The following is a 227563-nucleotide window of genomic DNA, read 5'->3' as shown; positions in this document are numbered from 1 at the left end:
CAGCTGCACACGGCGTTCTCGCTGGACACGGTCCTCACCGAAATGGCCTACATCGTCGGCCCGCCACTGGCGATAGGTTTGAGCGTGAGTTTCTTTGCTGAAGCCGGGCCGCTGGTCGCAGTCGGGCTGTTGGCCGTCGGGGTGACAGCATTTCTCCTGCAGCGTCAGACTGAACCCAAGGTTGTCGTCGGCCACGCCAGCCATAGTGGCTCGACCTTGCTGATCCCCGGCGTGCGCACCATTGTCCTCGCGTTGTTGGCGATGGGCGTCATCGGCGGAGCAATCGATGTCGCCGTCGTGGCGTTCGCCAATGCACAGGGCTGGCCAGCGTCGGCGACTTTCATCCTCGCCGCCTATGCGTTCGGTTCGCTGGTGGCTGGTTTGACGTTCGGTGCAATGCGGGTTTCGCTGGCGATCGAAAAACAGTTCCTGATCGGGATATTGGTCACGGCGTTCACCGGCGTGTTGCCGATTTTTGCAGCGGACGTTTATGTCCTGTCAGCGACGCTGTTTATTGCCGGGATTTCGTTTGCGCCAACGATGGTCGTGGTCATGAAGCTGGGGACAATCATCATCCCGCCGTCGAGGATTACTGAAGGGCTGACGTGGATGACCACCGGTATCAGCATTGGCGTTGCGCTGGGCGGCATGCTGGCGGGGTTGGTGATTGATGCGTGGGGCGCGCGGGCAGGGTTTGGTGTGGCCATTGGGGCAGGGTTGATGATGGTGTTTGTTGTGCTGGTGGGGTTGCGCACATTGGGGGCGGCTTCGGTTGCGCATGTTGAGCCGGAATTTTCGCCCTCACCCTAGCCCTCTCCCCCAGGAGAGGGGACTGATTGGGGGATGTTCAGGAGATACACCGACCTGACCGATTTGCGCCGAATCCATAATCGCAACGATGTTTCAGGTCGATGTCCAGCACCAGACACCTCGGTCGGCTCCCTCTCCCTCCAGGAGAGGGGACTGAATGGGGATGTTCACGAGATACACCGACCTGAACGTGCTGCTTTGAATCCATAATCGACTGTTTTTTTCAGGTCGATGTCCAGCGCCAGACACCTCGGTCGGCTCCCTCTCCCTCCAGGAGAGGGGACTGAATGGGGATGTTCACGAGATACACCGACCTGAACGTGCTGCTTTGAATCCATAATCGACTGGTTTTTTCAGGTCGATGTCCAGCGTCAGACACCGCGGTCGGCTCCCTCTCCTGGGGGAGAGGGCTGGGGTGAGGGGAAGGGGTTCACTCAACCTTCAATCTGACGCAACCGCTTGTAAAGGGTGTTGCGGCTAACTCCAAGCCGTCGCGCCAAATGCGAAATATTCCCCCCGGAAGCCTTCAACTCCCGGTTCAACGCTTCAACATCATTCAGATCCAGCCCCAACGGTGCCGCGCTCTCCACTGGCTCCATCTCCAGATCAACAAAAAAATCATCCGGCAAATGCTCCAGCCTCACCGGCTGTTCCTCAGCCATCGCCAACGCCACCTGCATCACGCTACTGACCTGACGCAAATTCCCCGGCCACGGATGACGGCTGAACAGCTCCAGCACTTCCTGGCTCAACCCCGCCCATTGCGTCGGCTCACGATGCTGCTCCCACAGTCGTTTAAACAATGCCTCCTTATCACTGCGCTCCCGCAGCGGCGGCAGCTCCAGCGTCAGCCCACCAATGCGGTAATACAAATCCTCCCTAAACCGCCCCAATTGCACTTGTTCGCGCAAAGAGCGGTTAGTCGCCGAAATAATCCGCAAATCCACCGCAAACAACTCGCTGCTGCCCACCGGTTGCACGCAGCGCTCCTGCAACACCCGCAACAACCGCGCCTGCGTCGGCAACGGCATATCGCCAATTTCATCAAGGAACAGCGTGCCTTTATCCGCCTTGCGAATCAGCCCGATGCTGCCTTTCTGATTGGCGCCGGTGAACGCGCCTTTCTCGTAGCCGAATAACTCGGACTCGACCAGTTCGGCGGGGATAGCCGCGCAGTTGACGGCGATAAACGCCTGTTTGCTACGCGAGCTGGCCTGGTGCAGGGCTTTGACGAAGACTTCCTTGCCGACCCCGGTTTCGCCATGGATCAGCAGCGGAATGTCTTTCTCCAGTAACCGCTCAGCCTGACGCACGGCTTTTTCCACGCGAGCGTCGCCGAAGTGCAAGGTGTTGAGGCTGATCGCGGTGGGTGCGGCAGTTTTGGGTTCAGAAGCAAAAACGCGCGGTTGAACCGACGCCTGTTTCGGCCGCTTCAACAAACACTGAAAACGGTTACGCCCGGACGTCTGCAAGGCAAACGGCAACCCGTCCGGCTGATTGATCAACTCCAGCAGCGACACCTTGAACAGGCTCTCGACACTGACCCGCGACAAACGCACGCCGAGCAGATTGTCGGCGCGGCGATTGGCCGACAGCACTTGTCCACTCTCATCAAAAATCAACAACCCCGCCCACTGACTGTCGAGGTTGTTCAACCCGGTGTTGAAGGTCAGTTGAAAGTGCTGGCCATGAAACAGGTTGAGGATCAGCCGGTTCTCCACGGTCTGGCTCATCATCTTGACCATGCCCAAAGTGTGCGAGGGCGGCAGATAGCTGTCGCTGGACACATCGAGCACCGCAATCACCTTGCGCTCGGCGTCGAAAATCGGCGCGGCGGAGCCGGTCATGAAGCGGTTGGCCTTGAGAAAGTGTTCATCGTGTTCAATGTGCACCGCTTGTTCACACGCCAGCGCCGTGCCGATCGCATTGGTGCCGCTGGTGCGTTCCACCCAGCTCGCCCCGGCCTGAAAGCCCCGCGCCAGATTCGGTTCGATAAAGCGTTGCGTGCCCCACGAGGTCAGCACCTGGCCCTGATTGTCGGCGAGCATGATCAGGCAGTTGGAGTTGCTGAGGATGTTTTCGTAATAGGGCAGGACTTCCTGATGCGTGGTCTGCACCAGTGAATGATGACTGTCGAGCAACTGCGCAATGCCGGTGGCAGGCAGTTGATCGAAGGCCGGCGTGCTTTGGTGGTCGAGACCGAACGCGCGGCAACGTTGCCAGGATGTCTGGACGATCGCGTCGTGGGACAGCGGCGGGGCAGGTGCGGCCATGGCAGTGGGCCTCTGATGCAGCGATTTTTATTGTTGTTATGAACCCGATCTTCGAAACCTGCACAAATCCCCTGTAGGCCTTCGCCTGCTCGCGATAGCGGTGTGTCAGACATATTTGCATCGACTGACACACCGCTATCGCGAGCAGGCTCACTCCTACAATGGATCTTCGGCGTTCACAGAATCGGGGAAAAAGCGCTTATAGAGTGTTGTTCACTATTGTTCATTGTCAATCGCCCACTTGTTCAAATGTGTTCAGCAATGAACGCTCAATCCCCACGCATTCAACGATTTTCACGACAAATCAACCACTTGCCATTTCTGGCACGAAACTCGCTCCCGTGCACAGGTCGCTTGACTCCAATAATAAAAAGGCCGAGCCATGTCACTCACCCTGGAGCACGTCAGCCGTACCGTCGAGGGCCAGACCTGGATCGACGATGCGTGCCTGAAATTCGAACCCGGTTCGTTCAACGTTTTGCTCGGCCGCACCCTGTCCGGCAAAACCAGCCTCATGCGTTTAATGGCCGGTCTGGACAAACCGGACAGCGGCCGCATCCTGATGAACGGCGTCGACGTCACCCAGCGCCCGGTGCGCCTGCGCAACGTGTCGATGGTCTATCAGCAGTTCATCAATTACCCGACCATGACCGTGTTCGAGAACATCGCCTCGCCGTTGCGTCAGGCCGGGGTTTCGAAAGAGATCATCCACAGCAAAGTGCAGGAAACCGCGAAGATGCTGCGCATCGAGAAGTTTCTGCAGCGCTATCCGCTGGAGCTGTCCGGCGGTCAACAGCAGCGCACGGCCATGGCCCGTGCGCTGGTCAAGGACGCCGAGCTGATCCTCTTCGACGAACCACTGGTCAACCTCGATTACAAACTGCGCGAAGAGCTGCGCCAGGAAATGCGCGAGCTGTTCAAGGCGCGGCACACCATCGCCATTTACGCCACCACCGAGCCCAACGAAGCGCTGGCACTCGGCGGCACCACGACCATTCTTCACGAAGGCCGAGTGATTCAGAGCGGCGTGTCAACTTCGGTGTATCACCAGCCGCAAACCGTGCTCGCCGCCGAATTGTTCTCTGAACCACCGATCAACCTGATGCCCGGACGCATCGCCGGCAATGAAGTCAGTTTCGCCAACTTCGTGCACTTCCCGTTGAACGTCGATCTGCGCCCGGTGGGCGAGGGCGAATTCCGTTTCGGCGTACGCCCCAGCCATATCTCGCTGGTGCCGAGCAACGATGACGACCTCGAACTGGCGGTCACCGTCGAAGTCGCCGAGATCAGCGGTTCGGAAACCTTCCTGCACGTGCGCAACGAGCATTTCCTGCTGGTGCTGCACCTGCCCGGCGTTCACGAATACGACGTCGATGCGCCGATCCGCATTTATATCCCGACCCATAAACTGTTCGTTTTCGATGCGCAGGGCCGTCTGGTGCAAGCACCCGGCCGGCGTGTCGCGAGGGTTGCCTGATGGCCGAAATCCGTTTGCAGCACCTCGCCCACAGCTACAGCAAAACCCCGAGCGGCGCCGAGGATTATGCGATCCGCGAGATGGATCACGTCTGGGAGCAGGGCGGCGCCTACGCCTTGCTCGGGCCGTCGGGTTGCGGCAAGTCGACCTTGCTCAACATCATTTCCGGTTTGCTCAGCCCTTCGCAGGGCCATGTGTTGTTCGACGGCAAAGCGGTCAATGACCTGACGCCGGAGAAGCGCAACATCGCCCAGGTTTTCCAGTTTCCGGTGGTCTACGACACCATGACTGTGTTCGACAACCTGGCTTTCCCCCTGCGCAATCAGGGTATGGCCGAGGCGAAAGTACACAGCAAGGTGCAGGAAATTGCCGAAGTTCTCGACCTGCAAAACCTCCTGAGCAAGAAGGCGCGCAACCTCACTGCCGACGAAAAACAGAAAGTCTCGATGGGCCGCGGTCTGGTCCGTGACGATGTTTCAGCGATCCTCTTCGACGAGCCGCTGACGGTGATCGACCCGCACCTGAAGTGGAAGCTGCGACGCAAGCTCAAACAGATTCACGAGCAGTTCAACATCACCATGGTCTACGTCACCCACGATCAACTCGAGGCCTCGACCTTCGCCGACAAGATCGCGGTGATGTACGGCGGCCAGATTGTGCAGTTCGGCACGCCACGGGAATTGTTCGAGCGGCCGAGCCACACCTTTGTCGGCTATTTCATCGGCAGCCCCGGGATGAACCTGATCGACGTGCAGCCACAGCCCGGTGGCGTCGGTTTCGCCTCGACGCACCTGCCGCTGTCCGACGCCATGCAACGGCATATCGAACACGGTCAGTGGAAAAATCTGAAGGTCGGCATCCGTCCCGAGTTTATTCATGTGTGGGACGAGCCGTTTGATGACGCGATGCAGGCCAGGGTCGTACACGTCGAAGACCTCGGCACCTACAAGATCATGACCCTCGACCTCGACGGCGCCCCGTTGAAAGTACGTTTGGCGGAAGACAAACCGGTGCCCCAGGGCACGGCGTACATCAGTTTTCCGGCGCAGTGGCTGATGGTCTATGCCGATGAGTTTCTGCTTGAAGCCGACGACGAGGCGCAGCCATGAACAAGGTGCAGAACAACAAGGCCTGGTGGCTGGTGTTGCCGGTGTTCCTGCTGGTGGCATTCAGCGCGGTGATCCCGATGATGACCGTGGTCAACTATTCGGTGCAGGACATTTTCGATCAGTCCAGCCGCTACTTCGTCGGCGCGGACTGGTACAAGCAAGTGCTGCTTGATCCGCGTCTGCACGACTCATTGCTGCGCCAGTTCATCTACTCGGCCTGCGTGTTGCTGATCGAAATTCCTTTGGGTATTGCCGTCGCGCTGACCATGCCGACCAAGGGTCGCTGGTCGTCGGTGGTGCTGATCATTCTGGCGATTCCGTTGCTGATCCCATGGAACGTAGTCGGCACCATCTGGCAGATTTTCGGCCGTGCCGACATTGGCTTGCTGGGGTCGAGCCTCAACGCCATGGGCATCAGTTACAACTACGCGGCCAACACCATGGACGCCTGGGTGACGGTGCTGGTGATGGACGTCTGGCACTGGACTTCACTGGTGGCGCTGCTGTGTTTCTCTGGTTTGCGCGCGATTCCCGACGTGTATTACCAGGCTGCGCGCATCGACCGCGCCTCGGCCTGGGCGGTGTTCAGGCACATTCAGTTGCCCAAGCTGAAGAGCGTGCTGCTGATCGCGGTGATGCTGCGCTTCATGGACAGTTTCATGATCTACACCGAGCCGTTCGTGCTCACCGGCGGCGGACCGGGTAACGCCACGACCTTCTTGAGTCAGACGTTGACGCAGATGGCCGTAGGGCAATTCGACCTCGGTCCGGCAGCGGCGTTTTCGCTGGTGTACTTCCTGATCATCCTGTTGGTGTCCTGGCTGTTCTACACCGCCATGACGCACTCCGACGCCAACCGCTGAGGCCCGGCCATGAGCAAACGGCTTACCCCTATGAAAAAAGTTATTTCACTGCTGGTGTACATCCTGTTCCTGCTGGTGCCGATCTACTGGCTGCTGAACATGTCGTTCAAGAGCAACACCGAAATCCTCGGCGGCCTGACGCTTTTCCCACAGGACTTCACGCTGGCGAACTACAAGGTGATCTTCACCGACCCGAGTTGGTACACCGGTTATCTGAACTCGCTGTATTACGTGAGTTTGAATACGGTGATCTCGCTGAGCGTGGCGTTGCCGGCGGCGTATGCGTTTTCGCGCTACCGTTTTCTCGGCGACAAGCACCTGTTCTTCTGGCTGCTGACCAACCGCATGGCGCCGCCGGCGGTGTTTTTGCTGCCGTTCTTCCAGTTGTATTCGTCGATTGGCCTGTTCGACACGCACATCGCCGTGGCCTTGGCGCATTGCCTGTTCAACGTGCCCTTGGCGGTGTGGATTCTCGAAGGTTTCATGTCCGGTGTGCCCAAGGAAATCGACGAAACGGCCTACATCGACGGCTACAGTTTCCCCAAGTTCTTCGCGAAGATTTTCATTCCGTTGATCGGTTCAGGGATCGGTGTCACGGCGTTTTTCTGCTTCATGTTTTCCTGGGTCGAACTGCTGCTCGCGCGCACGTTGACCTCGGTAAACGCCAAGCCGATTGCGGCGGTCATGACACGCACGGTGTCCGCTTCGGGTATCGACTGGGGTGTGCTGGCAGCGGCGGGGGTGTTGACCATTCTGCCGGGCATGCTGGTGATCTGGTTTGTTCGCAACCACGTGGCCAAGGGCTTTGCCCTTGGTCGGGTCTGAGGAGCTGATGATGGAATGGATGAGCTGGACCACGCCTACCGCAGCATTCTTCATCGTCATCGGCCTGATTCTGGTCGGCATGACCACTTGGGAATTGCGTTCGCCGAGCATCCTGCGGCGAGGTTTTCTGCCGATTGCCACCACCCGTGGCGATCGTTTGTTTATCGGTCTTCTCGGCAGCGCCTACCTGCATTTGCTGGTGATCGGCGCCACCGACTGGAGCATCTGGGTGGCGTCCGCGTTGTCCCTGGTGTGGCTGTTGGCTGTGATGCGTTGGGGCTAGTCGAGTCGTTCGGCAACGCGGCTCCACAACTTAAACAGGAGGTCTCTATGTTCGACAAAAACAATAAGCTGCGACATAGCATTTCATTGGCAGCCATGCTGGCACTCAGCGGTTTGAGCGCCGCCGCGTGGGCCGATGCCTACGAGGACGCGGCGAAAAAATGGATCGGCAGTGAATTCAAACCGTCGACCCTGACGGCCGAGCAGCAACTCGAAGAACTGAAGTGGTTCATCAAGGCGGCCGAGCCGTTTCGCGGCATGGACATCAAGGTCGTTTCCGAGACCCTGACCACCCACGAATACGAGTCGAAAGTGCTGGCCAAGGCGTTCAGCGAAATCACCGGGATCAAGCTCACCCACGACCTGCTGCAAGAAGGCGACGTGGTCGAGAAAATGCAGACGGTGATGCAGTCCGACAAGAATATCTATGACGGCTGGGTCAACGACTCGGACCTGATCGGTACGCACTTTCGCTACGGCAAGACCGAATCGATCACCGACCTGATGGCCAACGAGGGCAAGAACTTCACCTCGCCAACCCTCGATATCAAGGACTTTATCGGCATCTCCTTCACCACCGCGCCGGACGGCAAGATCTATCAACTGCCCGACCAGCAATTCGCCAACCTTTATTGGTTCCGCGCTGACTGGTTCGAGCGTGCCGACCTGAAAGCCAAGTTCAAGGAAAAGTACGGCTACGAATTGGGCGTGCCGGTGAACTGGTCAGCCTATGAAGACATCGCCAAATTCTTCAGCGAAGACGTCAAGGAAATCGACGGCAAACGCGTATACGGCCACATGGATTACGGCAAGAAAGACCCGTCGCTGGGCTGGCGTTTCACCGATGCCTGGTTCTCCATGGCCGGTGGCGGCGACAAGGGCCTGCCCAACGGTTTGCCGGTGGACGAGTGGGGGATTCGTGTCGAGGACTGCCACCCGGTGGGTTCCAGCGTGACTCGCGGCGGCGATACCAACGGCCCGGCGGCAGTGTTCGCCACCACCAAGTATGTCGACTGGCTGAAGAAGTACGCGCCACCGGAAGCGGCGGGCATGACCTTCTCCGAGTCCGGCCCGGTGCCGTCGCAGGGCAACATTGCGCAGCAGATTTTCTGGTACACCGCGTTCACCGCCGACATGACCAAACCGGGCCTGCCGGTGGTCAACGCCGACGGCACGCCGAAATGGCGCATGGCACCATCGCCACGCGGGCCGTATTGGGAAGAGGGCATGAAGCTCGGTTATCAGGACGTGGGCTCTTGGACGTTCATGAAATCCACGCCTGAGAAACAGAAGCTGGCGGCGTGGCTGTACGCGCAGTTCGTCACCTCGAAAACTGTCTCGTTGAAGAAAACCATCGTCGGCCTGACGCCGATTCGCGAGTCGGACATCAACTCGCAGGCGATGACCGATCTGGCGCCGAAACTCGGTGGTCTGGTCGAGTTCTACCGCAGCCCGGCCCGCGTGCAATGGACCCCGACCGGGACCAACGTGCCGGACTATCCGCGGCTGGCGCAACTGTGGTGGAGCCACATCGCCGAAGCGGCCAGCGGCGAGAAGACCCCGCAACAGGCGCTCGATGGTTTGGCCAAGGACCAGGACGCGATCATGACGCGCCTGGAACGCTCCAAGGCCCAAGCTGTTTGTGCACCGAAGATGAATCCGGAGCGCGACGCGCAATACTGGTTTGATCAGCCGGGCGCACCGAAGCCGAAACTGGCGAACGAGAAGCCGAAAGGCGAGACCGTGAGCTATAACGAACTGCTGAAATCCTGGGCGGATGCGCGCAAATAACAGCTGAAATGTGAAAGGCGAACGGCACCGGAAGGTGCCGTTTTTTTTCGCGCCTGATCTACCGTAATCGCGAGCAGGCTCACTCCTACAGGTGTTGTGTCGTTCACTAATGCGTGTACGCCGCAAATCACTGTAGGAGTGAGCCTGCTCGCGATGGGGCCGTTGGTGTCACCGCAGGAAAACCCAATCGGAACACGGTCATCGCACCGGGCAGGCTTTTCACGTCGGCCACACCCTGATGCAGGCTCATGATCGAGCGTACGATCGCCAGGCCCAATCCGGTGCTGCCCTGCGAACGTGAGCGGCTGCTGTCGACGCGGTAGAAGCGGTCGAACAGATGAGGCAGGTGTTGCGCCTCAATCCCGGCACCGGGGTTGCTGACCAGCAGGGAGGCCTGGGTCGCACCTTGTTCGATCAGCAACGTCACCGTTTTGCCGTTCGGGCAGTGGCGCAGCGCATTCGACAACAGATTGGAAATCGCCCGCTGAATCATCAACCGATCACCCAGCACCGTCGCGCTCCCGACCACGTTCAAATGAATGCTCTTATCCTGCGCCGACAACGAAAACATTTCGGCGACTTTCGCCACTTCAACCTCCAGCGCCACCGCTTCAAACGGTGCCAGCGCCGACGGATGACTGACCTGCGCGAGAAACAGCATGTCCGAAACAATCCGCGCCACGCGCTCCAGTTCCTCGGTGCACGACACCAGCACGTCCTTGTATTCCTCGGTCGTACGCTCGCGGGACAAGGTCACCTGCGCCTTGCCCATCAGGTTATTGATCGGCGTACGGAGCTCATGCGCCAGGTCATCGGAGAACTGCGACAACTGCTGCACCCCGGCATCCAGCCGATGCAGCATGAAGTTGATGCCCTGCGCCAGTTCACTCAATTCCTGCGGCATGTTCACCACGGACAATCGATGTTCCAGGTCCTGGGTCGAGACCATCGCCGCCACTTTGCGAAACTCGCGCAGCGGCGCCAAACCCCGCTGCACCGCGCCCCAGGCCGTCAGGCCGATGAATACCAGCAGCAACGGCAAGGCAATCAGCGTCGAGCGCAGATACGCGCTGAGCAAAGCCTGATCATGGGCGTTGTCCATCGACAACAGCACCGGCACGCTGTTGCCGTCCTTGAGACGAATCAGCTTGGACACGGTGAGGAATTTCGCCCCTTCAGCATCCAGGCTGTCGGAATACGCCAGTTGATCAGTGGTCGCCCGCACCGCTTTCAATTCAACCCGTGGATCAGTCAGACCGCTACCGGATTTGAGCAGCGGCGAACGCAAATTCAAACGGTCATAAATCGTCAAAGTGAGGTTGTCATGGCCCATGACCTGATCGAGCAAAATGTGCGGCTTGCCGCTGATCTCATTGGCATCGACGTACAGCGACAAGCTGTGTTCGACCTGCGCCATCTTCTTCTCGAGACTGTCGCGCGACAGCGCATTGAGTTCATGGGTCAACGCGAAATAGGCAAGGATCGCCAGGAACACCACCAACAGCGCGCCGAGAATACTCACTGTCAAACCCAAGCGCATTGACAGGCTGGAAGGCTTCATTCCCGGGCCTCCAGCACATAACCGACACCGCGCAGGGTGTGAATGAGTTTGCTGTCGAACGGGTCGTCGATCTTCGCCCGCAAACGGCGGATCGACACTTCGACCACGTTGGTGTCGCAATCGAAATTCATGTCCCACACCAGCGAGATGATCTGCGTGCGGGTCAGCACTTCGCCGGACTGGCGCATCAGCAGGTGCAGCAGGGCGAACTCCTTGGTGGTCAGGTCGATACGCTGCGCACCACGAAACGCGCGATGGCGGCCCGGATCGAGTTCCAGATCAGCGACTTTCAGCACCTGCGGCACCGGGATGTTTTCGCTACGACGCATCAACGTGCGCACCCGCGCCAGCAATTCGGGAAACTCGAACGGCTTGACCAGATAATCGTCAGCGCCCAGATCGAGACCGCGAATCTTGTCGGCCAGACGCCCGCGCGCGGTGAGCATCATCACCCGCGTGGAATGAGTGCGACGCAACTGTTCTAGCACACCCCAGCCGTCGAGTTCCGGCAGGTTCACGTCGAGAATAATCAGGTCATACGCTTGTTGTTGCGCCAGGTGCAGGCCATCGGCACCGGTGGCTGCGTGGTCAACGACATAACCACTTTCGGTCAAACCCTGATGCAAGTATTCGGCAGCTTTAAGCTCGTCCTCGACGACAAGGATTCGCATGATCTTTCACCACTTTTATTTAATGGGTATTTAATTTAAAAGGCCCTCACCCTAACCCTCTCCCAGAGGTAGAGGGGACTGAGTGCGGGATATTTCAGAACTACGCCGACGTGGAAAAAATTTACTGAATCCATAATCAACTTGATGTAACAGGTCGATAAATAACGCTAGACACTTCGGTCGGCTCCCTCTCCCCCCGGGAGAGGGCTGGGGTGAGGGGATGCCCGCAACGATAAAGGTTGTAGCCGCTACAGGGTCAACAACCCAGTGCTTTAAACCGGGGTTCTGCGACAGTCGGTCGCAGCGTGGGCCACGGGAATCTCGCAAGTTTGATTCCGGCAAGTGCAATTCAGCAGATAACTAACGCGCATTTGTTTCCATGTATTGCAACAACCCCGCCAGCACTTCGCATCCTAGAACAAAACAACTTCCGCAAACCGTGGATAACGGATTTGTAATGTTCCAGTCACCTTGTCGATAAGTTCAAAACCCTACCGTGGCGGCATCCGAGATTCTTGAATAAAGGAAGTCTTCCATTGCCCGGTTTAATAGAACTGACGGCGCGATCACGCCTGAAAAAAACCGCCAGTGTCATCCTGTTGCTGGCCTGTACCAGCCTTGCAAACGCAGCGACCCTGACGCTGGATCAAGCCCTGCAAAGTGCCTTCGCCGGCAACCCGGAACTGGCCGCTGCACAGTGGGAAATCGGTATCGCCGAAGGCGATCGGCAACAGGCCGGGCTGATCCCTAACCCTGAAGTGTCGTGGGAGGCTGAAGACACTCGGCGCGACTCGCGCACAACCACGGTAATGCTCAGTCAGCCAATCGAACTGGGCGGCAAACGCGGCGCACGGATCGACGTCGCCAGCCGCGCGCAGGATGCTGCCGGGATTGAACTGGAGCGCAAACGCAATGCATTGCGTGCCGATGTCATTCAGGCGTTCAACAGCGCGCAAACCGCGCAGCAACGTCTGCAGCTGTCACGACAGTCGCTGCAACTGGCCGAGCACGGTTTACGCGTGGCGCAAGGACGGATCGAGGCGGGTAAATCGTCGCCGGTCGAAGGCACGCGGGCGCAAGTGCAGCTCTCGGAAGTGCGCCTGGAACTGAGCCGCGCCGAACGCGACCAGGCCACCGCATACCAACAATTGGCGCAAGTCATGGGCGCGCCGTTGCCGACGTCGACCAAGGTGCAGGCCCCCACGCAAAGCATGCCGGCCGTTCCTCCACCGACACGATTGCTCGAGCGTCTGAACGAGACTGCCGAACTGCGTCTGGCCAAGTTGCAGATCGATCAGCGCGAAGCGTCATTGGGCCTGGAAAAGTCCCAGCGCATCCCCGACCTCACCGTGAGCATCGGCAGTCAGTACAGCGAAACCGAGCGCGAGCGGGTCAACGTGGTCGGCCTGTCGATGCCGATTCCACTGTTCAACCGCAATCAGGGCAACGTGCTCGCCGCAGCGCGCCGAACTGATCAGGCGCGGGATCTGCGCAACGCCACCGAGCTGCGCTTGCGCACGGAAATCCAGACCAGTCTCGAGCAATGGCAGACCGCCAACGGCGAAGTCACCGCGTTCAACCAGACCATCCTGCCCGCCGCGCAAAGTGCGGTCGACAGCGCAACCCGCGGTTTCGAAATGGGCAAGTTCGGCTTCCTCGATGTACTCGATGCGCAACGCACGTTGATCAGCGCCCGTAGCCAGTACATCCAGGCCGTCAGCGAGGCCACCGACGCCCGCGTACGCATCGAACGGATCTTTGGCGACCTCAACATCAGCCGTTGAATTTCATTTTTCAGACAACTGCGCGATGGCATGGCGCAGAGGAGTTTCCATGGACAAAAAACTGATGGTTGTCGCGGTGGCGACGTTGGCGTTGGGGATTGGCATAGGCTCGCAGTGGTCAGCCAACTCAAGCATCGACGCCCACGCCGATGAGGCTGCTGAACACGCCGATCATGCGCAAGAAGGTGCAGCGGCTGAGCATGCCGAAGAGGGGCACATCGAGTTAAGCGCTGAGCAGATCACCGCTGCCGGCATTCAACTCACCGAAGCACGGGCGCAAAACATCAGCCTTGGCCTGCCGTTCCCCGGCGAAGTGCGCTTCGACGAAGACCGCACCGCCCACGTCGTGCCGCGCGTGCCGGGTGTGGTCGAGGCGGTGGCGGTCAACCTCGGGCAAACGGTGAAGAAGGGCCAGTTACTGGCGGTGATCGCCAGTCAGCAGATCTCCGATCAACGCAGCGAGCAGGCCGCCGCGCAGCGTCGCTTGACGTTGGCGCGTACCACTTATGAACGCGAGAAAAAACTCTGGCAGGACAAGATCTCGGCCGAGCAGGATTTCCTCCAGGCGCGCCAGGCGTTGCAAGAGGCGGAAATCGCCGTGAGCAATGCGCGGCAAAAGATCAGCGTGCTCAGCGGCAGCGTGGTCGCCACCGGCGGCAATCGCTATGAATTGCGCGCGCCGTTCGATGGCGTGGTGGTGGAAAAACACCTGACGCCGGGGGAAGTGGTTGATGAAAGCACAGCTGCGTTCACCCTCTCGGATCTGTCGCGAGTGTGGGTGACGTTCGGCGTTTCACCGAAGGATCTGAACAAGGTGCAAGTGGGCAAAGCAGTCACCGTCAGCGCTCCGGAATTGAACGCGGAAGTCACCGGTAGCGTGGCTTACGTTGGCAGTTTGTTCGGCGAACAGACCCGCACGGCAACCGTACGCGTCACCCTGGAAAACCCACAAGGTTCATGGCGCCCCGGTCTGTTCGTCACTGCGCTGGTGGCGACCGACAGTCGCGAAGCGAAGGTTGCCGTACCGGAAACCGCGATCCAGACCGTCGAGGACAAACCTACGGTGTTCGTGCGTACCGACGATGGCTTCGAAGCGCGCGCGGTTGAACTGGGCAGCCGCGCCGCCGGCCATGTGGAAATCACTCAAGGGCTGGAACCGGGCGCGCAAGTCGCCAGCGCCGGCAGCTTCGTCCTCAAGTCGGAGCTGGGCAAAGCCTCAGCCGAGCACAGTCATTAATTCTGGAAGGTCCTCATGTTCGAACGCCTGATCCAGTTTGCCATCGAGCAACGCATCATCGTGCTGCTCGCCGTTCTGCTCATGGCCGGCCTCGGCATCGCCAGTTATCAGAAACTGCCGATCGACGCCGTGCCCGACATCACCAACGTCCAGGTGCAAATCAACACCGGCGCCGCCGGGTTCTCGCCGCTGGAAACCGAGCAGCGCATCACCTTTCCGATTGAAACCGCGATGGCCGGTTTGCCGGCACTGGAGCAGACCCGTTCGCTGTCGCGCTCGGGCCTGTCGCAAGTCACGGTGATCTTCAAGGACGGCACCGACCTGTTCTTCGCCCGTCAGTTGGTCAACGAGCGTTTGCAGATCGCCAAGGAGCAATTGCCCGAAGGCGCGGAAGCGGTGATGGGGCCGATTTCCACCGGTCTCGGTGAGATCTTTTTGTGGACAGTCGAGGCGAAGGAGGGCGCGCTGAAGGACGACGGCACGCCGTACACGCCGACTGATCTGCGGGTGATTCAGGACTGGATCATCAAGCCGCAATTGCGCAACGTGCCCGGCGTCGCCGAGATCAACACCATCGGTGGTTTCGCCAAGGAATATCAGATCGCGCCGGACCCGAAACGCTTGGCCGCGTACAAGCTGACCCTCACCGATCTGGTCACCGCGCTGGAGCGCAACAACGCCAACGTCGGCGCCGGCTACATTGAGCGCAGCGGCGAACAATTGCTGATCCGCGCGCCGGGCCAGGTGGCGAGCACCGAGGACATCGCCAATATTGTCATGGCCAATGTCGACGGCACGCCGATCCGGGTTAAGAACGTCGCCACCGTGGAAATCGGTCGCGAATTGCGCAGCGGTGCGGCCACGGAAAACGGTCGCGAAGTAGTGCTCGGCACCGTGTTCATGTTGATCGGCGAGAACAGCCGCACGGTCTCGCAAGCGGTCGCCAGCAAGCTCGAACAGATCAATAAATCCCTGCCGCAAGGCGTGATCGCCGTGCCGGTGTACGACCGCACGCACCTGGTCGACAAAGCCATCGCCACGGTGAAAAAGAACCTGATCGAAGGCGCGATTCTGGTGATCGCGATTCTGTTCCTGTTCCTCGGCAATATCCGCGCGGCGCTGATTACCGCGATGGTGATTCCGCTGTCGATGCTGTTCACCTTCACCGGGATGTTCAGCAACAAGGTCAGCGCCAACCTGATGAGCCTCGGCGCGCTGGACTTCGGCATCATCGTCGACGGTGCGGTAGTGATCGTCGAAAACACCCTGCGTCGACTGGCCCATGCGCAGCAGCATCACGGACGATTGTTGACCCGTGCCGAGCGTTTCAAGGAAGTCTTTGCCGCCGCGAAAGAGGCGCGACGACCGCTGATTTTCGGCCAGTTGATCATCATGGTCGTGTACCTGCCGATCTTCGCCCTGAGCGGCGTAGAAGGGAAAATGTTCCACCCCATGGCGTTCACTGTGGTCATCGCTTTGCTTGGCGCGATGTTGCTTTCCGTGACCTTTGTGCCGGCGGCGATTGCGCTGTTCGTGACCGGCAAGGTCAAGGAAGAAGAGGGCGCGGTGATGCGCGGCGCACGTCGCGTTTATGCGCCGGCGCTGGCGTGGGTCATGTCCCATCGCGCAATCGCTGTGGGTGTGGCGTTGGGCGTGATCGTGCTCAGCGGTGTGCTCACCAGCCGCATGGGCAGCGAGTTTGTGCCGAGCCTCAGCGAAGGCGATTTTGCTCTGCAAGCGCTGCGCGTGCCGGGCACCAGCCTGACGCAATCGGTGGACATGCAGCAGCGTTTGGAAACGTTGATTCTGGCGAAAGTGCCGGAAGTCGAGCGCGTGTTTGCCCGCACCGGTACCGCCGAAATCGCTTCCGATCCGATGCCGCCGAACATCTCCGACAGCTACGTGATGCTCAAGCCGAAAGAGCAGTGGCCGGACCCGGGTAAGTCCCGTGAAACCTTGATGGCCGAACTGCAAGCCGCCGCCGCGACGCTGCCGGGCAGCAACTATGAACTTTCGCAGCCGATCCAGTTGCGCTTCAACGAATTGATCTCTGGTGTGCGTAGCGATGTGGCAGTGAAGGTGTTTGGCGATGACATGGATGTGCTCAATGCCACAGCGGCGAAGATTGCCGCCGCGATGCAGAAGGTTAACGGCGCCTCGGAAGTGAAGGTCGAACAAACCACCGGATTGCCGGTACTGACCATCAACATTGATCGCGACAAGGCTGCGCGTTACGGGCTGAACGTCGGTGATGTGCAGGACACCATCGCGGTCGCGGTGGGCGGGCGGAAGGCCGGAACGTTGTATGAGGGTGATCGGCGTTTCGACATGGTGGTGCGTTTGTCCGATGCCATGCGCAAGGACATCGACGGACTGTCGGCGTTGCTGATTCCGGTGCCGGCGCCTTTGAACGGAGCGGCGAATCAAATCGGCTTTATCGCGCTGCAAGACGTCGCCAGCCTCGACCTGGTGCTCGGGCCGAATCAGGTCAGCCGCGAGAACGGCAAGCGTCTGGTGATCGTCAGCGCCAACGTGCGCGGGCGTGATATCGGTTCGTTCGTCAGCGAGGCTGGTGAGGTGATCGAGCGTGATGTGCAAGTGCCGGCCGGTTACTGGACCAGTTGGGGCGGGCAGTTCGAGCAGCTGCAATCGGCGGCCAAGCGCTTGCAGATTGTGGTGCCGGTGGCGTTGCTGCTGGTGTTCGGGTTGTTGTTCATGATGTTCAACAATCTCAAGGATGGCTTGCTGGTGTTTACCGGGATTCCGTTTGCCTTGACCGGTGGGGTCATGGCGTTGTGGTTGCGGGATATTCCGCTGTCGATTTCGGCGGGGGTCGGGTTTATCGCGTTGTCCGGGGTGGCGGTGTTGAATGGCTTGGTGATGATTGCGTTTATTCGTAATTTGCGTGAGGAGGGGCGTTCGCTGTCCGATGCCATTCACGAAGGTGCGCTGACGCGTTTGCGGCCGGTGTTGATGACGGCGTTGGTGGCGTCGCTGGGCTTTATTCCGATGGCTCTGGCTACCGGCACCGGCGCTGAAGTGCAACGCCCACTGGCAACCGTGGTGATCGGCGGAATCCTGTCCTCCACGATCCTCACGCTGCTGATCTTGCCGGCGCTCTACCAACTCGCCCATCGCCGGGATGAGGACGCCGTTCCAACCAAATAGGTAATCCCCTCTGTAGGAGTGAGCCTGCTCGCGATAGCGGTCTATCAGTCAGATCTACATTGACTGACCCACCGCTATCGCGAGCAGGCTCACTCCTACAGGTTTTGTGTTCGACTTCAGAAGTGTGTCCGGGAGATAACGGATATGTAATTTCCCCGCCACCGTGACGATAGGTTCGGATTGTTACCTTGATCCCGTCAGTTACTTAAACGAGGAATCAAAGATGAAAATCGTACAGATGGGTGCTTTTGTTGTGGCGTTGGCAATCTCTTCCGTGGCCCTGGCCGAAGGCGGCGGCGACCGCACATTCGAGCGGATGATGAGCAACAACGACCGCTCCATGGAACTCTTCGTCGCCAAGGAAAAAGCCGCCGGCAACCCGGTTGTCGTCACTGACAAGAAAGACGACAAAACCCGCGATCTGTAAGCCTGCTGCACCTGAACAAGCCCTTCATCGCGCATCGATGCCGGGCTTTTTTTTCAAGCCCGGACGGGAAGGAAATGGATATGAAAGTACTCAAGTTGATCGCATTCGCCGCTGTCATGGCGATGTCGATGAATGTGCTGGCTGAAGGTGGCGGTGACCGCACTTTCGAACGTGCGCTCAACGCCAACGCCAAAGCCATGGAACAGTACGCCGCCAACCAGGGCAAAGCGCCGCCGGCGGTGAAGGATTACGAATACGGAATGAAGCTGGACGTGGTCAAAGTGGTGAGCGTGGTGAAGCCGCAGCCTGCGTGCAAAGTGGTGCCAACGGCCATGACTTATGAGGATTCCAAGGGGCAGCTCAACACCATCAAGTACAACGTGATGGGCGTGTGTCGAAACGGCGGGAGCTGAATCTGTAACGTCTAATCGCGGTCTCCTGTAGGAGCTGCCGAAGGCTGCGATCTTTTGATCTTGATCTTGAAAATCAAAAGATCGCAGCCTTCGGCAGCTCCTACACGTTCTGTATTTCAATTCGTGATGTTTAAGTGTTGTGTGGGAAGTGCGGAACCTTCCCACAATGTTTTCAGGTTGTCCGTCGGACGTCCGCTCTCTAGCCTGTGTGGGTCGCTGCCAATTCAGCGATCGGGATTGGAACCCCGCGGCTCAACTGAAGCAAAACGCACTGTTCATGACGTATGCTTGCGCACTTTCATGTGTGCACTCCGTTATGGCGGCTGTGCGCGGGAGACTTCGAGTCTGTCGGGTTTGCTCAGTTGCCCGGGTTCCAACCTGCGTACAGCTGCCACCCTTTCGCGTGGAACCGAAAGGGCCAGCTCCACCTTCAAGCTGAGTAAAACATTATGAAAAAGCCAACCCCGAATCCCCCCGAAACAGACGCAATACCTGACGCTAACTCAACATCCCCCTACGTTTCCGTCGACACCCGAAAACTCCACGAAGCCGCCGACCGCGCCCTCGATTTCTATCTGAAACCCTCAGCCGCCATCATGTCCGCACCGTACATCCCCAACCAGATGTTCCTGGTCAATCCCAAAGCCGATACCGAATCATTACTGGCCAACGCCAGTGAGTCGCTGGCCTCGGCCACGGTGATGCTCGGTGACTTCGCCGCGCTGCTGGGCGGCACCCATCGCAAAACCCTGCTCGGCATCGCGCAGGTCGTGATGCTTGGCGAACTGGCGGTGAACAAGGCGCTGGATAACGTAGATCCTGCGGCGTAGCCATCAATGGCCGGGTTTTATCCGTTGTTTTTGCGTTGACCTCAAAATCCTGCCCCCTCACCCCAGCCCTCTCCCCCGAGGGGGCGAGGGGGAAAGGGAGCAGATCTTCAAGCCATTCAAAACCAGAGTACGCCCCGGTTTTTCAGGTCGGTGTATTTCCACCAACCAGCTCGGTCAGTCGCCCCTCACCCAGGGGGCGAGGTGGAAAGGGAGCAGATCTTCAAGCCATTCAAAACCTCATTACGCCCCGGTTTTTCAGGTCGATATATCTTCAACAACCAGCTCGGTCAGTCCCCTCTCACCCTGGGGGGAAGGGAGCAGGCTTTCGAGCCATTCAAAACCAGAGTACGCCCCGGTTTTTCAGGTCGATGTATCTTCAACAACCAACTCGGTCAGTCCCCTTTCACCCAGGGAGAAAGGGAGCCGGCTTTCGAGCCATTCAAAACCAGATGATCTGGTCAAACGATACTGGACACGGTTATAGGGTTTTACCCTTTTTCATGCCGCCAGGGCCTCCATGTCCACCGGAGTTCGGTAGCCATTGTGACTGTGCAGCCTGATCCGATTGTAATAATGGGTCAGGTAGCGCAATACATCGGTACTGGCCTCATCTTCGTTTCGGTAGCCAGCCTTGGGTATCCATTCAGATTTCAAACTGCCAAAGAAACGCTCCATCGGGGCGTTGTCCCAGCAGTTTCCTCGTCGACTCATGCTTTGTTTTATGCGCATGTCCGCCAGCGTTTCACGAAACACTTTACTGCTGTAATGACAGCCCTGATCCGAATGGAACATTAGGTTTTCAGGGCGTCCTCGCGACTCGAAAGCCATCTTTAACGCTCGACAGGTCAGAGCTGAATCCGGACTTCTGGACATCGCCCAGCCGACGATGCGGCGGGCATGCAGATCAAGTACAGCAGCCAGATAAACCCAGTAAGTACCGGCCCAAATGTAAGTCACGTCGCCACACCACACTCGATTGGGGGCCTCGACTTTGAATTTACGCTCCAAATGATTGGGGGCGTATTGCGCCTCCGCACCGCTGAGTTTGTACCGATGCCTGCGCCGTTGCTGGCTCTTCAAACCGAGCTCGCGCATCAGGCTACGAGCCATGTAACGACCTACCGACTCTTTTTCGTTACACAGCGCTTTTGACAGGCTGCGCGCGCCCATTGAGCCGCGACTTTGCTCATGTAATTCGGCAGCCTTGATTTTTAGGCGATCGCGCCCGACATGCACTTTCGCCCGCTGTTTCAGACGCTCGTAATAACTGCTGCGGTTGATACCAAACACGCCACACAACTCGGATCTTGGATATTGCTCGCTTAACTCCTCGACCAGCCTTACCGATCGAGGGAATCCGACATCAAGAGAGCTGTAGCCTTTTTTAAAATTTCCTTCTCGCGCTCAATCCGTCGAATTGTTGCTTCCAGTTCCTGGATGCGTTGTTGGTCAACGGTCATGGCCTTGGACTTCTCAGGCGTCTTGCCACTGCGCTCCGCACGCAGTTGCTCAACCCAGCGACGCAGAGCTGTAGGGCCCACGCCCATTGCTTCGCAGGCTTCACTCACCGAATAGTCTTTATCCAAAACCAGGCAAGCCGCATCCCGTTTGAAATCTGTCGAAAAATATCGTCTGGTCAAATCACACCTCGTCGTTGGGCGTAGATTAACGCCCTTTAGGGGTGTCCAGAATCATTAAGCCAGATCAAGAGTACGCCCCGGTTTTTCAGGTCGATGTATTTGTAACAGCCAACTCGGTCAGTCCCCTCTACCTCTGGGAGAGGGCTAGGGTGAGGGCCGGGCCTGAACATGAAAAAAATAACCACGGCAAAACGCAGCGCAAAAAAAAGCGCCCCGAAGGACGCCAAAAGATTCACCTCTTACCAAAGGAGCAAGGAGCTTCTAAAGGTGAATTTGCATCAACCGCCCAATCAAAGAATCGCCAGCGGATACTCGACAATCACCCGCACTTCATCCAGATCCGACTCGAACGCCGTGGCGCGGGTTGTGGCCTGGCGCAAGCGTAGTGACAAGTCTTTCATCGAACCGCTTTGCACCACGTATTTGACTTCGATATCGCGCTCCCAACGCTTCTGATCGGTCAGCGGATTGCCCTCGGCATCGCGGCGCATATACACGGCGTTGGCGTTCGAATAATCGGCGTCGGTGCCGCGTGCGTAACGGGTCATGAATGACAGACCGGGCACGCCATAGGTCGTCATGTCGAGGTCATACCGCACCATCCACGAACGTTCTTTCGGCGAGTTGAAGTCGCTGTACTGGATCGAGTTGTCGAGGAATATCGAGTCGGACTGGCGCAGGTAATCGAAGTCGTCGTTACCGTTGTTGCGCTGGTGGGAGAGGGCGACCGAATGGGCACCAAGCTTGACGCCAACGCGACCGCTCCAGATGTTGTTGTCGAATTCGCCGAGCAGTTGCTTGCCTTCATCGACGGCCCTGTAATAGTTGAGGCCACCGAACAGCGACAGGTCGCCCGACAGCGGATACGTCCATGCGGTACCAGCGTAGTACTGGTTCCAGGCATCCTTGAGCCGACTGGAGTACAGGCTGAAACTGAGATTCTTGTTCAGCGCATAATCGCCGCCGCCATAAGCGATCCACGACGAATTGACCGGCCCGGCGTAGAACGTGGCGAAGTTCTCGCGCATGTGGCTGGACGCCGGCTGGCTCATCGCATGCAATCGACCGCCCTGCACCGACAGACCTTCAATACTGGTGTTGGTCGCCGTCACGCCTCGAAAGCTTTCCGGCAGCAAGCGCGAGTCACCCGCCGCGACCACTGGATTGGCCGGGAACACATCGCCAACCTTGACCACCGTATCGAACGCCCGAATTTTCGCAGCGCCACCGACCTTGGTGTATTCGTCTCGCGCCTCGCCATCACTGTTAACCGGCAACACATCAAACGAACTGCGCCCGCCATTACGGCCGTCACCGGTGTCGAGCTTCAGCCCGATCATCGCAAACGCATCAACACCGACGCCGACGGTGCCTTGAGTAAAACCGGATTCGAACCTGCTTATCACCGCGTGCGCCCAGGCTTCGGAATAACCATTGCCGGTGGGGCTGGACTGGCCGTTGCGATGATCACGATTGAAGTAGAAGTTGCGGTTGAGCACCGTCAGGCTGCTGCCTTCGACAAAGCCTTCGGGCTTGTCTTCTGCAAACACCATGGACGGCCCTGAGCCGACCACCACCGCTAAAGCGGCCATCGATATTTTTGTAGGGTTAACCATCAAACACTCCTTGGGTTCGGCAGGACGGGAACGTGCTTCGGCGTGGGTTTTATTGTTCGACGGGGCAGGGCCCGCCGGCATTGGTCGCCGGGTCACATCGTTGCAAGCTGCGGATAACGCCAAGGTGATGAGGGAATTACAATTTCGTCATGTGGTTATTTGGATTGAGTGAACGCCACACAAACCTGTGGGAGCGAGCTTGCTCCCACAGTGGTCTGAGTGGGTCTGATCGATCACATGAGAGCAGGTTTGGCTTTTTATCGTTCGAAGGTATCCAGCAAACCGTGTGATAGAGAGGCATCAGTTTCGGCGAGAAGTATGAGTTTGCCCTTCGTGTCGCCGATCCGTTTTACACGCGTCTTCTTCAATGTGATTTTGCCTTGGCGTTCTCTGGCTATCGCACCAATGCCATCCATCAACTCTGAAAAAATATCCCGCTTCATGGTTCGTGGATCTCCACTTGATAGGTGATCCTCAAATTTAACCGCAATTACCTTCTGCAGAATGTCAGCCATTGCTCACCGCTTTGCAGGCAAATTCCTAAAAAGGGGAGAGCGTAGTAAGTCAAAAGATCGCAGCCTTCGGCAGCTCCTACAGACCGCATACCATCCCAATGTAGGAGCTGCCGAAGGCTGCGATCTTTTTGACGTTAAATCCCACAAAAACAAAAACGGCACCCGAAGGTGCCGTTTTCATTTCTAGCCAGCCGAACTATCAGCCCGCCAGACCCGCCTGCTGAACCAGTGTCAGCAATGGCTGCGGGTACACACCCAGGAAGAATGCGACCAGGGCGATGGCCAGCAGCATCACGCCGCCTGCCTTCTGTTCCCAGTGCAGCTGGGCGTCGTGGCGACGCAGGTTTGGCTCGATCAGGTACAGGGTGACCATCACGCGCAGGTAGTAGAAGACGCCGATGGCGCTGCCCAGCACCAGCGAGCCGACCAGCCACCATTGGTGCGATTCAACACCGGTAGCGATGATGTAGAACTTGCCGATGAAGCCTGCGGTCAGCGGGATACCCGCCAGCGACAGCATCATCACGGTCAGGACGGCGGTCAGGTACGGACGGCGCCAGAACAGGCCGCGGTATTCGTACAGGGCGTCCGCGTCACGGCCGTTGTACGGCGAGGACATCAGGGTTATCACGCCGAAGGCGCCGAGGCTCGTGATCACGTAGGTGACCAGGTACACGCCGATGGCTTCCACCGCCAGACCCTTGCTCGCCACCAGGGCGATCAGCAGGTAGCCGAAGTGCGCGATGGACGAGTAACCGAGCAGACGCTTGAGGTTGCTTTGGGTCAGGGCCAACAGGTTACCGAACAGGATCGAGGCGATGGCGATGACGGTCAGTACGTCGCTCAGTACGCCGCTGCTGGCAGCAGGGGAGATCTGGAACAGACGCACCATCACCGCAAACACCGCAACCTTGGAAGCGGTCGCAAGGAACGCCGCCACCGGTGCCGGAGCACCTTCGTAAACGTCCGGCGTCCACAGGTGGAACGGTACCAGCGACAGCTTGAACGCCAGACCGATCAGCATCATGCCCAGACCCAACTGAGCCAGCGAGCTAGGCAGGCCCGTCGCAGCCAGGGCCTGACCGATACCAACGAAGCTCAGCGAACCCGAGTCGGCGTACAGCAGCGCCATACCGAACAACAGGAACGCGGAACCGGCGGCCGACAGCACCATGTACTTGATGCCGGCTTCCAGCGAACGCTTGTTGAAGAAAGCGTAAGCCACCAGACCGTAAACCGGTACCGAGAGCAGTTCCAGACCGATGAACAAACCGGCCAGGTGCTGCGCGCTGACCAGAACCAGACCACCGGCGGCGGCCATCAGGATCAGCAGGTAGAGTTCTTCACGGTTGCCCGGGTAACCCGAACCGCCATCGCCCAGATAGGCGTGGGCGAGGGTGACGCAGGCGAGGGTGGCGACCAGGATCAGCGCCATGTACAGGCAGGCAAACGAGTCGATCTGCAGCAATGGCGTCACGGCCAGAGGCGCGACTTTCAGGGCTGGCAGGATCGACAGCAAGGCCAGGTTCAGACCGGCGACCGAGATCAGGAAGGTCTGCGAGTGGTTGCGGCGCCAGGCGATTGCCAGCATCACCACGATAATGGTGAGGCTGGTGATCAACAGTGGCGCAAGCGCAATAAAGTGTTGAATCGTGAATTCCATAGCGCTCTTACCGGGCCGAAGCGAGTTGAGTGAAGGCGGTGCCGAGCCACTGCTGCACGCCATGCATCGTGGCGGCAGACGTGTCGAGGAACGGTTGCGGGTAGACGCCGAGGTAAATCAGCAGCACCGCAAGGCCCAGCACCATGATCAGTTCGCGAGCGTCCATACCGTGCAGGATCGAATCCGATTTCGACGGACCGAAGTAGGCACGGTGGATCATGATCAGCGAGTAGACCGAACCGAACACCAGACCGGACGTGGCAATCGCGGTGATCCATGGAGCGCTGGCGAAAGTGCCGATCAGGATCAGGAATTCACCGACAAAGTTACCGGTACCCGGCAAGCCCAGGGACGCGGCTGCGAAGAACAGGCTGATCGCCGGCAGGTAAGCGATACGCGACCACAGACCGCCCATCTCACGCATGTCACGCGTGTGCAGACGCTCGTACAACTGACCGCTGAGGATAAACAGCGCGGCTGCCGAGACACCGTGCGCCAACATCTGGATCACTGCACCTTGCAGCGCCAGTTGGCTGCCGGAGTAGATGCCGATCAATACGAAGCCCATGTGGGAAACGGACGAGAAGGCAATCAGACGCTTGATATCGGTTTGTGCGAAAGCAAGGAACGCACCGTAGAAGATCCCGACCAGACCGAGGGTCATGGCGATCGGCGCAAACTCGGCCGAAGCATTCGGGAACAGCGGCAGGGCGAAACGCAGCAGACCGTAGGCAGCGGTTTTCAGCAAGATACCGGCGAGGTCGACGGAACCGGCAGTCGGCGCCTGGGCGTGGGCATCAGGCAACCACGAGTGGAACGGTACGACGGGCAGCTTGACCGCGAAGGCGATGAAGAAGCCGAGCATCAGGATGTACTCGGTGGTCATCGACATCTTGGTTTTCAACAGGTCGGCGTAGTTGAAAGTAATCACGCCAGTGTTGTTGAAGTTGACCAGCACCAGACCGAGGATCGCCACCAGCATGATCAGGCCGGACGCCTGAGTGAAGATGAAGAACTTGGTCGCTGCGTAGATCCGGGTTTTCTTGCCGTCCGAAGAACTGTGACCCCAGAGCGCGATGAGGAAGTACATCGGCACCAGCATCATTTCCCAGAAGAAGAAGAACATGAACAGGTCGAGGGCGAGGAACACGCCGACAACGCCGCCCAGGATCCACATCAGGTTCAGGTGGAAGAAGCCAACGTGACGTTGAATCTCTTTCCACGAGCAGAGTACCGAGAGGATACCCAGCAGACCGGTCAGCAGGATCATCAACAGCGACAGGCCGTCGAGGGCCAGGTGCACGTTGATGCCGAAACGCTGGATCCAGACATGCTTGAACTCAAGCGCCCAGGTCGGATCGGCGCCAGGCGCCGGCGCAAATGAATAGTCACCGTGGGCCCACAGCCAGAGGCCGAGGGCGAGTTCCAGGGTCATGGTCAACAGCGCAATCCAGCGGGGGAGGGTAGCGCCGAAGCGCTCACCCATCCAGCACAGCAGGCCGCCGATGAAGGGGATCAGGATTAGCCAAGGCAGAATCATGACGGGCTCGTTTCCTTTCGCAAATTCGCAAGGTTCATATCAGACCGCTACCAGCACGATGGCGCCAATCACCAGCACGGCACCAGCAGCCATCGAAGCAGCGTACCAACGCAGTTGACCGGTCTCGGTGCGGCTCAGGGCAGTGTGACCACCCTTGGCCATACGCGGGATCAGACCGATGGTCTGGTCGAGCGGGTCTTTGCGCAGTACGTGGCTGATCGCCAGGTAAGGCTTGACGAACAGTTTGTCGTAGATCCAGTCGAAGCCCCAGGCGGCGAACCACCAGGCCGAAAGGAAACGGCCGATGCCGCTGTTGGCGACTGCCGTGACGAAGCGACGCTTGCCGAGGAACAGCAGCGCTGCCAGCAGGATACCGGCCAGGGCGATGGCGCCCGAAGCGATTTCCAGACTGTGCTTGGCTTCGCCGCCGGCATGGCCAACGCTTTCTGGCAGCACGCCGTGCAGCGGTGGCACGATCATCGCGCCGACGAAAGTCGACAGTACGATCAGCACCGACAGTGGCAGCCAGTGCGAGATGCCGTGACCGGCGTGGGCTTCAGTCTTGGCTTCACCGTGGAACGTGATGAAGATCAGGCGGAAGGTGTACAGCGACGTCATGAACGCGCCGACCAGACCTGCGTAGAGCAGACCGTGGTTGCCGCTGGCGAACGCTTCCCAAAGGATTTCGTCCTTGGAGTAGAAGCCGGCGGTGACCAGTGGCAGAGCGGCCAGGGCAGCACCACCAACGATGAAGCTGGCATAGGCCAGTGGCAGTTTTTTCCACAGACCGCCCATCTTGAAGATGTTCTGCTCGTGGTGGCAGGCAACGATCACCGCACCGGAAGCAAGGAACAGCAAGGCCTTGAAGAAGGCGTGGGTCATCAGGTGGAAAATCGCGCCATCCCATGCACCAACGCCCAACGCCAGGAACATGTAGCCGATCTGGCTCATGGTCGAGTAGGCGAGGATACGTTTGATGTCGGTTTGGACCAGCGCGGCGAAACCGGCCAGTACCAGCGTCACACCACCAACGATGCCGACCAGGTGGAGGATTTCCGGTGCCAGGGTGAACAGACCGTGGGTACGGGCGATCAGGTAGACACCGGCGGTAACCATGGTGGCGGCGTGGATCAGTGCCGAAACCGGAGTAGGGCCGGCCATCGCGTCCGCGAGCCAGGTTTGCAGCGGCAGTTGTGCCGATTTACCGACCGCACCACCCAGCAGCATCAGGGTCGCGAGGGTGATCCAGAAGTCGCCGACCTGGAATTTCTGCGGTGCCAGCACCAGCAGTTCCTGGATGTTCAGCGTGCCCACTTGCTGGAACAGGATGAACAGGCCGATGGCCATGAACACGTCGCCGATCCGGGTCACGATGAAGGCCTTGAGTGCGGCGTTACCGTTGTTGCGGTTGCTGTAGTAGAAACCGATCAACAGGTACGAGCACAGGCCCACGCCTTCCCAGCCGAAGTACAGGAACAACAGGTTATCGCCGAGCACCAGGAACAGCATGCTGGCGATAAACAGGTTGGTGTACGAGAAGAAGCGCGAGTAGCCCGCTTCGCCGCGCATGTACCAGGACGCGAACAGGTGGATCAGGAAACCCACACCGACAACCACGCCGAGCATGGTGATCGACAGGCCGTCGACGTAGAGGGCGAAGTCAGGCTTGAAGCCTTCGACCGCCATCCACTTCCACAGTACCAGCGTGTAGTGACCGCCTTCGGGTGGCGCGACGTTGAATTGCCAGATGACGTAGGCGGCGACAATCGCCGACAAGCCAATGGAACCCACGCCGATCAGCGCCGAGAGGTTTTCCGACCAGCGTCCACGGGAGAACGACAGCAGCAGGAAACCGATCAGAGGGAATACGAAAGTCAGAAAGATCAGGTTCATCCGCGCATCTCACTGGCAGCGTCGATATCGAGCGTGTGGAAGCGGCGATACAGTTGCAGCAGGATCGCCAGACCAATACTGGCCTCGGCGGCTGCAAGGCTGATCACCAGGATGAACATGATCTGTCCATCCGGCTGGCCCCAACGGGCGCCTGCAACAATGAACGCCAGTGCAGAGGCGTTCATCATTACTTCCAGACTCATCAACACGAACAAAATGTTGCGGCGGACCATCAGGCCGACCAGACCAAGGCAGAACAGGATGCCGGCAACCGCCAGACCATGTTCGAGAGGGATAGCAGGCATGTCTTACTCCTTCGCCTCGTTACGGCCCAAATGGAACGCCGTGACGGCTGCGGCAAGCAGCAGCATCGAGGCGAGTTCGACCACCAGCAGGTACGGGCCGAACAGGCTGATGCCCACGGCTTTCGCATCCACGGTGGTGTGGCCGATGGCCTGACCGCTCTGGTGAGCGAACAGCACATACAGCAGTTCGGCCAGTAGCAGCGCGGCGAGAATCACCGGACCGGCCCAGATGCCGGGCTTGAGCCAGACGCGTTCTTGCTGAACCGAGGCCGGGCCGAGGTTGAGCATCATCACCACGAACACGAACAGCACCATGATGGCGCCGGCGTAGGCGATCACTTCGAGCACGCCGGCGAACGGTGCGCCGAGTGCGAAGAAGGTCATGGCCACGGCGATCAACGAAATGATCAGGTAGAGCAGGGCGTGCACAGGGTTGGTGTTGGTGACTACGCGAAGCGTGGACACAACAGCGATACCCGATGCGAAATAGAAAGCGAATTCCATCGTTCTTCCTTAAGGCAGCAAGCTCTTCACGTTGATCGGTTCGGCTTCGTTCTGCGCGGAGCCTTTCGGCTTGCCAGCGATTGCCATACCTGCAACACGATAGAAGTTGTAATCAGGGTTTTTGCCGGGGCCGGAGATCAACAGATCTTCTTTCTCGTACACCAGGTCCTGACGTTTGAACTCGGCCATCTCGAAATCCGGAGTCAGCTGGATCGCGGTGGTCGGACAGGCTTCCTCGCAGAGACCGCAGAAAATGCAGCGCGAGAAGTTGATACGGAAGAAGTCCGGGTACCAGCGACCGTCTTCGGTTTCAGCTTTTTGCAGCGAGATGCAACCCACCGGGCAAGCCACGGCGCAGAGGTTGCAGGCTACGCAACGTTCTTCGCCATCGGGGTCGCGGGTCAGGACGATGCGACCACGGTAGCGTGGTGGCAGGTAGACCGCTTCTTCCGGGTATTGCAGGGTGTCGCGCTTGCGAAAGCCATGGCCGAAGACCATGACCAGGCTACGCAACTGGGTACCAGTACCCTTAACGATGTCGCCAATATATTTGAACATGGGTCAAATCCTCACTGAACCGCGACTGCAGGCGTGTTCCACAACACGACCGCAGCGGTCACCAGCAAATTGATCAGGGTCAGTGGCAGGCAGAATTTCCAGCTGAAATCCATCACCTGGTCATAACGCGGACGCGGAATGGAAGCGCGCAGCAGGATGAACAGCATGATGAAGAACGCGGTCTTCAGTGCGAACCAGACGAAGGCCAGTTGCGGCAGGATGCCGAACGGACCGTGCCAGCCACCGAAGAACAGGGTGACCAGCAGCGCCGAGATCAGGATGATGCCGATGTATTCACCGACGAAGAACATGCCCCATTTCATACCGGCGTATTCAATGTGGTAACCGTCGGCCAGTTCCTGTTCCGCTTCCGGCTGGTCGAACGGGTGACGGTGAGTCACGGCGACGCCAGCGATGAAGAAGGTACAGAAGCCGAAGAACTGCGGAATGATGAACCACAGGTTCTGCGCCTGGTACTCGACGATGTCGCGCATGTTGAACGAGCCGACCTGAACCACGATGCCCATCAGGGCCAGGCCCATGAACACTTCGTAGGACACGGTCTGCGCCGACGCACGCAAGCTGCCGAGCAGGGCGAACTTGTTGTTACTCGACCAGCCGGCGAACAGCACCGCGTAGACCGACAGACCGGCCATGGCGAAGAAGAACAGCAGGCCGATGTTCAGATCCGCGACGCCCCAGGTCGGGGTGATCGGGATGATCGCAAACGCGATCAGCAGGGCGGACATCGCCACCACCGGCGCCAAAGTGAAAATCACTTTATCGGCAAACGGCGGAGTCCAGTCTTCCTTGAAGAACATCTTCAGCATGTCGGCGGCGATCTGGAACATACCGAACGGGCCAACGCGGTTCGGACCGTAACGGTCCTGCCACCAGCCCAGCAGGCGACGTTCGACAAAGCTGAGCAACGCGCCCGCGACCACCACGGCCAGCAGAATCACGATGGCTTTGACGACCGAGAGGATCACATCGATCACTTCAGGGGTGAACCAGGTCATTGCGCTGCCTCCTGCAGACCGTCGACGGATACGCCGGCGAATGCCGGTGGAATGCCGGCGATGCCCGCAGGCAATGCCACCAGACCGGCGCCCAGTTCTTCATTGATGCGCAGCGGCAGACGCAGGGTCTGGCCGGCCACGTTCAGGCTCAGCAGAGCACCGTCGTTGACGCCCAGACGATCCGCTTCGGACTTGGCCAGAGCCACGTATGGAGCCGGAATGCGCTCTTGAACCGGCGCGGCTTTCGAAGAGTTTTCTTCGCTGCCGAACAGGTGGAAGAACGGCACGGCTTGCCAGGTACCCGGCGCCGGGTTGAATGCGCGCGGTGCAGCAGCGAACCAGTTCAGCGAATCACCGGTGCTTTCGATCAGGCGGGTGCCCGGGTCGCCAGCGCGGATGTGACCACCGACTTCGTCCTGGAACTTGTTCCACGCTTGTGGCGAGTTCCAGCCAGGCGACCATGCAAATGGCACCTGCTGACGCGGTTCGGCAGAGCCCGAGTAACCTTCCATGGAGAAGGCGAACGCGGTGTCCTTGTCTTGCGGGGTGCGCGGTTCGTGAACGCTGATGTCGGCGCGCATTGCGGTGCGACCGGAATAACGCAGCGGCTCACGCGCCAGTTTCAGACCCTTGATGCGGAACGCCGCCGATGGTGCAGCGTCGACGATACGCGCCAGTTGCTCGGTGCTCGAAGCAACGGCAGCGGTGACGTGGTCAAGTTGCGTCCAGTCGATCGGCTGGTTCAGCAGGGTGGCGCGCAGGGCGTGCAGCCAGCGCCAGCCTTCGTGAACCAGAATGCTCGCGTCCATGTATTGCGGGTCGAAAACCTGGAAGAAGCGCTGGGCGCGACCTTCCTGGCTGACCAGCGTACCGTCGCCTTCGGCGAAGCTGGCCGCTGGCAGAACCAGCTGCGCGCGGTCGCTGGTAGCCGTCTTCTGATGGTCAGCAACGATCACCACTTGCGCAGCGTTCAGTGCAGCATCGACTTTTTCTTTGGCAGTGCGGGTGTACAGATCGTTTTCCAGCACGACGATAGCGTCGGCCTTGCCGTCGATGACTGCTTGCAGCGCCGCGTCGACCGATTCGCCACCGAGCATGGCCAGACCGAGGCTGTTGGCTTCCGGCACGATCAGGCTGATCGAACCGTTCTTCTCGCGCAGCTTCAGCGCCTTGGCGATGTTCGCCGCGGCTTCGATCAAGGCTTTGGAGCCCAGCGAAGTACCGGCAATGATCAGCGGACGTTTTGCAGCGAGCAGGGCGTCAGCGATGCGCTGAGCCAGTTGCAGTGCTTCGGCGTCCAGACCTTCAACGGCCGGGGCGCTGGCGTCCAGCGCGTGAGCCACGGCGAAACCGATGCGTGCCAGATCGTCAGGAGCGGCGTGTACGCATTCTTCAGCGATGTCGTCGAGCTTGGTTTCCGCCAGGCTGGCGATGAACAGCGGGTTCAGCGCGTGCTGACCGATGTTCTTCACGGCGGCGTCGAGCCAAGGCTGAACGCGCATGGCTTCGGCCATGTCTTCGGCTTTGCCTTTGACCGATTGACGCAGGGACAGCGCCACACGGGCGGCGGTCTGGGTCAGGTCTTCACCGAGCACGAAAATCGCGTCGTGATCTTCGATGTCGCGCATGTTCGGCACTGGCAGCGGGCTGTCTTTCAGCACTTGCAGGACCAGACGGATGCGTTCCAGTTCGGAGGCTTCGATGCCCGAGTAGAAGTGCTCGGCGCCAACCAGTTCACGCAACGCGTAGTTGCTTTCAAGGCTGGCACGCGGCGAACCGATACCAACGATGTTGCGCCCGCGCAGCAGATCAGCAGCTTTATCCAGTGCAGCGTCGAGGCCCAGCTTGGTGCCGTCGGCCAGCAGTGGCTGACGTGGACGGTCGGTGCGGTTGACGTAGCCATAACCGAAACGGCCACGGTCGCACAGGAAATACTGGTTCACCGAACCGTTGAAACGGTTTTCGATGCGACGCAGCTCGCCGTAACGCTCGCCCGGGGAGATGTTGCAACCGCTCGAGCAGCCATGGCAGATGCTCGGCGCGAACTGCATGTCCCACTTGCGGTTGTAGCGCTCGGAGTGAGTCTTGTCGGTGAACACACCGGTCGGGCAGACCTCGGTGAGGTTGCCGGAGAACTCGCTTTCGAGGGTGCCGTCTTCAACGCGACCGAAGTACACGTTGTCGTGGGCGCCGAACACACCGAGGTCGGTGCCGCCAGCATAATCCTTGTAGAAACGCACGCAGCGGTAGCAAGCGATGCAGCGGTTCATTTCGTGGGAAATGAACGGGCCCAGTTGCTGATTCTGGTGGGTGCGTTTGGTGAAGCGATAACGGCGCTCGTTGTGGCCGGTCATCACGGTCATGTCTTGCAGGTGGCAATGACCGCCTTCTTCGCACACAGGGCAGTCGTGCGGGTGGTTGGTCATCAGCCATTCAACAACACTGGCGCGGAACGCCTTGGATTCTTCATCTTCGATGGAGATCCAGGTGTTGTCGGTGGCAGGGGTCATGCAGGACATGACGATGCGACCACGGGTGTCGTTCTCGTCGGTGTACTGCTTGACCGCGCACTGGCGGCAAGCCCCGACGCTACCAAGCGCGGGGTGCCAGCAGAAATAAGGGATGTCGAGGCCCAGCGACAGACATGCCTGTAACAGGTTGTCTGCCCCGTCGACTTCGAGCGCTTTGCCGTCTACGTGGATAGTGGCCATGGTTCAAAGGTCTTCGTTGGCCCGGTGTCAGCGGGCGTGGCTAATGGAATCTTGTTATCCGTCCGAATCCAGTCAGCCCCGAAAGGCGTCATCGGACGAAAGGCGAAGGGCACGGACCCTTCGCCTTTTAAGCGTTTACGCGCCGATTACGATCGGCCTTGCCAGAGGCGGGACGGCGGCGCTGACTGGCGCGATACCGGCTTCGAACTCTGGACGGAAGTATTTGATGGCACTGCCCAACGGTTCCACGGCACCCGGTGCGTGAGCACAGAAGGTCTTGCCCGGGCCGAGGAAGTTGACCAGACCCAGCAGGGTCTCGATGTCGCCCGGCTGACCGCGGCCTTGTTCGATGGCCATCAGCAGCTTGACGCTCCATGGCAAACCATCGCGGCACGGGGTGCAGAAACCGCACGACTCGCGAGCGAAGAACTGCTCCATGTTGCGCAGCAGCGAGACCATGTTGACGCTGTCGTCCACCGCCATGGCCAGGCCGGTACCCATACGGGTGCCCACTTTGGCGATGCCGCCGGCGTACATCTGGGCGTCGAGGTGTTCAGGCAGGAGGAAACCGGTACCGGCGCCACCTGGCTGCCAGGCCTTGAGCTTGAAGCCGTCGCGCATGCCGCCGGCGTAGTCTTCGAACAACTCACGACCGGTGACGCCGAATGGCAGTTCCCACAGGCCGGGGTTTTTGACTTTGCCGGAGAAGCCCATGAGCTTGGTGCCCATGTCTTCGCTGCCTTCGCGGGCCAACGATTTGTACCAGTCCACGCCGTCGGCAATGATCGCCGGCACGTTGCACAGGGTTTCGACGTTGTTCACGCAGGTCGGCTTGCCCCACACGCCGACGGCGGCAGGGAAGGGCGGCTTGGAGCGCGGGTTGGCGCGGCGGCCTTCGAGGGAGTTGATCAGTGCGGTTTCTTCACCGCAGATGTAACGCCCGGCGCCGGTGTGGACGAACAGCTCGAAATCAAAGCCGCTGCCCAGAATGTTCTTGCCCAGCAGGCCCGCAGCCTTGGCTTCTTCCACGGCACGGTTGAGGTGCTTGGCGGCGGTGGTGTATTCGCCACGCAGGAAGATGTAGCCACGGTAGGTTTTCAGTGCGCGAGCACTGATCAGCATGCCTTCGATCAGCAGATGGGGCAGTTGCTCCATCAGCATGCGGTCTTTCCAGGTGTTCGGCTCCATCTCATCCGCGTTGCACAGCAGGTAGCGGATGTTGATGGATTCGTCCTTGGGCATCAGGCCCCACTTCACGCCCGTGGGGAAGCCTGCACCACCGCGACCTTTGAGGCCGGCGTCTTTCACGGTCTGGACGATAGCGTCCTGATCCATGTCGGCGAAGGCTTTGCGCGCAGCGGCGTAACCGTTCTTGGCCTGGTACTCGTCGAGCCACACGGCTTCGCCGTCGTCACGCAGACGCCAGGTCAGTGGGTGAGTCTCGGCCGAACGCTGAATGCGGTTGGCAGGACCGAAAGATGTCAGGGTCATACGTAGCCCTCGAGCAGTTTGGCGACGCCAGCAGGCTGCACATCACCAAAGGTGTCGTCGTCGATCATCAGCGCCGGTGCCTTGTCGCAGTTGCCGAGGCAGCAGACAGGCAGCAGGGTGAAACGACCGTCGCTGGTGGTCTGACCCAGGCCGATGCCCAGATTGTTCTGGATTTCGCTGACCACCGACTCGTGGCCGCCGATGTAGCAGACCATGCTGTCGCAGACGCGAATGATGTGACGGCCAACCGGCTGACGGAAAATCTGGCTATAGAACGTCGCCACACCTTCAACGTCGCTGGCCGGGATGCCGAGGATCTCGCCGATCGCGTACAAGGCGCCATCCGGCACCCAGCCGCGTTCCTTCTGAACGATCTTCAGGGCTTCGATCGACGCCGCGCGCGGGTCTTCGTAGTGATGCAGCTCGTGCTCGATGGCCGAGCGCTCGGTTTCACTGAGGGTGAAACGGTCTGTCTGGATAAGCGTGCTGTTCATGCTTAGCGGTCCACGTCGGCCATAACGAAATCGATACTACCCAGGTACGCAATCATGTCCGCGACCATGCTGCCTTTGATCACCGAAGGGATCTGTTGCAGATGCGGGAAGCTTGGAGTGCGGATCCGGGTACGGTAGCTCATGGTGCCGCCGTCGCTCGTCAGGTAATAACTGTTGATGCCCTTGGTCGCTTCGATCATCTGGAAGGATTCGTTGGCCGGCATCACCGGGCCCCACGAAACTTGCAGGAAGTGCGTGATCAAGGTTTCGATGTGCTGCAGCGTGCGCTCTTTCGGCGGCGGCGTGGTCAGCGGGTGATCCGCCTTGTACGGGCCTTCCGGCATGTTGCGCATGCACTGGTCGATGATCTTGATGCTCTGGCGCATTTCTTCAACGCGAACCATGCAGCGGTCGTAGGCATCGCCATTGGCGGCCAGCGGCACTTCGAACTCGAAGTTCTCGTAGCCCGAGTACGGACGTGCTTTACGCAGGTCGAAATCGCAACCGGTCGAACGCAGGCCAGCACCGGTGACGCCCCATTCCAGGGCTTCTTTGGTGTTGTACTGGGCGACGCCGATGGTACGGCCCTTGAGAATGCTGTTCTGCAGGGCAGCCTTGGTGTATTCGTCGAGGCGTTTTGGCAGCCATTCAACGAAGTCTTTCACCAGTTTTTCCCAGCCGCGCGGCAGGTCGTGGGCGACGCCACCGATGCGGTACCAGGCCGGGTGCAGACGGAAACCGGTGATGGCTTCGATCACCGTGTACGCCTTCTGGCGGTCGGTGAAGGTGAAGAACACCGGAGTCATGGCGCCGACGTCCTGGATATAAGTCCCGAGGAACAGCAGGTGGCTGGTGATCCGGAAGAACTCGGCCATCATGATGCGGATGACGTCGACCTTCTCAGGCACCTTGATGCCGGCCAGCTTCTCGACCGAGAGTACGTACGGCAGGTTGTTCATCACGCCGCCGAGGTAATCGATACGGTCGGTGTACGGGATGAAACTGTGCCACGACTGACGCTCGGCCATCTTCTCGGCACCACGGTGGTGGTAACCGATGTCTGGCACGCAGTCGACGATCTCTTCACCGTCCAGTTGCAGAATGATGCGGAACGCACCGTGCGCCGAAGGGTGGTTCGGGCCGAGGTTGAGGAACATGTAGTCCTCGTTCGGGCCGGAACGCTTCATGCCCCAGTCTTCAGGACGGAAGCGCGCGGCTTCTTCCTCAAGCTGTTGCTTGGCGAGGTTGAGGCTGTACGGATCGAATTCGGTGGCGCGCGCCGGGAAGTCCTTGCGCAGCGGGTGACCTTCCCAGGTCGGCGGCATCATGATGCGCGACAGGTGCGGGTGACCTTTGAAGTCGATGCCGAACATGTCCCAGACTTCACGCTCGTACCAGTTGGCGTTCGGCCAGATGCTGGTGACGGTCGGCAAGCTGAGGTCGCTCTCGGACAAGGCGACCTTGATCATCACGTCACTATTACGCTCCAGCGACATGAGGTGATAGAACACGGTGAACTCGGCGTCGCTCGGCAGCCCTTGACGCTTGGTGCGCAGACGCTCGTCCACACCGTGCAGGTCATAGAGCATGACGTACGGCTTGGGCAGGTTGCGCAGGAAGGTCAGGACTTCGACGAGTTTGGCACGCGCCACCCACAGCACCGGCATGCCGGTGCGGGTCGGCTGGGCGGTGAACGCCTCCGGGCCAAAACGGTTGTTCAATTCAACGACCACATCCTGGTCGTCTGCCTTATAAGGCGGGATGTACAGAGCACTGCCTGTAGTCATGGTTATTTTTTCGCTTTCGGTCAACGTAAAGAATGAAGCCAGCTTCTCGTTTCTTTGTCAGAACAGATCTGGATCAGACTTCGTCAGGGCTGCGCAGGTTGGTGACTGCGATTCGCTGTTCGCGGCGCTGTTCCTTCTGCGAAGGCATGTCGGCGCGATAAACGCCTTGATCACCAACGACCCAGGAAAGCGGACGACGCTCCTTGCCGATCGATTCCTGCAACAGCATCAAGCCTTGCAGAAATGCTTCCGGACGAGGAGGGCAGCCAGGTACGTAGACGTCCACGGGCAGGAACTTGTCCACCCCTTGAACCACAGAGTAGATGTCGTACATGCCACCGGAGTTAGCGCACGAACCCATGGAGATAACCCACTTCGGCTCGAGCATCTGCTCGTAGAGACGCTGGATGATCGGCGCCATCTTGATGAAGCAGGTGCCGGCGATAACCATGAAGTCGGCCTGACGCGGCGATGCCCGGATCACTTCGGCGCCAAAGCGCGCGATGTCGTGGGGCGCCGTGAAGGCGGTGGTCATTTCCACGTAGCAGCACGACAGGCCGAAGTTGTACGGCCACAGGGAGTTCTTACGTCCCCAGTTGACCGCGCCACTCAGCACGTCTTCCAGCTTGCCCATGAAAATGTTTTTGTGGACTTGATCTTCTAACGGATCGGAAACGGTTTCCCGTTCGCCAATCGGATACTGCTCGTTAGGAGCATCGGGGTCGATCCTGGTGAGATTGTATTGCATTGCCAAAGCCTCATTGTTTCAGCTTCGCCTGCCGCTTGCGACGAGCTTCCGGAGCCCAGTCAAGGGCGCCCACTCGGAACAGGTAGACAAGACCTGCCAACAGAATTGCTATGAAAACGAGAGCTTCGACGAATCCGGTCCAGCCGCTTTCGCGGACGGACACAGACCATGCAAAGAGAAAGAGGGCTTCGATATCGAAGATCACGAAGAGCATCGCGACCAGATAGAATTTGGCTGAGAGCCGCAAGCGGGCGCCACCGGTGGGTAGCATGCCGGACTCGAACGGTTCGTTTTTGCTGCGACCCCAGGCTTTTGACCCAAGGAGGCTGGAGACGCCAAGCATGAAGGCACACAGGCCGACGACACCCAGAAGGAAAATGGCAAAGCCCCAGTTGTGGGCCATGAGTCCTGTCGCTTCGGGCATGCTGGTAATCCTTAACAGAGAGCAAAGGTCTCTGAGCTTGATAAAGAAATAGGCAGTGACGATATGTCGCAGCAATCAATCGCGCTGATTTTATGGCTAAACACCCTGCAAGTAAAATTCCTATAGCGAAATTATTTATTGGAATAAGGACATAGCGCATCTCCAATGCCCTGCAGCCCATGCGTAGCGGGCATTAGGCGGGTTTATGCAAATAATGTTTTGTAGGGAATGTAACGAACATAGTTGCGGCTAAATGATAATTGATATCGTTTGGAGTGGTTTTGTAACTGTTTAACGGGATGTCAGTTGGGAAGTTGTCTTACTTGCACGTTACTGCAAGTAGCGACGGCGCCCGTTTTAGCGGATTTTTCTGACGGTTGTACCGCTCTGGATCAATGTTTTCTCCGAACGACGCCGATCCCTGTAGGAGTGAGCCTGCTCGCGATAGCGGTGGCTCAGTCACCGCTGCGCAAACTGACCCACCGCTATCGCGAGCAGGCTCACTCCTACAGGGATTTGTGGTGTTCATTGAATCGGGGCAAAAAAAAACGCCCCGAACCAGTCGGGGCGTCAGTTTTTCGGCTCTGCAGTTAGCTTTCTGTACGATCCGCAGAGGCCGTTTGCTCAGCGAAGCCGAATCAGTGGAACTGTTCTTCTTCAGTCGAACCGGTCAGTGCGGTTACCGAAGACGAGCCACCTTGAATCACGGTGGTCATGTCGTCGAAGTAGCCGGTGCCCACTTCCTGCTGGTGCGCCACGAAGGTGTAACCCTTGGCAGCGTCGGCGAATTCCTGCTCTTGCAGCTTCACGTAGGCAGTCATGTCGTTACGGGCGTAGTCGTGCGCCAGGTTGAACATGCTGTGCCACATGTTGTGAATGCCGGCCAGGGTGATGAACTGGTGCTTGTAACCCATGGCGGACAGTTCGCGCTGGAACTTGGCGATGGTCGCGTCGTCGAGGTTTTTCTTCCAGTTGAAGGAAGGCGAGCAGTTGTACGACAGCAGTTGGTCCGGGTATTCCTTTTTGATCGCTTCGGCAAAGCGACGAGCCTCGTCCAGATCCGGCTTGGCGGTTTCGCACCAGATCAGGTCGGCGTATGGCGCGTAAGCCAGGCCACGGGCGATGGCTTGATCGAGGCCAGCGCGAACCTTGTAGAAACCTTCCTGAGTGCGCTCGCCAGTCACGAACGGCTGATCGTACGGGTCGCAATCGGAGGTCAGCAGGTCAGCAGCGTTGGCGTCGGTACGGGCCAGGATGATGGTCGGAGTACCGGCAACGTCAGCCGCTAGACGTGCAGCGGTCAGCTTCTGTACGGCTTCCTGAGTTGGAACCAGTACTTTACCGCCCATGTGACCGCATTTTTTCACGGAAGCCAGTTGGTCTTCGAAGTGAACGCCGGCGGCGCCTGCTTCGATCATGCTCTTCATCAGCTCGTAAGCGTTCAGAACGCCGCCGAAACCGGCTTCAGCGTCAGCCACGATCGGTGCGAAGTAGTCGATGTAGCCATCGTCGCCCGGGTTCTTGCCGGCTTTCCACTGGATCTGGTCAGCACGACGGAACGAGTTGTTGATGCGCTTGACCACGGTTGGCACCGAGTCCACCGGGTACAGCGACTGGTCCGGGTACATGGATTCTGCGGAGTTGTTGTCCGCAGCCACTTGCCAGCCCGACAGGTAGATCGCCTGGATACCGGCTTTAACCTGCTGAACAGCCTGGCCGCCGGTCAGGGCGCCCATGCAGTTGACGAAATCTTTCTCAGGACGGAAGGACGGCTTGGCACCCTGGGTGACCAGGTTCCACAGCTTGTCGGCGCCCATTTTTGCAAAGGTGTGCTCAGGTTGAACCGAGCCACGCAGACGGACGACGTCAGCAGCGGAGTAAGTGCGTGTCACGCCTTTCCAGCGCGGGTTTTCAGCCCAGTCTTTTTCGAGGGCTGCAATTTGCTGTTCGCGTGTCAGTGCCATGGAGATAAACCTCGTCGCGTCTTTATGAAAAGTTGTTCTGCGGTGGAAAATTCCTGCGCTCGCTGACCAGAAGCTTAGGTGATCAAGTCGGATTCGGCGGGGTAGGCGACGGGATGAACGATGGGCTCGAGGGGAAGTGAGCAGGTAGTGGCGGACTGCGGGCGCATGCGGGCGTCGTGGGCCTTTATACGGTCTACAGTGTGATGCCGGGTTACCTAAATACGCTTCCGTCCCTCGGGACAACTTCGTTCCAGTCGGCAACCTCGTCAAACACACCTTGTGGGCGGTACAGACACGAAGCGGTTCGCGGGGTAGGTGCGAACATCGCTTCGAAGGCCCTTGCCAGGGCCTCTGATTAGCGGGAGCGAGGCCATCATGCCTTCGCTTTTTTACCCCGTCAAACGTTTTGTAGTGCTTTTTTTCAAGCACTACATCTTTCGTCTAATACGACTAATCAGTCAGTTTTTGGTGCTTTAGTCCAAGGCGTCGACTTTGACCCGCAAGGTCATGTCATCCCGGCCTTGAGTCGAGTAGCTGCGGGTCAGGCCCTGTTTGTCGGCCTGAGTCTGGCGATTGACGCCGGCAAGGGTGATCCATTCGCCGAGGCGCCCGCTGACAGTTGTGTCGGTGCTTTGCACGTTCACTACATCGGGACGTTCCTGGCTCATGCGGTCACGGTTGGTGCTGATCGCCAGGTGAACGATGTCGCCGGTGACGCTGGCGGTAACGTAGAAACCCTGGGTGACGTTGCGGTATTGCGTCTGGCTGCTGTAATCGCCATAGGAGTTGGTCTGGCTGCTGGTGATCGGCACACTTTGACCGACCTGAATCAGCGCCGGCATGCCATCGGTGGCCTGCACTTGCTGGACGCCGCCTTCACGGCTGGCGGTGCTGCGGCTGATGATGCGGGTCTGGTTTGGCTGCGCGCCGTTGACCGAATAGCCTTCGTCGCCACGGCCATTGTTTTCGTTAGTGTCGACGGTGATCAGCAGGCGCTTGGGTGCGGTGTCCAATTGCGTGATCAGGGCTTTGAGTTCCTGAATCTTGTCCGGCTCGGCCTTGATGATCAGCTGGTTGCCATAGGCGCTGACCTGACCGTCCTTGCCGAGGAAGTCTTGCGCCATCGGCAGCATGTCGGCGCTGGTGCGGTAATTGAGAGGCACGATTTCTGTGGCTGCCATCACCGAAAAACTGCAACCGAGCAGCAGGGTGGTGAGCAGGGTGCGTAGGGACATGTCCGTTATCTCCGCTTTCGAAAGGCTTGATATTGCCAGTTTGTCGGCCCGGGGTGGGGCAAGTTGAATCGTAGACAGCAAAACGCCCCGGCATCGGTTAGATGTCGGGGCGTTTTGTGGTGTGCTTGCGGGCGCCATCGCGAGCAGGCTCACTCCTACAGTGAATCGCATTTCAATTGTAGGAGTGAGCCTGCTCGCGATCGCCGCGCCGCGGTCTTACGCCGAATGGCGAACCATATCGACGTGCGGAATCCCTGCTTCCAGGAACTCCTCACTGACCAGGCTGAAACCCAGGCGCTCATAAAACGCCGTAGCCTGCACCTGAGCGCTGAGCATCTGCTGCTTCAGACCGCGCGCTTCAGCTTCAGCAATGACCGCTTGCATCAGCGCATCACCGACCTTCATCCCGCGCCAGTCTTTCAGCACCGAAACCCGGCCGATGTGCCCATCAGGCAACAGCCGCGCAGTACCAATCGGAAAGTCGCCTTCAAACGCCAGAAAATGCACGGCGGTCGCGTCATCCGCGTCCCATTCCAGCTCAGGTGGAACCGATTGTTCGGCGATGAACACCGTTTCACGAATGCGCCGGATCTCGGCGATATCCTTCTGCCAGTCTGCGACACGTACGCGAATCTTATTCATCGGCGAACCCCAGGCTCCCTTGCTTGACCAACTGGCACAGCAGGCCGCAAGCGTCTTCGTCGTTCAGCCACTCACCGAGGTTGTCAGTGTGCAGGGCGTCAGCGGCGCAGATCAGCTTCAGCAGTTCGCGCAGCTTGCCCGGCAGGTAACGGCTCTGGCCGCTGGCGAACAGCAGCAGGTCGTCATCGACTTCCGACCAGGCCAGGCGCGCGCTCGGGTTGCGGATCAGAATGGCGCCATCCTGCAGGGCGGCGAGGAAGTCTTCTTCTTCGATTTCTTCCGGGCCGGCCACCAGTTCCGGGTAGCGCGGCTCGGTCATGTACTGGCCGAACCAGGTCAGCAGCAGGCGCTCGTCGCTCATGTGTTCGGCGAGCAGCGCTTTCAGGCGATCCAGTGCATCGTGTTGAATCTGGTGCGGATCGGCTGCTGGCTGTGCGTCGGCATCGGTGTAGCGCTCTTCGTCAGTCAGGAACTGGCTGAGGAAGTCGGTGAAGTGAGTCAGCACTTCAGAGGCGCTTGGTGCGCGGAAACCGACCGAGTAGGTCATGCAGTTGTCGACCGCGACACCGCAGTGCGCCAGACGTGGCGGCAGGTAGAGCATGTCGCCCGGTTCCAGCACCCACTCTTCGGTCTCGTGGAATTCAGCGAGGATGCGCAGATCCGCGTGTTGCAGCAGCGGGCTCTCGGAATCGCACATCTGGCCGATTTTCCAGTTGCGCTTACCGTGGCCTTGCAGCAGGAACACGTCGTAGTTATCGAAGTGCGGACCGACGCTGCCACCCGGAGCGGCGAAGCTGATCATCACGTCGTCGACGCGCCAGCTCGGCAGGAAGCGGAAGTTTTCCAGCAGCTCGCTGACTTCCGGGACGAACTGGTCGACGGCCTGAACCAGCAGGGTCCACTCTTTTTCCGGCAATTTGCTGAATTCGTCTTCAGCGAACGGGCCGCGACGCAGTTCCCATGGACGCTCGCCGTGCTCGATCACCAGGCGCGACTCGACTTCTTCTTCCAGGGCCAGGCCGGCCAGTTCGTCGGCGTCGATCGGGCTTTCGAAGTCAGGAATCGCCTGACGGATCAGCAATGGCTTTTTCTGCCAGTAGTCGCGCAGGAATTCGCGTGCCGTGATGCCGCCCAGAAGTTGAAGAGGAGTATCGGGATTCATATGTAACCTATTGAAAAAAAGCACTTTTCAGACGGGAATAAAAACGCCCGGCGCGGCCGGGCGTCTCAAACGGATCAAGCGGTCGATCAGATGCGTTTGGCTTGCGCTACAGCGTTGCCGATGTAGTTGGCCGGGGTCAGTTGCTTGAGCTCGGCTTTCGCTTGCGCTGGCATGTCCAGGCCGTCGATGAAAGTCTGCAACGCTTCAGGGCTGATGCCCTTGCCACGGGTCAGTTCTTTCAGCTTCTCGTACGGGTTTTCGATGTTGTAGCGGCGCATCACGGTCTGGATCGGCTCAGCCAACACTTCCCAGCAAGCGTCGAGGTCAGCGGCAATCTTCTGCTCGTTGAGCTCCAGTTTGCTGATGCCTTTGAGGCTGGCTTCGTAGGCGATCACGCTGTGGGCGAAGCCGACACCGAGGTTGCGCAGGACGGTGGAGTCGGTCAGGTCGCGCTGCCAGCGGGAGATCGGCAGTTTGCTCGCCAGGTGCTGGAACAGTGCGTTGGCGATGCCCAGGTTGCCTTCGGAGTTTTCGAAGTCGATCGGGTTGACCTTGTGCGGCATGGTCGACGAACCGATTTCGCCAGCGATGGTGCGCTGCTTGAAATAACCCAGGGAGATGTAGCCCCAGATGTCGCGGTCGAAGTCGATCAGAATGGTGTTGAAGCGTGCGATCGCGTCGAACAGCTCGGCGATGTAGTCGTGCGGTTCGATCTGCGTGGTGTACGGGTTGAAACCCAGGCCCAGCTCGTCTTCGATGAAGGCGCGGGCGTTGGCTTCCCAGTCGATCTGCGGGTAGGCCGACAGGTGCGCGTTGTAGTTGCCGACGGCGCCGTTGATCTTGCCCAGCAGCGGCACGGCAGCGACTTGAGCGATCTGGCGCTCGAGACGGTAAACCACGTTCGCCAGCTCTTTACCCAGAGTGGTCGGGGAGGCCGGTTGACCGTGGGTGCGCGACAGCATCGGCACGTCAGCGAAACGGATGGCCAGTTCGCGGATGGCGTTGGCGGTCTGACGCATCAGCGGCAGCATCACGTCGTCACGGCCTTCGCGCAGCATCAGGGCGTGGGACAGGTTGTTGATGTCTTCGCTGGTGCAGGCAAAGTGGATGAACTCGCTGACCTTGGCCAGCTCCGGCAGCTTGGCCGCCTGCTCTTTGAGCAGGTATTCGATCGCTTTGACGTCGTGGTTGGTGGTGCGCTCGATCTCTTTGACGCGCTCGGCGTGCTCCAGCGAGAAGTTTTCAGCCAGTTCATTGAGAACGGCGTTGGCCTCGGCGGAGAAGGCTGGCACTTCAGGGATACCAGCGTGGGCGGCCAGACGCTGGAGCCAGCGCACTTCAACCAGAACACGGGCACGGATCAGACCGTACTCGCTGAAAATCGGGCGCAGGGCCTGGGTTTTGCCGGCGTAGCGGCCGTCAACAGGGGAAACCGCAGTGAGCGAAGAAAGCTGCATGGGGTGTTCTCGGACAGTCGGGCAACGAAATGGGGCGCGTATCATACATGAAAAAATCCGCCGGTCCGTTGCCAACTGACCGGCGTATTACGCGTTACAGACTACAAAGCTTTTATTGCGCGGCGTTTTACTCGCTGCGCATCAACGGATACAGCTCTTTGAGCAGCTTGCGCCGGCTGATCACCAACTGCCAGCGATGGCCGCCGAGCTGCCGCCAAAGGCGTGCCGAGCGGATACCGGCGAGGAGCAGGGCGCGGATCTTAGAGGCGTTGCTCGGCTGCTGCAGATTGCGCATGTCGCCATGCACCTGAATACGTTGGCGCAGGGTACTCAGGGTGTCCTGATACAGCGCACCGCAGGCAGCCACCACGTTTTCGTGAGCCGGGCCGAAATGTTCGACCTGCGACTGGATCTGCGGCAAACGCTTGCCGATGGTGTCGAGCATATCGTTGCGCTTGGCCAGTTGACGCTCCAGACCCAGCATCGACAGGGCATAACGCAACGGCTCGCGCTGCAAAGTGCTCGGGTCGCGCTCGAGGGCGCCGATCAGTGCACGGTAACCTTCGCGCAAATTGATGTCGTCGCCGCCGTACACGTCCAGCGTGTCTTTCGGATCGCGCACCAACAGGCTGCCGAGCATGCAGCTCAGGCCGGCCTCGCTGGTCTGCCCGGTCTTGGCGATCCGGTCGACCAGCACAGCGGCGAGAAACACCCCGCCGAGCGCCGTCAGTTGTTCCTGAGTCGGGCTCATGCCTGGCCGCTCCACGGCTCGGCGACTTCAATCACGCCGCCACCGAGGCAGATTTCACCGTCATAGAACACCACGGACTGTCCCGGCGTCACCGCGCGTTGCGGTTCGTCGAACACCGCGCGATAGCCGCTGGCGGTTTTTTCCAGGGTGCAGGCTTGATCGCTCTGGCGATAACGCACTTTCGCGGTCAGGCGCAGCGGCTGGCTCAGGTCGATCGGGTTGACCCAATAGATTTCCGATGCGAGCAGGGCGCTGGAGAACAGCCACGGATGGTTGTTGCCCTGGCCGACGATCAATTCGTTGGTGTCGAGATCCTTGCGCAGCACGTACCAAGGCTCGTCGCCGGCGTCTTTCAAGCCGCCGATACCGAGGCCCTGGCGCTGACCGATGGTGTGGTACATCAAACCGTGGTGACGGCCGATGACTTCGCCTTCGGTGGTCTTGATCTCGCCCGGTTGCGCCGGCAGGTATTGCTTGAGGAAATCGCTGAAGCGACGCTCGCCGATGAAGCAGATCCCGGTGGAATCCTTCTTCTTGGCGGTGGCCAGCTCGTATTTCTCGGCAATTGCGCGCACTTCCGGCTTTTCCAGTTCGCCGACCGGGAACAGGGTCTTGGCGATCTGTTCGCCGCCAACGGCGTGCAGGAAGTAGCTCTGATCCTTGTTCGGATCGAGGCCCTTGAGCAGTTCGGTGCGACCATCGATGTCACGGCGGCGCACATAGTGGCCGGTGGCGATCAGGTCGGCGCCGAGCATCATGGCGTAGTCGAGGAACGCCTTGAACTTGATTTCGCGGTTACACAGGATGTCCGGGTTCGGTGTACGACCGGCCTTGTATTCGGCGAGGAAATGCTCGAACACGTTGTCCCAGTACTCGGCGGCGAAGTTGGCGGTGTGCAGCTTGATGCCAATCTTGTCGCAGACAGCCTGGGCATCCGCCAGATCGTCCATGGCGGTGCAGTATTCCGTTCCGTCGTCTTCTTCCCAGTTCTTCATGAACAGGCCTTCCACTTCATAGCCCTGCTCGATCAGCAGGAGAGCGGAAACGGAAGAGTCCACGCCGCCGGACATGCCGACAATGACGCGCTTCTTGGATGTGTCAGAAGGGGCTGGATCACGCATAGGGATTCAATGAGTGTCTTGAAAAAGGACGCGATTCTAGCAGGCTCGCGGCCTCAAGGCTAAAGAGAAGGGCGGATCAGTTCGAGGCTGAAGTGATGACCGGCCAGATAATCGTCGATGCAACGGATGATCAGCTCGCTGCGCCAGTTGTCGCGTTGAGTCATTAATTCGTCACGGGTCAGCCACTTGGCGCCGACGATGCCGTCGTCGAGTTGATAATCCGGGTGGTGTTTGATGGCTTTGGCGCTGAAACACACGCGCTGATAGGTCACGCCGTTGCTTGGTGCGGTGTACAGGTAAATGCCGATGACGCCGGTGGGTTCGACGTCCCAGCCGGTTTCTTCGAGGGTTTCGCGCACGGCGGCTTCGACCAGGGTTTCGTCCGGGTCGAGATGGCCGGCGGGCTGGTTGAGCACGTTACGCCCGGCCTTGTGCTCTTCGACCATCAGGAAACGACCGTTGTCCTCGACGATGGTGGCGACGGTGATGTGGGGGAGCCATTCCATAAAACCTTCCTCAAGTCCGGGGTTGAAATGCAATCCAATGTAGGAGTGAGCCTGCTCGCGATAGCGGTGCATCAGCCGCCATTAATGTTGAATGGTATACCGCTATCGCGAGCAGGCTCACTCCTACAGGGGATTTGTGTTGTATTCAGAAACACAAACCCCGGCACAGGGCCGGGGTTCGTTTACAGCGCTACAACCTTAAACCAGCGCAGCAATCGCCGCGTTGAGGGTTGCGCTTGGGCGCATGGCCTTGCTGATCAGCTCGGCATTGGCGTGGTAGTAACCGCCGATGTCGACTGACTTGCCCTGAACGGCGTTGAGCTCGGCAACGATGGTTGCTTCGTTCTCGGTCAGGGTTTTGGCCAAGGTCGCGAACTGCGCTTGCAGTGCCGCGTCTTCAGTCTGGGCGGCCAGGGCTTGAGCCCAGTACATCGCCAGGTAGAAGTGGCTGCCGCGGTTGTCGATGTTGCCGACTTTGCGCGATGGCGACTTGTTGTTGTCGAGGAACTGACCAGTCGCCTGATCCAGAGTCTTCGACAGTACCAGTGCTTTCGGGTTGTTGTAGTTCACACCCAGATGCTCAAGGGACGCTGCCAGTGCGAGGAACTCGCCCAGCGAATCCCAGCGCAGGAAGTTCTCTTCAACCAGTTGCTGCACGTGCTTCGGTGCCGAACCGCCGGCGCCGGTTTCGAACAGGCCACCGCCGTTCATCAGCGGCACGATCGACAGCATCTTGGCGCTGGTGCCCAGTTCCATGATCGGGAACAGGTCGGTCAGGTAGTCGCGCAGTACGTTGCCGGTCACCGAAATGGTGTCCTTGCCTTCGCGGGTGCGCTGCAGGGTGTACTTCATGGCGTCGACCGGTGCCATGATCTGGATGTCCAGACCGGCAGTGTCGTGATCCTTCAGGTATGCCTGAACTTTCTCGATCACTACGCCATCGTGAGCGCGCATCGGGTCCAGCCAGAAAATCGCCGGGGTGCTGCTTGCGCGAGCACGGTTGACGGCCAGTTTGACCCAGTCCTGGATCGGCGCGTCTTTGGTCTGGCACATGCGGAAGATGTCGCCGGCTTCAACAGCCTGTTCCATCAGCAGGTTGCCCTTGCTGTCGGTGACGCGAACCACGCCGTCAGCCTTGATCTGGAAAGTCTTGTCGTGCGAGCCGTACTCTTCGGCTTTCTTCGCCATCAGGCCAACGTTTGGCACGCTGCCCATGGTGGTCGGGTCGAAAGCGCCATTGGCTTTGCAATCTTCGATCACGGCCTGGTAGATGGTCGCGTAGCAACGATCCGGGATCACTGCCTTGGTGTCGTGCAGCTGACCGTCGGTGCCCCACATTTTGCCGGAGTCACGGATCATCGCTGGCATCGAGGCGTCAACGATCACGTCGCTCGGCACGTGCAGGTTGGTGATGCCTTTGTCAGAGTTGACCATCGCCAGCGATGGACGAGCAGCGTAGACGGCGGCCATGTCGGCTTCGATCTGCGCTTGCTGCTCGGCCGGCAGGGCCTTGATGCGCGCGTACAGATCGCCGATGCCGTTGTTCAGGTTGAAGCCGATCTCGGCCAGCACGGCAGCGTGCTTGGTCAGCGCGTCTTTATAGAACTCGGCAACGATCTGGCCGAACATGATCGGGTCGGAGACCTTCATCATGGTCGCTTTCAGGTGCACCGAGAGCAGCACGCCTTGCGCCTTGGCGCTTTCGATTTCAGCAGCGATGAACGCGCGCAGGGCGTTTTTGCTCATCACGGCGCAGTCGAGGATCTCGCCGGCCTGAACGGTGGTTTTTTCTTTCAGAACGGTAGCGGTACCGTCCTTGGCGATCAACTCGATCTTCACGGCGTCAGCGGCGTCGATCAGGGCAGCTTTTTCGCTGCCGTAGAAATCGCCGGTGCTCATGTGAGCGACGTGGGACTTGGAGTCTTTGGCCCAGGCGCCCATTTTGTGCGGGTGCTTGCGAGCGTAGTTCTTCACCGACAGCGGCGCGCGACGGTCAGAGTTGCCTTCACGCAGAACCGGGTTCACGGCGCTGCCCTTGACCTTGTCGTAACGCGCCTTGGCGTCTTTGTCGGCGTCGCTGGTCACGGTTTCCGGGTAGTCCGGCAGGTTGTAACCCTGAGCTTGCAGCTCTTTGATCGCGGCTTGCAGCTGTGGCACCGAAGCGCTGATGTTCGGCAGCTTGATGATGTTGGCTTCAGGCGTAACGGCCAGGTCGCCCAGTTCGGCGAGGTGGTCGGCTACGGCTTTGTCGCCCAGTTGCTCGGGGAAGCTGGCCAGAATGCGCGCTGCAAGAGAGATATCGCGGGTTTCCACGGCGATATCGGCCGAGGCGGTGTAAGCCTCGATGATCGGCAGCAGGGAATAGGTGGCGAGGGCTGGAGCTTCGTCGGTGAAGGTATAGATGATCTTCGAGCGGGTGGGCATATTCGGATTAACTCTCTCTTCTTTGCTAAAGCGTGCGCAGAAACTCGAGGGGCGCCGGGTAAGCGCGTTCGTTCAAAGTCATCCATGAACCGAATGTCGAGATTCTTCGCGGTGATGTTGGGTGCATCAGTAGAGCGTCAAGCAGTCGGACTGCGGTAACAACCCGACCAATCAGGCGGAAAGTCTCGTGCTAGAGAGGCCAGCCGTCGTGACCCTGTGGTCAGCGGGCGGCATTATACATAGGTAGCTGGCAATCTGCCGATGGTTCATATGCAACGATTCTCGTCCATTGGTCTAAAGGTCGCAGGGCAGGGTGGGGCGTAGAGTCGTCGTGAATGCTTGAGTTTGGCGCTTTTCCCTTTGCTTTCAGGCTTGTACGAAACGAGATGTGGCCGCGCCACGAACAGAGGGTTTGCGTGTTGATTTAACTGGGTTACGCTCGAACCAAGCCAGATGTTCAATCCAAACAATGGAGTTCAGCATGGGTTACAAGAAGATTCAGGTTCCAGCCGTCGGCGACAAAATCTCCGTCAATGCAGACCATTCTCTCAATGTTCCTGATAACCCGATCATCCCCTTCATCGAAGGTGACGGCATTGGTGTCGACATCAGTCCGGTGATGATCAAGGTTGTCGATGCTGCAGTTCAAAAGGCATACGGCGGTAAGCGCAAGATTTCCTGGATGGAAGTCTACGCCGGGGAAAAAGCCACTCAGGTTTACGATCAGGACACCTGGCTGCCTCAGGAAACCCTCGATGCAGTCAAGGATTACGTGGTTTCCATCAAAGGCCCGCTGACCACGCCGGTCGGTGGCGGCATCCGCTCGCTGAACGTGGCCCTGCGTCAGCAACTCGACCTGTATGTCTGCCTGCGCCCGGTGCGCTGGTTTGAAGGCGTGCCAAGCCCGGTGAAAAAGCCTGGCGACGTCGACATGACCATCTTCCGTGAGAACTCCGAAGACATCTATGCCGGCATTGAGTGGAAGGCCGGTTCGCCGGAAGCCACCAAAGTCATCAAATTCCTTAAAGAAGAGATGGGCGTCACCAAGATCCGTTTCGATGAAAACTGCGGCATCGGCGTCAAGCCGGTTTCGCTGGAAGGCACCAAGCGCCTGGCGCGCAAGGCTCTGCAATATGTGGTCGACAATGATCGCGATTCGCTGACCATCGTGCATAAAGGCAACATCATGAAGTTCACCGAAGGTGCCTTCAAAGAGTGGGCCTACGAAGTGGCCGCTGAAGAATTCGGCGCGACCCTGCTCGATGGCGGTCCGTGGATGCAGTTCAAAAACCCGAAAACCGGCAAGAACGTAGTGGTCAAAGATGCCATCGCCGACGCCATGCTCCAGCAGATCCTCCTGCGCCCGGCCGAATACGATGTGATCGCGACCCTGAACCTGAACGGCGACTACCTTTCTGACGCTCTGGCGGCGGAAGTGGGCGGTATCGGTATCGCGCCGGGTGCCAACCTGTCTGACACCGTGGCGATGTTCGAAGCGACCCACGGTACTGCGCCGAAGTATGCCGGCAAGGATCAGGTCAACCCTGGCTCGCTGATTCTCTCGGCAGAAATGATGCTGCGGCACATGGGCTGGACTGAAGCGGCGGATCTGATCATCAAGGGCACCAACGGCGCCATTGGTGCCAAGACCGTGACTTATGACTTTGAGCGTCTGATGGACGGGGCCAAGCTGGTTTCGTCTTCTGGCTTCGGGGATGCGTTGATTTCGCATATGTAAAAACGCGGGCACAAAAAAACCGCCTGATTCTTCGTTGAGTCAGGCGGTTTTTTATTGCTTGGAATTCAGGTGAAGATCAGTCAGCTCACGCTTTGGCAGTCGCGGCGGCAGCGGCAGCGCCGAAAGCAGCACTCTCAGCGGGACTGGATGGTTCAGTGATGACGTTTGTGATTTTTAGGGCATGCAGCCCCTTGGGGCCTTGAACAATCTCGAAACTCACCACTTGTCCGGCCTTGAGGGTTTTATACCCGTCCATTTCAATGGCCGAGTAGTGCGCAAAGAAATCAATCTCTTTGCCATCCTCATCGCGGCCTTCGTGGGTGTCGGTATTGATAAAGCCGAATCCCTTGGCATTGTTGAACCATTTCACCTTGCCGACAGCCATGCTCAAATCCCTCTGCAACAGACTCCATCGCTGGAGTATCATCCAATTCATCCGCAATCTAATCCGTTAAAAGGATTGACTCCGCGGATCTTTTTTACCCACTGTGGGCTCTATTGGTTGTAACACCGTTTTCCCGATAGTCAAGGTGACCGGGCAGTCGGAGTTGAAAACGTGGACAACCGCCCCCACCACTGTATTTGCACAACTGACGAACCTTTCTTTCCATGCATGCAATCAGCCAGATTCGACTAACATTCAATCAGGATCGCCCGCTTCTCCAAAAGGATCTTCCACAGGAGCACGACGACGATTCGGCAGGCGTTGCTGTTCAGGAAGCAAAGCCTGCGTTACAGGCGCCGCCGATGTACAAGGTGGTTTTGTTTAATGATGACTACACACCGATGGATTTCGTCGTCGAAGTGCTCGAGGTGTTTTTTAACCTGAATCGCGAGCTGGCGACCAAGGTCATGCTGGCCGTCCACACAGAAGGACGGGCAGTATGTGGAGTGTTTACCCGCGACATCGCCGAGACAAAGGCCATGCAGGTCAACCAGTACGCCAGGGAAAGCCAGCATCCGCTACTCTGTGAAATCGAGAAGGACGGTTAATCGCCGACCACTTGGGTATGAGGTGAAGCTATGTTAAACCGCGAGCTCGAAGTCACCCTCAATCTTGCCTTCAAGGAGGCTCGTTCGAAACGTCATGAATTCATGACCGTCGAACACCTTTTGCTGGCCCTATTGGACAATGAGGCTGCCGCCACCGTTTTGCGTGCCTGCGGCGCAAACCTCGACAAACTCAAGCACGACCTGCAGGAGTTCATCGACTCCACCACGCCATTGATCCCCGTTCATGACGAAGATCGCGAAACCCAGCCAACCCTGGGCTTCCAGCGTGTACTGCAACGTGCTGTTTTCCACGTACAGAGCTCGGGCAAGCGCGAAGTAACCGGCGCCAACGTGCTGGTTGCCATCTTCAGTGAGCAAGAGAGTCAGGCCGTGTTCCTGCTGAAACAGCAGAGCGTGGCGCGCATCGATGTCGTCAACTACATCGCTCACGGCATTTCCAAAGTGCCGGGGCATGGCGATCACTCTGAAGGTGAACAAGATATGCAGGACGACGAGGGCGGTGAGTCTTCTTCTTCAGGCAATCCTCTGGATGCTTATGCCAGCAACCTCAACGAACTCGCGCGCCAGGGTCGCATCGACCCGCTGGTCGGCCGCGAATCGGAAGTCGAGCGTGTCGCGCAGATTCTCGCGCGTCGGCGCAAAAACAATCCGCTGCTGGTCGGTGAAGCAGGCGTGGGTAAGACCGCGATCGCCGAAGGTCTGGCCAAGCGCATTGTCGACAACCAGGTGCCGGATCTGCTGGCCAACAGCGTTGTTTACTCGCTCGACCTCGGTGCTCTGCTCGCGGGCACCAAGTATCGCGGTGATTTCGAGAAGCGCTTCAAAGCTCTGCTCAATGAACTGAAAAAACGTCCGCAGGCAATCCTGTTCATCGACGAGATCCACACCATCATTGGTGCCGGCGCTGCGTCCGGTGGCGTGATGGACGCTTCGAATCTGCTCAAACCGCTGCTGTCGTCTGGCGACATTCGCTGCATCGGTTCGACCACGTTCCAGGAATTCCGCGGCATCTTCGAGAAGGATCGTGCCTTGGCGCGTCGCTTCCAGAAGGTCGATGTCGTCGAGCCGTCGGTGGAAGACACCATCGGCATCCTGCGCGGCCTGAAAGGGCGTTTCGAGCAGCACCACAACATCGAATACAGCGATGAGTCGTTGCGCGCCGCTGCCGAACTGGCATCGCGCTACATCAATGACCGGCACATGCCGGACAAGGCCATCGACGTGATCGACGAGGCGGGTGCCTACCAGCGTCTGCAACCGGTCGAAAAACGTGTAAAGCGCATTGAAGTGCCGCAGGTTGAAGACATCGTCGCGAAAATCGCGCGGATTCCGCCTAAGCACGTCACCAGTTCCGACAAGGAGCTGCTGCGTAACCTGGAGCGTGACCTGAAACTGACGGTGTTTGGTCAGGACGCGGCGATCGATTCGCTGTCGACTGCGATCAAGCTGTCGCGTGCTGGCCTCAAGTCGCCTGACAAACCAGTCGGTTCGTTCCTGTTCGCAGGCCCGACCGGTGTTGGTAAAACCGAGGCTGCGCGGCAACTGGCCAAGGCGTTGGGGATCGAGCTGGTGCGCTTCGATATGTCCGAGTACATGGAGCGTCACACCGTATCGCGTCTGATCGGTGCGCCTCCGGGCTATGTCGGTTTCGATCAGGGCGGTCTGTTGACGGAGGCGATCACCAAGCAGCCGCACTGCGTATTGCTCCTCGATGAAATCGAGAAGGCGCATCCGGAAGTCTTCAACCTGCTGCTGCAGGTGATGGACCACGGTACGCTGACCGACAACAACGGGCGCAAAGCGGACTTCCGCAATGTGATCGTGATCATGACCACTAACGCCGGTGCCGAAACGGCAGCTCGGGCTTCGATCGGTTTCACCCATCAGGACCACTCGTCTGATGCGATGGAAGTGATCAAGAAGAGCTTCACGCCGGAGTTCCGTAACCGTCTGGACACCATTATCCAGTTTGGTCGCCTCAGTCATGAGGTCATCAAAAGCGTGGTGGACAAGTTCCTTACCGAGCTTCAGGCGCAGCTGGAAGACAAGCGTGTGCTGCTTGAGGTCACTGACGCTGCGCGTAGTTGGCTGGCGGCGGGTGGTTATGACTCGGCGATGGGCGCGCGTCCGATGGCGCGTCTGATCCAGGACAAGATCAAGCGTCCGTTGGCGGAGGAGATTCTGTTTGGCGAGCTGGCCGAGCATGGCGGTGTGGTGCACATCGACATCAAGGATGGTGAGTTGACGTTTGACTTCGAGACCACCGCAGAAATGGCCTGACGGCCTTGGATCAAGAGGGCGCCTTCGGGCGCCTTTTTGTTATTTGTCGTTTGGGGTTTTTGGGTGAATATCCGTTGCTGCGGTGATGGCTTATTACGGTTTCGCCCTTACGGCGACTCACTTTTTTCAAACGCCAAAAAAAGTAAGCAAAAAACGCTTGCTCCTACGTGCGGCCCGCTCGCTGGGGCTCGGGGTTCCTTCGCTGCGGGATCGATCCGGGCGCAGCGCCTACGGTTTGCTTCGCTGCACCTCCTCTCGCTGTGTTTGGCTTCGCCAAACGGTCGCTGCGCTCCCACGCCCGGATCAATCCCTCCACTCAGCCTTCCGACGTCGCCCGTGGATCAAGATCAAGAGCAGGCGAGCTGACACTCGGCCTATTGAGTGGTGAAGAGCACGGCGCGCACGGCTTTTGTTTTTGCGGTGCTCTTGCCCCTCACCCCAGCCCTCTCCCGAGGGAGAGGGAGCCGATGGTGGGCCTTTCAGAATCTGAGTTCACCGCGGTATCGCACGTTGGCGTACCTCGCCCAAACACCTCGATCAGTCCTCTCTATATCCCGGAGTGGAGGGAGAGGGGCCGATTTGTGTGTTTTTCAAAACCTGAGTTCAACTCGGTATCGCACGTCGGCGCACCTCTTCCAAACACCGCGATCAGTCCCCTCTCCCTCTGGGAGAGGGCTAGGGTGAGGGCTCTTGATCTGGCTCTTGATCTGGCTCTTGATCTGGCTCTTGATCTGGCTCTTGATCTGGCTTTTGATTTGGCTTTTGATTTGGCTTGTGATCTTGCTTCGGCTCTTGATCTTCTGCCCCATCGGCAGGCCGAGCGAAGGTGTTCATCCGGGGGTAGGCGCGCAGCGCCGTGCGGCGAAGCCGCACTCATCGAGAGGAGGTGCAGCGAAGCAAACCGTAGGCGATGCCCCCGGATGGACACCGTAGCGAGGGAACACTGAGCCTAGGCGAGGTGCCGTACGCCAGGGGCAAAGCCTTTTGGTTCCTTTTTGGCGTTTGAAAAAGGGACTCGCTGTAAGAGCGAAACCGCCAGCGGCAGCACCCGCAGAAACGGATATACACACACAACCAACAAAGTGCAGATACAAAAACGCCCGGCATAAACCGGGCGTTCTGTATTGACTTGATTAACGAGCGCGGTAAGTAATGCGCCCTTTGCTCAAGTCATAGGGCGTCAGCTCGACGCGCACTTTGTCACCGGTAAGAATACGAATGTAGTTCTTGCGCATCTTGCCGGAAATATGCGCGGTTACGACGTGCCCATTTTCCAACTCCACACGAAACATGGTGTTGGGCAGGGTGTCGACGACAGTGCCTTCCATTTCGAAGCTGTCTTCTTTCGACATGCAGTAAAGCCCTCGGTATCCAATGAATGGCCCGGTGCAACTGCGCCAGGCAAAAGCGGCGTGCATTGTGCCCGAAAAATGGGGTTTACGCCAAGGGGTTTACGGCTTGGGTTTAGTTGAGGATGACCCAGCGCTGATTAATCAGCAATTCGATGGGTCGATATTGCGTCTTGTAGTTCATCTTTTTGCAGTTCTTGATCCAGTATCCGAGGTACACCGCCTCAAGCCCAAGGCGCTGTGCCTCGGCGATTTGCCAGAGGATGGCAAATCGGCCAAGGCTACGGCGTTCTTCGGCGGGTTCGTAGAAGGTGTATACCGCCGACAACCCATTTGGCAGCAAATCGGTCACCGCCACGGCGAGCAACCGTCCGTCGAGTCGGAACTCGTAAAAGCGCGAGAAGGGCAGGTCACGAACCAGAAACGTCGAGAATTGATCACGACTCGGCGGGTACATATCGCCGTCAGCGTGGCGTTGTTCGATATAGCGCTGGTACAGATCGAAATATTCTTCGCTGAACTGCGGCTTGGCCGGGCGTACCTGCAAATCCGTGTTGCGTTTGAAAATCCGCTTCTGCTGGCGATTGGGTGTGAACTGCGCCACCGGAATGCGCGCAGGCACGCACGCATTGCAGTTCTGGCAATGCGGGCGGTACAGATGATCGCCACTGCGGCGAAAGCCCATTTCCGACAGGTCTGCGTAGACATGCACATCCATGGGCTGGCTCGGATCGAGAAACAGGGTCGTGGCCTGCTCCTCGGGCAGATAACTGCAAGAGTGAGGCTGAGTGGCATAGAACTTCAACCGCGCCAACTCGGTCATGATCAACCCTCGGGATAAGCTGATGAATTAAGTGTAAGCCACGCGCGCAAAAGTCGCTCAGCAAACCCAGGTGGCACGATTGGGTTGATCCAGGTGATTTGCCAGATAGTCGGCGAATTGCTGACGAGGAATCGCCCGCGCGCCGAGGCTGTGCAGATGATCGGTCGGCATCTGGCAATCGATCAGTACGAATCCCGAGTCTTGCAGGTGACGCACCAGAGTGGCAAAGCCGAATTTCGAGGCGTTGTCAGCGCGGCTGAACATCGATTCGCCGAAAAATAGTTGGCCCATCGCCAGGCCATACAGGCCGCCGACCAGTTCGCCCTGATCCCAGACCTCCACCGAATGCGCGAAGCCGCGACGATGCAGTTCAACGTAAGCGTCCTGCATGGCTTCGGTGATCCAGGTGCCGTCGGCGTAATCCCGGGGCGCGGCGCAGGCGCGGATCACGGCGTCGAAGTCCTGGTCGAAGGTCACTTGATAGCGTTCCTGGCGCAGCAGTTTGCCGAGGCTGCGCGAGACATGCAGTTCGTCGGGAAACAGCACTGTGCGCGGATCCGGCGACCACCAGAGAATTGGCTGGCCCTCGGAAAACCACGGAAAGCAGCCATGGCGATACGCCTGAATCAGCCGATCGGCCGACAGATCGCCACCGGCGGCGAGCAATCCGTTAGGGTCGCGCATGGCCTTTTCCAGCGGCGGAAAAGTCAGGGAATTACGTTGTAACCAAGTCAGCATGGCATCCAGGCTTGCAGAAGGGGAGGGCGGTGCGGGCTGTTCGGCCCGCGATAAAGTGTGCCGTTAAATGACAGGAATGTCGTCCAGATACTTCTCGGCATCGAGCGCGGCCATGCAGCCGGCACCTGCTGACGTCACCGCCTGGCGGTAAACGTGGTCGGCGACGTCGCCGGCGGCGAATACCCCGGGAATCTCGGTGGAGGTAGCGTCACCGTCGCTGCCACCCTTGACCAGCAAGTACCCGTCGCGCATCGGCAGCTGTCCTTGAAACAGGCCAGTGTTGGGCTTGTGACCAATGGCAATGAATACGCCGGCCAGCGCCAGTTCGCGGGTTTCGCCGGTGTGGCTGTCGCGCAGTCGTGCACCGGTGACGCCGCTGGCATCGCCCAGCACCTCGTCGAGATTCTGGTTCCAGTGCAGGCGCACATTGCCGTTGGCGGCTTTCTCGAACAGTTTGTCCTGGAGGATTTTTTCCGAGCGCAGTTTGTCGCGACGATGGATCAGGTGCACTTCTTTAGCGATGTTCGACAGGTACAGGGCTTCCTCCACGGCCGTATTGCCGCCGCCGACCACGGCGACCACCTGATTGCGATAGAAAAAGCCGTCACAGGTCGCACAAGCAGAAACACCTCGGCCGGCAAAAGCGTCTTCCGAGGGCAGGCCCAGGTATTGCGCCGAGGCGCCGGTGGCAATGATCAGCGCGTCGCAGGTGTAAGTGCCGCTGTCGCCGACAAGCTCGAACGGGCGCTGCTGCAACTTGGCGGTGTGGATGTGGTCGTAAACGATCTCTGTGGCAAAGCGTTCGGCGTGCTTCTGCATGCGCTCCATCAACACCGGGCCAGTGAGGCCTTCGACGTCGCCGGGCCAGTTGTCGACCTCGACGGTGGTGGTGAGCTGGCCACCTGCCTGCAGGCCGGTAATGACCACCGGTTTGAGGTTGGCGCGGGCGGCATACACGGCAGCGCTGTAACCGGCCGGACCGGAGCCGAGGATGATCAGGCGTGAATGCTTCGCTACGTTCATCAAATACACCTCATAAGCCTTTGTCACAAAAGGTAATGCATGCTCAAATTGAGTCGCGGGTTCTGTGTGCTTGACTATGCTCAGTCCTGGGGTTTGAAGCATGGCATCAGACGCACAAACCCGTACAATGCCGGGCTGTAACAGAATATTCGCGGTGCGTTGTGTTTATAAAAAGCGCGACGCAGTGTTAAAAGTAGTCTCAGTTGTGCTCGTTCACTTTTTTACCTGCCTGGATTGGGCAGTTTTTTATCGTCATTCAATAGATGGACGCGCCTCGTGCGCAGGAAAAGAAGCGTTTTGAAGAAATCCACCGAAGCACCAAAAACAGTCGTTCCGCTCTGGCGCCAACAATTGCACTACCGGCTCAAGGAAGGTGCATTGATCGCCATCGGCGCCTTGTGCCTGTTCCTGATGATGGCCTTGCTGACCTACGGCAAGGACGATCCGGGCTGGAGCCACAACAGCAAGATCGACGACGTACAGAATTTCGGCGGCCCGGCGGGCTCCTACAGCGCCGACATCCTGTTCATGGTGCTGGGTTACTTCGCCTACATCTTCCCGTTGTTGCTGGCGGTCAAGGCCTACCAGATCTTCCGTCAGCGTCATGAGCCGTGGCAGTGGAGCGGCTGGCTGTTCTCCTGGCGCCTGATCGGTCTGGTGTTCCTGGTGCTGTCCGGCGCGGCGCTGGCGCATCTGCACTTTCACGCGGCTTCGGGGCTGCCGGCGGGTGCTGGTGGTGCGCTGGGCGAAAGCCTCGGCAATCTGGCGAAGAACGCACTGAATATTCAGGGCAGCACACTGCTGTTCATTGCGCTGTTCCTGTTTGGCCTGACGGTGTTTACCGACCTGTCGTGGTTCAAGGTGATGGACATCACCGGCAAGATCACCCTCGACCTGTTCGAGCTGTTCCAGGGCGCGCTCAATCGCTGGTGGGCGGCGCGTACCGAGCGCAAGCAACTGGTTGCGCAACTGCGTGAAGTCGACGATCGCGTGCATGACGTGGTCGCGCCGACGGTCACCGACAAGCGTGAGCAGGCCAAAGTCAAAGAACGCTTGATCGAGCGTGAGCAAGCCCTGAGCAAGCACATGTCTGATCGCGAGAAACAAGTGCCGCCGGTTATCGCCCCGGCTCCGGCCAAGGCGCCCGAGCCAAGCAAGCGCGTGCAGAAAGAGAAGCAGGTGCCGTTGTTCGTCGACAGCGCCGTGGAAGGCACCTTGCCGCCGATCTCGATTCTCGATCCGGCAGAAAAGAAACAACTCAATTACTCGCCTGAATCCCTGGCGGCGGTCGGCCATTTGCTCGAAATCAAGCTCAAGGAGTTTGGTGTCGAGGTCACGGTGGATTCGATCCACCCCGGCCCGGTAATTACCCGTTACGAGATCCAGCCTGCCGCCGGCGTAAAAGTCAGCCGCATCGCCAACCTCGCCAAAGACCTCGCGCGTTCGCTGGCCGTGACCAGTGTGCGGGTGGTTGAGGTGATTCCGGGCAAGACCACCGTCGGTATCGAGATTCCCAACGAAGACCGGCAGATCGTGCGCTTCTCCGAAGTGCTGTCGACGCCTGAATACGACAATTTCAAATCGCCGGTCACCCTGGCGCTGGGTCACGACATCGGTGGCAAACCGGTCATCACTGACCTGGCGAAAATGCCGCACTTGCTGGTGGCCGGTACCACCGGTTCCGGTAAGTCGGTGGGTGTGAACGCGATGATCCTTTCGATTCTGTTCAAGTCCGGCCCGGAAGACGCCAAGCTGATCATGATCGACCCGAAAATGCTGGAACTGTCGATCTACGAAGGCATTCCGCACCTGCTGTGCCCGGTCGTGACTGACATGAAGGACGCTGCCAACGCCTTGCGCTGGAGCGTTGCCGAGATGGAGCGCCGCTACAAGCTGATGGCGAAGATGGGCGTGCGTAACCTGTCCGGTTTCAACGCCAAGGTCAAGGAAGCGCAGGACGCTGGCGAGCCGTTGAGCGATCCACTGTACAAACGCGAAAGCATCCACGACGAAGCACCGCTGCTGCAGAAATTGCCGACCATCGTTGTGGTAGTCGACGAATTCGCCGACATGATGATGATCGTCGGCAAGAAGGTCGAAGAACTGATCGCCCGTATCGCCCAGAAAGCGCGTGCGGCGGGTATTCACTTGATCCTCGCGACCCAGCGGCCATCGGTGGATGTGATCACCGGTCTGATCAAAGCGAACATTCCCACGCGTATGGCGTTCCAGGTATCGAGCAAGATCGACTCCCGCACCATCATCGATCAGGGCGGCGCCGAACAACTGCTCGGCCACGGTGACATGCTCTACATGCCGCCGGGCACCAGCCTGCCGATCCGGGTTCACGGTGCGTTCGTATCCGACGATGAAGTACACCGCGTGGTCGAAGCGTGGAAACTGCGCGGCGCGCCGGAATACAACGACGACATCCTCAACGGTGTCGAAGAAGCCGGCAGCGGTTTTGAAGGCAGCAGCGGTGGCGGCGACGGTGATGATCCGGAAGCCGACGCGCTGTATGACGAAGCTGTACAGTTCGTGCTGGAAAGCCGTCGTGCCTCGATTTCCGCGGTACAGCGCAAGCTGAAAATCGGCTACAACCGCGCCGCACGGATGATCGAAGCCATGGAAATGGCCGGCGTCGTCACCTCGATGAACACCAACGGTTCCCGTGAAGTCCTGGCCCCGGGCCCGGTACGCGACTGATTGCAAACGCAAGAGGCGGGACAATGATGTGCCGCCGCTCTCCCAACGAGTATTCAAGAGGACTCCCATGCGTCTTATCCGCATGCTGCTGCCAGTACTGGCGCTGACCACTCTCACGGCCCACGCCGATGACAAGGACGTGGCGCGTCTGACCCAATTGCTGGAAACATCGAAAACCCTGAGCGCGAACTTCTCGCAGCTGACCCTCGACGGCGGCGGCACGCAGTTGCAGGAAACCACCGGCGACATGACCTTGCAGCGTCCGGGTCTGTTCTACTGGCACACCAATGCGCCAGCCGAGCAGACCATGGTTTCCGATGGCAAGAAAGTCACCCTGTGGGATCCGGACCTGGAACAGGCCACGATCAAGAAACTCGACGAGCGTCTGACCCAGACCCCGGCGCTGCTGCTGTCCGGTGATGTGTCGAAGATCAGCCAGAGCTTCGACATCAGCGCGAAAGAGGCGGGCGGCGTGATCGACTTCACCCTCAAGCCGAAGACCAAGGACACCCTGTTCGACAACCTGCGTCTGTCGTTCCGCAACGGTCTGCTTAACGATATGCAACTGATCGACAGCGTCGGCCAGCGCACCAACATCCTGTTTACCGGGGTCAAGGCCAACGAGCCGGTGTCGCCGTCCAAGTTCAAGTTCGACATCCCCAAGGGTGCCGACGTGATCCAGGAATAAACCCAAAACCTTGTAGGAGTGAGCCTGCTCGCGATTCGATTTGTCAGTCACATCTTCATCGTCTGACCCACCGCTATCGCGAGCAGGCTCACTCCTACAGGGTCAATGATCGGCAAAATAGAGGTTTCAACGCTACGTGATGGATCTGTTTCGCAGTGCACCGATTGCCCAGCCACTGGCCGCGCGTTTGCGTGCGACCAATCTGGATGAGTACGTCGGTCAGGAGCACGTGCTCGCTCGCGGCAAGCCTCTGCGTGAGGCGCTGGAGCAGGGTGCCCTGCATTCGATGATCTTCTGGGGCCCGCCGGGCGTGGGCAAAACCACCCTTGCACGATTGCTCGCCGAAGTCTCCGATGCGCACTTCGAAACGGTCTCGGCGGTGCTCGCCGGGGTCAAGGAGATCCGGCAGGCCGTTGAAATCGCCAAGCAGCAGGCCGGCCAGTACGGCAAGCGCACGATTTTGTTCGTCGATGAAGTGCACCGCTTCAACAAATCCCAGCAGGACGCGTTCCTGCCTTACGTTGAAGACGGCACGCTGATCTTCATCGGCGCCACCACCGAAAACCCTTCGTTCGAGCTCAACAACGCTCTGTTGTCGCGCGCCCGCGTCTACGTGCTGAAAAGCCTCGACGAAGCGGCGCTGCGCAAACTGGTGCACCGCGCGCTTACCGAAGAGCGCGGTCTGGGCAAGCGCAACCTGACGCTGAACGACGAAGGCTTCCAGATGTTGCTGTCGGCTGCCGATGGCGATGGCCGGCGTCTGCTCAATCTGCTGGAAAACGCCTCCGATCTGGCCGACGACAACAGCGAGATCGGTACCGAACTCCTGCAAAGCCTGCTCGGCGACACGCGTCGGCGCTTCGACAAAGGTGGCGAAGCGTTCTACGACCAGATCTCGGCGCTGCACAAATCGGTACGCGGCTCCAACCCCGACGGCGCGCTGTACTGGTTTGCGCGGATGATCGACGGCGGTTGCGATCCGCTGTACCTGGCCCGACGCGTGGTGCGCATGGCCAGCGAAGACATCGGCAACGCCGATCCGCGCGCCCTCAGCCTGTGCCTGGCGGCGTGGGAGGTGCAAGAACGTCTCGGCAGCCCGGAAGGCGAGTTGGCCGTGGCCCAGGCCATTACTTATCTGGCCTGCGCGCCGAAAAGCAACGCGGTGTACATGGGCTTCAAAACCGCCCTGCGCGCTGCCGCCGAAAACGGCTCGCTGGAAGTACCGCTGCACCTGCGCAACGCGCCGACCAAACTGATGAAACAATTGGGCTACGGTGACGAATACCGCTACGCCCACGACGAGCCGGATGCTTATGCCGCTGGCGAAGACTATTTCCCGGAAGAGCTCGATCCCATTCCGTTCTACCAACCGGTGCCGCGCGGCTTGGAGTTGAAGATCGGCGAGAAACTCAACCACCTCGCCCAACTCGATCGTTTAAGCCCTCGGCAGCGGAGAAAATAGTGCTTCCATTGATCATTGCGGTCTCCGCCGGCGGGGTTGCCGGCACTTTGTTGCGCTTTGCTACGGGCAATTGGATCAACGCCAATTGGCCGCGGCACTTCTATACCGCGACGCTGGCCGTTAATATCGTGGGCTGTCTGTTGATTGGCGTGTTGTACGGCCTGTTTTTGATACGCCCGGAGGTGCCGATCGAGGTGCGCGCCGGGTTGATGGTCGGCTTCCTTGGGGGGCTGACGACTTTTTCATCCTTTTCACTGGATACGGTGCGCCTGCTGGAAAGCGGGCAAGTGCCGCTGGCCCTGGGCTATGCGGCACTCAGCGTATTCGGCGGGCTGCTCGCGACGTGGGCTGGCCTGTCTTTGACCAAACTTTGATAACGAGAAACCGACATGCTCGATTCCAAACTGTTACGTAGCAACCTCCAGGACGTAGCGGACCGCCTGGCTTCCCGTGGCTTTGCCCTGGATACCGCGCGCATCGAAGCGCTGGAAGAACAGCGCAAGACCGTCCAGACCCGCACCGAAGCACTGCAGGCTGAGCGTAACGCGCGTTCCAAATCCATCGGTCAGGCCAAGCAGCGCGGCGAAGACATCGCGCCGTTGATGGCGGACGTCGAGCGCATGGCGGGCGAACTGAGCGCCGGTAAAGTCGAACTGGACGCGATCCAGACCGAACTGGACTCGATCCTGCTCGGTATCCCCAACCTGCCGCACGAATCGGTTCCGGTCGGCAAAGACGAAGACGACAACGTCGAAGTGCGCCGCTGGGGCACGCCGACTGCATTCGATTTCGAAGTGAAAGACCACGTGGCGCTGGGCGAGAAGTTCGGCTGGCTGGACTTTGAAACCGCCGCCAAACTGTCCGGCGCGCGTTTCGCCCTGTTGCGTGGCCCGATCGCCCGTCTGCATCGCGCACTGGCACAGTTCATGATCAACCTGCACGTCAACGAGCACGGCTACGAAGAGGCATACACGCCTTATCTGGTTCAGGCCCCGGCGCTGCAAGGCACTGGTCAACTGCCGAAGTTCGAAGAAGACCTGTTCAAGATCGCTCGCGAAGGCGAAGCCGATCTGTACCTGATCCCGACTGCCGAAGTGTCGCTGACCAACATCGTTGCCGGTGAAATCGTCGATTCGAAACTGCTGCCGATCAAGTTCGTTGCCCATACTCCGTGCTTCCGCAGTGAAGCCGGCGCGTCGGGTCGTGACACCCGCGGCATGATTCGTCAGCACCAGTTCGACAAGGTTGAAATGGTCCAGATCGTTGAGCCGTCGACCTCGATGGAAGCACTGGAAGGCCTGACCGCCAACGCCGAAAAGGTCCTGCAACTGCTCGGTCTGCCTTATCGCACCCTGGCGCTGTGCACCGGCGACATGGGCTTCAGCGCTGTCAAGACTTACGATCTGGAAGTGTGGATTCCGAGCCAGGACAAGTACCGCGAAATCTCCTCGTGCTCGAACTGCGGCGACTTCCAGGCCCGTCGTATGCAAGCGCGTTTCCGTAACCCGGAAACCGGCAAGCCTGAGCTGGTGCACACCTTGAACGGTTCCGGTCTGGCGGTTGGCCGTACGCTGGTGGCCGTGCTGGAAAACTACCAGCAGGCCGACGGTTCGATCCGTGTGCCGGACGTGCTCAAGCCGTACATGGGTGGCCTTGAGGTCATCGGCTAAATGAAATATCTGCCGCTGTTTCACAACCTGCGCGGCAGTCGTGTGTTGGTCGTCGGTGGGGGGGAAATTGCCTTGCGCAAATCCCGCCTGCTGGCCGATGCCGGTGCGCTACTGCGGGTGGTCGCACCTGAAATCGAAACGCAACTGCGTGAACTGGTTACTGCCTCTGGCGGTGAATGCCTGTTGCGCGGTTACGTTGAGGCGGATCTGGACGGTTGCGGGCTGATCATTGCCGCCACCGACGATGAGACGCTGAACGCACAAGTTTCCACCGATGCTCACAAGCGCTGCGTCCCGGTCAACGTGGTCGACGCGCCGGCCTTGTGCAGCGTGATCTTCCCGGCGATCGTCGATCGCTCACCGTTGATCATAGCCGTGTCCAGCGGCGGCGATGCGCCGGTGCTGGCGCGTTTGATTCGCGCCAAGATCGAAACCTGGATTCCGTCGACTTACGGTCAGTTGGCCGGTCTGGCTGCGCGTTTCCGCAATCAGGTGAAAAGCCTGTTTCCGGATGTGCAGCAGCGTCGTGGTTTCTGGGAAGACGTGTTTCAGGGGCCGATTGCTGATCGCCAGCTGGCCGGGCAGGGCGCTGAAGCCGAGCGTCTGCTGCAAGCCAAGATCGATGGCGAAGCCATGGTCACCACCGGCGAGGTGTATCTGGTTGGCGCCGGTCCGGGCGATCCGGATCTGCTGACCTTCAAGGCCTTGCGCCTGATGCAGCAAGCGGATGTGGTGCTCTACGACCGTTTGGTTGCACCTGCGATTCTTGAACTGTGTCGTCGTGATGCCGAGCGGGTCTACGTTGGCAAGCGTCGTGCTGATCACGCCGTGCCGCAGGATCAGATCAACCAGCAACTGGTCGATCTGGCCAAGGCCGGCAAACGTGTCGTGCGGTTGAAGGGTGGTGATCCGTTTATCTTCGGCCGTGGTGGCGAAGAGATCGAAGAACTGGCGGCCCACGGCATTCCGTTTCAGGTGGTGCCGGGCATTACAGCGGCCAGCGGTTGCGCGGCGTATGCCGGGATTCCGCTGACCCATCGTGATTACGCGCAGTCGGTGCGCTTTGTCACCGGCCATTTGAAGGACGGTTCCACTGATCTGCCATGGGTCGACCTCGTCGCCCCGGCGCAGACGCTGGTGTTTTACATGGGCCTGGTCGGGTTGCCGGTTATCTGCGAACAACTGATCAAACATGGTCGTTCAGCGGATACCCCGGCGGCGTTGATTCAGCAGGGCACCACGGTCAATCAGCGCGTCTTTACCGGCACGCTGGCTGATTTGCCGCGACTGGTGGCGGAGCATGAAGTGCATGCGCCGACACTGGTGATCGTCGGTGAAGTGGTGCAACTGCGCGAGAAACTGGCGTGGTTCGAAGGGGCTCAGGCGCAGGTCTGAAAACCGAGTCGCCTCATTCGCGAGCAGGCTCGCTCCCACATTGGATCTGTGTCGTACACAAGTCCCCTGTGGGAGCGAGCCTGCTCGCGAAGAGGCCCTCAAAAACACCGAATCAATCAACCCCGGCGCCAAACCCCTTTGCCGCTCAACCGCGCCCGATCATGGGCCTCGTTGAAATCCTGCTCCGGCCCCTTCGGCACAACACCCGTCGGGTTAATCGTCTTGTGACTGCCGTAGTAGTGATTCTTGATGTGCTGGAAATCCACCGTCTCGGCAATCCCCGGCAGCTGATACACCTCACGCAGCCAGTTCGACAGATTCGGGTAATCGGCAATCTGCCGCAGGTTGCACTTGAAGTGCCCGTGGTACACCGCGTCAAAACGAATCATCGTGGTGAACAAACGGATGTCCGCTTCCGTCAGGTACTCACCCGATAAGTAGCGATTGGCACCCAACACTCGCTCCAGATGATCCAGTTCGGCAAACACCTCATCGAACGCTTCTTCATAAGCCTGTTGCGAAGTCGCGAAGCCTGCGCGGTACACGCCGTTGTTCACGGCCGGGTAGATTCGCTCGTTCAGCGCATCAATCTCGCCGCGTAATGGCGCCGGGTAGAAATCCAGATCATTGCCGGTCAGATCATCAAACGCGCTGTTGAACATGCGGATGATCTCCGCCGATTCATTGCTGACGATGCGCTTGAGCTTCTTGTCCCACAGCACCGGCACGGTGACGCGGCCGGTGTAATCGGCAGTGTCGGCGGTATAGCGCTGGTGCATGAATTCAAAACCATCGAGCTTATCACCCGTCGAGCCGAGTGCTTTGTCGAAGGTCCAGCCGTTCTCCAGCATCAGCCAACTGACCACCGAAACGTCGATCAGACTTTCCAGACCTTTGAGCTTGCGCAGGATCAGTGTGCGATGCGCCCATGGACAGGCGAGGGAAACGTAGAGGTGATAGCGTCCGGCTTCAGCGGCAAAACCGCCTTCGCCGCTGGGACCGGGTTCGCCGTTAGCGGTCACCCAGTTGCGGCGCTTGGCCTGTTCGCGCTGAAACGCGCCGTCCTTGCTGCTTTCGTACCACTTGTCCTGCCAGTGGCCATCGACGAGTAAACCCATGATCAAGACTCCGTAAACCAATAATCGTTGGAGTCGAGTCTATTCCGATGAGTTCGAACAAAAAGCGCAAAGATCAGGCGCGAATGATCGGTTAAATCGATTTGTCCCGCGCGGCCCAGTAGTGCTCGGCGGTTGCGAAGGCTTGCTCACGGTTTTGACCGAGGCCGCGTAAGGCCAAGGCCATGGTCGCAATCAGGGCCATTTGCGGGTAACTGTCGACGACATCTCCGCGCCAGACGGCTTTCAGATGTTCAACGTCCAGGGTTGCCGGTTTGACGTGGCGTTGCGCCGACAATTGCGGCCATTCCTCGTCCCAGCTCTCGCCACCTGTGGTGCCGTAGAGGTGACTGTCGGCATCCGGGTTGATCTCGATTTCGCCGCCATCACCCTTGACCACAATCGCCGTGTCGCCGAGCAAACCGCTGGCATCGCGATGCACTGCCTGATAGCCAGGATGGAAAATGCTCTGCAGCCCACAACGCGCGCCCAATGGATTGAGAATCCGTGCCAGCGAATGAATCGGCGAACGCAGGCCGAGGGTGTTGCGCAAATCGATCATGTTCTGCAATTGCGGCGCCCAGTCCACCAGCGGCATGAACGCCAGGCCGCCGTTGTCCAGTGCCGTGCCGACCTGTTGCCAGGTGCGGCACAACGGAATGTTCAACTCGCCGAGCAGTTGCTCGCTGTACATCCGCCCGGCCGTGTGTGCGCCGCCGCCGTGCATGAAAATGCGCACGCCGTTCTCTGCCAGACACTTGGCTGCCAGCAGATACCACGGCAGATGGCGCTTCTTGCCGGCATAGGTCGGCCAGTCGAGATCGACGTTCAGCTTGGGGGCCTGCAAGCGCTCGCGCAGGGCTTCGGTGAAGCCAGCCATTTCCTCGGCGCTTTCTTCCTTATGCCGCAGCAACATCAGGAATGCACCGAGCTGGGTGTCCTCGACCTTGTCGTCAAGGACCATGCCCATGGCTTCCCGGGCTTCTTCGCGGGTCAGGTCGCGGGCGCCGCGTTTACCCTTGCCGAGGATGCGCACGAATTGGGCGAACGGATGTTCGGCAGGTGTTTCGAGGGTCAGTGCTGGAAAGTCGGTCATAAGCAATTCGTCGGTTTGGGCAGGCCCGCCAGTTTCGCGGCGAGTTTGGCGGGGGTGCCTTTGAACAGTCGGTTCAGGTGCAGGCTGTTGCCTTTGTCCGGGCCGAGTTTCAACGCGGTGTACTTGATCAGCGGCCGGGTGGCCGGGGACAGCTGGAATTCTTCGTAGAAGCTGCGCAGCAGTTCGAGGACTTCCCAGTGTTCGGCGGTCAACTCGATCTCTTCGGCGGCAGCGAGGGCGCTGGCAACGTCGGCGGACCAGTCGCTGAGGTCGACAAGAAAACCGTCCTTGTCCAGTTCGATGGCGCGGGCGCCGACGGTCATGGAATTCATAGCCAGCTGTTGACCTTGTCGTGATGGATCGACAGCTCGACGAAGGCCGGGTAATCAATGGCCTCAGCCCAGTCCGGGACATCAATGGCGCGAGCCTGTGCATCTTCGGCAAGGACGAATAATTTGATTTGGCGTTGTTCCAGTGCACTGAACGGCGCGGTGCCTGGTTGCAACGCATACACCGCATCGCCGGAGAGCAGCAATGCATCAGCGCTGCCGATCAGGCGCAGGCAACTGGTCAGGCGATCGTCGCCAAACGGGGAATGAGACAACACATGCAAAGTCGACATCAGAGGGTGATCACCTGGTCGTAACGGTCAATAAGGGCGGTGATTTGCTCGGTAGCGAGCGGCTGCGCTTCGTCTAGCGACAGATTGCCGAGACCACGAGTGATGGCGCTCTCTGCGCAGTAGAACAACTCTTCGATACCAAACATTGGCAGCGCCTGCAGGTTGGCGCTGAGGTCTTTCTGTTGCAGCGCCTTGGCGTTCTGCCCAGCGGCCAGTTGCAACACGCCGTCATCGAGAAACAGCAAACCGATCGGCAGATCGAACGCGCCGCCGGCCAGCACAATGTCCAGCGCTTCGCGAGCCGCCGGGCCGGACCACGGCGATTGACGGCTGATGATCAACAGGGATTTGGCCATCTCACGCACCTCCGAAGCAGATCAAGCGGTCAGCGTCTTGCACCGCATCATGCAACTGACCGAGGCCGGACAATTCCCACGGCGCGCTGACCGAAATCGCTTCACGCTGGTAGCGCTTGGCTTCTTCAGCATTTAGCGCACCACGGCGCAGGGCGGCGGCGATGCACACCACGCCGTCCAGCTTTTGCTCGGTAATGAAGGCGCGCCATTGTTTGGGCAGGTCCAGTTCGTCCTGCGGCGTGACCACCGCATCGGAAGCGTTATAAACGCCGTCCTGATAGAAAAACAGCCGGACAATCTCATGCCCGCCGGCCAGCGCGGCCTGCGCAAACAGCAGGGCGCGGCGCGAGGAGGGCGCATGGGCGGCGGAAAACAGCGCGATGGCGAACTTCATGACGGACTCGATCAGCAAAACTGCGGCCATGATAAAGCTTTATCGAAGCCGCCGCGAAACCTTGTAGGCCTTCGCCTGCTCGCGATAGCGGTCTGTCAGTTGGTGAAGATGAAGAATGTGCCGGCGCCTTCGTCGGAACGCCGCCCGGAGCCGGCTCGCTCCTACAGAGATTTTTGTTGTCCTCGGTTAGCGCGGCATATAGCCCAGTTGCCAGCGCCGCGGGATTTTCAGCGAGAGCAGCCCGATCATCGCGGCCAGCAACCCGCTGACAAACATCGCCTTCAGTCCCAAATGATGTTCCAGCACTGCCCCCAGAATCGCGCCGATAAACATTCCGCTCCAAGGCACCAGTTGCACCCGCCAGCCACTGCGCCGTTCGCCAAGCATCCAGCGACCCAATCCACGGCCGAACCGCGACAACGCGCCAGTCACGTAAGTCAGCCCGACCGGTAAGCCATTCACTTCTTCGACCGCCGCGTTGAGCATGCCCATCGCAATGATCGCCGCCATCAGCGCCGGCAGTTGGGTGTCGAATGGCCAGACCGCTGCCGCGCACAGCAGGGTGGCGATACACAACAGCAGCGGCAGCGCTCGGCGGCCGCCGAAACGTGCGACGACGACCCCCAAGGCATTGCCGACAATAAATGTTGCGACGAGGATCAACAAACGCACGGTCAGCCCGACTTCGCCATCGCTGATCGCCACGGCGAGTCGGGTGGTGTTGCCGCTCATGAACGAGACGAAATCGCCGCTGGCCATAAAGCCAATGGCGTCGGTCATTCCGGCCAGCACCGAAAGGCTGGCCACCAGCGCCAGACCAATCCGCCCGCGCCACTTTTGTGTGTGCAGGTGGCCGGGGCTGGCGCGGTGAGTCGAGGCGGATGGCAGCATGAGTGGCGGTGTCCTTTCGCGGCGGTTACGGTTCTATGCCATACAGATCGCAATACTCCAGCCAATCCATCCCGGCCATTTCCGCGACTTCACGATGTACTTCCAGGCGCTGCGCCTGGTATTCCTCAGGCGAGTCAGCGGTCAGTTGCAAGGTCAGCTCCCAGGCGAACAGTCCGAGACTCTCCGCTTCGGCCTCAAACGCTTCATGCAGGCGCTCTTCGCGATACTGTGCTTGAGTTTCGCCTTTGGCCTGGGCCAGTAACGGGTTGAGGTGGTCGAGGGTTTCGCGCAGTTCGGGGCGCGCGTCGAGAAATATTTTCAGGGCATGTTCATGTCGCTGGTCGGTAGGCGCCATGGGGTTTCCTTGTGAGGCTGATGAGCTTAGGTTGCCGCAGCGGCCCGCGCGTGTCGCGCTATAAATGCAGTAAAGCAGAACGATTTCTGCTGCTGCGGTGATACAGTCCGCTTTTTTCTGAATGAGCGAATGCAATGCGAATTCTGATGGTAGCGCTGGCGGTGACGCTGCTGGCCGGTTGCGCAGGCTCGGTGATGGACGATGCTCGCACCAAAGCCCCCTATAAAGTACTGACTTCGGACAAAGCCGAGAAAGTCGTCGCCCAGTGTGTGCAGTTCGGCTGGCAGGACGAGGCGGTATTCGGCGTGGACGCGGCGGCGTATCTGGAACCGCGCAAGTCGGGCGGGACGACGGTGTATACCCGTTCGGCGGAGTCGTTTGTCGACGTGATTACCGAGGCATCGGGCACGACGCTGAATTACTACGCGCAGAAAGATGACTTTGTCGCCAAGCGCCGGTTGGCGGCTTTGGCGACCTGTCTGTAGGGCCAATGGTCGCGCTGAGGTTCAAGCCGCCTTCGCGAGCAAGCTCGCTCCCACATCGATTCTTTGTCGGTCATTAATCCAGTGTGGGAGCGAGCCTGCTCGCGAAGGGGTCAGTACATTCAACCTGCAAGTCGCTTCTGGAAAAAATGCCGTTTGTGCCCCGGCGGATAATCGACGATTTCCCCAAACTGGCTATACCCCAACTTCTTGTAGAACTCCGGCGCCTGAAAGTCGAACGTGTCGAGCCATGCGCCGATGCAGCCTTTCTCCCGCGCGAGCTCTTCGGCCATGTGCATCAGCTTCGAGCCAATTCCCTGGCCCCGGCCTGCTTCAGGCACTGACAGCAAATCGATGAACAACCACTGACAGACCAGTCGGCCATAAAGTCCGCCCAGAATCTTGTCGTGATCATCGCGCACCAGCAGGGTGAGCGGCTCTGATACCGCGATCCCGGCCTTGGCCACGTTATAGGCATGCAGGGGCGCCAAAATGGCCTGGCGTTCTTCTTCTGTGGAATGTTGCGACAGCTCGATGCGCAAATTCATGCGTGACTTCCTTGTAGTTTGAACCCGCAGCCTATCCTGCCCGGCACCTGTCTTCCAAGCCCTGCCGCAACCCGTTGGAACTGCCGCTCTCGCGTCGGGGTCTAGCCTTTACAGCGTCACTCCAGCACGCGATTGATGAGGATCCCCCATGAATATTTTCGAAGCCCTTCGCGAAAGCCACGACCGCCAGCGTACTTACGCCAAAAGCCTGATCGAAACCAGCGGTGACACCCCGGAGCGGGTTGAGGCTTACAAGTTGTTGAAAGCCGAATTGCAGGCCCACGAAACGGCCGAAGAACGTCATTTCTACATTCCGTTGATGGAATACGACAACGGTGTCGATCTCAGCCGCCACGCCATTTCCGAACACCATGAAATGGACGAGATGATGGAAGAACTCGACGAGACCGAAATGTCCAGCCCAGCCTGGCTGGCCACTGCCAAAAAGCTCTCTGACAAAGTTCACCATCACCTGAAGGAAGAAGAACAGAAGTTCTTCCAGATGGCTGGCAAATTGCTCAGCGAAAAACAGAAAGAACAACTCGCCGGGCAGTACGAAAAGGAGTTCAACGCACAGCTGCCGTGAGTACTGAATGGCAGTGTTTGCAGCATTGGCGTGTAATCTTTTGTCGTCATCTCAGGTGGGCGTTGTCGCAAAAGGCTGTATATCCATCCAGTATTTGCGGTGTTTTTACGGTTCTAGGCTGCTGACTGCGACAAAACCGCCGATGGACAAAAAATCCGTCTCCGTTAGCTTGAAGGCCTCTCCTCGGAAAGGAGAGTTCTTAAATCAACGGAGTGAAAAACATGAATCAACCACAAGCACAAACCCAACTGCGACACGGCCGTATCATTTCCCCTGCAAGCCGCGGTGCGGTAGCGATCGAGCAAGGATTGCTCGGCGCTTGGCAGGTTAATGAAATGGAAGGCGGGAAGAATTTCCCGGCGCTGGCAGCGGGGCCGTTCCCGGCGCCTTACCAGAGCGACTCGGACAGTGTCACGCCACCGGCCGACGGCTACATTCTCAGCGGTGGCAAGAGCGATGCCCGCGATTGCGTGAACTTCACCAATGACGAAATGAGCAAAAAGCTCGCTCGTCCGTTCACCTGGCCGCTGCTCAATGTCACCCCGGGGCAAACCCTCGAAATCAAATGGGAATACACCGCGCCGCACACCACCCGTGGTTACCGCTGGCTGATCACCAAGGATGGCTGGGACCCGAAACAACGCATCACTCGCGCGCAACTGGAAGCCCAACCGTTCTTCGAGGACTTCTACACTCAGGTGCCTTATTACAGCTACCCGAATGAATTGAAGGCCAAGGTCAATCACGCGGTGAAACTACCGACCAACAAGACGGGCCATCACGTGATCGTGCTGATGTGGATCGTCGCCAATACCGGCAACGCTTTCTATCAGGCTTTCGACGTCGACTTCAAATAACGGCGCTGCGTCGCCAAACCCACACGTTCTGAAGGATTAGAACATGTCAAAAATCGATTTCTCTTTAGTGCAAAACGCGGCGAGCGATGCCGCCTCGCTGATGCCGAGCATTGCCGGTAAAAAGATCCTCATGGGCTTCTGGCACAACTGGCCGGCGGGCCCGAGCGACGGTTATCGCCAGGGCCGCTTTGCCAGCCTCTCGCTGGAGGAGGTGCCCAAGGAATACAACGTCGTCGCGGTCGCTTTCATGAAGGGCAGCGGGATTCCGACCTTCAAGCCGTTCAACGTTTCCGATGCCGAGTTCCGCCGCCAGGTCGGTGTGCTCAACAGCCAGGGTCGGGCCGTGCTGATTTCACTCGGTGGCGCCGACGCGCATATCGAGTTGCGCAGCGGTCAGGAACAACCGCTGGCCAATGAAATCATCCGTCTGGTGGAAACCTACGGCTTCGACGGACTGGACATCGATCTTGAACAGAGCGCGATTGATTTCGCTGCCAACAAGACGGTTCTGCCAGCGGCATTGAAACTGGTCAAGGATCACTACGCAGGCCAAGGCAAGCACTTCATCATCAGCATGGCCCCGGAGTTTCCGTACCTGACCAGCACCGGTAAATACGTGAGCTACCTGCAGGCACTGGAAGGCTACTACGACTTTATCGCCCCCCAGTTCTACAATCAGGGCGGTGACGGGGTCTGGGTGCCGGAAGCCAACAATGGCGCGGGTGCGTGGATTGCGCAGAACAACGATGCGCTGAAGGAGGATTTCCTTTACTACCTGACCGAAAGTCTGGTGACCGGCACGCGTGGCTTCACGCGGATCCCGGCGGACAAGTTCGTCATCGGCCTGCCGGCCAACAACGATGCAGCTGCCACCGGTTATGTGATCGACAAAACCGTGCTCGGGAATGTCCTTAAGCGTCTGGCGATCAAGGGGCTGCCGATCAAGGGTTTGATGACCTGGTCGGTGAATTGGGACAACGGCACCAGCAAGGATGGCGTGCCGTACAACTGGGAATTCAGCCGGCGTTATGGGCCGTTGCTTCATGGAGTGAGTTCCACCGAGTCGGATGTCGATGACAAGCTTTCGCACATCGCTCGTTAGTTGCAAATAAAGAAGCCCGGTAGCGCTGCCGGGCTTTTTATTGGTTTGGAATGCGTGCGGGTATATTTTTATTTGGTTTTTACTAGGACGTAAAGAGTGTCATTGATCGACATTTTTTCGATTCTGTTTAAATAGATAAGCTCTTTGAATTCTTTTTCGAGTGTTTTCTTGTCGCAGTATTTTTCATATATAAGCGGCCTGTCCGAAGCGTAAATGTAAAGGCGCCATACGTCAAAGCCGTCGATTCTGCTGTTCGAGCCGTAATCGAAGTCCACTGATTCTGATGGGAAATGAATGGCGCACCCTACGCCGTGCAGCTCATATTGAATTTCATCAGTTATTTCACCGCAGCGTTCGATTTGCTTGCTCCGCCAGAGTCTTAAAATATTCCGAGTGCCAAATTTTTTTTGTAGTAATTCTGTTCCAATTTCAACTTTTGAAAGGAAGTCAGTTATTAGGTCCTCAAGATTTTTATCGGCTGTTTTTATCTTCTTCTGTGATGCTCCAATCGGTCGTGTCCGACATTGTCAGCTGATTCAATGACTTCTTCGATCGTATTAAGTTGTCCTTTGTGCTCTCTGATGTTCGTGATCAAATTTATAGTTATTGGCGTTGCTGTTTGTTTTGCAGCTGCTGCACGGTGATGTCCATCTAGAATATAGAAGGTGCCCTGATGTTCTGCTACGTCTATGGGATAGCTGATATCGTAGCCATCTGCTCGCATCTGATCTCTTATTTTTTCGACGCGTTTAGTTGAATTTTTTCCCATAATTGCATGCGTTCGCTTCACTGAATGTGGGTCAACGCCATGAATCAAGTCCGGTAATTGTGGATCACCCTCATCAACCTTAGCCCCATCAATCCCACCCGGCACCTCACACCCAGGCTTATTCGGCGGCGGGCAATTGGAACTCAACCCCAACGGATCCACCCACCCCGTCGGATTCGGCACGTACTGGTACTGATTCAGCCCACCCGCCAATTTGATCGGATCCGGCGTCAGATACCGCCCCAGCCGCGGGTCGTAGTACCGATGCCGGTTGTAATGCAGGCCGCTTTCGCCGTCGAAATACTGCCCCTGAAAGCGCAGCGGCTGGTTCAGGTAGTCCTCGCCGGCGAGGGTCAGTGCGGCGACTTTGCCGTAGGCGTCGTATTGCGCGGACCAGACGATGTCGCCGCTGTAGTCGGTGAGTTCCTGCGGGGTGCCGAGATGATCGAGTTGGTAGTAGAACGGGCAGGCTTTTTTCGGGCCTTTGCCGTCGAGTAACGCGAGAGGGCGGAAGGTGCCGGGTTCGTAGACGTAGCTGCGGTATTCGCTTTCGCTGCTTTCGGCGATGAGGTGGTCGCCCTGCCAGAAGAATTCGGTGGTGGCGTCGCCGACGGTTTTGCTGATGCGTCGGCCGAAGGCGTCGTACTTGTAAGACGCGGTCTGGCCGTCGGGGCGGGTCAGGCCGATCAGGCGGTGCTGGCTGTCGTAGCGATATTCGGTGACGAGTGTCTGCGCGCGGCCGCGGCGTTCGCGGATCAGGTTGCCGAAGGCGTCGTAATCGTAGTGGCGGTCGCCTTGCATCAGCAGGCGATTGCCCTTGATCTGGCTCGGGCCGGGACGGTCCTGCATCAGCAGGTTGCCGGCCGGGTCGTGGGCGAAGCTTTCCGGCAGTTCGTCGCGTGAGTGACGTACGCGGATGAGGCGGTCGAGGGCGTCGTAGCCGTAGGTGCGTTGGCCGTGGCGGCTGTCGGCGATGTGCGCGAGATTGCCGTTGGCGTTGTAGGCATAATCGCGGCGGTACAGCGAATCGCGCTGATGGCCTACGGCGTGGGCGAGTAATCGTCCCTGATCGTCGTAGGAATATTCGCTGAGCAGCAGGCCCTGCTGGCGTTGCCGTTCGCGACCGGACTGGTAGACGTGACGGGTCAGCGGCGCGCCGTTGAGGTCGATGTCGGTCAGCGCGCCGCCCTTGGCATGGCGGTAGTCGAGCACGCTGTTGTCCGGCAGGCGCATGCGCTTGAGCTGACCGCAGGCGTCGTAGCGGTAACGCAGAGTGCCCCAGCCCTGATGCTCGGTGATCAAGCGGTCCTGGCGGTCGTACTCGAAGGCCAGCGGGTGTTGCTGGCCGTCGTCGACCCCAATCAAACGGCCGAGACGGTCGTATTGATAAGTGACCTTGATCCCGTCCGGCAGAGTTTTGACCAGCAGCCGGCCAGAAGCATCGCGTGCATATCCGGTAATCAGCGTCGAACCGTCATCACCGAACTCGGTCTTCTCCAGCAGATGCCCATTGAGGTCATAGGCATACGCCGTGCGCTGACCATCAAAACCGCATTCCTGGCGAATCAGCCCGGTCGGCGTGTAGTCCAGCCGGTATTTTTCCCCGAACTCGTTTTCGATCTCGGTGAGCAATAACTGCGCATGGTCGTAGCGGTACTGCACCCGCGTGCCGTCGGGGTTGATCCGCCGCGAAACCAGGTGCAGATCGTCGTCATATTCATAACGGGTGATGCGCCCGAGTTCATCGCGCTCGGCAGTGACCTGGCCGTAGGCGCCGTAGCTGTAGGCGCGGGTGCTGCCGGTAGGAAAAGTCGTCTGAATCAGTCGGCCAACGGCGTCCCAATGTTGCCGGGTGACTGCACCGTGTTCGTCCGCAGTCGTGGTCCGGCGCCCCAGTGCGTCGTAGGAAAAGCGCCGCACGCCACCGTCGGGCAGTGTTTCTTCGGTCAACTGGCCGAGGGCATTCCAGACCAAGCGATGCCGGCTGCTGTCCGGGTAGCGGATCGACAGCAACTGCCCCCGGGTGTCGTAGTAATAATGGGTGACCTGGCCGTCGGGGTCGACCGCTTCGGTGACATCGCCCTCGGCATTGCGCCGGTAGATCCACACCGCATCGCCGCGCGAACGCCGAAACAGGAAACCGTTGCGATACTCGTAGGACGTGGGCGCCTCATCCGGTGGAATCAGCGCGATCAGCCGTCCGACCTCGTCGTAGCGGTATTCGGTGACGGCGCCCAAGGCATCCTGCTCGGCGATCAAGCGCCCCGAAGAGTCATAGGCCTTGAGCTGTTCACCACCGTCGGCCGAGACTTTACGCACCAGCCGCGCACGCTCGTCGTGGACGTAAGTCTCTTCAGTGCCATCGACGTAATGCACCGCCACGCTACCGTCGTCGTTCCAGACGTAGCGCGTGTCCATCTGCGAAAACGATGCCCAGTGGCGCACGCAACGCGCCGATTTCCCCGAACGCTCCCACTCCCAGAAGAAACTCGCGCCGCCGGCCAGTTGCCGCTGCAGAATCACGTGCGCGTCGTCGTAGTCGTAACGCTCGCTGTCACCGACGGCGTTGCTGGCTTCGATCAGGTGCTGATAGGCGTCGTAGCGGTAACTGACCAGCGCCTGTTCGGTACTCCAGGCGCCGTCGCGAAACACCTGATAATCCACACCCAGCAACTGCGCACGGTCATAGCGCAACAGCAGCGAGCGCCCGGCGCCGTTGTCCAGGCGTTGCACCCGGTCAGAGCGATCGCGCTGCACCGTCAGACGATTGCCATAGGCATCGCTGATCGCCGTCAGCCGTCCTGCGCGAAAGTGATAGAACCGCGCCGTGTCCCCGGCCAGCGCTAAGATCAGCTCTTCCGGCTCATCGCCAAGAAAAATCGCGGCCCGCGACAGGCTGTTGTGAATCGCCGGTCGTTCAACGCTCGGCAACGGAAAACGGGTACGACGGTTTTCGTGGTCAATCCAGACCACAAAGTCGCCTTCAAAGACCAGCAGATGCGCCAGCGAATGACTCCAGCCAAACCCCAGCCCGGTATCGATTTCCACCGCACTGCTGCGATACAACCGTGTGAACTCGAACGGCAACACCCCATCGAGCACCGCATCGGTGAGGGTCAGCAGTTCTTCGCCAGTGACCATCGACACCGGACAACCGTTGGTACAGGTACGCGGCACGCAATCGGCGCTGTCGCCGTTGGGGTTTTTCGCCTGATCCGGCGAGTCGTCGTGAGGCTCATGCCGTTCCAGCCGGCTCGAAGCGCCAGACTTGTCCCGCACAACAGGCGCCGGATTCGGCACCGTCAACACCAGCGAATCGGCCTGACGAATGTTCAGCGGTATCGACGGTGTCGGTTTCAACTCAACGTCACGCACATTAAGCATCAGCGGCTTCAAAACGCTGGCATGCCGCGTCAAATCCGCCGAGGACGTCAGTTCGGCCAAGCGCAAAGCCGACGCCGCCAGCCATTCCCGCGCCCGCGGCGACTTGATCTTCGCCAGCACCTTGCTGCTCAAACGCACCGGCACGCCGACGCCACCCCACAACCCCATCAGCAGAAAACTGATCAGCAGTTCGACCCGCACCTCGGCCACCACTTCGGCCAGGTATTGCGGCGGCAGCATCTTCAGCCAACTGGTAAACGCGGCCAGATGAATGAACAGCAACGGTTCGTCACTGAGGATCAGCAGACCGTTGGCAATGGCGTCGCTGGAGGCATTCAATAACGCCTCAAGCTCGGCCTCGCTGAGGTACTCCAGCAATTTTTCACTGTTGGCCTGCAAGTCGGCGAGGAGGGCGAATACCTGTTTGATGTCATCCCAAACGCCATTCAGGGCTTTCTCGAATCCACGCCAGTCGGCCTGTTGCAACTGACCGTAACGCTGAAGAAATCCGGCGCTGGAAAACTCCGTCCACTGGGGTTGAAACCCTGCCCACTCAGCGCGCAGCCAGCCTTCCAGGCCTGCAATGACACCTTCATAAGAGGCATACAGAGCACGCACATGGTCGGTGGACACATCGGGAAAGAAGGTGATGCGATAACGCTGGCCCCGATCGCAATCGGTCACCTGCAGAATGCCGCTGGGGCCGATGGTGTGGTGCCGTGGCTCGCCGAAAGTCAGCACGCCGCCGACATCGGCAAGCACCGGCTCGAGGGTTACCGGGGTGTTGCCAATCGGCACAAACCGCGCGGCCTCGAACATATGTACCAGCGTCAGCGACCCGCTGGCCGAGCACATGACCACCGATGAACTGAGCGGTTGGCGCGACTTGATCGGCGCGCTGAGGCGCACGTCGTTACCGACGGTGAAGACCTGCTCGACATCCAGCGCGGTGCCTGTCCAGAACTGCTCGGCCCAGGCGTCGTAGTGGTTCAGGCACAGGCGGAATTCGCGGATCAGGTGTTCAAAGTCCGGCTCGTCCGGGTTCAAAGCAGCAACAACGAGCAGGCCGATGCTGTTGTTCAGGGCCAGCAGCCGATCGGTTGGAAGCATTCGCAGTTCTCGCGCACATCAAAAAGGTGCGGGGACTTTGCGGGGGATCAAACAGGAAAGAAGTCGGGCGAGTAGGTGATATCTGTAGGATGTTTCGACATGGTTTGTAGGGCGGTATAGGGTTTCGTTTTTTCGTTCACAAGAGAGGGCTTTTACCTACCCAGGTGCCTTCAATGACAAAAGGATCAAGCGTCATGTCCAACACAGCCGAGCGGGTCAACATCGTCGACACTCAGGTGTTGTCCCATGACTGGTATCTGCTGAAGAAAATCACCTTCGACTATCACCGCAACAATGGCGAGTGGCAGCGACAGACCCGTGAGGTTTACGACCGGGGAAATGGCGCTGCGATTCTGTTGTTCAACCGCGAGCAGCGCACGGTGGTGCTGACACGGCAGTTTCGTTTGCCGGTATTCGTCAATGGTCATGATGGTCTGTTGATAGAGGTGGCTGCAGGCTTGCTCGAAGGCGCTGCGCCGGAACAGCGGATTCGCGATGAAGCCGAAGAGGAAACCGGTTATCGCGTGCACGATGTGAAGAAGGTGTTCGAGGCCTACATGAGTCCCGGCTCGGTTACCGAGAAGCTGCACTTTTTCATTGCCGAATACGACGCCGCATCGAAGGTCAGCGACGGTGGCGGTCTGGAAGAAGAGACCGAAGAGCTGGAAGTGCTGGAGTGGCGATTCGATGACGCGCTGGCAGCGTTTCAGCGCGGTGAGATCTGCGACGCCAAGACCATCATGCTGTTGCAGTATGCGGCGATGAATAACTTGTTTAACGGATAAATCCAAAGATCGCAGCCATCGGCAGCTCCTGCAGGAAACGCATTCCAGGGTAGGAGCTGCCGAAGGCTGCGATCTCTTGATCTGTATTAACTGGCTAAAATAGATCCCCGGTTTTGCCAACCGTCGACCAGTTGCCACCCTCCAAGGTCAGCAAGCGCTCTTTCGCCTCAAGCCCACCGGCAAATCCGGTCAGCTTTCCCGACGCGCCAATCACCCGATGACACGGCGCGACGATGGAAATCGGGTTGCGTCCGTTGGCGGCGCCTACTGCCCGCACGGCGCTGGGATTGCCGATCTGTTCGGCAATCTGGCTGTAGGTCCGCGTCTCGCCAAATGGAATGGTCAGCAGCGCTGCCCAAACCTTTTTCTGAAAGTCGGTGCCGGTGAAATCCAGTTCCAGATCAAAACAGTCACGCGTCCCGGAAAAATATTCTTCAAGTTGTCGAGCGGTTCGAATCAGGATCGGATTGTCGTGTGCCTCAATCATCGGCCCGAGGCGCACGCGGTTCGGTTTGTCGTTTTCCCAGAGGATGGCCGCCAGTCGTGAGCCGTTCGCGACCAGCTTCAGCTCGCCGACGGGCGAGGGCAGGGTGATGAACGTGTAAGGCATGACGGCAGACTCCGGATCAGGGCGGCAACAGCGCCCAGCATACTGCCTGATCGGGGAGGCGCAATACGCAAAGCCGACCATACTGCTTGGTGCTCTTGCAGCGTTCCCCCCCTCTGTTTTGCACAGACCCTGAAAACAAAAAAGAGATCGACTCATGAAGTACGAACCTTTGGCCAAATCGCTGATAGCGACCTCACTGGCACTCAGCTGTCTCATGGCTCACGCGGCGTCAGTCGCACCGGTTGCCGCCGAAAACGGCATGGTGGTCACCGCGCAACATCTGGCGACCCACGTGGGCGTCGACGTATTGAAAAGTGGCGGCAATGCCGTCGATGCGGCGGTCGCCGTGGGTTACGCGCTGGCGGTGGTTTATCCCGCAGCCGGTAACCTCGGTGGTGGCGGTTTCATGACCATTCAACTGGCGGACGGGCGCAAGACCTTCCTCGACTTCCGCGAAAAAGCGCCGCTGGCGGCCACCGCCAACATGTACCTCGACAAGGAAGGCAACGTCATTCCCGATCTCAGCACCCGTGGGCATTTGGCGGTGGGTGTGCCGGGCACCGTCTCTGGCATGGAACTGGCGCTGAGCAAATACGGGACCAAACCGCGCAAGGAGATGATTGCCCCGGCGATCAAACTGGCGGAAGACGGTTTTGCGCTGGAGCAGGGTGACGTCGAGTTGCTGGAGTACGCCACCGATGTGTTCAAGAAAGACATGCGCGATTCAGGCTCGATCTTCCTGCACAACGGCGAGCCGATGCAGGTCGGGCAGAAACTGGTGCAGAAGGATCTCGGCAAGACCCTGCGGACGATTTCCGAGAAAGGCGCCGACGGCTTCTATAAAGGTTGGGTCGCGGATGCCATCGTGACGTCGAGTCAGGCTAACAAAGGCATCATCACCCAGGCCGACCTCGACAAATACAAGACCCGCGAACTGGCCCCGGTGGAGTGTGATTACCGTGGTTATCATGTGGTCTCGGCGCCACCGCCAAGCTCCGGCGGGGTAGTGATCTGCCAGATCATGAACATCCTCGAAGGCTATCCGATGAAGGATCTGGGCTTCCATTCGGCTCAGGGCATGCACTATCAGATTGAAGCGATGCGCCACGCGTATGTTGATCGCAACAGCTACCTCGGCGATCCGGATTTCGTCAAAAACCCGATCGAGCACCTGCTGGACAAGAACTACGCGACCAAACTGCGCGATGCCATCCAGCCGCAAAAGGCCGGTGTGTCGGCTGAGCTAAAACCTGGTGTGGCGCCCCATGAAGGCAGCAACACCACGCACTATTCGATCGTCGACAAGTGGGGCAACGCGGTGTCGGTCACCTACACCCTCAACGACTGGTTCGGCGCGGGCGTGATGGCGAGCAAGACCGGGGTGATCCTCAACGATGAAATGGACGACTTCACCTCCAAGGTCGGCGTGCCGAACATGTACGGTCTGGTGCAGGGCGAAGCCAATGCGATTGCGCCGGGCAAGGCACCGTTGTCGTCGATGAGCCCAACCATCGTCACCAAGGACGGCAAAGTGGTGATGGTGGTCGGCACACCGGGCGGCAGCCGGATCATCACGGCGACTTTGCTGACCATGCTCAACGTCATCGACTACGGCATGGGCCTTCAGGAAGCAGTCGATGCGCCACGCTTCCATCAGCAGTGGATGCCGGAGGAAACCAACCTCGAAGACTTCGCCGCCAGCCCGGATACGCGCAAGATTCTCGAGAGCTGGGGCCACAAGTTTGCCGGGCCGCAGGACGCTAACCACATCGCTGCGATTCTGGTCGGCGCACCGTCGCTGGGGGGTAAACCGGTCGGCAAAAACCGTTTCTACGGCGCCAATGATCCGCGCCGCAACACCGGCTTGTCACTGGGGTACTGAGGGGCGTAAAAAGGGGGCGGGCCCAGGTCCGCCCCTGTCTCAAGGACTGATCAAGGAAGGCTCATCATGACCACCGCATTACTGATCATCGACGTCCAGCGCGCCCTCTGCTCGGGCGAATACCAGTGCCATGACATTCACCGGGTGATCGACACCATCAACGGTCTCAGCAGCCGTGCGCGCAAGGCTGGCGTGCCGGTGGTGCTGATTCAGCACGAAGAAAAGGACAGCCCGTTGGCCCAGGGTGCCGAAGGCTGGCAATTGGCCGAAGGGCTTGAGACATCGCCCAAAGACCTGCGCGTACGCAAAACCACCCCGGACTCGTTCTACCAGACAGACTTGCGCAAACTGCTGCCGAGCGAAGATTTCGAAAAACTGGTCATCTGCGGTCTGCAAACCGATTACTGCGTCAACGCCACCGTGCGTCAGGCCCATCAACTGGGTTATGACGTAGTGCTTGTGGCCGACGCGCATTCCACGGTCGACAACGGCAACATGAGCGCCGAAGACATCATCGCCGAGCACAACAAGGATCTGGCGCATCTGACTGGCTCCGTGGCGCGTATCGACGTCAAACCCGCAGCCGACATCGCGTTCTGAAGCGTACACAAAACCTTGTGGGAGCGAGCCTGCTCGCGAAGGCAGTGTGTCAGTCGACATTGATAGTGGCTGATCCACCGCTTTCGCGAGCAGGCTCGCTCCCACAGTGATTGCTAAACCCTGATTGCGATGCACATCAGGGATTTCCGCTGGCAGCACTGGCATACTGCGCGCCGTCCGAAGAATGGAATCTCTCGATGTTCGCGATCTCCCTGCGTCATGCCTTGGCTCTGATGTCCCTTGCGTTTGCCGCTGTCACCCAGGCCAGCAGTTTCGATTGCGCCACGACCAACAGCAAAACTGAAAAAGCCATTTGTGGTGACCCGCAGATTTCGCTGCTCGACGAGAAGCTGGGCAAGCTGTGGCATTCGACATTGGCTAATGTCCCCGATGCCCAAATCCTCAAGACTGACCAGCGGCGGTGGCTGAAAAATCGCAACGCCTGTGGTGAACAGACGGCCTGTTTGCGCCGCCAGTACCTGATGCGCCTGACCGAACTTGAACACGCCACTCAGCCCTTCAGTTGGGACGCGACCTGGCAGCTTATTCCGCCGGGGACTTCAACCTCGGCGACGGTGATAACCCAGCGCCGCGATGCTACGCACATCAGCATCGACATTACGGCAGCTGAGGGCGCCAACTCCGGTGATCTGGACGGCATCGCCACACTCAAGGACGGTAAGGCCGTTTATTCGGAAGACGAGTGCACCCTGTTGTTCACTCCCATCAACGGTGTGCTGGATATTTCGCTCGTAGGTGCAGGCGGATATTGCAGTGCCGGATTGGGCGTCTACTACACCGGCCGTTTTGTCGCCTCGCAGCAACCGCTGGCGCTGGATTACGACATGCTCAGCCTGGGCTTGGCTCAAACTCCGGAAGAGAACCAGGCACTGCACACGTTGCTCAAGACTGATTATCAGACGCTGGTGGAAAAGTCTGGCTCGTTGATGACCGCTGAGCCTTCCGCTGATGTGCCGGGCAGTCAGGTCTGGGAGATGTGGATGCGCGGCCTCGGCGGTACCGGCGTCTTGATGCGGTCAACCGCTGGGCATTTCTGGGTGCTGCTGGTGACCTACGACAGTACCGGCCACTCGCGTCTGCGCTATTACACCAACGCTGCGAAATGGAAAAAACGTCTACCCGACGCCTTGCACGACTGGAACGAGCGCATGAAAGATTATCTGGAACTCCCCGTAGACTTCATGCCCTGATCTGCGCAGCACTCCTCCATCAAGTCGCAAACAAAACCCCACGAATCTCCCCCACCCGCGGCGCTACGACCACGCCCTCCAGCACCATCCGCGTGATCGTCTGCGCCGCCGTTTGATAATCCTCATCCTGCGGCACTTCGCGCCCCATGATCTGGCCCATCTGCCAGCCGATGTTGGTGTACGTGCGCGTCGCCGACCAGATGAACAGCATCAAATGTTCAGGATCCACCGGCGCGAGCAAACCGCGCTCGATCCAGCTGCGCAGGCATTCAACATTGCGCCGCGCTTCGGCATGCAACAGATCGCGGCACTCATCCGGCAACTGTCGACCGCCCAGCAGCAACTCGCCGCTGAACACCTTGGCAATCGCCGGATGCTCGCGGGCAATACGAATTCGCGCGGCGACGTAGGCGCGCAGCCCCGTCAGCGGATCATCGCTTTCACGCAGCACCGCCGAGGCTTCCAGTAACGGCTCGACAAACCCCAGCAGCACTTTGCTGTAGAGGTTTTCCTTGGTCTGGAAGTAGTAGTACAGATTGGCCTTGGGCACCCCGGCACGTGCGGCGATGTCGCGGGTCTGGGTGGCGTCGAAGCCTTTGGCGGCGAATTCTTCGCTGGCGGCGGCGAGGATCAACTGCTCGTTGCGTACGCGGATGGCACTCATGGACACACGGCTTTGCTGGACGGCATGGATAGGTTCTGGCGATTTTGGTTTCGCAATATACAAAACTATATAGCGATGAAGCCAGCATACTCGAAGGGCAGCGCTATGCTGCTTCGATCATTGATTGGAAACGGAGCGGGCGTATGACTCTTCAGGCAGTGCGAGCCGCCCCGACACATCTGGATGCGGTGGCGGCGTTGTTCGACGCTTATCGAGGTTTTTACCAGCAGCCGTCGAACCTTGTGCAATCGCGAGCCTTCATCGCTGAACGCATGGCTGCCAGCGAATCGGCGATTTTTCTTGCTCAGGATGAACACGGTGAAGCGCTGGGTTTCGTGCAGTTGTATCCGACGTTCTCGTCCATCGATGCGCACCGCACCTGGCTGCTCAGCGATCTGTTCACCGCGCCCGCCGCCCGTGGGCGGGGCGTGGGTCGATTGCTTATGAACACTGCACGCGACTTCGCCTTGGCGACCGGCGCCAAAGGGCTGGTGCTGGAAACCGCCACCGACAACTTCACGGCGCAAGGCTTGTACGAGTCCCTCGGCTACATACGCGACAGCGGTTATTACACCTACATCCTCGACTTGCGGCAGGGCTGAGCAAGTTTTTTTGCCGATTTCCCCAATTCAGGCTTTCGCCCGAGCGCCGCTCTCTCTAGAATCCGCCCGGCCTTCGCAATGAAGGCTCAATGCCATCATCTGGTTATGTACACATAGGGACGGACATCATGCAATTCGGGAAAATTCTGGCGCTGGGGCTGGTACTTGCGCTGGGCGGTTGTGCCAGTTTCACCAAAGACGAAGTGGCGCCGGTGACCATGCCGTCGATGGCCAGCTATACCAACAAGCCAAACGTCTACGTCGATTTCGATTTCTACCAGGGTGAGCCGAAAAGTGGCTCCGCCGTGGAAGTGCCACAAGCCCGTGATCAACTGAAACCACAGCTGCAAAAAATCCTCACTGACTCGGGTCTGTTCGGCCGTGTCACCCTGGATGAATTCCAGAAGCAGCCGGGCGATTACAGCCTGCGTCTGAAAATGTACAACCATCCGCCGAATGCCGGTTCCATGGTACTGGCCTTCATCAGCGGCTTCAGCATGATGGTGATTCCAGCGTATGGTACCGATCAGTACACCTTGAGCCTGGAAGGCATGGATGGCCAGGGTCAGGCCCTGACCACCGCGAGCAACCACGATGCGGTCGGCACCTGGTTCGGCATCTGGTTTATCCCGCTGATGGCCAACACGCCTAAAGAAGCGGTGAATGACACCTTCACCCGTCAGGTCAACGCGCTGCTCAAGCAGATGGTTGATAGCAAGAACCTGAAGTACTCGGCACTCGAAACCGGTATTCCTCGGGCTTGATGCGAAACAAAAGAGCCGCGATTGCGGCTCTTTTTTTGCCCTTACTTCAGGGCCTGAATGAACTGTGGATCGCTATACAGTTCTTTCAGCAAGTCACGCACCATCGGGTTGTAAGCGTTGACCGCGTTCGGGATCGCAATGAAGCCGAAGAAGCTGCTGCTCCACTGGCTGCTGACATTCTTGGTCGCGTCGTACACCACATCGTTGCCGTTGAGCAGGGTGAAACGTGCCGCAAGTTTGCCGTCGCCCGTGCCCATGCCGGCGTACAGTTCGTTGTTCACCACCAGCACTTTCAACTGACGCTGAGCCTGCGGATCAAGCAGGCCGGCCTTGCGCAGTTCTTCGGTGATCGCATCCTGAATGTGCGCCGGGATGCTGCCGGACGGCGAGCGAACCGGATTGGCACGCACCACCAGCGAACCTTCACCGGATTCGGCCGTAACCTGAGGATTGCTGATCGCATGTAGCGGTGGGGTTTGCTTGAGCTTCTGCACGTTCTCGAAGCTTGGCTCGTAGCGGGTCATGGTCATGCCACAGCCTTGCAGCAGCACGGCCAGCATCGGGATCAACAACAGCGACTTCTTCACGGCAGTTCCTTGCGTGGGAATAGAGGAGGGCGCGAATTATGGGCAGAGTGCCATCATTGGGCAACCTCGTTCGTCTGCGCTTTGAGCAATTGTTCGATCTGCGCCAATTCCCAGGTACTGAGCAAGCTCACCGGATCGGTGCCATAACGCTGCCAGCTTTCTAGCGCGCCTTCTTGCCCATCGCCGCTGCGAGCAAATTCACAGTGGTGCAAGCGGCCACCTTCGACATCCAGGAGCAGTTGCCAGCCCTCGATATCGACCGCGATCAGTCCCGCTGCGGTGGGCCCATCGCAGATGTTGAAAGCGAGCACACCCAGCGCAGCGTCACGCAGACGCTGGCAGACCTCGCGGGCGCTCAGAAATGCAGACATGTTCAACTCAACGGTTACCGGAGCGCGTCAGCATAAAGCCCGAACCCACAAGTGTCAGCGTTCACTGGCCCGATCCGCGACAATTCCGTAACATCCGCAACCCTCTTTTTCCCGAACACCTGCAGCCGCGCTCGGCGGTTGCTCAATCAGGTAAGCCATGAAACCGATTCGTCTGCGCGCCGATGTCCTGGCCGGACTCACCACCTCGTTTGCCCTGTTGCCCGAATGCATTGCGTTCGCGCTGGTGGCGCACCTCAATCCGCTGATGGGCCTGTACGGCGCGTTCATCATTTGTACGCTGACGGCGTTGTTCGGCGGGCGGCCGGGCATGGTCTCTGGCGCGGCGGGTTCGATGGCCGTGGTCATCGTCGCGCTGGTGGTGCAACACGGCGTGCAGTATTTGCTGGCGACGGTGTTGCTTGGCGGTTTGATCATGATGGCGTTCGGGCTGCTGCGCCTGGGCAAACTGGTGCGCATGGTGCCGCATCCGGTGATGCTCGGCTTCGTCAACGGGCTGGCGATCATCATTGCGCTGGCGCAGCTGGAGCACTTCAAGAGCGGTGAAGAATGGCTCAGCGGTACGCCGTTGTACCTGATGACCGGGCTGGTGCTGCTGACCATGGCCATCGTCTATATTCTGCCGCGTCTGACAAAAGCGGTGCCACCGGCGCTGGTGGCGATCCTTGGCGTCGGCCTGCTGGTTTACCTGTTCGGCCTGCCGACCCGCACCCTTGGCGATATGGCGCACATTGCCGGCGGCTTGCCGACTTTCGCTTTGCCGGACATCCCGTGGAGTTTCGAAACCCTGCGCATCATTGCGCCTTACGCGATTCTGATGGCGCTGGTCGGTTTGCTGGAAACCCTGCTGACGTTGAACCTCACCGATGAAATCACCGAAACCCGTGGCTATCCGGATCGTGAGTGCGTGGCGCTCGGTGCGGCGAATATGGTCTCGGGTGCGTTCGGCGGTATGGGCGGTTGCGCGATGATCGGTCAGACGGTGATCAATCTTAGCTCCGGTGGGCGTGGGCGTTTGTCCGGTGTGGTCGCTGGTGTGCTGATTCTGTTGTTCATTCTGTTTCTGTCGCCGCTGATCGAGCGTATTCCGCTGGCGGCGTTGGTGGGTGTGATGTTTGTGGTGTCGCAGCAGACTTTTGCCTGGGCGTCGTTGCGGGTGCTGAACAAAGTGCCGCTTAACGATGTGCTGGTGATCATTGCTGTGACCACTATCACCGTGTTTACTGATCTGGCCACTGCGGTGCTGTGCGGCATCATTATCGCCGCGCTTAACTTTGCCTGGCAGCAGGCTCGCGAGTTGTACGCCGATGAGCATCTGGAGGCTGACGGCAGCAAGCTTTATCGTTTGCATGGCACGTTGTTTTTTGCCTCGACTGCGCCGTTTCTCAATCAGTTCGATCCGGCTAATGATCCGGCTCGGGTGACTTTGGATTGTCGGCATTTGAGTTTTGTTGATTATTCGGCGATTGCTGCTTTGAAGACTTTGCGCGAGCGCTATGCCAAGGCGGGTAAGCATTTGCAGGTGTTTCATTTGTCTGAGCGGTGCAAGAAATTGCTGAAGCGGGCGGGTGAGGAGCATCACTGATTATCTGGCTGACCGGGTACATATCCGTTGCTGCGGGTGTTGCTGATTAGGGTTCCGCCCTTACGGCGGGTCACTTTTTCCAGACGCCGAAAAAGTAACCAAAAAGGCTTGCTCCTGCGTGCGGCCCGCTCGCTGGGGCTCGGGGTTCCTTCGCTGCGGGATCGATCCGGGCGCAGCGCCTACGGTTTGCTTCGCTGCACCTCCTCTCGCTGTGTTTGGCTGCGCCAAACGGTCGCTGCGCTCCCACGCCCGGATCAATCCCTCCACTCAGCCTTCCGACGTCGCCCGTGGATCAAGAGCTGCAGCCGAGCTAACGCTCATCCTGTTGAGTGGGGCGGCTTTGCCGCTTGGGTTGTACGCACGTTAAAACTGTGGGAGCGAGCCTGCTCGCGAAGGCGGCCTGACAGCCGACCAATTTCTTGCTGATGTACCCGATCCAACTGTGGGAGCGAGCCTGATCGCGAAGGCGGCCTGCCAGCCGACCAATTTCTTGCTGATGTACCCGATCCAACTGTGGGAGCAAGCCTGCTCGCGAAGGCGGCCTGCCAGCCGACCAATTTCTTGCTGATGTACCCGATCCAACTGTGGAGTGAGCCTGCTCGCGAAGGCGGCCTGCCAGCCGACCAATTTCTTGCTGATGTACCCGATCCAACTGTAGGAGTGAGCCTGCTCGCGAAGGCGGCCTGCCAGCCGACCAATTTCTTGCTGATGTACCCGATCCAACTGTGGGAGCGAGCCTGCTCGCGAAGGCGGCCTGCCAGCCGACCTGTTTCTTGCTGATGTACCCGATCCAACTGTAGGAGTGAGCCTGCTCGCGATGGCGATGTGTCACTCAAAGATGCTTTGAATGACACACCGCTATTGCGAGCAGGTCAGCTCCAACAGGTTTTGTGTAGCCGGATTCAGATGGCGGGGAAGTCAATATCGGTCAGCGCCGCGTTGTTCAGGTAGTTGGTCAGGCTCTGCACGGCCACCAGTGCAATCACTTCAATGATCTTCACGTCGTCGATGCCGGCAGTGCGGGCGGCGGCGATCTGTTCATCAGTCAAATGGCCGCGGCTTTCGGTCAGCTGACGGGCGAGGGTGGCGTAGGCGTTGAGTTCGCCTTGGCGGGCGGCGACGATGTCTTGCGCCGAGAGCCCGGCCTTGCCGGCAAACAAGGTGTGGGCCGCCAGGCAATAGTCGCAACCGTTGACCTGTGAGGTGGCGAGGTACACGGCTTCTTTTTCCTGGGCGCTCAGCGAGGTTTTGCCGAGGATCGCCGAGGCTTGCACGTAGGTTTCGAGGGCCACTGGTGCTTTGGCCAGGGTGGTGAAGACGTTGGGCAGGAAACCGATTTTCTTTTTCACGCCTTCCAGCACAGGGCGGCTGGCGTCGGTGGCGGTTTCGAGGCTGATAGCGTGGATGCGGCTCATGGTGATGCTCCGAGAGTCCGGTGCGAAGTGCGCCGGGGATGGAGGTCATGTTATTGAGCGAAGCTGGTGGATTGGCGGCAAATCGTCGAGGATATGCGGCAGATCGTCCAGATATGCTCTTGGAGTCGTCCATGGATCGCCTTTCAACATTGCTCAGCCATTTCGGCGTGACTGCCGGCACTTTTCACAGCGGCACGTTCTGCGGCGTCGCGGTTCATGAAAATGAACAGGTCGGCCATGTGCATTTGTTGCAGGCCGGCGAGTTGCTGCTCAAGCCGTGCAGCGAACGCGAGATCCGCCTCAGTGAACCGTCGCTGATTTTCTTCCCCCGACCTTTTGCCCATCGCATGTTCGCCGACGAGGCGATGGACACCCGAGTGGTCTGCGCAACGCTGACGTTTGACGGCGGTTCCGGTAATGCGCTGGCGGCGGCGCTGCCGGATTATCTGGTGCTGAAACTGACGGACATCCCGGAGCTGGGCAACACCGTGGAGTGGCTGTTCAAGGAAGCGTTCGAAGGTCACTGCGGGCGCGTGGCAGTGATGGATCGCCTGTTCGAACTGCTGGTGATTCTGTTGTTGCGGCACTTGATCAGCAGTCGCGAACAACAACCGGGGATGATCGCCGGGCTGGCCGATCCACGTCTTTCGCGCGCCTTGAACTCGATGCACGAGCAACCGCAAAAACCCTGGAGCGTGGCGGATCTGGCCTCGGTCGCCAACTTGTCCCGTGCCGGGTTTGCCGAGCAGTTTCGCCGCGTTGTCGGGCAGACCCCGGCCGATTATCTGCTGAGCTGGCGGGTCAGTCTGGCGCAGAAACGCCTGCGCGAAGGCAAACCGATTGCGCTGATTGCCGAAGAGGTCGGTTACGAAAGTCCGTCGGCGCTGGCGCGGGCGTTTCGGCGCAAGACCGGGCTCAGCCCTCGGGAGTGGAAGGCGGGCGCCTGAGGCTCATTTGGCGAATTTCTTCGCCCCGGCCACGCACAGGATCACGCCCAGCGTCACGGCGAGCATGCCGAGGCTGACGTGTTCATGTAGCAGGGTCGCCGCCAACGCCAGACCGAAAAACGGCTGCAGTAATTGCAACTGACCCACCGCCGCAATCCCGCCCTGAGCCAGGCCGCGATACCAGAACACAAACCCGATCAGCATGCTGAACAGCGACACATAGCCCAGACACAACCATGCCGACAGACTGACCGTGCTGAACGAGGCGGGCGCCCGCCACAGACTCAACACTGCCATCACTGGTAGCGACAGCACCAGCGCCCAGCAAATCACCTGCCAGCCGCCGAGGGTGCGTGACAACTTCGCGCCTTCGGCATAACCGAGCCCGCAGGCGAGAATGGCGGCGAGCATCAGCAGGTCACCGGTGGGCGAGGCAGTCAGCCCTTGTGCCAGCGCGAAGCCCACCACCAGTGCGCTACCCAGTACGGAGAAAATCCAGAACACCGGTCGCGGCCGCTCCCCGCCGCGCAGCACGGCAAAAATCGCCGTGGCCAATGGCAGCAATCCGACAAACACAATCGAATGCGCCGACGTCACGTGTTGCAGCGCCAGTGCAGTCAGCAGTGGGAAACCGAGCACTACGCCCAGCGCGACAATCAACAGTGACAAGCACTGATCGCGCGCCGGACGCCGTTCGCGAAACAGCCACAGCAGGGCCACCGCCACGACCCCGGCGATGGCGGCGCGGATCACAGTGAGAAACACCGGATCGAACTCCAGCACCGCCAGACGCGTGGCCGGCAGCGAGCCGCTGAAGATCACTACGCCGATAAAACCGTTGATCCAGCCGCTGGTTTTTTCCATTGCCGGGGTGCTCAGGTTCGAAGTCTGTTCCATGCCAGATCACGCTCAGGAGTGGGTTGCGTTGCGGCCATGCTAGAGCCGAGAATCAGCACAATCAAAGAATTGTCATGGATACATCCGGCATGCCACGTTCGCGCTACAAGACACTCGTTGATGCCTATGCGGCAGACATTCGCTCGGGCCAGTTGCCGCCGGGTACGCGGTTGCCGACGCACCGGCAACTGGCCGCTCAGGAAGGGCTGGCGCTGGTCACAGCCTCGCGGGTGTACGCGGAGCTGGAGGCGATGGGCCTGGTCAGTGGCGAAACCGGGCGCGGCACGTTCGTGCGCGAAACCTCGCTGTCGCCGGGGCAGGGCATCGATCAGAAACAGGTGGCGGTGGGCATGATCGACCTCAATTTCAACTACCCGTCATTGCCCGGTCAGGCGGATCTGTTGCGCACCGCGCTGCGCCAATTAGCGTTGTCCGGGGATCTGGAAGCGTTGCTGCGTTATCAGCCGCACGCCGGTCGCGCCCACGAGCGCGCGTCCGTCGCTCGGCATCTGCTGACGCGCGGGGTGACGGTCGAAGCCGAGCAAGTGCTGATCGTCAATGGCGCCCAGCAAGGCCTGGCGGTGACGCTGATGGCTCTGCTCAAACCCGGCGATGTGATTGCCGCCGACGCGCTGACTTATTCCGGGTTCAAGGTCTTGGCCGAGGCGCTGCATCTGGAAGTCGTGGCGATCCCGTTCAGCGATCAGGGGCCGGATCTCGCGGCGCTGGACACACTCTGCCGCAGCCGCTCGGTACGTGCCGTGTACAGCATGCCGACGTTGCACAATCCGTTGGGTTGGGTGATGCCGTTGGCGCAACGCGAGCAGTTGGTGTCTATTGCCCGTTGTCATGATCTGACACTCATCGAAGACGCGGCCTACGCATTTCTGGTGGAAAACCCACCGCGTACGCTGATCGATCTGGCGCCGGAGCGCACGGTGTACGTCTCGGGCCTGTCGAAAAACATCGCCACCGGCCTGCGCGTCGGTTTCATCGCCGCCCCGACAGCGCAGGTGCCGGCACTGGAACGCATCATCCGCGCCACCACCTGGAACACCCCCGGCATCATGAGCGCCATCGCTTGCGGTTGGCTCGACGACGGCACGGTGACGCTGCTTGAAGAACAGAAGCGCAACGACGCCAAAACGCGGCAAGCGTTGGCGGCCGCAGTGCTGAAAGGACTGCCGAGCATTGGCCATCCGGCGTCGTATTTCCTCTGGCTGCCGCTGCCGGAAGATGTGCGCGCCGATCAGATTGTCGTCGAGTTGATGCACGAGCAGATTTCCGTCACCACGGCGGAGCCGTTTTCGGTGTCGGGTCATGCGCCGCATGCGATTCGTCTGGCGCTGGGTTCGGTAGAGATGGATGTGTTGCGCCAGGCATTGATCAAAATCAGAAGGACCATTGGCGCTTACCTGTAAAAAACAAAATGCTACCCTTGCGCCGCCCGATGCAGACCGACCCGGAACCCTCGATGAAAAACACCGCTGCACTGTCACTCGCTCTGATGCTGGCCACAAGCCTGTTCAGTACGCTCTCCCACGCCGCAGGCGACCCCGAAGCCGGTGCGAAAATCTTCCCGCGTCTGTGCGGCGGCTGCCATCAGGTTGGCGAATCGGCCCGTCCCGGATTCGGCCCGCAACTCAACGGTATCATCGGCCGGCCCGCCGGGACGTCAGCGAATTACGTGTATTCCGATGCGATGAAGAACTCGGGGGTGACTTGGGATCGTGAAACGCTGATCGCTTATCTGAAGGATCCGAAAGGCGTCGTGCCCGGCACGCGGATGATTTTCTGGGGGCTGAGTGACGAAGAAAAACTCGACAACCTGTTGGCTTATCTTCAGACCTTCTCGCAATAACGGCAGGAGCTGCCGAAGTCCCTGATTGAAAATGACATGAAAAAGCTCTTCGGCGTTGTTGCTGCTTTCAAGGAACCCACCATGAAATTTTTGCTATTGGTAACACCGCTGTTGCTTGCCACAGGACTGGCCCACGCGGGCATCCCCATGTTCAACGCCACGTGCCCGGGCAAGATCGAAGTGCACGCCGATCAAGGCGGGCCGATCTACATCAATGGCAAGGAAGGCAAGTTGAAGAAATTCAATGAGAACTACTTCGAGGCCAAAGGCGCGGGCGTGACCATCTCTCTGAGCATCAATCCCGACGGATCGCCTGCGGTGTCGTACACCGGGAAGAACAGGGCCAACGGGATTTGTGAAGTGAAAAGCGACTGATCAAGCGACCTGATTGCGACCCGCTGCCTTGGCCTGATACAGCTGCTGATCGGCGCGCTTGATCAGTGCGCTGTGGCTGTTGTCGACCGGGTCTGCCAGGCCGACACCGATGCTCACCGTCACATTCCCGACCGCAGGGAAATCGGCCTCGGCAACCGCCGCGCGAATCTTCTCGGCGACCACTTCCGGGGTGTCGGGTTGGGCGATTTCCGGCAACAGTACGGCGAACTCTTCGCCGCCATAACGGGCGACGAAATCGGTGGTGCGCAGGCTGCTCTGAATCAACTGCGCCAACTGCTGCAGCACTTCATCCCCCACCGCGTGACCGTGGGTGTCATTGATTCGCTTGAAGTGATCAGCATCGATCAGCAGCAGGGAAAACGGGCGTCCGGTGCGGCGGAACAGCAGTGTGTATTCGGTGAGTTTCTCGTCGAAACGGCGACGGTTGTAAACGCCGGTCAAACTATCGTGGGTCGCCAGACTCAGTAATTCGGCATTGGCCTGCGTCAGCGCAGCGGTGCGTTGCGCGACGGTTGCTTCCAGCGAGGCATTGGCCTCTTGCAGTTCGCGCTCTTTGCCGAGCAGTGATTGCGTCATTGCATCGATGGACTGGCCGAGCTGGGCGATTTCCAGCACCGGGTGTTGCAGCGGGAATTGCGCGCCGGGCTCTTTGTTCTGGACCTTTCGGGCCGAACGGGCGAGCTGTTCGATCGGGCGGCTCAGGTACAGCGCCAGGTAGTAAGCCACCAAGCCGAACAGCAACGCCGCGAAAACCCCGAGAATCAGCAGTTTGTAGAGCAGCAGACGCGCCGGTTGCAGTGCGGTTTCCAATGGCTGGCGCACGGCGATCGACCATGACAACGCGGTGCTCGACGGCGTCGGCACGTTGACCACGCTGGTGAGGAATCCATTGCCGGCGGTCCAGCCTTGCGCCGTGGCGTCAGTTGCCAGTTGCTGCCCCATCAGCGCTTCCGGGTAGAGCACCTTGCCATCGTGATCGATGATCAACGCCTCGATATCCGGCGTTGAGTTTTTATGTGAAAACGCCGCTGACTCAACAATGCGTGTTACCCAACTCCAGTGCGCGTGTGCACCCAGGACGCCAATCACCTGACCGTCGGCGTTACGGATCGGCGCGGCGAAATCGATGAAGCGCAGCGGTTCGCCGTTCGGCAATCCCGGCAACATTTTCGCCAGCAGCACCGCCTCATGGGGATCGCCGGTGTACTCGCCGCGCATCCCGGCCTGGAACCATGGTCGTTGTTGCACTGATTGACCGACCAGCAAGTCGTTGACTGCCTGATGCACCTTGCCCTCGGCGTCGGTGACGCCCATCCACGCATATTCGGCGCGGGCCTGGGTGCGCAGTTGCATCGATTTCAGAATCGCCGGATTGTCCAGATCGCCACGCTCAAGATGCGGCGCGCGGCTGAGCAGATAAACCTCCAGCTGCCTTTCGCGCAGTTGCTCACCCAATAACGATGCCGCCGAGCGCGCGGTGTTGAGCAAGGCATTGCCGCTGGCCTGCTTCATCTGTTCCGTGGCGATGTGACCGACGTAGAAGCCCACGCTGAGCAGCGTCAGCAGGGACAAACCGGCAAACCAAAGGGTGAGGTGGCTACGCAGACTGGCTTTGAGCATGGGCGGGCGAGGTCTGTTTTGGAGTTGTGGCCGCATGGTATGCGCAATGGGCGGTGGGTGACCAGTCGGGGAATGGATGGTTGCAGACATGAAAAAGCCCGGCTGATCAGGCCGGGCTTTTTATTGCAATTGCGGTGAAACCGTTGAGTTATGCGACGCGGCGTTCGATCAGGCGATCAGCGCCACCTTCAGCAACACGGCGTTCGATCAGACGATCGGAACCACCTTCGGCAACGCGGCGTTCGATCAGACGATCGGAGCCGCCTTCGGCAACACGACGTTCGAGCAGACGATCGGAACCACCTTCGGCAACGCGGCGTTCGATCAGGCGATCGGAACCGCCTTCGGCAACGCGGCGTTCGATCAGGCGATCGGAACCGCCTTCGGCAACGCGGCGTTCGAGCAGACGATCAGAACCGCCCTCAGCAACACGACTTTCAATCAACTTGTCCGAGCCGCCTTCAGCGACCTGGGTATGTGCCGGGGTGGCGGCAAAAGCGTTAATGGCGAAAACCGAAAAAGCGATGCTGAGAAGGGTTTGGCGTTTCATGATCGTGTGCTCCAAGGGGTAGTTGTTTGTCTGGAGCCGATGTTACGCCGTGGATTTTTTATGAGAACTTCATTGCCGTGATGGTAAACATCGACCGCAATGATGGTTCAAAAATCCCTTGTAGGAGCTGCCGCAGGCTGCGATCTTTTGATCTGGCCGTTTCTCAGGACTTCGCCGCCCGAACACACAGTTCACCGGTCGCCCGTGTCAGGGCCAGCTCATGCAACGCATCGCGGGTCAGGCCACTGCGCGCCTTGGCCAGCCACAGGGGGCAATTCGCGTCATGGCGATACGGCGCAAAATCAGCGTATTGCTGCAACAACCGGGTTTGCAGTTCATCCAGACGCGGGCGGATCTGTTTACCGAGGTCGGGGCGCGGCGTGTCCGGCGCGGCACCGGCCGCCTGCCATTGCGAAAGCAAACCGTACTGCACCAGTTTGTTCGCCTCCATTTGCGCAGCAATCAGTTGCGCCACCTCTTCATGGTCGAGCTGGCGCTCGGCGGCCAGCGTGCGGGCGTTGGCAATGACTTGCGCCTCACGCGGGCTGTCCTGAATCGGCTTGCCACTGTCCCATTTGGTCAGCGCGACGAGGTCGCCGATGTTCAGGCGTTCGTTGAGTGTTTCCAGTAAAGGCATCAAGCTGTCGGCGGGTACGGCGGCGTGAGCGCTGGTGCCGAGCAGGGCAAGTAGGATGGCGGTCAACAGATTGGCAAAGTGCGGCATGAGCAGAGCCTCGATGAGAACAATGGAAGTGGGCAGTTGTTTACCACAGCGCTGAACCGACACCTACAGATCCGCGCCAATTACACAGACGTGGCCACCGGTAATAAACATCGATTTGAAATGTTAATTGCGCCCCGCGTGCAACTCGCCGAAGCTATCCTTCATCAGCCCTCCCGCCGTTCGAGATGGACCTCTATTCAATGCAAGTCGCCGCCCAACGCCCACTCTGGCACACCTACCTGCTGTTCCTCGCGCCGATGGTGCTGTCGAACTTTCTGCAATCGATGTCGGGCACGGTCAACAGCATCTACATCGGCCAGATGCTCGGCACCCAGGCGCTGGCGGCGGTGTCGGGGATGTTTCCCATCGTGTTTTTCTTTATCGCACTGGTGATCGGCCTCGGCGCGGGCGCCGGGGTGTTGATCGGTCAGGCGTGGGGCGCGCGTGAGCCGCACATGGTCAAGGCGATCGCCGGGGCGACGCTGTTGCTGGGCGTATTGATCGGCCTGGTGGCCGCGATATTGGGCAGCGTGTTTGCGCGACAGGCATTGGCGGGGCTGGGGACGCCGGCGGATGTGCTCGACGATGCAGTGGCGTATGCCCATGTGATGATGTGGATCTTGCCGTCGCTGCTGGTGTTTGTGTTGTTCACGCAACTGTTGCGCGGGGTCAGCGATACGCTGTCGCCGTTGCTGGCGCTGATGGTCTCGACCTGTGTCGGGCTGGCCCTGACCCCAGCGCTGATTCGCGGCTGGTTCGGCCTGCCGCAACTGGGCATTCAGAGTGCGGCGTACGCGGGGTTGGCCGGCAACCTAGCGGCAATGGCGTGGCTGGCGTGGCGCCTGATTCGCAAGGGCCATCCATTGGCGCCGGACCGCGAGTTCTTTGCCGCGCTGCGGCTCGACGGGGCGATTCTCGGCAAGGTGTTACGCATCGGTCTGCCGACCGGCGTGCAGATGATTGTGCTGTCGCTGTCGGAGCTGGTGATTCTGGCGCTGGTCAACCAGCACGGCTCGCAAGCGACGGCGGCCTATGGCGCGGTAACGCAAATCGTCAACTATGTGCAGTTCCCGGCGTTGTCGATTGCGATCACTGCTTCGATTCTTGGCGCACAGGCCATTGGCGCCGGGCGGCTGGAACGCATGGGGCCGATTCTGCGCACCGGGCTGCTGATCAACGTGTGCCTGACCGGCGGCCTGATCGTGCTTGGTTACCTGTTGTCGCACTGGTTGCTGGGCCTGTTCCTGACCGAGGATTCGACCCGGGCGATGGCTGAGCATCTGCTGCACATCATGTTGTGGAGTCTATTGGTGTTCGGCTTCCAGGCAATCATTGGCGGGATCATGCGCGCCAGCGGCACGGTGTTGGTGCCGGTGGTGATTGCGATCATTTGCGTGGTCGGCGTGCAACTGCCGGCGGCGTACTGGCTGGACGGGCAGTACGGTTTGCAGGGGGTGTGGATGGCGTTTCCGGTGGCGTATCTGGGCATGCTGGTGTTGCAGACCTTGTATTACAAACTGGTCTGGCAGCATCAGAAGATCGAGCGGCTGGTGTAGGCGCTGGCGTAAAAGTCGGATGTTTGCTTAAGTCAATCGAGGCCCTCGACGGCTGGCCCCGCCCGGAGAATCCCATGTCGATCCGATTGCTGCTGGCTGCCGCGTGTTCACTGTGCGTCATCTCTGCCGCTCAGGCTGTCGAATACACGCGGGTCAACACCACCGCCAGCCAGATCAGTTTTACCTACAACCAGATGGGCTCGCCGATGTACGGCACCTTCGGCAAGTTCGAAGCGACGCTGGACTTCGATACTGACAACCTCGCCAACGCCCACGCCACGTTGCACATCGACCTCGACAGCATCGATGCCGGCAGCGAAGACGCCAACACCGAACTGGTGAAACCGGCGTGGTTCGACACCGAAAAATTTCCCGTGGCGGTGTTTGAGTCACGGCGTTTCACCCAAGTGGCCGAGCGTCGCTATCTGATCGACGGACAACTCACCCTCAAAGGCGTCACTCGTGAAGTGCAGGTACCGGTGGAACTGAAGCCGGGCAGCGACATCGGCATTTTCGACGGTGACCTGGTGCTCAAGCGCGACGAATTCGGCCTCGGCGCGGGTGAGTGGGCAGACACCGTGGTGTCCAAGGACATCGCCATCAAATTCAAAGTGGTGGCGCCACAGCAGTGACGCCCGCCGTTGCGATCAATACGCCCGCCAGTGCCCCGGCACCCAGCGCCATTGATTGCCGCCCCAGCGATAGTGCCCGGCGACCCAGTGATAACCCGGTGCCGGCATCACCGGAACGACTTCGACCAGCGGCGGTGGCCGGTGCGGACGGGCCGGCTCGACGACACAACCGGACAGCGTAATGGCCACCAGCGTGGCTGCCAGCAGTGCTTTAACGATTTTCGACATGGTGGGGTTCCCCCAAGAAGTGATGGTCAGGCTGTCGCGCATTCATCGCACCCAATGCCCTTCGACCCAGAACCAGTTAGGTCCGCGCGCCTGCCAGTGCCCGGGTTTCCAGCGCGCGCCGTACCTCACCGGTTGCCAGTGGCCGGGCATCCACACATAACCGCGTCCTTGCCAGCGCCAATGACCTTGATCCCAGACATAACCGGGACGCGCACCGGGCATCACTTCCATGCGCATCGGCGGTGGGGCTTGCTGGACGATCACCACCGGTTGCGCAAACGCCGGGGCACTGCTCAGCGCGGCCAGCGTCAACGGCACCAGCAGCAGGGTGTTTCGCCATTTGGACAGGGAACGCAAAACGCTCATGACAACTCCTCAAGGCCTGCGTTGAAAGTGAACGCAGCTGCAGAATTGGATGCCTGTTTTGCGAAAGATCCCGTCTGAGGCGGATGAAATTTTTGTCAGGGAGGGCGATGCGAGAACGTCAGGATGGCGCCGCAGCAAGACGCCCGGCGCGCGTGATGGTTGTTGCCTGTGAGGCTGGACTCAATAAAACCGGTCCTGTTCTTTCATCGCCTGAATCTGCCAGAACGTTCTGCCCGAGATCAGCAGAAACAGCAACGCGAGCAACACACCGCCGGTCATGATGTAGAAGCTCGTACGGTAACTCTGCAACTGGCTGGCGATACAGCTTTTATCCGGCATCCACGGCGACACCAGCAGGGTGATCGGGCCGTCGACTTCATATTGGGTATGCTCGACGTAGCGTTCGTCGGCGTGTTGCCCTTCATGGGTCTGGCCTTGGGCATCGGCGTATTGATAGTGAATGACCTTGCCATTGGCGTTCATTGGAATCTTTTCCAGTGCCGTGACGCTGCCGCGGGTTTCCACACCGTTGAAACTCAGCGCTCCATAAAGCATGCCCGACTTGTGAGCCATTGCAGCGAGCAGCAGTACCACGCAGCAAGCAACGGTCAGCATGACGATACGGTTGTAGAGGTGATCCTTGGCAGCTTCGCGCGGGTAGTACATGGCCGATCCGTGGTGGTGACATTGGTAGGAGACCGTTACATCGGCGCTCGGAACAGGAACTTTAGACGTCGAGCGGGCGCGTCACGGTATGATGTCGCGGCTCGTCGACCGCAGCGCCGGTCGGCAACGCTTTTTACCGTCGGAGTTCGTCATGCCACGCATCACCCACTACAAATCCCCATGCCCCGAAGGCGTCAACAGCCAGATTCTGCAGATGGTCGTCGACTACCTGACCGACATCAGCGCGGTCGGACTCGGCCCGAGCAACCTGCTGTACAACGTCTATCAGTACGCGGTCGGCTATGAGGTGCATCTGTATCTGGAAGCGTTGAATGGCGAGAAGGGCACCGACGTCGAGTTGCTGGTTGCCACCGACGAGGATGATCCGGAGCAAGTCATTGGTTTTCTGTTGTACCTGCCGGTGCAGGGCGATTGGGAGGCGTGCAGCGTCGCCTATATGGCGGTGCGCGAAGGGCATCGGCGTCAGGGTGTGGCGCGGGCGCTGATCGGTGAGATGGTCGGGCGCTATCCCCATGCGGAACTTGCCTGCACGATCGGCAAAGTCCCGTACTTCGAAGCGTTGGGCTTTGAGGTGATTGGCCAGCGTGAAACCCAGGTGTTGATGAGCACCCGGCATTACCGCAGCAACGGTCTGCGCGGATTTATCGACACCACACCGATCTATCGGTCGCTGGAAGTGCAGCAGATTCACACCTATCTGCTGCAGAAAAACGGCAAGCGGGCGATGCTCGACGCCGAGAAACAGCGTGACCGACACCTCGATCAGACTACTCGTCATGTCGAGGAGTTTGTCCGCCAGCGCCTGACCGTGCACTGACCTTACATTGCTGAAAAAGCCCTTGCTGTGAATGCCGCAGCAAGGGCTTTTTTGTGCGCGTCATTCAGCCGAGTTTGACGTTCATGGTGATCCGCGCCGTGAATACGTTTTTGCCCTCGGTATCGTGAATGTCCACGGTGACGATCTTGTCGCCTTCGCTCTGCCAATCCACGCCTTCACCACTGGCCACCGCTGTCACATCGGTTTTTGCCTTGGCCAGATATTCCACGGTCATGCCTTTGGGAATCCAGCGTGCGCCGGCCGGGATCGACACATCGGTCATCATCCCGGCGGCGAGTTCTGCCGCGTTGCACATGGCAATCGCATGCACGGTGCCGAGGTGGTTGGTGATCTCACGGCGAAACGGCACTTGTACCGTCGCCGAGTTCGCACGCAACTCGGTTACCAGCGGGTTGATGCTGCTGAAGTACGGCGCGACCTGGCAGGCCATCTGGCTGAACGCTTGCGGGCCTGCGCTGTTGAACATGCTGAGAAACTGACTCATGGAAAAGCCTCGCGGAAAGTGATTTTGCAGAATGATGTTCCGTTACAGAATAATATTCTGTAACGGAACGGTATTCGGTCTGCGGGAAATCTGTCAACCTGTGCGTGTTTTTTCCATGGGTACGACGTGTGCCTTTCAATCCCGATTTTCAGGCAGTGAGCCGCATGGACACCGCAGATCTACTTGAACGCAGTTACCCCGGCCGCCGTGCCGAACTCAAGCGCGATATCTTTCGCAAGGCGCTGAGTCTGTTCAACGAGCAGGGGATCGAAGCCACCACCATCGAGATGATTCGCGCCGAGTGCGACACCAGTGTCGGGGCGATCTATCACCATTTCGGCAACAAGGAGGGCTTGGTCGCCGCGTTGTTTTTCACCGCGCTGGAGGATCAGGCGCGTCTGCGCGATGCCTATCTGGAGACGGCGAAAACCACCGAGGAAGGTGTGCAGGCGCTGGTGTTCAGCTACGTCGATTGGGTCGAGCGTCAACCCGAATGGGCGCGCTTCCAGTACCACGCGCGGTTTGCCGTGACCAAAGGTCCGTTCAAGGACGAACTGGCCGAGCGCAACAAAACCCGTAATCTGCGCCTGCGCGACTGGCTGGCCGAATCGGGTCGCGCTGCCGAACTCAAGGCCTGGCCCGCTGAACTGTTGCCGTCGTTGATCATCGGTCAGGCCGACAGTTATTGCCGCGCCTGGCTGGCGGGGCGGGTGAAGGGCAGTCCGGCGGATTATCGCCAGTTGCTGGCGCAGGCGGCCTGGCGCTCGATTCACGTCGATGCGCTGCCGGACTGCTGATTTACGCAGACAAAAAAAGAGCCTCAAAGCTCTTTGATGGGGAGGAAGTAGAGCCCTCGAGGCTCAAGATGCGCATGAAGCAAGACACGGGCTTGATTGGGGTTCAGAGCACCCGTGCCTACGCAGCGCTCGATAGAGCGGAGCCACTGCGTGATTCCATCCTAGGAGTGTGCAAGTGGCGGCTCAAGTACCGCCAGTCGCCCGGGCGGCGGCGCGAACCTGGCACCCAAATACTGACGTGATCCTGCGTAGGAGTGAGCCTGCTCGCGATGGCGGTGGGTCAGTCAAATCAGCTTCAACTGACAAACCGCCATCGCGAGCAGGCTCACTCCTACAGGGGAACAGCGGTGTCAGCGGGCGCCGGGCCAGCCTGATTTTTCGAGCGCAGCGAGCAGGGTGTCGGCGTCCAGACCCGGCACCGAATGCCCATTACCTTCGGTGCTGTCACTGGCCAGCAACGCATTGATGATCGCTTCTTCAACCGCCTCGGTCGCGGCCAGAAACAGCTCGCTGATATGGTCATTGTTGACCATGCGCAAACCGTCGCAGGTCGGCGCGCCTTTGCCTTCGTAGGCTGCCGGCGGCACGTGATCATTACCCGTGGCGAAGGCGATGAAAATGTCGCCGCTGTGATCCTCGTTGCCACCGCCGGTGCGCGCCAGACCCAGACTCGCGCGTTGCGCCAGACGTGTGCATTGATGCGGCAACAGCGGCGCGTCGGTGGCCAGGCAAACGACGATCGAACCCATGCCCGGATGCGGTAATGAGGCGCGCAAGAATGGCGAATCTTTCTGTTCCATATAACGCCCGACCGGGTAGCCATCGACCCGCAACTCACTGCGAATACCGTGGTTGGCTTGCACGATCGCACCAACGGTCCAGCCACCCTGAGCACTGCTCAATCGCCGAGACGAAGTGCCGATGCCACCCTTGAATTCATGGCAGATCATGCCGCTGCCACCGCCGATGGCGCCTTCCGTCACTGGACCGTCGACGGCCGCAGCCAGCGCTTCGGCGACGTGTTCAGGCTGGACGTGAAAACCGTTGATGTCGTTGAGCAAGCCGTCAAAGGTTTCCAGTACCACCGGCATGTTCCAGTAGAGACGACCGTCGTCCGGTTGCTGCTGGCGATCCAGAGCAATCAATGCATCGCGCACCACACCAAGGCTGTGGGTGTTGGTGAAGGCAATCGGGCTGGTCAGCAGACCGGCCTCGCGAATCCACTCAAGCCCGGTGGCGTCACCGTTGCCGTTGAGCACATGCACGCCGGCAAAACACGGCTGTTGATTGGTCGAGCCCGGGCGTGGTTCGATCAGTGTGACGCCGGTGCAGATGTCCCGCCCGGTGCGGCTGCGACCGCGCACATTACTGTGGCCGACGCGTACGCCGGGTACATCGGTGATGGCGTTGAGCGGGCCGGGTGGTAGTTGGCCGATGCGGATGTTGAGGTCACGGGCACGAGGTTTCATTGATTTCTGTCTCTCTAAAAAATGTCTGGTGAAGCACAAAACCTGTAGGAGTGAGCCTGCTCGCGATAGCGGTTTGTCAGGCAAAACAGTGTTATCAGGCAGACCGCTATCGCGAGCAGGCTCACTCCTACAGGGGGAATGCGTTGTTCTTACTGGCCGTTCTTGACCTTGCTCCACACCCGCGTGCGCACCCGCTCGGTGGCTTTCGGCAAAGGTTCAAGGGTGTACAGCGTGGCCATCGCCGTGGCCGATGGATAAACCGCCGGGTTGTCCCGCGTGGCTTCGGCCACCAGCGCTGTTGCCGCGCGATTGCCATTGGGATACGACAGATGATCACTGACCGGCGCGATCACTTCGGGCCGCAGCAGATAGTCGATAAAGGCCAGGCCCTGAGGACGATTCGGTGCGTCCTTGAGCAGCACCAGCGTGTCGAACCACACTGGCGCGCCTTCCTTGGGCAGGCTGTAGGCGATTTTCACGCCGTTGTTGGCCTGCTCGGCATTGGTCCTGGCCTCCAGCATCGCGCCCGACCAGCCCACTGCCACGCAGATGTTGCCGTTGGACAGATCGCTGATGAATTTCGACGAGTTGAAGTAGGCGATGTGCGGGCGCAGTTTCAGCAGCAGCGCTTCGGCTTTTTTATAGTCTTCGGGATCGGTGCTGTTCGGTGGCAAGCCGAGATAGTGCAGGGCGACCGGCAGCATCTCCGACGGCGAATCGAGCATCGCCGCGCCGCACTGGCCGAGTTTGGCGAGGTTGGCTTCGTTGAACACCAGATCCCACGAATCCACCGGCGCCTTGTCGCCCAGCGCCGCGCGCACCTTGTCGACGTTGTAACCGATGCCGTTGGTGCCCCACAGATAAGGCACGGCGTATTGATTGCCGGGATCGTTGTTGGCCAGTTTCGCCAGCAGGTCGCTGTCGAGATTCTTCCAGCCCGGCAGTTGCTCGCGCGGTAGCGGGGCGAGGGCGCCGGCCTTGATCAGCGTCGGCAGGCTGAAGTTGCTCGCCACCACCACGTCGTAGCCGCTGCGGCTGGTCATCAGTTTGCCTTCGAGGACTTCGGCACTGTCGAAGGTGTCGTAGACCGGCTGGATACCGCTGTCGCGCTGGAAATCGTGGAGGGTGTTCGGGCCGATGTAGTCGTACCAGTTGTAGACATGCACGCTCGGCGCGTTGGCGGCCATGGACATCGAACTGGCGCCAATACCGGCGAGCAGGCCCAGTTTAATGCTGAGGTTGATACAGCCACGGTGACCACGCATGATGCGGCACTCCTGGCCTGTGCAGGCCGGTGATGAACAAGAGTGGTCAGCCTATCGGGCCGGCCAGGCCTGACCCATTCCCATCATGGGTTACTCAAAAGGGGTAGTGCGTGGACGCGTTGTTGCAGGAACTGCCGGTGCATCAGAGCCTGGCGCGGGTATTTGCCGGTGTCGGTCAGGACGGTTTCTGGCGCGCGCTGGTGGACACGTTGCGGCTGCTGGTGCCGCTGGACAACGCGCTGGTGGCGCTGATGCAAGCCGGGCAGGCGCCGCAGTTGCTGATCGACTTCGACAGCAGCGGACGTGCCGACGAGCAGGAAGAACTGGCCGGTTACAGCGCCGGGATGTACCTGCTCGACCCGTTTTATCAAACCGCCTCGACCGGCATCGCCGACGGCTTGCACAGCCTGGCTTCGGTGGCGCCGGACCAGTTTCTGCACAGCGAGTACTACCAAAGCTATTTTCGTTCGGTGGTCGGCGAAGACGAGTTGCAGTTCATGATCAACGTCGAGGGCGGCGTGCTCGGTTTGTCACTGGGGCGCTCGACGCCGTTCGACATGGCCGAGCAGGGCAGGTTGCTGTGCGTGCGCGATTGGGTGCTGGCGGCGATGTGTCGGCATGTGCAGTTGCTACCGCCGCAGGGCGCGGTGGCGGAGGCGGTGGTCGGGGATCTGGCGACGTTGCTCGACCGCTTCGATGCGCGACTGACGGTGCGCGAGGTCGACACGGCACGGCTGATTTTGCAGGGTTTCTCCAGCAAGGCGATGGCCCAGCAGATGGGTATTTCGCCGGAGACGGTCAAGGTGCATCGGCGCAATCTGTATCACAAGCTCAATGTCACCGGGCATGGTGAGTTGTTCGCCCTGGTGCTGCGCCCACCAACTCCCTGACCCACCACAATCCCCTTGTAGGAGTGAGCCTGCTCGCGATAGCGGTTTGTCAGATATCACCTGTTTGACTGATAGACCGCTATCGCGAGCAGGCTCACTCCTACAAGGGATCTTCTGGGTGTCAGATAGTGCGCTGGAAGACTAAAGCCTTGAGGCCGCTTTCAGGATCAATATCCGGAAACTCCGGCGGATTCTCCAGCCGCTCTACAAAACGCAGACTCGGCGCTTCCTGCGTCACGCCCTCAATCAGAAAGTCCGAACCGAACGCCGGGTCATTCATGCACGCCAGCACCGTGCCTTGGGGCGTGAGCAGTTCCGGCAAGCGACGCAGCACGCGCTGGTAATCCTTGGTCAGCAGGAAACTGCCTTTCTGAAAGGACGGCGGATCAATGATCACCAGATCATACGGGCCACTGTTGATCACCTTGCCCCAGGACTTGAACAGGTCGTGGCCGAGGAAACTGACTTTGCTCAAGTCATGGCCGTTCAAGCGATGATTGTCGCGGCCACGACTCAGCGCCGCGCGGGACATGTCCAGGTTGACCACATGGCTGGCGCCGCCCTCGATGGCCGCCACGGAAAAACCGCAGGTGTAGGCAAACAGATTCAACACGCGTTTGCCGCTGGCCTGTTCGCGCACCCAGTTGCGCCCGTAGCGCATGTCGAGAAACAGCCCGGCGTTCTGTTTGCGCCCCAGATCGACGCGATACTGCAGGCCGCCCTCGACGATGCTCATTTCGTCGATCTCATCACCGAGCAGCCATTCGGCAGTGCTCTGCGGCAAGTAGCGATGCTGGATCAACAACGTGTGCGCGCCAGACTGCTGCCATTCGGCGGACCCCGTGAGTTCCAGCAGCAACGCCTTGAGATTGTCCAGTTGCTCAGGCGTTGGTTCCTTGAACAGCGAGACCAGCACCACGCCTTGCAGCCAGTCCACGGTCAACTGCTCCAGCCCGGCCCAGCAGCGTCCGCGCCCGTGGAACAGGCGACGGGTTTCGCTCGGTGCGGCCGCGAGGGCCGGCAGCAGATGGGCATGGAGGAGGGCGAGGGCTTCAGGGTTCATCGGTCAGGATCGGCAAGCAAAAGGGCCGGCATTTTAACCACAAATACGCCGCCGCGAGCGATTGCCGCTGACGGACAAAAACGCCGTTTCGCAAAAGACCTGTATCAAAAATGAATTTCTGCAGAGCCCGCTGCTCATACCAGTTAAGCAGCGGATTGAAGCCGCTAAATCGTTAATGCAATTCAGGGAGTGCAGTTCCATGTGCCCAACACCGACGGCGGATGCGCACCTTCCTGACGGATTGATTCTGGTGGTTGAGGATGATCCGTTGATTCTGGAGTTTCTCTGCGAAATTCTTCAGGAGGAAGGTTTCAAGGTCGAGCCGCAGACCAGTGCCGACGCCGCATCACTTTACCTTGAGCAGAACGCCCCGAACGTGGCGTTACTACTGACCGACATCACCATGCCCGGCACCCTCAATGGCGCTGATCTGGCCAATCTGGTCGGCGACCGCTGGCCGGACAAACCGGTGATGGTCATGTCCGGTTATGAAACGCCCGAGACCTCCGGGGTCAAGCATCCGGTGGCGTTCATCAAAAAGCCCTGGGCCATCGGTCAATTGCTCGACTGCGTCGACAGCGCCTTCAAATCCAAGGCACCGCGCCTGCACTGACACGCTGGGTGAATCGACCGGGCAAGTGCTACATTGCCCGCCCGGTCTTTTGCCAGAGGATGCGAACCTTTGTCTGCTCACGATGCTGTATTCGATCGCGCGTTCGGCGCGTTTCTGTTCGACATGGACGGCACTGTCCTCAACTCCATTGCCGCCGCCGAGCGGATCTGGGCAGCCTGGGCCGTGCGCCATGGCGTCGATGTGGAAACCTTTTTGCCGACCATTCATGGCGTGCGCGCCATTGATACCATCACCCGTCTGAACCTGCCGGGGGTGGATGCCGAGGCGCAAGCGGCGTTTATCACCGAGGCGGAAATCGCAGACGTTGAAGGCATTGTCGAGATTCCCGGGGCGGCCGCGTTACTCAATGGCCTGCCCAAGGATCGCTGGGCAATGGTGACCTCGGCGCCACGGGATCTGGCCTTGCGGCGCATGGCGGCGGCGGGGATTCCAGAGCCTGCGGTGATGATCACCGCTGAAGATGTGCAGGCGGGTAAACCTGATCCGGCCGGCTATTTACTGGCGGCCAAGAGACTGGGTCTGGAGCCGCGTGATTGCCTGATCTTCGAAGACGCCACGGTCGGCATTCAGGCTGCCGAAGCCGCCGGTGCGCCGTTGATGATCATCACCACGACGCATCAGCACCCCCTGGAAACGGCGCATGCGACGCTGGCCAGTTATGCTGACATCCGCGTCGCAGTCGACAGCAACGGTCTGCACCTGCAACGCAACTGACACCCCCCAATCCCTTGTAGGAGTGAGCCTGCTCGCGATAGCGGTCTTTCAGTCAAATAAGTGTTGCCTGACACACCGCTATCGCGAGCAGGCTCACTCCTACAGGGGACGGTGTTCGCAAATCAATAAACCCCCGGCAGCAACCGCCAACTCCGCGCACAATAAGCCTCGTACTCCGCCCCAAACTGCGCACGCAGCAGGGCTTCCTCCGAATGAATCCGGGCAATCAACGGGATCAGCGTCAGCGCCGCCAGCATCAACCCGACCACCGAACGAAACGCCAGCGCCCAGCCCACGGCATTGACCACCAGCCCCAGATAACTCGGATTGCGCAGGTGTTGATAGATGCCATCGGTGACCAAACGGTGCCCCGGTTGAATCGCCACCAATCCACTGAAGCGCCGCCCCAGTACAAACACCGGCCACAGCCTTAATACGCCGCCAATGATGAACAGCAGTGCGCCGAGCCAACGTACGCCTTCACCACCAAAGGTCCAGAAATTCACCCGGTCGCAATAGGCCGGCAAGAAACCACTGACCAGACCAATCACCCCAAACGCCGGAATCACCCAGCGATTGGTGCGATCTTCACGTTCGCCAGAGCTGAGGTTGACCTCACTGAACAGCGAAGCAATCACCATCGCCACCGTCGCCAGTGCGACGATCACCAGCGAACCGTGGGAAAAGAACATTGCCACACCGCCAATGCCCCACACCGCCAGCCCCAGATAAGCGAGAGTGGCGAGTACCGCGACGACGGTCATTTGCGCAGACATTTTCATGGTCAACTCACGGCTGGGTGCTGATCCGTTGAGTGTAGATCCACCGTAAAACCTGTGGGAGCGAGCCTGCTCGCGAAGGCGTTGGGTCAGTCAATTTTGATCCTGGATGTGCCGACCCTTTCGCGAGCAAGCTCGCTCCCACAGGGTTCTGCGTCGTACACAGAATGCGAGATCACCTCTGAAACTGTGGGAGCGAGCCTGCTCGCGAAGGCGTTGGGTCAGTCAATTTTGATCCTGGATGTGCCGACCCTTTCTCGAGCAAGCTCGCTCCCACAGGGATCTGCGTCGTACATAGAATGCGAGATCACCTCTGAAACTGTGGGAGTGAGCCTGCTCGCGAAGGCGTTGGGTCAGTCAATTTTGATCTTGAATGTGCCGACCCTTTCTCGAGCAAGCTCGCTCCCACAGGGATCTGCGTCGTACACAGAATGCGAGATCACCTCTGAAACTGTGGGAGCGAGCCTGCTCGCGAAGGCGTTGGGTCAGTCAATTTTGATCCTGGATGTGCCGACCCTTTCGCGAGCAAGCTCGCTCCCACAGGGTTCTGCGTCGTACACAGAATGCGAGATCACCTCTGAAACTGTGGGAGCGAGCCTGCTCGCGAAGGCGTTGGGTCAGTCAATTTTGATCCTGGATGTGCCGACCCTTTCTCGAGCAAGCTCGCTCCCACAGGGATCTGCGTCGTACACAGAATGCGAGATCACCTCTGAAACTGTGGGAGTGAGCCTGCTCGCGAAGAGGCCATGTCAGTCGGCAGGTATCTCGTCGTCAGTCAGGACTTTGCGGAAGGTCTCGACCAATGGCCGCAAATTGATTCGGTGCCACGCTGCCCACAATGGTGTGGTCAACGTCAGCCATGGCAGTTCACGCAACACCACACCCGGCGGTGCGTTATGGCTCAAACCTTTTTGAATCATCGCAATCCCCAACCCCGACGCCACCAGCCCCAGCGCAGTAAACGGTTCAGTCGCCTGCATGCGCACATCCGGGGTGAAGCCGGCTCGGATGCAGGCGCTGACAAACTCATCGTTGGCATCCTGTCGCGGCTGCACGCCAATCCATTCCTGCTCGGCCAGATCCTCTGGACTCAACGCGGCTTGCTGCGCCAATGGATGATGTTCCGGCAACGCCAGCAACATCGGCTCATCCAGCACCTGAAAGCTCAGCAGATCCGGATCGTCATCGGTCGGCGGCTCACTCACCAAGGCAATATCGAGACTACGCTGTCGCAGGCCCTCCAGTTGCTCGGCGGAGCTGAGGTTATACAACGCGACATGCACATTCGGCCGATCGGCGCGCAATACGCGCAGGGCATTGGGCAGGACTCCGGCGTGCATGGCGTTTTCGATATAGCCGATGCACAAGCCACCTTCTTCGCCGCGACCGAGACGCTTGCCTAGGGATTCCAGGCGATTGGCGTGGGTCAGCAGGGCGCGGGTTTCGGCGAGGAAGGTCTGGCCGTCGCGGGTCAGACGAATGCGTTGCTGGCTGCGTTCGAACAGGGTCAGGCCCAGGCGCTCTTCGAGTTGGGCGATCTGCCGGCTCAGCGGCGACTGCGAAATATGCAGCCGTTCGGCAGCGCGGCCGACGTGTTCTTCCTCGGCGACGACCACGAAGTAGCGCAATTGGCGGATGTCGATCATGTCAGACCTATAGGGACTCAAGTGCTGCGTATTATGTCTTGGACGGTCTCGGTGTCGCAATCTAGGATCTGCTCAACGGTCACACAGGCCCAGAACCTATCGAGGAAAAATCCATGAGCTTGAAAGACAAACTGCCCGGCCAACTGGGCTTCGGCACCGCGCCACTGGGCAACATGTTCCGCGCCATTCCCGAGGCCGAAGCGCAAGCCACCGTACATGCTGCGTGGGATGCCGGCGTGCGTTACTTCGATACCGCGCCGTTTTACGGTTCCGGTCTGTCGGAAATCCGCCTAGGCGAAGCACTGAAGCAATATAAGCGCGACGACTACGTGCTCAGCAGCAAGGTCGGCCGGGTGATTCTCGATGAAGTCGAAGACGCCGCCGCCCGTGATCTCGGCGAGAAAAGCGGGGTGTTCGAACACGGTCGCCCGAACAAAATCGTCAATGACTACAGCGCCGATGCAACGCTGCGTTCGATCGAAGACAGCCTCAAACGCCTGCAAACCGATCGCCTCGACATCGTCTGGGTGCACGACATCGCGCAGGACTTCTATGGCGATCAATGGCTGGAATACTTCAATCAGGCCCGCACTGGCGCATTCAAAGTGCTGACCCGCTTGCGCGAAGAAGGCGTGATCAAAGGCTGGGGCCTGGGCGTGAACAAAGTCGAGCCGTGCGAACTGACCCTCGACCTCAGCGAAGCGCAGCCGGATGGCTTCCTGTTGGCCGGTCGCTACACGCTGCTCGACCACGAACGCCCGCTGCAACGCCTGATGGATGCAGCGCTGGCGCAGAACGTTGAGATCGTCGTCGGCGGCCCTTATAGCTCAGGAATTCTGGCGGGTGGCTCGCACTTCGAATACCAGCAGGCCAGTCCTGAAGTCATCGCCAAAGTGGAGCAGATCAAACGCATCGCCGCCGCGTACAACGTCGATATCAAAGCCGCTGCGCTACAGTTCTCGCTGGCCAATCCGGCGGTCGCTGCGGTGATTCCCGGCGCGAGCAAACCCGGTCGTATCGCTGAAGATGTCGCGGCGCTGTCGGCGACCATTCCTGCCGGTTTCTGGCAGGCGATGCGCGACGCCAGACTGGTTTCGGAACGTGCACCATTACCAATCGATGAGGTGAAAGCATGAAGATTGATCTGAGTGGAAAACTGGCCATCGTCAGCGGCAGCACCGCCGGCATTGGACTGGGCATCAGCCAGTCGCTGGCCGAATCCGGCGCCACCGTGGTGGTGATCGGTCGCGATACCGCCAAGGTCGAGCAGGCGCTGGCGAGCATTCGGCAGAAAGTGCCGGGCGCGCAGTTGCGTGGTTTGACTGCTGACCTGGGCACGGCGGAGGGCGCACAGAAACTGTTCGCCGCTGAACCGCGTGCCGACATTCTGGTGAACAATCTCGGCATCTTCGACGCCGTGGATTTCTTCGAAGCGCCGGACAGCGAGTGGACGCGTTTCTATGAGGTCAACGTGATTTCCGGCGTGCGTCTGGCGCGGCATTATGTGCCGGCGATGGTCGAGCAAGGCTGGGGCCGAGTAATTTTCCTGTCCTCGGAATCCGGCGTCGCCACGCCGGCCGACATGATCAATTACGGCGTGACCAAAAGCGCCAATCTGGCGGTGTCCCACGGTCTGGCCAAACGTCTGGCTGGCACCGGGGTGACGGTCAATGCGATCCTGCCGGGGCCGACCTTCACCGATGGTCTGGAAGACATGCTCAAGGATGCCGCCGCCGAATCCGGGCGCAACCTGCGCGATGAAGCCGACGCCTTTGTGCGCAAAGCTCGCCCGACCTCGATCATCCAGCGTGTCGCGGATGTTGAAGAAGTCGCGCATCTGGTCACCTACATCGCTTCGCCGCTGTCCTCGGCCACCACTGGCGCCGCGCTGCGCGTCGATGGCGGCGTGGTCGACAGCCTCACGATCTGAATTCCCGAGAGAGACGTATATATGCCTACAGCATCTGCAACCATCGACATCCCGGCCTCGGCCGAACAGGTCTGGCAATTGATCGGCGGCTTCAACACGCTGCCCGATTGGCTGCCGTTTATTCCCAATAGTGAGCTGAGCGACGGCGGCCGCGTGCGCACCCTGCAAACCGCTGACGGCGGCGTGGTGGTCGAGCGACTGCAAGCGTTCGACAACGCCGCGAAAACCTACAGCTATTCGATTGAACAGGCGCCGTTCCCGGCGACGGATTATCTGGCAACCATCAAGGTTGAAGCACAGGGGCAGGGCGCACGGGTGACGTGGTCGGGGCGCTTCAACGCCAAAGGCGTGAGTGATGAGGAAGTGGTGGCGTTGTTTAACGGCATCTATCAGGGTGGCCTCGAGGCACTCCGAGCCAATTACCCAACCTGATCAACACCACGATCCAATGTAGGCCTTCGCCTGCTCGCGATCGCGGTGTGTCAGTCAAAAAAGATATCGACTGACACGACGCCATCGCGAGCAGGCTCACTCCTACAGGTTGTGCATTTCAAATATAAAAGGTCAGGAATTCTCGATCAGGCTCTGCCGGCAATCGAGCACCAGTTTCGCCCCGCCCAGGTCACTGCTGCCAACTTCAAGACTGAAGCCATGCAAGCTGACAATCGCCGCCACAATCGACAATCCGAGGCCAAAGCCACCCTGCGGCTGCCCACCCTCGGCGCGATAAAAGCGCTGGAATACCGCCTCACGCTCAGCCTCGGGAATCCCCGGTCCTGAGTCGTGCACTTCAATCCGCGTCTGCCCACCCGCGTTGACCCCACGCAGCATCACCGTGCCGCCCGGCGGGGTGAACTTGATCGAGTTGCTCAGCAGATTCGCCAAGGCCTCGAACAACAACGCCCGGTCGCCATTGAGCGGCGGTAGCGTCTCCGGCATGTTCAGTTCGAAACGCAGCTCGCCTTCCTCGGCCAGTGGCAGATAAAACTCATGCAGTTCTTCCAGCAATTGCACCGGGTCGAGCTCGACAAACCCAGAGCGGCGCTGGCGGTCCTCCAGTTCGGAAATCCGCAGCAACCCACGAAACCGTGCCATCAGCGTGTCTGCTTCGGCCAGCACCAGATCCAGTTGCGCCGCTTCCTGCGAGCCTTCGCCGGCCTGCTGCTGCATGCGATACAACTGCGCGCGCAGGCGCGTCAGTGGCGTGCGCAAGTCATGGGCGATGTTGTCGCAGACGCCTTTGACTTCATTCATCAAGCGCTCGATGCGTTCGAGCATGGCGTTGACGATGGCGGCGAGCATGTCCAGTTCATCGCGGCGATTGGACAACGGCAAACGGTGCGTCAGGTCGCCGGCGACAATCGCCTGGGCGCTGGCTTGAATCGCCCGAATCCGCCGCAGCGGCCGACGCCGCAGCAGATGCCACCCGGCGATGCCCGGCAGAATCGTCAGCGACACGCCCCAGAACAACGCATGCAAAATGATCCGCGTCACCGCAAACAGCGAGCCGTTGTCGCGCAACAACACCAGCCAGCGCCCATCGCGGGTTTGCGTGGCGACCGCGTCGCAGCTGTCATTGGGCAGGGTCGGGTCATCGGAGTCGGCGCAGTCGGCGAGCATGTGGATCTTGCCGTCCAGCGGCAGCCCCTCGGGAATCTGCTGCAAGGCGCCGCCGAGGTAAACGCCGTCGGCATCGAACAAGCCATAAGCGTCGATGCCGCGAATATCGAAGGTCATGCTGGCGGCGAGCGCGTCTTCCAGTTGCTCACCGCGAAAGTGCGAGAACAGGTGCTGACGTTGCATCAGCGAATGTTTGGCGAGGTTGTCGAGGTAGCCGGAAACCTCGTAATACATGACCCCCATGAGGATCGCGCTCCACGCCACGAACAGCGAACTGTACAGCGCCAGCAAGCGGCTGCTGGAGGAACGCCAGCCGTCAGACGGGTTCGGCAATGACATAACCCGAGCCCCGTACCGTGCGGATCAGCGGCACATGGCCGACGGCGTCGATCTTCTTGCGCAGACGGCCGATGTGCACGTCGATCAGGTTGGTGCCGGGGTCGAAGTGATAACCCCAGACCTCTTCGAAAATCATCATCCGCGAAAGGATCTGGCCGCTGTTGCGCATGAGGAATTCGAGCAACTTGTACTCGGTCGGCAGCAGCGTCAGCACTTGTTCGGCACGGCGCGCTTCGTGGCTGATCAGGTCCAGTTCGAGGTCGGCTACCTGCAGGGTCGTCGCTTGAGTCGCGCCGCTGTTCTGCCGACGCAGCAACACTTCAACCCGTGCGGCCATTTCATCGGTGGCGAACGGTTTGGTCAGGTAATCATCGCCGCCAGCGCGCAAGCCGCGCACACGCTCGTCGACATCGGAGAGGGCGCTGATCATCAGGATCGGTGTGGCCACGCCCATGGTGCGCAGGGTGGTGACGATGGCCAGGCCATCAAGTTCGGGCAGCATGCGGTCGAGGGTGATCAGGTCGTAGTTGCCGCTCACGGCGCGGTCAAGGCCTTCGCGGCCATTGTCGACCCAGTCGACTTCCAGCCCGTGGCTGCTCAGTTCGGCGACGATTTCCCGCGCTGTCACGGCGTCGTCTTCGATGGTCAAGATACGAGTCATAGGCAGGCCTGCTGATCGGTTCAAACGGAATGGCAGCATTTTGCCAAGAAATTCCGGCGACGCTTTAAATTAACTTTCATGTTGTAGCTGTCATTTGCGCGCCTTGGGGATTTATTTACCGCAACGTTGATATCATCTGGCCATGAATTCAATCAGGAGTGGTGCCGTGCGTCTTTCGATTCGCCGTGGCTGGATGCCAACCGTCAGTCTGTTGCTGGTGCTGTTCAGCGCCTCGGCATGGGCCGCCAACACGCCGTGTTCCGGGAAGAAGGGCGGGATCGATCGCTGCGACGGCGACCTGTTCCTGTGCAATGACGGCTCCATCAGCGGCTCGAAGAAAAGCTGCGCGGCGATGTTTGGCGAGCGCCAGCAGGCCCGTCCGCAAAACCTCCTGCAAAGTGATGATGGCTGCGCCTGCGGCACCGGCTCGTTCTGTACCGGCCCACGGGGTGGCGTGTATTGTCTGACGCCCAGCGGTAACAAGAGCTACAAACGCAAATAACTGGCATTTGTGCCAATGCATAAAACCCGCTGTTATTCGGCTGTTGTTGCAATTTGCATGGAATGAGGAAGTTCATTATTTCTAAGTGATTGAAAACAGACGATTTATTTAATTTCTGCGAATGGCACGGTCGCTGCAATTCCTCTGATGACGAGTTGTAACACCATTTTTCATGCCTGGAGCAGAACAACAATGAATAGATCCCCTGATGGGTTTTATCCCGCCGTTGAAGAGTCGAGCAGCGTTTCGGGCGTGTCCTGGGGCGCGATTTTCGCTGGTGCTGCGGCTGCCGCTGCGCTGTCGATGATTTTGGTCCTGCTCGGATTCGGTTTGGGTTTCTCTGCCGTTTCACCGTGGGCCGGAGAGGGCGTCAGCGCCAAGGGCCTGGGCATATCGACAATCGTCTGGCTGGCGGCGACGCAAATCATCGCTTCCGGCATGGGTGGCTACATCGCCGGTCGCCTGCGGGTGAAGTGGGCGAACATGCACGGTGACGAAGTGTATTTCCGCGACACCGCGCACGGCTTCCTTGCCTGGTGTGTGGCTACATTGGTTACCGCAGTGTTGGTGGTCGGTTCGGTCAGCAGCGTCATCAGTGGTGGTGTGCAGGCCGGTGCCAGCGTGGCTGGCGGTGCTGCCAGCGCGATGACCCAAGCGGCCGGTACCGCTGCGGCGAATACCGACAGCAATCAGTACGGTTACTACATCGATAGCCTGTTCCGCGATGACCGTCCAGCCTCCGTCAGCGATGACGCCGCGCATGGCGCCGTGGCGCGTATCTTCGCGCAAAGCCTGGCCAACGGTCAGCTGAGTGCCGAAGACCGTACCTACCTGGCGCAACTGGTCGCACAACGGACCAACCTGACTCAGGCCGATGCCGAGCGCCGCGTCGATGAAATCTACGCCCGCACTCAGAAAGCCCTGGCCGACGCCAAGCTGAAAGCTCAACAAGCCGCCGACACTGCTGCGAAAGTCGCTGCCTGGACCTCGCTGTGGATGTTCATCTCGTTGTTGGCCGGTGCGTTCTTCGCCAGCCTCGCGGCCACCTACGGCGGTCGTCGCCGGGATGCCGTCGAGTACGTAGAAGTCGACACCTACACCACGACCACTCCAGTCCGTTAAACAAGGAGCATCACCATGCGCTCATTACTGCTGTTTTTCCTCGGCGTACCGATCCCGATCATCATCCTGATCGCCCTGTTCGTGCACTGATTGCTTGATTGAGGCCCATGCCTCGGCCGCTTCCACCCTCGAGTGGAAGCGGCTTTTTGCTTTCTGCGGGGCCAACAGCGAGAATCGCCGCCGGAAGTGGATTGGCCGCTTTTACCTCTCTTTAAGGATGAACACGTTGGACAAGAAGGAAATCAAACGCCAGTTGGTTGAGATGCTCGAAGCCGGGCGCTCGAAAACCGAAACGTTCAAAGCGTTGTCGGGCGGTGCGGTCAAGGATCGCGTGTTGGCGGCCTGGATCGGCGGGCGTCCGGATCCGGCCCTCAGAGCAAAGCATTCCCTCAAAGTCACCCTGCTGGTTGTGTTGACCTGCATTCAGGCATTGATCGGCGCCGTCTTCGGTTTCTTCCTGTTCTACGACGCAAGTGCCGGCCTGGCACTGACCATGCTGCTGATCGCTGGTGGCATTCCGTTGTTGTTTGCATGGGGCTTCTACAAGAACGTGGCGGCGGCTTACACCGTTTACGTCCTCCTCACCATCAGTCAGGTTTCACGCCTGTTCAAGGGCTATGAGGAAGATCCGCTGTCGACCGTGATTGCCGTCGGCATCACCCTGGCCATTGTGTTCTACGCCGCGTGGATCAAATCCCTGCTGTTCCCGGACCTGGGTTTCATTGGCGCGAAGAAGATCAAAGGGCAGTTCGTCTTCTCCAACTGATCGTTGGACAATCCAATCGTTTTCACTGGCCTGGATCAATATTCACTGCGGCGAGATCGCCTAACGTAAATGATCCCGGCCTTTGCTGAGGTATGAACTACAGTGCTTCACGCGCACCTTGTTGCGCTGACGAAGTGCGCGTCGACGCCCCAATCACAGCAACAATAAACGCGTCGACACGCTGTAGTGCAGCAAGGAGCTGACACCACCTCAACCGAACTTTCACGGATGAACATCGCAATGCACTGCCAAGAAAGAACTTTCGATATCCAGCCATTGGCGCAGGCGGATATGACCGTCCACATCAACGGCCAAGCGGTCACCGCCGCCATCGGCGAAACCGTCCTCAGCGTTATCCAGTCCCTCGGCGTGCGTCAGATCGCGCGCAACGATCACAACCAGATCAGCGGCGCCTACTGCGGCATGGGCGTTTGCCAGTGCTGTCTGGTGAAAATCAACGGCCGACACAAACGCCGTGCCTGCCAGACCGTGGTGCGTGACGGCATGCACATCGAAACCCAGGTCAACCGCATCACCACGCAAGAGGTGATCGTATGAGCCAGCAACCGGTCATCGTCGGCGGCGGCCCGGCGGGGATGGCGGCAGCCATCGAACTGGCGCGCCACGGTGTGCGCTGCACCTTGCTCGAAGAAGCTTCGCGGCTGGGCGGCGTGGTCTATCGCGGGCCGCTGCGAGATGGCGTGCAACTGGATTATCTCGGCCCGCGTTACTCCGAAGCACTGGGCAAACTGCACGGTGATTTTCAGGAGCAGGCCGGGCTGATCGACGTGCGCCTCAACCATCGCGTGGTCGGCGCCGAAGGCACCCGCGCGCTGATGGTGCTCGATGGCGACGAGCAATTGCACGAGATCGAGTATCCGCAATTGCTCCTGGCTGCCGGTTGCCATGAACGCAGCGTGCCGTTTCCGGGCTGGACCTTGCCGGGGGTGATCATGCTTGGCGGTCTGCAATTGCAAATCAAAAGCGGTGTGGTCAAGCCGCAAGGGCCGGTAATCATCGCCGGCACCGGGCCGTTGCTGCCGCTGGTGGCGACGCAGTTGCACGCTTCGGGTGTCAGCGTCGCGGGCGTGTATGAGGCTTGCGCGTTCGGCAAGATTGCCCGTGAAAGTCTGGCGCTGCTGAACAAACCGCAGCTGTTCCTCGACGGATTGAGCATGCTCGCCTACTTGAAACTGCACGGCATCCCGATGAACTACGGTTGGGGCGTGGTCGAGGCCCACGGCGAGGGCGAACTGAAGAGCGTCAGCGTCGCGCCGTACTCGGCCACCTGGGAACCGGACATGAGCCGCGTCGAGCGTTTCGAAGCCAAGACTCTGGCGGTCGGTTACGGTTTTATTCCGCGCACGCAACTGAGCCAGCAGATGGGCCTGGACCACGGCTTCAGTGACGACGGTTATCTGCGTGCCAACGCGAACGTCTGGCAGCAAAGCAATGAACCTCACGTGCATCTGGCCGGCGACATGGGCGGGATTCGCGGCGGTGAGGCGGCGATGCTCGCCGGCAAGATCGCCGCAACCTCGATTCTCCTGCAACGCGGTGTGCTCGAAGAGGAATTGGCCCGCGTGCGCCGCGACCGCTACTTGAGCAAACTCAAAGCCATCGTGCGTTTCCGCGCGGCGGTGGATCGCTACACCGAACGCGGCGTCGGCCAGACCGCATTGCCGGCCGCTGACACGGTGATCTGCCGTTGCGAGCACGCCACCCGCGCTGACATCGACCTGGCGCTGGAGCAGGGTGTGCAAGACATCGCCAGCCTGAAAATGCGCACCCGCGTGAGCATGGGCGATTGCCAGGGACGGATGTGCGTCGGCTACTGCAGCGACCGCCTGCGTCAAGCGACCGGACGCAAGGACGTCGGTTGGCTGCGCCCGCGATTCCCGATCGATCCGATTCCTTTTTCCGCGTTCCATTCTGTCGGCACGGAGGCCGCTGCCCATGAGTAAGTTCTATGACGTGGTTATCGCCGGTGGTGGCGTGATCGGGGCGTCCTGCGCCTATCAATTGTCCAAACGCAAAAACCTCAAGGTCGCGCTGATCGATGCCAAACGCCCGGGCAACGCGACGCGCGCTTCGGCCGGTGGCTTGTGGGCGATCGGTGAGTCGGTCGGCCTCGGCTGCGGGGTGATTTTCTTCCGCATGATGTCGGCCAACCGCAAGCGCGAAACCCAGGGCGCGGCGGTGGCGGTGGACGCGAGCACGCCGCATATCCTGCCGGAGTCGTTTTTCGATTTTGCCCTGCAGTCCAACGCGCTGTACCCGGCGTTGCACCGAGAGCTGAAAGACAATCACGGCATGGATTTCAAGTTCGAAAAGACCGGGCTGAAATTCGTTATCTACGACGACGAAGACCGGCTCTACGCCGAGCACATCGTCGGCTGCATTCCGCATCTGGCCGACCAGGTGCGCTGGCTCGATCAGGCGGCGCTGCGCGAGTCGGAGCCGAGCGTCAGCCATGAAGCACGCGGGGCGCTGGAGTTTCTCTGCGACCATCAGGTCAGCCCGTTCCGCCTCGCCGACGCCTACATGGAAGGCGCGCGACAGAACGGCGTCGATATTTTCGTCAACACCAACGTCACCGGCGTGTTGCATCACGGCAGCCGCGTCACCGGGGTGCAGACGGCCGAGGAGGGCGTGTTCCACTGCAAGACGCTGATCAACGCCGGCGGTGCCTGGGCGGCGGATTTGAGTGAATGGGCGACGGGCATTCGCATTCCGGTGAAGCCGGTGAAGGGCCAGATTCTGCTGACCGAGCGCATGCCGAAAATCCTCAACGGCTGCCTGACCACCAGCGACTGTTACGTGGCGCAGAAGGACAATGGCGAGATCCTGATCGGCAGCACCACCGAAGACAAAGGCTTCGACGTCACCACCACCTACCCGGAAATCGCCGGGCTGGTGCAGGGTGCGGTGCGGTGTCTGCCGGAACTCAAGGACGTCAATCTGAAACGCACGTGGGCGGGCTTGCGTCCGGGCTCACCGGATGAGTTGCCGATTCTCGGGCCGATGCGTGGGGTGGAAGGGTATTTGAATGCCTGCGGCCACTTCCGCACCGGCATTCTGACCTCGGCGATTACTGGCGTGCTGCTGGACAAACTGGTCAACGACGAACCGCTGCCGCTGGACATCACGCCGTTTCTAGCGGATCGGTTTGAGGTGGCCCCGGTCAAACAAGCGCTGGAGCTGGAACTGGCCTGACACCGATCCCCTGTAGGAGTGAGCCTGCTCGCGATAGCAATCTGTCAGTAATGAATAAGTCGACTGACACACCGCCATCGCGAGCAGGCTCACTCCTACAGGTTTTGTGTGTGGCTCAGGATTTGCGCGATTCTTCTTCGAGCTGATCCGATTCAAACAACCGCGCCAGTTCCGCCCGGGCTTCCTGGGCGGTTTGCAGGACTTTCGCCGCGTCGTCGTAAATCGCGTGTTGCGCCTCCAGCACCTGTTCGTCGTGATGCTTGAAGCGCTTGATCCGCGCATCGGCCTGGGCTTGGGTCAAACCGAGGCCGACCAAGGTGCGCCGGCTCATCTCCAGACTTGAGTAATAAGTCTCACGAATCGCCTCCGCACCAACATCGACCAAACGGTGCACGTGCTGACGGTTACGCGCCCGGGCGATGATCTTCATGTGCGGATACAGCTTGCGCACCACCTCAGCGGTCTTGATGTTGGTCTCCGGATCATCGGTGGCAATCACGAAATACTCCGCCTCGCCGACCTTGGCCGCGTTAAGAATTTCCGGGCGCATCGGATCACCATAAAACACCGGCACACCGCCAAAACTGCGCGACAGTTCGATGGTTTCCACCGAGGTGTCCAGTGCGACGAATTTGATGTTCTGCGCACGCAGAATCCGCGCGACGATCTGGCCCATTCGGCCCATGCCGGCGATCACCACACGCGGCGTGTCAGTGTCGATTTCACGATATTTCTCCGGCACTTCCACCGGCTGCACTTTCGGGCTGACCAGCCGCGCGCAGAGCAACAGCAACAACGGCGTCACCGCCATCGACAGGGTGATGGTCAGCACCAGCAAGTCATACAAGCGCGGCTCGAACAGGCCCTGATCACGACCGATTTTGAACACCACAAAGGCGAATTCACCACCCGCCGCCAAGACGATACCGAGGCGAATCGCGCTGACCTTGTTCAAGCCACCGGCCAGACGCCCGACGACGAACAGCAGCGGCAGTTTCAGGCCGATCAACAGCAGCGTCAGTCCCAACACGGTGATCGGCGCGCTGAGCAGCAAGCTGAGGTTGGCACCCATGCCGACGCTGATGAAAAACAGCCCGAGCAGCAACCCTTTGAACGGCTCGATCTGCGCTTCCAGCTCATGGCGATATTCCGAATCCGCCAACAGCAAACCGGCAAGAAACGCCCCCAGCGCCATCGACACACCGACCAGATCCATCAACCACGCGGTGCCGATCACCACCAGCAACGCCGTGGCCGTCGACACTTCCGGCAAACCGGTTTTCGCCACCACGCGGAACACTGGCCGCAACAGATAACGCCCACCGACCACGACCACAGCGATACCGCCGAGCACCTGCAAGGCGTGATTCAGACCCTCGGCATTGCTGGTGTCCTGAGCACCACCAGCAAGCATTGGCACCAGCGCGATCAACGGAATCGCGGCGATGTCCTGGAACAATAGAATCGCAAACGCCAGACGCCCGTGGGGGCTGGTCAGTTCCTTACGCTCGGCCAGACTTTGCAGACCGAATGCTGTGGAGGACAGGGCCAGACCGAGACCCAACACAATCGCGCTGTTCAATGGCTGGCCAAATACCGACAAGGCCAGCACGCCGATCACCGAAGCCGTCAACAGCACTTGCGCCAGACCAACGCCGAACACCGATTTGCGCATCACCCACAAGCGTCGCGGCGACAGCTCAAGACCAATGATGAACAGCAGCAACACCACACCCAGTTCGGAAATATGCGCGACGCTTTGCGGATTGCCGATCAGGCCCAACACCGACGGGCCGATAATCACGCCGGCAAACAGATAACCGAGCACGGCGCCCAATTGCAGACGTTTGGCCAAAGGCACGGTGAGCACGGCCGCGAACAGAAAGACGACGGCGGCTTGCAACAGATTGCCTTCATGGGGCATGGGGGGTTACTCCTGACAACGGTACGGCGGGGGTGACAAGGATAAGGGCTGAATCGATTCAAGATCCACAGAAGATCCCTGTAGGAGTGAGCCTGCTCGCGATAACGGTGTGTCAGCTACACATGAGTTGACTGATTCACCGCTATCGCGAGCAGGCTCACTCCTACAGGAGATTTTCATCGTTCCTGTAATATCTGGCATCAATTGGTTACATTCATAACCTCTGCGTATCAATCTCCCGAGTCCCGCCATGGCCATCAACTTCGACCTCAACGACCTGCAAGCCTTCCGCGCCGTGGTCGAGCAGGGCAGTTTCCGCAAGGCCGCCGACACTGTGCGCCTGTCGCAACCGGCGTTGAGCCGGCGCATCGAGAAGCTCGAAGACGCCCTCGGCGTCAAACTCTTCGAGCGCACCACACGCAAGGTCAGCTTGACCCAGGCCGGGCGCGGTTTCATGCCCAGCGTCGAGCGTTTGCTCGATGATCTGGATGTCGCGTTGCTGGGCATCAGCGAAGTCGCTTCGACCCGTCTGGGCCATGTCACCGTCGCCTGCGTGCCTTCGGCGGCGTACTACTTCATGCCCCGCGTGGTCGCGCGCTATCACCAGCAATTCCCGCGGATCAAAGTCAAAGTGCTCGACTCCAGCGCGCACGATGTCTTGAGTGCGGTGGTCAATGGCGAGGCGGATTTCGGTTTGAGTTTTCTCGGCACGCAGGATGCCAAAGTCGAGTTCGAACCGCTTGTGCAGGAGTGCTACGTCGTCGCTTGTCGCCGCGATCATCCGTTGGCCGGGCGCAGCAGTGTGAGCTGGGACGAGTTCTATCAGCAGGATTACATCTCGCTGGACAAGACCTCCGGCAACCGCTTTCTGCTCGATCAGGCGTTGAGCACGGTGGTGCCGCAGCGTTCGAGCATCTGCGAAACCCGGCATGTGACGACGATGATCGGTCTGGTGGAGGCGGGGTTGGGCGTGGCGGCTGTGCCGCTGATGGCGATGCCCGGGCCGGACCATCCGATCCTGACGCGGGTGCCACTGACCGATCCGCAGGTGATGCGCAGTGTCGGCATCATCAAGCGCCGGGGTCGCACGCTGACCCCGGCGGCACTGGAACTGGAGCGGCTGGTGATAGAAATGAAAGTCCAGCCGCCAACGATCAGCGCTTGACCGAATCCAGTCCGGTGGCCTGCACATCAGCTTGCGCGGCCGGCGCGGCGAGGTAAGCGAGCAGCGCTTTGGCTTCTTCAGGATGCTGTGCGCCGACCGGAATCCCGGCGGCAAAACGCGTTACCGACTGCACTGATTCCGGAATTTTCGCGACGAAGCTCACGCCCGGCACCGGCAGCAATTCGCTGACCTGCTGGAAGCCCAATTGATAGTCGCCAGTGGCAACCACCGAGCCGACCGGGATTTTCGCAATCATTTTGGCCTTCGGCTTCAACTGATCTTCAATGCCCAGTTTCTTGAACAACTGCTGCTCGATGTAGACGCCGCTGGCGCTGTCGGAGTAGGCCACCGACTGCGCGTCGAGCAGGGTTTTCTTCAAGGCGTCGACGCTGCTGATGTCCGGTTTCGGCGCGCCTTCGCGCACCACCAGGCCGATCCGCGAATCCGCCAGCTCAACGCGCGAGGCCGGGTCGACTTTGCCTTGCTTGATCAGGTCATCGAGGGCGTAGCCGACCATGATCACCACGTCGGCGTGCTCACCGCGCGCGAGGCGATTGGGGATCGCCTCGGGGGCTTTGCCCATCGACGGGCCGAGGCTGGTGGTCAGTGTATTGCCGCTGGTGGCAGCGAATTTCGGCCCGAGAATCTTGTAGGCAGCGGTGAAACCGCCGGAGGTCATCACGCTCAATTCTTCGGCCTGGGCCGCGAGGTTGAACGCGAGACCGGCGAGCAGGGCGGTGACAGTAAACAGTTTTTTCATGGCGAGTTTTCCTCAGGCCGCGACAGGTTGCAGACGACCACCGGCACGGCGGTACAGATAAAGAGTGGCGCACAAGGCACACAGCGCACCGATGCTCATCCAGTAACCCGGCGCGGCTTTATCGCCGGTGTACTGAATCAGGAAGGTCGACATCGCCGGGGTGAAACCGCCGAAAATGGCGGTGGCCAGGCTGTAGGCGAGGGAGAAACCGGCAACGCGCACCTCGACCGGCATGATCTCGGTCAGCGCCGGAATCATCGCGCCGTTGTACAAGCCGTAGATAAACGACAGCCACAACAGCGACAGCAACATGTGGCTGAAGCTCGGCGCCTGCACCAGATACGACAGCGCCGGATAGGTCGTTGCCAGGGCCAGCAGCGACATGGCGATCAGCACCGGACGACGCCCGATACGGTCGGACAACAGGCCGCCAATCGGCAGCCAGAAGAAGTTCGACACCCCGACCAGCAAGGTCACCAACAGCGCGTCTGAAGTACTCAGATGCAGCACGGTTTTACCGAAGGTCGGCGCGTACACGGTGATCAGGTAAAACGCGGTGGTGGTCAGCGCGACCATCAACATGCCGCCAAGTACCACGCCCCAGTTCTGGCCGAGGGTGCGGAACACTTCGCCCATGCTCGGGCGGTGTTTGCGGGCGGCGAACTCTTCGGTCTCCGCCAGGTTACGGCGCAGGAAAAAGATGAACGGCACGATCATGCAACCGACGAAAAACGGAATCCGCCAGCCCCAATCGGCCACCACCTCCGGCGCCATCCACGCGTTCAAGGCGTAGCCCAACGCGGCGGCGACAATGATTGCCACTTGCTGACTGGCCGACTGCCAAGCGGTGAAGAAACCTTTGCGACCCGGCGTGGCGATCTCGGCGAGATACACCGACACTCCGCCCAATTCCGCACCGGCCGAGAACCCTTGCAGCAAGCGTCCGATCAATACCAGCGCTGGCGCAAACAGGCCGATACTTTCGTAACCGGGCACCAGCACAATCAAGATCGTGCCGCTGGCCATGATCGACAGCGTGACGATCAAACCTTTACGCCGGCCGACATCATCGATGTACGCACCGAGCACAATGGCGCCCAGCGGACGCATCAAGAAGCCTGCGCCGAACACCGCAAAGGTCATCATCAGGGAGGCGAACTCACTGCTCGCCGGGAAGAACACCGCCGCGATCTGCGTCGCGTAGAAGCCGAACAGAAAGAAATCGAACTGTTCGAGGAAGTTGCCCGAGGTCACCCGGAAAATGGCGCCGGCCCGCGAGCCGTTGTGTGGGATTGAGGCTGTCATAGAAAAGTACTCCACCGCTTTTATGACGTGCGCGACGGGAGGGCGGCGCACGGTTTTTATTGAGGCGGATGGTGGCGCAGGTGTAACCGGATGTTAATTGCATTGTTGGCATGGATTGATGTGCAAAGTGGATCAATGGGTTTTTTGGGTACAAATCCATTGCTGCTGTAACGGCTGTTTATGGTTTCGCCACCCCAGCCCTCTCCCGGGGGAGAGGGAGCCGATTTCGGTTGGTTTTGAAACTTGCATTCGACTCGGTATCGCACGTCGGCACACTTGGGCCAAACACCTTGGTCAGTCCCCTCTCCCTCCGGGAGAGGGCTAGGGTGAGGGGCTCTTGATTTTGCTTTTGTCTCCAGGACACCACATTCCAATGACCTCTAGCGCCCACCCCCGGCAAAAAAAGGAATGATTCCCGCCCCACGCAGTCGGAGTTGAGGTACTACCCAATTCAGGAGGTTCACCGATGAACAGCAAAACCCTAATCGCCAGCCTAGCCCTCGTCGCCGGCATTGCCGGGATCAGCCCACTTGTTCAAGCGGCGCAAACCTCAAATGAACAGACCGTGCAATCCCCGGTCAGCGACCGCGAACTGAAGGTCAACGACCGCGCCCCGGATATTTATCAGCGCAGTGAAAAAGCCATCGACTGGAAAACCAAGGGCCTGAAAAAACCTGTTGAGCAGGCGCAGTGGGTACAGATCAATGATCAGTACGTCATGGTGATGATCACCAACGGCACCATTGTCGAGATGAAACCGGTCCCGCGTTAAACCTCCGGCAATAATCAGCCATGGACGGTTGATTGCAATCGAGCGCCGTTCGGGTAAAACCCGTGGGGCGTTTCGAGTGTAGGGAAGTCAGGAGCAATACGTTGGAAAAGAAACCGCTGTATCGCAAAGAAAACACCACCGCCCACAATGTCTGGCGCAACAACCCAGGCGGGCACTACCGCGATCAACGAAACACCAAAGCGCAAAGCCGCAGCGAGGCCACGCGCGGCTCGATGCATGGCATCAAACACCACGGCTACGACTACACGCCGTTGTTTCGTTTTCTGTTATCCCGCGTCGGCGGTCATTGGGATGAGATTTTCAGCGAAGCGGTATCTCGCCTTGATCGGCCAGAGCCGGTGTTCTGGATGGTTGCCATCCATGAAGAGGATCGCGAGGACATTGTGCGACTGGGCGAGTCGGCCTACTTCAACGGCCTGTTCGTCGATGAGCAAAAGCAGCTGCAAATCGTCAACCCGCAGTTGACTGCCGAGGATATGAAACCTCATTGCCGTTGCTGCACGCATACCTTCAATGGGGTTCCGTTTGGCCTGCCTGCGGACTGATCGAGCTACTCGACCCGAACCTGATTCATCACCTGCCCACCCCCCAGCCGATACTGATTATTGCCACTGCGCTTGGCCTCATACATCGCCAGATCGGCAATGTGCAGCAAGCGATCCATCGCCGTCGCATGGTCCGGAAACACCGCCACGCCAAGGCTGGTGCCGATGTGGCGCTGGTCGTTGCCGATGCTGATCGGGGGCGACAGTTCGATGAAAATTTTCTGGCAGATGCTGCGGGCTTCGTCCTGCAGACTCAGGCTCGGCGCCAGGTCTTGCAGGATCACCACGAACTCATCGCCGCCGATGCGCGCAACGGTATCGGTGGCGCGCAGAATGCGTTTCAACCGTGTTGCCGTGGTGATCAGCACCCGGTCGCCGGCGGCATGGCCGTAGCGGTCGTTGATGGTTTTGAAACCGTTGAGGTCGACGAACACCAGTGCGACACGAGTCTCGGTCTGGCGAGCTTGATCCAGCGCTTCGGACAAGCGTTGTTCCAGCACCAGGCGATTGGGCAGGCCGGTCAGCGGATCGAAGTGAGCGAGGTGTTGCAGGTAGCTGGCCGAGGCTTTTTCTTCGGTGATGTCGCGCACCACACCCATCATTTTCACCACCGCGTCGTGGTCGTTGCGCACCACGTTGCCGGTTTCCCGTAGCCAGCGAATCGTGCCGTCGGGCCAGACCACGCGGTATTCCTCATCGTGGTTTTCGCCAGTCTCCAGACAGCGCAGTTCGCCTTCGCGCACCTTGGTGCGGTCGTCCGGATGGACGCAGGAACAGAACAGCGCATAGGACGGTGTGATCTCGCCGATCTTGAAACCGAACATGCCGTAAATCGCATCCGACCAGTACAGCCGATCCGTGTCGACTTCCCAGTCCCACGTACCGATGCGCGCAAAGTACTGGCTGCGCTTGAAGCGCTCGACGTCGCCGTCCTGCTGAATGTGTTGGCCATCGGCGGCCCGTCTCAGCAGATCCCGGTATTGCGCGAGCTGCCTGCGCAAACCGCGTTCGCGCCACAGCAGCAGAGCGATAATGGCGAGCATGATCGCGCCGACGGCAAGGCTGATCCAGAACAGAGTCATTCGGGCGCTGCCAGCATGGCGGGTCGATCCGTGGGGTAGTGGCGGTTGGCTATGTTAATGCTTCAATACTCAGTTCCGATACCACGTTGATCTGCGCTGGCAGGTTGCCAATCACCGGCATTTCTGGGAAAACGGCGGCCGGCTGAACAATAGAGTGAATGTTATGAATGATGAACTGCAGGTAATCGATCTTCAGGTCGGCGAAGGCAAAGCCGCTGTCAAAGGCGCGCTGATCACCACCCAATACACCGGATGGCTGGAAGACGGCAGCGAGTTCGATTCTTCCTACAGCCGTGGCAAACCTTTTCAGTGCGTGATTGGCACCGGACGGGTGATCAAGGGTTGGGATCTGGGCTTGATGGGCATGCAGGTGGGGGGCAAGCGTAAATTGCTGGTGCCGGCGTATTTGGGGTATGGCGAGCGGACGATGGGCAAGATTCCGCCGAATTCGAATCTGGTGTTTGAGATTGAGTTGTTGGAAGTGTTGACGCGGGAGGATTGAGGTGGAGGGCGTCGATTTGGATGAAGTCCGTTACTTCATCCAAATACCGTCAGGGTGGATCAGGTGAATACGTCTATATCGTCAAGCGCGTCTTCGATGATTCCTTGCAGTGAAGGGTGCGTTCGCCTAGCTGACTCAAGTGCCAAAAAAACAGTTTCTGTATCCACTTCGCCATGTCGGCGAGCGATGTGCCCGAGTGCAGTCGCCGCAGCGGCCACAATTGCTTCGGTTTTGCTGGTGAGGTGTTTCAGGCAGATGTCCTGAGCCCATTTTCTATCGGTTTCATTCAGGCCAATGGATACGAGTGCGGCGATTACGTTTGCATCTATGCCGCTGGAAAGTAGGCGGACGGCCTCATCGTGGTTTATCGATGGGTTTTGGTAGATGAGGCTCATTGCCGAAGTTAACCCCTGATGCCGATAAAAAGATCGAGTTCCGCTGGCAGTTGTTCGTTAACCGCCATGCCGATTTTTTGAGCTTGATCCAGTGTCAGCAGCCACTCGCCGTCGGGACTTTCGTCAAGGCTTTTCCAACCCATTGCAGCCAGAACTGCCGGTTCAAATTTCGACCCAACTGTAAGCTGGTATTTTAAGGTGTCGTCTTCGTCGTCACCCTTTAAGAAACCGCTAATCCATAAAAACATCTGTAGCCTCCTGTTTACTTCGGGGTTGATCTTTCGGGGTCTGCGGGATCGATTTGTTCCCCGGTCTCGTGGTTAAACTCGCCAAGATGCTTGCCTTGCTTGTTATAAAGCTCGATAGCACCGGTTTTACTGTCCCATTCAAAGATCCGGCCTTTTCTATCCTTCCATCGGCTGCGTCTACCGCCTCCACCTTGAACACTGCTTTTGGATTTGACAGGAAAAGCATCCGGGAATGCGGGAAGTGTTGCGGGAGGTCTGTGGTACTTGATATCGCCGCCGAGAGCGCGCCTTGAAATCACAACATACAGGGGCGACACCCCGGAGTCAGCCGGAAAAACCAGGATGAAATCGTGGTATTCAGGCGGGTAAACCGGATTAACGATGATCTTGTCTGCTTGCTCAGTCGGCGGGTAAATCCAGATCTGGGGTATTTGCGGTGCGCCTTCCAGCGGTGGAATTACCCTTGTCTTGGTGGGGTCTACGGCGGGTGTCCAGATCAATTTTGCGCCATTACCGAAATCTGCGACTTGCTGGGTGCCTTGCTTCACGAACCGTACGACAGGAATCATCTCCCAATCGCTGCGCGTCTGGGTGTTGTACCCATATCCTTTCAAGGTGCCGTCGGCTTGTTGTTCTAAACGCAATCGGACACGAGTGCGACCTTTCTCAAGCGATTTAAGTTGTTCTTCTGTGTATAGCGAGCTGTCGCCCAAACTCGAAGGCCAAAGCAGAGCAACAATGCCGAGCAATGCACCAGCGACAACACCTCCCGTCACTGCACTTGCACCACTCACCGCACTTGCGCCTGGGCTTGCAGTGGTAGTCGTAGCTAATAGAAGCGTTCCTGCCTCAGCAGGAAAATTACGGCCTCCTACTTTTTTTAGCGGAATGTTCCCAGCAGTGTCTCGCTCGCGGCCGCCCAACAAAGACAACTCTCCAAAATCAGCCAACTTCTCGACCGGAATAAATCCGGTACTACTGACATGGTTGATTACACCATCCGGAAGCTGGCAGCTTTTAGCGAACACGCAACCTTTTGCATCGGGGATAGGCTGTTGTGGCTTTTTGATTAGGCTATTTCGTAGGCTTGCTGTCTGGCAAGCATGTCGTCATAGGCGGTTTGGCTAGCTTCCCGCTCTGCCAACTCGCTGTCGGTCATGTAGCGGCTAGTGATGTAGTGTCCGTCACCGGCCGGTGGATTTTGAACTCGAGGTCTGTCTGTCTTACGCACCATGAGCGTCCTTGTTCTATCGTCAGAAAACGATGCGGACGCTAAATGAATGGACGTTTGATGGATGTAGGACGGGTCTGAAATTGCGACAGTTGTTACAAGTGTAAAAAATCAGGATGGGTACATCGGCAGGTACGCCAACTCGCTCGGGCCTTCCTATGGTCTGGTTTTCAGATATCTGTTAGCAGAAAGAACGCCATCGCGAGCAGGCTCACTCCTACAGTTGATCGCGGATGCTCATGGGATTTGAGTGCACCGCAGATCTAGTGTGGGAGCGAGCCTGCTCGCGAAGAACGATCACGCGGTCAATCAGGCTGCGTGCGCCATTTCGGCCAGGGTGTCGGCCACGGTTCTTTGCAGTGAGGGGAACCGGCGTGTCACGCGGCGCAGTGCGGGTAGCACGGCGTCGATTTCCAGTTCATCGAGTTGGGGAAGGACGGTGACGGCGGAGGCGACGATGGATTCGCGTTCGCTTTCGAAGAGCACCAGGCAGGCGTTCTGCGCCCAGCGTCCGTCCCGCTCGTTGAAACCCATCGCCACCAGTGCCGCGACGACTTGTGCATCGGTTTTGTTGGACATGTTTATTGCCTCAGGGCGGGTTCGATTTTGTCGAGGGCGCGGTTGACCGCGAGTTCGCCGAGCATGACCACTTGCTGGATGCCGAGCACGGTGTTGCGGTAGGGCGAGTCGAGCAGGGCGGCGAAGTCGCTGAGCATGACGCTGGCCGAAGCCATGGATTCGCAGGCGTGGGCCATGAGGTCTTCGGCGCCGGTGTTCGGGTCGACGAGGAACATGGTGCTGGGTCTGCGCGGTGGTGAAGGCGGTGTGGGTTTCAGGTAGTGGTCGAGGGCGCGTTCGGCGGCTTCGTGGAGTTTTCTGGAGCCCGGTTCGGAATAGGGGGACGTTGGATTTGGATCTATTTCCGCTTCTGTTTCGGGCGGATTCGGCGTTATTTTGAACATTTCTTAGAACCTTTTAATGAGGCCGACACGTTCATTGCGACTAAACAAATGGGTGGCAGCTATGCGCAGGTTAGTCGACCGGTGGTTCTAAGCAGTCCCGGCGCACCCGAAGGCGCCCTGCGCACAGCTACCATTAAGCTCAGGCGCGAGAATGCCTGACTGAACGGACTGTATGCTGCCAAAAAACCACCGAGCGACTAAACCCGATCACTGAACATTCAGTGACGCGAACCAAGTTACCGGTGACCTCCAAGCCGCACAAGCCGGCGGATTCTGGCGTAGTTGTAGGCAAAGGCGCAAGGCGCTGTAGCCTCATGGCTGATGTCTAAATGATGCTGCGTTTGACTGGGCGCCTTCGCGAGCAGGCTCGCTCCCACAGGGGGAACGCATTCCAAACTGTGGGAGCGAGCTTGCTCGCGAAGGCGCCTTCAAAATCACTTCAGGATTCAACCCTCACGCCCCGCCCAAACCGCTCCCGATACACCGACGGCGGCACCCCCACCACCCCACGAAACGCCACACGAAAACTCTCCACCGACCGATAACCGCAACGCTCGGCAATCTGCTCGGTGTTATGCGGCGTGCTCTCCAGCAACTCCCGCGCCCGCGCCAACCGTTCATGCTGCAACCACGCCTTCGGCGACTGCCCACTGGCCTCGGTAAAACGCCGCAGAAACGTGCGCTCACTCATCGCCGCTTCACTGGCCAGATCACGCACCTCCAGCGGTTCATGCAAACGCTCGCGCGCCCACTGCATCACCCGTGACAGATCGTTGCGCGGCGTCGGGCTGACCGGGGTCGGAATGAACTGCGCCTGGCCGCCAGTACGCTGCGGCGACATCACCAGTCGCCGCGCTACCGAGTTGGCGACTTGCGTGCCGAAGTCCCGCGCCACCAGATGCAGGCAGGCATCGATTCCGGCGGCGCTGCCGGCCGAGGTGATCAACTGCCCGGAGTCGACGTAAAGCACATCGGCATCGACGGCAATCGCCGGGAAGCGCTGCGCCAGTTCCGCCGTGTAACGCCAATGGGTGGTGGCGCCGTGGCCGTCGAGCAGGCCGGTGGCCGCCAGCACAAACACGCCCGAGCAGATCGACAGCAACCGCGCACCTCGGGCATGGGCCTGACGCAACGCGTCGATCAATGCTGGAGGCACCGGCGCGTTGCGGTCGCGCCAGCCGGGAATGATGATGGTGCGCGCCTCGGCCAATAATTCCAGACCGCCATCGGCCAGCACCTGAATGCCGCCCAAGGCACGCATCGGGCCTTGATCGACCGCCGCGATGGCGTGGGAGTACCACGGGAAATCGAACTCCGGCCGGGTCAGGCCGAAGACCTCCACGGCGATGCCGAACTCGAATGTGCAGAGGCCGTCGTAGGCCAGAATTGCGACCAGACCTGGTGATGTCGGCATTTGGCGGAAAATTCCCGGTGAGTGTCTTGTGCGCCACTGTAGTCGCAAGCGGCCGCTCGATAAAGTCTGTTCACACCCGTTCAGATAAAGGAGCAACACCCATGACCAGCCTCGTTCGCGACATCCCCGCAGCCCCGTCGGCAATCGCCTTGATGCACTTCAGCAATCGTCTGACTTTCGAAACCGATTGTTCCGACGTCTTCAGTAGCCAGGAGGCTGGCGAGATTGATTTTGTTCTGGTCGATGTGCGCGGGCCGCTGGCCTTTGAGCGCGGGCATGTGCCGGGGGCGATCAATATCCCGAACCGGTTGCTGACGGCGGCGGAACTGGCGAACTACCCGAAATCCACGCTGTTCGTGGTCTATTGCGCCGGCCCACACTGCAACGGCGCGAACAAGGCGGCGGTGAAGCTGGCGGCGCTGGGTTACCCGGTCAAGGAGATGATTGGCGGCGTTACTGGATGGCTGGATGAAGGCTTTCAACTGAGCGTTGAGCAAGCCGCCAAAACCGCCATCGGCTGCGAATGCTGATCCCCTTGTAGGAGCTGCCGCAGGCTCGGGCCGCGTTCGGACGATCTTTTGATCTTGCGGTAAAAAAAACCAGATCAAAAGATCGCAGCCTGCGGCAGCTCCTACAGGAAAATCAGCGTTTTTCTGCGCTGGAATTGCGCTTGTCCTACAGCCTTTGCACCACCACGGCGCACCCGTTGATCCCGGTCAATCGGTGTGCCGATTTTTCATAAGTATTTGTCGCTTAAACACAATTTACCCTGTGCGCGCCGCCATAGACTGCCGGCCACTTCGGTTTTTGCAGCCAAATGGCCATGACCGAACGCTGAATCGAAAGCTGCCAATAAAAGCCTCCGCACACAGGAGTTATAAATGAAGAAGCTAGTGATGTTCGGTGCCCTGGCACTGTCGATGTTGTCCCTGACCGCCGTGGCCGAAGACGCCAAGCCGATCCGCATCGGTATCGAAGCCGGTTACCCGCCATTCTCGATGAAAACCCCTGACGGCAAACTCGCCGGTTTCGACGTTGATATCGGCGATGCGCTGTGCGCGCAGATGAAAGTCAAATGCACTTGGGTCGAGCAGGAATTCGACGGCCTGATCCCGGCGCTGAAAGTGAAGAAGATCGACGCCATTCTGTCGTCGATGACCATCACCGATGACCGCAAAAAGAACGTCGATTTCACCATCAAGTACTACCACACCCCGGCGCGCTTCGTGATGAAGGAAGGCTCCGGTGTCAAAGACCCGCTGACCGAGCTCAAGGGCAAGAAAGTCGGTGTGCTGCGTGCCAGTACCCACGACCGTTACGCCACCGAAGTGCTGGTGCCGGCCGGGATCGACCTGGTGCGTTACGGCTCGCAACAGGAAGCCAATCTCGACATGGTTTCCGGGCGTATCGACGCGATGCTGGCCGACTCGGTCAACCTCAGCGACGGTTTCCTGAAAACCGACGCCGGCAAAGGTTTTGAATTCGTTGGCCCGACCTACGAAGACGCCAAGTACTTCGGCGGCGGCGCCGGCATTGCGGTGCGCAAGGGCGATACCGCGCTGGCCGAGCAGTTCAACAAAGCCATCAGCGAAATCCGCGCCAATGGCGAGTACAAGAAAGTCCAGGACAAATACTTCGACTTTGATGTGTACGGCCATTAATACGCCGTAGAAAAAAGTGGCCCCGTTGGCGCGGTGGCCACTTTTTTTGCGCTCTAATTGTGGTGAGACCCTTGTAGGAGTGAGCCTGCTCGCGATAGCGGTGTGTCATTCAATGAATGTGTTGGCTGACCCACCGCTATCGCGAGCAGGCTCACTCCTACAGGGGATCTTTGTGATCCAGATATTGAGGAGATTTTCCCATGCAACGCATCGACCATGTTCTGCCCTGGAGCCACTTGGGCAGCGAGCGCTCGCTCAGCGTGTTTCGCTACGGCGCAGGCACCCGCAAGGTGTACATCCAGGCCAGCCTGCACGCCGATGAACTGCCGGGCATGCGCACTGCGTGGGAGCTCAAGCAGCGTCTCAATGAACTCGAACAGCAGGGCCGTTTGCAGGGCGTGATCGAGCTGGTGCCGGTGGCCAACCCGATCGGCCTCGATCAACATGTGCAAGGTGCGCACATGGGCCGCTTCGAACTGGGCAGCGGCAAGAATTTCAACCGTGCCTTCGTCGAACTCAGCGCACCGGTCGCGGCGTTGATCGGTGAGCGTCTGGGCGCGGATGCCGAGGCCAACGTTGCACTGATCCGCCAAACCATGGGCCAGGTGTTCGATGAGCTGCCGGCCCCAGCCTCGCAACTGGAAGCGTTGCATCGCTTGTTGCTGCGCCATGCCTGCGATGCCGACATCACCCTCGATCTGCATTGCGATTTCGACGCGGCGATTCACCTGTACGCGCTGCCGCAGCACTGGCCGCAATGGCAATCGCTGGCGGCACGTTTGAAGGCTGGCGTGGCGCTGTTGTGTGAAGATTCCGGTGGCAGCTCGTTTGATGAATCCTGCTCGACGCCGTGGTTGCGTCTGGCGCGGGCATTTCCCAATGCTGCAATTCCGGCGGCGAACCTCGCGACCACGCTGGAACTGGGCAGTATGGGCGACACCCGGGTCGATCAGGCTCAGGCCAATTGTGAGGCGATTCTCGGCTTTCTTGCCGAGCAGGGTTTTATCAGCGGCGAATGGCCGGCGGCACCGGGCGAGTGCTGTGAAGGTCTGCCGTTCGAGGGCACCGAATATCTGTTCGCGCCACACCATGGTGTGGTCAGTTTTCTGCGCAATGCCGGCGAGTGGGTGGAGAAGGGCGATGCGCTGTTTGAGGTGGTGGATCCGTTGCAGGATCGCGTGACCACCGTGCGCGCCGGCACCAGTGGCGTGTTGTTTGCGCTTGATCGCGGGCGCTATACCGAGCCGGGGATCTGGCAGGCGAAAGTGGCGGGGCGGGTGGCGTTTCGGACGGGCAAATTGACCAACGACTGACAGGATCTCCGTTGGGGCTAATGGCCTCATCGCGAGCAGGCTCACTCCTACAGGGGAACGCATTCCAAATGTAGGAGTGAGCCTGCTCGCGATGGCGGCATCAGCAACACCACCGAATTTGGATCCTTGGCCGAGGATGTTAGGCTCCCCCCGAACCCGACTCTCCGTGAAGGAAGGCTCTATGTTGAAGGTCTTTGCTCTGTTGACCCTGCTGGCGTCCAGCGCCGTGCAGGCGCAAACCACGCTGCAATCCGATCTGCCGCTCAAGTACCTCGAGCAGGTGCACGCCGACGCCGAGGCGCGACCGCTGGTGATTTTCCTGCACGGCTACGGCAGTAACGAAGCCGATCTGATCGGCATGAAATTTCAACTGCCGGCGCAATACAACTACCTGTCGGTGCAGGCACCGTTGTCGCTCGGTGAACGACGTTTCCAGTGGTTTCGCAAGAAGGGTGAAGGCGCCTACAACGGCGAGACCGATGATCTGAAGGTCAGTGGCCAGAAGCTGCGCGACTTTATCGCGCAAGCGGCGCAGAAATATCACACCACCCCGAGCAAGGTGTACCTGATCGGCTTCAGCCAGGGCGCGATGATGACCTACGAGGTCGGGCTGCGGCCGCCAGTGGCGGTCGGCGGGATCGCGGCGTTGAGCGGGCGTTTATTGCCGGTGTTGAAGGCTGAACTCAAGGCCGAACAGCAGCCACTGCCGCTGAGCATCTTCATCGGCCATGGCACCGCCGATGATCCTGTGCCGTATAAAAACGGCACCGAGGCCAATTCGCAACTACAGAAACTGGGCTACAAACCGCAGTTCCACGCCTATCCCGGTGTCGGCCACAGTATCAGTGCGGCCGAGCTGCGTGACTTGAACGGCTGGTTGCAGCAGCTCAATCCTTGAGGATGGTTTTCACCAAGGCATCGTGACCTTTCTTGTCACTGGCGCGGGAGATCACCTGCACCAGCGCCATTTTCGTGCCGGAGCCGGCCATCAGCGTGGTGTTGAGGGTCTGGCCACCGCCCTGGGTCGCGGTGCTGTCGACCTGACGCAGGCCAAGGCCGGTGCCTTTTTGGGTCAGGCTTTTTTCGCTGAGTTTGTTGAAGTCCGGCAGGGCCTTGCGCTGGTCTTCAATGAAACTCGCCACGCTGCCGTCGAGGAACTGGCCGTCGTTGTCCTTGACGTGCTGGCCTTCGGGAATCTTGTTCTCAGCGGTAATGACCACGGTTTTTGTGGCCTCGTTGGTGTACATCGTGCCCGTGGTCCCGCTCGGGCTGGTCGGCAGCGGGTCGGCGATGAAACCTTTAGGCAGCACAAAGGTGAACTTGCCCTCAAGCATCGAGACTTTCTCGGTGCCGGCATTTTTCTTGGCCGCTTGCGCGTGGAGGGCGCCGAAACCGGCGAGGGCCGCCACCAGCAGGACGACGGTTTTTTTGCTCAACAATGACATGTGAATCTCCGGTGGATGGTCGCGCGAGGCGGGCGATCATCCCACGGAGGGGGGCGGGCGTTCCAGCGCGAATCATCCGAGCGGTTATTGCGCCTGCGCTTTCGCCAACGGACGGGCTAACAGGCGTTTGGTCACGCCGAGCATGGCCACCGACACCGCAACGCCGACGGCAAATCCACTCAGGCCCATGCTTGGCAAGGTCAGCGCCGATACCAGACAAAACGCCGAAAACGAATACATGCCGGTCGCCGTCGCCCGTAACAATGCGGCGGTAAATGCCGGGCCGCGGGTCTGTTGCGAGAACACCGCCATCACACTGCCGAGTACCGGGAACACCGCGAGCAAACCGCTCCAGCGCTCGCCGACGGTGCTGGCGAGCATCGTCACCACCAGGGTCAACGCGGCGCCGGCGATCATTCGCCAGATCAGTTTGTCCGACTTCGGCGCCGTGCCGCTCAACACCGGTTGCACGGTGGGAAACAGATATGGCGATGCCAACAACGCAACCGCCGCCGCTGCCACTGAAAACGGCAGCGACGCCGGGATCAGCGACAACATCCCCGCGATGATGGCCCATACCGACAGCGACGCCGTCAGCGCCAGTGGCCAGTTCGCCCGCTGCGCGACCTGCGCGTAGGTGATGCAGAACGCAATCATCGCGAACATCGCCGACAACGCCGCCACCGCTGATTGCGCGGCGAATGCCGGACCCTGCTCGATGGCGAGGAAAAACAGAATCGGCCCGACCACCACCGGCAATCCCGACAGCCACCCGGCCACACTCGGCCCCCAGCGTTTGCCCGCCAGGGAAATCAGCAGCAGAAAACCGGGAATCAGCAGCAGTTTGAGGATCAGCACGCAGGAGTCTCCATCCGATGAAGGTTCGCCACGTTAGCATTGTCGATCGGCGATTGCTGCCTATGTGTGCGGTTTTTGTATACAAAGTGCCGGCGGCGATACCCGGCTATGCTTTGACTATCAGGGCTTGCCGGAGTCGATACCGCGATGAACAGAACACCCAAGGTGTTACGGGGATGTTGCGGCATCGGCTTGTGGGCGCTGTTGTTGACGCCAACCTGGGCTAATTGGCAGGACGCGGTGCCCGGCGCGCAGATCATCGGCACCGGCGATTACAGCGTGTTCGGTTTCGATGTCTACAACGCGCGCCTGTGGAGTGCCGCGCGGCCCTTGGTCGACGGCCAGCCGTTTGCCCTGGAGCTGATCTACCGCCGCAGCATTTCTCGCGACGATCTGGTCAAGGCCAGCGTCGACGAAATCAAACGCCTGGCCGATGGCCGCGTCAGCCCGGCGCAATTGGCCGGTTGGCAGATCCAGATGCAGCAATCGTTCGTCGACGTGCAGGCCGGCACGCGGATTACCGGCGTGTATCTGCCGGGGCAGGGCGCGCGGTTTTTTGTCGGTCAGCAGTTGCAGCATGAGATCGATGACCCGCTGTTTGCCCGGGCATTTTTTGATATCTGGCTGGATCCGCGCACGCGCAGTCCCGAGTTGCGCGAACAGTTGTTAGGGGTGAGTCGATAGATTCTTTTGCACTTCAAGGCTCCGGCTGAAACCTCTAAGCTGCGTCTTTCCGACTTGTTTCTGGATGTGTGCGTGAAATTCAGTTTGCCCAAAATCGCCACCGCGCCGTTTTGCCCGCCGGAAGTGGCCGGCAGTGTTGCGGTGGATCCGAATGCGTCGTTCTTCAAACGCGTGCTGCGTTTCGCCGGCCCCGGCTTGCTGGTGTCGATCGGCTACATGGATCCGGGCAACTGGGCCACCGCCATCGAGGCCGGTTCACGCTTCGGTTACAGCCTGTTGTTTGTGGTGTTGCTGGCGAGTCTGGCGGGCATGGTCGTGCAGTGCCTGTGCTCGCGACTGGGCATTGCCACCGGGCGCGATCTGGCGCAGCTGTCCCGCGAGCGCTACAGCACACCGACCGCGCGCCTGCAGTGGGTGCTGGCGGAAATCTCGATCATCGCTACGGATCTGGCTGAAGTGCTTGGTTGTGCGCTGGCCTTTCACTTGTTGCTCGGCTGTTCGCTGACCTTCGGCATCGCCCTGACCGCGTTCGACACCTTGCTGGTGCTGGCCCTGCAAAACCGAGGTTTCCGCCGTCTGGAAGCAATCATGCTGGTATTGGTCGCAACCATCGGCGTGTGTTTCTTCGTTGAACTGCTGTTGATCAAACCCTACTGGCCGGATGTCGCCCAAGGTTTCAAACCGTCGCTGGCGGCGATTGGCGAGGCCGCACCGTTGTACCTGGCCATCGGTATTCTCGGCGCGACGGTGATGCCACATAACCTCTATCTACATACCTCGATCGTGCAGACGCGGATGATCGGCAAGGACCTGGCAAGCAAGCAGGACGCGGTGAAACTGGCGCGCATCGACACCATCGGTTCGCTGGCCCTGGCGTTGCTGGTCAATGCGGCGATCCTGATCCTCGCGGCGGCGGCGTTTCACCAGTCCGGGCATACCGATGTGGTGGACATTCAGGACGCCTACCACTTGCTCGATCCGCTGGTCGGCGGCGCGTTGGCCAGCGTGTTGTTCGGCGTTGCGCTGCTGGCGTCGGGGCAGAGTTCGACCTTCACCGGCACCATCGCCGGCCAAGTGATCATGGAGGGTTATCTGAACCTGCGGATCCCGTGCTGGCAGCGACGTTTGATCACTCGCGGACTGGCGTTGATTCCGGCGTTTATCGGCGTGTGGCTGATGGGCGATAACGCGATTGGCAAGTTGCTGGTGCTGAGTCAGGTGGTGTTGAGTCTGCAGTTGCCGTTTGCCCTATACCCCTTGATCCGCATGACCAATGATAAAAAGCTGATGGGGCCGTTTGTGAATCGCTGGCCAACCCGGCTGTTGGCGTGGGGGTTGTTTGTGGTGATCAGTGGCGCTAACAGCTGGTTGATTTTGCAGTGGGCGGCTTGAGCCATATTTTGCAGTGACTGGGCTGGCCTCTTCGCGAGCAGGCTCGCTCCCACATTGTTCGAGTTGATCACAACAGTGTGTACACCCCATAACCCTGTGGGAGCGAGCCTGCTCGCGAAGACGGACTATCAGGCGCCCACGTCGCTGAACACTGGAATGCGCCCATTGAGCGAGGGCCTGTAGTGCCAGTTCAGGCAATTCAGATCGATGCCCTTTGCGAGTATTTCCCTCACCGTCGCCCCGGCAATACTCATCGCCAACGCTTGCCCTGGACACTGATGCCGGCCACTGCCAAAACTGAAACTGCGGCGGTTCTCGCGCTGCGGCAGAAACTGCTCCGGCTGTTCGTTGAGCGCTGGATCACGATTGGCCGAGGCCAGCAGCACCAGAATCGCGTCGCCTGCTTCGACCCGCACACCGGCGATCTCACAGGACGCGGCGACAAAGCGTCGGGTGTTCTGCACCGGCGGGTCGAAGCGCTGGACTTCGTTGAGCAGTGCTTCGATGGATTCGCCGCGTAACGCCGGCTGACGACGTAACGCCAACAGCGTGTTGCCGATCAGCCCGGCGCAGGCTTCGAACGTCTGCGAACAGAGGCCGATCAGGTTGGCGATCAGGATTTCCTCATCGCCGGCAAAGCGCTGCTGGATCGCGCTGAGGAAGTCGCTGGCGGGTTCGGCGAGCAGCTCGATAAAGTAACCGCGCAGTTGTTCAGCCGCCGCCTCTGCTGCGGCCAGTTGCAGGTCATTGCTCAACGGCGACAGGCAGGCAACGAAATCCGCCGTCAATTCACTGATCGCCCGCGCTTGCGCCGGGGTGAACCCCAGCAGCGCCGCGACCACGCACACCGGGCCACGAAACATTGCCTTGTACACACCGTCGGCGTCCGCTGTGATCAGCCGTGCGGCGACCAGTCTGTCGACGGCCTCAAGGTCGAGCGAGGCCAACTCAGGCTCGATGGCCGAACGCGGACAGCGCTGGCGTTCACCGTCATTCATGCGCATCAGTTGGCCAAAGACTTTGCCGGCCATGCCCCTGGCAATCGCCTTGGGCACCGGCTCCTGCGCCGGACGTACTCGACAATCGGCGTGGGCCAACACCGCACACACCGCACGGGCGCTGCTGGCGACCCACAGTTTCAGATCCGGATGAAACGTCAGTCCACCTGCTGCGCGCAGTTCGGCGTAGTAGGGATAAGGATCGGCATGCGTTGCGGCGCTGATCGGGTTCATGGTTTGCATCCTTGTCGGCGGGGAAAGTGTTGCTACTATCTCCACTGCGCAACGACGATGATTCGTCCGGGAGCGAACTATGCACGCAGAACATCAAGACATCGGCGTTTCCCAAGTGGCCGCCGCCATCGCCGAGCCGGCGCGGACGAAAATCCTCTGTTCGCTGATGGACGGCCACGCCCGCACCAGCACCGAGTTGGCGACGATCGCCGAGGTCAGCGCCTCCACCGCTAGTGTGCACCTGGCGAAACTCAAGGATCTGGCCTTGGTGCGCCTGCATGTGCAGGGCCGTCATCGCTATTACAGCCTCGCCGATCAGCGCGTGGCGCAGGCGCTGGAAGCGCTGATGGTGATTGGCCAGAACGCCGCGCCGACGTTCAAGGCGCACACCCCGGATCGTCTGCAATTCGCCCGCACTTGCTACGACCACATGGCCGGGACGCTGGCGGTGTTGCTGCATGACCGCTTGATCGCAGGCGGTTGGCTGGTGCAAACCGACGAACAGGCGTATCGCTTGAGTGATACGGGGGAGGCGTTGTTTCTCGGTCTGGGCATCGAAGTGCAGGACTTAACGACCCTGCGCCGCAAGTTTGCCTGCCCGTGCCTGGACTGGAGCATGCGCCGGCCGCATCTTGGTGGTTCGCTGGGCGCGGCGTTGTTGCAGGCCGCGTTGAAGCGCAAGTGGGTGACGCAGGATCTGGACAGTCGGGCACTGGCGTTGACGGCGGCGGGGCGTAAGGAGATCAGCGCGCGGTTTGGCGTTGAGTGGCCGGAAGATGGGCAGATCAAACGATCGGCAAAGCGTGCCCACCCGATAAATTCCGACCGTACCGAATCCCTGTAGGCACTGCCGAAGGCTGCGATCTTTTGATTTTCAGCTTCTGACCGACGAGGGGCGCATCTGCCACCTTGTATCACCGCAGTCGACTCTATACTGTATATGCAAACAGTACAGAGCCCACGCCATGCAAATCATCGACAAGCTGAGCATCCTCGCCGACGCCGCCAAGTACGACGCCTCCTGCGCGAGCAGCGGCGCGCCCAAGCGCAGCTCCGAAGGCAAGAGCGGCTTGGGTTCGACCGATGGCATGGGCATTTGCCACAGCTACACGCCGGACGGCCGCTGCGTGTCATTGCTGAAGATTCTGCTGACCAACTTCTGCCTTTACGATTGCCAGTACTGCGTCAACCGCCGCTCCAGCGATGTTCCGCGTGCCCGTTTCACCCCTGAAGAAGTCGTCGCGCTGACCATGGATTTCTACCGGCGTAACTGCGTCAGCGGGCTGTTTCTCAGCTCCGGGATCATTCGCTCGGCGGACTACACCATGGAGCAACTGGTGCGGGTGGCGAAGCTGCTGCGCGAAGAGCATGAGTTTCGCGGCTACATCCATCTCAAGACTATTCCCGAAGCCGATCCGGCATTGATCGAAGAAGCAGGGCGCTACGCTGATCGCCTGAGCGTCAACATCGAATTGCCGACCGATGCCAGCCTGCAAGTGCTGGCGCCGGAGAAGGACATCGCTTCGATCAAGCAGGCGATGAACACCATCTACACAGGCGTGCAGACCGTTTTGAACGAACCGCGCTCGGCGAAGTTCGCTCCAGCCGGGCAAAGCACGCAGTTGATTGTCGGCGCCGACGACACCGACGACAGCACCATTCTCCACAGCGCTCAGGCCTTGTACGGCAATTTCCGTCTGCGACGGGTCTACTATTCGGCCTTCAGCCCGATCCCCGACAGCCCGAAAAGCGTGCCATTGGCCGCGCCGCCGCTGATGCGCGAACACCGTTTGTATCAGGCCGATTTTCTCTTGCGTAGCTACGGCTACAGCGCCGATGAGTTGCTCAAGGGCCCGGGTAATCTGGCGCTGGACATCGACCCGAAACTCGCTTGGGCTTTGCAGAACCGCGAAGTGTTCCCGCTGGATCTGAACCGCGCCGAAGCCTCCTTGATTGCGCGTATTCCCGGTATCGGCCTGCGCACCACCGAGCGTCTGGTCGAGCTGCGCCGACAGCGGCGAATCCGCTACGAAGATGTCGCGCGTATGCGCTGCGTGCTGGCCAAGGCCAAGCCGTTCATCATCACCAGCGACTACCACCCGCAGCAGGCCGAGGTCACCAGCCATTTGCTCTATCAGCAACTGCGCGACCGGCCGATGCCGCAGCAGATGGGGCTGTGGGGATGATCAATCTCGATTGCGATGATCTGTTCGATACTTGGCGCCAGCAAGCGCGCTGGTTGCTGAGCCATGAAGTCGACCCGAGTCTGGTGAGCTGGGCCTCGGAGGGTGTGGGTGATCTGTTTGCCAGTGATGAGCCGGTGCCTGAAGGGCAGGGGCCGTTCCAGGCGCGCATTCCGCGAGCGTTGCTCGACACCCTGGAGCAAGCCTCGCGCTATCGCGGCGATCAACGCTGGAGCCTGTTGTATGAAGTGTTGTGGCGCGTCAGCCACGGCGACCGTACCGCGATGATGGCCGGGGACAAACTCGGTAGCGAGTTGCAGCGACGTATCAAGCAAGTGAATCGAGAAGCCCATCATCTGCATGCGTTTGTGCGCTTCATCGAACGCCCTTCATCCAGCGCGGGTCCGCAATATGTGGCTTGGCACGAACCGGCCCATGACATTCTGCACAGCGCCAGTGAGCATTTTATTGGGCGCATGGGCCGCCACCGCTGGTTGATCGCCACGCCGCGTGACGGGGTTTATTACGATGGCGAGCAATTGATCCATCAGCGGCAATGCCCGCAGGAATGGCAGCAGTTGGCGCAGAATGTCGATGATCCTCATGGGGATCTGTGGCTGACCTATTACAGCCACATCTTTAATCCAGCGCGGTTGAAAGAGAAGGTCATGCAGGGGCATTTGCCGGCGCGGTTCTGGAAGAATCTGCCGGAAGGGGAGTTGATTCCCGGGTTGATTACGCAGGCGCGGATGGGGAAACAGCAGAATGGGCAGGCGAGTGGGATTGCTGAGCGACTTGGTAAACGGATAACGCTGAAAAGCCCCTCACCCTAACCCTCTCCCAGAGGGAGAGGGGACTGACCGAGGTGTTCGGACTTGATCTCGACCTGAACGATCAGGTCGAACTCAGGTTTTGAAAAGCACAAAAATCGGCCCCCTTTCCCCCTCGCCCCCTGGGGGAGAGGGTTGGGGTGAGGGGAAAGAATCTCAAGCACGCCACAAATACTGCGCCAAACGCCATAAAAAAAGCCCCCACCAATCACTCGGTGGAGGGCTTTTCGACATCACCAGCCGTCAAATCAAACCTTGACGATCCAGCCCGCTGGCGCTTCGATGTCGCCGGTCTGCACGCCAGTCAGCTCTTTGTAGAGCTTCTGGGTCACAGGACCCACTTCGGTCTCGCTGTGGAACACATGCAGATGGTCGTTGTAGCTGATGCCACCGATCGGGGTGATCACCGCAGCCGTACCGCAAGCGCCGGCTTCCTTGAAGTCCGACAGTTTGTCGATCAGCACGTCGCCTTCAACCACTTCCAGGCCCAGACGCGATTTTGCCAGTTCGATCAGCGACAGGCGGGTGATGCCTGGCAGAACGGACGGCGAGTTCGGGGTAATGAACTTGTTGTCGTGGGTGATCCCGAAGAAGTTGGCCGAACCGACTTCTTCGATCTTGGTGTGGGTCATCGGGTCCAGGTAGATCGCGTCGGCGAAGTTGGCTTTCTTCGCTTTCGAGCCCGGCATCAGGCTGGCCGCGTAGTTGCCACCGACCTTGGCTGCGCCGGTGCCTTGTGGGGCGGCGCGGTCGTAGCTGGAGATCTGGAAGTTGTGCGGGGTCAGGCCGCCCTTGAAGTAGGCGCCGACCGGAATGCAGAAGATCGAGAAGATGAACTCGGGTGCGGTGCGCACGCCGATGTTGTCACCCACGCCTATCACGAACGGACGCAGGTACAGCGCGCCGCCAGTGCCGTATGGCGGAATGAAGCGCTCGTTGGCACGAACCACTGCTTTACAGGCTTCGATGAACTGTTCGGTGTCGACCGTCGGCATCAGCAGACGCGCGCAGCTGCGTTGCATACGCAGGGCGTTCTGGTCCGGGCGGAACAGGTTGATCGAGCCGTCCTTGCAACGATAGGCCTTCATGCCTTCGAAGCACTGCTGGCCATAGTGAAGGGCAGTCGAGCCTTCGCTGATGTGCAGCACGTTATCTTCGGTCAGGGTGCCTTTGTCCCACTCGCCATCGCGAAAGTACGACAGATAGCGTTTGTCGGTCTTGATGTAATCAAAACCCAGCTTGTCCCAATTGATGCTTTCGTTACCCATGACACCCTCTATCACTGAACAACCGCCGAAACGGTTCAAGGCTTCTGACGTTTTTTGGATGGGCACAACAATACTTCATTCTTGAGCGGTTTCGCAGCCCGGACTATCGGATGACAGGCAGATAAATCGCGTTGTTCTCAAGAAATCGCGAGCAGGCTCACTCCTACAAGGGAATGCATTCCAAAATGTAGGAGTGAGCCTGCTCGCGATGGGGCCATCATTGCCACCCTCACTCACAGGTGGAGTGCATGGCCAAGGGCACGCAACGCCGCTTCCTGCACCGCTTCACCCAAGGTCGGATGCGCATGGATGGTGCCGCCGATGTCTTCCAGCCGCGCGCCCATTTCAAGGCTCTGCGCAAACGCCGTCGACAACTCGGAAACGCCAACGCCCACCGCCTGCCAGCCAACAATCACATGGTTATCCCGACGAGCGACCACGCGCACGAAGCCGCTTTTCGACTCCAGCGTCATCGCCCGGCCATTGGCGGCGAACGGGAAACTGGAAACAATGCAGTCCAGACCTGCAGCCTTGGCCTCGTCCGGCGTCTTGCCGACCACCACCAGTTCCGGATCGGTGAAGCACACCGCGGCGATTGCGGTCGGGCTGAATTCACGGGTTTTGCCGCTGATCAACTCGGCAACCATCTCGCCCTGAGCCATGGCGCGGTGGGCCAGCATCGGCTCGCCGCTCAGATCGCCGATGGCGTAGACGTTGCGCATGCTGGTCTGGCAGCGGCTGTCTATCTTGATCGCCGAACCGTTCATGTCCAGATTCAGCGCTTCGAGGTTCCAGCCCTGGGTATTCGGTTTGCGACCGACGGCGACCAGCACCTGATCGGTTTCCAGGTTGAGGGTTTCACCCTCAGGGTCGCGCACCTGCAAGGTGCCGTCGAAACCCAGCACGCTGTGCTTCAGATACAGCTTCACGCCCAGTTGCTTCAACGCGTCATGCACCGGTTGCGTCAGTTCCGCATCGTAGGCCGGCAAGATGCGATCCTGCGCCTCGACCACGCTGACGTCGGCGCCAAGCTTGCGATAAGCAATGCCCAGTTCCAGACCAATGTAACCACCGCCCACCACCACCAGACGTTTCGGCACGGATTTCGGCGCCAGCGCTTCGGTGGAAGAGATGATCGGCCCGCCAATCGGCAGAATCGGCAGATTGACGCTGGTCGAACCAGTGGCCAGCACCAAGTGCTCGCACTGGATGCGCGTGTCGCCGACATCCACGGTTTTACCGTCGATGACCTTGGCCCAGCCATTGATGACCTGAACCTTGTTTTTCTTCAGCAGGGCTGCGACGCCAGTGGTCAGGCGATCAACGATGCCGTCCTTCCATTCAACGCTTTTGCTGATGTCGAGGCTCGGCGCCGAAACGCTGATGCCCAGCGCCGAATGCTGGCTGTGGTGCTGGGTCTGGTGAAACTGTTCAGCCACATGAATCAGCGCCTTCGACGGGATGCAGCCGATGTTCAGGCAGGTGCCGCCCAACGATTGGCCTTCGACCAGAATCGTCGGAATGCCCAGTTGCCCGGCGCGGATCGCGGTTACATAACCGCCGGGGCCGCCGCCGATGATCAGCAGCGTAGTGTTCAGAGATTGCATGCGCGCCTTACTCCACAAACAAAGTGGCAGGTTGTTCGATCAGGCCGCGAATGGCCTGGATGAAGAGCGCCGCGTCCATGCCGTCGACCACGCGGTGATCGAAGGAACTGGAGAGGTTCATCATCTTGCGGATTACTACCTGGCCTTTGACGACCATTGGCCGTTCGACGATTTTGTTGACGCCGACGATCGCCACTTCCGGCAGATTCAGCACTGGCGTACTGACGATGCCGCCCAGTGCACCGAGGCTGGTCAGGGTGATGGTCGAGCCGGACAGCTCATCGCGGCTGGCCTTGCCGTTACGTGCGGCGTTGGCCAAACGCGAGATTTCCGTGGCGCTGTCCCACAGGCTGCGCGCCTCGGCGTGACGTACCACCGGCACCATCAGGCCGACATCGCTTTGCGTGGCGACGCCGACGTGTACAGCGCCGAGGCGAGTGATGACCTGGGCTTCGTCGTCGTAACGGGCATTCATCTGCGGGAAGTCGCGCAGGGCGACAACCAATGCACGGACGAGGAACGGCAACAACGTCAACTTGCCACGGCTGGCGCCGTGTTTTTCATTCAGGTGCGCACGCAATTCTTCAATCGCGGTGACGTCGATTTCCTCGACATAGCTGAAGTGTGCGGCACGTTGCGTGGCGTCCTGCATGCGTTGGGCGATCTTGCGGCGCATGCCGATGACCTGAATCTGTTCTTCGTCGTTGCGCTGGGAGTAAGCGGCAGCAACTGGCGCCGAAGCGTTCGACTGACCTTGCGCCAGATAGGCTTCAAGGTCTTCGTGCAACACACGACCAGCCGGGCCGGAACCGCGTACCAGGCGCAATTGAATCCCCAGATCCAGCGCATGTTTGCGCACGGCCGGCGAGGCGAGCGGGCGTTCGTCTGCTTCGCGCGCAACCATCGGGCCTTGGCAAACCGCAGCAGGGCGCGGGGCGGCTGGAGCAGGTTTGCTCTCGACAACCGCTTCAACTTTCGCTACGACCGGCGCCTCTTTAACGGGCGCGGGTGCGGCGGACTCTTTCAAGTTACCGGCACCTTCAACCTCGATGCTGATCAGCACACTGCCAACCGCCATCACTTCTCCCGGCTGACCGCCGAGGGCAATCACTTTGCCGTGCACGGGCGATGGAATATCAACCATCGCCTTGTCGGTCATCACGTCCGCCAGCACCTGATCTTCAACCACCAGATCGCCAACCTTGACGTGCCATTGCGACAGTTCTACTTCTGCGATGCCTTCGCCGATGTCCGGCATCTTGATAACGTGCGTGCCCATTCAGACCTCCATGACCCGTTTCAACGCCGCGCCCACTCGGGACGGCCCTGGGAAATACGCCCACTCTTGCGCGTGCGGGTAGGGGGTGTCCCAACCGGTGACGCGTTCGATCGGCGCTTCCAGGTGATGGAAGCAATGCTCTTGCACCAGCGACACCAGTTCGGCGCCGAAACCGCAGGTGCGGGTGGCCTCGTGAACCACCACGCAACGGCCGGTTTTCTTCACCGATTTGACGATGGTTTCCAGGTCCAGCGGCCACAGGCTGCGCAGGTCGATGACTTCGGCATCCACGCCGGATTCTTCGGCAGCGACTTGCGACACGTAAACGGTGGTGCCGTAGGTCAGCACGGTGACGTCCTTGCCCGGACGGGTGATCGCGGCAACATCCAGCGGCACGGTGTAGTAACCGTCCGGAACCTGCGCTTGCGGGTGTTTCGACCACGGCGTTACCGGGCGGTCGTGGTGGCCGTCGAACGGGCCGTTGTACAGGCGTTTCGGCTCAAGAAAGATCACCGGGTCATCGTTTTCGATGGAGGCGATCAGCAGGCCTTTGGCGTCATACGGATTGGACGGCATCACGGTGCGCAAGCCGCAGACCTGAGTGAACATCGCCTCGATGCTCTGGCTGTGCGTCTGACCGCCATAGATGCCGCCGCCGCAAGGCATGCGCAGGGTCATCGGCGCGGTGAACTCGCCGGCCGAGCGATAACGCAGGCGTGCCGCTTCGGAAATGATCTGGTCGGAGGCGGGGTAGACGTAGTCGGCGAACTGAATCTCGGCGACCGGACGCAAACCGTAGGCGCCCATGCCGACGGCCACACCGACGATGCCGCTCTCGGAGATCGGTGCGTCGAACACCCGCGAGGTGCCGTACTTGGTCTGCAGGCCTTCGGTGCAACGGAACACGCCGCCGAAGTAGCCGACGTCCTGACCGAACACGACGACATTGTCATCACGCTCAAGCATCACATCCATGGCCGAGCGCAGGGCCTGGATCATGGTCATGGTGGTCGTGGTCATGGCGGTTTCCAACTGAATATTGTTGTTGTGATCGTTCATGTCAGATCCCCAACTGCTGACGCTGGCGCTTCAAGTGCTCCGGCATCTCTTTGTAGACGTCTTCGAACATGGTCGCGGCGCTTGGAATCTGGCCGCCGGCGAGGGTGCCGTACTGTTCGGCCTGTTTCTGCGCGGCAATCACTTCGGCTTCAAGCTCGGCGCTGACGGCGGTGTGTTCTTCCTCCGACCAGTGGCCGACCTTGATCAAGTGTTGCTTGAGGCGGGCGATCGGGTCGCCGAGCGGGAAGTGGCTCCAGTCATCGGCAGGACGGTATTTGGATGGATCGTCGGAAGTCGAGTGCGGGCCGGCGCGGTAGGTGACCCATTCGATCATGGTCGGGCCGAGGTTGCGGCGGGCGCGTTCGGCGGCCCAGGCAGATGCCGCATACACAGCGTAGAAGTCGTTGCCATCAACGCGCAGCGAGGCGATGCCGCAACCGACGCCGCGTCCGGCGAAGGTGGTGGCTTCACCACCGGCGATGGCCTGGAAGGTCGAAATCGCCCATTGGTTGTTGACCACGTTGAGGATCACCGGCGCGCGATAAACGTGGGCGAAGGTGAGGGCTGTGTGGAAGTCCGATTCGGCGGTAGCGCCGTCACCGATCCACGCCGAGGCGATTTTGGTGTCGCCCTTGATCGCCGAGGCCATGCCCCAGCCGACCGCCTGAATGAACTGGGTCGCGAGGTTGCCGGAGATGGTGAAGAAACCCGCTTCCTTGACCGAGTACATGATCGGCAACTGCCGGCCCTTGAGCGGATCGCGCTCGTTGGACAGCAGTTGGCAGATCAGGTCGACCAGTGGCACTTCGCGCGCCATCAGAATGCTTTGCTGGCGGTAGGTCGGAAAACACATATCGTCGATGTTCAAGGCCAGGGCCTGAGCACTGCCGATGGCTTCTTCGCCGAGGCTTTGCATGTAGAACGACATTTTTTTCTGACGCTGGGCGACCACCATGCGGTTGTCGTAGATGCGCGTCTTGAGCATGGCGCGCATGCCTTTACGCAGGATCTCGACCGGCACGTTCTCAGCCCATGGGCCGAGGGCGTTGCCCTGATCGTCGAGCACACGAATCAGCCCACGCGCGAGGTCGGCGGTGTCGGCAGGTTCTACATCGACAGGAGGTTTGCGCACCGTACCGGCATCGGTCAGATGCAGGTAGGAAAAATCGGTTTTGCAGCCTGGACGGCCCGAGGGTTCAGGGACGTGCAGACGCAGCGGTTCATACGCTTGGGTCATGGCTTCTACGCTCGATCTTGTGAATTTCTTGTAGTGAGCTGGCAGTCATTCTTCGGTAGAAGAAATCTTGTCCTACAACAATCATAGGCCCGGGCAAGAAGAATATTTATCTCTGTTTCGTTGCGCTGGAGACGATTTGCAGATAGAAATTCTGCATAAACATAAAAAACAGGTGGTTTTGTCTCATGCGTAAACTGGACCGTACCGACATCGGCATTCTCAACAGCCTTCAGGAGAATGCGCGCATCACCAACGCCGACCTTGCACGCTCGGTAAACCTGTCGCCGACGCCGTGCTTCAACCGGGTCAAGGCGATGGAAGAATTAGGCCTGATTCGCGAGCAGGTCACACTGCTGGATGCCGACCTGCTGGGGCTGCACGTGAACGTGTTCATCCACGTCAGCCTGGAGAAGCAGGTCGAGGAAGCGCTGCAGCATTTCGAGGAGGCGATTTCCGATCGCCCGGAGGTGATGGAGTGCTACCTCATGGCCGGAGACCCGGATTACCTCATCCGGGTCCTGGTGCCGACCATTCAGTCGCTCGAGCGCTTCATGATGGACTTCCTGACCAAAGTGCCGGGTGTGGCGAACATCCGGTCAAGCTTTGCGCTCAAGCAGGTGCGCTACAAGACCGCGCTGCCGTTACCCGCTAACGGTTTGACGCTGGGCAGTTGAGGGTCAGATGTAGTCATAGCGGTAATCGAGCTCTGCGGTGAAGAGGGCTTGCTGGACGGTAAAGGTTTGCGGCCAGGGCGCCGGTTCATTGGCCGGGTGGAAAATCAGCACGGTTTCTTCCATGTCCGCCGAGCCGGCCTCATTGGTTAAGCCAGGAGTGCCAGAATGCTGATGTTTCCAGCGCTCCCACAACAAGTCGAGGTAGCAGTGGTGCAGGAAGAAGATAGGGTCATTGGGTGAGGAGGCTTGCGCCATGCTGCCGCCTATCCAGGCATGTACCGGATTGTGCAGTTCGGTTTCCGAGGTGTTTTCCCAGCCGCTTGCTTCCATCCAGTATGGCGTCCTGTTGAGCGTCGATATGACGGTCTCTGCGGTGGGCAGTGCGCCGTTTGTCCCGAGATCTCGACGAATCCCGGTGTTGCCGATGCCCTCGTCCCAGACTCTCACTTCGAACCGCGATTGCTCTCTGGAAAACGGCCCACCGGTGACGCGCTGGTCTTGCAGGTTGTCACCGTTGGGGCCCATGAAGTCCGAGGTGAAGGGGTTGTCGGCGCCAGTCAGTTGCCAATTCCAGTAAGGCAGGGTGATGGTCCTGTCATTGGCGGCGGATTGCAGGGCCAGTTCGAACTGGCGGATCAGAATCCGGTGCCACGGATAGAACAGCGGGCTTCGATGCGGGTTGGGCGTCAGCGGATTGCCCCGGCCCATCGAATTTTTGTGGATCTGGACAAAATCATCGTAGCGGCTTTGCTTTCCCGGGCGCAGTACGCTGTCGACATTGTTCTTCAATCTCAGGATGGCATCGATGAATGCGGATTTCTGTTGCGCGGTCATGTCACGGTGATTACGACGAATATCCATATTGCGAAAACTCCATTGAATGTTTGCCCAATGGAGTCTGCTCGCTTACAGGATTTTCACCAGTTCATCACCCTCGACAGCGTTCGTAGGAAAAATAATCCGGCGACGCCCCGAGCGGTTTTTTCCTATAGGGAATTGAGCGGAATCTTCAGGTAAACCACGCCGTTTTCCTCCGCCGGTGGCCAATTCCCCGCCCGCACATTCACCTGAATCGCCGGCAGCAGCAGCGTCGGCATACCCAGCCCGGCGTCACGTTTTGTGCGCATCTCGACGAACGCTGCCTCATCAATCCCGTCATGCACATGGATATTGCTTTTGCGCTGCTCGCCGACGGTGGTCTGGCACTGCGACTCGCGGCCCTCGGGCGGGTAATCGTGGCAAACGTAGAGTTTCACGCTGGCGGGGAAGGCCAACAGTTTGTGGATCGAGGCAAACAGCTGATGGGCGTTACCGCCGGGGAAATCGCAGCGCGCGGTGCCGACATCCGGCATGAACAGCGTATCGCCCACCATGATCTGCTCGCCATCGATCAGATAAGCCATGTCCGCCGGGGTATGCCCAGGTACATGCAGGGCAGTGGCTTTGAGGTTACCGATGCGGAACGACTCGTTCGGCGCGAACAGGTGATCGAACTGCGAGCCATCGACGCGGAACTCCGGCTCGAGATTGAACAGCGCCTTGAACACGTTCTGCACTTTGCTGATCGATTCGCCAATGGCGATTTTCCCACCCAGTTCCCGGCGCAGATACGGCGCGGCGGACAGGTGATCGGCATGGGCGTGGGTTTCCAGCAGCCACTGCACTTGCAGGTTGTGGGCGCGAACGAAGGCGATGATCTTGTCGGCCTGCGCGGTGCAGGTGCGCCCGGCGGCGCTGTCGTAATCAAGCACCGGATCGACGATCGCGCATTGACCGCCATCGGTTTCATAGACCACATAGCTGTAGGTCGAAGAGGCGGGGTCGAGGAACGATTCAATCTGCGCGGGCATGGACACCAACCTGAACAAGGAAAATGGGTTGCAACACTTTATCTAAAAACATAATGTTCGCAGCTTAAGTGACCTTGAAGGCATCGTGCAAATGCAATCCAGTCTGACCGAATGTGAAGTCGCCCAACTGCGCGCCTCGGCCTCCAAGGCCTGCGCGCTGCTCAAGGCCATGGCCAATGAGGATCGCCTGCTGATCCTCTGTCAATTGACTCAGGGCGAGCGCAACGTCGGCGAACTGGAAAAGATGACCGGCGTGCGCCAGCCGACGCTGTCCCAGCAACTGGGCATTCTGCGTGATGAAGGGCTGGTCGCGACCCGTCGTGAAGGCAAGTACATTTTCTATGGCCTCGCCAGTCCGGAAGTGATTCAGGTGATGAAGACCCTGTCCGGATTGTATTGCGGGGCCGTGCTGAAAAGTCTGGGCCATCAATAAATGCCAGCCAACACACAACCCCTGTAGGAGTGAGCCTGCTCGCGATAGCGGTGTATCAGTCAATAAAGATATGGCTGACCCACCGCTATCGCGAGCAGGCTCACTCCTACAATGGATTTGTGTGAAGGCTGAGAAATCCTTGCGTGCAGCAAAAGGAACAAGCAATGAACGATCAACACTGGGGCCCATCCATCAGTGCGGACATCGTGGTCATCGGCGGTGGTACGGCCGGTATCGGTTTTGTCGCCAGTCTGCTCAAGCGTGATCCGAGCCTTAACATCACGGTCATCGAACCCAGCGCCCAGCATTACTATCAACCGGCGTGGACGCTGGTCGGCGGTGGTGCCTACGACGTCAAAGACACCGCCCGGCCGATGAACAAGGTCATGCCCAAGCAAGCAAACTGGCTGCAAGCGGCGGTCACTGCAATCGACCCGGACAAGCGCCAACTCACCCTCAACGATCAACGCACGGTCAGCTATCAAAACCTGATCGTCTGCCCCGGCTTGCGTCTGGCCTGGGAAAAAATCGAAGGCTTGCAGGACAGCCTCGGCCAGCACGGCGTTACTTCCAATTACAGCTACCAGCACGCGCAGTACACCTGGGATCAGGTACAGAAACTGCGCGGCGGCAGGGCGCTGTTCACTCAACCGGCGATGCCGATCAAATGCGCTGGCGCACCGCAAAAAGCGTTGTATCTGTCCTGCGATCACTGGCGTAAAACCGCCGTGCTGAGCAACATCAATGTCGAATTCAATCTGGCCGGCGCCGCGCTGTTCGGCGTGGCGACGTTCGTGCCACCGTTGATGAAGTACATCGAAAAGTACCACGCGCAGCTGGCGTTCAACTCCAACCTGGTCAAGGTCGACGGCCCGGCGAAAACCGCGTGGTTCGAGATCAAGGACACCGACGGCAACGTCACCCGTGTGGCGAAAACCTTCGATCTGCTCCACGTCGTACCGCCGCAGGTTTCGCCGGATTTCATCGCGCAGAGCCCGTTGGCCGACGCTGCCGGCTGGTGCGAAGTCAATCCGCACAGCCTGCAACACCCACGCTTTCCCGAGGTGTTCGCACTCGGTGATATCTGCGGCACCAGCAACGCGAAAACTGCAGCAGCAGTGCGCAAGCAAGTGGTGGTGGTCGCGGAAAACCTGTTGGCCGCGCGCAAGCAACAACCGCTGCCGCTGAAGTACGACGGTTACGGTTCCTGCCCGCTGACGGTAGAAAAGGGCAAGGTGCTCCTTGCCGAGTTCGGATACGCCGGCAAGTTGCTGCCGACCTTTCCACTGGACCCGACGGTGGCGCGGCGTTCGGCGTGGTTTCTCAAGGCGACGCTGCTGCCGTGGTTCTACTGGAACGGCATGCTCAAGGGCCGCGAGTGGCTGACGCGTCTGTCTAGGGTCGACTGAGAAAACCTTATGTTGCTGGCAAGTCTGTTTGGCGTGGTGATGGGGTTGGTCCTCGGTCTGACCGGGGCCGGCGGTGGCATTCTGGCGGTGCCGGCGCTGGTGCTCGGGCTTGGCTGGACGATGACCCAGGCAGCGCCGGTGGCGTTGTTTGCGGTCGGCAGTGCGGCGGCGGTCGGTGCCATAGACGGTTTGCGTCATGGTCTGGTGCGCTATCGCGCGGCGTTGTTGATTGCCGCGTTGGGCGCGGTGTTTTCGCCGTTGGGCATTTACTTCGCGCATCAGTTGCCGGAGAAGATCCTGATGATTCTGTTCAGTCTGCTGATGGTCATGGTGGCCTGGCGCATGCTGCGCCGCGAGCGCCAGCAGGAGGGGCCGAGTGATCATGGTCACGCCAGTTGGGGCCAGAAGAATTGCATGCTCAATGAAGACACCGGGCGCTTCGACTGGACCGCCAAATGCACCGCTACATTGGCGGCGCTGGGCGCAATTACCGGCGTGGTGTCCGGATTGCTGGGCGTTGGGGGCGGCTTTCTGATCGTGCCGGCGTTCAAGCAACTGACCGACGTGCAAATGCGCGGCATCGTTGCGACGTCATTGATGGTGATCAGTCTGATTTCGGCGATTGGCGTGATCGGCTCGTTTCACGCCGGTGTGCGGATTGATGCTCAGGGCGCGGCGTTTATCGTCGCCAGCGTGGTCGGCATGATCATCGGCCGCAAGCTCTGTGCGCGGGTGCCGGCGCGGGCGTTGCAGGTGGGGTTTGCCAGTGTCTGTCTGGTGGTGGCGGGGTATATGTTGCTGCGGGCTTGAGTTTCAAAGGAAACCGCAGCCCATCAAGGGCTGCGGTTTTTATCGGCTTACAGCACCAGATGCGGCAACCACAGCGAAATCGCTGGAACGTACGTCACCAGCATCAACACCAGAAACAGCACCGCATAAAACGGCAGCAGCGCCTTCACCGTGCTCTCGATACTGACCTTGCCCACCGCCGAACCGACAAACAACACCGCGCCCACCGGCGGCGTTATCAGCCCGATCCCCAGGTTGACCAGCATGATCATGCCGAACTGCACCGGATCGACGCCGATGCCGAGAATCACCGGCATCAGGATCGGCGTCAGGATCAGAATTAACGGCGCCATGTCCATCACCGTGCCGAGCAACAGCAGCATGACGTTGATGCACATCAGGATCACGTAGCGGTTGTCCGACAGGGTCAGGAACAGCGTGGTGATCTTCGCCGGGATCTGCATCAGGGTCATGATGTAACCGAAGCTCGCGGCGAAACCGATCAGGATCATCACGATCGAAATCGTCCGCACGGTGCGGTGCATCAGTTTCGGCAGTTCACTCCATTTGTAGTCGCGGTAGATGAACATGGTGACGAAGAACGACCACAGCACGGCGATGGCCGCCGATTCGGTCGCGGTGAAGATGCCGGACAGGATGCCGCCGAGGATGATCACCATCGCCATCATGCCCCATAGGGCTTCGCCGACGATTTTCAACGCCTGGCGCATCGGGATAACTTCACCCTTTGGGTAGTTGCGCTTTTTCGCGAAGATCAGGCACAGCACCATCAGGCAGGCGCTCATCATCAGGCCCGGGACGATGCCCGCCATGAACAGCGAGGCAATCGAGACCGTGCCGCCGGCGGCCAGCGAGTAAAGCACCGAGTTATGGCTTGGCGGAGTGAGCAGGGCTTGCACTGAGCCGCTGACAGTTACGGCGGTGGAGAAATCCCGTGGATAGCCCTTGCGTTCCATTTCCGGAATCAGTACCGAACCCACCGACGCGGTGTCGGCCACCGATGAACCGGAGATCGCGCCGAAAAAGGTCGAGGCGACAATGTTGACCAGTGACAGACCGCCGCGGACAAAACCCACCAGCACCCCGGCACACGCCACCAATCGACGGGACATGCCGCCCTCGGCCATGATCGCCCCGGCCAGCACGAAGAACGGAATGGCCAGCAGCGAGAATTTGTTCACCCCCGACGCGACCTGAATCATTACCGCCTGGAACGGAATGTCGATCCACCATGCACCGATCAGCGCCGCCGCGCCGAGCGCGTAGGCGACCGGCATGCCGACCAGGATCAATACGATAAAACTGCCCAGCAGAATCAGAGCGTCCATTAAGCGGCACCTTCACTTTCTTCAACCAGATCGAACTGCACGACCCGCCGTTTGCTCTGGTCACCGAGCAAGAGTTTTTCCAACACAAAAACCAGCGTCAGCAAGCCGCCCACGGGAATGGGCAAGTAGGTCACGCCAACACGCAGATCGGGCAGGGACGCCATGAACTGGTTCCAGGTGGACATGCACAGCTTGGCGCCCCAGATCGTCATGAAGATGCAGATCGCCGCCATGAGCAGCTGTGAAAATATCGCCGCTGCAGATCTCAGTTGTGCAGGCATGCGATCGGTGAGCATGGCCACGGCCATGTGCGCGCCGGCGCGGTAACTGGCGGCGGCGCCGATGAAGGTAAACACCATCATCAGCAGGATCGCCGTGGGCTCGGGCCAGCTCGAACCGGTGCCCAGGACGTAGCGGGCGAACACGCCCCAGGGAATCATCAGGGAAATCGCCAGGACGGAAAGGCCGGCGACCCAGATGCACGTCATGTAGATCTTGTCGTTGATACGCAGCAGTAGATTCTTCATCGGGTTCCACCGTAACCGGGTGCGCCGCAGTCATCGGGCGCACCGGGCCTTGTTCATGGGGACGGAGCGGGAGGCGTTACTGAACGGCTTCGATCTTTTTGATCAGATCGACATACGGCGCGCCGTATTTCTCACGAACCGAGGCGGTGGCGTCGTAGAAGGGTTTCTTGTCAACGGTGATGAACTCGACGCCGGCAGCCTTGAGTTTTTCTTCGCTGGCAGCGGACTTCTTGTCCCACAGCACGCGCTCTTCGGCCTGGGCAGCCTTGGCGGCTGTCTTGACCAGCGCCTGTTGATCCGGCGTCAGTTTTTCCCAGGTGATTTTCGACATCACGATCGGCTCTGGCAGGATCAGGTGACCGGTGAGGCTGTAGTACTTCGCATTCTGGAAGTGGTTGTGTTCGAGCAGGGTCGGCGGGTTGTTTTCCGCGCCGTCGATCACGCCGGTCTGCAGGGCACTGAAGATCTCGCCGGTGTCCATCGCGATGCCGTTGCCGCCCATGGCGTTCATCATGTCGATGAACATCGGGTTGCCTTGCACGCGGATTTTCATGCCCTTGAGGTCTTCGAGCTTGCGCACCGGTTTCTTGGTGTAGATGTTGCGCGTGCCGCCGTCCATCCAGGCCAGGGCTACCAGGCCGAATTCGGAGTTGGTGATCTTGTCGAGGATCTCGTCGCCCACTGCGCCGTCGATGACGTTACGCATGTGTTGATGGTCGCGGAAGATGAACGGCATGTTGAACACGTTCACGTCCGGAACCACGGGGCCGACGATACCCAGGCTGACGCGGGACAGCTGTACGGCGCCGACTTGCATTTGCTCGATGACTTCCTTTTCGGAGCCCAGCACACCCCCGGGGAAGTATTGGAAGGTCAGCTCGCCGTTGGTTTCCTTGGTCAGCGTCTTGCCCATGTTTTCTTCGGCCACCACGGTGGGATAACCGGCGGGATGGATGTCAGCGAATTTGAGTTGCAGGGCCTGAGCGGCGCCAGTGAAGGTAAACATCAGCGGGAGTGCAGCGGCCAGCAAGGTGCGTTTGAAGTTCATGGGGGTGAGTCTCCAGTCTTGTTATTGTTGTGTTCAAGGCGCAGCGGTGCAGCAGAGGCGGGTGTTACAGCAAATCGTCGAACAGCGGTTCCGGCAGGCCTTTGACGTTGGGATTCAGGGCGAACACGCCGCCGGCCAGGGATTGCGGATCGTGGTCGTCGCCGGGACGAATCGAGGTGACGAACAAGGTGTCCATCCGGCTGCCGCCGAAGGCGCACATTGTCGGTTTTTTCACCGGCACGGCCAGTGAGAAGTCGAGTCGGCCGTCCGGCGCAAAGCGGTGAATCAGGCCGGCGTCGTTGGCGCAGATCCAGTAGAAACCTTCGGCATCCACGGCGGCGCCATCGGGGCGGCCGGGGAAGTGGTTCATGTCGACGAAGACGCGGCGGTTCGATGGTGTGCCAGTATCGGTGTCGTAATCGAACGCCCAGATCAGTTGCACGTCGGGGTGCGAATCGGACAGATACATCGTCTTGCCGTCGGGGCTGAAACCGAGGCCGTTGGGCACGATGAAACCGTCGAGCTGCGCTTCGATCACGCCAGACTGCCGGGTGCCGTAGCGGTAGAGCCGGCCTTCGGGCGCATTCAGGCCCATGTTCAACACCATGCTGCCGGCCCAGAAGCGGCCCTGACGGTCGCAGCGGCCATCGTTGAGACGCATGTCTCTGCGGCCGTGCTCGACGCTGGCAAGTCGCTCGCTGTCGAGGCTGCCGTCGCTGTGCGGGTGCAGATGAAAGAAGCCGCTTTCCATCCCTGCGACCCAACCGCCACGGCTGTGGCGGGCGATGCAGGCGAGCATCTCCGGGGTTTTCCAGGCGTGCACATGGCCGGTCTCGGCGCTCCAACGTTGCAGGCCGCCGTTGGGAATATCGACCCAGTACAGCGCGTTTTCCTCTGCCACCCAGACCGGGCTTTCGCCCACGGCGTTGCGGGCATCAACGATCAATTCGGCTTGCATACTCAATCCTTTGTGTCGTTGTCAGAGTGATCAGTCGCCGAACGGTCCGGCCGCGACGAATGCGCCGCCCTGATAGATCCGCGCCGGGTCGTCGGCCGCCGGCATTGGCTGCGCCTCGACTTTTTCGCGGAACACTTCGGAGCTGTCCTTCGCCTCGAAGCCGAGGTGGCTGGCGAATTTGTTGTCCCACCAGACGTCCTTGTTGGCGGACATGCCGTAGACCACGGTGTGGCCGACGTTCGGCGTGTACAGCGCGCGTTCGAGCAATTGTGTGAGGTCGTCGAAGCTCAGCCAGGTGTGCATCATTCGGCGGTTTTGCGGCTCGGGGAACGAGGAGCCGATGCGGATGCTCACGGTCTCGATGCCGTAGCGATCGAAGTAGAAACTGGCCATGTCTTCGCCGTAGGACTTCGACAATCCGTAATAGCCATCGGGGCGGCGCGCGGAGCTGGCGTCGAGCGGCTCGTCCTGTTTGTAGAAGCCGATGACGTGGTTGGAACTGGCGAAGATCACTCGCTTGACTCCATGGCGGCGCGCGGCTTCGTAGATGTGAAACACGCCGCTGATGTTGGCGCCAAGGATTTCTTCGAACGGTCGCTCGACGGAGACGCCGCCGAAATGCAGGATCGCATCGACGCCTTCGACCAGTTGATGCACGGCGTGTTTGTCGGCGAGGTCGCAGACCACGATTTCTTCATGATCATCGACGGCCGGGGCGAGGGCAGCGATGTCCGACAGACGCAGGACATTGGCATAAGGGCGCATCCGTTCGCGCAGGACTTTGCCCAGGCCACCGGCGGCGCCGGTCAGCAGTAGACGGTTGAACGGGGCGCGGGGAGTGGAGGTAGATGTCATGGCAATCCCTTACACGATTGTTATTAGGTTTGTTGTAGGTTGTCGTATGACTGCGCTGAAGTATCGGTAGGGTTTCCGGAACTTGTCAACGCGACTTTTGGTGTAGATGACGGAAGGCTTAAAGGGCATTTCGATTCCCCCCAATGGCTGCCTTGCAATGCAGTCCCCTGTAGGAGTGAGCCTGCTCGCGATAGCGGTGTATCAGTCAGCACAATGGCGGTTGACGGACCGCTATCGCGAGCAGGCTCACTCCTACAGGGGGGGGCGGCGCCTGATGGTTACAACAACGAAATCGGATAACTGATAAAAATCCGGTTCTCGTCAAATTCGTTGGTGCTGAAGTCCCGGCGTATCGTCGCGTTGCGCCATTTCACGTTGAGGTTCTTCAGCGGCCCGCTCTGCACGGTGTAGGCCAGCTCCGACTCGCGGCCCCATTCCTTGCCGTCATTGGTGGTGGCGGTGTGCACGTTGTCGCCGCTGATGTAGCGGTTCATCAGGGTCAGGCCCGGAACACCGAGGGCGACGAAGTTGTAGTCGTGGCGCAACTGCCAGGAGCGTTCCTTGGCGTTGTCATAACTGGCGTTGTAACTGTCGTTGGCGAGGGTGCCGCCGCTGGTGCCGTTGACCCGCATCCAGGCGTCGTCGCCGCTGAGTTTTTGCAGGCCGACATAGAAGGTGTTGCCACCGTATTTGGCCGAAAGCAGGGCGAACGCAGTCTTGTTGTCGAGGTCGCCGGCCTGGGCGCTGCCGTCTTCCTTGCCGGTGAAAAAGCCGAGGTTGGCGCCGAGCGTCCAGTCGCCCAGCGGCTGGCTGTGGCTGAGGTTGAAATACTGCTGCTGGTAGATGTCGCTGAGTTCGGCGTACCACACGCCGACCAGCGTGCGTTTGTCGTTGAAAGTGTATTCGCCGCCGCCGAAGTTGAAGCGGTCGGAAGTGAACGCGCCACGGCCGTTCATCGACATGTCTTCCATGCTTGCGTCGTTACGCGGGCTGTTGCCACGGAACTGGCCGCCGTAGACGCTCAGGCCATTGATCTCGGTAGAGGTGATCTGGCCGCCACGAAAGGTCTGCGGCAGCGAGCGGCCATCGTCGGAACGCAGGATCGGCAGCACCGGCATCCATTCGCCGACTTTCAATTCGGTCTTCGAGACCTTGGCCTTCAGCGCCACACCGAGGCGACCGAAGTTGTCGGCCGGGCGCCCGTCATCGTGGATCGGCAACAGTTGTGTGCCGCCGGTGCCTTTGCCGCCATCGAGTTTTTGCGAATACATCCCCAGCAGATCAAGGCCGAAACCGACGGTGCCCTGAGTGAAGCCGGATTTGGCATCAAGGATGAAGTTCTGCGTCCACTCCTCAGCCTTGCCCTGCGGGTTGGCCGGGTTGACGAAGTTGCGGTTGAAGTAGGCGTTACGCAGGTTCAGCGTGGCTTTGCTGTCGTCGAGAAAACCTTCGGCTTCGGCGCTCATCGGCAAGGCGAGGGCGAGGCTGCTGCAGCCGATCAGACTTAAAGCGGTACGCGGGCGGGTGACGGAAAGACGGGAAGTGCGGACGGAATTGCAGACGAGTGTGCTCACTGTGACGCTCCCTGTTTCGTTTGTTGTTTTTATTATTTGTTATACGTCGTCGTACAACATGGGTGCGGATATTTCCTAGGTTTCCCGGGAATGTCAACAGCAAGTTGTGCGATGACTTCCTGCCATCACCCAGAAGCCTTGTAGGAGTGAGCCTGCTCGCGATAGCGGTGTATCAGTCGACATTTCCATCATTGATACAACGCGATCGCGAGCAGGCTCACTCCTACAAGGGATCTGTGTTGTCCATGGGATGTGTGTTGCAGGTGAATTTGCGGCAAACTTCACCCACCTTCTGCACAAGGCTTTTCCATGGATCAATACGCCCCGCGCAACTGGCAGCCCCACGAAAAGCCCAGTCTGCCCGGTTCCCCCTCGACGCCGTTGCACTCCAACCCCAAGCGCCTGGCCTATGCGCTGGTCGGCGTGCTGGTGGCGGTGACCGGTGGCTTGGGCAACTCGCTGGTGGTGGCCAACCTGCCTTACCTGCAAGGCGCACTCGGCGCGACCACGGCGGAAATGGCCTGGCTGCCGGCGGCGTACGTGATGACCAACGTGTCGATGAACCTGCTGCTGGTGAAGTTTCGCCAGCAGTTCGGTTTGCGTGCATTCACCGAGGTGTTTCTGGTGCTGTACGCGCTGGTGACCTTCGGCCATCTGTTCGTCAACGATCTGAATTCGGCGGTGGCGGTGCGCGCGGCCCACGGTATGGTCGGCGCGGCGCTGAGTTCGCTGGGCCTGTATTACATGGTTCAGGCGTTCCCGGCGAAGTGGCGGCTGAAGGCGCTGGTTCTCGGCCTCGGTACTTCACAACTGGCGCTGCCATTGGCGCGATTATTTTCCGAAGATTTGCTGCAGATCGCCGAATGGCGCGGCTTGTACCTGTTCGAATTGGGCATGGCGTTGCTGTCGCTCGGCTGCGTGTTGCTGCTCAAGTTACCGCCCGGCGATCGCTTCAAAACCTTCGAAAAACTCGACTTCCTCACCTTTGCCATTCTCGCCACTGGTGTGGCGTTGCTGTGTGCGGTGTTGTCGCTGGGGCGGATCGATTGGTGGCTGGAGGCCGACTGGATCGGCTATGCGTTGGCTGCTTCGATCGCCTTGATCATCGCCGGCCTGGCCATCGAACATAACCGCAGTAACCCGCTGCTGATGACCCGCTGGCTGGGCAGCGGGACGATGATCCGCCTGGCGCTGGCGGTGACCCTGATCCGCATGGTCACCTCGGAGCAGTCCACCGGTGCGGTCGGTTTCATGCAGAACCTGAACATGGGCTATGAGCAGTTGCACAGCCTGTACGTGGTGATGCTGATCGGCAGCGTCGCGGGTTTGGTGACCAGCGCACTGACGATCGACCCCAAGCACCTGCTGATGCCGTTGATTATCTCGCTGGGTCTGATGGCCACCGGGTCGGTGATGGACAGCTTTTCCAACAACCTGACCCGTCCGGAAAACCTCTATTTCAGTCAGTTTTTGCTGGCGTTCGGCAGCACGTTTTTCCTTGGCCCGACCATGGTCTTCGGCACCCGTAACGTGTTGACCAATCCGCGCAATCTGGTGAGCTTTTCCGTGCTGTTCGGGATCTGCAACAACCTCGGCGGCCTGCTCGGTGCGGCACTTCTGGGCACTTTCCAGATCGTCCGGGAAAAATTTCACTCCAGTCAAATCGTTGAGCACCTGACGCTGTCTGACCCTTTGGTGGCCGCGCGCGTACAGAGCGGGGGCTCGGCGTACGGCTCGCTGTTGGCCGACCCGAGTCTGCGCAACCTTGCGGGGATTCGCAGTCTGGCCAACGCCGCGACCCGTGAGGCCAACGTGCTGGCCTACAACGATGTGTTCATGCTGATCGCCGTGATTGCGGTGCTGACCATGATCTGGCTGTCCATTCGTGCACTGTGGCTGATGAGCACCACCAAAGCCGTCGCCCCAGCGCCTTCCGTACCTCCTAGCGGTGCCTCTAATTCATGACCGAACCGACCACCACAACCACCAATGCCATCGCTGCCACGCCCGAGGGTGAGGCGCCGCCGTCATCGCCGAACACCGCGCCACGTTCGCTGCGGGTGCGGATCATCTCTTCAATGGGCTTCGCGGCGATTGCCATCGTCGGTGTGTTGATCGTGCTCTATGCCTGGCAATTGCCACCGTTCAGCAGTGCGGTCGAAACCACCGAAAACGCCCTGATTCGTGGCCAGGTGACGATCATCGGCCCGCAGCTTGCCGGCTATGTCTATGAAGTGCCGGTGCAGGATTTCCAGTACGTGAAGGCCGGTGATTTGCTCGTGCGCCTCGACGACCGCATCTATCAGCAACGCCTCGATCAGTCACTGGCACAACTGGCGGTGCAGAAAGCCGCATTGGCCAATGTGGTGCAGCAACGCAACAGCGCCGAGGCGACGATCAAATTGCGTCAGGCCGTGCAGGCCGACAGCGAAGCGCAGTTGCGCAAGAGCGAGGCGGATCTGCGCCGTAATCAGGAATTGGTGCGCGATGGTTCGGTGTCCAAGCGTGAGATGGATGTAGCACTGGCGGCGAATGCGCAAAGTGTTGCGGGGGTGGCGCAGGCCAAGGCCAATCTGGAAATCGCCCGTCAGGATCTGCAAACGGTGATCGTCAATCGCGGCTCGCTGGAAGCCGCAGTGGCCAGCGCCGAAGCAGCGGTGCAACTGGCGCGAATCGATCTGTCGAATACGCGCATCGTTGCCCCGCGTGACGGTCAGCTCGGGCAGATCGGCGTGCGCCTCGGTGCCTACGTCAATTCCGGGGCGCAGTTGATGGCGTTGGTGCCGAACCAGAAATGGGTAATCGCCAACATGAAGGAAACCCAGATGGACAACGTCCGCGTCGGGCAGCCGGTGCGCTTCACCGTCGATGCGCTGAACCACCGCAAATTCACCGGGCATGTGCAGCATATTTCGCCGGGGACGGGGTCTGAATTTGCCCTGTTGCAGGCGGATAACGCGACCGGCAACTTTGTGAAAATTGCTCAGCGGGTGCCGGTGCGAATCACCATTGATGCGGATCAGCAGGAAGAGGAACGGTTGCGGCCGGGGATGTCGGTAGTCGTCAGCATCGACACCGCCGCCGGCGACACCCAACCCCACTGATCCACACACAGATCCAATTGTAGGAGTGAGCCTGCTCGCGATAGCGGTGTGTCAGTTAAGGATATTTTGACTGACGCACCGCTATCGCGAGCAGGCTCACTCCTACATTGGATCTCCATGATCTTTAGGCAGTGATCATCGGCGGCAGGGTGCCGAGCAGGGAGACGGCCGCCACCGCGCCGATGCCGAGCAACCACTCCAGCATCACACTGCGCCTGAGCGCGCCCATCCGCTGTTCGCAATCCTCAACCCGCAAGCGGTTGAACAGCGCCAGCCCAAGCATCCCCAGCACGATCAGCGCCTTGATCAACAGAATCAACGCAAATCCACTGAACAACGGCGTCGGCCACCACTGGCCGGTCAGCACGCGCACATTGATCAAACCGGTGATCAGCAGCCCGGCGACCAGCGCATAACCAATCCCGCTGAAGCGCCGCAAAACTTTACGCATCGGCTCCGTCGGCTGACGCAAAATCATCACCAGCAACCACAACCCGCCCAGCCACGCCGCCACGCAGGTCAGATGCACGATCTGGTTGAGAATCAGCAATTGCCCACTCAGCCCGTCGAGCATCGCACCATGCCCGACCGGTGCCAGAGTCGCCAGCAGCAACGCGCTCAAGCCCAGTCGCAACGGCATGCTTGAACGCCAAGGTGTGAACAGCAACGCCAGCAGCACGGCATTGATCAGCAGATGCCAGCGCCACACCTGACCAAAAAACGTATGGCCCAGCACCAGCGCAACCGTGTCCGGATCAAACGCCGCCGTAGCCGAGCCGGCCATGTTCGCAGTAATCAAAAGTGCCCAGACAATCCCGCTGACCAGTGCCACAGCAGCCAGCCAACGCGTCAGTCGCGCCAGGTGCCGATCCACTTGCGGCGCTTCATCCTTGAGCAGCAACGGCCTGAACAGCCAGGCCCCGAACAGCATCAACACCACGATGAAATGCATAAAGCGGCACAGCACCAGCGCTTCACTCATGAGTTACTGGCCAATCTTGAACTGGTAGGCACCTTCGCTTTTGTGTGTGTCGACCGACACCGCGTGCCATTCGACTTTGTACTCGCCGGCGCTCAATGGAGCTGCGGGGGTGACGATCAGGGTTTTCTTGTCGTTTTCAGTGGTCAGCGCTTTGACGACGACCGGTGCGCCATCCTTGGTCACGGTGACTTTGGTGAAACTGGCCTCGACGCCTTCGGAAAAGGTCAGGCGCAAATCGGCCGGTGCGGCGACGGTGCTGTCGGCGGCTGGGGTCTGGCTTTTCAGGTGCGCGTGGGCGAATACGGAAGATGCGGCGAACAGCGAAGCGAGCAGGGCAGTGGTGGTCAGGACGTTCTTGAACAGCATCGCGAATACCTCTGAGGCAGGATCAAAGAACCGTCAGTTTAGCCATCCGCTCGCCCCAGTACGAAGTTTTGTTTGCAGCGGTCGCCCGCGGACCAGAGCGGATGCTAGTCTTGGGCAACGCTGTTGTCAGGGAGCCCTCATGGGCAATCACAAGATCGAGATTCGTCGCAACAACGTCGAGAAAATTCTCCTCGCGGCGGAAAAAGTCTTCGCCGAAAAAGGCTTTGGCGGCACCGCCATGGCTGACATCGCGGCTGAAGTGCAACTGCCGCGTTCCAATCTGCATTACTACTTCTCAACCAAGAGCGAGCTGTACAGCGCGGTGCTGTTCGACCTGCTGGAAGTGTGGAAACAGGACGCGCTGTGCTTCGAGATGTTCGACGATCCGCGCGTGGTGCTGAGCAGTTATATCCGCGCCAAGATGAACCACTCGCGCAGTCGTCCGTATGGTTCGAAAGTCTGGGCCAACGAAATCATCCACGGCGCGCCGACGTTGGGCGAGGCGCTGGATGTCAGCCTGTATGACTGGGCGAAAATGAAGGAAGCGAAGATTCGCCAGTGGGTCGAGGACAAGCGGATTCTGCCGGTGGAGCCGTCGAGTTTGCTGTACATGATCTGGGCGTCGACGCAGCACTATGCTGACTTTGATCATCAGGTGAATATTCTGAATGAACATCAGCCGTTGTCGGATATGCAGTTTGAGCGTGCGGTGCAGACGGTGACGAGTGTGATCTTGCGTGGGATCGGGCTGGAGCCCTAGAAGCAGACCCTCACCCCAGCCCTCTCCCGGAGGGAGAGGGGGCCGACCGAGGTGTCTTGCGGGTTACATCGACCTGAAAAATCCAGTCGATTATGGATTCAAGGCAGTCCTTGCCTGTTCATGTATTGATTATGGATTCAAGGCAGTGCTTGCCTGTGAGTCTTGTCGATTATGGATTCACAACAGCGCTTTCAGGTCGGCGGAGTTTTGCAGCATCCCCCAATCAGTCCCCTCTCCCTTTGGGAGAGGGTTAGGGTGAGGGGGCTGTTGGATCAGTCGGCAATCTAGACCGCAACGTGATACGGATTGCGCGGATCATGATTCCAATCGAGAAACGGCTTGCCAGTCTCCATCGGCACCATCTCGATGCAATCCGCCACCGGACAAGTGATCTGGCACAAGTTACAACCCACACACTCGTCATCAATCACTTCATATTTATGCGTGCCGTCCGCCTGCTTCAGACGGCCAATCGCCTGGTGTGATGTGTCCTCACAAGCAATATGGCAACGCCCGCAACCAATGCACGCGTCCTGATCAATCTTGGCGATCACCTGATAGTTGATATCGAGGTACTTCCAGTCCGTGGTATTGCCCACCGCACGCCCGGAAAACTCGGCGATGCTGGCGTAACCCTGACTGTCCATCCACCGCGACAGCCCGTCCTTCATCTCCTCGACAATCCGAAAGCCATGCAGCATCGCCGCCGTGCACACCTGCACCGCGCCGCTGCCCAGCGCCATGAATTCCGCCGCATCGCGCCAACTGCCAATGCCGCCAATCCCGCAGATCGGCAGGCCCTGCGTCTCTGGATCGCGGGCAATTTCGGCGACCATGTTCAGCGCAATCGGCTTCACCGCCGAGCCGCAATAACCGCCATGGGTGCTTTTGCTGCCGACGGTGGGCAGAGCGACCATGTGTTCCAGATCGACACTGGTGATCGAGTTGATCGTATTGATCAGCGACACCGCATCGGCACCGCCGCGATGCGCCGCGCGGGCGGCGACGCGGATGTCGGTGATGTTCGGCGTCAGTTTGACGATCACCGGCAGCGAGCAATAGGTTTTGCACCAGCGCGTGACCTGCTCGACGTACTCCGGCACCTGACCGACCGCCGCGCCCATGCCGCGCTCGGGCATGCCGTGCGGGCAGCCGAAATTCAGTTCGATGCCGTCAGCGCCGGTGGCTTCCACCAGCGGCAGGATGTGTTTCCACGATTCCTCGACGCACGGCACCATCAGCGAAACGATCAAGGCGCGATCCGGCCAGTCCTTCTTCACCTGAGTGATTTCGCGCAGGTTGATCTCCAGCGAGCGGTCGGTGATCAGCTCGATATTGTTGATGCCGAGCACTTCACGGTTGTTGCCGTAATGCGCCGAGTAACGCGACGACACGTTGACCGCCGCCGGGTCCTCTCCGAGGGTTTTCCAGACCACGCCACCCCAGCCTGCTTCAAAGGCGCGGACGACGTTGTAGGCCTTGTCAGTCGGCGGCGCAGAGGCCAGCCAGAACGGATTCGGCGCTTTGATGCCAGCGAAGACAATCGACAGATCGGCCATTTACGCAGCCTCCACGTTAAGCATCAGTTGAACATTGATCGCCTCGGCGGCGCGTTTGCCATGTTGCACGGCTTGCACGGTGAGGTCTTGATCGAGGCTGGTGCAGTCGCCGCCGGCATACACGCCGGGGATGCTGGTGCGCAGGTTTTCATCGACCTGAATGCGTTCGCCCTGACGCTTGAGTTCACGGGCCAACGGGTCGGCGAGGGCGCTGCCGTCGAAGGCCTGGCCGATGGCTTTGAAGATTGCGTCGGCGGCCAGTTCGAAGGTTTCGCCGGTCGTTTGCAGGCGACCGTCGACCAGATCGGTGCGGGCGAAACGCATGCCCCGCACGTGGCCCTGATCGTCGAGCAGGACTTCTTCCGGTTGCGCCCAGGTCAGCAGGCGCACCTGATTGGCTTTGGCGATGTCTTGTTCGTGACCGGTGGCGCCCATGTCGGCGGCGCCACGGCGATACACCAGATTGACGTCGCGAGCACCGAGGCGAGCCATTTGCACGGCCATGTCGATCGCGGTGTTGCCGGCGCCGAGGACGATGCAGCGTTCGGCCAGCGGCAGTTGCGTGAGGTCATCGGCCTGGCGCAGTTCGCGAATGTAATCGGTGGCAGCGAGCAGGCCCGGGGCATCTTCGTGGGGCAGGCCGAGCTGTTTGCTGGCATTGAGGCCGAGGCCGAGGAACACCGCGTCGAACTGTTGATGCAGTTCGCTCAGCGTCAGATTCTCGCCGAGTTTTTGCCCATGACGAATCTCGATGCCGCCGATCTGCAAGAGGAAATCCAGTTCCTTCTGTGCATAGTCGTCGACCAGTTTGTACTTGGCGATCCCGTATTCGTTGAGACCGCCAGCCTTCTCCCGTGCTTCGAAAATCACCACGTCATGACCGTGCATGGCGCTGCGGTGCGCACAGGACAACCCGGCAGGACCGGCGCCGACCACGGCAATCCTTTTGCCGGTAGCGGCGGCGCGCTGGAACGGATGTTCGCTGAAGTGTGCGTTGTCGACGGCGTAGCGTTGCAGCAGGCCGATCAGCACCGGCGCGCATTCCTGAGCGTTGTTGCGCACGCAGGCTTGCTGGCAAAGGATTTCTGTTGGACAGACCCGCGCGCAACTGCCGCCGAGGATGTTCGCCGAAAGGATTTTCTGCGCAGCGCCGGGGATGTTTTCCTGATGGATGTTGCGGATGAACGAGGGGATATCGATCTCGCTCGGGCACGCGTTCACGCACGGCGCGTCGTAGCAATACAGGCAGCGCGAGGCTTCCAGATGCGCCTGCCGATCATTGAGCGGCGGCGCCAGATCGGTGAAATGCCCGGCGAGGGCGGCCGCGCTTTCGTGCGGGTGGGGGAGATGGTTCAGGGTCTCGATCACGGTTTTTTGCCTCACGGTTATTGAGGTTCTCTGCCTCTATCGGGCAGTGGTTTTTGTGTTGTTTGAACTGACGCCATCGCGAGCAGGCTCACTCCTACAGGTGTACGCATTCCAAATGTAGGAGTGAGCCTGCTCGCGATGAGGCCGAAGGCCTCGCTTTAGCGCTTCACGGCAGTCGGGCGATGTTGCTCAGCCCGCTTGCTCAGCAAATCAAACACCGCCGGATACGCCGGCCGTTCGATATACCGCCCGGCGCCGCGTTCGGCGCGCAAATCACCATCAGCCCAGACCACCCGGCCCTGGCTGACGGTATGGCTCGGCACGCCGCGTACGGTCTTGCCTTCGAAGATGTTGAAGTCCACCTGCTGATGGTGGGTCTTGGCGGAAATGGTGCGGGTGCCTTGCGGATCCCACAGCACCAGATCGGCATCGGCGCCGACGCGAATCGCGCCTTTGCGCGGATAGAGATTGAAGATCTTTGCGGTGTTGGTGGAGGTGAGGGCGACGAAATCCTGCATCGACAAACGACCACTGTTGACGCCTTCGTCCCACAACACCGCCATTCGATCTTCGATGCCGGCCGTGCCGTTGGGAATCTTGCTGAAGTCGTCGCGCCCGGCGGCTTTCTGCTCGGCGCAGAAGCAGCAGTGGTCAGTCGCGGTGGTGTGCAGATTGCCGTTTTGCAGCCCGTGCCACAGCGCCTCCTGATGACCACGCGGACGGAACGGCGGGCTCATCACATAACCGGCAGCGGTCTGCCAGTCCGGGTGCTGATAAACGCTGTCGTCGAGCAGCAAATGCCCGGCCAGCACTTCGCCGTACACCGGTTGGCCCTTGCTGCGCGCATAGGTGATTTCGTCGAGGGCTTCCTTGGTCGAAACGTGCACCAGGTACAACGGCGTGCCAATGGTTTCGGCGATGCGAATCGCCCGGCTTGCGGCCTCACCTTCAACCTGCGACGGCCGCGACAGCGGATGCGCTTCCGGCCCGGTGATGCCCTGGGCCATCAATTTGCGTTGCAGGTGATAAACCAGCTCACCGTTTTCCGCGTGCACGGTCGGCACCGCACCGAGTTCCAGGCAGCGCTCGAAACTCGCCACCAGCGTGTCGTCGGCGGCCATGATCGCGTTCTTGTAGGCCATGAAATGCTTGAAGCTGTTGATGCCGTGATGGCTGACCAGCTCGGCCATTTCCTCACGCACCTGCTCGCTCCACCAGGTGATTGCGACGTGGAAGCCATAGTCGGACGCGGATTTTTCCGCCCAGCCGCGCCACTGATGAAACGCTTCCATCAGCGACTGCTGCGGATTGGGAATCACGAAATCAATGATCGACGTGGTGCCGCCGGCCAGACCGGCCGCCGTGCCGCTGTAGAAATCCTCACTGGCCACGGTGCCCATGAACGGCAGTTGCATGTGGGTGTGCGGATCGATGCCGCCGGGCATCAGGTATTGGCCGCTGCCGTCGAGGACTTCGGCGCCGGCGGGAACATCAAGGTTTTCACCAATGGCTTTGATCACGCCGTCGGCGCAATAGACGTCGGCGCGATAACTTTCATCATGGGTAACAACGGTGGCGCCACGGATCAACAGAGACATTCCGAGTTCCTCGCAGGCATTGACCGACTTGTGCCGGTTCTAGATGTTTTATTGATGTACAGCGTTGCAGGGTGTATTCCTGTCAGCGCTGTCAGGAATAGAAGCTAGTCGCAGATTTGCAATAGAGCAAGATTATTTTTTATAAGCTTATGACTGTTTTAATTGATTGAAAAATAACGATAAAAATCGTAAATCACCAAAATGGTGAGGCTGTTCACCATTTTGACGCACTTGACAGGATGGAAATATGAGCAAGATTTCCTATGTGAAATCAGCCGCTTGAAGTTGAGCTGCGGTTGCTCGCTCACGATGAAAATAAATGCAGTGCACCAGATTGAGTCCTGTCTGTTCGGACAAATTGCCAAGTGTTTAGCCTGAGCACCCAGACAAGTTTCCGCGAACTCATCCGGTGAATAATTAAAACTGATGAATATCAGAAAGTTGCAAAGCGTTTAACCCTCGGCCCGATGCGCAAGCGGGGCACCCGGCACGTTTATTGATGCCGCCGCTGACACCATGGCCGGTGCATGAAAGTTGTCAGTTCCTCCGGCCATCGTCCGGCTGCACCTGCGTGTGCAAGCCGCCTGATGAGCAAAAAAATAATCAGAAGAACAGTGGAGCGGCCATGCAACAGATCAGATCGCAAGTGACCGAGCGCGACGGCTTGTTCGAGCTCGAAGCCGGCAGCGACGTCCTCGACAGTCCCCGTTACAACCACGATATGGCGCCGACCAAGGTGCGCGAACGAACCTGGAACAAATGGCACATCACCGCGCTGTGGGTCGGCATGTCGATCTGTGTGCCGACTTATACCCTCGGTGGCGTGCTCACGGCGTACTTCGGTTTGAGCGTTGGCGAAGCGCTGCTGGCGATTCTGTTCGCCAACATCATCGTGCTGATTCCGCTGACGCTTAACGCTTTCCCCGGCACCAAGTACGGCATCCCGTTTCCGGTGTTGCTGCGCTCGTCGTTCGGCATTCTCGGCTCCAACGTGCCGTGCCTGATTCGCGCACTGGTGGCGTGTGGCTGGTTCGGCATTCAGACGATGTTTGGCGGGCTGGCGATTCACCTGTTTCTCGGCTCGGTGTTCGACGGCTGGAAATCCCTCGGTGGCACGGGCGAGGTGATCGGTTTCATGGTGTTCTGGGCGCTGAACCTGTGGGTGGTGATTCGCGGTGCCGAGTCGATCAAGTGGCTGGAAACGTTGTCGGCGCCGCTGCTGGTGGCGGTCGGCATCGGTCTGCTGGTGTGGGCGATGCCCAATGTGTCGATGAGCGAACTGATGGCGATCCCGGCCAAACGTCCGGAAGGCGCGAGCGTGTACGGTTACTTCGCCGCCGGGTTGACGGCGATGGTCGGCTTCTGGGCAACGTTATCGCTGAACATTCCTGACTTCAGCCGTTACGCCAAGAGCCAGAAAGATCAGATTCTCGGGCAGATCATCGGCCTGCCGCTGACCATGTTCCTGTTCGCCGCGCTGGGTGTGGTGATGACCGCCGCCTCGGTGAAACTGGTCGGTGTGACAGTCTCTGATCCGGTCACGCTGATTGGTCACATTCAAAGTCCGGTGTGGGTCGCGGTGGCGATGGCACTGATCATCATCGCCACGCTTTCGACCAACACCGCCGCCAACATTGTCTCGCCGACCAACGACTTTCAGAACATCGCGCCGAAGGTGATCAACCGCACCAAAGCGGTGTTGCTGACCGGGTTGGTCGGGCTGTTGCTGATGGGGCATGAACTGCTGAAAAAACTCGGCTGGATCGTTTCCGAGGTCAGTCTGGAAAGTGTCTATTCCAACTGGCTACTGGGTTATTCCAGCCTGCTCGGACCGATCGCCGGGATCATGGTGGTGGACTATTTCCTGATCAAGAAACAGCAACTGGACCTCGCCGGGCTGTACCGCGACGACGTCTATCCGGCGTGGAACCGGGCCGGGTTTCTCGCGTTCGGGGTGCCGGTGGTGCTGACCTTGCTGTCGCTCGGCAGCGATGCGTTCAGCTGGTTCTACAGCTATGGCTGGTTCACCGGCTCGGCGCTGGGCGGGATTATTTATTACGGGTTGTGCGTGATGCGCGCGCAGCCTTCGGTCGTGAAGTCGGCGGTGTAGCGGATGGCCCTTTCGCGAGCAGGCTCGCTCCCACATTTGGAATGCGTTCCCCTGTGGGAGCGAGCCTGCTCGCGAAGGCGATCTACCAGACACCAGAGAAATATCCATAAGAAAAGCAGCCTGAGGAGATCCCCATGAACGCAGCCGTAGACGTTCTGCAATCGAGCCATCAGCACATCAACCGCGATCGCCTGTGGACGTCGCTCATGGAACTGGCCAAACTCGGCGCGACGGTCAAGGGCGGGGTCTGTCGCCTGGCCCTCACCGATCTCGACCGCCAGGCCCGCGACCTCTTCGTGCAATGGTGCAAAGACGCCGGATGCAGCGTCACGGTCGATGCCGTCGGCAACATCTTCGCTCGTCGCCCCGGGCGCAATCCGAACCTGCCACCGGTGATGACCGGCAGCCACATCGACACCCAACCCACCGGCGGCAAGTTCGACGGCTGCTTCGGCGTGCTTGCCGGCGTCGAAGTCCTGCGCACCCTCAACGACCTCAAAGTGGAAACCGAAGCACCGCTGGAAGTGGTGGTCTGGACCAACGAAGAAGGCTCGCGATTCGCTCCGTGCATGATGGGTTCCGGCGTGTTCGCGGAGAAATTCACCCTCGAAGAAACCCTCGCCAAAGTCGATGCCGATGGCGTCACCGTTGGCGAAGCGCTGAACGCTATCGGCTACGCGGGTCCGCGCAAGGTCAGCGGACACAAGGTCGGCGCCTATTTCGAAGCGCACATCGAACAAGGCCCGATCCTTGAAGACGAACAGAAAACCATCGGTGTGGTGCTCGGCGCGCTGGGACAGAAGTGGTTTGACCTCAAGCTGCGCGGCGTCGAAGCGCATGCCGGCCCGACACCGATGCACCTGCGCAAAGATGCACTGGTCGGCGCCTCGGTGATCGTCGGTGCGGTCAACCGCGCCGCCCTCGGCCATCAACCCCATGCCTGCGGCACGGTCGGTTGCCTGCAAGCCTATCCCGGCTCGCGCAACGTCATCCCCGGCGAAGTGCGCATGACCCTCGACTTCCGTCATCTGGAACCGGCGCGTCTGGACTCGATGATTGCCGAGGTGAAGCAAGTCATCGAAGCCACTTGTGAAGAACACGGTCTGACTTACGAACTGACCCCGACGGCGGACTTCCCGCCGCTGTACTTCGAAAAAGGCTGTGTGGAAGCGGTGCGCGGCGCGGCGAAAGGGCTTGGCTTGTCGAATATGGACATCGTCAGCGGCGCCGGCCATGACGCGATTTTCCTCGCCGAACTCGGCCCGGCCGGGATGATCTTCGTGCCGTGCGAAGGCGGCATCAGCCACAACGAAATCGAGAACGCCGCGCCGGACGATCTGGCGGCCGGGTGTGCGGTGTTGCTGCGGGCGATGCTGGCGGCTTCGGCGATGGTCGCGGGAGGGCAGCGCGCGGCTTGAAGATCAAAAGATCGCAGCCTTCGGCAACTCCTACAGGGAAACCAAAAGTCCTGTGTAGGAGCTGCCGGAGGCTGCGATCTTTTCGCTGTCACCACAACGTCATGAAAATGTGCGAATTTGCCGGCCCATGAAAATCATCACCTCCGGCGCGTCCTATCTGGACATCGACGCCTACGCCTGCTGCATCGCCTACGCAGAATTGCTCAACCTGCAAGGCATTCCCGCCCGCGCCGTCAGTAGCGCGACAGCCAACGCCAGCGTTTCGCCAAGCGTGCTCGGCTGGGCCGCGACTTTTCACGACTACCAGCCGACATCGGACGATGAGTTCGTCTTGGTCGATGTCTCCGACTATCAGCATTTCGACCCGATGGTGGTGCTCGAACGGGTAGTGGAGGTCATCGACCATCATCCCGGCTACGAAAACTATTGGCAGCAGAAGCTTGGATCTGCTGCCGATATCCGCCCGATCGGCGCCGCAGCGACTCAGGTTTTTCAGCGCTGGCAGACGGCCGGTGTGCTGCCGCAGATCAGCGTGCAAAGTGCCGCTTTGCTGGCCACCGCGATTCTCGACAACACGCTGAATTTCACCGGGCAGATGACCACGCCAGCGGACATCGAGGCTTACGCCGACCTCGCTTCACGGGCAAACCTGCCGACAGACTGGCCCCGGCAGTATTTTCTCGAATGCCAGGCCAGCATCGAGTCGAACCTTGCCGCTGCATTGGCAGCCGACTCGAAACGGATGAAGCCCGAAAGCAACCTGCCAGGCTTCTTCGCACAAATGACGGTGTGGGATGCCGACGCCTTGCTGCAAAAACACCAGCCGATGATCAATGGCTGGATGGCGGAGCAGGGCGATGACTGGCTGCTGAATGTGATCAGTATCCGCGACCGCAAAAGCTGCTTTCTGGCGCCAGCCGAGGTCAGCCAGCAAAAGCTCAATCGCTTGTTGCCACTCGACTGGCAGGCCGGATTGGCCGTGCGGTCGCCGTCAATGCTGCGCAAGGAACTGTTGAAATTGGGGCTGGACGCTGCCAGTCACTGCGCGCCAAACAGCATCGTCCAGTAAACCCCTTCATCACTGCGCGCCTCACTGGCAAACCCGGCGCCGACCTGGGTAAACATCGGGTTCATCAGGTTGGCGCAATGTCCAGGACTGGCCAGCCAGCCGGCCATGGCCTTGCCCGGTGAGCTCTGTCCGGCGGCGATGTTTTCACCGATTTGCCGACCGCGATAGCCGGCCGCACGGGCGCGATCGGCGGGCATGTCGCCGTCCGGATCGCGGTGGGCGAAGTAGTTGCCGTAAGCCATGGCTTTGCTGTGCCCCTGTGCGGCAGCGCCCAGCGCGGCGTTCCAGCTCAATGGCCGGGCGGCGGCGAAGCGCTGGCGTCCACACATCCGAGGCCGGGCACGTGCAGCGTTAACCTCGGCGAGCAAGGCTTTGCCGACGCTGCGGTTATCGCCAACGCGGCTGTCGAGCACCGGTTGCGCCAACACCACTTGCCACTCATTGCGCGAACGACTGACACCGATGTCGGCGTAGCTCGCGTCCAGCAGCGCGGCGCAGTGCTCGTCTTGCAGCAGGTCGAAAGCCTCTTCGGCGTCCGCGGCACCAATCACGCGAATACTGCGCACCGCCACGGCGGAATAACCGGACGACTTCAACGCTTCACGCATGCCGCCGGCGTAGCGATAACCGATCGGCAAGGCCAGGTTCGACTTCAGCGCCAACGGTGCCAGCCGTTGCGCCGGGCGTCGATCGCAACGTTGCGGATGGGCACGATAGTCGTTGATGGCGGCCACCAGTTGCCGCTCCGCACCGGCACGGGCGGTTGCAGCGAACAGCGGCGAAAGGATCAGCAGGCACAGCGAAACCAAGCGAGACGAGCGAACGGCGTGGCGCATGAGACGGGCAGCTCTGAAGGGGGACAGCGCAAAAGTTGAGTGAACCGCAGAAAGCGGCGCGAGTAGGACTGGGCTTTTTCGACTTGGTTCAAGGGGTGGGGAGGGGTATTTTCGCGGCGTGACGAAGAGCGTGATCAAGCAGAGTGCTATGTTGCGCTGTATGACGCTATCGCGAGCAGGCTCACTCCTGCATTTGGAATGCGTTCCCCTGTAGGAGTGAGCCTGCTCGCGATGGCGTCACTGAAAACAATACAAAAGACACAGGCAGACCACTATCACCGATTCAACGCATCCTTCATCCACTGCAAATACTGCTTACGGTCCGAGATCGAGTTATGTCCCGAATCCGGCACCACCCGGAGCACCGCCACGCCTTGCGGGAAGTTCTCCAGCAAACGCTGCGTGCTGGCGCGCGGGATCACCTCATCGTCACTGGCCGCCAGCAGCAACGTCGGCACGCGGATATGCGCGGCGTATTTGCCGGATTCAAAGCGATCTTTGAGCAACCATTTCACTGGCACCCACGGATACTGCCGCGCCGCAATTTCTTCGAGGCTGTTGTAGGGCGTCACCAGAATCAGATTTTGCACCGGTCGCTGACTGGCCAGACGCACGGCGACGCCCGATCCCAAGCTGCGGCCAATTAGCGAAACCTGCGGATGACTGGCATAGACCTGATCGAACAGCGCCAAGGCATCCTCGGCAATCGCCGCCTCGGACGCTGAGCCGCCACTGCTACCGAAGCCGCGATAGTTGAGCAGATACACCGCGTATTCAGGAAACGCCTCGGCAAACTCCGGCAGATTGTGCGACACGTCCTCGGCATTGCCACCGAAATAGATCAGCGCCCGCGGCCCGACCCGCTCGCGGGTGATCACTGAAACCTGCGCATCCGGCATCGACAGGGTCAATTGTGAATCGGCGCTGGTGACGGCATTGGGCTGCGGAAAATAGATCAGCGAGCGCTGAAAAAAGAACAGCGCCGCGCACAGCACCAGGTACACGGCAACGATCAATGCGACGAGTGACATCAGGGTTCGGGACATTCGGCTACTTTTAACGGTGTGTGAAGGATCGCTGTCGCAGTGTAGTCCAGCCCTGCAATCGGCCGCTCATGCACATAACCGGCAACAGATCCACGCAGCAGGGGAACCAGCATGAGCCACACTGAGGGTTACTCCCGTCGCCGATTGCTCACGCTGGCTGCCGGGGTTTCGGCGGTCTTCACCTTTGATCGGGCGTTGGCCACCGCGACGACGCCCGCGACAACCGGAGGCCACACCATGCAGACCCGCGCCATCCCGTCCAGCTCCGAATTGCTACCCATCGTGGGCTTGGGCACCTATCGCGGTTTCGATGTCGCCCCCGGTGATCCGGCCTATCGGCAACTACCGGCAGTGCTCGATGAGCTGTTCACCAAGGGCGGTACGCTGATCGACAGTTCACCGATGTACGGCCGCGCCGAACAGACTGCCGGTGAACTGCTGTCGATCCACGAACCGCGTTCGCCGGCGTTTTTGGCGACCAAAGTGTGGACGCGCGGGCGCGAGGAGGGCATCGCGCAGATGGAGCAATCGTTCAGCCTGCTACGCACCGAACGCATCGACCTGATGCAGATCCACAACCTGCTCGATTGGCAAACCCATCTGCCGATCTTGCGTGAATGGAAAGCTCAGGGACGCATCCGTTACATCGGCATCACCCATTACACGCCCTCGGCCTATGAAGAAGTCGAAGCGGTGCTGAAGGCCGAGCCAGTGGATTTTCTGCAAATCAATTACGCCCTTGATGATCGAGGGGTGGAGAAACGCATCCTGCCGTTGTGCCGAGAACGCGGGGTGGCGGTGATCTGTAATCGGCCATTCGGCGGCGGCGATTTGTTCGCCCGGCTAAAGGGTAAGCCGCTGCCTGGCTGGGTGTCGGATGTACAGGTCAACAGTTGGCCGCAACTGGCATTGAAGTTTCTGCTGTCGCATTCGGCGGTGACGTGCGTGATACCCGGCACGGGCAATCCGCGTTACATGGCCGACAACGCCAAGGCCGGGTTCGGGCCGATGCTCACCGATGCGCAGCGGCATCAGTTGATTGCGCTGCTGGGCTAGTCGCCGGGAATATCCAGATTGTCGATGTGCTTGAAGCGCTCGACCAGAAAGTCGATCAGGCTGCGCACCCGTGCGGACAGGTGTAATTGCTGCGGGTAGACCGCGTAGACGTCGGCGCGGGTCGGCGTTTGATCTTCCAGCACCAGACGCAAGCGGCCGCTGCGCACATAACGGGCGATGTCCCACTCGGCGCGTAACAGAATGCCAAATCCCTCCAGTGCCCAGTTCAACGCCACCTCGCCGTCGTTGCAGCCCAGCGCCCCGCGCACCTTCACGTTCTGCGTGCGCCCGCCGTTAGTGAAACTCCACACCCCGTAAGGCGTTTCGTTCTGGCGCAGGAAGATGCAGTTGTGCTGCTGCAGATCTGCGAGTTTTTGCGGCGTGCCGTGCTTTTCCAGGTACAGCGGCGAGGCGCAGAGCAAGCGACGGTTTGAGGCGATCTTGCGCGCATGAAAAGCCGCGTCGGGCAGGGTGCCGAAACGGATGCCCAGATCAAAACCGTGGGTGGCCAGATCCAGTGGGTGGTCGCTGATTTCCAGCTGGATTTCCACCTCCGGGTATTGCGCAAAGAACGCCGCCAGTGCCGGGCCGATGTAGCGCCGACCAAAGCCCAATGATGCATTGACCCGAATCAGTCCCTTGGGCGTTGCACGGCTGGCGCCGATCAATTGTTCGACCTCATCGATCTGCGTGAGGATTCGCGCCGCGTGGGAGAAGTACAACTCGCCCTCGGCAGTCAGACTCATCGAGCGCGTGGTGCGATTGACCAGACGCACGCCCAGCCGCGCCTCCAGTGCTGTCAGGCGTTTGCTCACCGCCGGCGGCGTCACGCCCAGTTCGCGGGCGGTGGCGGCGAGGCTGCCTTTATTGGCCAGCAAGTGGAAAAACGACAAATCGAGGGTCTGGCTCATTCGTAACTCAAAGTTATGGATGTAGTGATTTACGGTAACTCACAGCTTTCAGGTCACTACATATACTCCGATCACACCCCGCCGGACAGCCTTGTGCGGCAGGCAAAACAAAAACGTGAAAAAGAGTGGAGTGGACCATGAGCGCATACAACATTGCAGCGGTACCCGGCGACGGTATTGGCGTGGAAGTCATCGCCGCTGGCGTCGAAGTACTGCAGGCCCTGTCGAAGAGATCCGGCTTTGAACTGAAGTTCAAACACTTTGACTGGAACTCAGACAACTACCTGAAAAACGGTCACTACATTCCTGAAGGAGGTCTTGAAGAATTGAAGACCTTTGACGCGATCTTCTTCGGCGCGGTCGGTGCGCTCAACGTGCCGGATCACATTTCCCTGTGGGGCCTGCGTTTGCCGATCTGCCAAGGTTTCGACCAGTACGCCAATGTGCGTCCGGCGCGGGTGTTGCCGGGGGTGAAAAGTCCGTTGCACAACGGCGAGCAGATCGACTGGGTGGTGGTGCGGGAAAACTCCGAAGGCGAATATTCGGGCAACGGTGGCCGCGTGCATCGAGGCCTGCCGGAAGAGGTCGCCACCGAGGTCTCGGTGTTCACCCGCGCTGGCGTCGAGCGCATCCATCGCTTCGCCTTCCAGTTGGCGCAAAGCCGTCCGCGCAAACACCTGACCATGGTCACCAAGTCCAACGCCCAGCGCCACGGCATGGTGCTGTGGGACGAGATTTTCTACGAAGTCGCCAAGGACTTCCCCGACGTCAAAGTCGACAAGGAATTGGTCGACGCGGTGACCACGCGCATGGTGCTCAAACCTTCGACGCTGGACGTGATCGTCGCGACCAACCTGCACGCGGACATCCTTTCCGACCTGGCCGCCGCGCTGTCGGGCAGCCTCGGCATTGCGCCGACCGCCAACCTCAACCCGTCGCGCAACTTTCCATCGATGTTCGAACCGATCCACGGTTCGGCCTTCGACATCACTGGCAAAGGCGTAGCCAACCCGATTGCGACCTTCTGGACCGCCGCAATGATGCTTGAGCACCTCGGCGAAAAAGCCGCTGCCAAGCAATTGATGTCGGCCATCGAAGCGGTCACCGAAAGCGGCCTGCACACGCCCGATCTGGGCGGCACGGCCACCACGCGGCAAGTCACCGACGCGGTGATTGCGCTGATCAATCGCTGATTCATCCCGATTCAAGCTGCGGCACAACGCCAAGGGGTTCTGCGGCCCCTTGGCTCTTCCTGACAACAATAAAAAATCAGGGCCCTGTCATGAAAAGAATATTCGGCAAGCTGTACGTGCAAGTCCTCGTCGCCGTGATCCTCGGCGCACTTATCGGCGTGCTGGTGCCCGAGACCGGCACCGCGCTCAAACCCTTGGGCGATGCCTTTATCAAACTGATCAAAATGCTACTGGCACCGGTGATTTTCCTGACGGTGGTTACCGGCATTGCGCGCATGGAAAACATGAAGGAGCTGGGCCGCGTCGGGTTTCGCGCCTTGATCTACTTCGAAGTGGTCTCGACCCTGGCCCTGGTGATCGGTCTGATCGTGGTGGACGTGTTCAAGCCCGGTTCCGGGATGAACGTCGATGTTGCCAGCCTCGATACCAGCAGCCTGGCGACGTACACCACGGCGGCCAAACATGCCTCGTTCATGGATTTTGTGATGGGCATCATTCCCGACACGATTGTCGATGCATTCGCCAAGGGCAACGTCCTGCAAATCCTGCTGTTCTCGATCCTGCTGGGTATTGCGCTGGCACATGTCGGACCGCGTGGCAAAGTGTTCGTCGATACGCTGGAGAGCTTGATGCAAGGCATGTTTCGCATCGTCAACATGGTTATGCGTCTGGCGCCCATCGGTGCCTTTGGTGCCATTGCATTCACCATTGGCAAGTACGGTTTCGGCTCGCTGTTCTCGCTCGGCAAACTGATGGCTTGCGTCTATCTGACCTGCGCGGTGTTCGTGGTCTTCGTGCTTGGGCCGATCTGCCGTTACAGCGGTTTCAGCCTGTGGAAGTTCCTCAAGTTCATCAAGGAAGAGTTGTTCACCGTGCTCGGCACCAGCTCATCCGAGTCGGTACTGCCGCAAATGATCTCGAAGATGGAAAAGGCCGGCGTCTCGAAGCCGGTGGCCGGGATGATCATTCCGTCGGGCTTGACCTTCAACCCGGATGGCCAGGCGATCTACTACACCATCGCCGCGATCTTTATTGCCCAGGCCACCAACACGCCGTTGACCTTGGCCGATCAACTGATCGTGTTGGCGGTGCTGATGTTCACCTCCAAGGGGTCGGCGGGGGTGACCGGTTCCGGGTTCATCATTCTTGCGGCGACGCTGGCCTCGCTCGGCACGATTCCGGTGGCGGGCATGGTGCTGTTGTTGGGTGTTGACCGATTCATGTCAGAGGCGCGGGCGATCACCAACACTATCGGCAACGGCGTCGGCACCATGGCCATCGCCAAGTGGGTGGGCGCGCTGGATACCGAGAAGATGCACAAGGCGTTGAATGGCGAAGTGCAAGAGCCTGACGTGCACGTCTCGCAGTCTGAAAAACCCACCAGTCACACCGCACCGCTGGTCCCGAGCCTCAAGCGCGCCGTCCAGAACTGACGCTGATCTCCTGTGGGAGCAAACTCCGCTCCCACAGAGAGAAGGCGCAGGTCGCAATCAACCGCGATAGCGCAACGCCTCCAGCAACAACGCAAACGCCGGCGCAGCCTGACGCCGGCTCGGGTAATACAGGTGATAACCGGCAAACGTCGGGCACCAGTCTTCCAGCACTTGCCGCAAACGGCCGTCGGCCAGATAGGGTGCAACGATGTTTTCCGGGATGTAACTCAGGCCGAAACCGTCCAGCGCCGCGTCGAGCAACGGGTAGACGCCGTTCAGGGTGATCTGCCCGGACACCCGCACTTTCAGGCTTTCGCCATCCTTCTCGAATTCCCAGCTGTACAACCCGCCATTAGTGGGCAGGCGCAGATTGTTGCAGGCGTGATCGGTCAGATCCCGTGGCGTTTGCGGCGCGGTGCGTTTGGCGAAATAGGCCGGTGAGCCAACCACCGCCATGCGCATGTCGGGACCGATGCGGGTGGCGATCATGCCTTGCGCGACGTCTTCGCCCAAGCGCACGCCAGCGTCGAAACCCTGGCCGGCGATGTCGACGAAACCATAGTCGCAGCTCACCTCGACGCTGATGTCCGGGTACCGCGGCAGAAAGTCCTTGAGCACCGGGCGCAGCAGCCAGTCTAGCGAATGGTCGGTGGCGTTGAGGCGGATCTTGCCTGCCGGGGTGTCGCGCAGGTTGCTCAGCGCCGCGAGTTCCAGTTCGATCTCTTCGAAGCGTGGGCCGATGGTTTGCAGCAGGTGTTCGCCGGCCTCGGTGGGCGAGACGCTGCGGGTTGTGCGGGTTAACAGGCGCAGGCCAAGACGCGCTTCAAGTGCACGGATGGTATGGCTCAGTGCCGATTGCGAAACGCCGAGTTTGGCTGCGGCTTTGGTGAAGCTGCGCTCGCGGGCGACGGCGAGGAAGGCGAGCAGGTCGGTGGCGTTTTCCCGAAGCATTGATGAGTGTCCTGCATAAGTTTTTTCGAATTCTAGTCGATTATCGGAAGAGTGCGGCTGGGTAAAGTGACTCAACCCCTGTAGGAGCTGCCGAAGGCTGCGATCTCTTGATCTTGCTCTAAAAATCAAAGTCTAAAGATCGCAGCCTTCGGCAGCTCCTACATTCATCTGTTCGGAGAAAGTCATGAACCCGATTGCCGCTTCTGCGTTAACCCTTTCCCTGTTGGCGGGGGAGGTGCAGGCTAATGAAAACCCGCGTGTGACGGTCACGCCCAATGGTTCGCAACCTTCGGCCAGAGGCCCGGCGGATTGGTTCACTGGCACTGTGCGGGTTGATGCGCCGTTCAAAGGTACTGAAGCGGCGCGGGTCAGTGGTGCGACGGTGACGTTTGAGCCGGGCGCGCGTACCGCTTGGCATACGCATCCGTTGGGACAGACCTTGATCGTCACGGCCGGTTCCGGGTTTGTGCAGGAGTGGGGGCAGCCGGTGCGTGAGATTCGTCCAGGGGATACGGTGTGGATTGCGCCGGGGGCCAAGCATTGGCATGGGGCGGCGCCAACCACGGCGATGACGCATATTGCAATTGCCGAAGTGCTGGATGGCAAAGTTGTGGATTGGATGGAGCAGGTGAGTGCTGAGCAGTATCCGCGATCCGAGTGAAGCGCTTCCCTCACCCCAGCCCTCTCCCGGAGGGAGAGGGGTCGACCGAGGTGTCTGGCGTCGTACATCGATTTGAGAGACCGAGTCGATTACGGATTCACAGCAAGTCGTTCACGTCGGTGCAGCCCTAGAATATCCCCCAATCGGTCCCCTCTCCCTCTGGGAGAGGGCTAGGGTGAGGGGCTCTTAACGGGTCATCACATCATCTCCGGCAACGACGACAAGATTTTATCGAGGGTAACCGGATACTCCCGCACCCGCGCCCCCGTGGCGTTGTAAATCGCATTCGCTACCGCCGCACTGACCCCGCAAATCCCCAACTCACCAACACCCTTGGCCTTCATCGGCGAAGACACCGGATCAGTCTCATCAAGAAAAATCACCTCCTGATGCGGAATATCGGCATGCACCGGCACCTCATACCCGGCCAGATCATGATTGACGAAAAAGCCCAGCTTTTTGTCCACCGCCAACTCTTCCATCAACGCCGCACCAACGCCCATGGTCATCGCGCCGATCACCTGACTGCGCGCCGCTTTCGGGTTGAGAATCCGCCCGGCCGCGCACACCGCCAACATGCGGCGCACACGCACTTCACCGGTCGCCGCATCCACCGCCACCTCAACGAAATGCGCACCAAACGTCGATTGCTGATACTGCTCGGCAAGGTCGGCAAATTCGATGCTGTCCTCGGCCACCACAACGCCGTCCTGCGCAGCGTTGCGCAACGGCACGCTCTTGTCGCCGAGCCGCACCTGACCGTCGACAAACTCCGCCTGATCCGCCGCCATGCCCAACTTGCCAGCCACCGCCTCACGCAGTTTCATGCACGCGGCGTACACCCCGGCGGTCGAGCAGTTGGCGCCGAATTGCCCACCGGAGCCTGCCGACACCGGGAAGCTCGAATCGCCCAGATGCACGCTGACATCCTTCAAGCCGACACCCATCATTTCGGCCGCCGTCTGCGCGATGATCGTGTAACTGCCGGTGCCGATATCGGTCATGTCGGTTTCCACCGTGATCTTGCCGTCGCGCTCCAGCCGCACCCGCGCGCCCGACTTGACCAGCAGGTTGTTGCGGATCGCCGCCGCGACACCCATGCCGATCAGCCAGCGACCCTCACGCCGTGCACCCGGTTGCGCATTGCGTTTGTCCCAGCCGAATTTCTCCGCGCCGGTTTGCAGGCATTCGATCAGGCGCCGCTGCGAGAACGGTCGCTCGGTTTTCACCGGATCGACCTGTGTGTCGTTGAGAATGCGGAACTGGACCGGATCAAGCTTGAGCTGCTCGGCCATCTCGTCCATGGCAATTTCCAGGACCATCAGCCCAGGGGTTTCGCCGGGCGCGCGCATGGCGTTGCCTTCGGGCAGATCCAACGGTGCGAGGCGCATGCTGACCAAGCGATTTTCCGCCGCGTACAACAACTGGCTCGGTTGTGCCGCGACCTCGACTTTGCCTTCCGCCAGATTGCCCGACCAGCCTTCGTGGGCGATCGCCGTGAGTTTGCCGTCCGCCGTCGCGCCCATGCGAATGCGCTGAATCGTCGCCGGACGGTGGGTGGTGTTGTTGGCGATCTGCGGGCGGGCGAGGGCAACCTTCACCGGCCTGCCAGCCATGCGCGCACCGAGGGCGGCAAGAATTGCATCGGCGCGAATGAATAACTTGCCGCCGAAACCGCCGCCAATGTACGGCGAAATCAGCCGGACTTTTTCCTTGGGCAGACCGAGGGTGGCGGCGATGTCGCCGACGCTCCAGGCAATCATCTGATTCGATGTCCATAAGGTCAGTTGATCGCCTTTCCACGCGGCCAGCGTGGCGTGCGGTTCCATCATCGCGTGGGACTGATCCGGGGTGGTGTAGGTCTGATCGAACTGCACCGGCGCGGCGGCGAACGCCTTGGCGAAATCACCGTGGCTGACGTCGGGCAATTCGTCTTTCGGCTCGACGCCTTGGTCGCGCACCCTGGCCAGATCGAATTCGCCTTTGGCCGCGACGTAGTCGACCTTAACCATTTGCGCAGCCGCACGAGCCTGTTCAAAGGTCTCGGCAACCACCAGCGCAACAGCCTGGTGGTAGTGCTGAATCTCCGGCCCGGCCAATAAATGCGCGGCGTTGTATTTGCCCTTGCCGAGTTTGCCGGCGTTGGCAGCGGTGACGATGGCCAACACACCGGGCGCGGCTTTCGCCTCTGCGAGATCGATGTTATTGATCCGGCCTTTGGCGATAGCGGAACCGACCATAAAGCCGTAAGCCTGATTGGCCACCGCTTCATGCTGCTCATAGGCGTAAGGCGCCTGACCGCTGGTTTTCAGCGGTCCCTCAATGCGGTCGGTGGGTTGGCCGATGACCTTCAACTGGTCGATCGGGTTGGTGGTGGCGGGCGTGTCGAATTTCATGCTTCATCCCTCGCTTGCGCCAACACCGAACCGAGCGTGCGCTCGACCAGGGTCAGTTTGAATTGGTTGTCGTGGGTCGGCGTGGCGCCGTCGAGCAGGCGTGCGCTGACGGCTTTGACGCCTTGGGGCAGCAACGCTTCGGCGGCTTCAACCCGCCATGGTTTCGGCGCGATACCGCCGACGGCGATGCGGCCGCTGCCGTCCTTTTGCAGGATCAGACCGACCGACACCAACGCGAACGCATAGGACGAGCGATCACGCACCTTGTGATAAACGTGGGTGCCGCCGACTGGCGCGGGCAATGTCACCGAGGTGATGAACTCGCCGGGCGTGAGGCTGGTTTCGATGTTCGGCGTGGTGCCGGGCAATTGATGAAAATCAGCCATGGCGATACTGCGCGTGCTGCCGTCGGGTTTCACCGTTTCAATCTGCGCATCGAGCGCGCGCATGGCAATTGCCATGTCACTCGGGTGTGTGGCGATGCAGGCGTCGCTGACGCCGATGATTCCCAGTTGCCGACTGACCCCGCCGATCGCTGCGCAACCGCTGCCGGGTTGGCGTTTGTTGCAGGCCTGATTCGTGTCGTAGAAGTACGGGCAGCGCGTGCGTTGCAGCAGGTTGCCGGCGGTAGTAGCCATGTTGCGCAATTGCCCGGAAGCCCCGGCGAGCAAGGCGCGGGAGAGCAGGGCGTAGTCTTTTCTGATGCGCTGATCAGCCGCCAGATCGGTATTGCGCACCAGCGCGCCGATGCGCAAACCGCCCTCGGGTGTGGCTTCGATTTGATCGAGGCCCAGGTGATTGACGTCGATCAGGTGCAGCGGGGTTTCGATGTCGAGTTTCATCAGGTCGAGCAGGTTGGTGCCGCCAGCGATAAACCGCGCACCTTCGACTTGCGCAGCTTGTGTGGCGGCTGCGGCGGGGGAGTCGGCACGGCTGTAATTGAACGGTCTCATGCCGGCACCTCCGCGACTTCAGTGATCGCTTCGATGATGTTTGAGTAAGCGCCGCAGCGGCAGATATTGCCACTCATGCGCTCCTGGAACTCGCGGGCAATCAACTGCGGCGCGTCGGTGAGGCTTTCACTGACGTGGCTGGGGATGCCGTCGCGGATTTCCTTGATCACCGCGACTGCCGAGCAGATCTGCCCCGGTGTGCAATAGCCGCACTGATAGCCGTCATGCTTGATGAACGCGGCTTGCATCGGGTGCAGCTTGTCAGGCATGCCGAGGCCTTCAATGGTGGTGACTTCGCTGCCTTCGTGCATCACCGCCAACGTCAGGCAGGAATTGATCCGCCGGCCATCGACGATCACCGTGCAGGCGCCGCACTGGCCGTGGTCGCAGCCTTTTTTAGTGCCGGTCAGTTGCAGGTGTTCGCGCAGGGCATCGAGCAGGGTAGTACGGGTGTCGACATCCAGCGCACGCGGCTGGCCGTTGACGTTGATCGTCACTTTGTTCATGGCCGGTTGCTCCAGAGTGGCCGCGTAGGCCTTGAGGCTGATAAACGGCGGCATCGCGAAAGCGGTAGCGGTCACGGCGCCGAGGATCAGAAATCCGCGTCGGGAAATCGTCATGGTTCGATTCCTTTTCTCTCTTCATCAGGGCAGCAGGGGTCGTGGATGGCCCAAGCGGGCAGCCAGCGTCATCGCCGGTCTCGTTAAGGAGTGACTGCCGGAGAGAGGAAAAGGTTTTGTCGGATTTGCGCTATAGAGTTATGCAGGTGGCTCATCAATCGCCGGTACGACACAATCCCCTGTAGGAGTGAGCCTGCTCGCGATAGCGATAGACCAGTGAGCGATGTGGTGACTGACACACCGCTATCGCGAGCAGGCGAAGGCCTACAAGGATCTGCGCTGTAACCACCATTTCACTAACAACCTGAACCCTGTGGGAGCGAGCCTGCTCGCGAAGAGGCCGGCACAGCCAACATCTTCAGTGGCAGACCGGGCGCCTTCGCGAGCAGGCTCGCTCCCACATTGGATAGGTGTCTGGCTGCCCTAATGCCCGCCAACAACCATCGAGGTAAACGGTGCCACATACGCCTGCAACGTCACCAGCCCGCCGACCAGAATCGCCAGCACGATCGAGTGGAAGAACACATAGCGCAGAATCTCGCCCTCATGCCCGTACCAACGGGTCGCGGTGGAGGCGACCACGATCGATTGCGCATCGACCATTTTGCCCATCACACCACCGGAACTGTTCGCCGCCGCCATCAGTATCGGACTGATCCCGAGCTGTTCCGAGGTGACCCGCTGCAACCCGCCAAACAACACGTTCGACGCGGTATCGGAACCGGTCAACGCGACACCCAGCCAACCGAGCAGCGTGCCGAACATCGGATAGAAAATCCCCGTCGCGGCAAATGCCAGGCCCATGGTCGCGTCGAGTCCGGAGTAGCGCGTAAGAAACCCCAGCGCCAGCATCGCCGCAATCGTGATCAACGAAAACCGCACCACCCACAACGTGCGCAGGTATTGCTTGATCAGTTGCGGAATCGAGTAGCCCATCAGCAAACCACCAACAATTGCAGCCAGCAGAATCCCGCTGCCGGTGGCGGTGAACCAGGTGAATTTGTACACCGCTTCTTCAGCCTTCGGTGCCGCGACCACCGGCGGTACTTTTTCGATTTGCAGGTGCAGCGTGGTAAAGGTCACGGCCGGGGCGAAAATCGGGTTGGCCTCGCGCAGCGGTTTGCCGGCGGGATCGAGCTTGGCCGACTGGGTTACCGGATCAATCGCCGGACGGGTGTCGAACATATTCTTGAAGCCCTGCGTGCCCCAGGCAAACACGAACACGGTGAGGATGATCCACGGCATCCACGCGCGCATCACCGCCGGACGTGCCTGATCGCTGAACGCGGCGCTGGCAGTGATTTTTTCTTCATCGACCTTGGAGTTGTCTACGCGCCCCGAAAGCGCAGCGGAGGTGTGAATGGTCGCCGGTTTCCACACCTTTAAAAACAGCGTCAGACAGGCCATGGAAATCAGCGCGGCGATCACGTCCACCAGCATTGGCCCGTGGTAGTTCGATACTAGAAATTGCGGAATCGCGAAGCTGACGCCGGCCACCAGAATCGCCGGCCAGATCTCCAGCATCTTGCGCCACCCGGCGAAGGCCCAGATCAGCCAGAACGGCACCAGCACCGAGAAAAACGGCAACTGCCGACCGACCATCATCGACAATTCCATTTCATCCAGCCCGGTGACTTTGGCCAGCGTGATGATCGGCGTACCGAGTGCGCCGAATGCGACCGGCGCGGTGTTGGCAATCAGCGCCAGCCCCGACGCGGCCAATGGCGAAAACCCAAGTCCGATCAGAATCGCCCCGGTCACCGCCACCGGCGTACCGAACCCCGCCGCACCTTCGAAAAACGCACCGAAGCAGAAGGCGATCAACAGCAGTTGCAAGCGTCGGTCATCGGTAATGCGCGCGAGAGAATCCTGCAGCACTTTGAACGAGCCGTTCTCGGTGGTCAGGCGATGCAGAAAAATGATGTTGAGGACGATCCAGCCGATCGGCAGCAAGCCATTGGCCGCGCCGAACAACGCCGCAGAACCGGCCATGCTCGCCGGCATGCCGAAGGCAAAAATCGATATAAGCAGGGCGGAAGCCAGTGCCAGTAGCGCTGCCAGATGCGCCTTGACGTGGAAGAACGCCAGCGCCGCAAGCATCACCACCACTGGTACGGCGGCCATGAGCGTGGAGATCACCGGGTTGCCGAACGGGTCGTAAATTTGCTGCCAGACCATGGTCCACCTCTGCTTGTTGTTATTGAGGGCGCAGATCCATTGCGTGGGGCTTGGTTGCAAGGAGTATAGGTGGCATTTCGCCGCCGCTCGGGCAGTGCGGTCGGGGCGACAAACGGTCGCTAGTGGCCACTGAATCAACGCCGTTTTACCCGGTCGTATCTGCGGCTGCGCGCACCGCGTTCTGAAGGCGCGGGCAGCGTCGCCGATTCCGTCGTCAAGACCTTGGTTTTAGGGAAGTGTTGAATGAAGCGCGCAACAACGATGCTGCTGACCGTGACCGCCGCCGTATTGCTCGGCGGCTGTGTCGCGGATTTTGATGATGACCACCGCCATGGCCGGCATTACGACCGCGATCATGGCCGCAATTACGACCATGACCGGCGCTGGGATGACCGCGATGATCGCCGCGACGGGCGTCGTTACTACCGTGATCGGGATGATGACTGATTGAACGCAAGAGGGCGTCCCGCGATGGGACGCCCTCTTTGTTTAGCGCTGTTGCTTAAGAAAAATGAGCGCTCGCCCGGACGCTGGATCGCGCAGGCACAGAGGCCTCGATGTCCAGCAAATGGGTGGCGAGAATGTCGCTCAGAAAACGGAACTGATCGTTGAGGCCGACCACTTCATTGCTGAAATGATTGGTGGCGGCGGGCATCAGCAGATCTTCGAAATCTTCGTTGAACACCAGCGCCTGCGCCTTGTGCGACACGGCGTGCTGGTCGTAATAGTTGCTGCCGAACACCGGGAAACTCACGGAGAGTGTGACGTGGGTGTGAATCATGCTGTGAACTCCTCGTTGTGTTTCGGATGGGCTAATCGTGCCTTTCATGTGCGGTGGGCGGAAGGCAATCGTGGCGATGGTGAATATCGATGGCAGTGATGGTTGGGTTTTTTTGGGTGTTGCTGATGGCCTCATCGCGAGCAGGCTCACTCCTACATTTGAAACGCATTCCCCTGTGGGAGCGAGCCTGCTCGCCAAGGCGCCAGACCAGCCAAAACCGGACAAACGGCCCTGCGCACACACCTATACTCAAATCTGCTTCCGCCCTTTTAAAGGAAACCGCCACCGTGAATCCGCGTGCGCTGCTCGTCGCCGCACTGTTGTTGCTGGCCGGCTGCGCCACTTCGGCGCGGGCCCCGGTGTCAGCGCCGCAAGCCGTGTTCGTCTCGCCGCAGACCTGGCAGCAGATCGATCGGGAAATCGTCAGCGCTTCGCAGCAATCCACCGAACAAGTCAAAGTCTTTGCCCGTGGCTCAATGGAACATTGGCGCACTCGGGTCTATCAGCAAACTGAAGAAAATTTCATCCCGTGGTTCAGCAGTTACTGGACCCAGGAATGGCTGTCGATGAAGGTCAGTTGGTACACGATCAATGCCGGCGGCGAGCAGGACGCCTCGGCCAAACGCTTGGCGGCGTATCTGCTTGAGCAATATCAGGAAAGGGTGCTGGCGCCAGTAGCGGTGGAGGTCGATCCGGATGCGATCCTCGGCCAGGCCACGGCGTTCTATGCGCAGCTGATGGCGCAGCAGATGCCGCTCATCGCCCAGCGTCATGGTGTGCCCGTTGGTCAGCTCAATGGACACTTGCAGAAAGTCCCCGCCATTGCGCTGGGCCCGCCGCCGGCGCGGGACGCTTCGTTGTTTCAAGTGATCAGCACAGAACCGTTGAACAGCTTGCCGGCCTACGCCGCTTTGATCGACAAGATCCACACCGAGGGCGGCGCCAAGGGCATTGCCTCGACGGATGCCGGCATGGCCCCGGTGGCCAAGCGTGCCAGTCAGCGTATGGAAGCGGAAATGGCCCCGCGCGGTGCGGCCAGTGCAGTGGCCGCTGCGGCCGGGAAACTGGCCGGTGGTCTGATCTCGGTCGGTGTCGCGGGTATCCGCGCGATCATCCAGGCCAATGACCGGCCCGACAGTGAGGCACTGATCCGCAGCAGTCTGGGCAGCACCTTCGACAAGGCCTGGCTGAAACTGGTGCAGAACCCGACTACCGGTGTCATGGCCGGCACACTGCACATGGCCGGGCAGGTTGAGCGCAATCTGGGTGAGGGCGAGGAGCCGTCGGTCGGGTTGGGTGTGAATCGTGTCGAATGGCAGCCGCCGCAATCGACCAATCAGCAGATCGAACCCAACGTGCAAGGAGAGTGATCATGGCTTACATCGATATTTTTGTAGCGCCGGTGCCGACTGCCAACCTTGAGCAGTACAAAAAGCACTGCACAATCGCGGCGAAACTGTTCAAGGAATACGGTGCTCAGGATGTGATTCAGTGCTGGGGTGATGACGTGCCGGATGGCAAGGTCACCTCATTCCCGATGGCGGTAAAGCTCAAGGAAGGCGAAACGGTTTCGGCCGGCTGGCTGATCTGGCCCGACAAAGCCACCCGCGACGCCGGCATGGGCAAAATGATGGAAGACCCGCGCATGCAACCGGACGTCAACCCGATGGGGTTCGACGGCCAACGCATGATCTTTGGTGGCTTTAAAAATATCCTCGAACCCTGAAACCAGCGCAAATCTCTTGTAGGAGTGAGCCTGCTCGCGATCGCGGTGGGTCTGTCAATGAAGCATTGAATGTGCGAACGCCATCGCGAGCAGGCTCACTCCTACAGGTATTGTGTTCACTCCGAGGGGGTGATGCGGCAGCTTTTGCGCTCGCGAATCTGCTCGTCCGTCGGGCGTTCACGGACGAACTCGAAACGCGGCTCACCCTCGCTGTAATGCACCAGCCAGCCCCATTCCAGTTCACTTTCATCCTGCCCGGGATTCGGTGGCCGAGCCCACCACGGTTCTTTGCTGAGGATCGCGCGCATAGCGGCCTCCGGACTATCAACTGTTTCCAACTATAACCCGTCTGATCAGAGGCGCCAGGTCTGTCCTAACCAAGGCGGAACTCTTAGTCGAAACGTTGCTTTGCTTTATTCCGAATCTTTGATATTGAGTACGTTTGGTTTTATTTGGGTTGCAGGCACAGGGATGATCATGAAGAAGCCGAAACCATGGGCGCGCGGGCCTTTGGAGTTGATACGTCATGCGGAAGAGCACTTGTTAGGAAGTAGCGATTTTGATCGGCGAATGGTTTTAGTTAGTTTTGATAACGCTATTGAACTATCAATTATCACTTTTCTGAATCTTAATCCGATTCAAAGGAATGGGTGGACATGCGAGCGTGCACAGGTATCAAAATGGTTGCATAATTTCCACTCCAAGCTTGAATTCTTGGAGCATTACGTGGTGGCGCATCTCGGTCAAGAGATGTTAGTAGGGCGCGATGAGTTGGTTTATTATCATACTATTCGCAATGAGCTCTATCATAATGGTAATGGCTTTACACCAACACAAGAGATAGTAGAAGAGATACGTGCTGCTTCAAATTGGGTTTTTTTAACGCTGTTTGGCAGTCATCCAAGTCAGCACTATTCCTTTGATAGCGCGGAGGAAAGAGAAGCCGCTGCACAGGAATGCGATGAGCTCTCGTCGAGTACCCAAGTACTTAAAGCCGTGCTGGATATGCAGAAAATGCTGGGGGCCTATTTAAGTGAATTCGGGGGCAGCACGAACCAATCGCTGACTTCGTCCATCAATAGCCTTGTAGAAAACTATTCAATCGAATTGCCAGATGGTTTGCTGGATGCAGCACAAAAGGCGGAGATCGTCAGAAATGCGATTATGGATGGAAGTGGACCCGTATCCACTGATATTGAGCTGAAAGCGCTTTCATTGGAACTTACGAAACTTTCCGAAAAAGTGGACTCTACTCTTCGTGCCTTTCAAGTGAAAATTGTCGACGCGTCCATTGAGGCGACTTTGTCGGCAGTGCCGCCGCATAACAATCGAGTTGTTGGTCATGTGTACCAGGCACTTGGTTCCGGCAAGGGCATGTGTATCGTTTCTTATATTATCAGGGCCAGACAAATCAGGGGGCTGGAGAGGACACCGTTTTTTGTAGTCGCTTCTCGTAATGAGGAGCTTTTACAAATTAAGGAACGCTTCAAAAGTTTTTCTGTCGACCTTGAAGGCTTTCGATTGGTTAAGGTGAGAAACTCAAAAGAGTTGAAAGAAATATGCGCTGATCCTTGGGGGTTGATTGTGTTTGTATCACTGGACTTACTTCGAAAAAATGCACTGTGCTTTGAAGGGCATTGCTTGCTGGTAGGTGTTGATATGCAAAATCAAGAATTCGATTTTTCCCTCTCGTTGCCCGGCGCAACTCGAATAAACTTCGGAAGCTCACCGATGCTTAGCGGGGCGAGGGCATCTAAACGTTTTGGCGATCTTCTATTTAGCTTTAACTATGAGGCGGCGATTGCTGAAGGCGTATTAACGCCGTTACATGTTTTTTCGATCGATAATCTAATTTTAAGTGAGACGCCAAGCGGGTTAAATATACAAGATGCGGGCACGGCAGTCATCGAAACAATTGTCGAGGATGTCAAACTGGCAGGAGTTGAACAGTATCGAGCGATTGTTGTTGTTACCACACTACCTGAAGGACAACAATTGCTTGAGGCTCTTAACCGTTCCCTGCGTCCTCTTGAAGTTTCTGGCTCAACATCGCTGCAAATAAGTATTATTTCCAGTGCTGTCGCCGATAGGGGGCGTGCATCGATTGATGCATTTAATGATCGATATAATTCCTCTGCCATCCTTATCATTAACAGCCGCTCATTGACTGGTGTGGATCTTCGAGATGTACAAATTGCTTATGTTGTCTCTCCAATTAAAGTGGTTGATCAATACAAAGTCGCGAGCTTGCTTGGTAGATCTAAAAACACTCAAGGAAAAATTATGGACTTTGGGAGGAATGAATGGAGTTTCCTGAAGCAAGGCTCGAAAACGATGAGCACTAAAACAGGAGATTTGGGGTCCATTTAAAGGAGGGGAAAAAAATGACGAATTCCGGTGAACCTTCGGCAAAACTGTTTTTTGCCCTTGACTGCCCATCGGAGCAGCGCAAGGCGATTGCTCTGTGGCGCACCGAGTTGGGCCTCAGAGTTGGCAAACCTGTACCGTCGGATAATTTTCACTTGACCCTGTTGTTCCTCGGCGCCGTACCGCTGGCACAGGTCGGCGAGGTCTGCGAAGCCGTAGGCAAAGTGCGCACGCCGGGGCAGGCGTTGCGCATTTCATTGGATCGCTTGCAGGTCTGGCACCGCGCCGGGGTGTTGTCATTGGCCCCCGAGCAAGCGCCGCAGGAGTTGCTGCGCTTGGTCTATGCCTTGGAACAGGCCATGTTGCCCTTCGGATTTGAAGAGACGGCCCGAGAGTTTCGCCCGCATCTGACGTTGGCTAGAGACTATCGTGCGCCGGAGCCGGAATCCGCCACGCCGCCGGAGTTCTTCCTGCGCGCCGAACGCTTTGCCCTGTTCGAATCGCACAAGGGTCGTTATCGCATTTTGCAAGATTGGTCGCTGATCTGAAGGCACAAAAAAAGGCGCCCGAAGGCGCCTGAGAATTCACCTGAGCCGAGGGAGCCAGGTGAGGCCGTTCATAGCAGGGTGCAGCGGTGGTAAGGCGCTGCGTGAACGGGAAATCATAAATTTTTCTGTCACAACACCAAACCACTGTAGGGGTGAGCCTGCTCGCGATGAGGCCAGTACACTCAGCATCAGCGCTGCCTGACACACCGCCATCGCGAGCAGGCTCACTCCTACATTTGGAGCTTTGGTGGGCTTACTTACCGAGTTTCACCCGCGTCCAGCCACGGGTCATGATTCGCTGCGTGGCAATCGGCTGATCCGGCACCGCATACAACGTCGCCATCACCGCTTGCGACGGATACGACCCCGGGTCGTTGCGGATCGCTTCATCCACCAATGGCGTGGCCGCCGCATTGGCGTTGCTGTAGCCGTTGCTGTTGGTGATCTCGGCAATAATGTCCGGACGCATCAGAAAGTCCATGAACAGGTACGCGTTCTCGACGTTGGCGGCATCGCGCGGGATCGCGACCATGTCGTAGAAGCTGCCGGCGCCTTCTTTGGGAATGCTGTAGTCGATCACCACGTTGTTGCCCGATTCCACCGCGCGGGCCTTGGCCTGCAGCACGTCACCGGAGTAACCGACCGCCACGCAGATGTTGCCGTTGGCCAGATCGGAGATGTATTTCGAGGAATGGAAGTACGCCACGTTCGGGCGGATCTTCATGAACAGCGCCTCGGCTTCCTTGATGTGTGCGGTGTCCCTGTCGTTCACCGGGTAACCCAGATAGTGCAGGGCGGCCGGGATCATTTCGGTCGGCGAGTCGAGGAAACTGATGCCGCAGGCTTTCAGTTTTTCTGCGTTTTCCGGTTTGAACAGCAAGTCCCAGGAGTTGGTCGGTGCATTGGCGCCGAGCACTTCCTTGACCTTGGCCGGGTTGAAGCCGATGCCGATCGAGCCCCACATGTACGGGAACGCGTGGGCGTTGTCCGGATCACTGGCGGCGGCGTTTTTCAGCAGCACCGGGTTGAGATTCTTCCAGTTCGGCAGCTTGGATTTGTCCAGCGTCTGATAGACACCGGCCTTGATCTGCTTGGCCAGGAAACTGTTCGACGGCACGACCAGGTCGTAGCCGGATTTGCCCGCCAGCAAGCGTGCCTCAAGGGTCTCGTTGCTGTCGAAGACGTCGTAGGTCACGCGGATGCCGGTCTCGTCTTCGAACTTCTTGACGGTGTCCGGCGCGATGTAATCGGACCAGTTGTAAACACGCAGCACCTTGTCGTTGGCCTGGGCGCCCATGACCATTGCGCCCATTAAGGACAGTGTCAGCAGAGTCCTGCCAAACATTTTCATCGGTACAACTCCATTGTTTTTATTCACATTGCACGAAGCCCCCTCACCCTGATCCTCTCCCGAGGGAGAGGGGACTGACCGAGGGGCTGACTACATTTGTGTAGGAGCTGTCGAGTGAAACGAGGCTGCGATCTTTTGATCTTTCACATCAAGATCAAAAGATCGCAGCGTGCCGCAGCTCCTACAGGGTCAAGCGGTGGCGGATTGCTGTGGTTGCCACGACTCGTTCGCGGTCTGATCCATCGCTTCCTGAATCGCTTTTTTGCGGTTGGCTTCTGCCTTGCGGCCGAAGTACCAGACCAGGAAGGTCACCAGCGACACCGCCAGCAGAATCAGGCTGGCCACGGCGTTTATCTCCGGCTTCACGCCCAGACGCACCGCCGAGAACACTTCCATCGGCAACGTCGTCGAACCGGGCCCGGAGACGAAACTCGCCAACACCAAATCATCCAGCGACAGGGCGAACGACATCATTCCGCCCGCGGCCAGCGAAGGGGCGATCATGGGAATGGTGATCAGGAAAAACACCTTGAACGGCTTCGCACCGAGATCCATCGCCGCTTCTTCGATCGACAGATCCAGTTCGCGGAGGCGGGCGGAGACTACCACCGCCACATAAGCGGCACAAAACGTGGTGTGGGCGATCCAGATCGTGACGATGCCACGCTCTTGCGGCCAGCCGATCAACTGCGCCATCGCCACGAACAGCAGCAACAGTGACAGACCGGTGATCACCTCAGGCATCACCAACGGCGCGGTGACCAGACCGCCAAACAGCGTGCGACCCTTGAAGCGCGTCACTCGAGTCAACACGAAAGCGGCGAGGGTGCCCAACGCTACTGCGGCGATCGCGGTGTAGCAGGCGATTTCCAGCGAGCGCACCACCGAGCCCATCAGTTGCGTGTTGTCGAGCAAACCGACGTACCACTTCACCGACCAGCCGCCCCACACCGTCACCAGTTTCGAGGCGTTGAACGAGTAGATCACCAGAATCAGCATCGGCAGATAAATGAACATCAGGCCGAAGATCAGCATGAACTTGGAAAAACCGAAGCGTTTCATCCCCGTGCCTCCATCTCTTTGGCCTGGCTGCGGTTGAACAGCAGAATCGGCACAATCAGGATCAACAGCATCACCACCGCCAGCGCAGACGCCACCGGCCAGTCGCGGTTATTGAAGAACTCTTGCCACAGCACACGACCGATCATCAGCGTCTCCGGACCACCGAGCAGTTCCGGAATCACGAACTCACCGACCACCGGAATGAACACCAGCATGCAGCCGGCAATAATCCCGTTCTTGGCCAGCGGCACGGTGATTTTCCAGAAGTTGTTGAAGTTGCTCGAACCCAGATCCTGCGCGGCTTCCAGCAAGCTGCCGTCGTGCTTGACGAGGTTGGCATAGAGCGGCAACACCATGAACGGCAAATACGCGTACACGACCCCTATATAGACGGCGGTGTTGGTGTTGAGGATCTCGATCGGGTGATCGGTCAGTCCCGTCCACATCAGAAACGCGTTGAGCAAACCGTTGTTGCTGAGGATGCCCATCCACGCATAAACGCGGATCAGGATCGCCGTCCAGGTCGGCATCATGATCAACAGCAGCAGGACGTTTTGCGTTTCTTTGCCGGTCTTGGTGATGGCGTAGGCCATCGGGAAACCGATCAGCAGACACATCATCGTGCTCAGCGCCGCGACCTTCAGCGAACCGAGATACGCCGACAAGTACAGCTCGTCTTCGCCGAGCATGGTGTAGTTGCCGATGTTCAGCAGCAGCTGGAATTTCTGTTCGGCGTAGGTGTAGATCTCCGAGTACGGCGGGATCGACAACGCGGCTTCCGAGAAACTGATCTTCATCACCAGAAAGAACGGCAGCATGAAAAACAGGAACAGCCAGATGAACGGAATGCCGATCACCAGTTTTCGCCCGCTGGGCACCAAGCGCAGGAATTGCTGATTGAAGGTTCTCATGAGCGCAGTACCACGCCGCTGTCGTCTTCCCACCAGACGTAGACCTTGTCGTCCCAGGTCGGGCGCGCGCCACGACGTTCGGCGTTGGCCATGAACGACTGGACGACTTTGCCGCCAGGCAGTTCGACGTAGAACACCGAGTGGCCGCCGAGGTAGGCGATGTCATGCACCTTGCCTTCGGACCAGTTGTAGCGGAACTCCGGCTTGGTGGTGCTGACGAGCATTTTTTCCGGACGGATCGCGTAGGTGACCGACTTGTCCTGCACCGAAGTGCTGACGCCGTGACCGACGTAGATCTTCTGCTGCAAGTCCGGGCTGTGGATGATCGCGTGACCTTCAAGGTCTTCCACCACGGTGCCGTCGAAGGCGTTCACGTTACCGATGAACTCGCAGACCATGCGGCTGACCGGCGCTTCATAAATGTCGACCGGGCTGCCGATCTGCGCGATCCAACCGAGGTGCATGATCGCGATGCGTTCGGCCATGGTCATGGCCTCTTCCTGGTCGTGGGTCACCATTACGCACGTCACGCCGACGCGTTCGATGATCTGCACCAGTTCCAGTTGCATCTGCGAACGCAGCTTTTTATCCAGCGCACCCATCGGTTCGTCGAGCAGCAACAGCTTCGGACGCTTGGCCAGCGAGCGGGCGAGGGCGACGCGCTGACGCTGTCCACCGGACAACTGGTGCGGACGGCGTTTGGCGTATTGGGTCATGTGGACAAGGCGCAGCATTTCATCGACACGGGCATCGATTTCGCTGGCCGGCAAACGGTCCTGCTTCAGACCGAAGGCGATGTTCTGCGCCACGGTCATGTGTGGGAACAGCGCATAGGACTGGAACATCATGTTGATCGGCCGCTCGTACGGCGGCATGTCGGTGATGTCCACGCCGTCGAGCAGAATCCGCCCTTCAGTCGGGCGCTCGAAACCGGCGAGCATGCGCAGCAGGGTCGATTTGCCCGAACCGGAGCCCCCGAGCAGGGCGAAGATTTCGCCCTGATGGATCTCCAGGGACACATCGTCCACGGCCACGGTTTCGTCGAACTTCTTGGTGACACGATCGACTTTCACCAGCACCTTTTTCGGTTGCTGATGACCTTCAAGTGCCTTCCTGTAAGTGCTGGAGGCGTTTGCCATGTGAAACTCCCAACAGGTTTCGTTCGCCTGGCCAATGTGGCCGGGCTTAAGTGGATTGCAAGCCTGTAAGCGCAATCTCAGTCATTACACATCCCCTGTAGGAGTGAGCCTGCTCGCGATGAGGCCATGTCAGTCGACATCTCTGTTGACTGGTCTATTGCTATCGCGAGCAGGCTCACTCCTACAGGGGAATTGCGCATGCCTGACTGACCTTGCACTGCCGAGGGCTTGGTCGGCGCCGCCGTCCTGGCTGCCTGGGTCGTACTTGTTGTTATTACGGGTGTTGCTGTTCACGAATGACGGATGTGCGCAGGCACACCCGACGTCCGTGGGGGCAGTAAATCGTTACGTATTCCTGGGTTGGATCAGCGCTGGTTGCGCCGCGCCGCCCGTTGCCGGCAAGCCGCGCCGAATGCCTGGAAAATCTTCAGGTAGTTCGGGTTGTCGAGCACTTGCCATTCCGGGTGCCATTGCACGCCGAGGGCGAAGGTCGGGCTGTGTTCGACCGAGACCGCCTCGATCAAACCGTCCGGCGCCACCGCTTCGGCGCGCAGGCCGGGGGCGAGGCGATCGATGCCCTGGCTGTGAATCGAGTTCACCTGGAACTCGCCCGGCAGCTCCAACGCCTCAAACACGCCGCCGCTCAGTACCGTCACGGCATGGGCCGGTGCGTATTGCACGGCCACGTCGGGGCTGTCGGCTTCGCGGTGATCGAGCATGCCCGGCAGCTCGTGCACCTTCTGATGCAGGCTGCCGCCGAACGCCACGTTCATTTCCTGGAAGCCACGGCAAATGCCGAGCACCGGAACGCCCGCCGCGATGGCTGCACGCAATAAAGGAAGGGTGGTGGCATCCCGCGCCGGATCGTGATCCGTGCCGGGGGCGCTGGCCGGGCCTTGATAGTGGAAGGGCTCCACATTCGAGGGCGAGCCGGTCAGCAGCAGACCGTCGAGTTGACCGAGCAGGTCTTCGATTTCAGTCAGGTTGCCAAGGGAAGGAATGACCACTGGCAGCCCGTTAGCGCCAACGCTGACAGCACGTACGTACTTGTCGCCGCTGATGTGATAGGGATGCAGGCCAATCTGTTTGACGCACGCAGTAACGCCGATCAATGGCTTGAATGCCATTTTTATTCACCTCGAAGTTTGACACTTGAACGAGCTTTTCCGGAGCTTAGCCTCGTTGATTTTAATTAACAACTGCCATGTAAAAAATTCTAAACGCCGTTCATCAAATCTTCATGATTCCCGGGGCTGCGGGGCCTGCATTGGCACGCAAGTGTTAAAAAAAGCCCGAAAAATAAACCCTGAGCGGTCATCTGTTCGCTATTGACTTCACTTTGCCGTTCGGGTTGACTGGCTCGGCGAAACAGCAGTGAACATAATAATTAACAGCTAAATAGGTGCATCATGTCGGTCCCTCTGCGTACCGTTCAACTCAACGAAGCAAACGCATTCCTTAAGAAATATCCTGAGGTTTTGTACGTCGACCTTCTGATTGCGGATATGAACGGTGTGGTGCGCGGCAAGCGCATCGAACGCACCAGTCTTCATAAGGTTTACGAGAAAGGCATCAACCTGCCGGCCTCGCTTTTTGCGCTCGACATCAACGGCTCCACGGTGGAAAGCACCGGCTTGGGTCTGGACATCGGCGACGCTGACCGCATCTGCTACCCGATCCCCGGCACCCTGAGCATCGAGCCGTGGCAGAAACGCCCAACCGCACAACTCTTGATGACCATGCACGAGATCGAAGGCCAGCCGTTCTTCGCTGACCCGCGTGAAGTGCTGGCCAACGTCGTACGCAAATTCGACGACCTCGGTCTGACTATTTGCGCCGCGTTCGAACTCGAGTTCTATCTGATCGACCAGGACAACGTGAACGGTCGTCCGCAATCGCCACGTTCGCCGGTGTCCGGCAAGCGTCCGGTATCGACTCAGGTGTATTTGATCGACGACCTCGACGAATACGTCGATTGCCTGCAAGACATCCTCGAAGGCGCGAAAGAGCAGGGCATTCCCGCTGACGCCATCGTCAAGGAGAGCGCCCCGGCGCAATTCGAAGTCAACCTGCATCACGTCTCCGACCCGATCAAGGCGTGCGACTACGCCGTCCTGCTCAAGCGTCTGGTGAAGAACATCGCCTACGACCACGAGATGGACACCACCTTCATGGCCAAGCCGTACCCGGGCCAGGCGGGCAACGGTCTGCACGTACACATTTCGATCCTGGACAAAGAAGGCAACAACATCTTCGCCAGCGAGGATCCCGAGCAGAACGCCGCACTGCGTCACGCGATCGGCGGTGTGCTGGAGACCCTGCCTGCGCAAATGGCGTTCCTCTGCCCGAACGTCAACTCGTACCGCCGCTTCGGCGCGCAGTTCTATGTACCGAACTCACCGAGCTGGGGCATCGACAACCGCACCGTTGCGGTCCGTGTGCCAACCGGTTCGGCCGACGCCGTGCGCATCGAGCATCGCGTTGCTGGTGCCGACGCTAACCCGTACTTGCTGATGGCTTCGGTGCTGGCCGGTATTCACCACGGTCTGACCAATCAGATCGAGCCGGGCGCTCCGGTCGAAGGCAACAGCTACGAGCAGAACGAACAGAGCCTGCCGAACAACCTGCGCGACGCACTGCGTGAGCTGGACGACAGCGAAGTCATGGCCCGCTACATCGACCCGATGTACATCGACGTGTTTGTCGCGTGTAAGGAGAGCGAGCTGGCCGAGTTCGAGAACTCGATTTCTGACCTTGAGTACAACTGGTATCTGCATACGGTGTGAGTGTTTGAGGGCCCCAAAAGGCAAAAGCCCCTCACCCTAACCCTCTCCCAAAGGGAGAGGGGACTGATTCGGGGATGCTCGGGCAATCCGCCGACCTGAACGATTTTTGCCGAATCCATATTCGACTCGGTCGTTCAGGTCGGTGCAGATCCCGAGACACTTCGGTCGGTCCCCTCTACCCCTGGGAGAGGGCTAGGGTGAGGGCAGCCATCTCAAACCAGACACAACACCCCGACACCCCCAATCCCCCCTTGTCGAGCCACAACAATGACAACGACCCGCAACGACTGGGAACAACGCTTCCAGTCCCTGACCATCGAAGCCCGCGCATTCATCAACGGTGAATACCGCCCGGCCATCAGTGGCGATACTTTCGAATGCCTAAGCCCCGTCGACGGCCGTTTCCTCGCCTCCGTGGCCAGCACCGATGAAGCCGATGCCAACCTCGCCGTTGACGTCGCGCGCCAGTCTTTTGAATCCGGCGTGTGGGCAAAAAAAGCCCCGGCCGAGCGCAAGCGCATCCTCATCCGCTTCGCCGATCTGATCCTGCAGAACCAGGAAGAACTGGCGCTGCTGGAAACCCTCGACATGGGTAAACCGATCAGCGATTCGATGAGCATCGACATCCCGGCGACCGCCAACGCGATCCGCTGGAGCGCCGAAGCCATCGACAAGATCTACGACGAAGTCGCCGCCACACCGCACGACCAACTCGGCCTCGTCACCCGTGAGCCGTCGGGCGTCGTTGCGGCCATCGTGCCGTGGAACTTCCCGCTGATCATGGCCAGCTGGAAATTCGCTCCGGCGCTGGCAGCGGGCAATTCGTTCATTCTCAAGCCTTCGGAAAAATCGCCGCTGACGGCGATCCGCATCGCGCAGTTGGCGCTGGATGCCGGCATTCCGAAAGGCGTGTTCAACGTGCTGCCAGGCTTCGGTCACACCGTCGGCAAGGCGTTGGCGTTGCACATGGACGTCGACGTGCTGGCCTTCACTGGCTCCACAGCGATTGCCAAGCAACTGATGATTTATGCCGGCCAAAGCAACATGAAACGCGTCTGGCTCGAAGCAGGGGGCAAGAGCCCGAACGTGGTGTTTGCCGACGCTCCGGACTTGCGCGCGGCAGCACAAGCAGCGGCCGGCGCCATTGCCTTCAACCAGGGCGAAGTCTGCACGGCGGGTTCGCGCTTGCTGGTCGAGCGTTCGATCCGCGAGCAGTTCATTCCGCTGTTAGTGGAAGCGCTGCAAGCGTGGCAACCGGGTCATGCACTCGACCCGGCGACCACCGTCGGTGCCGTGGTCGATCAGCGTCAACTCGACAATGTGCTGCGCTACATCAGCATCGGGCGCGAGCAGGGCGCCGAGCTGATTGCTGGCGGTCAACGCACTCTCGAAGAAACCGGAGGCCTGTACGTGCAACCGGCGCTGTTCGACGGCGTGACCAATGCGATGACCATCGCCCAGGAAGAAATTTTTGGCCCAGTGCTGTCGCTGATCACCTTTGACACCGCGGAAGAAGCGCTGCAGATCGCCAACGACAGCATCTTCGGCCTCGCCGCCGGCGTGTGGACCAGCAACCTCAGCAAGGCGCACACCTTCGCCCGAGGCCTGCGTGCCGGCAGCGTCTGGGTCAACCAGTACGACGGCGGCGACATGACCGCACCGTTCGGTGGCTTCAAGCAGTCGGGCAACGGCCGCGATAAATCGCTGCACGCGTTCGACAAGTACACCGAGCTGAAAGCGACCTGGATCAAGCTCTGACTCTATTACAGCGGTGGTCGCCGTTTATCGGCGGCCCTCGGAGAAACGTATGAAACAGCAACACGTAAACAGCTACTACGCCGCCACCCGCAACGAAGTCATCGACTTTCCGGTTCTGGAAGAAGCGGTGGATTGCGACGTCTGCATCATCGGCGCCGGCTACACCGGCCTGTCCTCGGCGCTGTTCCTCACCGAAGCGGGCTACAAAGTAACGGTGCTGGAAGCGGCGAAAGTCGGCTACGGCGCCAGCGGTCGCAACGGCGGTCAACTGGTCAACTCCTACAGCCGCGACGTCGACGTGATCGAAGAGCGCTACGGCGACAAGACTGCGGAAATCCTCGGCAGCATGATCTTCGAAGGCGCCGACATCATCCGTTCGCGCATCAAGGAATACGACATCCAATGCGACTACCGCCCGGGCGGCATCTTCGCAGCGATGAACAAAAAGCAACTCAACGGTCTGGCGGAGCAGAAGCGCGGTTGGGAGCGTTACGGCAACCGCAATCTGAAGATGCTTGATGCGGCTGACATTCGTCGCGAAGTCGGCTCCGATGCTTACGTTGGTGGTTTGCTGGACATGCAGGGCGGCCACGTTCACCCGCTGAACCTGGCGCTCGGTGAGGCGGCTGCGATCACCCGTTTGGGCGGCAAGATCTACGAGCAATCGGCGGCCGTGGAAATCAAATACGGCGAGCCCAACGTCGTGCGCACCGCCAAAGGCCAGGTCCGCGCCAAGTACCTGTTGATCGCCGGCAACGCTTATCTGCCGCAAGGTCTCGACAACCGCGTCACCGCGAAAAGCATGCCGTGCGGCTCGCAGATCGTCGTCACCGAACCGCTGACCGAGAAGCAGGCGCGCAGCCTGATCACCAACAACTACTGCGTCGAAGACTGCAACTATCTGTTGGATTACTACCGCCTCACCGCCGACAACCGCTTGCTCTACGGCGGCGGCGTGGTCTACGGCGCGCGGGAACCGGACGACATCGAACAACTGATCCGCCCGAAGATCCTCAAGACCTTCCCGCAACTCAAAGACGTCAAGATCGACTACCGCTGGACCGGCAACTTTCTGCTGACCATGTCACGCATGCCGCAATTCGGCCGCATCGAAAAGAACGCCTACTACATGCAAGGCTACAGTGGCCACGGCGTCACCTGCTCGCACCTGGCCGGCAAACTGATCTCGGAAATGATCCGCGGCGACGCCGAACGCTTCGACGCCTTCGCGTCCTTGCCGCACATGCCAATGCTCGGCGGCCGCACCTTCTCCGCGCCACTCACCGCCCTCGGCGCCGTCTACTACTCGCTGCGCGACCGCTTCGGCCTCTAAGTTACCTCCCCGGCGGCGGCCCAAGACCCCGCCGGTTTTTTACCTGACGCACCGAAGCTCCAACTGTAGGAGCGAGCCTGCTCGCGAAGAGGCCAGCAAAGGCAAAATCAATCCTGCTGAAACACCAAAGATCAAATTGTAGGAGTGAGCCTGCTCGCGATGAGGCCAGCCCAGCCACCATCCCTCCCACAGAAACACCACAAACCCTGTGGGAGCGAGCCTGCTCGCGAAGGCGGTCATCCAGGCAAATTGATGTTGGATGTGCTACCGAATCGCGAGCAGGCTCACTCCTACAGGTCCGTATTACCAAGGCAAGAAGGACTTTTGCCCCACCGTCCATCGAACCTGCTGAGCAACACCGGCAAACGTGATTTAATAGCCGCCTTTCACGGTTCCGGGACACGGGAGCAACGTGATCCGCGCCCTCGGCGCGTCACCCGCCACCCACCCCCATCGCCCTTAAGTCGTTCTCACATAAGGCAGTCATGGATACGGGTTCTCGACTCAAACTAGTACGCGAAAGCTACAAACTCTCCCAGCGCGAGCTGGCCCGGCGTAGCGGCGTGACCAATGCCACCATCTCCCTGATCGAACAGAATCGCGTCAGCCCCTCCGTCAGCTCACTGAAAAAGCTGCTCGAAGGCATACCGATGTCCCTGGCCGACTTCTTCACCTTCGACCAACCCCCGCGCGAACACCAATACGTCTTCCGCGCCAACGAACAACCCGACCTCGGCCGCCACGGCCTGCGCCTGCTGCTGATCGGCGCCTCCGTGCCAAGTCGCCAGATGCGCCTGCTGCGCGAGCAATACGCACCGGGTGCGAGTTCCGGGGAAGAGCCGATTGTGCATGCTGAGGGCGAGGAGTGTGGGTTGGTGACGCGTGGCACGGTGGAGTTGACCGTGGATGGGTCGGTGAGCGTGTTGAATGCGGGGGATGGGTATTATTTTCCGACGACGCTGCCGCATAAGTTTCGGAATATAGGGGCGGATGAGGCTGAGATTATTAGTGCGAATACGCCAGCGAATTTTTAAAAATTAGCAAAATAAAGGTTGTTTGCTTCGCGAAGCGTGAGGTAAATGCACTTTTTCAATCTGAGTGTTGGTGGTTCTAATTTTGGCATTTACCTAGCGTAATCTTTGTAAGGGGGAGTCGTGAGTAGTATTTTAATTACTAACAAGGTTGCGAATAAATGTAGAGTTAAAGCTAAATCTTTAAGTGATGAAGAAGAGGTTGAGTTTTTTTATGGTTTTTTAGATAAGGGGGAGGAAGTTGATGCTGTAGTGCGGGGGTTTGTTTCTGCATTTTTTATGTCATTGGTGACCCATGATGACATATATCTAAAGCCTGGTGATCTTGGTGTAGTGTTGTCGACGCTTGGGGCTGAAAATACACTAAAATTACTCGATAGAAAAATAGTAAAAGTAGTATTTGGAGCCGATGACTTTGTTGTGAAAAGTGGTAAGGCTGCGTTAGAGTTGTCTTTTATGAAGTTTGACTGGGCGGAGCTCGAAGGTTTTGAGGAACGTTTGCCGGAACGTTTGCATCCTACACTTCGCTCTAGGATTGTTCAATATGTTGATAACTCTTCGGTAAGAGCTGATGGATTTACTGAAGTTGCATTATCCGAGTTGAATGGTGATTTTAGTCGGCAGGATTTTAGGAGTCAACTTGATTTTAAGACATCTAGGGTGACTCAAGTTGATCCTCATGATGGGTACAGAATTTTAAGGGTTTCAGAATGTGCTCAGTCTTTAATTATTCAGAACAAACTAAGTATTGATTCTATATATCAGGATGCATACGTTAAAGATTATGCTAACGCTAAGCTTGGGGCGTTCCGGAATGTCGTCGGTTCCGATCCAATTGAGGGATTTGAAAAAGTAATCGGCGCCAAGGGAATACCTGATATTTATTATTTGTATTCAAAGGGTGTCGTTTCCTTGGATGACATATTGGTCTGTAGAGAGTCTTTCAATGGGAGTGTTTTTAGGAAGTGGTATTCGAATGCGGAATTTGATGGGCAGTTGCTTATGTCTGCTTTGTTAACTCCTGTCAAGCAAAGCGCAGCATCTAGATTTATTCGATTGATTTATCCAAATGTAATTGGTGTTTTAAATCCTTTTGTCGGGCTTGGGGCTTCTGTGCTCGATAGTTATTTGGTTGATAAGCTAGTTGGAGGGTGGCGGCCTTCGTTGTTTTTAGATGATGTGCTGAAAACTACAATCGATGAAAAGATAAGATTGTTTGATCGGAAGAGTAAGATGGAGGAGTTTGTGAAGAGATTTGGATCGATTGATAGAAATGAGTCATGCCCCTGTCAAAGTGGAAAGAAATTCAAGAGATGCCATGGTGCATAAGCTTGTTTTAAGTTGTAGTATTTTTTTAAATTTCGGGTCTTAGGGTTTTCGAGAAAAACCGCTTTTCTGCGGTTTTTCGTTTATTTTATAATGTCCGTTATTTCAAGTGCTCGACTCGAATCCTCGCAGTTCAATTATCCGAAACACGTCACTCACATCCTGCACCATAATTCTGGCGATATTGGTAACGGTGTTGATGTCGTGTTCCGAGTGGTCCTGGAGGCGCGTGCAGGCCATGAGGTCGAGGTATTGAGGACGGCATTGAGGCGTTCGGCAGCGCAGGCGTGGAGATCGCGTAGTGGGGCGTTGGTGTCGATGATGAGGACGGGGTGGTCGGTGGCGGGGTGGGACATGTGGGCGTAGTGGTGGAGCGGTGTTTTGATCGTCATAGGTTGCACTCTTCAATGTGTCAGGAAGTGCCACCTTCTGCTGCGAAACAAATGGGTGGCAGCTGTATGCGGGTTCGCAGACCGGAGAAGAGTCAAACCGGCAGACCCGAAGGTCTCCCACACACAGCCGCCATAAAATGAAGCGGTGGCGGATTTTGCCACAGTTGTCATTTGGCGGTGTGTGTCACTTCTGAGGGCTGCGAAACCCATCGCTGACTGTGGTCAGCGACGGACTCACTCTAGGCATCAATTTCACCTGCCACAACCGACCTGTAGGACGTGAAATCCGTACCCGTGGCAAGCGCGCTTGCTCCCGCTCGGCGACACATCCGTCGTAATTCGGGGCGTGCGGTATGTCTGGGAGAAATGGACTATCCGGTTTTGGGACTGCTTCGCAACCCAGCGGGAGCAAGCTCTCTCGCCACATGGGGTGTTTTCCTACGAAGTTTTCAGACGTCGAAATTGCGCGAGCCTTTTGGGCGATAACCATTCGTCCGCTGCACCGCACGTTCGCCGCCTACCTTCTTCCAATGCTGTAACTCCCCACGCAAAGGAAGAGCCATCATGCTGAACCATAAAATCGCCGTGTTTACCCTCGCGGCGTTGCTGTCCGGCAGTTCGCTGTACGCGATCGCGGCCGGCGAAACGCCGACTCCGACAGCGAACGACGGCAATAGCCAGACGCGTGAACCGGCGTCTCCGGCCACCAATGCTGACCCGGATGCCAATTCGCTGCCCAAGGGTGGTGATGGTGGCAAGACCGACAATGGGCCGGTGCCTTCTGCCTCCAAGCCCAGCCCTGCGGGTCAACCGTCCGGTAGCAGCAGTGGTGGTAATGGCGGTGGTTAATGGATATCGCGCACTAAGAAGCCCGGTTTTTTAAGCCGGGCTTTTCTTTGCCTATCGCATACGCGCAGATCAAACGCTTACTTCGCCTTCCAATGCCCGCCACCATTCTCGCAATCAATCCGCGCCTGTGCCAAATGCTCCACGTCGTAGTAAAACGTGGTCACTTGCGCGTTGTCGGGGATGTTCAGCGCTTTGGCGTATTTGTCTTTGCTGGTGGAGTGCGGGTTTGCCAGGGATTCCTGAGTGATCGTGGCGATACACGTAGCCTGATAGTGATCGGCGCAGTGTTCGACTTTGGTTTTCGTGCTGTTGAGCATGTCTTTGCTTTCATTGCTGCACGACCAGTCGATGGAGTTGACCGGCATGCCTTCGTATTCATAACAACTGTGGGTTTCCACCGCTGGCACCGAGACGCTGGAGGATTGGGTCTGCACGTCGCAGCCTTCGGCCATGACGCAGGTGGGGATGACGGCGAAGGTGGCGAGCAGAAGCAGGAAGCGAATGTTCATCGGGATTTCCTCTTCAAGGGCGCCGTGTCTGATCGATGATGTTGGCGCTTTATGGTTTCGAGATGGCGTGGAGGAGGGAGGTTCCATCGGGTTTTTGATTTGCTCCCGTGGCGTACACTGCGAAACAATCGGAAACATCAGCGCCCAAGGAATGGAATATTGCCCATGATCGAAATCGGCAGCCGCAACAATGCGCTCCCCTCACAACATCCATTTCACGACATCTACCTGTTTCACATTGACCCTGAAAAGCCATCCACGCCTTTCTGCTTCGAGCAGTCGATGTCCGGCGGGCATATGGAGCATGGCGGTGCCCGCTGGTTGGCGCTGGATGAACTGGACGCCTGGCCCGGTGAGTGGCGTGAGCATCTGAACAAAGCTGATTGTGCCTGGGTTGCCGAATTGATCGATGCCCATCCGAAAGCCGATCAGGCAACCTTGGTGTCGTTGATCCTTCAGCGTCACTCTGGGCCAGCCAAACCAGTCGGAAGGCTGAAGGCTATCGGCAACTGGCTCAAACGCAACATCCACGTCGGCGGCCGTTACGGCGTTTAACCCTCGGAGACTCCCATGACTCAGACCCTCGAACGCGCTATCGCCATCGCCGCCACGGCCCATGCCGGGCAGGTCGACAAGGGCGGTGCGCCGTACATTTTGCATCCGCTGAAAGTCATGTTGCGCATGAGCTCGCTGGAAGAGCGCATCGTCGCCGTGCTGCACGATGTGGTTGAGGATTGCGGTGTCAGCCTCGATGATTTGCGCAAGGAAGGTTTCAGCGAAGAGGTGCTGACGGCGATTGAGTCAGTGACCAAAGTGCCGGGCGAATCCTATGAAGACTTCGTCGACCGCGCCGCACAGAACCCGATCGGTCGGGTGGTGAAGCTGGCGGATCTGGAAGAGAACAGCGACCTGTCGCGAATTGCTTCGCCGAGCTGGGAGGATCTGGAACGGGTCGAAAAATACCGCCGGGCAATTGGACGGTTGCGCGGTTAACAGGGGATTGCCCGCTCAGGTCATTTCCCGATCGATTTACTGCCATGCAAGGCACAGAGGGAGGAACCAAGGATGGAGTTTGCAACGATCGTTCAGCTACTGACGGTAATCGGAGTCGTCGCTGCTGCGACAAAGGTGATTCGCGAATTATCGTTTATGGGCAAAAGCCGGCTTGCGGAGGAGTACCGGGTCGCGAAAGAGGTGTTGAAGGATATTGAGCAAAACCCTGATTTACCTCTTTTGGTCAGGGAGCGCGGCTACCTGGCTATCGCGGGTACTTCGACGATCAATCCCGCCGATGTCGCGTATCTGATTTCCCTCGTTAATCCGGCCAGAAACCTCAGGGACTATGTGCTTTCCAGAAAGTACGTTGAGCTTGATGTCGAGCGCCACAGGATTGATTTCTGCCCGAAGTATAGAAAGCGTTTTTCCAGGATCTGGAGAAAAGCCTGGAGTTTCACCCTGTATATCGTGTGGTCCGCTATTGCGATGTCTCCACTCCTGTTGATCCAGCCAATGGGGCTTGAACCGAAATTCGCCTTTTGGATGGGTATCACCGTGCCGGTCGCGGGTTTCTTTGGTGTCAGCTCGTTGCTTGAATGCCTGAAGATTATCAAGGGCGAGAAGCTGGTTCAGTCACAGGAACAGCACACCCGCAGAATACTGGTTGCGCAAACACCGAAGAAACCATCGATCACGCGCCATGAAAGTACATCCTGACTCATTGGTTCAGACGACGTAAGTCACACTTTCAAGTCGATGGAGGATTGATGAAATCTATTCTGTGTTTGTTGATTGCTGCCGGTTTCGGTGCGCTGTTGCAGTTCGAAGGTGTGCCCCATGGCTTGCTGTTGGGTTCGATTGTCGTCACCGCATTGTTCGCCAGCAAAACCGGTATCGCCCCGGCAACTCCTTATGGACTGGGCTACATCCAGATCACGCTGGGCATCGCCACCGGGCTGATGTTCGAAGCGTGGGACAGCGAGACGGCCTCGACGATGTTGCCGAGCCTCGGTGTGTTGCTGATCTGCCTGACCGTGCAGATCGCGTTGGCCGGATGGTGGCTGACACGCGGCGCAGGCTGGAATCGCACTGATGCACTGTTGGCGGTTTATCCCGGTGCACTGGCTGCGGTGTTCGATTTACTCGAGTCGGAAAAAGCGTCGAGCAAGGTCATCATCGTGCACCTGATGCGGTTGCTGTTGATCACCGTGCTGGTGAGTTTCCTGATCCCCGGCCAAGCGGCTATAGCGATTGCCGATGGCGATCCTTTGACGACAGGCATGGCGCTGACCGCGTGTTCGGTGATCGCGCTGAGCGTGCTGCTTGGGCGCTTGCTGTTGGTAATTGGCGTACCGGCGCCGTTCATGCTCACCGCGATCATCATCACGGCGGTGTTTGTGAAGTCGGGATGGCTGCAGGGTTTTCACATGCCGGATTGGAGCCTGAATCTGGCGGCGCTGATTCTCGGTGTTCGGATTGGCTCAAGGTTTCAGGGGCTTGGCTTCGCAGAGCTGGGACGTCATGGCCGCACAGCGTTGGTCTCGGTCGGTTTGATGATCGTGGTCGCCGCAGTATTTGCTGAAGTCGCGGCGCGCTGGTTGGGCAGTGATCCGCTTTCGTTATGGCTGGCGTACATGCCGGGGGCGATTGAGACGATTGCGATAGTCGCATTTGGTGGTGGGCTGAATGTGGTGTTTATCCTGACGCATCATTTGAGCCGGATGGTGTTGCTGCACTTTGCGCCGGCGTTGTTGGTGCAGGTGCGGCGGGCGCGCGAAGAGGCCTGACTGGAGCTGATGTCAATGTGTTGCGGTGTGTCAGTTTGATTCATCCCCCTCACCCCAGCCCTCTCCCCCAGGGGGGCGAGGGGGAAGGGAGCCGATCTCGGTGTCTTTCAAAATCTGAGTTCAACTCGAGATATCAGGTCGGTGTAAATTGAACATCCAACACGGTCGGCTCCCTCTCCCTCCGGGAGAGGGCTGGGGTGAGGGCAATGCGGCGCTAGCGGATGTGTGCGTCGAAGCCTTCGCTATCCGGCGCGATATCGCTCTTCAAGGTCAAAGCGGGAATTTCGTATTCGCCCCCATTCTGCTGCCGAAACCCGATCGGCCGCGCACTCCACAACTCATCCAGCCGCCGCCCCAACTCATCACAAGTCTCCGCATACCGCGCCGCATCCATCCGACTGGTCCGATACACCACAAACGGTGGCACCACTTCAAAACCGGGGTAGTACAAAATCCCGTGCTGGATCGGAAACAGCAAATCATCCATCGGCCCATTAATCCCACGCGGCGCATAGTGCGATTCCCAGCCACCACTGGTGACCATCAACATCGCCCGTTTGCCTTTCATTTTCCCTTCGCCATAACGCTCGCCCCAACGACTGTCGGAATGCTCGCCAACGCCATAGGCAAAGCCGTATGCATACACCCGATCGACCCATCCTTTGAGAATCGCCGGCATGGTGAACCACCACAGCGGAAACTGCAGGATCAGCGCGTCAGCCCACAGCAGTTTTTCCTGCTCACGGGCGATGTCGGCAGCCTGGGTGCCTGCGGCGTAAGCGACTTTCGAGTCGAGGGAGGCATGGAACGGTTTCGTCGCATCGCGCTCAGGGGCGTCGTCGGCGTCGAGGATGGCTTTCCAGTTCATCGCGTAGAGGTCGGAGACCTGCACAGTGTGGCCGGCGGCTTGCAGGCGCTGGACGCTGAAGTCGCGCAGCGAGCCATTGAGGGACGTCGGTTCCGGGTGTGCGTAGACGAGTAAGACTTTCATATTGAAGCTCCGTTAGCTGAGTGACTGCAGGATCGGCGTTCAACCGGTATATTGGAAATGAATGTCTGATATGTCTGGTATAGCCATGAATAATTTGAGACGGCTGGATATCAATCTGCTGTTGACGCTGGATGTGTTGCTGTCGGAGCACAACGTCACCCGCGCGGCGCAGCGCCTGAACCTGTCGCAGCCGTCGGTGAGCGTGCATCTGGCCAAGTTGCGCGACATCTTTGGTGATCCGCTGCTGTTGCCCGGGCCGCGCGGCATGCGCCCGACGGCGCGCGCCGATGAGTTGCGTGAGCCGTTGCGCGAGGCATTGGAAGCGTTGGAGAGGGCGGTGGCGCCGGCCAGCGCGTTCGAACCGGCGCTGGCGACCCACACTTGGAAGATCGCCGCGACCGATTACGGCGAGTCGACGGTGGTATTGCCGGCGCTGAGCAGTTTGCGCGAACAGGCGCCGGGCACGCGGCTGGCGGTGATCGATCTGACCCCGGCGCATTTGGTCAAACAGGCCGAGCAGGGAGTGTTCGACCTGGCGCTGCACATCAGCGAAGACGCGCCGCCGGAGTTGCATCGGCGACCGCTGTTCACCGAGCGTTATGTGCTGGCCGGTAGAGTCGGGCATCCAGGTTTGATGCAGGCGCCGAGCCGCGAACAGTTCTGCGCGCTGGAGCACGTGATGGTGTCGCGCGAGGGCGGGGGCTTTTTCGGGGTGACCGACCGGGCGTTGGCCGATGTTGGGCTGATGAGAAAAGTGGTGTTGTCGGTGCCGCACTTTCTGATGGCGATGTCGGTATTGGCCAGCACCGATCTGGTGGCGATGCTGCCGTCACGCCTGGTGCGCGGCAACCCGGCGTTGCAAGTGGTCGACGCGCCGCTGGAAGTGCCGGGTTACGAGATGGCGATGTTCTGGGGCGAACGTTCGCATCGTGATCCGGCGCACAAATGGCTGCGCGAGCAATTGCTGGCGTCGGTCTGAGGCGCTGTCAGGCGTGGCCGAGGGCAATCGCGAACGACACAACGATCATGCACGCGAACGCAAAATTGAGATTCATGAGCTGTTCATCCTGAGCCTTTTAGAAGTGCGGCCATTCTGAACAGGTTGAAAGCAAAGAAAAAATTCGCCTTGTCGATTCCAATGATCGAAACCATTGATACCCCGACGGTTTGTGTTTGTTCAAGGCTTTCGCTACTCTCGCGAAACCTGCAACTACAAGCATAAACAGGCACGACCATGCACGATCACTCAGCGGCAGAACTGCCATCCCTGCGTCGACAGAAAATCCTTTTGCTCCTCGAACGCGACGGCAAAGTCATGGCGTCCGAGTTGAGCCAGCACTTTGCAGTCTCCGAAGACACCATCCGCCGCGACCTCGCCGAACTCGATACCGCAGGCCTTGTACAGCGCGTGCACGGCGGGGCGCTGCCGCGTCCGAAGGACTCCGGCAAGGATTACTTCACGCGGCTGGACGAGACGGATGAGGTGAAAATTCGCCTGGCGCAACGGGCGGCGCAGGAGATTGATGACGGGCAGATTGTGCTGTTCGATTCCGGCTCAACCACGTTGCAGGTCGCGCGCTCGTTGCGTGCAGGTATCAGCATCACGGCGGTGACCGCTTCACCGATGACGGCGATTGCCTTGTCCGAATTCAAGGGTGTGAAAGTGATTCTCGCTGGCGGCCAGTTGAACCCGCGAACGATGGCGGCGGGCGGGCATGAGGCGCTGCGGCTGCTGGCCGGGATCAGGGCGGATCTGGCGATTACCGGGGTGTGTGCGATTCATCCGGAAGTGGGGATTACCTCGCTGCATTTCGACGAGGTGCCGGTGAAGCAGGCGATGCTCGATGGCGCCGCGCGGGTGATCGCGGTGACTTCGGCGGACAAGTTGGGAGCGGTGGAGCCGTTTGTGGTGGCGCCGTGTACGAGCCTACATACGTTGATTACCGAACGGCATGTAGCGTCGGGGAGTGTCGAGGATTATCGGCGGTTGGGGATTGTGGTGGAGCAGTTGCCGGATTGAGGTTTTGTGGTGGGGCTGATGGCCTCATCGCGAGCAGGCTCACTCCTACAGGGATCGCATTCCAAAATGTAGGAGTGAGCCTGCTCGCGATAGGGCCAATGCAATCACCGCAACTTTTCGAGCATCTGGTAGTACCACATCCCGGCAGCCAGTAACGGATTGCCGAGCAAATCCCCCATCGGCACACGAATGTGCTGACACGCGGCAAACGTATCGAACTGCTCCATTTGCCCGGTGATCGCCCGGCTCATGATTTCGCCCATGATGTGCGTCGTTGCGATGCCGTGCCCCGAGTAGCCCTGGCAATACCAGACGTTGTCCGAGAGCTTGCCCAGTTGCGGGATGCGGTTGATGACGATGCCCATCGCGCAGCTCCACTGGTAATCGATCTGCACGCCTTTGAGCGCCGGGAAGGTCTTCTCGATGCACGGGCGCAGTTCGGCGGCGATGTCCCGTGAATCCTTGCCGCTGTAATTGGCGCCGCCACCAAACAACAGGCGGCCGTCGGCAGTGAGGCGGTAATAGTCGAGGACGAAACGGCAGTCGTAGACCGCAAGGTCTTCGGGGTTGATCTGCTTGGCCAGATCGCCGAGCGGCGCGGTGGTGACAATGCCGCCCATGGCCGGAAAAATCTTGCCCTTGAGCTGCCCCGGTTCGAGTTTGTGATAGACGTCGCCGGCGAGCATCACCTGATTGGCATCGATCTGGCCGTGAGCCGTGCGTACGCCCGGCGTAGCGCCGTGAATAATCTCCAGCACTTCGCTGTTTTCGAAGATCAGCGCGCCAAGACTTTCCGCCGCCCGCGATTCACCGATGCACAGGTTGAGCGGGTGCAGATGCATGTTGCGGGTGTTCTTGATTGCGCCGTGGTAGAGGTCGCTTTGCAGCAGATCACGCACTTGGCTGCGGTCGAGCAGACTGACCTCATCGCCCAGTCCACGGCGCACGGCTTCTTCGTAATCCTTGCGCAAGTCAGTCATGTGACTGGGCTTGTACGCGGCGTGTAAGTGGCCGTGTTTGAGGTCGCATTGAATGGCGTATTTCTCGACGCGTTGCTGGATGATTTCGTGTCCGCGCCAGCGCAGGTGCCAGATGAAATCATCGACGTCATCACCGAGTTTCGCGCGCATCTGTTTGCGCATCGCGCCGTCGCCGGAAAGGCTGCCGGTGACTTGTCCGCCGTTGCGCCCAGTGGCGCCCCAGCCGATCTTGTGGCTCTCGACGATGGCGACTTTCAGGCCTTTTTCAGCCAGTTCGACGGCCGTGGCGACGCCGGTGAAACCACCGCCGATGATTACCACGTCGACCTTGTGCCGGCCTTGCAGGATCGGGTAGTCGGTGTCCTGGTTGAGGGTGGCGGTGTAGTAGGAATTGCAGCGTTCGGTCATGTCAGTGTCCACACGAATTCTTAGGTTGTACGCGGTCCCTTGTAGGAGTGAGCCTGCTCGCGATAGCGGTGTGTCATTCACAGATGGTTTGACTGACATGGCCTCATCGCGAGCAGGCTCACTCCTACAGGGGGTAGGGGTGAGTCTTCAGGCCTCGGTGAGATACCAGCGCCAATCCTGCTCACCCACCTCGGCCATGAACTGCCGGTACTCGGCACGTTTCACCGCCAGATACACCCCGAGAAATTCCTGCCCCAAGGCGTCCCGCGCCCACACCGAATTCTCCAGCGCTTGCAGCGAGGTCAGCCAATCAGTCGGCAGCAATTCCTTCGCCTGCGCATAACCATTGCCTTCCACCGGCGCACCCGGATCGAGGTCTTCACGAATGCCGCGATGAATCCCGGCAAGGATCGCTGCTGCGGCCAGATACGGGTTGGCGTCGGCGCCGCAGATACGGTGTTCGATGTGCCGAGTGTTGGCCGGGCCGCCCGGAACGCGCAGGCTGACGGTGCGGTTGTCGACGCCCCAGGTCGGCGCCAGCGGTGCGTAGCTGTTGGCCTGGAAGCGCCGGTACGAGTTGGCGTTCGGACAGAACAGCAGCAATGAATCCAGCAAGGAGGCGAGCATGCCGCCAATCGCCGTGCGCAGCAGCGGCGTGCCGGCCGGGTCTTCCGAGGCAAAGAGGTTACGTCCCGCGCCATCGGCCAGACTGACGTGCATGTGCATGCCGGTGCCGGCCAGATCATCGAACGGCTTGGCCATGAACGTTGCCTGCATGCCGTGCTTGTGGGCGATGGCTTTGACCAGACGTTTGTAACGCACTGCCTGGTCCATCGCCTCCAGCGCGTCGCCATGTTCAAGGGTGATTTCCACCTGACCCGGCGCGTATTCGGAGATCGCCGTGCGCGCCGGAATGCCGTGCAGCTTGCAGGCGCTGTAGAGGTCGGCGAGGAACGGTTCGATCTGTTCCAGCTCACGCAAACCGTAAACCTGAGTGTGTCGCGGTCGACCACCGTCCGCGTCCAGTGCCGGTTGCGGGCGGCCGTTGTGGTCGCGTTTGGCGTCGAGCAGATAGAACTCCAGCTCGCAGGCCATCACCGGGTGATAACCCTCGGCCTTGAGCCCGTCGATGATCTTGATCAGCAAGTGGCGTGGATCGGCGATGCTGGCTGGCATGCCCTCGGTCGGGTGCATGCTGACCTGCACGGCGGCGGTCGGAATCTGCCGCCACGGCAGGCGTACCAGACTGCCTTCCAGCGGGTAGGCGCGGCAGTCGATATCGCCGACGTCCCAGACCAGACCGGAGTTTTCGACGTCCTCCCCCTGCACGGTCAGACCGAGAATAGTGCTCGGTAGCGGCCGACCGCTTTGGTACACGGCGAGCAGTTCTTCACGGTGCAACAGCTTGCCGCGCGGCACGCCGTTGGCGTCGAGGATGAACAGTTCGATCATGTCGATATCGGGGTTCTGTTCAAGGAACAGGCGTGCGTCTTCGATGGCTGCGAATTTCATAATCAATCACTCACGATGGCGCCGCACGGGCGCGCAGATTCGGGCCGGACACGACGCGGCAATAGGCGTGGCTGTCCTGGCAGGGATATCAAGAAGCAGGGGGCTGTCGCGGTTCTTTAACCGACGCGATCAGACAGACCGGGCGATATCCGGCGGGCGTGCGGAGTGACGCAGCTTGGAGCGGCGCAGGGCCATGGGGAGATTGACGATACGATTCATACGCCGCCCCTGTGAGAGAGGGCGCGCAGGGTAGAGACGTTCAACGATTCTGCTTGTTGTGGTGACGTACTCATAACGCGTGTTTCCGTTGGCGGAAAACGTCGGTGGCGGGCTGACCCGCCGACCGGTGTGCCCGGATAGTAAGGGGGAATTCGCGGGCGTGTAAACGGGAGATTCGCAGGCCAGGGTTCAACGCATCAGGTGAAAGCCCAGCCCGGCGACGGCGCAAACGATCAACACACTGATCACGCCGCGCTTGAAAACGAACAAAGCCAATGCTGCCGCAACCGCCAGCATCAGCGAAAACACATCCAGCGCCCCGGTAAAACCGTTCGGCCAGAACACGTGATAAGCGAAAAAACACGCCAGATTGACAATCACCCCGACCACGGCAGCGGTGATCGCCGTCAGCGGAGCGGTGAACTTCAGTTCGTTGTGCGTCGATTCCACCAACGGCCCACCGGCGAGGATGAACAGAAACGAGGGCAGGAAGGTGAACCAGGTCACCAACGTTGCCGCCAGCGCCCCGGCGGCAAAGGCATGTTCGGGGCCGAACGCCGGTTGCACGTAGGCGCCGACGAAACCGACGAACGCCACCACCATGATCAGCGGGCCGGGGGTGGTTTCACCGAGGGCGAGGCCGTCGATCATCTGCGTCGGCGTCAACCAGCCGTAATGCCCGACGGCGCCCTGATAGACGTAAGGCAGCACCGCGTAAGCGCCACCAAAGGTAAGCAGCGCAGCTTTGGTGAAGAACCAGGCCATTTGCGTGAACGTGCCGTCCCAGCCGAACAATGCTGTCAATAGCGCCATCGGCAAACACCAGAGCACTGCGCCGATCAACCCCAGGCGCAGCAGCTTCGGCAGGCTGAAACGGGCGTGTTCGGGCGCTGGCGTATCGTCGTCGATCAACGCCGCGCCGAAGGATTTCTCGCTGTTGCGCGCACCCGCGTTGCTGAACCGCTGAGGGGCGAATCGCCCGCCCAGATAGCCGATCAATGCAGCCCCGAGGACGATCAGGGGGAAGGGCACATTGAAGGCGAAAATCGCCACGAACGATGCCCCGGCAATCGCCCACAGCCAGGCATTCTTCAATGCACGCGCGCCGATGCGATGCGCGGCGTGTAACACAATCGCGGTGATCGCCGGTTTGATCCCGTAAAACACCCCGGCCACCGTCGGCACGTCACCGAAGGCGATGTACAGCCACGACAATCCAATCAGAATGAACAACGACGGCAACACAAACAGCGCACCGGCGATGACGCCGCCCCAGGTGCGATGCAGCAGCCAGCCGATGTACGTCGCCAATTGCTGCGCCTCGGGGCCGGGCAGCAACATGCAGTAGTTGAGTGCGTGCAGGAAACGCTTTTCGGAAATCCAGCGCCGGCGCTCGACCAGCTCCTGATGCATGATCGCAATCTGCCCGGCCGGCCCGCCGAAACCGATGCAGCCGAGTTTCAGCCAGAAACGCCAGGCCTGGCGCAGGGTGACGGGATCGGGGCGGGGCAGGTTGTTCGGCGCTGTGCTCAAGCGAGACTCCGGAGTTGGGTCCTGGCGGAGTGGCTATCTAATCAGACTTTCAACCCTCACCCCAGCCCTCTCCCAGAGGGAGAGGGGGCCGACCGAGGTGTCTTGTGTTAACCATCGACCTGAAAAATCGAGTCGATTATGGATTTGGTCATCAGCGGCAGGGGCTGACGCAGGCGTCTGGCATCGTCCATCGATCTGACAGATTCCATCGATTATGGATTCACCACAATTCCTTCACGTCGGCGTACCTCTGCAATATCCCCCAATCAGTCCCCTCTCCCTCGGGGAGAGGGCTAGGGTGAGGGGGCTTTTGCTGTTCAGGCATGCGCCAGGCTCCAGCGCAACGCCGCATTCTGATCACTCTCCCGAGCTTCGACCCAATGCGCACCCTGCGACGTAGTCTCGCGCTTCCAGAACGGCGCACGGGTCTTGAGCACGTCCATGATGAACGCGCAGGCCTCGAACGCCATATGCCGATGCCTGCTGCTGACCCCGACAAACACGATCGGCTCGCACACCGACAGCGCACCGACCCGATGCACAATCTCCACCCCCAACAACGGCCAACGCTCGCGGGCCTCTTCGGCGATTTGTTCGAGGGCCTTTTCGGTCATGCCCGGATAGTGCTCAAGAAACAACTCGTTCACCGTCTGGCCAATGTTCAGATCACGCACGTAACCAATGAAATTCACCACCGCGCCCACCCGTGGATTGCGCGCGTGCAGGTCGGCGGTCAACTGGCCGACGTCGAAGCTTTTGTACTGGACTCGAACTGTCATCAATCAGCCTCCGGTGACCGGCGGAAAAAAGGCAATTTCATCGAAATCCTCAATCGCTTGACTCGGCTGACACAATTCCTGATTCACCGCGCACATCAGGTTGCCGGCACCGAGCACTTCACGCCACAGCTCGCCGCGCTCCATGAGCATTTGCCGCACGTCTTCAACGCAGCTCAAAGCCTCAGTCAGCGGGATTTTTTCACCGCCCAGATTGAGCCGGTCACGGTAGCTGGCGAAGTAGTTGATCAGGATCATTGCGCGTCCTCCCATTGAAAGTGGCCTGAGCGGCCGCCCTGTTTGCTGAGCAGGCGGATGTCGCCGATGACCATCGCCCGATCCACCGCTTTGCACATGTCGTAAATAGTCAGCGCGGCGACGCTGGCGGCGGTCAGGGCTTCAAGTTCGACACCGGTCTGGCCGGTGAGGCGGCAGGTACTGGTGATTTGCACGCGGTCCGGTTCGCAAGCCTTGAGTTCGACGTGAATCGAACTGAGCAGCAGCGCATGGCACAGCGGGATCAGTTCGTGGGTACGCTTGGCGGCCTGGATGCCGGCGATCCGCGCGACAGCGAAGACATCACCTTTCGGGTGCCCGTTGGCCTGTATCATCTGCAAGGTTTGCGGGTGCATCTGCACCCAGGCTTGCGCGCTGGCTTCGCGGCGGGTCGCGGCTTTGTCGCTGACGTCGACCATGTTGGCGCGGCCCTGATCGTCGAGGTGGGTGAGGGTGTGGCTCATGCGGAAAACTCCTGGATCGGGCTGTAAATTCGCGGGGCGTTGCGGTGCGGCACGTGGATCAGGTTGAGTCGATGCCTGAGCGCCCAACCCACGGTCAGTGCGGTAGGCGCTGACAGGCTGACGAGGGTGCCGAGGCGTGCGCGCACGGCTTTGTGGATCAGTTCGAGGCTGCAACGGCTGGTGACCACGACGAAGCCTTCAGCCGCATCGATGGCGTCGATCTGCATCGCGCCGATCAGCTTGTCGAGGGCGTTGTGGCGGCCGATGTCTTCGCGGCACAGCAGCGCTTCACCGTCGACGTCGAAGTACAGCGCTGCATGCAAGGCACCGCTGCTGCGCGCCAGTTGCTGGGCCTGTTCGATGCGTTGGCGGATGCCGTCGAAATGCTCGGCCGGCGGCAGCGGTGAAGGTTGCAGGATCTGCAGTTGCGGCAGCGCCTGCTCCAGCGCTTCGACGCCGCAGATGCCGCAACCACTGGTGCCGGTCATTTGCCGACGATGATCCTTCAGGGCCCAGAACGCCCGGCTGGAAATCTGCACCTCGGCCTGACAGGCCTGATCGAAATGCGTGAGGCGGATGTCGTAGATCTCGTCGACGCAGTCGATGATCGCGTTGCTCAAACTGAAGCCACGGATGAAGTCTTCGAGGTTGCCGGGCGAGACCATCATCACTGCCTGGCTCAAGCCGTTGTAGCTGATGGCGAGAGCGATTTCCGAGGCCAGTGCGGCGTGGGAGATGGCGGTGTCGGGCAGGTATTCACGAAACGCCACTTGCGCCGGTTGTGGCGCGGGGGCGTTGGGCTCGCTGGCGGATTCTGTGAGGGTTTCGACGTGGCAGAGCATCTTGAAAGTCCCGAGGCGCTGAAGAGTGTTCAGGCTACGGGGGCGCTAAAAGTGCGTCCAATCGCTTGTTCCGATGTGGTGATTGCTTTGGTCGATCAACCGAGATGTGTATTGGCTGGTCCGGCCTCATCGCGAGCAGGCTCACTCCTACATTTGGAATGCGTTCCCCTGTAGGAGTGAGCCTGCTCGCGATGAGGACCTGATATACGACATCAATTACTCGGCAGAAACTTCAACCCCAAACAACCTCCGCGCCTCGGCAAAACACTTCTCGGCAATCGCCGAGCGCGGTTCGGTCTTGCGCATCACCAGCCCCAATGGCGCGAGCACGCTGGCATCCGGCAATTGCATGAACGACAGGTGTTCGATCGGCTCTTCCAGGCCACTGTCCAGGGGCATGATCGCGCAGCAGAAGCCTTGGTGAATCGCCTGCAACAGCTGATAGGTCGAATCGCTTTCCATGATCGGCTGCGGGCTGAGGCCACGGCTGCGGAAACTCAAATCGATGGATTTACGGTAATGCATGCCGGCGGTGATCATCCCCAGCGGTAGCTCGGCGGCGTCTTCCCAGCTCATTTCCGAGCCTTCGAAATGAAAGTGGCGGTTGTCGTAGAGCAGGCCGACACGGGTTTCACCAATCTCGAAAAACTCGAAATAGTTCGGGTTGACGTGGTCGAGGTAGCACACGCCCAGATCGAGCTGATTGTTGCCCAGCCCGGCGATGATCTCGTCGGAACTGAGCGACGACAGGCTGAATTTCAACTCCGGATAAGTGCCGGACAACCCCTGAATGTAATTGACCGGGTTGAAGCTGCTCAGCGGCACCAGACCCAGACGCAGGCTACCGACCAGTTGCCCGCGACACGCCGCCGCTTCGGCGAACAGACCGTCGTGAGCTGCCAGCAAAGTGCGTGCCCAGGCCAGCACGCGCTCGCCGGCCTGGGTGAAACCTTCAAAGCGCTGGCCACGGTTGACCAACACCAGATCCAGCTCATCTTCGAGATTGCGCAGGCGCATCGACAACGTCGGCTGGGTGATGTGGCAGCGTGCGGCGGCCTGGCCGAAGTGGCGGGTTTCGTCCAGCGCGATCAGGAACTTGAGTTGTTTGATGTCCACGAAGGCACCTGCTCGATGGGGATTTTTTGATTGAGTATTGACGCAGATGCGCGAGACGCACGAAAAGCGCAGGGTGCGACGATCTCATCTGGACGGATATTCGTCCAATCGGAACTGTTTAAGGGCCAATCGATCAACTCTATCAGGCCCGGTTCCGCTGGCGTCTGGCGAGGTGAAAAGCACCGATAGAGCGGGTCGATAATGCGGTTGGCGAGAGTGATTAGACAGTACTCATAAGTGGCACTTAGGCTGCTCGGCAATGTTGATTGACTGCTGCCGGAGAACTGCCATGAGCGCCAAAGCCGATGCCCTGTTTGTCCCCCTGAATATTGCTGTGCTGACGGTCAGCGATACGCGCGATTACGCCAGCGATACGTCCGGCCAGTTGCTGGTCAGTCGTTTGCTGGAGGCCGGGCACACCTTGAGCGAGCGCAACTTGCTCAAGGACGATCTGTACAAGATCCGTGCACAGGTGGCGAACTGGATTGCCGACGAAACCATTCAAGTGGTGCTGATCACCGGCGGCACCGGGTTCACCGGTCGCGACAGTACGCCGGAAGCGGTGGCCTGCCTGTTCGATAAGCAGATCGATGGTTTTGGTGAGCTGTTCCGGGCGATTTCGATTCTGGATATCGGCACGTCCACCGTGCAAAGCCGTGCACTGGCCGGGCTGTCGAACGGCACTTTGGTGTGCTGCCTGCCGGGCTCGACCGGTGCCTGCCGCACGGCGTGGGAAGGCATTCTTGCCGAGCAACTGGATAACCGTCATCGCCCGTGCAATTTCGTCCCGCATCTGAAAGCGGTGCAGGCGTGTGGGCCGCGCGGATGA

216 protein-coding genes and 4 pseudogenes (2 of these 220 cut by a window edge) are annotated in these 227563 nt (G+C 59.4%); 99 read left to right on the top strand and 121 right to left on the bottom strand.

Features of this window, described 5'->3' with window-relative positions; translation table 11 throughout:
• On the top strand, positions 1 to 810 hold the 3' portion of the coding sequence (locus VY732_RS19055) for an MFS transporter (RefSeq protein ID WP_331691495.1). Its footprint begins 408 nt before the window's first position; 810 of the gene's 1218 nt are visible here — the last part of the coding sequence; its start codon lies beyond the left edge, outside the window; it ends in the stop codon at positions 808 to 810.
• A gap of 434 nt (positions 811 to 1244) precedes the next feature.
• On the opposite strand, the gene VY732_RS19050 is transcribed toward VY732_RS19055, so the two are convergent.
• Entirely contained in the window at positions 1245 to 3083 is a 1839-nt protein-coding gene (locus tag VY732_RS19050; RefSeq protein WP_331691494.1) for a sigma-54-dependent Fis family transcriptional regulator, read from the bottom strand.
• Positions 3084 to 3465: 382 nt separating this feature from the next.
• On the opposite strand from VY732_RS19050, the gene VY732_RS19045 reads away from it, so the two are divergent.
• Genes VY732_RS19045 through VY732_RS19020 form a run of 6 tightly spaced genes read left to right on the top strand, consistent with a single transcriptional unit; the run spans position 3466 to position 9430 of the window.
• Positions 3466 to 4560: an ABC transporter ATP-binding protein gene (locus VY732_RS19045; protein ID WP_331691493.1), complete on the top strand. Its 1095-nt coding sequence runs from the start codon at positions 3466 to 3468 to the stop codon at positions 4558 to 4560.
• A complete protein-coding gene (locus tag VY732_RS19040) occupies positions 4560 to 5669 on the top strand; it encodes an ABC transporter ATP-binding protein (protein ID WP_331691492.1) in 1110 nt (369 codons plus the stop codon). The genes VY732_RS19045 and VY732_RS19040 overlap by 1 nt, the downstream gene beginning before the upstream one ends.
• On the top strand, positions 5666 to 6532 hold the full coding sequence (locus VY732_RS19035) for a carbohydrate ABC transporter permease (protein WP_007912484.1): 867 nt from the start codon (positions 5666 to 5668) through the stop codon (positions 6530 to 6532). Before VY732_RS19040 ends, VY732_RS19035 begins: the two co-directional genes overlap by 4 nt.
• Positions 6533 to 6562: 30 nt before the next feature.
• A complete protein-coding gene (locus VY732_RS19030; protein ID WP_442968547.1) occupies positions 6563 to 7357 on the top strand; it encodes a carbohydrate ABC transporter permease in 795 nt (264 codons plus the stop codon).
• A 10-nt stretch (positions 7358 to 7367) separates the two neighbouring features.
• Complete coding sequence (locus VY732_RS19025; RefSeq protein WP_007912485.1) at positions 7368 to 7640, top strand: DUF2160 domain-containing protein; 273 nt, start codon at positions 7368 to 7370, stop codon at positions 7638 to 7640.
• 47 nt (positions 7641 to 7687) lie between these two features.
• The gene (locus VY732_RS19020) at positions 7688 to 9430 is read left to right on the top strand and encodes an ABC transporter substrate-binding protein (protein ID WP_016986564.1); all 1743 of its coding nucleotides are present in this window, start codon (positions 7688 to 7690) and stop codon (positions 9428 to 9430) included.
• A gap of 127 nt (positions 9431 to 9557) precedes the next feature.
• Here the strand turns inward: VY732_RS19020 and VY732_RS19015 are convergent, their stop codons facing one another.
• Positions 9558 to 10991: a heavy metal sensor histidine kinase gene (locus tag VY732_RS19015; protein ID WP_331691490.1), complete on the bottom strand. Its 1434-nt coding sequence runs from the start codon at positions 10989 to 10991 to the stop codon at positions 9558 to 9560.
• Positions 10988 to 11662, bottom strand: coding sequence for a heavy metal response regulator transcription factor (locus tag VY732_RS19010; protein ID WP_007920164.1), 675 nt, complete (start codon positions 11660 to 11662; stop codon positions 10988 to 10990). Before VY732_RS19010 ends, VY732_RS19015 begins: the two co-directional genes overlap by 4 nt.
• 536 nt (positions 11663 to 12198) lie before the next feature.
• Here VY732_RS19010 and VY732_RS19005 point away from each other — a divergent pair.
• From VY732_RS19005 to VY732_RS18980, 6 genes are all read left to right on the top strand, one after another.
• A complete protein-coding gene (locus VY732_RS19005; protein ID WP_331691489.1) occupies positions 12199 to 13446 on the top strand; it encodes a TolC family protein in 1248 nt (415 codons plus the stop codon).
• Between the two features lie 49 nt (positions 13447 to 13495).
• On the top strand, positions 13496 to 14683 hold the full coding sequence (locus VY732_RS19000; protein WP_331691488.1) for an efflux RND transporter periplasmic adaptor subunit: 1188 nt from the start codon (positions 13496 to 13498) through the stop codon (positions 14681 to 14683).
• A gap of 15 nt (positions 14684 to 14698) precedes the next feature.
• Positions 14699 to 17851 carry a CusA/CzcA family heavy metal efflux RND transporter gene (locus VY732_RS18995; RefSeq protein ID WP_331691487.1) on the top strand — a complete coding sequence of 1051 codons (3153 nt, stop codon included), beginning with the start codon at positions 14699 to 14701 and terminating at the stop codon, positions 17849 to 17851.
• A 223-nt stretch (positions 17852 to 18074) separates the two neighbouring features.
• A complete protein-coding gene (locus tag VY732_RS18990; protein WP_331691486.1) occupies positions 18075 to 18278 on the top strand; it encodes a co-regulatory protein PtrA N-terminal domain-containing protein in 204 nt (67 codons plus the stop codon).
• Positions 18279 to 18358: 80 nt separating this feature from the next.
• Positions 18359 to 18691 carry a DUF2790 domain-containing protein gene (locus VY732_RS18985; RefSeq protein ID WP_077573628.1) on the top strand — a complete coding sequence of 111 codons (333 nt, stop codon included), beginning with the start codon at positions 18359 to 18361 and terminating at the stop codon, positions 18689 to 18691.
• 449 nt (positions 18692 to 19140) lie between these two features.
• Complete coding sequence (locus VY732_RS18980; RefSeq protein WP_331691485.1) at positions 19141 to 19521, top strand: DUF6124 family protein; 381 nt, start codon at positions 19141 to 19143, stop codon at positions 19519 to 19521.
• 498 nt (positions 19522 to 20019) lie between these two features.
• Here the strand turns inward: VY732_RS18980 and VY732_RS18975 are convergent.
• From VY732_RS18975 to VY732_RS18855, 25 genes and pseudogenes are all read right to left on the bottom strand, one after another.
• Positions 20020 to 21161, bottom strand: a protein-coding gene (locus VY732_RS18975; RefSeq protein WP_442968546.1) for an IS3 family transposase whose coding sequence is annotated in 2 segments (ribosomal slippage) — positions 20020 to 20900 and positions 20900 to 21161 — 1143 coding nt in all. Because the reading frame shifts where the segments join, the coding sequence is not laid out codon by codon here.
• Between the two features lie 290 nt (positions 21162 to 21451).
• Positions 21452 to 22777: an OprD family porin gene (locus tag VY732_RS18970; protein ID WP_331691483.1), complete on the bottom strand. Its 1326-nt coding sequence runs from the start codon at positions 22775 to 22777 to the stop codon at positions 21452 to 21454.
• Positions 22778 to 23124: 347 nt separating this feature from the next.
• Positions 23125 to 23220: pseudogene (locus VY732_RS30005) on the bottom strand (transcriptional regulator); the annotation flags it as partial.
• 271 nt (positions 23221 to 23491) lie between these two features.
• Positions 23492 to 24955: an NADH-quinone oxidoreductase subunit NuoN gene (gene nuoN, locus VY732_RS18960; protein WP_008082842.1), complete on the bottom strand. Its 1464-nt coding sequence runs from the start codon at positions 24953 to 24955 to the stop codon at positions 23492 to 23494.
• A 7-nt stretch (positions 24956 to 24962) separates the two neighbouring features.
• Positions 24963 to 26495, bottom strand: a complete 1533-nt coding sequence (nuoM, locus tag VY732_RS18955; RefSeq protein ID WP_186622542.1) for an NADH-quinone oxidoreductase subunit M — start codon at positions 26493 to 26495, stop codon at positions 24963 to 24965.
• Between the two features lie 39 nt (positions 26496 to 26534).
• Positions 26535 to 28388, bottom strand: coding sequence for an NADH-quinone oxidoreductase subunit L (gene nuoL, locus VY732_RS18950; protein WP_034155128.1), 1854 nt, complete (start codon positions 28386 to 28388; stop codon positions 26535 to 26537).
• Positions 28385 to 28693, bottom strand: a complete 309-nt coding sequence (nuoK, locus tag VY732_RS18945; protein WP_003223790.1) for an NADH-quinone oxidoreductase subunit NuoK — start codon at positions 28691 to 28693, stop codon at positions 28385 to 28387. Before nuoK ends, nuoL begins: the two co-directional genes overlap by 4 nt.
• A gap of 3 nt (positions 28694 to 28696) precedes the next feature.
• Positions 28697 to 29197 (bottom strand): NADH-quinone oxidoreductase subunit J, encoded by a 501-nt coding sequence (nuoJ, locus tag VY732_RS18940; protein WP_007920176.1) that lies wholly within the window; start codon positions 29195 to 29197, stop codon positions 28697 to 28699.
• Positions 29198 to 29206: 9 nt separating this feature from the next.
• Positions 29207 to 29755 (bottom strand): NADH-quinone oxidoreductase subunit NuoI, encoded by a 549-nt coding sequence (nuoI, locus tag VY732_RS18935; protein WP_007920177.1) that lies wholly within the window; start codon positions 29753 to 29755, stop codon positions 29207 to 29209.
• Between the two features lie 11 nt (positions 29756 to 29766).
• Complete coding sequence (gene nuoH / locus VY732_RS18930) at positions 29767 to 30774, bottom strand: NADH-quinone oxidoreductase subunit NuoH (protein ID WP_007920179.1); 1008 nt, start codon at positions 30772 to 30774, stop codon at positions 29767 to 29769.
• On the bottom strand, positions 30771 to 33485 hold the full coding sequence (nuoG, locus tag VY732_RS18925) for an NADH-quinone oxidoreductase subunit NuoG (protein WP_331691481.1): 2715 nt from the start codon (positions 33483 to 33485) through the stop codon (positions 30771 to 30773). Before nuoG ends, nuoH begins: the two co-directional genes overlap by 4 nt.
• A 135-nt stretch (positions 33486 to 33620) precedes the next feature.
• Positions 33621 to 34976 carry an NADH-quinone oxidoreductase subunit NuoF gene (nuoF, locus tag VY732_RS18920; RefSeq protein ID WP_007920184.1) on the bottom strand — a complete coding sequence of 452 codons (1356 nt, stop codon included), beginning with the start codon at positions 34974 to 34976 and terminating at the stop codon, positions 33621 to 33623.
• The gene (nuoE, locus tag VY732_RS18915; RefSeq protein WP_331691479.1) at positions 34973 to 35470 is read right to left on the bottom strand and encodes an NADH-quinone oxidoreductase subunit NuoE; all 498 of its coding nucleotides are present in this window, start codon (positions 35468 to 35470) and stop codon (positions 34973 to 34975) included. The genes nuoF and nuoE overlap by 4 nt, the downstream gene beginning before the upstream one ends.
• A gap of 2 nt (positions 35471 to 35472) precedes the next feature.
• Positions 35473 to 37257: an NADH-quinone oxidoreductase subunit C/D gene (nuoC, locus tag VY732_RS18910; protein ID WP_016987416.1), complete on the bottom strand. Its 1785-nt coding sequence runs from the start codon at positions 37255 to 37257 to the stop codon at positions 35473 to 35475.
• Between the two features lie 73 nt (positions 37258 to 37330).
• Complete coding sequence (locus VY732_RS18905) at positions 37331 to 38005, bottom strand: NuoB/complex I 20 kDa subunit family protein (protein ID WP_053121628.1); 675 nt, start codon at positions 38003 to 38005, stop codon at positions 37331 to 37333.
• Between the two features lie 10 nt (positions 38006 to 38015).
• Positions 38016 to 38429, bottom strand: a complete 414-nt coding sequence (locus VY732_RS18900; protein WP_003223812.1) for an NADH-quinone oxidoreductase subunit A — start codon at positions 38427 to 38429, stop codon at positions 38016 to 38018.
• Between the two features lie 638 nt (positions 38430 to 39067).
• A complete protein-coding gene (gene aceA, locus VY732_RS18895; RefSeq protein ID WP_007920195.1) occupies positions 39068 to 40393 on the bottom strand; it encodes an isocitrate lyase in 1326 nt (441 codons plus the stop codon).
• Positions 40394 to 40866: 473 nt separating this feature from the next.
• Complete coding sequence (locus VY732_RS18890; protein ID WP_077573621.1) at positions 40867 to 41628, bottom strand: secretin N-terminal domain-containing protein; 762 nt, start codon at positions 41626 to 41628, stop codon at positions 40867 to 40869.
• Positions 41629 to 41844: 216 nt separating this feature from the next.
• The gene (locus VY732_RS18885; RefSeq protein ID WP_025108996.1) at positions 41845 to 42270 is read right to left on the bottom strand and encodes a GNAT family N-acetyltransferase; all 426 of its coding nucleotides are present in this window, start codon (positions 42268 to 42270) and stop codon (positions 41845 to 41847) included.
• Positions 42263 to 43432 carry a ribosomal protein uL16 3-hydroxylase gene (locus tag VY732_RS18880; RefSeq protein ID WP_331691467.1) on the bottom strand — a complete coding sequence of 390 codons (1170 nt, stop codon included), beginning with the start codon at positions 43430 to 43432 and terminating at the stop codon, positions 42263 to 42265. The genes VY732_RS18885 and VY732_RS18880 overlap by 8 nt, the downstream gene beginning before the upstream one ends.
• Before the next feature lie 86 nt (positions 43433 to 43518).
• A complete protein-coding gene (gene purB / locus VY732_RS18875; protein WP_016987412.1) occupies positions 43519 to 44889 on the bottom strand; it encodes an adenylosuccinate lyase in 1371 nt (456 codons plus the stop codon).
• A 127-nt stretch (positions 44890 to 45016) separates the two neighbouring features.
• Positions 45017 to 45640, bottom strand: coding sequence for a high frequency lysogenization protein HflD (hflD, locus tag VY732_RS18870; protein WP_025108999.1), 624 nt, complete (start codon positions 45638 to 45640; stop codon positions 45017 to 45019).
• Positions 45637 to 46761 (bottom strand): tRNA 2-thiouridine(34) synthase MnmA, encoded by a 1125-nt coding sequence (gene mnmA / locus VY732_RS18865; protein ID WP_003223826.1) that lies wholly within the window; start codon positions 46759 to 46761, stop codon positions 45637 to 45639. The genes hflD and mnmA overlap by 4 nt, the downstream gene beginning before the upstream one ends.
• A 59-nt stretch (positions 46762 to 46820) precedes the next feature.
• Positions 46821 to 47267 (bottom strand): NUDIX hydrolase, encoded by a 447-nt coding sequence (locus VY732_RS18860; protein ID WP_331691466.1) that lies wholly within the window; start codon positions 47265 to 47267, stop codon positions 46821 to 46823.
• A gap of 198 nt (positions 47268 to 47465) precedes the next feature.
• Positions 47466 to 49691 carry an NADP-dependent isocitrate dehydrogenase gene (locus tag VY732_RS18855; protein ID WP_331691465.1) on the bottom strand — a complete coding sequence of 742 codons (2226 nt, stop codon included), beginning with the start codon at positions 49689 to 49691 and terminating at the stop codon, positions 47466 to 47468.
• Between the two features lie 481 nt (positions 49692 to 50172).
• Between VY732_RS18855 and icd the strand changes: the two genes are divergently transcribed.
• Positions 50173 to 51429 carry an NADP-dependent isocitrate dehydrogenase gene (icd, locus tag VY732_RS18850; RefSeq protein WP_116030137.1) on the top strand — a complete coding sequence of 419 codons (1257 nt, stop codon included), beginning with the start codon at positions 50173 to 50175 and terminating at the stop codon, positions 51427 to 51429.
• A gap of 85 nt (positions 51430 to 51514) precedes the next feature.
• Here icd and VY732_RS18845 read toward each other — a convergent pair whose 3' ends face one another.
• Entirely contained in the window at positions 51515 to 51814 is a 300-nt protein-coding gene (locus tag VY732_RS18845; RefSeq protein ID WP_331691464.1) for a cold shock domain-containing protein, read from the bottom strand.
• Between the two features lie 224 nt (positions 51815 to 52038).
• Here VY732_RS18845 and clpS point away from each other — a divergent pair, with 224 nt between their 5' ends.
• Both clpS and clpA read left to right on the top strand, forming a co-directional pair.
• Complete coding sequence (gene clpS / locus VY732_RS18840) at positions 52039 to 52422, top strand: ATP-dependent Clp protease adapter ClpS (protein WP_011334948.1); 384 nt, start codon at positions 52039 to 52041, stop codon at positions 52420 to 52422.
• Between the two features lie 30 nt (positions 52423 to 52452).
• Positions 52453 to 54723 (top strand): ATP-dependent Clp protease ATP-binding subunit ClpA, encoded by a 2271-nt coding sequence (gene clpA / locus VY732_RS18835; RefSeq protein ID WP_016987404.1) that lies wholly within the window; start codon positions 52453 to 52455, stop codon positions 54721 to 54723.
• A 1133-nt stretch (positions 54724 to 55856) separates the two neighbouring features.
• On the opposite strand, the gene infA is transcribed toward clpA, so the two are convergent.
• From infA to trxB, 4 genes are all read right to left on the bottom strand, one after another.
• A complete protein-coding gene (gene infA, locus VY732_RS18830; protein ID WP_002553999.1) occupies positions 55857 to 56075 on the bottom strand; it encodes a translation initiation factor IF-1 in 219 nt (72 codons plus the stop codon).
• A 112-nt stretch (positions 56076 to 56187) separates the two neighbouring features.
• Positions 56188 to 56895, bottom strand: coding sequence for an arginyltransferase (locus VY732_RS18825; RefSeq protein ID WP_007908064.1), 708 nt, complete (start codon positions 56893 to 56895; stop codon positions 56188 to 56190).
• 57 nt (positions 56896 to 56952) lie between these two features.
• Positions 56953 to 57633 carry a leucyl/phenylalanyl-tRNA--protein transferase gene (aat, locus tag VY732_RS18820; RefSeq protein ID WP_077573594.1) on the bottom strand — a complete coding sequence of 227 codons (681 nt, stop codon included), beginning with the start codon at positions 57631 to 57633 and terminating at the stop codon, positions 56953 to 56955.
• A 63-nt stretch (positions 57634 to 57696) separates the two neighbouring features.
• Positions 57697 to 58656: a thioredoxin-disulfide reductase gene (gene trxB / locus VY732_RS18815; RefSeq protein WP_137219231.1), complete on the bottom strand. Its 960-nt coding sequence runs from the start codon at positions 58654 to 58656 to the stop codon at positions 57697 to 57699.
• A 276-nt stretch (positions 58657 to 58932) separates the two neighbouring features.
• On the opposite strand from trxB, the gene VY732_RS18810 reads away from it, so the two are divergent.
• From VY732_RS18810 to cysG, 6 genes are all read left to right on the top strand, one after another.
• Positions 58933 to 61362 carry a DNA translocase FtsK gene (locus VY732_RS18810; RefSeq protein ID WP_185057860.1) on the top strand — a complete coding sequence of 810 codons (2430 nt, stop codon included), beginning with the start codon at positions 58933 to 58935 and terminating at the stop codon, positions 61360 to 61362.
• Between the two features lie 67 nt (positions 61363 to 61429).
• On the top strand, positions 61430 to 62050 hold the full coding sequence (gene lolA, locus VY732_RS18805) for an outer membrane lipoprotein chaperone LolA (protein ID WP_077573591.1): 621 nt from the start codon (positions 61430 to 61432) through the stop codon (positions 62048 to 62050).
• Between the two features lie 139 nt (positions 62051 to 62189).
• Positions 62190 to 63512 carry a replication-associated recombination protein A gene (locus VY732_RS18800; RefSeq protein ID WP_134176562.1) on the top strand — a complete coding sequence of 441 codons (1323 nt, stop codon included), beginning with the start codon at positions 62190 to 62192 and terminating at the stop codon, positions 63510 to 63512.
• Entirely contained in the window at positions 63512 to 63886 is a 375-nt protein-coding gene (gene crcB / locus VY732_RS18795; RefSeq protein ID WP_053121588.1) for a fluoride efflux transporter CrcB, read from the top strand. Before VY732_RS18800 ends, crcB begins: the two co-directional genes overlap by 1 nt.
• Positions 63887 to 63901: 15 nt before the next feature.
• Positions 63902 to 65182 carry a serine--tRNA ligase gene (serS, locus tag VY732_RS18790; RefSeq protein WP_007908080.1) on the top strand — a complete coding sequence of 427 codons (1281 nt, stop codon included), beginning with the start codon at positions 63902 to 63904 and terminating at the stop codon, positions 65180 to 65182.
• Positions 65183 to 66577: a siroheme synthase CysG gene (gene cysG / locus VY732_RS18785; RefSeq protein WP_038369690.1), complete on the top strand. Its 1395-nt coding sequence runs from the start codon at positions 65183 to 65185 to the stop codon at positions 66575 to 66577. It begins immediately after the preceding gene.
• 116 nt (positions 66578 to 66693) lie between these two features.
• Here cysG and VY732_RS18780 read toward each other — a convergent pair whose 3' ends face one another.
• The 8 genes from VY732_RS18780 to VY732_RS18745 all read right to left on the bottom strand — a co-directional run bounded on the left by VY732_RS18780 (position 66694) and on the right by VY732_RS18745 (position 71406).
• Complete coding sequence (locus VY732_RS18780) at positions 66694 to 67695, bottom strand: glutathione S-transferase family protein (protein WP_331691462.1); 1002 nt, start codon at positions 67693 to 67695, stop codon at positions 66694 to 66696.
• Between the two features lie 91 nt (positions 67696 to 67786).
• Positions 67787 to 68788 carry a glycosyl transferase family protein gene (locus VY732_RS18775; RefSeq protein ID WP_331691461.1) on the bottom strand — a complete coding sequence of 334 codons (1002 nt, stop codon included), beginning with the start codon at positions 68786 to 68788 and terminating at the stop codon, positions 67787 to 67789.
• Positions 68785 to 69120, bottom strand: a complete 336-nt coding sequence (locus tag VY732_RS18770) for a TusE/DsrC/DsvC family sulfur relay protein (protein ID WP_095118237.1) — start codon at positions 69118 to 69120, stop codon at positions 68785 to 68787. Before VY732_RS18770 ends, VY732_RS18775 begins: the two co-directional genes overlap by 4 nt.
• Positions 69117 to 69410 carry a sulfurtransferase complex subunit TusB gene (gene tusB, locus VY732_RS18765; RefSeq protein WP_331691460.1) on the bottom strand — a complete coding sequence of 98 codons (294 nt, stop codon included), beginning with the start codon at positions 69408 to 69410 and terminating at the stop codon, positions 69117 to 69119. Before tusB ends, VY732_RS18770 begins: the two co-directional genes overlap by 4 nt.
• Complete coding sequence (tusC, locus tag VY732_RS18760; RefSeq protein WP_331691459.1) at positions 69410 to 69766, bottom strand: sulfurtransferase complex subunit TusC; 357 nt, start codon at positions 69764 to 69766, stop codon at positions 69410 to 69412. The genes tusB and tusC overlap by 1 nt, the downstream gene beginning before the upstream one ends.
• 1 nt (position 69767) lies before the next feature.
• On the bottom strand, positions 69768 to 70160 hold the full coding sequence (tusD, locus tag VY732_RS18755) for a sulfurtransferase complex subunit TusD (RefSeq protein ID WP_077573604.1): 393 nt from the start codon (positions 70158 to 70160) through the stop codon (positions 69768 to 69770).
• A gap of 186 nt (positions 70161 to 70346) precedes the next feature.
• Positions 70347 to 71051 (bottom strand): YoaK family protein, encoded by a 705-nt coding sequence (locus VY732_RS18750; RefSeq protein WP_331691458.1) that lies wholly within the window; start codon positions 71049 to 71051, stop codon positions 70347 to 70349.
• 25 nt (positions 71052 to 71076) lie between these two features.
• A complete protein-coding gene (locus tag VY732_RS18745) occupies positions 71077 to 71406 on the bottom strand; it encodes a DUF6388 family protein (RefSeq protein ID WP_236431526.1) in 330 nt (109 codons plus the stop codon).
• 134 nt (positions 71407 to 71540) lie between these two features.
• Here VY732_RS18745 and VY732_RS18740 point away from each other — a divergent pair, with 134 nt between their 5' ends.
• Positions 71541 to 71891: a hypothetical protein gene (locus tag VY732_RS18740; protein WP_123594197.1), complete on the top strand. Its 351-nt coding sequence runs from the start codon at positions 71541 to 71543 to the stop codon at positions 71889 to 71891.
• A gap of 119 nt (positions 71892 to 72010) precedes the next feature.
• Here the strand turns inward: VY732_RS18740 and VY732_RS18735 are convergent, their stop codons facing one another.
• Positions 72011 to 72436 carry a GNAT family N-acetyltransferase gene (locus VY732_RS18735; RefSeq protein ID WP_150775035.1) on the bottom strand — a complete coding sequence of 142 codons (426 nt, stop codon included), beginning with the start codon at positions 72434 to 72436 and terminating at the stop codon, positions 72011 to 72013.
• Positions 72437 to 72584: 148 nt separating this feature from the next.
• Here VY732_RS18735 and VY732_RS18730 point away from each other — a divergent pair, with 148 nt between their 5' ends.
• The 3 genes and pseudogenes from VY732_RS18730 to VY732_RS18720 form a co-directional block, all read left to right on the top strand.
• Positions 72585 to 73022: a hemerythrin domain-containing protein gene (locus VY732_RS18730; protein ID WP_137219239.1), complete on the top strand. Its 438-nt coding sequence runs from the start codon at positions 72585 to 72587 to the stop codon at positions 73020 to 73022.
• A 221-nt stretch (positions 73023 to 73243) separates the two neighbouring features.
• The gene (locus tag VY732_RS18725; RefSeq protein ID WP_331691457.1) at positions 73244 to 73879 is read left to right on the top strand and encodes a lytic polysaccharide monooxygenase auxiliary activity family 9 protein; all 636 of its coding nucleotides are present in this window, start codon (positions 73244 to 73246) and stop codon (positions 73877 to 73879) included.
• 43 nt (positions 73880 to 73922) lie between these two features.
• Positions 73923 to 74924, top strand: a pseudogene (locus VY732_RS18720) (chitinase); the annotation flags it as partial.
• A gap of 125 nt (positions 74925 to 75049) precedes the next feature.
• Here the strand turns inward: VY732_RS18720 and VY732_RS30000 are convergent.
• Positions 75050 to 75409: a DUF6896 domain-containing protein gene (locus VY732_RS30000; RefSeq protein WP_442968575.1), complete on the bottom strand. Its 360-nt coding sequence runs from the start codon at positions 75407 to 75409 to the stop codon at positions 75050 to 75052.
• A gap of 56 nt (positions 75410 to 75465) precedes the next feature.
• Positions 75466 to 80244: an RHS repeat-associated core domain-containing protein gene (locus VY732_RS18715; RefSeq protein WP_331691456.1), complete on the bottom strand. Its 4779-nt coding sequence runs from the start codon at positions 80242 to 80244 to the stop codon at positions 75466 to 75468.
• A gap of 194 nt (positions 80245 to 80438) precedes the next feature.
• On the opposite strand from VY732_RS18715, the gene VY732_RS18710 reads away from it, so the two are divergent.
• Positions 80439 to 81029 (top strand): NUDIX domain-containing protein, encoded by a 591-nt coding sequence (locus VY732_RS18710; protein WP_077573579.1) that lies wholly within the window; start codon positions 80439 to 80441, stop codon positions 81027 to 81029.
• A gap of 94 nt (positions 81030 to 81123) precedes the next feature.
• Here the strand turns inward: VY732_RS18710 and VY732_RS18705 are convergent, their stop codons facing one another.
• Positions 81124 to 81639, bottom strand: a complete 516-nt coding sequence (locus VY732_RS18705) for a methylated-DNA--[protein]-cysteine S-methyltransferase (RefSeq protein ID WP_331691455.1) — start codon at positions 81637 to 81639, stop codon at positions 81124 to 81126.
• Positions 81640 to 81793: 154 nt separating this feature from the next.
• Between VY732_RS18705 and ggt the strand changes: the two genes are divergently transcribed.
• The 3 genes from ggt (at position 81794) to VY732_RS18690 (ending at position 85332) form a co-directional block, all read left to right on the top strand.
• Positions 81794 to 83521 (top strand): gamma-glutamyltransferase, encoded by a 1728-nt coding sequence (gene ggt, locus VY732_RS18700; protein ID WP_077573577.1) that lies wholly within the window; start codon positions 81794 to 81796, stop codon positions 83519 to 83521.
• A gap of 66 nt (positions 83522 to 83587) precedes the next feature.
• Positions 83588 to 84121 (top strand): cysteine hydrolase family protein, encoded by a 534-nt coding sequence (locus VY732_RS18695; protein WP_331691454.1) that lies wholly within the window; start codon positions 83588 to 83590, stop codon positions 84119 to 84121.
• Between the two features lie 197 nt (positions 84122 to 84318).
• Entirely contained in the window at positions 84319 to 85332 is a 1014-nt protein-coding gene (locus VY732_RS18690) for a lysozyme inhibitor LprI family protein (RefSeq protein ID WP_331691453.1), read from the top strand.
• A gap of 19 nt (positions 85333 to 85351) precedes the next feature.
• On the opposite strand, the gene VY732_RS18685 is transcribed toward VY732_RS18690, so the two are convergent.
• Positions 85352 to 85996, bottom strand: coding sequence for a TetR/AcrR family transcriptional regulator (locus tag VY732_RS18685; protein WP_331691452.1), 645 nt, complete (start codon positions 85994 to 85996; stop codon positions 85352 to 85354).
• A 143-nt stretch (positions 85997 to 86139) separates the two neighbouring features.
• Between VY732_RS18685 and VY732_RS18680 the strand changes: the two genes are divergently transcribed.
• Complete coding sequence (locus tag VY732_RS18680; RefSeq protein WP_331691451.1) at positions 86140 to 86598, top strand: GNAT family N-acetyltransferase; 459 nt, start codon at positions 86140 to 86142, stop codon at positions 86596 to 86598.
• Between the two features lie 128 nt (positions 86599 to 86726).
• The gene (locus VY732_RS18675; protein ID WP_123594203.1) at positions 86727 to 87362 is read left to right on the top strand and encodes a hypothetical protein; all 636 of its coding nucleotides are present in this window, start codon (positions 86727 to 86729) and stop codon (positions 87360 to 87362) included.
• A 41-nt stretch (positions 87363 to 87403) separates the two neighbouring features.
• Here the strand turns inward: VY732_RS18675 and VY732_RS18670 are convergent, their stop codons facing one another.
• The gene (locus tag VY732_RS18670; protein ID WP_331691450.1) at positions 87404 to 87949 is read right to left on the bottom strand and encodes a hypothetical protein; all 546 of its coding nucleotides are present in this window, start codon (positions 87947 to 87949) and stop codon (positions 87404 to 87406) included.
• 53 nt (positions 87950 to 88002) lie between these two features.
• Entirely contained in the window at positions 88003 to 88320 is a 318-nt protein-coding gene (locus VY732_RS18665; protein ID WP_123594205.1) for a DUF7693 family protein, read from the bottom strand.
• Between the two features lie 157 nt (positions 88321 to 88477).
• Here VY732_RS18665 and VY732_RS18660 point away from each other — a divergent pair, with 157 nt between their 5' ends.
• Positions 88478 to 89923 (top strand): SulP family inorganic anion transporter, encoded by a 1446-nt coding sequence (locus VY732_RS18660; protein ID WP_331691449.1) that lies wholly within the window; start codon positions 88478 to 88480, stop codon positions 89921 to 89923.
• 902 nt (positions 89924 to 90825) lie between these two features.
• Here the strand turns inward: VY732_RS18660 and VY732_RS18655 are convergent.
• Positions 90826 to 91338 carry a carboxymuconolactone decarboxylase family protein gene (locus tag VY732_RS18655; protein ID WP_150731295.1) on the bottom strand — a complete coding sequence of 171 codons (513 nt, stop codon included), beginning with the start codon at positions 91336 to 91338 and terminating at the stop codon, positions 90826 to 90828.
• A gap of 131 nt (positions 91339 to 91469) precedes the next feature.
• Here VY732_RS18655 and VY732_RS18650 point away from each other — a divergent pair, with 131 nt between their 5' ends.
• Positions 91470 to 92285, top strand: a complete 816-nt coding sequence (locus VY732_RS18650; RefSeq protein WP_331691448.1) for an AraC family transcriptional regulator — start codon at positions 91470 to 91472, stop codon at positions 92283 to 92285.
• A gap of 3 nt (positions 92286 to 92288) precedes the next feature.
• Here the strand turns inward: VY732_RS18650 and VY732_RS18645 are convergent, their stop codons facing one another.
• A complete protein-coding gene (locus VY732_RS18645) occupies positions 92289 to 93182 on the bottom strand; it encodes a DMT family transporter (protein WP_331691447.1) in 894 nt (297 codons plus the stop codon).
• A gap of 89 nt (positions 93183 to 93271) precedes the next feature.
• Here VY732_RS18645 and VY732_RS18640 point away from each other — a divergent pair, with 89 nt between their 5' ends.
• The 3 genes from VY732_RS18640 (at position 93272) to VY732_RS18630 (ending at position 95418) form a co-directional block, all read left to right on the top strand.
• Positions 93272 to 94603 carry an aminotransferase-like domain-containing protein gene (locus tag VY732_RS18640; RefSeq protein ID WP_331695883.1) on the top strand — a complete coding sequence of 444 codons (1332 nt, stop codon included), beginning with the start codon at positions 93272 to 93274 and terminating at the stop codon, positions 94601 to 94603.
• 53 nt (positions 94604 to 94656) lie between these two features.
• Complete coding sequence (locus VY732_RS18635; protein WP_077573564.1) at positions 94657 to 95043, top strand: c-type cytochrome; 387 nt, start codon at positions 94657 to 94659, stop codon at positions 95041 to 95043.
• A gap of 81 nt (positions 95044 to 95124) precedes the next feature.
• Positions 95125 to 95418, top strand: a complete 294-nt coding sequence (locus tag VY732_RS18630) for a hypothetical protein (protein ID WP_331695882.1) — start codon at positions 95125 to 95127, stop codon at positions 95416 to 95418.
• Here the strand turns inward: VY732_RS18630 and VY732_RS18625 are convergent, their stop codons facing one another.
• The 3 genes from VY732_RS18625 to VY732_RS18615 form a co-directional block, all read right to left on the bottom strand.
• The gene (locus tag VY732_RS18625; RefSeq protein ID WP_331691446.1) at positions 95419 to 97059 is read right to left on the bottom strand and encodes a sensor domain-containing diguanylate cyclase; all 1641 of its coding nucleotides are present in this window, start codon (positions 97057 to 97059) and stop codon (positions 95419 to 95421) included.
• Positions 97060 to 97207: 148 nt separating this feature from the next.
• A complete protein-coding gene (locus VY732_RS18620; protein WP_331691445.1) occupies positions 97208 to 97609 on the bottom strand; it encodes a hypothetical protein in 402 nt (133 codons plus the stop codon).
• Between the two features lie 163 nt (positions 97610 to 97772).
• Positions 97773 to 98333 (bottom strand): chorismate mutase, encoded by a 561-nt coding sequence (locus VY732_RS18615; RefSeq protein ID WP_331691444.1) that lies wholly within the window; start codon positions 98331 to 98333, stop codon positions 97773 to 97775.
• 200 nt (positions 98334 to 98533) lie between these two features.
• Between VY732_RS18615 and VY732_RS18610 the strand changes: the two genes are divergently transcribed.
• Together VY732_RS18610 and VY732_RS18605 are read left to right on the top strand one after the other, a co-directional pair.
• Positions 98534 to 99889, top strand: coding sequence for an MATE family efflux transporter (locus VY732_RS18610; RefSeq protein WP_077573560.1), 1356 nt, complete (start codon positions 98534 to 98536; stop codon positions 99887 to 99889).
• Positions 99890 to 99963: 74 nt separating this feature from the next.
• Positions 99964 to 100521: a YceI family protein gene (locus VY732_RS18605; RefSeq protein WP_077573558.1), complete on the top strand. Its 558-nt coding sequence runs from the start codon at positions 99964 to 99966 to the stop codon at positions 100519 to 100521.
• A gap of 15 nt (positions 100522 to 100536) precedes the next feature.
• Here the strand turns inward: VY732_RS18605 and VY732_RS18600 are convergent, their stop codons facing one another.
• The 3 genes from VY732_RS18600 to VY732_RS18590 form a co-directional block, all read right to left on the bottom strand.
• A complete protein-coding gene (locus VY732_RS18600) occupies positions 100537 to 100749 on the bottom strand; it encodes a YXWGXW repeat-containing protein (protein WP_077573601.1) in 213 nt (70 codons plus the stop codon).
• 42 nt (positions 100750 to 100791) lie between these two features.
• Positions 100792 to 101115 (bottom strand): YXWGXW repeat-containing protein, encoded by a 324-nt coding sequence (locus tag VY732_RS18595; protein ID WP_077573556.1) that lies wholly within the window; start codon positions 101113 to 101115, stop codon positions 100792 to 100794.
• Between the two features lie 180 nt (positions 101116 to 101295).
• Positions 101296 to 101781 (bottom strand): DUF3592 domain-containing protein, encoded by a 486-nt coding sequence (locus tag VY732_RS18590; RefSeq protein ID WP_331691443.1) that lies wholly within the window; start codon positions 101779 to 101781, stop codon positions 101296 to 101298.
• A 151-nt stretch (positions 101782 to 101932) separates the two neighbouring features.
• Here VY732_RS18590 and VY732_RS18585 point away from each other — a divergent pair, with 151 nt between their 5' ends.
• Entirely contained in the window at positions 101933 to 102619 is a 687-nt protein-coding gene (locus tag VY732_RS18585) for a GNAT family N-acetyltransferase (RefSeq protein WP_099759332.1), read from the top strand.
• Positions 102620 to 102683: 64 nt separating this feature from the next.
• On the opposite strand, the gene VY732_RS18580 is transcribed toward VY732_RS18585, so the two are convergent.
• Entirely contained in the window at positions 102684 to 103124 is a 441-nt protein-coding gene (locus tag VY732_RS18580) for a hotdog fold domain-containing protein (protein WP_137216411.1), read from the bottom strand.
• A gap of 164 nt (positions 103125 to 103288) precedes the next feature.
• Here VY732_RS18580 and VY732_RS18575 point away from each other — a divergent pair, with 164 nt between their 5' ends.
• A complete protein-coding gene (locus VY732_RS18575) occupies positions 103289 to 103921 on the top strand; it encodes a TetR/AcrR family transcriptional regulator (RefSeq protein WP_331691442.1) in 633 nt (210 codons plus the stop codon).
• Positions 103922 to 104271: 350 nt separating this feature from the next.
• On the opposite strand, the gene VY732_RS18570 is transcribed toward VY732_RS18575, so the two are convergent.
• Positions 104272 to 105390, bottom strand: a complete 1119-nt coding sequence (locus VY732_RS18570) for a DmpA family aminopeptidase (protein WP_331691441.1) — start codon at positions 105388 to 105390, stop codon at positions 104272 to 104274.
• Positions 105391 to 105539: 149 nt separating this feature from the next.
• Positions 105540 to 106655 (bottom strand): polyamine ABC transporter substrate-binding protein, encoded by a 1116-nt coding sequence (locus VY732_RS18565; RefSeq protein ID WP_331691440.1) that lies wholly within the window; start codon positions 106653 to 106655, stop codon positions 105540 to 105542.
• Positions 106656 to 106765: 110 nt separating this feature from the next.
• Here VY732_RS18565 and VY732_RS18560 point away from each other — a divergent pair, with 110 nt between their 5' ends.
• Positions 106766 to 107545 (top strand): helix-turn-helix transcriptional regulator, encoded by a 780-nt coding sequence (locus VY732_RS18560; RefSeq protein ID WP_331691439.1) that lies wholly within the window; start codon positions 106766 to 106768, stop codon positions 107543 to 107545.
• A 121-nt stretch (positions 107546 to 107666) separates the two neighbouring features.
• Here VY732_RS18560 and VY732_RS18555 read toward each other — a convergent pair whose 3' ends face one another.
• The gene (locus tag VY732_RS18555; RefSeq protein WP_331691438.1) at positions 107667 to 108608 is read right to left on the bottom strand and encodes a class I SAM-dependent methyltransferase; all 942 of its coding nucleotides are present in this window, start codon (positions 108606 to 108608) and stop codon (positions 107667 to 107669) included.
• A 199-nt stretch (positions 108609 to 108807) separates the two neighbouring features.
• On the opposite strand from VY732_RS18555, the gene VY732_RS18550 reads away from it, so the two are divergent.
• Together VY732_RS18550 and VY732_RS18545 are read left to right on the top strand one after the other, a co-directional pair.
• Entirely contained in the window at positions 108808 to 109221 is a 414-nt protein-coding gene (locus VY732_RS18550; protein WP_123594218.1) for a response regulator, read from the top strand.
• Positions 109222 to 109290: 69 nt separating this feature from the next.
• On the top strand, positions 109291 to 109956 hold the full coding sequence (locus VY732_RS18545; RefSeq protein ID WP_331691437.1) for an HAD family hydrolase: 666 nt from the start codon (positions 109291 to 109293) through the stop codon (positions 109954 to 109956).
• Between the two features lie 122 nt (positions 109957 to 110078).
• Here VY732_RS18545 and VY732_RS18540 read toward each other — a convergent pair whose 3' ends face one another.
• Positions 110079 to 110738: a methyltransferase family protein gene (locus tag VY732_RS18540; protein WP_116030106.1), complete on the bottom strand. Its 660-nt coding sequence runs from the start codon at positions 110736 to 110738 to the stop codon at positions 110079 to 110081.
• A 746-nt stretch (positions 110739 to 111484) separates the two neighbouring features.
• Positions 111485 to 112381, bottom strand: a complete 897-nt coding sequence (locus VY732_RS18535) for a LysR substrate-binding domain-containing protein (RefSeq protein WP_331691436.1) — start codon at positions 112379 to 112381, stop codon at positions 111485 to 111487.
• Positions 112382 to 112494: 113 nt separating this feature from the next.
• Here VY732_RS18535 and VY732_RS18530 point away from each other — a divergent pair, with 113 nt between their 5' ends.
• From VY732_RS18530 to VY732_RS18520, 3 genes are read left to right on the top strand one after another with little or no spacing between them, the layout of a single operon-like run.
• Positions 112495 to 113517, top strand: coding sequence for an aldo/keto reductase (locus VY732_RS18530; protein WP_331691435.1), 1023 nt, complete (start codon positions 112495 to 112497; stop codon positions 113515 to 113517).
• On the top strand, positions 113514 to 114311 hold the full coding sequence (locus tag VY732_RS18525; RefSeq protein WP_077573531.1) for an SDR family NAD(P)-dependent oxidoreductase: 798 nt from the start codon (positions 113514 to 113516) through the stop codon (positions 114309 to 114311). Before VY732_RS18530 ends, VY732_RS18525 begins: the two co-directional genes overlap by 4 nt.
• 21 nt (positions 114312 to 114332) lie before the next feature.
• Positions 114333 to 114743 (top strand): SRPBCC family protein, encoded by a 411-nt coding sequence (locus VY732_RS18520; protein ID WP_331691434.1) that lies wholly within the window; start codon positions 114333 to 114335, stop codon positions 114741 to 114743.
• Positions 114744 to 114875: 132 nt separating this feature from the next.
• Here VY732_RS18520 and VY732_RS18515 read toward each other — a convergent pair whose 3' ends face one another.
• Positions 114876 to 116270 carry a sensor histidine kinase gene (locus VY732_RS18515; protein WP_331691433.1) on the bottom strand — a complete coding sequence of 465 codons (1395 nt, stop codon included), beginning with the start codon at positions 116268 to 116270 and terminating at the stop codon, positions 114876 to 114878.
• The gene (locus VY732_RS18510) at positions 116248 to 116931 is read right to left on the bottom strand and encodes a response regulator transcription factor (protein WP_016986226.1); all 684 of its coding nucleotides are present in this window, start codon (positions 116929 to 116931) and stop codon (positions 116248 to 116250) included. Before VY732_RS18510 ends, VY732_RS18515 begins: the two co-directional genes overlap by 23 nt.
• Positions 116932 to 117124: 193 nt before the next feature.
• Between VY732_RS18510 and VY732_RS18505 the strand changes: the two genes are divergently transcribed.
• The 6 genes from VY732_RS18505 (at position 117125) to hcnC (ending at position 122537) form a co-directional block, all read left to right on the top strand.
• Positions 117125 to 117433, top strand: coding sequence for a hypothetical protein (locus VY732_RS18505; protein ID WP_177412569.1), 309 nt, complete (start codon positions 117125 to 117127; stop codon positions 117431 to 117433).
• A 192-nt stretch (positions 117434 to 117625) separates the two neighbouring features.
• A complete protein-coding gene (locus VY732_RS18500; RefSeq protein ID WP_077573525.1) occupies positions 117626 to 118555 on the top strand; it encodes a hypothetical protein in 930 nt (309 codons plus the stop codon).
• Between the two features lie 226 nt (positions 118556 to 118781).
• Positions 118782 to 119321: a hypothetical protein gene (locus VY732_RS18495; RefSeq protein ID WP_116030229.1), complete on the top strand. Its 540-nt coding sequence runs from the start codon at positions 118782 to 118784 to the stop codon at positions 119319 to 119321.
• 240 nt (positions 119322 to 119561) lie between these two features.
• Positions 119562 to 119879, top strand: coding sequence for a cyanide-forming glycine dehydrogenase subunit HcnA (gene hcnA, locus VY732_RS18490; RefSeq protein ID WP_242209649.1), 318 nt, complete (start codon positions 119562 to 119564; stop codon positions 119877 to 119879).
• Complete coding sequence (hcnB, locus tag VY732_RS18485; RefSeq protein WP_137216424.1) at positions 119876 to 121285, top strand: cyanide-forming glycine dehydrogenase subunit HcnB; 1410 nt, start codon at positions 119876 to 119878, stop codon at positions 121283 to 121285. The genes hcnA and hcnB overlap by 4 nt, the downstream gene beginning before the upstream one ends.
• Positions 121278 to 122537 carry a cyanide-forming glycine dehydrogenase subunit HcnC gene (gene hcnC / locus VY732_RS18480; RefSeq protein WP_077573519.1) on the top strand — a complete coding sequence of 420 codons (1260 nt, stop codon included), beginning with the start codon at positions 121278 to 121280 and terminating at the stop codon, positions 122535 to 122537. Before hcnB ends, hcnC begins: the two co-directional genes overlap by 8 nt.
• Before the next feature lie 115 nt (positions 122538 to 122652).
• Here the strand turns inward: hcnC and VY732_RS18475 are convergent, their stop codons facing one another.
• Positions 122653 to 124461 carry a monovalent cation:proton antiporter-2 (CPA2) family protein gene (locus tag VY732_RS18475; protein ID WP_095118284.1) on the bottom strand — a complete coding sequence of 603 codons (1809 nt, stop codon included), beginning with the start codon at positions 124459 to 124461 and terminating at the stop codon, positions 122653 to 122655.
• A gap of 250 nt (positions 124462 to 124711) precedes the next feature.
• Here VY732_RS18475 and VY732_RS18470 point away from each other — a divergent pair, with 250 nt between their 5' ends.
• Positions 124712 to 125626, top strand: a complete 915-nt coding sequence (locus VY732_RS18470; RefSeq protein ID WP_331691432.1) for a LysR family transcriptional regulator — start codon at positions 124712 to 124714, stop codon at positions 125624 to 125626.
• Here VY732_RS18470 and VY732_RS18465 read toward each other — a convergent pair.
• The gene (locus tag VY732_RS18465) at positions 125616 to 126386 is read right to left on the bottom strand and encodes a substrate-binding domain-containing protein (protein WP_016986234.1); all 771 of its coding nucleotides are present in this window, start codon (positions 126384 to 126386) and stop codon (positions 125616 to 125618) included. The genes VY732_RS18470 and VY732_RS18465 overlap by 11 nt on opposite strands.
• 12 nt (positions 126387 to 126398) lie before the next feature.
• On the bottom strand, positions 126399 to 127691 hold the full coding sequence (locus VY732_RS18460; RefSeq protein WP_077573511.1) for an MFS transporter: 1293 nt from the start codon (positions 127689 to 127691) through the stop codon (positions 126399 to 126401).
• A 466-nt stretch (positions 127692 to 128157) separates the two neighbouring features.
• Here VY732_RS18460 and VY732_RS18455 point away from each other — a divergent pair, with 466 nt between their 5' ends.
• Together VY732_RS18455 and VY732_RS18450 are read left to right on the top strand one after the other, a co-directional pair.
• Complete coding sequence (locus VY732_RS18455) at positions 128158 to 128463, top strand: RcnB family protein (RefSeq protein WP_123594228.1); 306 nt, start codon at positions 128158 to 128160, stop codon at positions 128461 to 128463.
• A 101-nt stretch (positions 128464 to 128564) separates the two neighbouring features.
• Positions 128565 to 129029: a hypothetical protein gene (locus VY732_RS18450; RefSeq protein ID WP_186616426.1), complete on the top strand. Its 465-nt coding sequence runs from the start codon at positions 128565 to 128567 to the stop codon at positions 129027 to 129029.
• A gap of 5 nt (positions 129030 to 129034) precedes the next feature.
• On the opposite strand, the gene VY732_RS18445 is transcribed toward VY732_RS18450, so the two are convergent.
• Positions 129035 to 130111 carry a sensor domain-containing diguanylate cyclase gene (locus VY732_RS18445; RefSeq protein ID WP_331691431.1) on the bottom strand — a complete coding sequence of 359 codons (1077 nt, stop codon included), beginning with the start codon at positions 130109 to 130111 and terminating at the stop codon, positions 129035 to 129037.
• A 163-nt stretch (positions 130112 to 130274) separates the two neighbouring features.
• On the opposite strand from VY732_RS18445, the gene VY732_RS18440 reads away from it, so the two are divergent.
• A complete protein-coding gene (locus VY732_RS18440; RefSeq protein WP_331691430.1) occupies positions 130275 to 130613 on the top strand; it encodes an FKBP-type peptidyl-prolyl cis-trans isomerase in 339 nt (112 codons plus the stop codon).
• Between the two features lie 59 nt (positions 130614 to 130672).
• Here the strand turns inward: VY732_RS18440 and VY732_RS18435 are convergent, their stop codons facing one another.
• The 6 genes and pseudogenes from VY732_RS18435 to ftrA form a co-directional block, all read right to left on the bottom strand.
• On the bottom strand, positions 130673 to 131008 hold the full coding sequence (locus VY732_RS18435) for a hypothetical protein (protein ID WP_331691429.1): 336 nt from the start codon (positions 131006 to 131008) through the stop codon (positions 130673 to 130675).
• Between the two features lie 8 nt (positions 131009 to 131016).
• The gene (locus tag VY732_RS18430) at positions 131017 to 131256 is read right to left on the bottom strand and encodes a pyocin S6 family toxin immunity protein (RefSeq protein WP_180700142.1); all 240 of its coding nucleotides are present in this window, start codon (positions 131254 to 131256) and stop codon (positions 131017 to 131019) included.
• A gap of 14 nt (positions 131257 to 131270) precedes the next feature.
• Positions 131271 to 132490: pseudogene (locus VY732_RS18425) on the bottom strand (colicin E3/pyocin S6 family cytotoxin).
• 306 nt (positions 132491 to 132796) lie between these two features.
• Positions 132797 to 133066, bottom strand: coding sequence for a hypothetical protein (locus VY732_RS18420; RefSeq protein WP_116030089.1), 270 nt, complete (start codon positions 133064 to 133066; stop codon positions 132797 to 132799).
• 2 nt (positions 133067 to 133068) lie between these two features.
• A complete protein-coding gene (locus VY732_RS18415; RefSeq protein ID WP_331691428.1) occupies positions 133069 to 133449 on the bottom strand; it encodes a DUF6124 family protein in 381 nt (126 codons plus the stop codon).
• A gap of 439 nt (positions 133450 to 133888) precedes the next feature.
• Positions 133889 to 134863, bottom strand: a complete 975-nt coding sequence (ftrA, locus tag VY732_RS18410) for a transcriptional regulator FtrA (RefSeq protein ID WP_331691427.1) — start codon at positions 134861 to 134863, stop codon at positions 133889 to 133891.
• Positions 134864 to 134964: 101 nt separating this feature from the next.
• Here ftrA and VY732_RS18405 point away from each other — a divergent pair, with 101 nt between their 5' ends.
• The 4 genes from VY732_RS18405 (at position 134965) to VY732_RS18390 (ending at position 138735) form a co-directional block, all read left to right on the top strand.
• Entirely contained in the window at positions 134965 to 135393 is a 429-nt protein-coding gene (locus VY732_RS18405) for a rhodanese-like domain-containing protein (protein WP_137216437.1), read from the top strand.
• A gap of 351 nt (positions 135394 to 135744) precedes the next feature.
• Positions 135745 to 136524, top strand: coding sequence for an ABC transporter substrate-binding protein (locus VY732_RS18400; RefSeq protein WP_150708856.1), 780 nt, complete (start codon positions 135745 to 135747; stop codon positions 136522 to 136524).
• A 200-nt stretch (positions 136525 to 136724) separates the two neighbouring features.
• A complete protein-coding gene (locus VY732_RS18395; RefSeq protein WP_150650380.1) occupies positions 136725 to 137837 on the top strand; it encodes a succinylglutamate desuccinylase/aspartoacylase family protein in 1113 nt (370 codons plus the stop codon).
• Between the two features lie 181 nt (positions 137838 to 138018).
• Entirely contained in the window at positions 138019 to 138735 is a 717-nt protein-coding gene (locus VY732_RS18390; RefSeq protein ID WP_331691426.1) for an alpha/beta hydrolase, read from the top strand.
• Here the strand turns inward: VY732_RS18390 and VY732_RS18385 are convergent.
• Positions 138725 to 139282 (bottom strand): hypothetical protein, encoded by a 558-nt coding sequence (locus VY732_RS18385; RefSeq protein ID WP_331691425.1) that lies wholly within the window; start codon positions 139280 to 139282, stop codon positions 138725 to 138727. The two genes, VY732_RS18390 and VY732_RS18385, sit on opposite strands and share 11 nt — an antisense overlap.
• 84 nt (positions 139283 to 139366) lie before the next feature.
• Entirely contained in the window at positions 139367 to 140140 is a 774-nt protein-coding gene (locus tag VY732_RS18380) for a hypothetical protein (RefSeq protein WP_331691424.1), read from the bottom strand.
• 147 nt (positions 140141 to 140287) lie between these two features.
• Between VY732_RS18380 and VY732_RS18375 the strand changes: the two genes are divergently transcribed.
• Together VY732_RS18375 and VY732_RS18370 are read left to right on the top strand one after the other, a co-directional pair.
• Positions 140288 to 140824, top strand: a complete 537-nt coding sequence (locus tag VY732_RS18375; protein ID WP_123594251.1) for a chalcone isomerase family protein — start codon at positions 140288 to 140290, stop codon at positions 140822 to 140824.
• Positions 140825 to 140896: 72 nt separating this feature from the next.
• Positions 140897 to 142216, top strand: a complete 1320-nt coding sequence (locus VY732_RS18370; protein WP_331691423.1) for an Nramp family divalent metal transporter — start codon at positions 140897 to 140899, stop codon at positions 142214 to 142216.
• Positions 142217 to 142344: 128 nt separating this feature from the next.
• Here VY732_RS18370 and VY732_RS18365 read toward each other — a convergent pair whose 3' ends face one another.
• Positions 142345 to 143448 carry a cytochrome P450 gene (locus VY732_RS18365; protein WP_331691422.1) on the bottom strand — a complete coding sequence of 368 codons (1104 nt, stop codon included), beginning with the start codon at positions 143446 to 143448 and terminating at the stop codon, positions 142345 to 142347.
• 79 nt (positions 143449 to 143527) lie between these two features.
• Here VY732_RS18365 and VY732_RS18360 point away from each other — a divergent pair, with 79 nt between their 5' ends.
• The 3 genes from VY732_RS18360 (at position 143528) to VY732_RS18350 (ending at position 146464) form a co-directional block, all read left to right on the top strand.
• On the top strand, positions 143528 to 144292 hold the full coding sequence (locus VY732_RS18360; RefSeq protein ID WP_331691421.1) for an ArsR/SmtB family transcription factor: 765 nt from the start codon (positions 143528 to 143530) through the stop codon (positions 144290 to 144292).
• Between the two features lie 121 nt (positions 144293 to 144413).
• Positions 144414 to 145634, top strand: a complete 1221-nt coding sequence (locus VY732_RS18355; protein WP_077573477.1) for a putative DNA modification/repair radical SAM protein — start codon at positions 144414 to 144416, stop codon at positions 145632 to 145634.
• Entirely contained in the window at positions 145631 to 146464 is an 834-nt protein-coding gene (locus VY732_RS18350) for a TIGR03915 family putative DNA repair protein (protein WP_331691420.1), read from the top strand. Before VY732_RS18355 ends, VY732_RS18350 begins: the two co-directional genes overlap by 4 nt.
• Before the next feature lie 245 nt (positions 146465 to 146709).
• Here the strand turns inward: VY732_RS18350 and VY732_RS18345 are convergent, their stop codons facing one another.
• The 5 genes from VY732_RS18345 to VY732_RS18325 form a co-directional block, all read right to left on the bottom strand.
• On the bottom strand, positions 146710 to 147729 hold the full coding sequence (locus tag VY732_RS18345; protein ID WP_008086978.1) for a branched-chain amino acid aminotransferase: 1020 nt from the start codon (positions 147727 to 147729) through the stop codon (positions 146710 to 146712).
• 233 nt (positions 147730 to 147962) lie between these two features.
• The gene (gene lpdA, locus VY732_RS18340) at positions 147963 to 149336 is read right to left on the bottom strand and encodes a dihydrolipoyl dehydrogenase (protein ID WP_331691419.1); all 1374 of its coding nucleotides are present in this window, start codon (positions 149334 to 149336) and stop codon (positions 147963 to 147965) included.
• Between the two features lie 7 nt (positions 149337 to 149343).
• A complete protein-coding gene (locus tag VY732_RS18335) occupies positions 149344 to 150615 on the bottom strand; it encodes a dihydrolipoamide acetyltransferase family protein (protein ID WP_331691418.1) in 1272 nt (423 codons plus the stop codon).
• Entirely contained in the window at positions 150616 to 151674 is a 1059-nt protein-coding gene (locus tag VY732_RS18330; RefSeq protein WP_003224000.1) for an alpha-ketoacid dehydrogenase subunit beta, read from the bottom strand.
• A gap of 1 nt (position 151675) precedes the next feature.
• Positions 151676 to 152911: a 3-methyl-2-oxobutanoate dehydrogenase (2-methylpropanoyl-transferring) subunit alpha gene (locus tag VY732_RS18325; RefSeq protein ID WP_110719448.1), complete on the bottom strand. Its 1236-nt coding sequence runs from the start codon at positions 152909 to 152911 to the stop codon at positions 151676 to 151678.
• 185 nt (positions 152912 to 153096) lie between these two features.
• Here VY732_RS18325 and bkdR point away from each other — a divergent pair, with 185 nt between their 5' ends.
• On the top strand, positions 153097 to 153585 hold the full coding sequence (bkdR, locus tag VY732_RS18320) for a Bkd operon transcriptional regulator BkdR (protein ID WP_016985245.1): 489 nt from the start codon (positions 153097 to 153099) through the stop codon (positions 153583 to 153585).
• Positions 153586 to 153588: 3 nt separating this feature from the next.
• Here the strand turns inward: bkdR and VY732_RS18315 are convergent, their stop codons facing one another.
• Both VY732_RS18315 and VY732_RS18310 read right to left on the bottom strand, forming a co-directional pair.
• Positions 153589 to 154446 carry a tyrosinase family protein gene (locus VY732_RS18315; protein ID WP_331691415.1) on the bottom strand — a complete coding sequence of 286 codons (858 nt, stop codon included), beginning with the start codon at positions 154444 to 154446 and terminating at the stop codon, positions 153589 to 153591.
• Positions 154447 to 154571: 125 nt separating this feature from the next.
• Entirely contained in the window at positions 154572 to 155435 is an 864-nt protein-coding gene (locus VY732_RS18310) for an MBL fold metallo-hydrolase (RefSeq protein WP_331691414.1), read from the bottom strand.
• 91 nt (positions 155436 to 155526) lie between these two features.
• Between VY732_RS18310 and VY732_RS18305 the strand changes: the two genes are divergently transcribed.
• The 3 genes from VY732_RS18305 (at position 155527) to VY732_RS18295 (ending at position 158087) form a co-directional block, all read left to right on the top strand.
• Positions 155527 to 155868: an ArsR/SmtB family transcription factor gene (locus VY732_RS18305; RefSeq protein WP_007915092.1), complete on the top strand. Its 342-nt coding sequence runs from the start codon at positions 155527 to 155529 to the stop codon at positions 155866 to 155868.
• A 164-nt stretch (positions 155869 to 156032) separates the two neighbouring features.
• Positions 156033 to 157277 carry an NAD(P)/FAD-dependent oxidoreductase gene (locus tag VY732_RS18300; protein ID WP_331691413.1) on the top strand — a complete coding sequence of 415 codons (1245 nt, stop codon included), beginning with the start codon at positions 156033 to 156035 and terminating at the stop codon, positions 157275 to 157277.
• 9 nt (positions 157278 to 157286) lie between these two features.
• The gene (locus VY732_RS18295; protein ID WP_331691412.1) at positions 157287 to 158087 is read left to right on the top strand and encodes a sulfite exporter TauE/SafE family protein; all 801 of its coding nucleotides are present in this window, start codon (positions 157287 to 157289) and stop codon (positions 158085 to 158087) included.
• A 47-nt stretch (positions 158088 to 158134) separates the two neighbouring features.
• On the opposite strand, the gene VY732_RS18290 is transcribed toward VY732_RS18295, so the two are convergent.
• The 6 genes from VY732_RS18290 to VY732_RS18265 all read right to left on the bottom strand — a co-directional run bounded on the left by VY732_RS18290 (position 158135) and on the right by VY732_RS18265 (position 164377).
• Positions 158135 to 159415: a TRAP transporter large permease gene (locus tag VY732_RS18290; RefSeq protein WP_331691410.1), complete on the bottom strand. Its 1281-nt coding sequence runs from the start codon at positions 159413 to 159415 to the stop codon at positions 158135 to 158137.
• Positions 159415 to 159942 carry a TRAP transporter small permease gene (locus tag VY732_RS18285; RefSeq protein WP_331691409.1) on the bottom strand — a complete coding sequence of 176 codons (528 nt, stop codon included), beginning with the start codon at positions 159940 to 159942 and terminating at the stop codon, positions 159415 to 159417. Before VY732_RS18285 ends, VY732_RS18290 begins: the two co-directional genes overlap by 1 nt.
• A 76-nt stretch (positions 159943 to 160018) precedes the next feature.
• Complete coding sequence (locus tag VY732_RS18280; RefSeq protein WP_331691408.1) at positions 160019 to 160990, bottom strand: TRAP transporter substrate-binding protein; 972 nt, start codon at positions 160988 to 160990, stop codon at positions 160019 to 160021.
• 64 nt (positions 160991 to 161054) lie between these two features.
• Positions 161055 to 161948, bottom strand: coding sequence for an SMP-30/gluconolactonase/LRE family protein (locus VY732_RS18275; RefSeq protein WP_212621614.1), 894 nt, complete (start codon positions 161946 to 161948; stop codon positions 161055 to 161057).
• Between the two features lie 30 nt (positions 161949 to 161978).
• Positions 161979 to 162803 (bottom strand): NAD-dependent epimerase/dehydratase family protein, encoded by an 825-nt coding sequence (locus VY732_RS18270; protein WP_331691407.1) that lies wholly within the window; start codon positions 162801 to 162803, stop codon positions 161979 to 161981.
• A 278-nt stretch (positions 162804 to 163081) separates the two neighbouring features.
• Entirely contained in the window at positions 163082 to 164377 is a 1296-nt protein-coding gene (locus VY732_RS18265; protein ID WP_331691406.1) for an OprD family porin, read from the bottom strand.
• 309 nt (positions 164378 to 164686) lie between these two features.
• Here VY732_RS18265 and VY732_RS18260 point away from each other — a divergent pair, with 309 nt between their 5' ends.
• Complete coding sequence (locus VY732_RS18260; RefSeq protein WP_331691405.1) at positions 164687 to 166342, top strand: MFS transporter; 1656 nt, start codon at positions 164687 to 164689, stop codon at positions 166340 to 166342.
• A complete protein-coding gene (locus tag VY732_RS18255; protein ID WP_212621617.1) occupies positions 166339 to 167481 on the top strand; it encodes an HlyD family secretion protein in 1143 nt (380 codons plus the stop codon). The genes VY732_RS18260 and VY732_RS18255 overlap by 4 nt, the downstream gene beginning before the upstream one ends.
• 124 nt (positions 167482 to 167605) lie before the next feature.
• Here the strand turns inward: VY732_RS18255 and copD are convergent, their stop codons facing one another.
• Entirely contained in the window at positions 167606 to 168463 is an 858-nt protein-coding gene (gene copD / locus VY732_RS18250) for a copper homeostasis membrane protein CopD (protein ID WP_331691404.1), read from the bottom strand.
• Between the two features lie 3 nt (positions 168464 to 168466).
• Positions 168467 to 168829 (bottom strand): copper homeostasis periplasmic binding protein CopC, encoded by a 363-nt coding sequence (gene copC / locus VY732_RS18245; protein ID WP_331691403.1) that lies wholly within the window; start codon positions 168827 to 168829, stop codon positions 168467 to 168469.
• A 139-nt stretch (positions 168830 to 168968) separates the two neighbouring features.
• Between copC and VY732_RS18240 the strand changes: the two genes are divergently transcribed.
• Positions 168969 to 169589: a TetR/AcrR family transcriptional regulator gene (locus VY732_RS18240; protein WP_007919317.1), complete on the top strand. Its 621-nt coding sequence runs from the start codon at positions 168969 to 168971 to the stop codon at positions 169587 to 169589.
• Between the two features lie 284 nt (positions 169590 to 169873).
• Here the strand turns inward: VY732_RS18240 and preA are convergent, their stop codons facing one another.
• The 3 genes from preA to hydA all read right to left on the bottom strand — a co-directional run bounded on the left by preA (position 169874) and on the right by hydA (position 174114).
• A complete protein-coding gene (preA, locus tag VY732_RS18235; RefSeq protein WP_331691402.1) occupies positions 169874 to 171148 on the bottom strand; it encodes an NAD-dependent dihydropyrimidine dehydrogenase subunit PreA in 1275 nt (424 codons plus the stop codon).
• Complete coding sequence (locus VY732_RS18230; protein ID WP_331691401.1) at positions 171149 to 172516, bottom strand: NAD(P)-dependent oxidoreductase; 1368 nt, start codon at positions 172514 to 172516, stop codon at positions 171149 to 171151. It lies immediately after the preceding gene.
• Between the two features lie 158 nt (positions 172517 to 172674).
• Entirely contained in the window at positions 172675 to 174114 is a 1440-nt protein-coding gene (gene hydA, locus VY732_RS18225) for a dihydropyrimidinase (protein ID WP_123594268.1), read from the bottom strand.
• Between the two features lie 625 nt (positions 174115 to 174739).
• On the opposite strand from hydA, the gene VY732_RS18220 reads away from it, so the two are divergent.
• The 3 genes from VY732_RS18220 to VY732_RS18210 all read left to right on the top strand — a co-directional run bounded on the left by VY732_RS18220 (position 174740) and on the right by VY732_RS18210 (position 178711).
• Positions 174740 to 176224: an NCS1 family nucleobase:cation symporter-1 gene (locus tag VY732_RS18220; protein ID WP_331691400.1), complete on the top strand. Its 1485-nt coding sequence runs from the start codon at positions 174740 to 174742 to the stop codon at positions 176222 to 176224.
• 134 nt (positions 176225 to 176358) lie between these two features.
• Positions 176359 to 177642 (top strand): Zn-dependent hydrolase, encoded by a 1284-nt coding sequence (locus VY732_RS18215; RefSeq protein WP_331691399.1) that lies wholly within the window; start codon positions 176359 to 176361, stop codon positions 177640 to 177642.
• A 127-nt stretch (positions 177643 to 177769) separates the two neighbouring features.
• Positions 177770 to 178711, top strand: coding sequence for a DHH family phosphoesterase (locus VY732_RS18210; RefSeq protein WP_331691398.1), 942 nt, complete (start codon positions 177770 to 177772; stop codon positions 178709 to 178711).
• Here the strand turns inward: VY732_RS18210 and VY732_RS18205 are convergent.
• The gene (locus VY732_RS18205; protein WP_331691397.1) at positions 178681 to 179547 is read right to left on the bottom strand and encodes a CAP domain-containing protein; all 867 of its coding nucleotides are present in this window, start codon (positions 179545 to 179547) and stop codon (positions 178681 to 178683) included. The genes VY732_RS18210 and VY732_RS18205 overlap by 31 nt on opposite strands.
• 275 nt (positions 179548 to 179822) lie before the next feature.
• Positions 179823 to 180593 carry an alpha/beta hydrolase gene (locus VY732_RS18200; protein WP_331691396.1) on the bottom strand — a complete coding sequence of 257 codons (771 nt, stop codon included), beginning with the start codon at positions 180591 to 180593 and terminating at the stop codon, positions 179823 to 179825.
• Between the two features lie 111 nt (positions 180594 to 180704).
• Here VY732_RS18200 and VY732_RS18195 point away from each other — a divergent pair, with 111 nt between their 5' ends.
• Positions 180705 to 181649 (top strand): aldo/keto reductase, encoded by a 945-nt coding sequence (locus tag VY732_RS18195; RefSeq protein ID WP_331691395.1) that lies wholly within the window; start codon positions 180705 to 180707, stop codon positions 181647 to 181649.
• On the opposite strand, the gene VY732_RS18190 is transcribed toward VY732_RS18195, so the two are convergent.
• On the bottom strand, positions 181646 to 182560 hold the full coding sequence (locus VY732_RS18190) for a LysR family transcriptional regulator (RefSeq protein ID WP_077573430.1): 915 nt from the start codon (positions 182558 to 182560) through the stop codon (positions 181646 to 181648). The genes VY732_RS18195 and VY732_RS18190 overlap by 4 nt on opposite strands.
• 137 nt (positions 182561 to 182697) lie before the next feature.
• Here VY732_RS18190 and VY732_RS18185 point away from each other — a divergent pair, with 137 nt between their 5' ends.
• Entirely contained in the window at positions 182698 to 183753 is a 1056-nt protein-coding gene (locus VY732_RS18185; protein ID WP_331691394.1) for a tartrate dehydrogenase, read from the top strand.
• 89 nt (positions 183754 to 183842) lie between these two features.
• Positions 183843 to 185186 (top strand): dicarboxylate/amino acid:cation symporter, encoded by a 1344-nt coding sequence (locus VY732_RS18180; protein WP_331691393.1) that lies wholly within the window; start codon positions 183843 to 183845, stop codon positions 185184 to 185186.
• A 57-nt stretch (positions 185187 to 185243) separates the two neighbouring features.
• On the opposite strand, the gene VY732_RS18175 is transcribed toward VY732_RS18180, so the two are convergent.
• Positions 185244 to 186137: a LysR family transcriptional regulator gene (locus VY732_RS18175; protein WP_077573429.1), complete on the bottom strand. Its 894-nt coding sequence runs from the start codon at positions 186135 to 186137 to the stop codon at positions 185244 to 185246.
• 184 nt (positions 186138 to 186321) lie between these two features.
• Between VY732_RS18175 and VY732_RS18170 the strand changes: the two genes are divergently transcribed.
• Entirely contained in the window at positions 186322 to 186798 is a 477-nt protein-coding gene (locus VY732_RS18170) for a (R)-mandelonitrile lyase (RefSeq protein WP_331691392.1), read from the top strand.
• 197 nt (positions 186799 to 186995) lie between these two features.
• On the opposite strand, the gene paoC is transcribed toward VY732_RS18170, so the two are convergent.
• From paoC to VY732_RS18150, 4 genes are all read right to left on the bottom strand, one after another.
• The gene (gene paoC / locus VY732_RS18165) at positions 186996 to 189194 is read right to left on the bottom strand and encodes an aldehyde oxidoreductase molybdenum-binding subunit PaoC (RefSeq protein ID WP_331691391.1); all 2199 of its coding nucleotides are present in this window, start codon (positions 189192 to 189194) and stop codon (positions 186996 to 186998) included.
• Positions 189191 to 190147, bottom strand: coding sequence for an FAD binding domain-containing protein (locus VY732_RS18160; protein ID WP_331691390.1), 957 nt, complete (start codon positions 190145 to 190147; stop codon positions 189191 to 189193). Before VY732_RS18160 ends, paoC begins: the two co-directional genes overlap by 4 nt.
• The gene (paoA, locus tag VY732_RS18155; RefSeq protein WP_331691389.1) at positions 190144 to 190767 is read right to left on the bottom strand and encodes an aldehyde dehydrogenase iron-sulfur subunit PaoA; all 624 of its coding nucleotides are present in this window, start codon (positions 190765 to 190767) and stop codon (positions 190144 to 190146) included. Before paoA ends, VY732_RS18160 begins: the two co-directional genes overlap by 4 nt.
• A gap of 423 nt (positions 190768 to 191190) precedes the next feature.
• Positions 191191 to 192945, bottom strand: a complete 1755-nt coding sequence (locus VY732_RS18150) for an L-lactate permease (RefSeq protein ID WP_331691388.1) — start codon at positions 192943 to 192945, stop codon at positions 191191 to 191193.
• Between the two features lie 243 nt (positions 192946 to 193188).
• Between VY732_RS18150 and VY732_RS18145 the strand changes: the two genes are divergently transcribed.
• On the top strand, positions 193189 to 193392 hold the full coding sequence (locus tag VY732_RS18145) for a hypothetical protein (RefSeq protein WP_007918829.1): 204 nt from the start codon (positions 193189 to 193191) through the stop codon (positions 193390 to 193392).
• Between the two features lie 55 nt (positions 193393 to 193447).
• On the opposite strand, the gene VY732_RS18140 is transcribed toward VY732_RS18145, so the two are convergent.
• Positions 193448 to 193726, bottom strand: a complete 279-nt coding sequence (locus VY732_RS18140; protein WP_137216597.1) for a hypothetical protein — start codon at positions 193724 to 193726, stop codon at positions 193448 to 193450.
• A gap of 287 nt (positions 193727 to 194013) precedes the next feature.
• Between VY732_RS18140 and VY732_RS18135 the strand changes: the two genes are divergently transcribed.
• Entirely contained in the window at positions 194014 to 195096 is a 1083-nt protein-coding gene (locus tag VY732_RS18135) for a hypothetical protein (RefSeq protein WP_331691387.1), read from the top strand.
• Positions 195097 to 195098: 2 nt separating this feature from the next.
• A complete protein-coding gene (locus tag VY732_RS18130; RefSeq protein WP_331691386.1) occupies positions 195099 to 195452 on the top strand; it encodes a DUF1428 domain-containing protein in 354 nt (117 codons plus the stop codon).
• Positions 195453 to 195568: 116 nt separating this feature from the next.
• On the opposite strand, the gene VY732_RS18125 is transcribed toward VY732_RS18130, so the two are convergent.
• A complete protein-coding gene (locus tag VY732_RS18125; protein WP_116029565.1) occupies positions 195569 to 195760 on the bottom strand; it encodes a hypothetical protein in 192 nt (63 codons plus the stop codon).
• Positions 195761 to 195929: 169 nt separating this feature from the next.
• Between VY732_RS18125 and VY732_RS18120 the strand changes: the two genes are divergently transcribed.
• Together VY732_RS18120 and thpR are read left to right on the top strand one after the other, a co-directional pair.
• A complete protein-coding gene (locus VY732_RS18120; RefSeq protein WP_331691385.1) occupies positions 195930 to 197822 on the top strand; it encodes a hypothetical protein in 1893 nt (630 codons plus the stop codon).
• Positions 197823 to 197836: 14 nt separating this feature from the next.
• A complete protein-coding gene (gene thpR, locus VY732_RS18115) occupies positions 197837 to 198367 on the top strand; it encodes an RNA 2',3'-cyclic phosphodiesterase (protein ID WP_331691384.1) in 531 nt (176 codons plus the stop codon).
• Positions 198368 to 198620: 253 nt separating this feature from the next.
• On the opposite strand, the gene VY732_RS18110 is transcribed toward thpR, so the two are convergent.
• From VY732_RS18110 to VY732_RS18090, 5 genes are all read right to left on the bottom strand, one after another.
• Entirely contained in the window at positions 198621 to 199718 is a 1098-nt protein-coding gene (locus VY732_RS18110; protein ID WP_123594281.1) for a polyamine ABC transporter substrate-binding protein, read from the bottom strand.
• Positions 199719 to 199907: 189 nt separating this feature from the next.
• On the bottom strand, positions 199908 to 200780 hold the full coding sequence (locus tag VY732_RS18105; RefSeq protein WP_077572273.1) for an ABC transporter permease subunit: 873 nt from the start codon (positions 200778 to 200780) through the stop codon (positions 199908 to 199910).
• Complete coding sequence (locus VY732_RS18100) at positions 200777 to 201658, bottom strand: ABC transporter permease subunit (RefSeq protein WP_371042493.1); 882 nt, start codon at positions 201656 to 201658, stop codon at positions 200777 to 200779. The genes VY732_RS18105 and VY732_RS18100 overlap by 4 nt, the downstream gene beginning before the upstream one ends.
• Positions 201659 to 201687: 29 nt before the next feature.
• Entirely contained in the window at positions 201688 to 202830 is a 1143-nt protein-coding gene (locus VY732_RS18095; protein WP_331691383.1) for an ABC transporter ATP-binding protein, read from the bottom strand.
• Positions 202831 to 203195: 365 nt separating this feature from the next.
• Positions 203196 to 203957, bottom strand: a complete 762-nt coding sequence (locus tag VY732_RS18090; RefSeq protein ID WP_077572276.1) for a gamma-glutamyl-gamma-aminobutyrate hydrolase family protein — start codon at positions 203955 to 203957, stop codon at positions 203196 to 203198.
• Positions 203958 to 204239: 282 nt separating this feature from the next.
• Between VY732_RS18090 and VY732_RS18085 the strand changes: the two genes are divergently transcribed.
• From VY732_RS18085 to VY732_RS18065, 5 genes are all read left to right on the top strand, one after another.
• Entirely contained in the window at positions 204240 to 205616 is a 1377-nt protein-coding gene (locus tag VY732_RS18085; RefSeq protein WP_007918694.1) for a glutamine synthetase family protein, read from the top strand.
• Positions 205617 to 205883: 267 nt separating this feature from the next.
• Entirely contained in the window at positions 205884 to 207374 is a 1491-nt protein-coding gene (locus VY732_RS18080; RefSeq protein WP_331691382.1) for an aldehyde dehydrogenase, read from the top strand.
• Positions 207375 to 207423: 49 nt separating this feature from the next.
• Entirely contained in the window at positions 207424 to 208707 is a 1284-nt protein-coding gene (locus VY732_RS18075) for an NAD(P)/FAD-dependent oxidoreductase (RefSeq protein ID WP_331691381.1), read from the top strand.
• A gap of 485 nt (positions 208708 to 209192) precedes the next feature.
• Positions 209193 to 209741 (top strand): cupin domain-containing protein, encoded by a 549-nt coding sequence (locus VY732_RS18070; RefSeq protein ID WP_007950154.1) that lies wholly within the window; start codon positions 209193 to 209195, stop codon positions 209739 to 209741.
• Positions 209742 to 209861: 120 nt separating this feature from the next.
• Positions 209862 to 211067 carry an SEC-C domain-containing protein gene (locus VY732_RS18065; protein WP_331691379.1) on the top strand — a complete coding sequence of 402 codons (1206 nt, stop codon included), beginning with the start codon at positions 209862 to 209864 and terminating at the stop codon, positions 211065 to 211067.
• Between the two features lie 102 nt (positions 211068 to 211169).
• Here VY732_RS18065 and VY732_RS18060 read toward each other — a convergent pair.
• Positions 211170 to 211456: pseudogene (locus VY732_RS18060) on the bottom strand (fructose-bisphosphate aldolase).
• Positions 211457 to 212020: 564 nt separating this feature from the next.
• On the opposite strand from VY732_RS18060, the gene VY732_RS18055 reads away from it, so the two are divergent.
• Positions 212021 to 212305: a hypothetical protein gene (locus VY732_RS18055; protein WP_331691378.1), complete on the top strand. Its 285-nt coding sequence runs from the start codon at positions 212021 to 212023 to the stop codon at positions 212303 to 212305.
• 77 nt (positions 212306 to 212382) lie between these two features.
• Here the strand turns inward: VY732_RS18055 and VY732_RS18050 are convergent, their stop codons facing one another.
• Entirely contained in the window at positions 212383 to 212814 is a 432-nt protein-coding gene (locus VY732_RS18050; RefSeq protein ID WP_331691377.1) for a hypothetical protein, read from the bottom strand.
• 165 nt (positions 212815 to 212979) lie between these two features.
• Between VY732_RS18050 and VY732_RS18045 the strand changes: the two genes are divergently transcribed.
• The 4 genes from VY732_RS18045 (at position 212980) to VY732_RS18030 (ending at position 215597) form a co-directional block, all read left to right on the top strand.
• Entirely contained in the window at positions 212980 to 213369 is a 390-nt protein-coding gene (locus VY732_RS18045) for a hypothetical protein (RefSeq protein ID WP_331691376.1), read from the top strand.
• Positions 213370 to 213384: 15 nt separating this feature from the next.
• Positions 213385 to 213807: an HD domain-containing protein gene (locus VY732_RS18040; RefSeq protein WP_331691375.1), complete on the top strand. Its 423-nt coding sequence runs from the start codon at positions 213385 to 213387 to the stop codon at positions 213805 to 213807.
• A gap of 72 nt (positions 213808 to 213879) precedes the next feature.
• Positions 213880 to 214527: a hypothetical protein gene (locus VY732_RS18035; RefSeq protein ID WP_331691374.1), complete on the top strand. Its 648-nt coding sequence runs from the start codon at positions 213880 to 213882 to the stop codon at positions 214525 to 214527.
• Positions 214528 to 214577: 50 nt separating this feature from the next.
• A complete protein-coding gene (locus VY732_RS18030; protein ID WP_331691373.1) occupies positions 214578 to 215597 on the top strand; it encodes an AbrB family transcriptional regulator in 1020 nt (339 codons plus the stop codon).
• Between the two features lie 214 nt (positions 215598 to 215811).
• Here VY732_RS18030 and VY732_RS18025 read toward each other — a convergent pair whose 3' ends face one another.
• Positions 215812 to 216588 carry an NAD(P)H-dependent oxidoreductase gene (locus VY732_RS18025; protein ID WP_331691372.1) on the bottom strand — a complete coding sequence of 259 codons (777 nt, stop codon included), beginning with the start codon at positions 216586 to 216588 and terminating at the stop codon, positions 215812 to 215814.
• 85 nt (positions 216589 to 216673) lie between these two features.
• On the opposite strand from VY732_RS18025, the gene VY732_RS18020 reads away from it, so the two are divergent.
• Both VY732_RS18020 and VY732_RS18015 read left to right on the top strand, forming a co-directional pair.
• Positions 216674 to 217567, top strand: coding sequence for a LysR family transcriptional regulator (locus tag VY732_RS18020; protein ID WP_331691371.1), 894 nt, complete (start codon positions 216674 to 216676; stop codon positions 217565 to 217567).
• A 255-nt stretch (positions 217568 to 217822) separates the two neighbouring features.
• Positions 217823 to 218608: a DeoR/GlpR family DNA-binding transcription regulator gene (locus tag VY732_RS18015; protein WP_331691370.1), complete on the top strand. Its 786-nt coding sequence runs from the start codon at positions 217823 to 217825 to the stop codon at positions 218606 to 218608.
• A gap of 104 nt (positions 218609 to 218712) precedes the next feature.
• Here the strand turns inward: VY732_RS18015 and VY732_RS18010 are convergent, their stop codons facing one another.
• From VY732_RS18010 to VY732_RS17975, 8 genes are all read right to left on the bottom strand, one after another.
• The gene (locus VY732_RS18010; protein ID WP_331691369.1) at positions 218713 to 219996 is read right to left on the bottom strand and encodes an NAD(P)/FAD-dependent oxidoreductase; all 1284 of its coding nucleotides are present in this window, start codon (positions 219994 to 219996) and stop codon (positions 218713 to 218715) included.
• A gap of 147 nt (positions 219997 to 220143) precedes the next feature.
• On the bottom strand, positions 220144 to 221508 hold the full coding sequence (locus VY732_RS18005; protein ID WP_331691368.1) for a glutamine synthetase family protein: 1365 nt from the start codon (positions 221506 to 221508) through the stop codon (positions 220144 to 220146).
• A 408-nt stretch (positions 221509 to 221916) separates the two neighbouring features.
• On the bottom strand, positions 221917 to 223260 hold the full coding sequence (gene chrA / locus VY732_RS18000; protein ID WP_331691367.1) for a chromate efflux transporter: 1344 nt from the start codon (positions 223258 to 223260) through the stop codon (positions 221917 to 221919).
• Positions 223261 to 223577: 317 nt separating this feature from the next.
• Positions 223578 to 224039, bottom strand: coding sequence for a molybdopterin synthase catalytic subunit MoaE (gene moaE, locus VY732_RS17995; RefSeq protein WP_331691366.1), 462 nt, complete (start codon positions 224037 to 224039; stop codon positions 223578 to 223580).
• Positions 224040 to 224042: 3 nt separating this feature from the next.
• Complete coding sequence (locus VY732_RS17990; RefSeq protein ID WP_322843888.1) at positions 224043 to 224294, bottom strand: MoaD/ThiS family protein; 252 nt, start codon at positions 224292 to 224294, stop codon at positions 224043 to 224045.
• Positions 224291 to 224776, bottom strand: a complete 486-nt coding sequence (gene moaC / locus VY732_RS17985) for a cyclic pyranopterin monophosphate synthase MoaC (RefSeq protein ID WP_137216490.1) — start codon at positions 224774 to 224776, stop codon at positions 224291 to 224293. Before moaC ends, VY732_RS17990 begins: the two co-directional genes overlap by 4 nt.
• Positions 224773 to 225618: a formate dehydrogenase accessory sulfurtransferase FdhD gene (gene fdhD, locus VY732_RS17980; protein ID WP_331691365.1), complete on the bottom strand. Its 846-nt coding sequence runs from the start codon at positions 225616 to 225618 to the stop codon at positions 224773 to 224775. The genes moaC and fdhD overlap by 4 nt, the downstream gene beginning before the upstream one ends.
• Before the next feature lie 216 nt (positions 225619 to 225834).
• Positions 225835 to 226734, bottom strand: a complete 900-nt coding sequence (locus VY732_RS17975) for a LysR family transcriptional regulator (RefSeq protein WP_331691364.1) — start codon at positions 226732 to 226734, stop codon at positions 225835 to 225837.
• Between the two features lie 289 nt (positions 226735 to 227023).
• On the opposite strand from VY732_RS17975, the gene moaB reads away from it, so the two are divergent.
• Entirely contained in the window at positions 227024 to 227563 is a 540-nt protein-coding gene (gene moaB, locus VY732_RS17970; protein ID WP_150794935.1) for a molybdenum cofactor biosynthesis protein B, read from the top strand.
• On the top strand, positions 227560 to 227563 hold the beginning of the coding sequence (locus VY732_RS17965) for a molybdopterin molybdotransferase MoeA (protein ID WP_331691363.1). It continues 1202 nt past the right edge of the window; only the first 4 of its 1206 coding nucleotides appear in the window; the start codon lies at positions 227560 to 227562; its stop codon lies beyond the right edge, outside the window. The genes moaB and VY732_RS17965 overlap by 4 nt, the downstream gene beginning before the upstream one ends.

Source organism: Pseudomonas sp. ZY71, assembly GCF_036542145.1.
Taxonomy (GTDB): Bacteria; Pseudomonadota; Gammaproteobacteria; order Pseudomonadales; family Pseudomonadaceae; genus Aquipseudomonas; species Aquipseudomonas koreensis_A.
The sequence above is the reverse complement of the archived record's forward strand: the minus strand, read 5'-3'. Positions and strand labels throughout refer to the sequence as shown.

Coding starts and splice junctions, on each gene's coding strand:
- VY732_RS19050 (WP_331691494.1), bottom strand. CDS start 3,083: ATGGCCGCACCTGCCCCGCCGCTGTCCCACGACGCGATCGTCCAGACA.
- VY732_RS19045 (WP_331691493.1), top strand. CDS start 3,466: ATGTCACTCACCCTGGAGCACGTCAGCCGTACCGTCGAGGGCCAGACC.
- VY732_RS19040 (WP_331691492.1), top strand. CDS start 4,560: ATGGCCGAAATCCGTTTGCAGCACCTCGCCCACAGCTACAGCAAAACC.
- VY732_RS19035 (WP_007912484.1), top strand. CDS start 5,666: ATGAACAAGGTGCAGAACAACAAGGCCTGGTGGCTGGTGTTGCCGGTG.
- VY732_RS19030 (WP_442968547.1), top strand. CDS start 6,563: ATGAAAAAAGTTATTTCACTGCTGGTGTACATCCTGTTCCTGCTGGTG.
- VY732_RS19025 (WP_007912485.1), top strand. CDS start 7,368: ATGGAATGGATGAGCTGGACCACGCCTACCGCAGCATTCTTCATCGTC.
- VY732_RS19020 (WP_016986564.1), top strand. CDS start 7,688: ATGTTCGACAAAAACAATAAGCTGCGACATAGCATTTCATTGGCAGCC.
- VY732_RS19015 (WP_331691490.1), bottom strand. CDS start 10,991: ATGAAGCCTTCCAGCCTGTCAATGCGCTTGGGTTTGACAGTGAGTATT.
- VY732_RS19010 (WP_007920164.1), bottom strand. CDS start 11,662: ATGCGAATCCTTGTCGTCGAGGACGAGCTTAAAGCTGCCGAATACTTG.
- VY732_RS19000 (WP_331691488.1), top strand. CDS start 13,496: ATGGACAAAAAACTGATGGTTGTCGCGGTGGCGACGTTGGCGTTGGGG.
- VY732_RS18995 (WP_331691487.1), top strand. CDS start 14,699: ATGTTCGAACGCCTGATCCAGTTTGCCATCGAGCAACGCATCATCGTG.
- VY732_RS18990 (WP_331691486.1), top strand. CDS start 18,075: ATGAAAATCGTACAGATGGGTGCTTTTGTTGTGGCGTTGGCAATCTCT.
- VY732_RS18985 (WP_077573628.1), top strand. CDS start 18,359: ATGAAAGTACTCAAGTTGATCGCATTCGCCGCTGTCATGGCGATGTCG.
- VY732_RS18980 (WP_331691485.1), top strand. CDS start 19,141: ATGAAAAAGCCAACCCCGAATCCCCCCGAAACAGACGCAATACCTGAC.
- VY732_RS18970 (WP_331691483.1), bottom strand. CDS start 22,777: ATGGTTAACCCTACAAAAATATCGATGGCCGCTTTAGCGGTGGTGGTC.
- nuoN (WP_008082842.1), bottom strand. CDS start 24,955: ATGGAATTCACGATTCAACACTTTATTGCGCTTGCGCCACTGTTGATC.
- nuoM (WP_186622542.1), bottom strand. CDS start 26,495: ATGATTCTGCCTTGGCTAATCCTGATCCCCTTCATCGGCGGCCTGCTG.
- nuoL (WP_034155128.1), bottom strand. CDS start 28,388: ATGAACCTGATCTTTCTGACTTTCGTATTCCCTCTGATCGGTTTCCTG.
- nuoK (WP_003223790.1), bottom strand. CDS start 28,693: ATGCCTGCTATCCCTCTCGAACATGGTCTGGCGGTTGCCGGCATCCTG.
- nuoJ (WP_007920176.1), bottom strand. CDS start 29,197: ATGGAATTCGCTTTCTATTTCGCATCGGGTATCGCTGTTGTGTCCACG.
- nuoI (WP_007920177.1), bottom strand. CDS start 29,755: ATGTTCAAATATATTGGCGACATCGTTAAGGGTACTGGTACCCAGTTG.
- nuoH (WP_007920179.1), bottom strand. CDS start 30,774: ATGACCTGGTTCACCCCTGAAGTGATCGATGTGATCCTCTCGGTCGTC.
- nuoG (WP_331691481.1), bottom strand. CDS start 33,485: ATGGCCACTATCCACGTAGACGGCAAAGCGCTCGAAGTCGACGGGGCA.
- nuoF (WP_007920184.1), bottom strand. CDS start 34,976: ATGACCCTGACATCTTTCGGTCCTGCCAACCGCATTCAGCGTTCGGCC.
- nuoE (WP_331691479.1), bottom strand. CDS start 35,470: ATGAACAGCACGCTTATCCAGACAGACCGTTTCACCCTCAGTGAAACC.
- nuoC (WP_016987416.1), bottom strand. CDS start 37,257: ATGACTACAGGCAGTGCTCTGTACATCCCGCCTTATAAGGCAGACGAC.
- VY732_RS18905 (WP_053121628.1), bottom strand. CDS start 38,005: ATGCAATACAATCTCACCAGGATCGACCCCGATGCTCCTAACGAGCAG.
- VY732_RS18900 (WP_003223812.1), bottom strand. CDS start 38,429: ATGCCCGAAGCGACAGGACTCATGGCCCACAACTGGGGCTTTGCCATT.
- aceA (WP_007920195.1), bottom strand. CDS start 40,393: ATGGCACTGACACGCGAACAGCAAATTGCAGCCCTCGAAAAAGACTGG.
- VY732_RS18890 (WP_077573621.1), bottom strand. CDS start 41,628: ATGTCCCTACGCACCCTGCTCACCACCCTGCTGCTCGGTTGCAGTTTT.
- VY732_RS18885 (WP_025108996.1), bottom strand. CDS start 42,270: ATGAATAAGATTCGCGTACGTGTCGCAGACTGGCAGAAGGATATCGCC.
- VY732_RS18880 (WP_331691467.1), bottom strand. CDS start 43,432: ATGAATCCCGATACTCCTCTTCAACTTCTGGGCGGCATCACGGCACGC.
- purB (WP_016987412.1), bottom strand. CDS start 44,889: ATGCAGCTTTCTTCGCTCACTGCGGTTTCCCCTGTTGACGGCCGCTAC.
- hflD (WP_025108999.1), bottom strand. CDS start 45,640: ATGAGCCCGACTCAGGAACAACTGACGGCGCTCGGCGGGGTGTTTCTC.
- mnmA (WP_003223826.1), bottom strand. CDS start 46,761: ATGCGTGATCCAGCCCCTTCTGACACATCCAAGAAGCGCGTCATTGTC.
- VY732_RS18860 (WP_331691466.1), bottom strand. CDS start 47,267: ATGGAATGGCTCCCCCACATCACCGTCGCCACCATCGTCGAGGACAAC.
- VY732_RS18855 (WP_331691465.1), bottom strand. CDS start 49,691: ATGCCCACCCGCTCGAAGATCATCTATACCTTCACCGACGAAGCTCCA.
- icd (WP_116030137.1), top strand. CDS start 50,173: ATGGGTTACAAGAAGATTCAGGTTCCAGCCGTCGGCGACAAAATCTCC.
- VY732_RS18845 (WP_331691464.1), bottom strand. CDS start 51,814: ATGGCTGTCGGCAAGGTGAAATGGTTCAACAATGCCAAGGGATTCGGC.
- clpS (WP_011334948.1), top strand. CDS start 52,039: ATGCATGCAATCAGCCAGATTCGACTAACATTCAATCAGGATCGCCCG.
- clpA (WP_016987404.1), top strand. CDS start 52,453: ATGTTAAACCGCGAGCTCGAAGTCACCCTCAATCTTGCCTTCAAGGAG.
- infA (WP_002553999.1), bottom strand. CDS start 56,075: ATGTCGAAAGAAGACAGCTTCGAAATGGAAGGCACTGTCGTCGACACC.
- VY732_RS18825 (WP_007908064.1), bottom strand. CDS start 56,895: ATGACCGAGTTGGCGCGGTTGAAGTTCTATGCCACTCAGCCTCACTCT.
- aat (WP_077573594.1), bottom strand. CDS start 57,633: ATGCTGACTTGGTTACAACGTAATTCCCTGACTTTTCCGCCGCTGGAA.
- trxB (WP_137219231.1), bottom strand. CDS start 58,656: ATGAACGTAGCGAAGCATTCACGCCTGATCATCCTCGGCTCCGGTCCG.
- lolA (WP_077573591.1), top strand. CDS start 61,430: ATGCGTCTTATCCGCATGCTGCTGCCAGTACTGGCGCTGACCACTCTC.
- VY732_RS18800 (WP_134176562.1), top strand. CDS start 62,190: ATGGATCTGTTTCGCAGTGCACCGATTGCCCAGCCACTGGCCGCGCGT.
- serS (WP_007908080.1), top strand. CDS start 63,902: ATGCTCGATTCCAAACTGTTACGTAGCAACCTCCAGGACGTAGCGGAC.
- cysG (WP_038369690.1), top strand. CDS start 65,183: ATGAAATATCTGCCGCTGTTTCACAACCTGCGCGGCAGTCGTGTGTTG.
- VY732_RS18780 (WP_331691462.1), bottom strand. CDS start 67,695: ATGGGTTTACTCGTCGATGGCCACTGGCAGGACAAGTGGTACGAAAGC.
- VY732_RS18775 (WP_331691461.1), bottom strand. CDS start 68,788: ATGACCGACTTTCCAGCACTGACCCTCGAAACACCTGCCGAACATCCG.
- VY732_RS18770 (WP_095118237.1), bottom strand. CDS start 69,120: ATGAATTCCATGACCGTCGGCGCCCGCGCCATCGAACTGGACAAGGAC.
- tusB (WP_331691460.1), bottom strand. CDS start 69,410: ATGTCGACTTTGCATGTGTTGTCTCATTCCCCGTTTGGCGACGATCGC.
- tusC (WP_331691459.1), bottom strand. CDS start 69,766: ATGGCCAAATCCCTGTTGATCATCAGCCGTCAATCGCCGTGGTCCGGC.
- tusD (WP_077573604.1), bottom strand. CDS start 70,160: ATGAAGTTCGCCATCGCGCTGTTTTCCGCCGCCCATGCGCCCTCCTCG.
- VY732_RS18750 (WP_331691458.1), bottom strand. CDS start 71,051: ATGCTGCCATCCGCCTCGACTCACCGCGCCAGCCCCGGCCACCTGCAC.
- VY732_RS18745 (WP_236431526.1), bottom strand. CDS start 71,406: ATGGCGCCTACCGACCAGCGACATGAACATGCCCTGAAAATATTTCTC.
- VY732_RS18740 (WP_123594197.1), top strand. CDS start 71,541: ATGCGAATTCTGATGGTAGCGCTGGCGGTGACGCTGCTGGCCGGTTGC.
- VY732_RS18735 (WP_150775035.1), bottom strand. CDS start 72,436: ATGAATTTGCGCATCGAGCTGTCGCAACATTCCACAGAAGAAGAACGC.
- VY732_RS18730 (WP_137219239.1), top strand. CDS start 72,585: ATGAATATTTTCGAAGCCCTTCGCGAAAGCCACGACCGCCAGCGTACT.
- VY732_RS18725 (WP_331691457.1), top strand. CDS start 73,244: ATGAATCAACCACAAGCACAAACCCAACTGCGACACGGCCGTATCATT.
- VY732_RS18715 (WP_331691456.1), bottom strand. CDS start 80,244: ATGCTTCCAACCGATCGGCTGCTGGCCCTGAACAACAGCATCGGCCTG.
- VY732_RS18710 (WP_077573579.1), top strand. CDS start 80,439: ATGTCCAACACAGCCGAGCGGGTCAACATCGTCGACACTCAGGTGTTG.
- VY732_RS18705 (WP_331691455.1), bottom strand. CDS start 81,639: ATGCCTTACACGTTCATCACCCTGCCCTCGCCCGTCGGCGAGCTGAAG.
- ggt (WP_077573577.1), top strand. CDS start 81,794: ATGAAGTACGAACCTTTGGCCAAATCGCTGATAGCGACCTCACTGGCA.
- VY732_RS18695 (WP_331691454.1), top strand. CDS start 83,588: ATGACCACCGCATTACTGATCATCGACGTCCAGCGCGCCCTCTGCTCG.
- VY732_RS18690 (WP_331691453.1), top strand. CDS start 84,319: ATGTTCGCGATCTCCCTGCGTCATGCCTTGGCTCTGATGTCCCTTGCG.
- VY732_RS18685 (WP_331691452.1), bottom strand. CDS start 85,996: ATGAGTGCCATCCGCGTACGCAACGAGCAGTTGATCCTCGCCGCCGCC.
- VY732_RS18680 (WP_331691451.1), top strand. CDS start 86,140: ATGACTCTTCAGGCAGTGCGAGCCGCCCCGACACATCTGGATGCGGTG.
- VY732_RS18675 (WP_123594203.1), top strand. CDS start 86,727: ATGCAATTCGGGAAAATTCTGGCGCTGGGGCTGGTACTTGCGCTGGGC.
- VY732_RS18665 (WP_123594205.1), bottom strand. CDS start 88,320: ATGTCTGCATTTCTGAGCGCCCGCGAGGTCTGCCAGCGTCTGCGTGAC.
- VY732_RS18660 (WP_331691449.1), top strand. CDS start 88,478: ATGAAACCGATTCGTCTGCGCGCCGATGTCCTGGCCGGACTCACCACC.
- VY732_RS18655 (WP_150731295.1), bottom strand. CDS start 91,338: ATGAGCCGCATCCACGCTATCAGCCTCGAAACCGCCACCGACGCCAGC.
- VY732_RS18650 (WP_331691448.1), top strand. CDS start 91,470: ATGGATCGCCTTTCAACATTGCTCAGCCATTTCGGCGTGACTGCCGGC.
- VY732_RS18645 (WP_331691447.1), bottom strand. CDS start 93,182: ATGGAACAGACTTCGAACCTGAGCACCCCGGCAATGGAAAAAACCAGC.
- VY732_RS18640 (WP_331695883.1), top strand. CDS start 93,272: ATGCCACGTTCGCGCTACAAGACACTCGTTGATGCCTATGCGGCAGAC.
- VY732_RS18635 (WP_077573564.1), top strand. CDS start 94,657: ATGAAAAACACCGCTGCACTGTCACTCGCTCTGATGCTGGCCACAAGC.
- VY732_RS18630 (WP_331695882.1), top strand. CDS start 95,125: ATGAAATTTTTGCTATTGGTAACACCGCTGTTGCTTGCCACAGGACTG.
- VY732_RS18625 (WP_331691446.1), bottom strand. CDS start 97,059: ATGCTCAAAGCCAGTCTGCGTAGCCACCTCACCCTTTGGTTTGCCGGT.
- VY732_RS18620 (WP_331691445.1), bottom strand. CDS start 97,609: ATGAAACGCCAAACCCTTCTCAGCATCGCTTTTTCGGTTTTCGCCATT.
- VY732_RS18615 (WP_331691444.1), bottom strand. CDS start 98,333: ATGCCGCACTTTGCCAATCTGTTGACCGCCATCCTACTTGCCCTGCTC.
- VY732_RS18610 (WP_077573560.1), top strand. CDS start 98,534: ATGCAAGTCGCCGCCCAACGCCCACTCTGGCACACCTACCTGCTGTTC.
- VY732_RS18605 (WP_077573558.1), top strand. CDS start 99,964: ATGTCGATCCGATTGCTGCTGGCTGCCGCGTGTTCACTGTGCGTCATC.
- VY732_RS18600 (WP_077573601.1), bottom strand. CDS start 100,749: ATGTCGAAAATCGTTAAAGCACTGCTGGCAGCCACGCTGGTGGCCATT.
- VY732_RS18595 (WP_077573556.1), bottom strand. CDS start 101,115: ATGAGCGTTTTGCGTTCCCTGTCCAAATGGCGAAACACCCTGCTGCTG.
- VY732_RS18590 (WP_331691443.1), bottom strand. CDS start 101,781: ATGTACTACCCGCGCGAAGCTGCCAAGGATCACCTCTACAACCGTATC.
- VY732_RS18585 (WP_099759332.1), top strand. CDS start 101,933: ATGCCACGCATCACCCACTACAAATCCCCATGCCCCGAAGGCGTCAAC.
- VY732_RS18580 (WP_137216411.1), bottom strand. CDS start 103,124: ATGAGTCAGTTTCTCAGCATGTTCAACAGCGCAGGCCCGCAAGCGTTC.
- VY732_RS18575 (WP_331691442.1), top strand. CDS start 103,289: ATGGACACCGCAGATCTACTTGAACGCAGTTACCCCGGCCGCCGTGCC.
- VY732_RS18570 (WP_331691441.1), bottom strand. CDS start 105,390: ATGAAACCTCGTGCCCGTGACCTCAACATCCGCATCGGCCAACTACCA.
- VY732_RS18565 (WP_331691440.1), bottom strand. CDS start 106,655: ATGCGTGGTCACCGTGGCTGTATCAACCTCAGCATTAAACTGGGCCTG.
- VY732_RS18555 (WP_331691438.1), bottom strand. CDS start 108,608: ATGAACCCTGAAGCCCTCGCCCTCCTCCATGCCCATCTGCTGCCGGCC.
- VY732_RS18550 (WP_123594218.1), top strand. CDS start 108,808: ATGTGCCCAACACCGACGGCGGATGCGCACCTTCCTGACGGATTGATT.
- VY732_RS18540 (WP_116030106.1), bottom strand. CDS start 110,738: ATGAAAATGTCTGCGCAAATGACCGTCGTCGCGGTACTCGCCACTCTC.
- VY732_RS18535 (WP_331691436.1), bottom strand. CDS start 112,381: ATGATCGACATCCGCCAATTGCGCTACTTCGTGGTCGTCGCCGAGGAA.
- VY732_RS18530 (WP_331691435.1), top strand. CDS start 112,495: ATGAGCTTGAAAGACAAACTGCCCGGCCAACTGGGCTTCGGCACCGCG.
- VY732_RS18525 (WP_077573531.1), top strand. CDS start 113,514: ATGAAGATTGATCTGAGTGGAAAACTGGCCATCGTCAGCGGCAGCACC.
- VY732_RS18520 (WP_331691434.1), top strand. CDS start 114,333: ATGCCTACAGCATCTGCAACCATCGACATCCCGGCCTCGGCCGAACAG.
- VY732_RS18515 (WP_331691433.1), bottom strand. CDS start 116,270: ATGTCATTGCCGAACCCGTCTGACGGCTGGCGTTCCTCCAGCAGCCGC.
- VY732_RS18510 (WP_016986226.1), bottom strand. CDS start 116,931: ATGACTCGTATCTTGACCATCGAAGACGACGCCGTGACAGCGCGGGAA.
- VY732_RS18505 (WP_177412569.1), top strand. CDS start 117,125: ATGCCAACCGTCAGTCTGTTGCTGGTGCTGTTCAGCGCCTCGGCATGG.
- VY732_RS18500 (WP_077573525.1), top strand. CDS start 117,626: ATGAATAGATCCCCTGATGGGTTTTATCCCGCCGTTGAAGAGTCGAGC.
- hcnA (WP_242209649.1), top strand. CDS start 119,562: ATGCACTGCCAAGAAAGAACTTTCGATATCCAGCCATTGGCGCAGGCG.
- hcnB (WP_137216424.1), top strand. CDS start 119,876: ATGAGCCAGCAACCGGTCATCGTCGGCGGCGGCCCGGCGGGGATGGCG.
- hcnC (WP_077573519.1), top strand. CDS start 121,278: ATGAGTAAGTTCTATGACGTGGTTATCGCCGGTGGTGGCGTGATCGGG.
- VY732_RS18475 (WP_095118284.1), bottom strand. CDS start 124,461: ATGCCCCATGAAGGCAATCTGTTGCAAGCCGCCGTCGTCTTTCTGTTC.
- VY732_RS18470 (WP_331691432.1), top strand. CDS start 124,712: ATGGCCATCAACTTCGACCTCAACGACCTGCAAGCCTTCCGCGCCGTG.
- VY732_RS18465 (WP_016986234.1), bottom strand. CDS start 126,386: ATGAAAAAACTGTTTACTGTCACCGCCCTGCTCGCCGGTCTCGCGTTC.
- VY732_RS18460 (WP_077573511.1), bottom strand. CDS start 127,691: ATGACAGCCTCAATCCCACACAACGGCTCGCGGGCCGGCGCCATTTTC.
- VY732_RS18455 (WP_123594228.1), top strand. CDS start 128,158: ATGAACAGCAAAACCCTAATCGCCAGCCTAGCCCTCGTCGCCGGCATT.
- VY732_RS18445 (WP_331691431.1), bottom strand. CDS start 130,111: ATGACTCTGTTCTGGATCAGCCTTGCCGTCGGCGCGATCATGCTCGCC.
- VY732_RS18440 (WP_331691430.1), top strand. CDS start 130,275: ATGAATGATGAACTGCAGGTAATCGATCTTCAGGTCGGCGAAGGCAAA.
- VY732_RS18435 (WP_331691429.1), bottom strand. CDS start 131,008: ATGAGCCTCATCTACCAAAACCCATCGATAAACCACGATGAGGCCGTC.
- VY732_RS18430 (WP_180700142.1), bottom strand. CDS start 131,256: ATGTTTTTATGGATTAGCGGTTTCTTAAAGGGTGACGACGAAGACGAC.
- VY732_RS18420 (WP_116030089.1), bottom strand. CDS start 133,066: ATGTCCAACAAAACCGATGCACAAGTCGTCGCGGCACTGGTGGCGATG.
- VY732_RS18415 (WP_331691428.1), bottom strand. CDS start 133,449: ATGTTCAAAATAACGCCGAATCCGCCCGAAACAGAAGCGGAAATAGAT.
- ftrA (WP_331691427.1), bottom strand. CDS start 134,863: ATGCCGACATCACCAGGTCTGGTCGCAATTCTGGCCTACGACGGCCTC.
- VY732_RS18405 (WP_137216437.1), top strand. CDS start 134,965: ATGACCAGCCTCGTTCGCGACATCCCCGCAGCCCCGTCGGCAATCGCC.
- VY732_RS18400 (WP_150708856.1), top strand. CDS start 135,745: ATGAAGAAGCTAGTGATGTTCGGTGCCCTGGCACTGTCGATGTTGTCC.
- VY732_RS18395 (WP_150650380.1), top strand. CDS start 136,725: ATGCAACGCATCGACCATGTTCTGCCCTGGAGCCACTTGGGCAGCGAG.
- VY732_RS18390 (WP_331691426.1), top strand. CDS start 138,019: ATGTTGAAGGTCTTTGCTCTGTTGACCCTGCTGGCGTCCAGCGCCGTG.
- VY732_RS18385 (WP_331691425.1), bottom strand. CDS start 139,282: ATGTCATTGTTGAGCAAAAAAACCGTCGTCCTGCTGGTGGCGGCCCTC.
- VY732_RS18375 (WP_123594251.1), top strand. CDS start 140,288: ATGAACAGAACACCCAAGGTGTTACGGGGATGTTGCGGCATCGGCTTG.
- VY732_RS18365 (WP_331691422.1), bottom strand. CDS start 143,448: ATGAACCCGATCAGCGCCGCAACGCATGCCGATCCTTATCCCTACTAC.
- VY732_RS18360 (WP_331691421.1), top strand. CDS start 143,528: ATGCACGCAGAACATCAAGACATCGGCGTTTCCCAAGTGGCCGCCGCC.
- VY732_RS18355 (WP_077573477.1), top strand. CDS start 144,414: ATGCAAATCATCGACAAGCTGAGCATCCTCGCCGACGCCGCCAAGTAC.
- VY732_RS18350 (WP_331691420.1), top strand. CDS start 145,631: ATGATCAATCTCGATTGCGATGATCTGTTCGATACTTGGCGCCAGCAA.
- VY732_RS18345 (WP_008086978.1), bottom strand. CDS start 147,729: ATGGGTAACGAAAGCATCAATTGGGACAAGCTGGGTTTTGATTACATC.
- lpdA (WP_331691419.1), bottom strand. CDS start 149,336: ATGCAATCTCTGAACACTACGCTGCTGATCATCGGCGGCGGCCCCGGC.
- VY732_RS18335 (WP_331691418.1), bottom strand. CDS start 150,615: ATGGGCACGCACGTTATCAAGATGCCGGACATCGGCGAAGGCATCGCA.
- VY732_RS18330 (WP_003224000.1), bottom strand. CDS start 151,674: ATGAACGATCACAACAACAATATTCAGTTGGAAACCGCCATGACCACG.
- VY732_RS18325 (WP_110719448.1), bottom strand. CDS start 152,911: ATGACCCAAGCGTATGAACCGCTGCGTCTGCACGTCCCTGAACCCTCG.
- bkdR (WP_016985245.1), top strand. CDS start 153,097: ATGCGTAAACTGGACCGTACCGACATCGGCATTCTCAACAGCCTTCAG.
- VY732_RS18315 (WP_331691415.1), bottom strand. CDS start 154,446: ATGGATATTCGTCGTAATCACCGTGACATGACCGCGCAACAGAAATCC.
- VY732_RS18310 (WP_331691414.1), bottom strand. CDS start 155,435: ATGCCCGCGCAGATTGAATCGTTCCTCGACCCCGCCTCTTCGACCTAC.
- VY732_RS18305 (WP_007915092.1), top strand. CDS start 155,527: ATGCAATCCAGTCTGACCGAATGTGAAGTCGCCCAACTGCGCGCCTCG.
- VY732_RS18300 (WP_331691413.1), top strand. CDS start 156,033: ATGAACGATCAACACTGGGGCCCATCCATCAGTGCGGACATCGTGGTC.
- VY732_RS18295 (WP_331691412.1), top strand. CDS start 157,287: ATGTTGCTGGCAAGTCTGTTTGGCGTGGTGATGGGGTTGGTCCTCGGT.
- VY732_RS18290 (WP_331691410.1), bottom strand. CDS start 159,415: ATGGACGCTCTGATTCTGCTGGGCAGTTTTATCGTATTGATCCTGGTC.
- VY732_RS18285 (WP_331691409.1), bottom strand. CDS start 159,942: ATGAAGAATCTACTGCTGCGTATCAACGACAAGATCTACATGACGTGC.
- VY732_RS18280 (WP_331691408.1), bottom strand. CDS start 160,990: ATGAACTTCAAACGCACCTTGCTGGCCGCTGCACTCCCGCTGATGTTT.
- VY732_RS18275 (WP_212621614.1), bottom strand. CDS start 161,948: ATGCAAGCCGAATTGATCGTTGATGCCCGCAACGCCGTGGGCGAAAGC.
- VY732_RS18270 (WP_331691407.1), bottom strand. CDS start 162,803: ATGACATCTACCTCCACTCCCCGCGCCCCGTTCAACCGTCTACTGCTG.
- VY732_RS18260 (WP_331691405.1), top strand. CDS start 164,687: ATGGATCAATACGCCCCGCGCAACTGGCAGCCCCACGAAAAGCCCAGT.
- VY732_RS18255 (WP_212621617.1), top strand. CDS start 166,339: ATGACCGAACCGACCACCACAACCACCAATGCCATCGCTGCCACGCCC.
- copD (WP_331691404.1), bottom strand. CDS start 168,463: ATGAGTGAAGCGCTGGTGCTGTGCCGCTTTATGCATTTCATCGTGGTG.
- copC (WP_331691403.1), bottom strand. CDS start 168,829: ATGCTGTTCAAGAACGTCCTGACCACCACTGCCCTGCTCGCTTCGCTG.
- VY732_RS18240 (WP_007919317.1), top strand. CDS start 168,969: ATGGGCAATCACAAGATCGAGATTCGTCGCAACAACGTCGAGAAAATT.
- preA (WP_331691402.1), bottom strand. CDS start 171,148: ATGGCCGATCTGTCGATTGTCTTCGCTGGCATCAAAGCGCCGAATCCG.
- hydA (WP_123594268.1), bottom strand. CDS start 174,114: ATGTCTCTGTTGATCCGTGGCGCCACCGTTGTTACCCATGATGAAAGT.
- VY732_RS18220 (WP_331691400.1), top strand. CDS start 174,740: ATGCAACAGATCAGATCGCAAGTGACCGAGCGCGACGGCTTGTTCGAG.
- VY732_RS18215 (WP_331691399.1), top strand. CDS start 176,359: ATGAACGCAGCCGTAGACGTTCTGCAATCGAGCCATCAGCACATCAAC.
- VY732_RS18210 (WP_331691398.1), top strand. CDS start 177,770: ATGAAAATCATCACCTCCGGCGCGTCCTATCTGGACATCGACGCCTAC.
- VY732_RS18205 (WP_331691397.1), bottom strand. CDS start 179,547: ATGCGCCACGCCGTTCGCTCGTCTCGCTTGGTTTCGCTGTGCCTGCTG.
- VY732_RS18200 (WP_331691396.1), bottom strand. CDS start 180,593: ATGTCCCGAACCCTGATGTCACTCGTCGCATTGATCGTTGCCGTGTAC.
- VY732_RS18195 (WP_331691395.1), top strand. CDS start 180,705: ATGAGCCACACTGAGGGTTACTCCCGTCGCCGATTGCTCACGCTGGCT.
- VY732_RS18190 (WP_077573430.1), bottom strand. CDS start 182,560: ATGAGCCAGACCCTCGATTTGTCGTTTTTCCACTTGCTGGCCAATAAA.
- VY732_RS18185 (WP_331691394.1), top strand. CDS start 182,698: ATGAGCGCATACAACATTGCAGCGGTACCCGGCGACGGTATTGGCGTG.
- VY732_RS18180 (WP_331691393.1), top strand. CDS start 183,843: ATGAAAAGAATATTCGGCAAGCTGTACGTGCAAGTCCTCGTCGCCGTG.
- VY732_RS18175 (WP_077573429.1), bottom strand. CDS start 186,137: ATGCTTCGGGAAAACGCCACCGACCTGCTCGCCTTCCTCGCCGTCGCC.
- VY732_RS18170 (WP_331691392.1), top strand. CDS start 186,322: ATGAACCCGATTGCCGCTTCTGCGTTAACCCTTTCCCTGTTGGCGGGG.
- paoC (WP_331691391.1), bottom strand. CDS start 189,194: ATGAAATTCGACACGCCCGCCACCACCAACCCGATCGACCAGTTGAAG.
- VY732_RS18160 (WP_331691390.1), bottom strand. CDS start 190,147: ATGAGACCGTTCAATTACAGCCGTGCCGACTCCCCCGCCGCAGCCGCC.
- paoA (WP_331691389.1), bottom strand. CDS start 190,767: ATGACGATTTCCCGACGCGGATTTCTGATCCTCGGCGCCGTGACCGCT.
- VY732_RS18150 (WP_331691388.1), bottom strand. CDS start 192,945: ATGGTCTGGCAGCAAATTTACGACCCGTTCGGCAACCCGGTGATCTCC.
- VY732_RS18145 (WP_007918829.1), top strand. CDS start 193,189: ATGAAGCGCGCAACAACGATGCTGCTGACCGTGACCGCCGCCGTATTG.
- VY732_RS18140 (WP_137216597.1), bottom strand. CDS start 193,726: ATGATTCACACCCACGTCACACTCTCCGTGAGTTTCCCGGTGTTCGGC.
- VY732_RS18130 (WP_331691386.1), top strand. CDS start 195,099: ATGGCTTACATCGATATTTTTGTAGCGCCGGTGCCGACTGCCAACCTT.
- VY732_RS18125 (WP_116029565.1), bottom strand. CDS start 195,760: ATGCGCGCGATCCTCAGCAAAGAACCGTGGTGGGCTCGGCCACCGAAT.
- VY732_RS18120 (WP_331691385.1), top strand. CDS start 195,930: ATGAAGAAGCCGAAACCATGGGCGCGCGGGCCTTTGGAGTTGATACGT.
- thpR (WP_331691384.1), top strand. CDS start 197,837: ATGACGAATTCCGGTGAACCTTCGGCAAAACTGTTTTTTGCCCTTGAC.
- VY732_RS18110 (WP_123594281.1), bottom strand. CDS start 199,718: ATGAAAATGTTTGGCAGGACTCTGCTGACACTGTCCTTAATGGGCGCA.
- VY732_RS18105 (WP_077572273.1), bottom strand. CDS start 200,780: ATGAAACGCTTCGGTTTTTCCAAGTTCATGCTGATCTTCGGCCTGATG.
- VY732_RS18095 (WP_331691383.1), bottom strand. CDS start 202,830: ATGGCAAACGCCTCCAGCACTTACAGGAAGGCACTTGAAGGTCATCAG.
- VY732_RS18090 (WP_077572276.1), bottom strand. CDS start 203,957: ATGGCATTCAAGCCATTGATCGGCGTTACTGCGTGCGTCAAACAGATT.
- VY732_RS18085 (WP_007918694.1), top strand. CDS start 204,240: ATGTCGGTCCCTCTGCGTACCGTTCAACTCAACGAAGCAAACGCATTC.
- VY732_RS18080 (WP_331691382.1), top strand. CDS start 205,884: ATGACAACGACCCGCAACGACTGGGAACAACGCTTCCAGTCCCTGACC.
- VY732_RS18075 (WP_331691381.1), top strand. CDS start 207,424: ATGAAACAGCAACACGTAAACAGCTACTACGCCGCCACCCGCAACGAA.
- VY732_RS18070 (WP_007950154.1), top strand. CDS start 209,193: ATGGATACGGGTTCTCGACTCAAACTAGTACGCGAAAGCTACAAACTC.
- VY732_RS18055 (WP_331691378.1), top strand. CDS start 212,021: ATGCTGAACCATAAAATCGCCGTGTTTACCCTCGCGGCGTTGCTGTCC.
- VY732_RS18050 (WP_331691377.1), bottom strand. CDS start 212,814: ATGAACATTCGCTTCCTGCTTCTGCTCGCCACCTTCGCCGTCATCCCC.
- VY732_RS18045 (WP_331691376.1), top strand. CDS start 212,980: ATGATCGAAATCGGCAGCCGCAACAATGCGCTCCCCTCACAACATCCA.
- VY732_RS18040 (WP_331691375.1), top strand. CDS start 213,385: ATGACTCAGACCCTCGAACGCGCTATCGCCATCGCCGCCACGGCCCAT.
- VY732_RS18035 (WP_331691374.1), top strand. CDS start 213,880: ATGGAGTTTGCAACGATCGTTCAGCTACTGACGGTAATCGGAGTCGTC.
- VY732_RS18030 (WP_331691373.1), top strand. CDS start 214,578: ATGAAATCTATTCTGTGTTTGTTGATTGCTGCCGGTTTCGGTGCGCTG.
- VY732_RS18025 (WP_331691372.1), bottom strand. CDS start 216,588: ATGAAAGTCTTACTCGTCTACGCACACCCGGAACCGACGTCCCTCAAT.
- VY732_RS18020 (WP_331691371.1), top strand. CDS start 216,674: ATGAATAATTTGAGACGGCTGGATATCAATCTGCTGTTGACGCTGGAT.
- VY732_RS18015 (WP_331691370.1), top strand. CDS start 217,823: ATGCACGATCACTCAGCGGCAGAACTGCCATCCCTGCGTCGACAGAAA.
- VY732_RS18010 (WP_331691369.1), bottom strand. CDS start 219,996: ATGACCGAACGCTGCAATTCCTACTACACCGCCACCCTCAACCAGGAC.
- VY732_RS18005 (WP_331691368.1), bottom strand. CDS start 221,508: ATGAAATTCGCAGCCATCGAAGACGCACGCCTGTTCCTTGAACAGAAC.
- moaE (WP_331691366.1), bottom strand. CDS start 224,039: ATGACAGTTCGAGTCCAGTACAAAAGCTTCGACGTCGGCCAGTTGACC.
- VY732_RS17990 (WP_322843888.1), bottom strand. CDS start 224,294: ATGATCCTGATCAACTACTTCGCCAGCTACCGTGACCGGCTCAATCTG.
- moaC (WP_137216490.1), bottom strand. CDS start 224,776: ATGAGCCACACCCTCACCCACCTCGACGATCAGGGCCGCGCCAACATG.
- fdhD (WP_331691365.1), bottom strand. CDS start 225,618: ATGCTCTGCCACGTCGAAACCCTCACAGAATCCGCCAGCGAGCCCAAC.
- moaB (WP_150794935.1), top strand. CDS start 227,024: ATGAGCGCCAAAGCCGATGCCCTGTTTGTCCCCCTGAATATTGCTGTG.